This window comes from Paenibacillus sp. XP01, from assembly GCF_057364885.1.
The window spans coordinates 2,350,997-2,581,682 of record NZ_CP139481.1; the positions used below are offsets into that span (position 1 = coordinate 2,350,997).

General features: G+C 50.1%; 235 protein-coding genes and 5 pseudogenes (2 of these 240 cut by a window edge). 219 read left to right on the forward strand and 21 right to left on the reverse strand.

Annotation, left to right across the window (positions count from 1 at the left end):
* The 73 genes from flhA to SNR34_RS11235 all read left to right on the forward strand — a co-directional run.
* Nucleotides 1–125, forward strand: the end of a protein-coding gene (gene flhA, locus SNR34_RS10875) for a flagellar biosynthesis protein FlhA (RefSeq protein WP_339277469.1). Its footprint begins 1,909 nt before the window's first position; the window shows 125 of its 2,034 coding nt (coding positions 1,910–2,034); its start codon lies off the left edge, out of view; its stop codon occupies nucleotides 123–125.
* Nucleotides 122–1,483: a flagellar biosynthesis GTPase FlhF gene (gene flhF / locus SNR34_RS10880; RefSeq protein WP_486181871.1), complete on the forward strand. Its 1,362-nt coding sequence runs from the start codon at nucleotides 122–124 to the stop codon at nucleotides 1,481–1,483. The genes flhA and flhF overlap by 4 nt, the downstream gene beginning before the upstream one ends.
* Nucleotides 1,480–2,367 carry a MinD/ParA family protein gene (locus SNR34_RS10885; protein ID WP_236417103.1) on the forward strand — a complete coding sequence of 296 codons (888 nt, stop codon included), beginning with the start codon at nucleotides 1,480–1,482 and terminating at the stop codon, nucleotides 2,365–2,367. Before flhF ends, SNR34_RS10885 begins: the two co-directional genes overlap by 4 nt.
* A 33-nt stretch (nucleotides 2,368–2,400) precedes the next feature.
* Entirely contained in the window at nucleotides 2,401–3,864 is a 1,464-nt protein-coding gene (locus tag SNR34_RS10890) for a chemotaxis protein CheB (RefSeq protein WP_343259525.1), read from the forward strand.
* Between the two features lie 33 nt (nucleotides 3,865–3,897).
* A complete protein-coding gene (locus tag SNR34_RS10895) occupies nucleotides 3,898–5,991 on the forward strand; it encodes a chemotaxis protein CheA (protein WP_236417105.1) in 2,094 nt (697 codons plus the stop codon).
* A gap of 40 nt (nucleotides 5,992–6,031) precedes the next feature.
* Nucleotides 6,032–6,493 carry a chemotaxis protein CheW gene (locus SNR34_RS10900; protein WP_236417106.1) on the forward strand — a complete coding sequence of 154 codons (462 nt, stop codon included), beginning with the start codon at nucleotides 6,032–6,034 and terminating at the stop codon, nucleotides 6,491–6,493.
* 3 nt (nucleotides 6,494–6,496) lie between these two features.
* Nucleotides 6,497–7,123 carry a chemotaxis protein CheC gene (locus SNR34_RS10905; protein ID WP_343259523.1) on the forward strand — a complete coding sequence of 209 codons (627 nt, stop codon included), beginning with the start codon at nucleotides 6,497–6,499 and terminating at the stop codon, nucleotides 7,121–7,123.
* On the forward strand, nucleotides 7,116–7,613 hold the full coding sequence (locus SNR34_RS10910) for a chemotaxis protein CheD (protein WP_486181872.1): 498 nt from the start codon (nucleotides 7,116–7,118) through the stop codon (nucleotides 7,611–7,613). Before SNR34_RS10905 ends, SNR34_RS10910 begins: the two co-directional genes overlap by 8 nt.
* A 4-nt stretch (nucleotides 7,614–7,617) precedes the next feature.
* Nucleotides 7,618–8,058 (forward strand): hypothetical protein, encoded by a 441-nt coding sequence (locus tag SNR34_RS10915; protein ID WP_236417109.1) that lies wholly within the window; start codon nucleotides 7,618–7,620, stop codon nucleotides 8,056–8,058.
* Nucleotides 8,059–8,073: 15 nt separating this feature from the next.
* Complete coding sequence (locus SNR34_RS10920; protein ID WP_236417110.1) at nucleotides 8,074–8,862, forward strand: FliA/WhiG family RNA polymerase sigma factor; 789 nt, start codon at nucleotides 8,074–8,076, stop codon at nucleotides 8,860–8,862.
* A 57-nt stretch (nucleotides 8,863–8,919) separates the two neighbouring features.
* Complete coding sequence (locus tag SNR34_RS10925) at nucleotides 8,920–10,329, forward strand: DUF342 domain-containing protein (RefSeq protein WP_486181873.1); 1,410 nt, start codon at nucleotides 8,920–8,922, stop codon at nucleotides 10,327–10,329.
* A gap of 51 nt (nucleotides 10,330–10,380) precedes the next feature.
* Nucleotides 10,381–10,698, forward strand: coding sequence for a hypothetical protein (locus SNR34_RS10930; protein ID WP_343259520.1), 318 nt, complete (start codon nucleotides 10,381–10,383; stop codon nucleotides 10,696–10,698).
* Nucleotides 10,699–10,749: 51 nt separating this feature from the next.
* Nucleotides 10,750–11,304: a hypothetical protein gene (locus SNR34_RS10935; protein ID WP_486181874.1), complete on the forward strand. Its 555-nt coding sequence runs from the start codon at nucleotides 10,750–10,752 to the stop codon at nucleotides 11,302–11,304.
* Nucleotides 11,305–11,307: 3 nt separating this feature from the next.
* Entirely contained in the window at nucleotides 11,308–11,931 is a 624-nt protein-coding gene (locus tag SNR34_RS10940) for an endolytic transglycosylase MltG (protein WP_486181875.1), read from the forward strand.
* Nucleotides 11,932–12,158: 227 nt separating this feature from the next.
* Nucleotides 12,159–12,857 (forward strand): 30S ribosomal protein S2, encoded by a 699-nt coding sequence (gene rpsB / locus SNR34_RS10945; RefSeq protein WP_486181876.1) that lies wholly within the window; start codon nucleotides 12,159–12,161, stop codon nucleotides 12,855–12,857.
* A gap of 116 nt (nucleotides 12,858–12,973) precedes the next feature.
* The gene (gene tsf / locus SNR34_RS10950; protein ID WP_236417118.1) at nucleotides 12,974–13,624 is read left to right on the forward strand and encodes a translation elongation factor Ts; all 651 of its coding nucleotides are present in this window, start codon (nucleotides 12,974–12,976) and stop codon (nucleotides 13,622–13,624) included.
* Nucleotides 13,625–13,861: 237 nt separating this feature from the next.
* Nucleotides 13,862–14,590 (forward strand): UMP kinase, encoded by a 729-nt coding sequence (gene pyrH / locus SNR34_RS10955; RefSeq protein ID WP_236417119.1) that lies wholly within the window; start codon nucleotides 13,862–13,864, stop codon nucleotides 14,588–14,590.
* Nucleotides 14,590–15,144 (forward strand): ribosome recycling factor, encoded by a 555-nt coding sequence (gene frr / locus SNR34_RS10960; protein WP_236417120.1) that lies wholly within the window; start codon nucleotides 14,590–14,592, stop codon nucleotides 15,142–15,144. Before pyrH ends, frr begins: the two co-directional genes overlap by 1 nt.
* 89 nt (nucleotides 15,145–15,233) lie before the next feature.
* Nucleotides 15,234–16,001, forward strand: a complete 768-nt coding sequence (gene uppS / locus SNR34_RS10965) for an undecaprenyl pyrophosphate synthase (protein ID WP_236417121.1) — start codon at nucleotides 15,234–15,236, stop codon at nucleotides 15,999–16,001.
* Between the two features lie 16 nt (nucleotides 16,002–16,017).
* Nucleotides 16,018–16,812, forward strand: coding sequence for a phosphatidate cytidylyltransferase (locus tag SNR34_RS10970; RefSeq protein WP_236417122.1), 795 nt, complete (start codon nucleotides 16,018–16,020; stop codon nucleotides 16,810–16,812).
* Between the two features lie 68 nt (nucleotides 16,813–16,880).
* Nucleotides 16,881–18,035, forward strand: coding sequence for a 1-deoxy-D-xylulose-5-phosphate reductoisomerase (locus SNR34_RS10975; RefSeq protein WP_343259517.1), 1,155 nt, complete (start codon nucleotides 16,881–16,883; stop codon nucleotides 18,033–18,035).
* Nucleotides 18,036–18,476: 441 nt separating this feature from the next.
* Nucleotides 18,477–18,752, forward strand: coding sequence for a DUF4135 domain-containing protein (locus SNR34_RS10980; protein WP_486181877.1), 276 nt, complete (start codon nucleotides 18,477–18,479; stop codon nucleotides 18,750–18,752).
* Nucleotides 18,753–18,788: 36 nt separating this feature from the next.
* On the forward strand, nucleotides 18,789–20,060 hold the full coding sequence (gene rseP / locus SNR34_RS10985) for an RIP metalloprotease RseP (RefSeq protein WP_236417125.1): 1,272 nt from the start codon (nucleotides 18,789–18,791) through the stop codon (nucleotides 20,058–20,060).
* 62 nt (nucleotides 20,061–20,122) lie between these two features.
* Nucleotides 20,123–21,577 carry a proline--tRNA ligase gene (proS, locus tag SNR34_RS10990; protein ID WP_486181878.1) on the forward strand — a complete coding sequence of 485 codons (1,455 nt, stop codon included), beginning with the start codon at nucleotides 20,123–20,125 and terminating at the stop codon, nucleotides 21,575–21,577.
* Nucleotides 21,578–21,723: 146 nt separating this feature from the next.
* Nucleotides 21,724–26,046 carry a PolC-type DNA polymerase III gene (locus SNR34_RS10995; protein WP_486181879.1) on the forward strand — a complete coding sequence of 1,441 codons (4,323 nt, stop codon included), beginning with the start codon at nucleotides 21,724–21,726 and terminating at the stop codon, nucleotides 26,044–26,046.
* 189 nt (nucleotides 26,047–26,235) lie between these two features.
* Complete coding sequence (rimP, locus tag SNR34_RS11000; protein WP_486181880.1) at nucleotides 26,236–26,697, forward strand: ribosome maturation factor RimP; 462 nt, start codon at nucleotides 26,236–26,238, stop codon at nucleotides 26,695–26,697.
* Between the two features lie 124 nt (nucleotides 26,698–26,821).
* Nucleotides 26,822–27,919, forward strand: a complete 1,098-nt coding sequence (nusA, locus tag SNR34_RS11005) for a transcription termination factor NusA (protein WP_236417129.1) — start codon at nucleotides 26,822–26,824, stop codon at nucleotides 27,917–27,919.
* 26 nt (nucleotides 27,920–27,945) lie between these two features.
* Entirely contained in the window at nucleotides 27,946–28,254 is a 309-nt protein-coding gene (gene rnpM / locus SNR34_RS11010; protein ID WP_236417130.1) for an RNase P modulator RnpM, read from the forward strand.
* The gene (locus SNR34_RS11015) at nucleotides 28,247–28,576 is read left to right on the forward strand and encodes a L7Ae/L30e/S12e/Gadd45 family ribosomal protein (protein WP_236417131.1); all 330 of its coding nucleotides are present in this window, start codon (nucleotides 28,247–28,249) and stop codon (nucleotides 28,574–28,576) included. Before rnpM ends, SNR34_RS11015 begins: the two co-directional genes overlap by 8 nt.
* The gene (gene infB / locus SNR34_RS11020; RefSeq protein ID WP_486181881.1) at nucleotides 28,569–31,214 is read left to right on the forward strand and encodes a translation initiation factor IF-2; all 2,646 of its coding nucleotides are present in this window, start codon (nucleotides 28,569–28,571) and stop codon (nucleotides 31,212–31,214) included. The genes SNR34_RS11015 and infB overlap by 8 nt, the downstream gene beginning before the upstream one ends.
* Nucleotides 31,215–31,239: 25 nt before the next feature.
* A complete protein-coding gene (rbfA, locus tag SNR34_RS11025; protein WP_236417134.1) occupies nucleotides 31,240–31,599 on the forward strand; it encodes a 30S ribosome-binding factor RbfA in 360 nt (119 codons plus the stop codon).
* Nucleotides 31,600–31,618: 19 nt separating this feature from the next.
* Nucleotides 31,619–32,590 carry a DHH family phosphoesterase gene (locus SNR34_RS11030; protein WP_236417136.1) on the forward strand — a complete coding sequence of 324 codons (972 nt, stop codon included), beginning with the start codon at nucleotides 31,619–31,621 and terminating at the stop codon, nucleotides 32,588–32,590.
* Entirely contained in the window at nucleotides 32,590–33,513 is a 924-nt protein-coding gene (truB, locus tag SNR34_RS11035; protein WP_343260056.1) for a tRNA pseudouridine(55) synthase TruB, read from the forward strand. Before SNR34_RS11030 ends, truB begins: the two co-directional genes overlap by 1 nt.
* Before the next feature lie 68 nt (nucleotides 33,514–33,581).
* A complete protein-coding gene (locus SNR34_RS11040) occupies nucleotides 33,582–34,520 on the forward strand; it encodes a bifunctional riboflavin kinase/FAD synthetase (RefSeq protein ID WP_486181882.1) in 939 nt (312 codons plus the stop codon).
* 160 nt (nucleotides 34,521–34,680) lie between these two features.
* Complete coding sequence (rpsO, locus tag SNR34_RS11045) at nucleotides 34,681–34,950, forward strand: 30S ribosomal protein S15 (protein ID WP_056700672.1); 270 nt, start codon at nucleotides 34,681–34,683, stop codon at nucleotides 34,948–34,950.
* 234 nt (nucleotides 34,951–35,184) lie between these two features.
* Nucleotides 35,185–37,287 carry a polyribonucleotide nucleotidyltransferase gene (pnp, locus tag SNR34_RS11050; protein ID WP_236417138.1) on the forward strand — a complete coding sequence of 701 codons (2,103 nt, stop codon included), beginning with the start codon at nucleotides 35,185–35,187 and terminating at the stop codon, nucleotides 37,285–37,287.
* A 201-nt stretch (nucleotides 37,288–37,488) separates the two neighbouring features.
* Entirely contained in the window at nucleotides 37,489–38,484 is a 996-nt protein-coding gene (locus SNR34_RS11055; RefSeq protein WP_339277496.1) for a polysaccharide deacetylase family protein, read from the forward strand.
* Nucleotides 38,485–38,587: 103 nt separating this feature from the next.
* Nucleotides 38,588–39,871 (forward strand): M16 family metallopeptidase, encoded by a 1,284-nt coding sequence (locus SNR34_RS11060; RefSeq protein WP_236417140.1) that lies wholly within the window; start codon nucleotides 38,588–38,590, stop codon nucleotides 39,869–39,871.
* Nucleotides 39,825–40,277: a dUTP diphosphatase gene (gene dut / locus SNR34_RS11065; protein ID WP_236417141.1), complete on the forward strand. Its 453-nt coding sequence runs from the start codon at nucleotides 39,825–39,827 to the stop codon at nucleotides 40,275–40,277. Before SNR34_RS11060 ends, dut begins: the two co-directional genes overlap by 47 nt.
* Before the next feature lie 197 nt (nucleotides 40,278–40,474).
* Complete coding sequence (gene dpsA / locus SNR34_RS11070; RefSeq protein ID WP_236417142.1) at nucleotides 40,475–41,374, forward strand: dipicolinate synthase subunit DpsA; 900 nt, start codon at nucleotides 40,475–40,477, stop codon at nucleotides 41,372–41,374.
* Nucleotides 41,371–41,967 carry a dipicolinate synthase subunit B gene (locus tag SNR34_RS11075; protein ID WP_236417143.1) on the forward strand — a complete coding sequence of 199 codons (597 nt, stop codon included), beginning with the start codon at nucleotides 41,371–41,373 and terminating at the stop codon, nucleotides 41,965–41,967. The genes dpsA and SNR34_RS11075 overlap by 4 nt, the downstream gene beginning before the upstream one ends.
* A 434-nt stretch (nucleotides 41,968–42,401) precedes the next feature.
* The gene (dapG, locus tag SNR34_RS11080; protein WP_236417144.1) at nucleotides 42,402–43,619 is read left to right on the forward strand and encodes an aspartate kinase; all 1,218 of its coding nucleotides are present in this window, start codon (nucleotides 42,402–42,404) and stop codon (nucleotides 43,617–43,619) included.
* 49 nt (nucleotides 43,620–43,668) lie between these two features.
* Nucleotides 43,669–44,544, forward strand: coding sequence for a 4-hydroxy-tetrahydrodipicolinate synthase (gene dapA, locus SNR34_RS11085; protein WP_339277500.1), 876 nt, complete (start codon nucleotides 43,669–43,671; stop codon nucleotides 44,542–44,544).
* Nucleotides 44,545–45,022: 478 nt separating this feature from the next.
* Nucleotides 45,023–46,702, forward strand: coding sequence for a ribonuclease J (locus tag SNR34_RS11090; RefSeq protein WP_236417146.1), 1,680 nt, complete (start codon nucleotides 45,023–45,025; stop codon nucleotides 46,700–46,702).
* Nucleotides 46,703–46,940: 238 nt separating this feature from the next.
* A complete protein-coding gene (locus SNR34_RS11095; protein ID WP_290371462.1) occupies nucleotides 46,941–47,678 on the forward strand; it encodes a ClpP family protease in 738 nt (245 codons plus the stop codon).
* Nucleotides 47,675–47,905: a YlzJ-like family protein gene (locus SNR34_RS11100; RefSeq protein ID WP_486181883.1), complete on the forward strand. Its 231-nt coding sequence runs from the start codon at nucleotides 47,675–47,677 to the stop codon at nucleotides 47,903–47,905. The genes SNR34_RS11095 and SNR34_RS11100 overlap by 4 nt, the downstream gene beginning before the upstream one ends.
* 89 nt (nucleotides 47,906–47,994) lie before the next feature.
* Nucleotides 47,995–50,724, forward strand: coding sequence for an FtsK/SpoIIIE family DNA translocase (locus tag SNR34_RS11105; RefSeq protein WP_486181884.1), 2,730 nt, complete (start codon nucleotides 47,995–47,997; stop codon nucleotides 50,722–50,724).
* Nucleotides 50,725–50,909: 185 nt separating this feature from the next.
* Complete coding sequence (gene sleB, locus SNR34_RS11110) at nucleotides 50,910–51,743, forward strand: spore cortex-lytic enzyme (protein WP_236417149.1); 834 nt, start codon at nucleotides 50,910–50,912, stop codon at nucleotides 51,741–51,743.
* A gap of 130 nt (nucleotides 51,744–51,873) precedes the next feature.
* Nucleotides 51,874–53,154 carry an EF-P 5-aminopentanol modification-associated protein YfmF gene (gene yfmF / locus SNR34_RS11115; protein WP_236417150.1) on the forward strand — a complete coding sequence of 427 codons (1,281 nt, stop codon included), beginning with the start codon at nucleotides 51,874–51,876 and terminating at the stop codon, nucleotides 53,152–53,154.
* 2 nt (nucleotides 53,155–53,156) lie between these two features.
* The gene (yfmH, locus tag SNR34_RS11120) at nucleotides 53,157–54,437 is read left to right on the forward strand and encodes an EF-P 5-aminopentanol modification-associated protein YfmH (protein ID WP_343259511.1); all 1,281 of its coding nucleotides are present in this window, start codon (nucleotides 53,157–53,159) and stop codon (nucleotides 54,435–54,437) included.
* Between the two features lie 39 nt (nucleotides 54,438–54,476).
* Nucleotides 54,477–55,208, forward strand: a complete 732-nt coding sequence (ymfI, locus tag SNR34_RS11125) for an elongation factor P 5-aminopentanone reductase (RefSeq protein ID WP_236417419.1) — start codon at nucleotides 54,477–54,479, stop codon at nucleotides 55,206–55,208.
* 120 nt (nucleotides 55,209–55,328) lie between these two features.
* A complete protein-coding gene (locus tag SNR34_RS11130) occupies nucleotides 55,329–55,592 on the forward strand; it encodes a DUF3243 domain-containing protein (protein ID WP_236417421.1) in 264 nt (87 codons plus the stop codon).
* Nucleotides 55,593–55,778: 186 nt separating this feature from the next.
* The gene (locus SNR34_RS11135) at nucleotides 55,779–56,546 is read left to right on the forward strand and encodes a DUF3388 domain-containing protein (RefSeq protein ID WP_236417154.1); all 768 of its coding nucleotides are present in this window, start codon (nucleotides 55,779–55,781) and stop codon (nucleotides 56,544–56,546) included.
* 63 nt (nucleotides 56,547–56,609) lie between these two features.
* Nucleotides 56,610–57,689, forward strand: a complete 1,080-nt coding sequence (locus SNR34_RS11140; RefSeq protein WP_486181885.1) for a RodZ domain-containing protein — start codon at nucleotides 56,610–56,612, stop codon at nucleotides 57,687–57,689.
* A gap of 36 nt (nucleotides 57,690–57,725) precedes the next feature.
* Entirely contained in the window at nucleotides 57,726–57,926 is a 201-nt protein-coding gene (locus SNR34_RS11145; protein ID WP_486182538.1) for a hypothetical protein, read from the forward strand.
* A 162-nt stretch (nucleotides 57,927–58,088) separates the two neighbouring features.
* Nucleotides 58,089–58,580: a YajQ family cyclic di-GMP-binding protein gene (locus tag SNR34_RS11150; protein WP_339277513.1), complete on the forward strand. Its 492-nt coding sequence runs from the start codon at nucleotides 58,089–58,091 to the stop codon at nucleotides 58,578–58,580.
* A gap of 298 nt (nucleotides 58,581–58,878) precedes the next feature.
* Nucleotides 58,879–59,466, forward strand: coding sequence for a CDP-diacylglycerol--glycerol-3-phosphate 3-phosphatidyltransferase (gene pgsA / locus SNR34_RS11155; protein ID WP_236417160.1), 588 nt, complete (start codon nucleotides 58,879–58,881; stop codon nucleotides 59,464–59,466).
* Between the two features lie 109 nt (nucleotides 59,467–59,575).
* Nucleotides 59,576–60,832: a competence/damage-inducible protein A gene (locus SNR34_RS11160; protein WP_236417162.1), complete on the forward strand. Its 1,257-nt coding sequence runs from the start codon at nucleotides 59,576–59,578 to the stop codon at nucleotides 60,830–60,832.
* 241 nt (nucleotides 60,833–61,073) lie between these two features.
* The gene (gene recA, locus SNR34_RS11165; RefSeq protein ID WP_290371461.1) at nucleotides 61,074–62,138 is read left to right on the forward strand and encodes a recombinase RecA; all 1,065 of its coding nucleotides are present in this window, start codon (nucleotides 61,074–61,076) and stop codon (nucleotides 62,136–62,138) included.
* Between the two features lie 249 nt (nucleotides 62,139–62,387).
* The gene (locus SNR34_RS11170; protein WP_236417164.1) at nucleotides 62,388–63,128 is read left to right on the forward strand and encodes a regulatory protein RecX; all 741 of its coding nucleotides are present in this window, start codon (nucleotides 62,388–62,390) and stop codon (nucleotides 63,126–63,128) included.
* Between the two features lie 308 nt (nucleotides 63,129–63,436).
* The gene (rny, locus tag SNR34_RS11175; RefSeq protein WP_236417166.1) at nucleotides 63,437–64,972 is read left to right on the forward strand and encodes a ribonuclease Y; all 1,536 of its coding nucleotides are present in this window, start codon (nucleotides 63,437–63,439) and stop codon (nucleotides 64,970–64,972) included.
* Between the two features lie 123 nt (nucleotides 64,973–65,095).
* A complete protein-coding gene (locus tag SNR34_RS11180; protein WP_236417168.1) occupies nucleotides 65,096–65,890 on the forward strand; it encodes a TIGR00282 family metallophosphoesterase in 795 nt (264 codons plus the stop codon).
* 116 nt (nucleotides 65,891–66,006) lie between these two features.
* A complete protein-coding gene (locus tag SNR34_RS11185; protein WP_019005392.1) occupies nucleotides 66,007–66,267 on the forward strand; it encodes a stage V sporulation protein S in 261 nt (86 codons plus the stop codon).
* An 88-nt stretch (nucleotides 66,268–66,355) separates the two neighbouring features.
* Complete coding sequence (locus SNR34_RS11190) at nucleotides 66,356–67,333, forward strand: dipeptidase (RefSeq protein WP_486181886.1); 978 nt, start codon at nucleotides 66,356–66,358, stop codon at nucleotides 67,331–67,333.
* A 118-nt stretch (nucleotides 67,334–67,451) separates the two neighbouring features.
* Entirely contained in the window at nucleotides 67,452–68,024 is a 573-nt protein-coding gene (pduL, locus tag SNR34_RS11195; RefSeq protein ID WP_236417171.1) for a phosphate propanoyltransferase, read from the forward strand.
* Between the two features lie 449 nt (nucleotides 68,025–68,473).
* The gene (miaB, locus tag SNR34_RS11200) at nucleotides 68,474–70,030 is read left to right on the forward strand and encodes a tRNA (N6-isopentenyl adenosine(37)-C2)-methylthiotransferase MiaB (RefSeq protein WP_236417173.1); all 1,557 of its coding nucleotides are present in this window, start codon (nucleotides 68,474–68,476) and stop codon (nucleotides 70,028–70,030) included.
* Nucleotides 70,031–70,314: 284 nt separating this feature from the next.
* The gene (locus tag SNR34_RS11205; RefSeq protein WP_438286764.1) at nucleotides 70,315–70,728 is read left to right on the forward strand and encodes a YlbF/YmcA family competence regulator; all 414 of its coding nucleotides are present in this window, start codon (nucleotides 70,315–70,317) and stop codon (nucleotides 70,726–70,728) included.
* A 103-nt stretch (nucleotides 70,729–70,831) separates the two neighbouring features.
* On the forward strand, nucleotides 70,832–71,257 hold the full coding sequence (locus SNR34_RS11210; RefSeq protein WP_236417175.1) for a PaaI family thioesterase: 426 nt from the start codon (nucleotides 70,832–70,834) through the stop codon (nucleotides 71,255–71,257).
* A 58-nt stretch (nucleotides 71,258–71,315) separates the two neighbouring features.
* On the forward strand, nucleotides 71,316–72,119 hold the full coding sequence (locus tag SNR34_RS11215; protein ID WP_236417178.1) for an NUDIX hydrolase: 804 nt from the start codon (nucleotides 71,316–71,318) through the stop codon (nucleotides 72,117–72,119).
* 64 nt (nucleotides 72,120–72,183) lie between these two features.
* Nucleotides 72,184–72,750 carry a cysteine hydrolase family protein gene (locus SNR34_RS11220; RefSeq protein ID WP_486181887.1) on the forward strand — a complete coding sequence of 189 codons (567 nt, stop codon included), beginning with the start codon at nucleotides 72,184–72,186 and terminating at the stop codon, nucleotides 72,748–72,750.
* 185 nt (nucleotides 72,751–72,935) lie between these two features.
* Entirely contained in the window at nucleotides 72,936–74,390 is a 1,455-nt protein-coding gene (locus SNR34_RS11225) for a nicotinate phosphoribosyltransferase (protein ID WP_236417181.1), read from the forward strand.
* Nucleotides 74,391–74,629: 239 nt separating this feature from the next.
* Nucleotides 74,630–75,649 carry an acrylyl-CoA reductase family protein gene (locus SNR34_RS11230; RefSeq protein WP_236417182.1) on the forward strand — a complete coding sequence of 340 codons (1,020 nt, stop codon included), beginning with the start codon at nucleotides 74,630–74,632 and terminating at the stop codon, nucleotides 75,647–75,649.
* A 72-nt stretch (nucleotides 75,650–75,721) separates the two neighbouring features.
* Nucleotides 75,722–76,282, forward strand: coding sequence for a hypothetical protein (locus SNR34_RS11235; RefSeq protein ID WP_486181888.1), 561 nt, complete (start codon nucleotides 75,722–75,724; stop codon nucleotides 76,280–76,282).
* A gap of 44 nt (nucleotides 76,283–76,326) precedes the next feature.
* On the opposite strand, the gene SNR34_RS11240 is transcribed toward SNR34_RS11235, so the two are convergent.
* A complete protein-coding gene (locus SNR34_RS11240) occupies nucleotides 76,327–76,845 on the reverse strand; it encodes a MogA/MoaB family molybdenum cofactor biosynthesis protein (protein ID WP_236417186.1) in 519 nt (172 codons plus the stop codon).
* A 404-nt stretch (nucleotides 76,846–77,249) separates the two neighbouring features.
* Here SNR34_RS11240 and SNR34_RS11245 point away from each other — a divergent pair, with 404 nt between their 5' ends.
* From SNR34_RS11245 to SNR34_RS11270, 6 genes are all read left to right on the forward strand, one after another.
* Nucleotides 77,250–78,335 carry a CobW family GTP-binding protein gene (locus tag SNR34_RS11245; RefSeq protein WP_486181889.1) on the forward strand — a complete coding sequence of 362 codons (1,086 nt, stop codon included), beginning with the start codon at nucleotides 77,250–77,252 and terminating at the stop codon, nucleotides 78,333–78,335.
* A 498-nt stretch (nucleotides 78,336–78,833) separates the two neighbouring features.
* Complete coding sequence (argS, locus tag SNR34_RS11250) at nucleotides 78,834–80,555, forward strand: arginine--tRNA ligase (RefSeq protein ID WP_486181890.1); 1,722 nt, start codon at nucleotides 78,834–78,836, stop codon at nucleotides 80,553–80,555.
* A gap of 48 nt (nucleotides 80,556–80,603) precedes the next feature.
* A complete protein-coding gene (locus tag SNR34_RS11255; protein ID WP_486182439.1) occupies nucleotides 80,604–81,596 on the forward strand; it encodes an ATP-binding cassette domain-containing protein in 993 nt (330 codons plus the stop codon).
* Nucleotides 81,593–82,303: a hypothetical protein gene (locus SNR34_RS11260; RefSeq protein ID WP_236417191.1), complete on the forward strand. Its 711-nt coding sequence runs from the start codon at nucleotides 81,593–81,595 to the stop codon at nucleotides 82,301–82,303. The genes SNR34_RS11255 and SNR34_RS11260 overlap by 4 nt, the downstream gene beginning before the upstream one ends.
* A gap of 101 nt (nucleotides 82,304–82,404) precedes the next feature.
* Entirely contained in the window at nucleotides 82,405–82,959 is a 555-nt protein-coding gene (locus SNR34_RS11265; protein ID WP_339277531.1) for a hypothetical protein, read from the forward strand.
* A gap of 3 nt (nucleotides 82,960–82,962) precedes the next feature.
* Nucleotides 82,963–83,607: a YdcF family protein gene (locus SNR34_RS11270; protein ID WP_486181891.1), complete on the forward strand. Its 645-nt coding sequence runs from the start codon at nucleotides 82,963–82,965 to the stop codon at nucleotides 83,605–83,607.
* Nucleotides 83,608–83,705: 98 nt separating this feature from the next.
* On the opposite strand, the gene SNR34_RS11275 is transcribed toward SNR34_RS11270, so the two are convergent.
* The gene (locus SNR34_RS11275; protein WP_486181892.1) at nucleotides 83,706–85,805 is read right to left on the reverse strand and encodes an ABC transporter ATP-binding protein; all 2,100 of its coding nucleotides are present in this window, start codon (nucleotides 85,803–85,805) and stop codon (nucleotides 83,706–83,708) included.
* A gap of 11 nt (nucleotides 85,806–85,816) precedes the next feature.
* The gene (locus SNR34_RS11280; RefSeq protein ID WP_486182440.1) at nucleotides 85,817–87,562 is read right to left on the reverse strand and encodes an ABC transporter ATP-binding protein; all 1,746 of its coding nucleotides are present in this window, start codon (nucleotides 87,560–87,562) and stop codon (nucleotides 85,817–85,819) included.
* Between the two features lie 487 nt (nucleotides 87,563–88,049).
* Between SNR34_RS11280 and SNR34_RS11285 the strand changes: the two genes are divergently transcribed.
* Together SNR34_RS11285 and SNR34_RS11290 are read left to right on the forward strand one after the other, a co-directional pair.
* Nucleotides 88,050–88,346 carry a HesB/YadR/YfhF family protein gene (locus SNR34_RS11285; RefSeq protein WP_236417196.1) on the forward strand — a complete coding sequence of 99 codons (297 nt, stop codon included), beginning with the start codon at nucleotides 88,050–88,052 and terminating at the stop codon, nucleotides 88,344–88,346.
* Nucleotides 88,347–88,395: 49 nt separating this feature from the next.
* Entirely contained in the window at nucleotides 88,396–88,842 is a 447-nt protein-coding gene (locus SNR34_RS11290; RefSeq protein ID WP_236417197.1) for an NUDIX domain-containing protein, read from the forward strand.
* A gap of 162 nt (nucleotides 88,843–89,004) precedes the next feature.
* Here the strand turns inward: SNR34_RS11290 and SNR34_RS11295 are convergent, their stop codons facing one another.
* The 3 genes from SNR34_RS11295 to SNR34_RS11305 form a co-directional block, all read right to left on the reverse strand.
* Nucleotides 89,005–89,517 (reverse strand): ADP-heptose synthase, encoded by a 513-nt coding sequence (locus SNR34_RS11295; RefSeq protein WP_236417198.1) that lies wholly within the window; start codon nucleotides 89,515–89,517, stop codon nucleotides 89,005–89,007.
* A 162-nt stretch (nucleotides 89,518–89,679) separates the two neighbouring features.
* Nucleotides 89,680–90,123, reverse strand: a complete 444-nt coding sequence (locus tag SNR34_RS11300; protein WP_236417199.1) for a DUF441 domain-containing protein — start codon at nucleotides 90,121–90,123, stop codon at nucleotides 89,680–89,682.
* Nucleotides 90,124–90,128: 5 nt separating this feature from the next.
* The gene (locus SNR34_RS11305; protein WP_236417200.1) at nucleotides 90,129–91,127 is read right to left on the reverse strand and encodes a YpdA family putative bacillithiol disulfide reductase; all 999 of its coding nucleotides are present in this window, start codon (nucleotides 91,125–91,127) and stop codon (nucleotides 90,129–90,131) included.
* 194 nt (nucleotides 91,128–91,321) lie between these two features.
* Between SNR34_RS11305 and SNR34_RS11310 the strand changes: the two genes are divergently transcribed.
* The 5 genes from SNR34_RS11310 to SNR34_RS11330 all read left to right on the forward strand — a co-directional run bounded on the left by SNR34_RS11310 (nucleotide 91,322) and on the right by SNR34_RS11330 (nucleotide 94,794).
* A complete protein-coding gene (locus SNR34_RS11310; protein WP_236417201.1) occupies nucleotides 91,322–91,915 on the forward strand; it encodes a DUF2087 domain-containing protein in 594 nt (197 codons plus the stop codon).
* Between the two features lie 453 nt (nucleotides 91,916–92,368).
* Nucleotides 92,369–93,451 carry a ribosome small subunit-dependent GTPase A gene (gene rsgA / locus SNR34_RS11315; RefSeq protein ID WP_343259500.1) on the forward strand — a complete coding sequence of 361 codons (1,083 nt, stop codon included), beginning with the start codon at nucleotides 92,369–92,371 and terminating at the stop codon, nucleotides 93,449–93,451.
* A 74-nt stretch (nucleotides 93,452–93,525) separates the two neighbouring features.
* Nucleotides 93,526–93,864 (forward strand): L,D-transpeptidase, encoded by a 339-nt coding sequence (locus tag SNR34_RS11320; protein WP_236417203.1) that lies wholly within the window; start codon nucleotides 93,526–93,528, stop codon nucleotides 93,862–93,864.
* A gap of 87 nt (nucleotides 93,865–93,951) precedes the next feature.
* Nucleotides 93,952–94,512, forward strand: a complete 561-nt coding sequence (locus SNR34_RS11325; RefSeq protein WP_486181893.1) for a GNAT family N-acetyltransferase — start codon at nucleotides 93,952–93,954, stop codon at nucleotides 94,510–94,512.
* Nucleotides 94,513–94,641: 129 nt separating this feature from the next.
* Nucleotides 94,642–94,794 (forward strand): hypothetical protein, encoded by a 153-nt coding sequence (locus tag SNR34_RS11330; protein WP_486181894.1) that lies wholly within the window; start codon nucleotides 94,642–94,644, stop codon nucleotides 94,792–94,794.
* Nucleotides 94,795–94,956: 162 nt separating this feature from the next.
* On the opposite strand, the gene SNR34_RS11335 is transcribed toward SNR34_RS11330, so the two are convergent.
* Complete coding sequence (locus SNR34_RS11335) at nucleotides 94,957–95,196, reverse strand: hypothetical protein (RefSeq protein ID WP_236417207.1); 240 nt, start codon at nucleotides 95,194–95,196, stop codon at nucleotides 94,957–94,959.
* 422 nt (nucleotides 95,197–95,618) lie between these two features.
* Between SNR34_RS11335 and SNR34_RS11340 the strand changes: the two genes are divergently transcribed.
* The 18 genes from SNR34_RS11340 (at nucleotide 95,619) to SNR34_RS11425 (ending at nucleotide 117,152) form a co-directional block, all read left to right on the forward strand.
* Complete coding sequence (locus SNR34_RS11340) at nucleotides 95,619–95,939, forward strand: hypothetical protein (protein ID WP_236417209.1); 321 nt, start codon at nucleotides 95,619–95,621, stop codon at nucleotides 95,937–95,939.
* 55 nt (nucleotides 95,940–95,994) lie between these two features.
* Nucleotides 95,995–99,993: a type VII secretion protein EssC gene (gene essC / locus SNR34_RS11345; RefSeq protein WP_236417211.1), complete on the forward strand. Its 3,999-nt coding sequence runs from the start codon at nucleotides 95,995–95,997 to the stop codon at nucleotides 99,991–99,993.
* Nucleotides 99,994–100,009: 16 nt separating this feature from the next.
* Entirely contained in the window at nucleotides 100,010–100,840 is an 831-nt protein-coding gene (locus SNR34_RS11350; RefSeq protein ID WP_343259497.1) for a hypothetical protein, read from the forward strand.
* A 7-nt stretch (nucleotides 100,841–100,847) separates the two neighbouring features.
* Complete coding sequence (locus tag SNR34_RS11355) at nucleotides 100,848–101,396, forward strand: WXG100 family type VII secretion target (RefSeq protein ID WP_236417215.1); 549 nt, start codon at nucleotides 100,848–100,850, stop codon at nucleotides 101,394–101,396.
* A gap of 196 nt (nucleotides 101,397–101,592) precedes the next feature.
* Nucleotides 101,593–101,868: a WXG100 family type VII secretion target gene (locus SNR34_RS11360; RefSeq protein WP_236417217.1), complete on the forward strand. Its 276-nt coding sequence runs from the start codon at nucleotides 101,593–101,595 to the stop codon at nucleotides 101,866–101,868.
* 125 nt (nucleotides 101,869–101,993) lie between these two features.
* Nucleotides 101,994–104,090, forward strand: coding sequence for a serine/threonine-protein kinase (locus tag SNR34_RS11365; RefSeq protein WP_343259495.1), 2,097 nt, complete (start codon nucleotides 101,994–101,996; stop codon nucleotides 104,088–104,090).
* 32 nt (nucleotides 104,091–104,122) lie between these two features.
* Nucleotides 104,123–104,875 carry a vWA domain-containing protein gene (locus tag SNR34_RS11370; RefSeq protein WP_343259494.1) on the forward strand — a complete coding sequence of 251 codons (753 nt, stop codon included), beginning with the start codon at nucleotides 104,123–104,125 and terminating at the stop codon, nucleotides 104,873–104,875.
* A 20-nt stretch (nucleotides 104,876–104,895) separates the two neighbouring features.
* Nucleotides 104,896–105,726: a hypothetical protein gene (locus SNR34_RS11375; protein WP_236417426.1), complete on the forward strand. Its 831-nt coding sequence runs from the start codon at nucleotides 104,896–104,898 to the stop codon at nucleotides 105,724–105,726.
* Nucleotides 105,727–106,090: 364 nt separating this feature from the next.
* Nucleotides 106,091–106,897 (forward strand): SDR family oxidoreductase, encoded by an 807-nt coding sequence (locus SNR34_RS11380; protein ID WP_236417225.1) that lies wholly within the window; start codon nucleotides 106,091–106,093, stop codon nucleotides 106,895–106,897.
* Nucleotides 106,898–107,259: 362 nt separating this feature from the next.
* Nucleotides 107,260–109,767 carry an ATP-dependent helicase HrpB gene (gene hrpB, locus SNR34_RS11385; protein ID WP_486182441.1) on the forward strand — a complete coding sequence of 836 codons (2,508 nt, stop codon included), beginning with the start codon at nucleotides 107,260–107,262 and terminating at the stop codon, nucleotides 109,765–109,767.
* A gap of 133 nt (nucleotides 109,768–109,900) precedes the next feature.
* Nucleotides 109,901–110,509 (forward strand): general stress protein, encoded by a 609-nt coding sequence (locus SNR34_RS11390; RefSeq protein ID WP_339277545.1) that lies wholly within the window; start codon nucleotides 109,901–109,903, stop codon nucleotides 110,507–110,509.
* Nucleotides 110,510–110,906: 397 nt separating this feature from the next.
* Nucleotides 110,907–112,028: an acyltransferase gene (locus SNR34_RS11395; RefSeq protein WP_486182442.1), complete on the forward strand. Its 1,122-nt coding sequence runs from the start codon at nucleotides 110,907–110,909 to the stop codon at nucleotides 112,026–112,028.
* 407 nt (nucleotides 112,029–112,435) lie between these two features.
* Nucleotides 112,436–112,810, forward strand: coding sequence for a replication termination protein (locus SNR34_RS11400; protein ID WP_236417231.1), 375 nt, complete (start codon nucleotides 112,436–112,438; stop codon nucleotides 112,808–112,810).
* A 2-nt stretch (nucleotides 112,811–112,812) separates the two neighbouring features.
* A complete protein-coding gene (locus SNR34_RS11405; RefSeq protein WP_486181895.1) occupies nucleotides 112,813–113,832 on the forward strand; it encodes a Gfo/Idh/MocA family protein in 1,020 nt (339 codons plus the stop codon).
* 257 nt (nucleotides 113,833–114,089) lie between these two features.
* Nucleotides 114,090–114,530 carry a ribonuclease gene (locus SNR34_RS11410; RefSeq protein WP_339277549.1) on the forward strand — a complete coding sequence of 147 codons (441 nt, stop codon included), beginning with the start codon at nucleotides 114,090–114,092 and terminating at the stop codon, nucleotides 114,528–114,530.
* A 15-nt stretch (nucleotides 114,531–114,545) separates the two neighbouring features.
* A complete protein-coding gene (locus SNR34_RS11415) occupies nucleotides 114,546–114,821 on the forward strand; it encodes a barstar family protein (RefSeq protein ID WP_236417237.1) in 276 nt (91 codons plus the stop codon).
* A gap of 244 nt (nucleotides 114,822–115,065) precedes the next feature.
* Nucleotides 115,066–116,352, forward strand: coding sequence for an MFS transporter (locus SNR34_RS11420; RefSeq protein WP_343259493.1), 1,287 nt, complete (start codon nucleotides 115,066–115,068; stop codon nucleotides 116,350–116,352).
* Nucleotides 116,353–116,471: 119 nt separating this feature from the next.
* Nucleotides 116,472–117,152, forward strand: coding sequence for a helix-turn-helix domain-containing protein (locus SNR34_RS11425; protein WP_486181896.1), 681 nt, complete (start codon nucleotides 116,472–116,474; stop codon nucleotides 117,150–117,152).
* Between the two features lie 224 nt (nucleotides 117,153–117,376).
* On the opposite strand, the gene SNR34_RS11430 is transcribed toward SNR34_RS11425, so the two are convergent.
* Complete coding sequence (locus tag SNR34_RS11430) at nucleotides 117,377–117,943, reverse strand: TraR/DksA C4-type zinc finger protein (RefSeq protein WP_486181897.1); 567 nt, start codon at nucleotides 117,941–117,943, stop codon at nucleotides 117,377–117,379.
* Nucleotides 117,944–118,176: 233 nt separating this feature from the next.
* On the opposite strand from SNR34_RS11430, the gene SNR34_RS11435 reads away from it, so the two are divergent.
* The 11 genes from SNR34_RS11435 to SNR34_RS11485 all read left to right on the forward strand — a co-directional run bounded on the left by SNR34_RS11435 (nucleotide 118,177) and on the right by SNR34_RS11485 (nucleotide 126,228).
* Nucleotides 118,177–118,554 (forward strand): DivIVA domain-containing protein, encoded by a 378-nt coding sequence (locus tag SNR34_RS11435; protein ID WP_236417245.1) that lies wholly within the window; start codon nucleotides 118,177–118,179, stop codon nucleotides 118,552–118,554.
* Between the two features lie 41 nt (nucleotides 118,555–118,595).
* Nucleotides 118,596–119,021 (forward strand): Rrf2 family transcriptional regulator, encoded by a 426-nt coding sequence (locus SNR34_RS11440; RefSeq protein WP_236417247.1) that lies wholly within the window; start codon nucleotides 118,596–118,598, stop codon nucleotides 119,019–119,021.
* Nucleotides 119,022–119,060: 39 nt separating this feature from the next.
* Nucleotides 119,061–119,555, forward strand: coding sequence for a metallophosphoesterase family protein (locus SNR34_RS11445; RefSeq protein WP_486181898.1), 495 nt, complete (start codon nucleotides 119,061–119,063; stop codon nucleotides 119,553–119,555).
* Nucleotides 119,556–119,784: 229 nt separating this feature from the next.
* The gene (locus tag SNR34_RS11450) at nucleotides 119,785–120,708 is read left to right on the forward strand and encodes a sugar phosphate isomerase/epimerase family protein (protein WP_486181899.1); all 924 of its coding nucleotides are present in this window, start codon (nucleotides 119,785–119,787) and stop codon (nucleotides 120,706–120,708) included.
* Nucleotides 120,705–121,877: a Gfo/Idh/MocA family protein gene (locus SNR34_RS11455; protein ID WP_339277561.1), complete on the forward strand. Its 1,173-nt coding sequence runs from the start codon at nucleotides 120,705–120,707 to the stop codon at nucleotides 121,875–121,877. The genes SNR34_RS11450 and SNR34_RS11455 overlap by 4 nt, the downstream gene beginning before the upstream one ends.
* Nucleotides 121,878–121,926: 49 nt before the next feature.
* On the forward strand, nucleotides 121,927–123,024 hold the full coding sequence (locus SNR34_RS11460) for a Gfo/Idh/MocA family protein (protein WP_236417255.1): 1,098 nt from the start codon (nucleotides 121,927–121,929) through the stop codon (nucleotides 123,022–123,024).
* A gap of 285 nt (nucleotides 123,025–123,309) precedes the next feature.
* Nucleotides 123,310–123,663, forward strand: coding sequence for a VOC family protein (locus SNR34_RS11465; protein WP_236417256.1), 354 nt, complete (start codon nucleotides 123,310–123,312; stop codon nucleotides 123,661–123,663).
* Nucleotides 123,664–123,747: 84 nt separating this feature from the next.
* A complete protein-coding gene (locus SNR34_RS11470; protein WP_486181900.1) occupies nucleotides 123,748–124,119 on the forward strand; it encodes a VOC family protein in 372 nt (123 codons plus the stop codon).
* Between the two features lie 13 nt (nucleotides 124,120–124,132).
* Nucleotides 124,133–124,927: an HAD family hydrolase gene (locus SNR34_RS11475; RefSeq protein ID WP_486181901.1), complete on the forward strand. Its 795-nt coding sequence runs from the start codon at nucleotides 124,133–124,135 to the stop codon at nucleotides 124,925–124,927.
* A gap of 62 nt (nucleotides 124,928–124,989) precedes the next feature.
* Nucleotides 124,990–125,214, forward strand: a complete 225-nt coding sequence (locus SNR34_RS11480) for a hypothetical protein (RefSeq protein ID WP_343259492.1) — start codon at nucleotides 124,990–124,992, stop codon at nucleotides 125,212–125,214.
* 330 nt (nucleotides 125,215–125,544) lie between these two features.
* Nucleotides 125,545–126,228 carry a 3'-5' exonuclease gene (locus tag SNR34_RS11485; protein WP_486181902.1) on the forward strand — a complete coding sequence of 228 codons (684 nt, stop codon included), beginning with the start codon at nucleotides 125,545–125,547 and terminating at the stop codon, nucleotides 126,226–126,228.
* 42 nt (nucleotides 126,229–126,270) lie between these two features.
* On the opposite strand, the pseudogene SNR34_RS11490 reads toward SNR34_RS11485, so the two are convergent.
* From SNR34_RS11490 to SNR34_RS11505, 4 genes and pseudogenes are all read right to left on the reverse strand, one after another.
* Nucleotides 126,271–126,470 (reverse strand): annotated as a pseudogene (locus SNR34_RS11490) (IS30 family transposase); the annotation flags it as partial.
* A gap of 79 nt (nucleotides 126,471–126,549) precedes the next feature.
* On the reverse strand, nucleotides 126,550–126,855 hold the full coding sequence (locus SNR34_RS11495; protein WP_486181903.1) for a LysE family translocator: 306 nt from the start codon (nucleotides 126,853–126,855) through the stop codon (nucleotides 126,550–126,552).
* 47 nt (nucleotides 126,856–126,902) lie between these two features.
* Complete coding sequence (locus SNR34_RS11500; protein ID WP_486181904.1) at nucleotides 126,903–128,294, reverse strand: serine hydrolase domain-containing protein; 1,392 nt, start codon at nucleotides 128,292–128,294, stop codon at nucleotides 126,903–126,905.
* Nucleotides 128,295–128,445: 151 nt separating this feature from the next.
* Nucleotides 128,446–129,237: a MerR family transcriptional regulator gene (locus SNR34_RS11505; RefSeq protein ID WP_486181905.1), complete on the reverse strand. Its 792-nt coding sequence runs from the start codon at nucleotides 129,235–129,237 to the stop codon at nucleotides 128,446–128,448.
* A 1,025-nt stretch (nucleotides 129,238–130,262) separates the two neighbouring features.
* Between SNR34_RS11505 and SNR34_RS11510 the strand changes: the two genes are divergently transcribed.
* The 21 genes and pseudogenes from SNR34_RS11510 to SNR34_RS11610 all read left to right on the forward strand — a co-directional run.
* Entirely contained in the window at nucleotides 130,263–130,787 is a 525-nt protein-coding gene (locus SNR34_RS11510) for a hypothetical protein (protein ID WP_486181906.1), read from the forward strand.
* Nucleotides 130,788–130,818: 31 nt separating this feature from the next.
* A complete protein-coding gene (locus tag SNR34_RS11515) occupies nucleotides 130,819–131,598 on the forward strand; it encodes a phosphotransferase family protein (RefSeq protein WP_486181907.1) in 780 nt (259 codons plus the stop codon).
* Nucleotides 131,599–131,628: 30 nt separating this feature from the next.
* Complete coding sequence (locus tag SNR34_RS11520; RefSeq protein WP_486181908.1) at nucleotides 131,629–132,576, forward strand: serine hydrolase domain-containing protein; 948 nt, start codon at nucleotides 131,629–131,631, stop codon at nucleotides 132,574–132,576.
* Between the two features lie 68 nt (nucleotides 132,577–132,644).
* On the forward strand, nucleotides 132,645–133,391 hold the full coding sequence (locus SNR34_RS11525) for a class I SAM-dependent methyltransferase (protein WP_486181909.1): 747 nt from the start codon (nucleotides 132,645–132,647) through the stop codon (nucleotides 133,389–133,391).
* A gap of 117 nt (nucleotides 133,392–133,508) precedes the next feature.
* Complete coding sequence (locus SNR34_RS11530) at nucleotides 133,509–133,973, forward strand: GNAT family N-acetyltransferase (RefSeq protein ID WP_486181910.1); 465 nt, start codon at nucleotides 133,509–133,511, stop codon at nucleotides 133,971–133,973.
* A 75-nt stretch (nucleotides 133,974–134,048) separates the two neighbouring features.
* Entirely contained in the window at nucleotides 134,049–134,582 is a 534-nt protein-coding gene (locus SNR34_RS11535; RefSeq protein ID WP_339277582.1) for a P-loop nucleotide/nucleoside kinase family protein, read from the forward strand.
* 230 nt (nucleotides 134,583–134,812) lie between these two features.
* The gene (locus tag SNR34_RS11540; RefSeq protein WP_343259484.1) at nucleotides 134,813–135,256 is read left to right on the forward strand and encodes a GNAT family N-acetyltransferase; all 444 of its coding nucleotides are present in this window, start codon (nucleotides 134,813–134,815) and stop codon (nucleotides 135,254–135,256) included.
* Between the two features lie 396 nt (nucleotides 135,257–135,652).
* Nucleotides 135,653–136,126 carry a hypothetical protein gene (locus SNR34_RS11545; RefSeq protein ID WP_486181911.1) on the forward strand — a complete coding sequence of 158 codons (474 nt, stop codon included), beginning with the start codon at nucleotides 135,653–135,655 and terminating at the stop codon, nucleotides 136,124–136,126.
* Nucleotides 136,127–136,326: 200 nt separating this feature from the next.
* Complete coding sequence (locus SNR34_RS11550) at nucleotides 136,327–136,809, forward strand: NUDIX hydrolase (RefSeq protein ID WP_486182443.1); 483 nt, start codon at nucleotides 136,327–136,329, stop codon at nucleotides 136,807–136,809.
* A gap of 25 nt (nucleotides 136,810–136,834) precedes the next feature.
* Nucleotides 136,835–137,530 (forward strand): polyprenyl diphosphate synthase, encoded by a 696-nt coding sequence (gene uppS / locus SNR34_RS11555; RefSeq protein WP_486181912.1) that lies wholly within the window; start codon nucleotides 136,835–136,837, stop codon nucleotides 137,528–137,530.
* Nucleotides 137,531–137,551: 21 nt separating this feature from the next.
* Nucleotides 137,552–138,286 (forward strand): class I SAM-dependent methyltransferase, encoded by a 735-nt coding sequence (locus SNR34_RS11560; RefSeq protein WP_486181913.1) that lies wholly within the window; start codon nucleotides 137,552–137,554, stop codon nucleotides 138,284–138,286.
* A gap of 33 nt (nucleotides 138,287–138,319) precedes the next feature.
* Entirely contained in the window at nucleotides 138,320–138,817 is a 498-nt protein-coding gene (locus SNR34_RS11565) for a GNAT family N-acetyltransferase (protein WP_486181914.1), read from the forward strand.
* Between the two features lie 64 nt (nucleotides 138,818–138,881).
* Nucleotides 138,882–139,412, forward strand: a complete 531-nt coding sequence (locus SNR34_RS11570) for a GNAT family N-acetyltransferase (protein WP_486181915.1) — start codon at nucleotides 138,882–138,884, stop codon at nucleotides 139,410–139,412.
* 46 nt (nucleotides 139,413–139,458) lie between these two features.
* Nucleotides 139,459–139,647: pseudogene (locus SNR34_RS11575) on the forward strand (amidase); the annotation flags it as partial.
* Between the two features lie 109 nt (nucleotides 139,648–139,756).
* A complete protein-coding gene (locus SNR34_RS11580) occupies nucleotides 139,757–140,242 on the forward strand; it encodes an NUDIX hydrolase (RefSeq protein WP_486181916.1) in 486 nt (161 codons plus the stop codon).
* A gap of 87 nt (nucleotides 140,243–140,329) precedes the next feature.
* On the forward strand, nucleotides 140,330–141,337 hold the full coding sequence (locus tag SNR34_RS11585) for a phosphotransferase (protein WP_486181917.1): 1,008 nt from the start codon (nucleotides 140,330–140,332) through the stop codon (nucleotides 141,335–141,337).
* Nucleotides 141,338–141,384: 47 nt separating this feature from the next.
* Nucleotides 141,385–141,849: an NUDIX domain-containing protein gene (locus SNR34_RS11590; RefSeq protein WP_486181918.1), complete on the forward strand. Its 465-nt coding sequence runs from the start codon at nucleotides 141,385–141,387 to the stop codon at nucleotides 141,847–141,849.
* Between the two features lie 401 nt (nucleotides 141,850–142,250).
* Nucleotides 142,251–143,126 carry an alpha/beta fold hydrolase gene (locus SNR34_RS11595; RefSeq protein WP_486181919.1) on the forward strand — a complete coding sequence of 292 codons (876 nt, stop codon included), beginning with the start codon at nucleotides 142,251–142,253 and terminating at the stop codon, nucleotides 143,124–143,126.
* A 109-nt stretch (nucleotides 143,127–143,235) separates the two neighbouring features.
* Nucleotides 143,236–143,811, forward strand: coding sequence for a DinB family protein (locus SNR34_RS11600; protein ID WP_486181920.1), 576 nt, complete (start codon nucleotides 143,236–143,238; stop codon nucleotides 143,809–143,811).
* A gap of 249 nt (nucleotides 143,812–144,060) precedes the next feature.
* Complete coding sequence (locus SNR34_RS11605) at nucleotides 144,061–144,456, forward strand: VOC family protein (protein WP_486181921.1); 396 nt, start codon at nucleotides 144,061–144,063, stop codon at nucleotides 144,454–144,456.
* Nucleotides 144,457–144,499: 43 nt separating this feature from the next.
* A pseudogene (locus tag SNR34_RS11610) lies at nucleotides 144,500–144,715 on the forward strand (GNAT family N-acetyltransferase); the annotation flags it as partial.
* A 58-nt stretch (nucleotides 144,716–144,773) separates the two neighbouring features.
* Here SNR34_RS11610 and SNR34_RS11615 read toward each other — a convergent pair.
* A complete protein-coding gene (locus SNR34_RS11615; protein ID WP_236417295.1) occupies nucleotides 144,774–145,307 on the reverse strand; it encodes an HXXEE domain-containing protein in 534 nt (177 codons plus the stop codon).
* 96 nt (nucleotides 145,308–145,403) lie between these two features.
* On the opposite strand from SNR34_RS11615, the gene SNR34_RS11620 reads away from it, so the two are divergent.
* The 8 genes and pseudogenes from SNR34_RS11620 to SNR34_RS11655 all read left to right on the forward strand — a co-directional run bounded on the left by SNR34_RS11620 (nucleotide 145,404) and on the right by SNR34_RS11655 (nucleotide 150,977).
* Complete coding sequence (locus SNR34_RS11620; RefSeq protein ID WP_486181922.1) at nucleotides 145,404–145,949, forward strand: hypothetical protein; 546 nt, start codon at nucleotides 145,404–145,406, stop codon at nucleotides 145,947–145,949.
* 47 nt (nucleotides 145,950–145,996) lie between these two features.
* Nucleotides 145,997–146,629 carry a bis(5'-nucleosyl)-tetraphosphatase (symmetrical) YqeK gene (yqeK, locus tag SNR34_RS11625; protein ID WP_486181923.1) on the forward strand — a complete coding sequence of 211 codons (633 nt, stop codon included), beginning with the start codon at nucleotides 145,997–145,999 and terminating at the stop codon, nucleotides 146,627–146,629.
* 37 nt (nucleotides 146,630–146,666) lie between these two features.
* Nucleotides 146,667–146,963, forward strand: a complete 297-nt coding sequence (locus SNR34_RS11630) for a hypothetical protein (RefSeq protein ID WP_486181924.1) — start codon at nucleotides 146,667–146,669, stop codon at nucleotides 146,961–146,963.
* 339 nt (nucleotides 146,964–147,302) lie between these two features.
* Complete coding sequence (locus SNR34_RS11635; protein ID WP_343259469.1) at nucleotides 147,303–148,520, forward strand: glycoside hydrolase family 5 protein; 1,218 nt, start codon at nucleotides 147,303–147,305, stop codon at nucleotides 148,518–148,520.
* Nucleotides 148,521–148,699: 179 nt separating this feature from the next.
* Nucleotides 148,700–149,227, forward strand: a complete 528-nt coding sequence (locus SNR34_RS11640; RefSeq protein WP_486181925.1) for a GrpB family protein — start codon at nucleotides 148,700–148,702, stop codon at nucleotides 149,225–149,227.
* A gap of 287 nt (nucleotides 149,228–149,514) precedes the next feature.
* Nucleotides 149,515–149,892, forward strand: a pseudogene (locus tag SNR34_RS11645) (histidine phosphatase family protein); the annotation flags it as partial.
* Nucleotide 149,893: 1 nt separating this feature from the next.
* Nucleotides 149,894–150,106: a DUF6886 family protein gene (locus SNR34_RS11650; protein ID WP_486181926.1), complete on the forward strand. Its 213-nt coding sequence runs from the start codon at nucleotides 149,894–149,896 to the stop codon at nucleotides 150,104–150,106.
* A gap of 49 nt (nucleotides 150,107–150,155) precedes the next feature.
* On the forward strand, nucleotides 150,156–150,977 hold the full coding sequence (locus SNR34_RS11655; RefSeq protein WP_486181927.1) for a hypothetical protein: 822 nt from the start codon (nucleotides 150,156–150,158) through the stop codon (nucleotides 150,975–150,977).
* 96 nt (nucleotides 150,978–151,073) lie between these two features.
* Here SNR34_RS11655 and SNR34_RS11660 read toward each other — a convergent pair whose 3' ends face one another.
* Nucleotides 151,074–152,003: a carbohydrate deacetylase gene (locus SNR34_RS11660; protein ID WP_343259464.1), complete on the reverse strand. Its 930-nt coding sequence runs from the start codon at nucleotides 152,001–152,003 to the stop codon at nucleotides 151,074–151,076.
* A 124-nt stretch (nucleotides 152,004–152,127) separates the two neighbouring features.
* Between SNR34_RS11660 and SNR34_RS11665 the strand changes: the two genes are divergently transcribed.
* The 28 genes and pseudogenes from SNR34_RS11665 (at nucleotide 152,128) to SNR34_RS11800 (ending at nucleotide 171,596) form a co-directional block, all read left to right on the forward strand.
* Nucleotides 152,128–152,865: a GNAT family N-acetyltransferase gene (locus SNR34_RS11665; protein WP_486182444.1), complete on the forward strand. Its 738-nt coding sequence runs from the start codon at nucleotides 152,128–152,130 to the stop codon at nucleotides 152,863–152,865.
* A 96-nt stretch (nucleotides 152,866–152,961) separates the two neighbouring features.
* A complete protein-coding gene (locus tag SNR34_RS11670) occupies nucleotides 152,962–153,309 on the forward strand; it encodes a VOC family protein (RefSeq protein WP_486181928.1) in 348 nt (115 codons plus the stop codon).
* A gap of 36 nt (nucleotides 153,310–153,345) precedes the next feature.
* Nucleotides 153,346–153,858: pseudogene (locus SNR34_RS11675) on the forward strand (DinB family protein); the annotation flags it as partial.
* A gap of 125 nt (nucleotides 153,859–153,983) precedes the next feature.
* The gene (locus SNR34_RS11680) at nucleotides 153,984–154,211 is read left to right on the forward strand and encodes a DUF3977 family protein (RefSeq protein ID WP_236417430.1); all 228 of its coding nucleotides are present in this window, start codon (nucleotides 153,984–153,986) and stop codon (nucleotides 154,209–154,211) included.
* A gap of 182 nt (nucleotides 154,212–154,393) precedes the next feature.
* On the forward strand, nucleotides 154,394–155,170 hold the full coding sequence (locus SNR34_RS11685) for a Cof-type HAD-IIB family hydrolase (protein ID WP_486181929.1): 777 nt from the start codon (nucleotides 154,394–154,396) through the stop codon (nucleotides 155,168–155,170).
* 219 nt (nucleotides 155,171–155,389) lie between these two features.
* On the forward strand, nucleotides 155,390–155,671 hold the full coding sequence (locus tag SNR34_RS11690) for a hypothetical protein (RefSeq protein WP_339277632.1): 282 nt from the start codon (nucleotides 155,390–155,392) through the stop codon (nucleotides 155,669–155,671).
* A 28-nt stretch (nucleotides 155,672–155,699) separates the two neighbouring features.
* On the forward strand, nucleotides 155,700–156,254 hold the full coding sequence (locus SNR34_RS11695) for an HAD-IIIA family hydrolase (RefSeq protein ID WP_486181930.1): 555 nt from the start codon (nucleotides 155,700–155,702) through the stop codon (nucleotides 156,252–156,254).
* Between the two features lie 131 nt (nucleotides 156,255–156,385).
* Nucleotides 156,386–156,910 carry a GNAT family N-acetyltransferase gene (locus SNR34_RS11700; protein ID WP_486181931.1) on the forward strand — a complete coding sequence of 175 codons (525 nt, stop codon included), beginning with the start codon at nucleotides 156,386–156,388 and terminating at the stop codon, nucleotides 156,908–156,910.
* A 166-nt stretch (nucleotides 156,911–157,076) separates the two neighbouring features.
* Nucleotides 157,077–157,616: an AAA family ATPase gene (locus SNR34_RS11705; RefSeq protein ID WP_486181932.1), complete on the forward strand. Its 540-nt coding sequence runs from the start codon at nucleotides 157,077–157,079 to the stop codon at nucleotides 157,614–157,616.
* A 19-nt stretch (nucleotides 157,617–157,635) separates the two neighbouring features.
* Nucleotides 157,636–158,055 (forward strand): GNAT family N-acetyltransferase, encoded by a 420-nt coding sequence (locus tag SNR34_RS11710; RefSeq protein ID WP_486181933.1) that lies wholly within the window; start codon nucleotides 157,636–157,638, stop codon nucleotides 158,053–158,055.
* 84 nt (nucleotides 158,056–158,139) lie between these two features.
* A complete protein-coding gene (locus SNR34_RS11715; protein ID WP_486181934.1) occupies nucleotides 158,140–158,634 on the forward strand; it encodes a hypothetical protein in 495 nt (164 codons plus the stop codon).
* Between the two features lie 70 nt (nucleotides 158,635–158,704).
* Complete coding sequence (locus SNR34_RS11720) at nucleotides 158,705–159,646, forward strand: GNAT family N-acetyltransferase (RefSeq protein ID WP_486181935.1); 942 nt, start codon at nucleotides 158,705–158,707, stop codon at nucleotides 159,644–159,646.
* A 5-nt stretch (nucleotides 159,647–159,651) separates the two neighbouring features.
* The gene (locus SNR34_RS11725; protein WP_486181936.1) at nucleotides 159,652–160,206 is read left to right on the forward strand and encodes a DNA topology modulation protein; all 555 of its coding nucleotides are present in this window, start codon (nucleotides 159,652–159,654) and stop codon (nucleotides 160,204–160,206) included.
* Nucleotides 160,207–160,327: 121 nt separating this feature from the next.
* Nucleotides 160,328–160,702, forward strand: coding sequence for a hypothetical protein (locus SNR34_RS11730; protein ID WP_486181937.1), 375 nt, complete (start codon nucleotides 160,328–160,330; stop codon nucleotides 160,700–160,702).
* Between the two features lie 27 nt (nucleotides 160,703–160,729).
* On the forward strand, nucleotides 160,730–161,608 hold the full coding sequence (locus tag SNR34_RS11735; protein WP_486181938.1) for a class I SAM-dependent methyltransferase: 879 nt from the start codon (nucleotides 160,730–160,732) through the stop codon (nucleotides 161,606–161,608).
* Between the two features lie 28 nt (nucleotides 161,609–161,636).
* On the forward strand, nucleotides 161,637–162,188 hold the full coding sequence (locus SNR34_RS11740; protein WP_486181939.1) for a P-loop NTPase family protein: 552 nt from the start codon (nucleotides 161,637–161,639) through the stop codon (nucleotides 162,186–162,188).
* A gap of 161 nt (nucleotides 162,189–162,349) precedes the next feature.
* The gene (locus tag SNR34_RS11745; RefSeq protein WP_486181940.1) at nucleotides 162,350–162,946 is read left to right on the forward strand and encodes a GrpB family protein; all 597 of its coding nucleotides are present in this window, start codon (nucleotides 162,350–162,352) and stop codon (nucleotides 162,944–162,946) included.
* 78 nt (nucleotides 162,947–163,024) lie between these two features.
* Nucleotides 163,025–163,495, forward strand: a complete 471-nt coding sequence (locus SNR34_RS11750; protein WP_486181941.1) for a hypothetical protein — start codon at nucleotides 163,025–163,027, stop codon at nucleotides 163,493–163,495.
* Between the two features lie 15 nt (nucleotides 163,496–163,510).
* Complete coding sequence (locus tag SNR34_RS11755) at nucleotides 163,511–164,050, forward strand: GNAT family N-acetyltransferase (protein ID WP_486181942.1); 540 nt, start codon at nucleotides 163,511–163,513, stop codon at nucleotides 164,048–164,050.
* A gap of 35 nt (nucleotides 164,051–164,085) precedes the next feature.
* The gene (locus tag SNR34_RS11760) at nucleotides 164,086–164,496 is read left to right on the forward strand and encodes a DUF6157 family protein (protein ID WP_343259448.1); all 411 of its coding nucleotides are present in this window, start codon (nucleotides 164,086–164,088) and stop codon (nucleotides 164,494–164,496) included.
* A gap of 103 nt (nucleotides 164,497–164,599) precedes the next feature.
* Entirely contained in the window at nucleotides 164,600–165,109 is a 510-nt protein-coding gene (locus SNR34_RS11765) for a hypothetical protein (RefSeq protein WP_339277654.1), read from the forward strand.
* Between the two features lie 125 nt (nucleotides 165,110–165,234).
* Entirely contained in the window at nucleotides 165,235–165,786 is a 552-nt protein-coding gene (locus SNR34_RS11770) for a glutathione peroxidase (RefSeq protein WP_486181943.1), read from the forward strand.
* A 156-nt stretch (nucleotides 165,787–165,942) separates the two neighbouring features.
* Nucleotides 165,943–166,806 (forward strand): AraC family transcriptional regulator, encoded by an 864-nt coding sequence (locus tag SNR34_RS11775; protein WP_236417337.1) that lies wholly within the window; start codon nucleotides 165,943–165,945, stop codon nucleotides 166,804–166,806.
* A gap of 65 nt (nucleotides 166,807–166,871) precedes the next feature.
* Nucleotides 166,872–167,630, forward strand: coding sequence for an acyl-[acyl-carrier-protein] thioesterase (locus SNR34_RS11780; protein ID WP_486181944.1), 759 nt, complete (start codon nucleotides 166,872–166,874; stop codon nucleotides 167,628–167,630).
* A gap of 111 nt (nucleotides 167,631–167,741) precedes the next feature.
* The gene (locus SNR34_RS11785; RefSeq protein ID WP_236417341.1) at nucleotides 167,742–167,981 is read left to right on the forward strand and encodes a hypothetical protein; all 240 of its coding nucleotides are present in this window, start codon (nucleotides 167,742–167,744) and stop codon (nucleotides 167,979–167,981) included.
* Between the two features lie 126 nt (nucleotides 167,982–168,107).
* Nucleotides 168,108–168,734 (forward strand): nitroreductase family protein, encoded by a 627-nt coding sequence (locus SNR34_RS11790; protein WP_236417343.1) that lies wholly within the window; start codon nucleotides 168,108–168,110, stop codon nucleotides 168,732–168,734.
* A gap of 129 nt (nucleotides 168,735–168,863) precedes the next feature.
* On the forward strand, nucleotides 168,864–170,504 hold the full coding sequence (locus SNR34_RS11795; RefSeq protein WP_486181945.1) for an S-layer homology domain-containing protein: 1,641 nt from the start codon (nucleotides 168,864–168,866) through the stop codon (nucleotides 170,502–170,504).
* A 123-nt stretch (nucleotides 170,505–170,627) separates the two neighbouring features.
* Complete coding sequence (locus SNR34_RS11800; protein WP_236417345.1) at nucleotides 170,628–171,596, forward strand: NAD(P)/FAD-dependent oxidoreductase; 969 nt, start codon at nucleotides 170,628–170,630, stop codon at nucleotides 171,594–171,596.
* 116 nt (nucleotides 171,597–171,712) lie between these two features.
* Here the strand turns inward: SNR34_RS11800 and SNR34_RS11805 are convergent, their stop codons facing one another.
* Both SNR34_RS11805 and SNR34_RS11810 read right to left on the reverse strand, forming a co-directional pair.
* Nucleotides 171,713–172,270, reverse strand: coding sequence for a hypothetical protein (locus SNR34_RS11805; RefSeq protein ID WP_339277664.1), 558 nt, complete (start codon nucleotides 172,268–172,270; stop codon nucleotides 171,713–171,715).
* Nucleotides 172,271–172,448: 178 nt separating this feature from the next.
* Nucleotides 172,449–172,634 (reverse strand): hypothetical protein, encoded by a 186-nt coding sequence (locus tag SNR34_RS11810; protein WP_236417347.1) that lies wholly within the window; start codon nucleotides 172,632–172,634, stop codon nucleotides 172,449–172,451.
* A 95-nt stretch (nucleotides 172,635–172,729) separates the two neighbouring features.
* Between SNR34_RS11810 and SNR34_RS11815 the strand changes: the two genes are divergently transcribed.
* From SNR34_RS11815 to SNR34_RS11850, 8 genes are all read left to right on the forward strand, one after another.
* Nucleotides 172,730–174,205, forward strand: coding sequence for an FAD-binding oxidoreductase (locus tag SNR34_RS11815; protein ID WP_486181946.1), 1,476 nt, complete (start codon nucleotides 172,730–172,732; stop codon nucleotides 174,203–174,205).
* The gene (locus SNR34_RS11820) at nucleotides 174,202–174,744 is read left to right on the forward strand and encodes an MFS transporter (RefSeq protein WP_236417349.1); all 543 of its coding nucleotides are present in this window, start codon (nucleotides 174,202–174,204) and stop codon (nucleotides 174,742–174,744) included. Before SNR34_RS11815 ends, SNR34_RS11820 begins: the two co-directional genes overlap by 4 nt.
* Before the next feature lie 124 nt (nucleotides 174,745–174,868).
* Nucleotides 174,869–175,213 (forward strand): DUF3243 domain-containing protein, encoded by a 345-nt coding sequence (locus tag SNR34_RS11825; RefSeq protein ID WP_236417433.1) that lies wholly within the window; start codon nucleotides 174,869–174,871, stop codon nucleotides 175,211–175,213.
* A gap of 176 nt (nucleotides 175,214–175,389) precedes the next feature.
* Complete coding sequence (locus SNR34_RS11830) at nucleotides 175,390–175,956, forward strand: hypothetical protein (RefSeq protein ID WP_343259440.1); 567 nt, start codon at nucleotides 175,390–175,392, stop codon at nucleotides 175,954–175,956.
* Between the two features lie 178 nt (nucleotides 175,957–176,134).
* Nucleotides 176,135–176,992, forward strand: coding sequence for a heme o synthase (cyoE, locus tag SNR34_RS11835; RefSeq protein WP_486181947.1), 858 nt, complete (start codon nucleotides 176,135–176,137; stop codon nucleotides 176,990–176,992).
* Between the two features lie 327 nt (nucleotides 176,993–177,319).
* A complete protein-coding gene (locus SNR34_RS11840; RefSeq protein WP_486181948.1) occupies nucleotides 177,320–177,802 on the forward strand; it encodes a tetratricopeptide repeat protein in 483 nt (160 codons plus the stop codon).
* A 31-nt stretch (nucleotides 177,803–177,833) separates the two neighbouring features.
* Complete coding sequence (locus SNR34_RS11845; protein ID WP_236417354.1) at nucleotides 177,834–178,034, forward strand: hypothetical protein; 201 nt, start codon at nucleotides 177,834–177,836, stop codon at nucleotides 178,032–178,034.
* Between the two features lie 15 nt (nucleotides 178,035–178,049).
* A complete protein-coding gene (locus SNR34_RS11850) occupies nucleotides 178,050–178,793 on the forward strand; it encodes an AAA family ATPase (RefSeq protein WP_343259438.1) in 744 nt (247 codons plus the stop codon).
* Here SNR34_RS11850 and SNR34_RS11855 read toward each other — a convergent pair.
* Entirely contained in the window at nucleotides 178,790–179,698 is a 909-nt protein-coding gene (locus SNR34_RS11855; protein WP_339277674.1) for a LysR family transcriptional regulator, read from the reverse strand. The two genes, SNR34_RS11850 and SNR34_RS11855, sit on opposite strands and share 4 nt — an antisense overlap.
* A 131-nt stretch (nucleotides 179,699–179,829) precedes the next feature.
* On the opposite strand from SNR34_RS11855, the gene SNR34_RS11860 reads away from it, so the two are divergent.
* The 3 genes from SNR34_RS11860 (at nucleotide 179,830) to SNR34_RS11870 (ending at nucleotide 184,681) form a co-directional block, all read left to right on the forward strand.
* Nucleotides 179,830–180,762, forward strand: coding sequence for a DMT family transporter (locus tag SNR34_RS11860; protein WP_486181949.1), 933 nt, complete (start codon nucleotides 179,830–179,832; stop codon nucleotides 180,760–180,762).
* A 181-nt stretch (nucleotides 180,763–180,943) separates the two neighbouring features.
* Nucleotides 180,944–182,002, forward strand: coding sequence for a LacI family DNA-binding transcriptional regulator (locus tag SNR34_RS11865; RefSeq protein ID WP_236417360.1), 1,059 nt, complete (start codon nucleotides 180,944–180,946; stop codon nucleotides 182,000–182,002).
* Between the two features lie 120 nt (nucleotides 182,003–182,122).
* Nucleotides 182,123–184,681: a beta-mannosidase gene (locus tag SNR34_RS11870; RefSeq protein ID WP_486181950.1), complete on the forward strand. Its 2,559-nt coding sequence runs from the start codon at nucleotides 182,123–182,125 to the stop codon at nucleotides 184,679–184,681.
* Between the two features lie 86 nt (nucleotides 184,682–184,767).
* Here the strand turns inward: SNR34_RS11870 and SNR34_RS11875 are convergent, their stop codons facing one another.
* Nucleotides 184,768–186,765 (reverse strand): beta-galactosidase, encoded by a 1,998-nt coding sequence (locus SNR34_RS11875; protein WP_486181951.1) that lies wholly within the window; start codon nucleotides 186,763–186,765, stop codon nucleotides 184,768–184,770.
* Between the two features lie 595 nt (nucleotides 186,766–187,360).
* Here SNR34_RS11875 and SNR34_RS11880 point away from each other — a divergent pair.
* The 19 genes from SNR34_RS11880 (at nucleotide 187,361) to SNR34_RS11970 (ending at nucleotide 210,098) form a co-directional block, all read left to right on the forward strand.
* Nucleotides 187,361–188,512 carry a glycoside hydrolase family 88 protein gene (locus SNR34_RS11880; RefSeq protein WP_486181952.1) on the forward strand — a complete coding sequence of 384 codons (1,152 nt, stop codon included), beginning with the start codon at nucleotides 187,361–187,363 and terminating at the stop codon, nucleotides 188,510–188,512.
* An 81-nt stretch (nucleotides 188,513–188,593) separates the two neighbouring features.
* Nucleotides 188,594–189,526, forward strand: a complete 933-nt coding sequence (locus SNR34_RS11885; RefSeq protein WP_486181953.1) for a helix-turn-helix domain-containing protein — start codon at nucleotides 188,594–188,596, stop codon at nucleotides 189,524–189,526.
* A gap of 192 nt (nucleotides 189,527–189,718) precedes the next feature.
* The gene (locus tag SNR34_RS11890) at nucleotides 189,719–190,681 is read left to right on the forward strand and encodes an ABC transporter permease (RefSeq protein ID WP_486181954.1); all 963 of its coding nucleotides are present in this window, start codon (nucleotides 189,719–189,721) and stop codon (nucleotides 190,679–190,681) included.
* Between the two features lie 26 nt (nucleotides 190,682–190,707).
* Nucleotides 190,708–191,577: a carbohydrate ABC transporter permease gene (locus SNR34_RS11895; RefSeq protein WP_339277685.1), complete on the forward strand. Its 870-nt coding sequence runs from the start codon at nucleotides 190,708–190,710 to the stop codon at nucleotides 191,575–191,577.
* 73 nt (nucleotides 191,578–191,650) lie between these two features.
* Nucleotides 191,651–193,198 (forward strand): extracellular solute-binding protein, encoded by a 1,548-nt coding sequence (locus tag SNR34_RS11900; RefSeq protein WP_339277686.1) that lies wholly within the window; start codon nucleotides 191,651–191,653, stop codon nucleotides 193,196–193,198.
* 114 nt (nucleotides 193,199–193,312) lie between these two features.
* Nucleotides 193,313–194,746, forward strand: coding sequence for a glycosyl hydrolase family 28 protein (locus tag SNR34_RS11905; protein ID WP_486181955.1), 1,434 nt, complete (start codon nucleotides 193,313–193,315; stop codon nucleotides 194,744–194,746).
* Nucleotides 194,747–194,861: 115 nt separating this feature from the next.
* Nucleotides 194,862–196,457, forward strand: a complete 1,596-nt coding sequence (locus tag SNR34_RS11910; protein WP_486181956.1) for an RICIN domain-containing protein — start codon at nucleotides 194,862–194,864, stop codon at nucleotides 196,455–196,457.
* Between the two features lie 121 nt (nucleotides 196,458–196,578).
* A complete protein-coding gene (locus SNR34_RS11915) occupies nucleotides 196,579–199,281 on the forward strand; it encodes a putative Ig domain-containing protein (protein WP_486181957.1) in 2,703 nt (900 codons plus the stop codon).
* A 115-nt stretch (nucleotides 199,282–199,396) separates the two neighbouring features.
* The gene (locus tag SNR34_RS11920) at nucleotides 199,397–199,705 is read left to right on the forward strand and encodes a hypothetical protein (protein ID WP_236417374.1); all 309 of its coding nucleotides are present in this window, start codon (nucleotides 199,397–199,399) and stop codon (nucleotides 199,703–199,705) included.
* A 457-nt stretch (nucleotides 199,706–200,162) separates the two neighbouring features.
* Complete coding sequence (locus tag SNR34_RS11925) at nucleotides 200,163–202,091, forward strand: BglG family transcription antiterminator (protein WP_486181958.1); 1,929 nt, start codon at nucleotides 200,163–200,165, stop codon at nucleotides 202,089–202,091.
* Nucleotides 202,092–202,106: 15 nt separating this feature from the next.
* The gene (locus SNR34_RS11930; RefSeq protein WP_236417377.1) at nucleotides 202,107–202,445 is read left to right on the forward strand and encodes a PTS lactose/cellobiose transporter subunit IIA; all 339 of its coding nucleotides are present in this window, start codon (nucleotides 202,107–202,109) and stop codon (nucleotides 202,443–202,445) included.
* A gap of 1 nt (nucleotide 202,446) precedes the next feature.
* The gene (locus SNR34_RS11935; RefSeq protein ID WP_236417378.1) at nucleotides 202,447–202,752 is read left to right on the forward strand and encodes a PTS sugar transporter subunit IIB; all 306 of its coding nucleotides are present in this window, start codon (nucleotides 202,447–202,449) and stop codon (nucleotides 202,750–202,752) included.
* Nucleotides 202,753–202,756: 4 nt separating this feature from the next.
* Nucleotides 202,757–204,049: a PTS sugar transporter subunit IIC gene (locus SNR34_RS11940; RefSeq protein ID WP_486181959.1), complete on the forward strand. Its 1,293-nt coding sequence runs from the start codon at nucleotides 202,757–202,759 to the stop codon at nucleotides 204,047–204,049.
* 131 nt (nucleotides 204,050–204,180) lie between these two features.
* A complete protein-coding gene (locus tag SNR34_RS11945) occupies nucleotides 204,181–205,656 on the forward strand; it encodes a 6-phospho-beta-glucosidase (protein ID WP_486181960.1) in 1,476 nt (491 codons plus the stop codon).
* Nucleotides 205,657–205,747: 91 nt separating this feature from the next.
* Complete coding sequence (locus SNR34_RS11950) at nucleotides 205,748–206,422, forward strand: SOS response-associated peptidase (protein WP_236417381.1); 675 nt, start codon at nucleotides 205,748–205,750, stop codon at nucleotides 206,420–206,422.
* A 471-nt stretch (nucleotides 206,423–206,893) separates the two neighbouring features.
* On the forward strand, nucleotides 206,894–208,018 hold the full coding sequence (locus SNR34_RS11955) for an NADH-dependent flavin oxidoreductase (RefSeq protein ID WP_486181961.1): 1,125 nt from the start codon (nucleotides 206,894–206,896) through the stop codon (nucleotides 208,016–208,018).
* Nucleotides 208,019–208,175: 157 nt separating this feature from the next.
* The gene (locus SNR34_RS11960) at nucleotides 208,176–208,943 is read left to right on the forward strand and encodes a DeoR/GlpR family DNA-binding transcription regulator (protein WP_236417383.1); all 768 of its coding nucleotides are present in this window, start codon (nucleotides 208,176–208,178) and stop codon (nucleotides 208,941–208,943) included.
* A gap of 45 nt (nucleotides 208,944–208,988) precedes the next feature.
* Nucleotides 208,989–209,447 (forward strand): OsmC family protein, encoded by a 459-nt coding sequence (locus tag SNR34_RS11965; protein WP_236417384.1) that lies wholly within the window; start codon nucleotides 208,989–208,991, stop codon nucleotides 209,445–209,447.
* 60 nt (nucleotides 209,448–209,507) lie between these two features.
* Nucleotides 209,508–210,098: a DUF2062 domain-containing protein gene (locus tag SNR34_RS11970; RefSeq protein WP_339277698.1), complete on the forward strand. Its 591-nt coding sequence runs from the start codon at nucleotides 209,508–209,510 to the stop codon at nucleotides 210,096–210,098.
* Here the strand turns inward: SNR34_RS11970 and SNR34_RS11975 are convergent.
* Complete coding sequence (locus SNR34_RS11975) at nucleotides 210,076–211,005, reverse strand: AEC family transporter (RefSeq protein WP_343259421.1); 930 nt, start codon at nucleotides 211,003–211,005, stop codon at nucleotides 210,076–210,078. The two genes, SNR34_RS11970 and SNR34_RS11975, sit on opposite strands and share 23 nt — an antisense overlap.
* 176 nt (nucleotides 211,006–211,181) lie before the next feature.
* Between SNR34_RS11975 and SNR34_RS11980 the strand changes: the two genes are divergently transcribed.
* The 16 genes from SNR34_RS11980 (at nucleotide 211,182) to SNR34_RS12055 (ending at nucleotide 228,269) form a co-directional block, all read left to right on the forward strand.
* Nucleotides 211,182–212,264, forward strand: coding sequence for a lactonase family protein (locus SNR34_RS11980; protein ID WP_486181962.1), 1,083 nt, complete (start codon nucleotides 211,182–211,184; stop codon nucleotides 212,262–212,264).
* 252 nt (nucleotides 212,265–212,516) lie between these two features.
* Nucleotides 212,517–213,047 carry a pyruvate kinase gene (locus tag SNR34_RS11985; protein WP_486181963.1) on the forward strand — a complete coding sequence of 177 codons (531 nt, stop codon included), beginning with the start codon at nucleotides 212,517–212,519 and terminating at the stop codon, nucleotides 213,045–213,047.
* 21 nt (nucleotides 213,048–213,068) lie between these two features.
* Entirely contained in the window at nucleotides 213,069–213,554 is a 486-nt protein-coding gene (locus SNR34_RS11990; protein WP_486181964.1) for an NTF2 fold immunity protein, read from the forward strand.
* Nucleotides 213,555–213,686: 132 nt separating this feature from the next.
* Nucleotides 213,687–214,022: a hypothetical protein gene (locus SNR34_RS11995; protein ID WP_486181965.1), complete on the forward strand. Its 336-nt coding sequence runs from the start codon at nucleotides 213,687–213,689 to the stop codon at nucleotides 214,020–214,022.
* A 238-nt stretch (nucleotides 214,023–214,260) separates the two neighbouring features.
* On the forward strand, nucleotides 214,261–214,893 hold the full coding sequence (gene hxlA / locus SNR34_RS12000; RefSeq protein ID WP_236417399.1) for a 3-hexulose-6-phosphate synthase: 633 nt from the start codon (nucleotides 214,261–214,263) through the stop codon (nucleotides 214,891–214,893).
* 5 nt (nucleotides 214,894–214,898) lie between these two features.
* The gene (hxlB, locus tag SNR34_RS12005) at nucleotides 214,899–215,462 is read left to right on the forward strand and encodes a 6-phospho-3-hexuloisomerase (RefSeq protein WP_486181966.1); all 564 of its coding nucleotides are present in this window, start codon (nucleotides 214,899–214,901) and stop codon (nucleotides 215,460–215,462) included.
* A 170-nt stretch (nucleotides 215,463–215,632) separates the two neighbouring features.
* The gene (locus tag SNR34_RS12010) at nucleotides 215,633–215,989 is read left to right on the forward strand and encodes a winged helix-turn-helix transcriptional regulator (RefSeq protein WP_236417404.1); all 357 of its coding nucleotides are present in this window, start codon (nucleotides 215,633–215,635) and stop codon (nucleotides 215,987–215,989) included.
* A gap of 221 nt (nucleotides 215,990–216,210) precedes the next feature.
* A complete protein-coding gene (gene pepF, locus SNR34_RS12015; protein WP_486181967.1) occupies nucleotides 216,211–218,016 on the forward strand; it encodes an oligoendopeptidase F in 1,806 nt (601 codons plus the stop codon).
* A gap of 51 nt (nucleotides 218,017–218,067) precedes the next feature.
* Nucleotides 218,068–218,532, forward strand: coding sequence for a DUF2500 domain-containing protein (locus SNR34_RS12020; RefSeq protein ID WP_486181968.1), 465 nt, complete (start codon nucleotides 218,068–218,070; stop codon nucleotides 218,530–218,532).
* Nucleotides 218,533–218,757: 225 nt separating this feature from the next.
* The gene (locus SNR34_RS12025) at nucleotides 218,758–220,251 is read left to right on the forward strand and encodes a rhamnulokinase (protein ID WP_486181969.1); all 1,494 of its coding nucleotides are present in this window, start codon (nucleotides 218,758–218,760) and stop codon (nucleotides 220,249–220,251) included.
* 2 nt (nucleotides 220,252–220,253) lie between these two features.
* Nucleotides 220,254–221,015, forward strand: a complete 762-nt coding sequence (locus SNR34_RS12030) for a DeoR/GlpR family DNA-binding transcription regulator (RefSeq protein WP_339277711.1) — start codon at nucleotides 220,254–220,256, stop codon at nucleotides 221,013–221,015.
* A 44-nt stretch (nucleotides 221,016–221,059) separates the two neighbouring features.
* On the forward strand, nucleotides 221,060–221,788 hold the full coding sequence (locus tag SNR34_RS12035) for a (Fe-S)-binding protein (RefSeq protein WP_236417410.1): 729 nt from the start codon (nucleotides 221,060–221,062) through the stop codon (nucleotides 221,786–221,788).
* Nucleotides 221,785–223,302: a LutB/LldF family L-lactate oxidation iron-sulfur protein gene (locus SNR34_RS12040; RefSeq protein ID WP_343259414.1), complete on the forward strand. Its 1,518-nt coding sequence runs from the start codon at nucleotides 221,785–221,787 to the stop codon at nucleotides 223,300–223,302. The genes SNR34_RS12035 and SNR34_RS12040 overlap by 4 nt, the downstream gene beginning before the upstream one ends.
* The gene (locus SNR34_RS12045; RefSeq protein WP_339277715.1) at nucleotides 223,292–224,020 is read left to right on the forward strand and encodes a LutC/YkgG family protein; all 729 of its coding nucleotides are present in this window, start codon (nucleotides 223,292–223,294) and stop codon (nucleotides 224,018–224,020) included. Before SNR34_RS12040 ends, SNR34_RS12045 begins: the two co-directional genes overlap by 11 nt.
* A 200-nt stretch (nucleotides 224,021–224,220) precedes the next feature.
* The gene (locus SNR34_RS12050; RefSeq protein ID WP_339277717.1) at nucleotides 224,221–224,781 is read left to right on the forward strand and encodes a glutathione peroxidase; all 561 of its coding nucleotides are present in this window, start codon (nucleotides 224,221–224,223) and stop codon (nucleotides 224,779–224,781) included.
* 305 nt (nucleotides 224,782–225,086) lie between these two features.
* Nucleotides 225,087–228,269 carry a bifunctional cytochrome P450/NADPH--P450 reductase gene (locus SNR34_RS12055; RefSeq protein ID WP_486181970.1) on the forward strand — a complete coding sequence of 1,061 codons (3,183 nt, stop codon included), beginning with the start codon at nucleotides 225,087–225,089 and terminating at the stop codon, nucleotides 228,267–228,269.
* Between the two features lie 163 nt (nucleotides 228,270–228,432).
* Here the strand turns inward: SNR34_RS12055 and SNR34_RS12060 are convergent, their stop codons facing one another.
* Both SNR34_RS12060 and SNR34_RS12065 read right to left on the reverse strand, forming a co-directional pair.
* Nucleotides 228,433–228,825 carry a hypothetical protein gene (locus SNR34_RS12060; RefSeq protein WP_236418544.1) on the reverse strand — a complete coding sequence of 131 codons (393 nt, stop codon included), beginning with the start codon at nucleotides 228,823–228,825 and terminating at the stop codon, nucleotides 228,433–228,435.
* A 210-nt stretch (nucleotides 228,826–229,035) separates the two neighbouring features.
* Nucleotides 229,036–230,325 carry a Gfo/Idh/MocA family protein gene (locus SNR34_RS12065; protein ID WP_236418555.1) on the reverse strand — a complete coding sequence of 430 codons (1,290 nt, stop codon included), beginning with the start codon at nucleotides 230,323–230,325 and terminating at the stop codon, nucleotides 229,036–229,038.
* Between the two features lie 138 nt (nucleotides 230,326–230,463).
* Here SNR34_RS12065 and SNR34_RS12070 point away from each other — a divergent pair, with 138 nt between their 5' ends.
* Nucleotides 230,464–230,686 carry the start of an AraC family transcriptional regulator gene (locus tag SNR34_RS12070; protein ID WP_236418557.1) on the forward strand. The gene runs 656 nt beyond the window's last position, so only the first 223 of its 879 coding nucleotides appear in the window; the start codon lies at nucleotides 230,464–230,466; its stop codon lies off the right edge, out of view.

The window sequence follows — 230,686 nt, forward strand, 5'->3', positions numbered from 1 at the left end:
CGCCGACGATTCGTATGTATTTGCGGCAGGTTATTGAACGCACGATGCAGGATATTCCTGTGCTTTCCTATAGCGAGTTGGAACCGAATGTTGAAATTCAAAGTGTCGGGGTGGTGAACCTATGAGAGTAAAACAATATGTCGTTGAGACCATGCCCGAAGCGATGCTTCAAATTCGGAAAGACTTGGGAAGCGACGCCGTCATTCTGTCTACCAAAGAAGTCAAGGTTGGCGGCGTTCTCGGAATGTTTCGCAAAAAAAGAATTGAGGTTGTCGCCGCAATAGAAAAGGAAGAGAAGGGGGATGCGGGTCGGCAGGTCACCGTACCGTCCGCGTCTTCGGTCCCCTTGGTACCTCGGACGCGAGTTCCTGAGGCTTATCGTCAAACAGCGAGTTCTTTTGCCCAGGATTTCGAGAAAAAAGTTTCGCCACAGGAAGAAAATCCGGAAATAAAAAGTGATCAAGTAGAAGAAATGCGTTCTGCGCCTGAACAAAACGATTTGGGCAGGGGAGCTGCAGGTGCTGCTCCGGGTTCAGACGTCGAAGATAAACCGCGACCGGAAGGGGCGGATTTTTCGGTTTCAACGTCTGAAACGAATCAGCAATCGGGCGAAACGCATGAACTGATGGCAGAGCTACGTGATATCAAACGGATGATGAATAGGCTTGCACAGCAGGGAACAGCAGCTGATTCATTTCCGGAAGACCTGGCTTCATTAAAGGATCGTTTGCAGGATCAGGAACTGTGGTCCGAACTCTCGGACAAATGGTTCGAAGAGGTGCTAAATAACATGGAGGAAAACGAGTTGGATCCAGAAGGCGCAAGGAGAGCGGTTCAGCAGGAAATTGTACGCTTTCTGATTGAGCGCATCGATGAAGGAATCCGACCCCATACCCGCATTGTCTATGTTGCCGGCCCTACCGGAGTAGGAAAAACAACGACGATTGCCAAGCTGGCGGCGGAGCAGATGTTCAACAAGCAGAGGAAAGTAGGTTTCATCACGTCCGATACCTATCGGATTTCGGCAGTAGAACAGCTCAGAACCTATGCATCCATTCTCAATGTTCCGCTGGAGGTCGTGCAGTCACCGGGAGATACGCAACGTGCTATCTCAAGGCTTCAGGAATGCGATCTGATCTTTATGGATACGGCAGGTAGAAACTATCGGAATGAATTGCTGGTTTCCGAGCTCCAGAGTCTGCTTGCGCCCGTGGAGCATAGCGAGACCTACCTGGTCATCAGCTTGACGTCGAAAAGCAGGGACATGATTGAAATTGCGAATCATTTCAGCAAATATGGGCTGGACAAAGTGATTTTCACGAAAATGGATGAAACCGGAAGTTATGGCCCGATGTTCAATCTGCTGCATCAATTTCCGATCAAGCTGGCATACCTGACCAATGGTCAGAATGTCCCGGATCATCTGTTGAAGCCCGATGCGGATCAATTGGCTGACATGTTGTTGGGAGAAACGAAGCAATGAAAGATCAGGCATCTTCACTTCGAAAAATGGCTTCTGCCCCGCAGGACCACAAGGAGCCCGTGCGCGGTAGTCGTGCAGCCAGGCTGATCACGGTGGCCAGCGGCAAGGGCGGGGTGGGAAAATCCAACTTCACGCTGAATTTTGCGCTGTCTCTGCAAACGCTTGGCCGAAAAGTCCTTGTGTTTGATGCAGATATAGGGATGGCCAACATCGATGTTTTGATGGGTGCGTCGTCTACCTATAATTTGTATCATTTGTTATACCGAAAAAAGACCATCCATGAAATCGTGCAGCTGGGAGCAAATGGTTTGCCATATATCGCTGGTGGATCGGGCATGCAAGAATTGTTTTCGTTGTCAGATCGGGATTTGGAATACTTTGCTGCCCAAGTGGATGAGATTGCCCAGCACGTGGATTATATTATTTTTGACACCGGAGCCGGACTTTCCAAGGAAAATATGAAATTTATCGAAGCTGCCGATGAGTGCTTGATTGTCACCACTCCTGAACCAACTTCCATTACCGACGCTTATGCTTTAATGAAAATCATTCATGGTCAGGAAAAGGTGACTCCCTTTCGACTGGTCGTTAACCGGGTGGATGACGAGCAGGAAGCTGGACGGGTGGCAGAAAAGCTGGCAGGGGTAGCCAAAAGGTTTCTGCATGCGGATATTCCGCTGCTAGGATCTATCTCGGAGGATCCCCAAGTGAGCAAAGCGGTGAAGAGGCAGGTGCCGTACTCCTTGGCCTATCCGAATGCCAGAGCTTCAAGGGATATACAGCGCCTCGCACTTCGTTATTTAGCCGTTCCTTCGGCAGCCGAATCCGAAACCTTGACAGGAATCAGGGGATTTATGCAAAAGTGGCTCAGGAAAACAACATGATTTCTGAATAAGGAAACAGGGGTGTGAAACAAGATGGCGGTGTATCAAGTATTGGTTGTCGATGATTCCGCTTTTATGCGCAAAATTGTTTCCGATTTGATTGAAGCGGATCCGGAATTCAAGGTTGCGGCAACCGCTTCAAACGGTAGAGAGGCGATACAAAAATCGTTGGATTTAAAACCCGATATCATCACTATGGACGTTGAAATGCCGGAAATGAACGGGCTTGATGCGCTCAAGTCCATCATGAAGCATTTTTATGTTCCGGTCATTATGTTGTCGGGTATTAATGAACAAGGCATGAAAGAAACCATTATGGCTCTTGAAGCCGGAGCGTTTGATTTTATCCGCAAACCGTCCGTCTCCCAGGATCATGACATTCAGGATGTGGGGAAAGCGCTGATCGAACGGATGCGTGCGGCCATGGATGAGATCAAACAAAGGGAGAAACGCAGGGCGGCCGCTATTCAAAAAAGGGAAGAGGCCCAGATGATCCGTTTGGATCCTCCAACTGTGCAGGCTCCACAGTCAGAAACCAAAAAAGCCAATGAGAAAGCAGGCGATGCAACCAAAAAGCCAGCCATGCAGGCTGAACTGGTCAAACGTGCGCCGAGCGAGAACAATGAAAAGTTACGGATTCCTCCAAAGCCGATCCAATCATCGGCTAAGGATTCGAAGGCGAGTAAGCAACCAGCAGCCCCTAAAAGCAAACCGGCGCTTCAAACGGATGTTACCCGTGAACCAGGCGAAACGCACTCAACCAAACGGTCACAGCCGACTCGGATGCCTCAAGAGATTCGTCCTAATGTATCAACGCGCATTGTGTCCGATCAGGTTGCAGCTGCTTCGGCAAGCGACAATGCCAAAGGGGCCGCGCAAGCCGTGCCGGCTAGGAAACAGCTTTCCGGCTTAGAGGGGTCCTTTAATAAGATTATCGCAATCGGTTGCTCGACAGGAGGGCCGCGCGCCCTTAAAACATTGCTCGAGCAACTGCCGGCCGATTTGCCCGCACCTGTTGTCATTGTGCAGCACATGCCGCCCAACTTTACACGTTCTCTGGCTCAGCGCCTGAATACATTCAGCCCGCTGCAGGTGGTCGAGGCCGAAGAAGGCATGGTTTTACAAAAAGGAACGGCTTATATTGCACCAGGCGGATACCATCTGAAGGTCAACAAGAGCGTAGACGGAAAGTATGTCGTAAAGTTGACCGAAGAGCAGCCTGTTAACGGGCATAGACCGTCAGTGGATACGATGTTCGAGTCATTGATGGACTTTGCTTCGCTGCAAAGGCATCTGGTTCTCTTGACCGGCATGGGGAGCGACGGAGCCCGGATGATGAAAAAGATGTACGATGCCGGGGTGACGTCTACCTTTGCAGAGAACGAAGAAACATGTGTTGTGTACGGTATGCCGCGTTCGGCAGTCGAGCTGCAATGTGTGCGACATCTTCTGCCACTGCAGGGGATCGCACCGAAACTTGTTCAAGCTGTGAAATAAACGGAGTGTAACTCATGGAGGAGGTGCCTCACAATGGACATGAACCAATACTTATCCATGTTTATTGATGAGTCGAATGATCATCTGCAGTCCCTTAACGAAAATATGCTTCAACTCGAAAGCAACCCGGAGGATCTCGGTATCGTACAGGTCATTTTTCGCTCTGCACATACCTTGAAAGGCATGGCCGCAACGATGGGCTTCGAAGATCTGGCATCCCTGACGCATAAAATGGAAAACGTATTGGATTTGGTGCGTAACGAAAAATTGAAAATGCAGGATTTCATTTTTGACACCCTGTTCAAAGGGTTGGATGCACTGGAAACGATGGTACAGGACATTACCGGCGGTGGAGAAGGAAAAGCGGACGTTTCCTCCATCGTAGCCGCTCTTCAGGCAATCGAAAGCGGTGAGTGGAAAGGTGGGGACACCCCTGCTGCCGATGCAAGCCAATCGAGCGATTCGACAGAATTGGCGGCGGTTGAGCTGGACGAGTTCCAGTATTCCGTGCTCGAACAGTCCATCTCGGAGGGACATCAGGTACATTTTATTGAAGTACATGTCAGTGAACAAAGCCAGCTTAAGGCTGTACGGGCGTATATGGTCTTTGATTTGCTGGAGCGCTCCGGCGAAGTGGTCAAGGCCTTCCCGTCTGTCGAGGATATAGAGCAGGATAAGTTTGAGCGCAGTTTTTCGTTGTATTACATAACAACCAAAGAAGCGCCGGAACTTGAAAAAGCGATCTTGGGCATTTCAGAGATAGATAGTGCCAAAGTGGTTCCGCTGGATCAAGAATCGCTTCAACATATGACCAGTCAGGCTATTGCCGCAGCCGCAGAGTTGACGGCAGCAGTCGAGGCGGCAACGGCCCCGGTTGCTGCAACTGCGGAGGCATCGCCCCAATCAGAGGGGGCCGCGAAAGAAGCAGCCCAAAAAGAAGCAGCCAAGCCGGCTGCTCCCAAGCCGACTGCAGCGCCTTCACGAACCATTCGCGTCGACATTGAAAGACTTGACGTATTAATGAATCTTTTCAGTGAATTGCTGATCGATCGTTCCCGCCTGGAGCAGTTGGCAAGTGAAACGGGAAATAACGATTTGTCCGATACGGTAGCCCACTTGAGCAGGGTCAGCACGGATTTGCAAAATATCGTTTTGAAATTGCGGATGGTGCCGGTAGATACCGTATTTAACCGCTTCCCGCGGATGATCCGCGATTTGGCCAAAACGCTGGATAAAAAAATCGATCTTGTCATCACCGGCGCGGAAACCGAGCTGGACCGCACCGTCATTGACGAAATCGGAGATCCGCTCGTGCATTTGCTTCGAAATGCGGTCGATCATGGCGTAGAGAATGTTGCAGAACGCATCGCAGCCGGGAAGCCGGAAATGGGCACCGTGAATCTGCGTGCATTCCATAGCGGGAACCATGTCTTTATTGAGATCGAGGATGATGGCAAAGGAATCTATCGCGAAAAATTGTTGAAAACGGCGATTTCCCGAGGAGTCATTACCGAAGAGCAGGGAGCCAAAATGAGCGACGATGAAGTCAACCAGCTTTTGTTTGCTCCGGGCTTCAGCACAGCGGATAAAATTTCGGACATCTCCGGACGGGGCGTGGGACTGGATGTCGTTAAATCCAAAATCACCTCGCTTGGCGGCAATGTAACGATTCACTCGACGCCGGGCAAAGGCACGAATTTCTCGGTCCAACTGCCACTGACGTTGTCCATCATTGCGGCGATGCTTGTGCGCCTCGGTTCAGAGAAATATGCCATTCCTCTTTCTTCCATCGTAGAGACGGCCATCGTGCAGCGTGAGCAGGTACGCAACATTCACGGCAACAAGATGATTACGTTCCGGGAATCCCTTATTCCTTACCTTTCGTTAAGCGAGGTATTTGGTGTACCCGATTTCAATGATGCCGATGAGAAAGAAACCGAAATCGTGGTTATTCGCAAAGGCGATCGCCTGGCAGCGGTGTCCGTTGAAGAATTTATCGGTCAGAGCGAAATCGTGCTGAAATCGATGGGGAATTATCTGCCTGCGATTGAAGGAATCTCTGGAGCTACGATCCTGGGTGATGGACAAGTTGCGCTCATCGTAGACCCTAATGCATTTATCAAATAAACATCATTCCTAGCCTTACATTAATAAGGAGGTTTTATCCATGGATCAAGAATTGAAAGTCATCGTCTTCAAACTCGGTTCCGAAGAGTACGGCGTAGAGGTGGAAAAGGTTCAGACGATTGAGCGCATGATGCCGATTACCCGGGTACCCAATACGTACTCTTTCGTAAAAGGCGTCATCAACCTGCGCGGCGTGGTCATTCCCGTCATTGACCTCCGCGGTCGGTTTTCCTTGCCTGAAACGGAATATACCGATCAAACAAGAATCGTCATCGTGGCTGTAGGCGATATGCAGGTCGGCTTCATCGTAGACGCGGCCAACGACGTCATTGACATCAAGAGCAGTTCCATCGACAATCCCCCGGAAGTGGTTGGCGGCGTAAAAGCGAGATACTTGCGCGGCGTGGCCAAATTGGAGAATGAACGGTTGCTCATCATGCTTAACCTGAATGAAGTATTAAGCAGAAGCGAAATCGTTCAGCTGGAAAGCGTCGAGGGCTAAACCGTGGAAATATTCAACCGATTTGAGGGTATCCAGTTGGATGTGCTCAAAGAGGTCGGTAACATTGGAGCTGGCAACGCCGCTACGGCGTTGTCCCAGCTTTTGAACAAACCGATCGATATGGGCGTACCGACTGTGGAAATGCTTCCTTTTGAAAAAGTCGCGGAAAAGGTCGGCGGCGATGAGCGCATCGTGGTCACGGTGTTCCTCCGGGTGGAAGGTGAGGCGCCTGGCAACCTGTTTTTCATGATGGCTCCGGAAGCCGCCAAAATGCTGTTGAACCGGCTTGCCGGTTTTGAATTGAAGGAAGGTCTCGAGTTTACAGAAATGGAGCAGTCGGCTTTATCCGAAATAGGAAACATGTTGGCTGGCTCCTATCTGTCATCCTTAGCTGACTTTACCGGCTTGTCCATGTATCCTACCGTTCCCGGATTGGCTGTCGATATGGCTGGGGCCATTCTTAGCTACGGGCTGTTGCAGTTCGGGGAAATGGGGGACGACGCATTGCTCATTGACACGTCCTTTCTTGAAGGACAGGATCAAGTAGAGGGCCAATTTTTCCTGATTCCCGATCCTGCGTCATTCGCCAAGATTTTTGAGTCTTTAGGGGTGCCGCTGGATTATGATTGAAGACAAAAACATCGTCAAGGTCGGAATGGCGGATTTGAACATAGCCAAACTTCCCGGCATTATTCGAACGACAGGCCTGGGATCTTGCGTGGGTTTAACGATGTACGATCCGCAGCTGAAGCTTGCCGGGATGGCACACGTTATGCTCCCAACGTCGGAAATCGCAAGAGAGGGAAACCTAAACAAGGCGAAATATGCAGATACCGCATTGCCCGAGCTTTTGGAGAAAATGCTGCAGTTAGGGGCTTCCCAGTCACGGATCGTATCCAAAATGGCCGGCGGCTCTCAAATGTTTTCTTTCTCGGGAGCAGGAGAGACGATGCGCATCGGGCCGAGAAATGCCGAGTCTTGCCGGGAATGGCTGGAGAAGCTTAAAATACCGCTTGTTGCCGAAGATACCGGTGGTAATTATGGCCGTACCATTGAAATGGATTGCGAAACCGGGCTTTTGACTATTCGAAGCGTACAAATGGGTGTAAAGGAACTATAAACATATGATTGGAAACTACCGCATTAATCTTGGAGCAGGCATAGTCGGATTTATTCTGACTTTTTTTGTAGCATATAGCAGCAATGTGTTCGTGACCAGTTTAATTCGCGGGTTCATCGGATTCGTAGTCTGGTTTGTTCTTGCATATGGTCTACGCTGGGTGTTGGGCATGCTGCTGGCTCCTTCCCCGGAACATAATGGGTTCGATGTTGATTCCCTGAATAATCAGGCTGTCAAAGGTTCGCAGATGGACATCACACTTGAAGGCGATGGAGAAGAGCTGAACGACTTGCTCAAGAATGGACAGAACGCTTCCGCCGAGGCAGATCTTCCGACATCCGAAAACACGAAGACGGATTTCACGCCATTAAACCCGCCGAAACTTGTGCGGACGAAAGAGCCGGAAGAGTTGGCGCAAGCTGTTCGTCACCTGACAGACAAATAAGGAGGGTGAAGGCAATTGAACGAGCGTAAAGCTGCACATTTGAACCATGCTGATCTATGGGAAAAGTGGAAGGAACATGGAGATCTTGATGCGAAGAAAAGTTTGATTGAAAAATATTTGCACATTGTTAATTACGTTTCTGGCAGATTAGCCGTTGGTTTGCCTAAAAACGTACCTAAAGATGATCTCGAGAGCAACGGCGTCATGGGGCTGATCGATGCGCTCGAGAAGTTTGATTATGAAAGAGGCCTTCAATTCGAAACGTATGCTTCCTGGCGGGTGCGAGGGGCCATTCTTGACGGGCTGCGCCAAGGCGACTGGGTCCCACGTTCCGTTAGGGAGAAGGCCAAACGGATCGAAGACGCGTATCAACAACTGGAACAGACGTATCTGCGCTCTGTGACCGATGAAGAAATGAGCCAGTACCTGGATGTGTCCACAAAGGACTTTCAGCATATGCTTCAGGAGGTGGCCGTGATGTCATTGTGTTCCCTGGAAGACCCGATCCGGGAGGAAGAATCGGAAACGCGGCTTTCTTTAATGGTGGATGAAAAGGCCAAAAACCCGGACTACAAAGTGAACGAGTTTTATTTGAAGGAAGCACTGGTGCAGGGATTGGAGAAGCTGACCGTAAAGGAACGGACGGTGGTATCCCTCTTGTATTATGAGGACCTTTCGCTCAGCGAGATCGCCGAGGTCATGTCCCTTTCCCCGTCGCGGATTTCGCAGCTGCATTCCAAGGCGATATTAAGACTGCGCGGAACGTTGGACAAACAGAAGGAATTGCTGCTGAGCAGGGACTAAAATAGAAAATGATACGAATTCAGGGAGTGGAAGGTCTAATAAGGGGGAAGAGCTGCATTGACACAGCCGAATGCGTTGGAACAATGTCTGAGCGTTGTATTCTCTGAAGACAAAAGCAAAGCTTACTTGGAATTATCGAAACATGAAGAGGGTCAGGAAATCGCTCTGGAAGAACTGGAAATGTATATCGCAAGTCAGGGGATCAAGTATGGCATCATGAAGGAAGCCCTGCTCGCTTTTGTTGCACAGCCCGAAAAGCATATCCATGTACGTTATTTATTTGCCGAAGGAATCGCTCCGGTTGCAGGCAAGGACGGTTTTATCAAACTGCATGCGGGGGTGGAGGAACACAGCGAACACCGTCCGCTGGAAGCCGAGGATGGCAAGGTGGACTATAAGGAAGTCACTCGCCTTGACAACGTTCGTTCCGGACAGATTATCGCCGAACGGGTTCCCCCAGAAGAAGGCACCCCTGGTACCGCGGTAACGGGTGAAACCATTCCTTTTCGTCCAGGAAAAGAAGCCCGGTTTAAAGTGGGAAAAAACGTCGTTGTTAATCCGGATGGCTCTGCAATGTATGCCGCGATTGACGGGCTTGTGACCAAAACGGAAGATCACAAGTTAAATGTGTTCCCTGTATACGAAATTAATGGCGACGTTGATTATAGCACCGGCAATGTTGATTTCGTAGGGACCGTGGTCATCCGTGGCAACGTGCTGACGGGTTTCAAAGTTAAAGCAGCCGGCGACATACGCGTTGTAGGTGGAGTCGAAGGAGCAGAGTTGGAAGCCGGAGGTTCCGTAGAAATTACGGGCGGGATCATTGGATATAACAAAGGGCATGTGCATGCCGGACATAACGTGAAATGCACGTTTGTTCAGGAAGGGCATGTCGATGCCGGCGAAGATGTTCTCGTATCCCAAAGCATCATGCATTCCAGCATACGTGCAGGCCGTAACGTGATCTGTGCCGGAACGAAAGGGCTGATCGTCGGCGGGACGATCCAGGCCGGCGAGAATGTTTCCGCGCGCATTGTCGGAAACAGCATGTCCACGGTGACCTCCATTGAGGTCGGTGTTTTACCCAAACTTCGCAATGAGCTGAACGATTTGCGCTCGAATTTGCGAACCCATATGGATTCGTTGGACAAAACGAGGAAAGCACTGGCCCTTTTGGACCAACTGGCCGCATCGGGCCAGCTGAGCCCTGACAAAATGGCCATGCGGATCAAGCTTACTGCCACTCAGAAATCTTCGATGCGTCAAAACGAGGAAACGAAACACCGCATCCTGGAAATCGAGAAGATTCTAGAAAATACGAGCATGGCGCGCGTCGATATTTTCAAGACCATCTATGGTGGCTCTAAGATAGTTATCGGCAGATACACCAAATTTGTTAAAGATCCCGTCCATCGAATTTCATTTTATTACAGTGATGGAGACATTGTGACGGTTCCATACGTTTGATCTCACGATTCGAGTTCAGGAAGTTCCATTCGAAACCCAAGAGGTGAGCGCATGAGTTTCAAGGCGGTAGAACTGCAGATCGCGGTGCCTAGAACGAGTGAAGCTGGGCGTTACCAAAATGAGTACCAACAGAGGCCGATGCTGGATCAGCAAATGATTGCGGAGCAAACAGCCAAGGAAGCTCAGGCATCGAGTCAGCGCAGCACTGCGGTGGACGAAGCGGCGGATGCTGCGGTGAGGGATGGCCAGTCCCACCAAGGAGAACGCCATGGTGGCACATTGACGAGCGATGTGGAAGAAACCGGGGAGCAACAGCCCAAGCTTGCCGAGCATCCGTTTAAAGGGAAACATATCGATCTGTCCTTCTGAGATGATGGCATGGACTTTTTTTGAAACAGGATGAGCATAAGGAGAGATTCGATGTCGCCGTGGATTATTATTGTCATACTGGGAGGCTGTGCCATCGTTTACGCTCTGATTCAGCCGAAGAAAAACAAGAATGAAGTACCGGAACAGAAGCTTGTTCAAGAAATGGAGGCAACGCTTGAGCATTATATGGCCGAAATCGAGAGGGATAACGATACTCTGATTCAGCGCGTTGCCGAAATGAAGGGAGAAGCCGCGGCTGCGGATCAGCGCATGCAGGCCCAGCTTGATGAACTGGAAAAACGGTTGAAGGGACTTGAAGAGGCCCGGGTTGAAGCAGTGAACGAAGTTTATGTCCGGAATTCGATCTCCGAAGCGCCGGCAGGAGAAACCAAGGAGACCGCGTTTCAACCTTCTTTGGCGGCTGCCGAGCAGCCAAAGATGGATGAATTGCCCGATCCCCAACGCGAAACCATCAAAGCGCGGTATGCGGAGTTGTTCCGGCTGCATGGAGAAGGGAAATCCATGGATGCCATCGCAAAACACACGGGGATTCAACGCGGAGAAGTGCAGCTGATCTTACAGCTTGCAGAACGGGAGGAGAGCTGACGCATGGACAAGCGCTCCCTATGGATCGGAATTGGCAGCGGCATGATTGTCGGAGCGGTATTGCTTCAGCTTGCCAACGTGGGACAAAATGCTTTAGCCGATAACGGTTTGGAGCCTAAGCAGGTTTCGTCGTTATCAAGGGAACAGCTGGAGAATGCTGCGAAGAGCATGAATCTCAAGCTGGTTGACAATGATGCAGAGCTCTATACCGAGACCGAATGGGTGGAAAAAAAGAAACAAGAGAGCCGCACGCTGCAGGGAGAGACGGCAACTGCGCCGAAAGAGACGGAGCCGGCCGAAAAACCCGAAACCCCTATTGATCCGCAGCAGCCTTCTGCAGATGCTGCGGATTCGCCAACACAAACGAGCAAACCCGAAACCTCAAAGCCTACCGCCCCTGCGGAACCGAAGAAACAGGTCTCTTTTCGGATCCGTTCGGGAAGCACACTTGTGATGGTAGCGGAAAATCTCGAAAAAGCAGGCATTGTGGATGATGCCGAAAGCTTCATCAAAGCAGGCCGGGAAGCAAAGATTAACACCAAAATACAAGTAGGCACCTACTCTCTTGAAAAAGGTGAAAGCTACCAGTCCATCATCGACAAAATCATCAAAGAACCGTCAAGCTGAGCTTGCTCAGACAGGACGGTTCTTTGCTTGCAGCGGCAGATGCAGGAGCGGATAGAAACATTCGAGGTAAATGTTGCAACCAACAATTTCTTGTGTTATATTAGATAACGGTGTTAAAACACACGCATGGCTAATTTTGTTGAGGGTGCTTTCCTGATGGAGAGTCTTGGCAAAAAATGATGCCTGCGGAGGGACACAATAAAAACCATATTAGGAGGTGTGTGAAGATGGCAGTAATCTCCATGAAGCAGCTTCTTGAAGCTGGGGTACACTTCGGTCACCAAACTCGTCGTTGGAACCCAAAAATGGATCGTTATATCTTCACCGAAAGAAACGGAATCTACATTATCGACTTGCAAAAAACAGTTAAAAAAGTCGAGGAAGCTTACAACTTCGTTAAAGGAATCGCAGCTGAAAATGGTACAATCCTGTTCGTAGGAACCAAAAAACAAGCTCAAGATTCCGTTAAAGAAGAAGCTGAGCGCGCTGGTCAATTCTACATCAACCAACGTTGGTTGGGTGGTACTCTGACAAACTTCCAAACGATTCAAAAACGTATCGATCGTTTGAAACAATTGGAAGCTTGGGAAGAGGACGGCACTTTCGCCGTATTGCCTAAAAAAGAAGTTATCTTGCTTCGCAAAGAAAAAGATCGTCTGGAGAAATTCCTCGGCGGTATTAAAAATATGAAAGGCCTGCCAAGCGCCCTGTTCATCATCGATCCTCGCAAAGAGCGTATCGCTGTTGCCGAAGCTCGCAAATTGGGTATCCCAATCGTTGGTATCGTTGATACAAACTGCGATCCAGACGAGATCGATTATGTTATTCCAGGTAACGACGACGCGATCCGTGCCGTTAAGTTGCTGACAGGTAAAATGGCTGATGCCGTAATCGAAGCTCACCAAGGCGAAGAAACATCCGCTTAATCGAGCTCGCATTATACCTTAAGAATTAAATGAAAAGGGTGGTTGGTAGGTGGATAACCTCTCACTGCCCTTTTTTTAGAGTGTACTTACAAAACTCATTTTGGAGGGAATTAACAATGGCAGTAAATGCGAGTGCAGTAAAAGAACTTCGTGAAAAAACAGGCGCAGGTATGCTGGATTGCAAAAAAGCGCTGGAAGAAGCAAACGGTGACCTGACAAAAGCGGCTGAACTGTTGCGTGAAAAAGGTCTGGCAGCTGCGGCAAACAAAGCTGGCCGTGCAGCAACTGAAGGTACAGTGGAATCCTATATTCATGCTGGCGGACGGATCGGCGTTCTGGTTGAAGTTAACTGCGAAACGGACTTCGTAGGTAAAACAGACCAATTTAAAGAGTTTGTTAAAGATATCGCAATGCAAATTGCAGCAGCAAGCCCTAAATTCGTAAGCCGCGAAGAAGTTTCCACGGAAGAGTTGGAAAAAGAAAAAGAAATCCTGAGAGCACAAGCACTGAACGAAGGCAAGCCTGAAAAAATCGTTGAGAAAATGGTTGAAGGCCGCATCGGCAAATACTACGAAGAGTTCTGTTTGCTGGAGCAACCTTTTGTTAAAGACCCTGACAAAACGATTTCTCAATTGCTGAATGAAAAAATCAGCCAAATCGGTGAAAATATCTCCATCCGTCGTTTCGTTCGTTACGAACTGGGCGAAGGCCTGGAGAAAAAAGTCGACAACTTCGTAGAAGAAGTTATGTCCCAAGTAAACAAGTAAGCAATAACGAATGATTGCCGGTTAGTCAAAATGCTTTTCGAAGATATAAGAATGAACAAACTTCGAAGCTCGCAACTCCCTTATATCTAAGGAAAACAATGCCTTTCCGGATCATCGTTTTTCCTAAAAAGAGTGGAACACAAGCTGTGTTCCTTTCTTTTTAAGCAGGAGGCTACGCGCGAGAAGTTTTGTTGATTGAACGCCGGAGGCGCTCAATTCAAAGTGGAGGGTGAACAATTGGAACAGCCAGTATTTAAACGCGTTGTATTAAAGGTTAGTGGGGAATCCCTTTCTGGCCAAAACGGCTACGGTATTGATGCAGAGACGATCTCTTCGATTGCCCAGCAGGTAAAGGAAGTTGTTGAATTGGGCGTCGAAGTCGCTATCGTATGTGGCGGCGGCAACATCTGGCGCGGTATCGCCGGAAGCGAAAACGGCATTGACCGGGCAACGGCCGATTATATGGGTATGCTGGCAACAGTCATGAACTCGCTCGCCCTGCAGGATGCACTCGAACAAATCGATGTGCCTACGCGCGTGCAAACATCCATTGCGATGCAGCAAATTGCAGAACCGTACATTCGTCGTAGAGCCATTCGTCATCTGGAGAAAGGCCGGGTCGTTATTTTTGCAGCAGGTACAGGTAACCCGTTCTTTTCCACGGATACAACAGCGGCGCTGCGCGCAGCGGAGATTGAAGCTGAAGTCATCCTGATGGCTAAAAACAAAGTGGATGGCGTCTACTCGGCAGATCCATTCAAGGATAGCAAGGCTGAGAAATACGAGCAGCTGACGTACCTTGATGTACTTAATAAAAATCTAGGCGTGATGGACTCGACAGCGTCTTCGCTCTGCATGGACAATAACATTCCGTTGATTGTATTTGCCATTACAGAGCAAGGCAACATCAAACGCGTTGTTCTTGGCGAACGGATTGGAACAATCGTTAAAGGGAGTGTAGATTAATGCCACAAGCAGTTAAAAAAAGTGCTGAAGAACGTATGGAAAAGGCCATTCAGGCATTGCGTCGCGATCTTGCGACTCTGCGTGCCGGACGTGCCAGCTCAGCTCTGTTGGACCGAATTCAAGTTGAATATTACGGCGCGATGACGCCTCTCAACCAGTTGGCCAACATCAGTACGCCGGATTCCCGTACGCTGATGATTCAGCCTTGGGATAAATCTTCGATGAGCGACATTGAGCGCGCGATCATGAAATCCGATCTCGGGCTTACGCCTGCAAATGACGGAAGCATGATTCGCCTGTCCATTCCTCCGTTGACTGAAGAGCGCAGAGCCGAACTTGTCAAACTTACCAAAAAGTTCGGTGAAGAAAGCAAAGTGGCCATTCGAAACATTCGGCGCGATGCAAATGATGACATCAAAAAAATGGAAAAGTCGGACATTTCCGAGGACGAATCCCGGAGACATCAAGACGATATCCAGAAATCGACGGACAAGTTTATCGCTGAAGTCGATAAGGTACTCGCTGCCAAAGAAAAAGAAATTATGGAAGTGTAAGACAAGCGCAGCCCCTCCGATACGGTGGGGTTTTGTCTCTTTTTCCAAGCTTCAGGTGAAGAAACTTCAAGGATTTTGGAGGAACAGGAATGATCAAACGGGTTCGGTCGTGGTGGAATGGGGCTGAAAAGCAGGAAACGCTGACGATTTCCGGGGACAATATCCCGGAGCATGTTGCCATCATCATGGACGGAAACGGACGCTGGGCCAAACGGCTTGGACTTCCGAGGATCGCCGGGCACCAAAGCGGCATGAAAGCCGTCAAGCGTGCGGCCATAGCAGCGGATGAACTGGGGATTAAATATCTGACGATGTACGCTTTTTCGACAGAAAATTGGGCGCGTCCAAAAGAAGAAGTGGACTTTCTGATGCGGCTTCCGCAAGAATTCCTGGCGATAGAGCTGGATGAACTGATCGAAAAAAATGTTCGTATTTCCATGATGGGTCAAGAGGAATATTTGCCTTCCCACACCGTGGATGCTTTACGTGAGGCAATTCAGCGTACGCAGCATAATACCGGGTTGGTATTGAATTTTGCAATGAATTACGGAAGTCGCAAGGAAATGACGGACTGTACCAAGCAGATTGCATTGAAAGTGCAGTCGGGGGAATTGTCGATCGAGGAAATCACGCCTGAAGTGATCGACAAACATATGTTTACTGCAGGCATGCCTGATCCTGATTTGTTAATCCGCACAAGCGGCGAACTTAGACTCAGCAATTTTATGTTGTGGCAATTGGCATATAGTGAATTATGGTTTACGGATATATATTGGCCTGAATTCGGCAAACAGCATTTGCTTGAAGCCGTGGCCGAATATCAGCGCAGGTCACGGCGTTACGGCGGTTTGAAATAGATGGAGGATGAAGCCGTTGAAACAGCGAATAACGACAGGAATAATAGCAGGCGCGTTGTTTTTGGGTTTTTGCCTGCTGGGTGGACCCTGGTACCATGGATTGGTACTGGTAATGGCTCTCATCGGTTATTATGAGTTTGTGAAAATGACAGGGCTGCCGCCCTTTTCGGGCGCAGCCCTAATCGGGTATGCAGGTGTTTTTGCATTGGTGTTTCCATGGGAAATGCTGTGGGACCATCGCCCGCTAACGTTATTTCAGGTGGGCTGGCTTGTTATGCTTGTGTTGATGGCAACCTCGGTTGTAACGAAAAACAGAATATCGGTGAACACGGTAGCCATGCTGTTTCTGGGCGTGGTTTACGTAGGGGTTGGCTTTTATTACATTGCGGAATCGAGGCATTTGCCAAACGGTCTTTTTTGGACGTTTTTGCTGCTCGGTTCCATTTGGTCCAGTGATGCAGGGGCCTACTTTGTAGGAAAGCTTATCGGCAAAAACAAGCTGTGGCCATCGATTAGCCCCAACAAAACGGTTGAAGGAGCGTTGGGTGGCATTGCGATTGCAATTGTGACCTCGCTTGTTTTTGCATGGGCTTCGGACGGACTGCTCACTTGGGAAAGGGCGATATTCATCGGGCTTGCCGCTGCGGTGGTAGGGCAGATGGGGGATTTGATCCAATCCGCATACAAACGTATATATAACATTAAGGATTCCGGCAATCTGCTTCCGGGACATGGAGGCATCTTGGATCGATGCGATAGTTGGATCGTGGTATTCCCGTTTGTACATATACTGATGTTATTGCCCTATTAATTACGAATGCAGATCGTGTATGGCGAATGGTCGTACATGTAATGGGATAAATGAAAATGAGGTGCAGCATGAAAAAAATTGCGATTCTCGGTTCTACCGGTTCCATTGGAACTCAGACACTGGATGTCGTAGACATGCATCCAGACCTTTTTCAGGTCGAGGGTCTGGCTGCCGGGGGAAACATCGAACTTCTGATAGATCAAGCCAAACGTTACAGGCCGAAAAAAGTATCCGTCGGTTCCAAGGAGCTTGCAGACAGGATCGCTCCATATCTACCTGCGGGAACGCAGCTGTGTTACGGCGAAGAAGGTCTGATTGAAGTTGCAGCCGGAACCGATGCAGATACGGTAGTCACTGCGGTAGTGGGCAGCGTCGGATTGGAGTCCACGCTGGCAGCGATCGAAGCAGGCAAACAAATCGGCCTAGCCAATAAAGAAACGCTGATTACCGCCGGCCATATCGTTACTTCCCGGGCTGCGGCCAAAGGCGTAGCGTTGCTTCCCGTGGACAGCGAACACTCTGCCATTTTTCAATGCTTGAACGGGGAGAATCGGGATCGCATAAAAGGCATTACGCTCACGGCATCGGGAGGCTCCTTCAGGGACTTGTCCCGCGAACAGCTGGAGCACGTGACCGTTGAAGACGCGTTGAAACATCCGAACTGGTCCATGGGATCCAAAATCACGATCGATTCCGCCACAATGGTCAACAAAGGGCTTGAAGTGATTGAGGCTCACTGGCTATTCGGCCTTGATTATGATCAGATCGATGTGCTGCTTCACCCGGAGAGCATTGTCCATTCTTTTGTGGAGTTTGAAGACACGAGCATCATTGCCCAGTTGGGAAATCCCGACATGCGCGTACCGATCCAATATGCCCTGACTTATCCCGATCGATTGCCGTCACCTTCCAAGAGACTTTCGCTGGCACAAGCGGGGCGATTGAATTTTCGCGAGATGGACATGGAACGGTTTCCATGTTTAAGAATGGCTTATGAATGTGGAAGAATGGGAGGAACTGCGGCCACGGCTTTCAATGCGGCTAACGAGGTAGCGGTAGCGGCGTTTTTGAAAGGGCTGATTCCATTTTTGCAAATAGAATATATCATCGAGAAAGTGCTTGATCAGCACGTTCTTATTCAGAATCCAGTCCTTGAGGAGATTCATTTGGCAGATCAACAGTCGCGCAGGTTTGCCGAGTCTTTGATTGAATTGAATTCATAAACCGAATAGGGTATTTATGGAATCAACTATATGGTATAATATAGTTGATTTTTTACATTGTTGAGCATCCACCAGACACGCCAAGCGGACCGCTGGGCTTTCGTGTTTTACGAAGCACGGGTCATATCATATACTGTGAACCATCGTATTTCTAAGGTCCCCTTCAAGATCTGTTCTGATCGAAAAGGTGGCCTTTCTACATATTTGAAGGAGGAATCGGACATAGCCAGCCAATGAATGGTTATACATCCCTTGAGAAGAGCAATACACTAAGCTTGCGGAATGGAGTATACGGACGTTAATATAAAAGCTGCAGCGCTAGATGTCAGGATTGTTAAGAGACGTTGTATAGGTTGAATCGATACCGGTCATGGATCCGGTTCTGGGCCAAATCCAGGGGACCAACAGCTCGCAGTCTTTCGCTAGTTTAAAGCGTGTGCTATGCCTCAAGAGATTTCGTGTTATGATTATCGTTATGGCGGGTACGTTCCGCTGCTGCATGTTCCGGGTTCAATTGATATTCATTTTGAGAATATTATCGATTATGGAGAATATCCTCTATTCATAGAAATGGAAACCCTGTTTTCAAATGAAGTCGAGCAGAGAAGGCTTGGCCGCTACCCGTTCATGAACCGTCGTTTGGAAGATATCGCATTTGGCAGCGATCCGAGATCCAAAATACTTCTTGGTATTTTTTTGAGAATAATGTTATTCTAAAGCTTGCATACTAAGTTGAAGGAGGTGCAAATGTAGTTGGAAACTCTAAAAATCGCGTTCTATGTGTTCATGATGTTTTTTGTGATTGTTGCCATTCATGAATGGGGCCATTATTATTTTGCGAAGCGTGCAGGCATTTTGGTTCGTGAGTTTGCTATCGGTTTTGGTCCTAAAATGTTTTCATATAAAAGAGGCGAAACTCAGTTTACGTTCCGGTTGCTTCCATTTGGCGGTTATGCCAGAATGGCAGGCGAAGATCCTGATATTTCTCTTATAGACGTAGGGCAAACCATATGCGTTCGCATCAAAGACGGCAGCATCGAAAAGATATTCACCGCCAACCTCGAAAAGTATAAGAATGTCATTAAGGGTGAGGTCCTGCATGTGGATTTGGAGACAAATCTGCAGTTGGAATTGGATGTGGATGGGGAACGTATGGCATTTTCCGTTCATCCTCAAGCCCTTATCGTGGGAAAAGACAACACCATGCAGATTGCGCCTAAAGATCGTTGGTTCAGCAGCAAAACGGTCGGGCAGCGTGCTATGGCTATTTTTGCAGGGCCGCTGATGAATTTCGTGCTTGCGTTTGCATTGTTTATTATCTATATCCAGGTGAGCGGCGTTCCCGTTGAAAATCCTTCTTACATAAAAATAGCCGAGGTTTCGGCTAATGGGCCTGCGCAGCAGGCAGGTTTGAAGGAAGGGGACATCATCAAGTCCATTAACGGTACGGCTGTTGGGGCGGATCAACAGAAACTGATCAGTCTCATCTCCGAATCCAAAGGCAAATCTATGGATTGGATGATAGAACGGGGAGGTCAGGAGGCCTCCGTCTCTGTAACTCCTGCGGACGTTGATGGATCGGGAAACGGCAAGGTAGGGATCTCTCTTGGATATCCGACCAGACAAGCCGGTTTCATCGAGACGCTGTCGCTTTCGGGCAAATATACCATCGAAACATCCAAACTGATCTTTAAAGGTCTTCAGCAGCTCGTGCAAAATTTTGCCTTGGACGATATCGGGGGGCCTGTAAGAACGATTGAGGTTACCGGAGAGATTGCTAAATCTGGCTTGGATCGATTAATATATTGGAGCGCCATGATTAGCATTAACCTGGGTATTTTCAACCTGCTGCCAATCCCGGCGCTGGACGGAAGCCGTCTCATCTTTCTCGGGATCGAAGCGGTGCGCGGCCGGCCTCTGAACCCGAATCGGGAAGGCATGGTACATTTTATCGGTTTTGCGATGTTGTTTGTGCTAATGCTTGCAGTAACTTATAATGATATTCTACGATTAATTAACAGATAATTATGGTTGGACTGTCTTTGCAGCCAGTGAAGATGGTCGTAATGGGAGGACACTGGATTCTTATGTCGAAGGAAAATGATAAACAGTTCGTGACTGAAATTACGCCACAGGGAGAGGACTTTTCCCGCTGGTATATTGATGTGATTAAAAAAGCCGATTTGATGGATTATTCCCCGGTGCGCGGCTGCATCGTGTTCAAACCGGACGGATTTGAAATCTGGGAGCATATCAAGGATGAGCTGGATCGCCGTTTCCGTGAAACGGGCCATCGCAATGCCTACTTCCCGATGTTCATTCCGGAGAGCTTTTTCCAGAAGGAAAAAGAGCATGTGGAAGGCTTCAATCCCGAGCTGCCCTGGGTCACCGAGGCTGGCGGAGAAAAGCTGGAAGAGCGGCTTGCGATCCGCCCGACGTCGGAAACGATCATCGGTCACATGTATTCGAAATGGATCCAGTCCTATCGTGACCTGCCAGTGCTGATCAACCAATGGGCGAACGTCGTTCGTTGGGAGAAAAGAACGCTGCCGTTCCTGCGTACAAGCGAATTCCTTTGGCAGGAAGGCCATACGGCGCATGAGACGGAAGAAGAAGCACGTGAAGAAACGATGCGCATGCTGGAAATTTACCGCGAAGTGGTCGAAGAGTATTTGGCCATTCCGGTGATCAGCGGTCAGAAGACGCCTTCCGAGAAATTCGCGGGAGCGGTGGACACGTACTCGATCGAAGCGATGATGAAGGATGGACGTGCCGTACAAGCCGGAACTTCCCACTACATGGGCACGAACTTTGCCAAAGCCTTTGAAATCCAGTACCTCAGCCGCGAAAACGTGCTTGAGCATGCCTATACGACATCCTGGGGTGTAAGCACGCGTTTGATCGGAGCACTGATCATGGTTCATGGCGACGATCGTGGATTGGCACTTCCTCCAAAAGTGGCACCGACGCAAGTCGTGATGATCCCAATCGGACCGCCAAAAACGCGTGATGCCGTCGTTGGCCGTGCCGACGAGTTGTTCTCCGAATTGAAAAAAGCGGGCATTCGTGTAAAAATGGATGACCGCAGCGACGTACGTCCTGGTTGGAAGTTCAACGAGTATGAAATGCGTGGAGTCCCTGTCCGTCTGGAAATCGGACCGCGCGATATGGAGAATGGCGTTTGTGTCCTCGTATCCCGCATCACGGGCGAGAAAAAAGTGATTGAACAGGCTAACCTGGTGGAAGAAGTGCAGAGCATGCTGGCACAGGTACAAGGCGAAATGCTGGAGCGTGCCCGCAGCTTTATGTCGGAAAACTTCTACTCCGTGGATACGCTGGACGAAATGAAACAGCTCATGGAAAACAAACGCGGCTTTACGCTGGCTGGCTGGTGCGGCTCGGAAGCTTGCGAAGATAAGGTTCGCGAAGTGACGGGGGCAACAAGCCGCAACATTCCGTTCGAGCCAAAGGAACAAAAGCATACCTGCTTGGCTTGCGGTGAAAAAGCGAAACATACCGTTGTGTTTGCAAGAGCCTACTAATCAGGAAGAAAGGGTGAATCCAACGATTCATCCCGCGATGTAGAATGGAGAGCTTCTGTCAGAAAAAATGAGTCGGTGCCGGATCGGATCGAAGACATTTTGGACACAGGAGCTTTTCCTGTTTTGAAGGCACGAGGAGGAACATGATGAGTGGAATCGAGGAAAAGAGAAAACGGTTTGAATTGTTGATGAAGCAGGCCGAGCTTCCGTCCGGTTTGGTAGAGTCTTATTTTCTGGACGGATGGATCGAAAAGGTGGAAACGAGCCGCAGCAATCGCGACTGGAGCATTCTTATCGTAAAGGATACTTTGGTACCTGCGCCGATCTATCGGACATTTTGCCTGCATATTCAAGAAAAGCTGAATCATATCGCCAAAATTACGTTTGGCTTCAAATACAATGAACAAGTACAGCTCGGCGACATCGTGAGCGAGTATTGGAATTTGTTTCTGGAATGGGCGCATCGGGAAATTCCGTCCGTCAATGGATGGATGAGCCGGGCCCAGTTCGAATGCCAGGAGGATTTGCTGCAGCTGACGATGAGCGACGCCATGTCGCTGGAGCTTGCGCGTAAAAAACAGATCGATCAGGCCATTATGACCTTTTATGATAAATACTTTAATACATCGTTGCGCGTAAAAATGGCTGTCGGAGAACGTGGGAACAATCAGGAGGCCATGGAGCAGTTCCAACTTAAGAAGCGGGAAGAAGAGCGGCAGGTCATCGAACAGATGAGGGCTGCAGCCGTCGAATCCGAGATGCCGGAGGAAGAAGATCAGGGCGAGCTTCGCCTGCAAATGGGCTATGAAATCAAAGAACCGCCAGTGCCTATGCAGGACATTCAGGACGAAGAGAAAAAGGTTACGCTGCAAGGGACCATTTTTGGCTTGGAAAGCAAAGAGCTGCGTAACGGCAATACGTTGTTCACGTTTTTCCTGACCGACTTTACCGACTCGATGCAGATGAAGATGTTTGCGAAGACGAAGGAGGATTTCAAGATCCTCAGCCTGCTGGCCAATGGTAAATGGGTCAAAGTCCGTGGGCGTGTCGAATACGATCGGTTTATGCAGGTTCCGGAGTTGGCCATGATTCCTTCCGATCTGATGGAAGTCAAGGCCCCACCGTCCCGCAAGGACAATGCGGAAGAGAAGCGCGTCGAATTCCATCTTCATACAACGATGAGCACGATGGATGCCGTAACCTCCATTGACAAATACGTGAAAACGGCTGCTGCCTGGGGGCATAAAGCGATCGCTGTCACGGACCATGGCGGCGTGCAAGTATATCCGGAGGCGGCCAAGGCGGCGAAGAAAAACGGCATCAAAATGATCTACGGGCTGGAAGCCAACGTGGTTAACGATTCTGTTGCCGTTGTGCTGGCGCCCCAGCCGCTGGAATTAAAAACGGCCACGTATGTGGTATTCGATATCGAGACAACGGGTCTGTCGGTAACCCAAAACAAAATTATCGAGATCGCCGCGGTGAAGATGCAGGACGGCAAAGAAATCGATCGATACGCCTCCTTCGTTAACCCGCATGAGCGAATTCCTTACAACATTCAACAGCTCACCAACATTACGGATGAAATGGTTAAAGATGCGCCAGAGCTTGAACCCGTCATTCGCGATTTTGCTGCGTTCGTGGGTGACGGGGTGTTGGTTGCGCACAATGCTCGATTTGATATGGGCTTTATCCAGGCTTCCCTGAAAAGCTTGGGCATGCCGGAGCTGCCTAACCCTGTCCTGGATACGTTGGAGCTGGCGAGGCTGCTCTATCCTACGATGAAAAACCACCGGCTCAACACGCTTGCCGATAAATATAAAGTGGCACTTGAAAGCCATCACCGGGCCATTGACGATACGGTGGCACTCGCCGGCATCCTGAACGGTTTGCTGAACGATGCGGCTCAAATGAAAGGGTTGACCATGCTAGACCGTCTGAATGACTATGTCGGCAAAGACCTGTCCAACACGCGTCCGTTTCATTGCTGTATTTACGCGCTGAACGGAGTCGGGAAAAAGAACCTGTACAAGCTGGTATCGTTATCCCATACGGAGTATTTCAAACGCGTGCCATGTATCCCGAAATCCAAGCTGGTTGAACTGCGCGAAGGGCTGCTCATTTTGTCAGGCTGCGAAAAGGGTGAATTTTTCGAAGCGGTGCTTAACAAATCGTTGGAGGAAGCCGAGGAGATTGCCCAGTTTTACGATGTGCTCGAAATTCAGCCCTTGACGATGTATATGCACTTGGTCGAGAAAGCTTTGGTCGCTACGCCGGATGAGCTGAAAACGGCCATTCGCAAAGTGGTGGACATCGGCGACAAGTTGGGCAAACCGGTCGTTGCGACGGGGAACGTGCATTATTTGGAGGAACGGGACAAGCTGTTCCGCGACATTACGATTCACGGCATTACCGGCTTCAGCCCGCTGAAGGATATTCGCAAACCGGACGCCCATTTCCGCACCACGGATGAGATGCTGCAGGAGTTCGAGTTCCTTGGCACGGACAAGGCGTATGAAGTCGTTGTGACCAATACGTCCGAATTGGCGGACCGTTTTGAAGAGATCAAGTTGTTCCCGGACAAGCTCTTTACGCCGAACCTGGAGGGGGCCGACGAGGAAATTCGCAATACGTGTTACAATACGGCGAAATCGATCTATGGCGAAGAGTTGCCTGAAGTCATCGTAGCCCGGCTGGAAAAAGAACTGGGTCCGATCATCAAATATGGATTTTCCGCGAACTATCTCATTTCGGAGCGGCTCGTTAAAAAATCCAATCAAGACGGTTACCTCGTCGGATCGAGGGGATCGGTCGGATCTTCGGTCGTGGCGACGTTCCTGGGCATTTCCGAGGTTAATCCGCTGCCTGCCCATTACATTTGCACCAATTCGGATTGCAAATACAGCGAATGGTTCCTCGATGGCAGCGTGCCAAGCGGATTCGATCTGCCCGAGAAGGATTGCCCGAAATGCGGCAATAGGCTGAAAGGCGAAGGACAGGACATTCCGTTCGAAACGTTCCTCGGATTCAAAGGGGACAAGGTTCCCGATATTGACTTGAACTTCTCCGGCGATTACCAGCCGCATGCGCACAATTATACGAAGGTATTGTTTGGCGACAAGGCTGTTTTCCGGGCTGGCACCATCGGCACGGTGGCGGAAAAAACCGCGTTCGGTTTTGCGAAAAAATACGAGGAAAGCCACCACAAGAAATGGCGCGGGGCCGAATTGAACCGGCTTGCTGCCGGCTGTACTGGCGTTAAACGGAGCACGGGACAGCATCCCGGCGGGATCGTCGTTGTGCCCGATTATATTGAAGTCGAAGACGTTACCCCTGTGCAGTATCCGGCGGACGACGTCAATGCCGAGTGGAAAACGACGCATTTTGACTACCATGCCTTTGAGGAAAACTTGCTCAAACTCGATATTCTGGGACACGATGATCCGACCATGATGCGTATGCTGCAGGATTTGACGGGCGTGGATCCGACGACCATTCCGATGAACGATCCGAAGGTGATGAGCATGTTCAACTCGACGGAGGCGCTCGGCGTAACGCCTGAGCAGATCCGCTCACCTGTTGCTACTTTCGGGGTGCCGGAGATGGGAACGAAGTTTGTGCGCCAGATGCTTGTGGAATCCCAACCGTCCTCTTTTGCGGACTTGCTGCAGATTTCCGGGCTGTCGCATGGAACCGGAGTATGGCTCGGCAATGCGCAGGAATTGATCAAAAACGGAACGTGCACGATCAAAACGGTCATCGGCTGCCGTGACGACATCATGCTGTTCCTGATTTACAAAGCAGGCATGGACGCCAGCCTTGCTTTTAAGATTACGGAAAGCGTGCGTAAGGGACGTGGTTTGCCGCAGGAATGGATCGATGAAATGAAAAAATGCAAAGTGCCGCAATGGTACATCGATTCCTGCCTCAAAATCCAGTACATGTTCCCGAAGGCGCATGCCGCTGCTTACGTGATCTCGGCTGTGCGTACCGCTTTCTTTAAGTTGTATTATCCGATTCAATATTATGCAACGTATTTCACGGTTCGTGCCGAGGACTTCGACATCGAGCTCGTGTGCCAGGGCTACGATGCCATCTATCGCAAAATCGTCGAGATCGAGCAATTGGGCTTCCAGGCTCCGCCAAAAGAAAAAAACATGCTGCCGATTTTGGAGATGGCGCTTGAAATGACAGCGCGAGGTTTCTCGCTCAAGCCGATTGATCTGTATCGTTCCGAAGCGACGAAATTTATCGTGGACGGCAATTCGCTGATTCCGCCGTTCTCGGCGCTGGCCGGGATCGGTGACAATGCTGCGCGCAATATCGCGGCGGCGAGAGAGCATGGGGAGTTCCTCTCCATTGAAGATTTCCAGCAGAAGTCGAAGGCCAGCAAAACGATCGTCGAGCTTCTTACGAGTATGGGATGCTTCCGAGGTTTGCCTGAAAGCAACCAGTTGTCCTTGTTCTAAAGGGCGAAGGTTAGAGCTTACTTGTCACTATTACCAGACTATGTTATAATTTCTGGAGTGAACGAGATAGTACGAATTTCTGAAGAGTGGGGAAACCCACTCTTTAGTCTTTGGTATGAAAGAATCTTGGGTATTTAACAACTGCCGGCAACTATTGGCCGGTGTAACCTAAGTTGGAGGTTATCGGTTTTGAGCACATCGAAGATTAAATCTACTGTGGAAGAAATGATCCAACCCTATTTGAATGAACAAGGCTTCGAGCTGGTTGACATCGAATATGTCAAAGAAGGCAGCAGTTGGTTTCTGCGGGTATATGTCGACAAAGAAGGCGGTATCGACATTGACGATTGCGTCATGATCAGCGAGCAGCTTAGCGCCAAGCTCGACGAGACCGATCCGATTCCGACCGTCTACTTCCTTGAAGTGTCCTCTCCGGGTGCGGAACGTCCACTGAAAAAGCCGGAGGACGTTACCAAAGCCGTAGGCAAAAACGTATATGTGACGACCTACGGACCGGTGAACGGAATGAAAGAGTTTGAAGGCAAACTGCTTTCTTTTGATGGCAGTGAGCTTGTCATTGAGGCCGGCAAGAAACAACATGCCGTTCCTTATGACAAGATTGCAAGCGCGCGCTTGGCCATTCTGTTTTAGGTACCTTGTTCACTTACCTAATGAAAAGACACATCCCTCGCGATAACGGCAAGGTGCCCGGCAGTTTTGGGCCTTCGCCGTTTTACGTATGGGGTGCCATGTTTGAAAGGGGGATCAATTATTCATGAGTATGGACTTTATTGAAGCAATGAATGAATTGGAGCGGGAAAAAGGGATTAGCAAGGATGTGCTGTTTGAAGCCATCGAAGCAGCTCTGATTTCCAGCTACAAACGGAACTTTAACACAGCTCAGAACGTGCGCGTCGACATGAACCGCAACACGGGCGTCATCCGGGTATATGCCCGCAAATTGATCGTCGAGGAAGTATTGGATTCCCGGACGGAAATTTCCTTGCCGGCAGCCCGCGAAATCAATCCTCACTTCCAATTGGAAGATATCGCGGAGATTGAAGTTACGCCGCGCGATTTCGGCCGTATTGCCGCCCAAACGGCGAAACAGGTCGTGACGCAGCGCATTCGCGAAGCAGAACGCGGGTTGATTTACAACGCTTTCGTGGATAAAGAGGAAGATATCGTCACAGGCGTTGTGCAGCGTCAGGATTTGCGCAATATTTACATCGACCTGGGCAAGATCGAAGCGGCATTGCCTTTGACGGAACTGATGCCGAACGAGAAGTTTGCTCACGGCGACCGGATCAAGGCGTACATCACGAAAGTGGAAAATACGACCAAAGGCCCGCAAATCATTTTGTCCCGTACGCATCCAGGTTTGTTGAAACGTCTCTTCGAGCTGGAAGTTCCCGAGATTTTCGACGGCGTGGTAGAAATTCGTTCCGTCGCTCGCGAAGCTGGCTTCCGTTCCAAAATCGCGGTGCATTCCCGCAATGAGGAAGTCGATCCGGTCGGTTCCTGCGTAGGGCCGAAAGGCACGCGCGTGCAGACCATCGTGAATGAGCTGCGCGGCGAGAAAATCGATATCGTTCGATACTCTGAACAAGTGGATGAGTATGTGGCCAACGCCCTCAGCCCTTCCAAAGTTTTGGAGGTTCAGGTATTCGAGGAAGAGAAGATGGCGCGGGTCATCGTTCCTGACTATCAGCTCTCGCTGGCAATCGGGATCAAGGGACAGAATGCCCGTCTTGCGGCCAAACTGACCGGTTGGAAGATCGATATCAAGAGCGAGACCCAGGCAGAACAGGAGTTTGGCAGAGAAAAGGATTCTTCCGCGGAAATGCATCAGGATTCCGTCTCCGTCGACTAGAGCTAAGCACGGGGGGGCGTTAATGTATGAAACCAAAAAAAGTACCGCTGCGCAAATGTGTGGCGTGCCAGGAAATGATGCCCAAAAAGCAGCTGATTCGCGTGGTCAAAACGCCCGAGGATGAGGTGCTGATCGATCTGACTGGCAAAAAATCCGGACGTGGCGCGTATTTATGCGGCAAAGAATCTTGTTTCAAGCTTGCATTCAAAAACCGGTCCCTGGACCGGGCGTTGAAAGGCAAGGTTTCACCGGAAATTTACGAGCAGCTGGCTGCAGACTTCATTCGCGTGGAGGATGAATTCAAGGCTGCGCAGGAGCGTGATCAGGATGAGTGACCAAAAAGTGTTATCTTACCTCGGACTCGCGATGCGCGCAGGCAAGCTGGCTACCGGTGAAGAAATTGTGCTCAAAGCAATCCGCTCTTCCGAAGCTAAAATGGTTATTGTTGCGGGTGACGCCTCGGCCAATACACAAAAGAAATTTCGCGACAAATGCGGTTCCTACCAGGTGCCGCTCGTCATCGGTTTTGACCGGGATCGCCTGGGTTCAAGTATCGGTAAAGACACGCGGGTTGTTCTTGCAGTAACGGACGTTGGGTTTGCAAAAATGATCTCCAAGCAAGTCGGTATAATGTCGGAGGTGGAGTATATTGAGTAAACAGGACAACAAGGATAAATTGCGGGTTTATGAATATGCGAAGTCCCTTAACATGAGCAGCAAAGAAATCATAACCATTCTTAAAAAACTGGATATTCCGGTGAACAATCATATGAGCGTCATGGAGAATGGTTCGGTGGATAAAGTGGAACAATTTTTTAAAAACATAAAATCATCTGCAGCTACGAAGCAAGGCTCCGAACCAAAGTCCGTTGCCACATCTTCGGTGCGCAGCGACAAAACAGTGGACAACAGCAAGCCGGCCGGCGGAGTGAACACGCCGGGCAATTCAAGTTCTTCCGGCAGTCCCGTACAAACAAAAATACAACAGGAAAAGCAGGTAGGTATGAACAATAGACCAAATTCCAACAATAACAACGGCTCCCAAAGACACAGCGGCCAAGACAGCCGCAACAGATCCAATAGCTCCCAAGGTTCAAACCAAGGGGGACAATCCGGCAACCGCTCCAGACCGGCGCAAAACGGAACTAACGGCAGTGTAGGCTCCCGTCCGCAAGGCGGAACTGGCGGCAGCACTGCATCCCGTCCGCAAGGCGGAACTGGTGGCAGCACCGGATCCCGTCCGCAAGGCGGAGGACAGCGCAGCAACAACAGCGGTGGCGGTCAAGTAAGAAACGCAAATTCAAGCAATGGCGGCAATCGCAGCGGCGGCCAAGGCCAGAGCCAAGGCCAAGGACAAGGACAAGGACAACGCCGAGGCGGCCAAGGCGGTTCGGGCGGAAACAACAACGGTAACCGTTCCAACAATGGTGGCGGACGTCGTTTCGATGACGGACGCGGCAACAACTTCCGCAACAATCGTGGTGGAAAAAATAACCGTGGCAGAAATCAACACCAGTCCCCGCCGCGCGAAAAAATCGACAATACGCCGAAGAAAATCATCGTTCGTGGTGACATGACGGTAGGCGAAACAGCGAAGCTGCTGCACAAAGACGCTTCCGAGGTTATCAAAAAGCTGATTGGCATGGGCGTTATGGCGACCATCAACCAAGAGCTCGATATTGATACGATTCTTCTTCTCGCGGGTGAATTCGGTGTTGAAGTCGAAGTGAAAATCCCGGTTGAGGACGATCGTTTCGAAACGGTTGAAGAGAACGACGATCCGGCAGATTTGCTGTCCCGTCCACCGGTCGTTACTATCATGGGTCACGTTGACCATGGTAAAACAACGCTGCTTGATGCCATTCGTAGAACAAACGTTACAGGCGGCGAAGCAGGCGGAATCACGCAGCATATCGGTGCTTATCAAGTCGAGATCAACAACAAGAAAATCACGTTCCTGGACACGCCAGGTCACGAAGCGTTTACCGCTATGCGTGCGCGTGGAGCTCAGGTTACGGATATTACCATCATTGTGGTAGCCGCCGATGACGGCGTCATGCCGCAAACGGTTGAAGCGATCAACCATGCCAAAGCGGCCGGACTTCCGATTATCGTTGCCGTGAACAAAATCGATAAACCGGGTGCGGACCCAGATCGCGTTAAACAAGAATTGACCAACTATGAGCTCGTTCCGGAAGAGTGGGGCGGCGACACGATCTTTGTTAACGTTTCGGCGAAACAACGGATCGGACTGGAAGGTCTGCTTGAAATGATTCTGCTCGTTGCAGAAGTAAACGAGTACAAAGCCAACCCGAACAAACGTGCCCGCGGTACGGTGATCGAAGCCGAGCTCGACAAAGGCCGTGGCCCGGTAGCTCGCGTTCTCGTACAGCACGGAACATTGAAAGTCGGGGATGCGTTTGTTGCAGGTAACTGTTTCGGACGTGTGCGCGCAATGGTCAATGACAAAGGACGCCGTTTGAAAGAAGCCGGACCTTCGACACCTGTAGAGATTACCGGTTTGACCGAAGTTCCAGGCGCAGGCGATCCGTTCATGGTATTCGAAGACGAGCGCAAGGCACGTTCGATTGCCGACAAACGCGCGATTACGCAGCGTGAGTCCGATCTGGGCACCAACACACGCGTAACGCTGGATGATTTGTTCAAACACATCAAAGACGGCGAAATCAAGGATCTGAACGTGATCATCAAAGGTGACGTGCAAGGTTCGGTTGAGGCGCTGAAAAGCTCCCTTGCCAAAATCGAAGTCGAAGGTGTGCGCGTAAAAATCATTCACAGTGGTGCAGGTGCAATTACCGAGTCTGACATCATTCTCGCGACGGCATCGAACGCCATCGTGATCGGTTTCAATGTGCGTCCTGACAATCAGGCGAAAATCACGGCTGAGCAGGAGCAAGTAGACATTCGTCTGCATCGCGTCATCTACAGCGTGATCGAGGAAATCGAACAGGCGATGAAGGGTATGCTTGATCCGGTCTACAAAGAGAATGTCATTGGGCATGCAGAAGTTCGCAACACGTTCAAAATCAGCAAAGTGGGTACCATTGCAGGTTGTATGGTTACTTCCGGCAAAATCACACGTTCGGCGGAAGCTCGCCTGATTCGTGACGGCATCGTGCTGTACGAAGGCAAGCTGGATTCCTTGAAACGTTACAAAGATGATGCTAAAGAAGTAGCACAAGGCTACGAGTGCGGTATTACGCTGGATAATTATAACGATCTCAAAGAAGGCGACGTGATCGAAGCTTTCGTGATGGAGACCGTAGAACGATAAGCAAGGAAGCATGAGGTGAACAACGATGGCCAAGATTCGTACTGGCAGAGTAGGCGAACAGATCAAAAAAGAGCTTAGCTTGCTGATTCAATCGGAACTGAAAGATCCGCGCATCGGCTTTGTCACGGTGACAGGCGTTGAAGTAACTAACGACCTGTCCCAAGCCAAAGTATATCTGAGTGTTTTCGGGGATGAAGAACAGAAGGATAATTCGCTTAAAGCGCTCGGAAAAGCAAATGGGTTTTTGCGTTCCGAGCTTGGCAAGCGCATCAGACTTCGCCATGTTCCCGAATTGATCTTCAAGATTGATGAGTCGATTGCCTATGGCAGCCGCATTGAAAAGCTGCTCGGGGATATCGGCAGCGATAACAACGAATCCCAGTAATTGCATAAAGGAGACGGCTATGCACACTTATGAACAGGCGCTTCAGGACGGAAAGCAATTTCTGCTGGAGCATGACGATTACCTGGTCGTGTCGCATGTACAGCCGGACGGTGACGCAGTCAGCTCTACGGTAACGGTGGGCTGGCTGCTGTCATGTCTGGGGAAAACTTTCACGATGATGAACGAAGGCGAGATTCCGCAGCGCATGCGCTTTTTGTGGAATGCGGACCGCATCGTGAACATGACCGAACAGCCGCCGCAGCGGAAGTACAAAGCAGTCATTTGCGTGGATTGTGCAGATTTTGCAAGAGTGGGCTTAACGAAGCAATATTTTGAAGAAGATGCCCTCATTTTGAATATCGACCATCATCCGACCAATGACGGTTACGGCACGGTGAACATCATTAAACCGGATGCAGCAGCGACGGCTGAAATTTTATTCGATTTTGTCGGACAGTTTCCGATCCAGATGGACAAGGCTGCGGCTACGGCTATTTATACAGGACTGTTAACGGATACGGGTGGATTTCGGTATGCCAACACAAGTCCTAATGTGATGACAACCGCCTCCAAATTGCTGGAGTATGGCGTGGATGGGCCGATGCTGGCCCAAATCCTGTTGGAGCAGGTTACTCTCCCGCAGGTGCGTATCCTGAACAAAGCGCTTTCCAGTCTGAAGATGACCGACGATGGCAAAATTGCCTGGGTAGTGATCACTCCCGAGGACATGGTGGCTTGCGGCGCGGCGAATGAAGATTTGGAAGGGATCGTCAACTATCCCCGCAATATTGAAGGGGTTGAAGTCGGTATTTTTTTCAAAGTCATTCATGACCAGGCCGTCAAAGTCTCTCTTCGTTCTGCAGGCAAGGTCAACGTCGCTGCACTTGCGCAAACCTTCGGCGGAGGCGGGCATGTGCTCGCTGCCGGTTGCCGGCTGGAAGGAAGCTTGGATGATATCGTAGACCGTGTATTGAAGCAGGTGAATGTATGATGGTAAAACCGTTTGAAGGGATTTTGCCGGTGTATAAGCCGGCAGGATTCACGTCCCATGATGTCGTTGCCAAAATGCGGCGAATCTTGAAGATGAAACGGATCGGACATACAGGAACGTTGGACCCTCAAGTCACGGGGGTACTCCCTTTGTGTCTTGGACGAGCAACAAGAGTTGTGGAGTACATGCAGGAACTTCCGAAGGAGTATCTGGCAACGTTGAGACTTGGATTGTCCACCGATACAGAAGATATGACAGGTGAAGTTACCCAGCGGGCAGATGAACCGGTTCGTGTGGCAGAGGCGCAAGTTTTGCAGGTATTGCAGCAGTTTCTGGGTACGATCTCCCAGGTTCCACCCATGTTTTCCGCGGTGAAGGTCGATGGCAAACGGTTGTACGAGCTTGCCCGTGAAGGAAAAACCGTGGAACGCAAAAGCCGCGAAGTGACTATTCATGAATTGGAGCTGACGGGCATGGACGTCAGAGAAGATGTGACGGACATATCCTTCCGCGCGCTATGTTCCAAGGGCACCTACATACGGACGTTGTGCGTCGACATTGGCAAGGCGCTAGGATATCCTTCCACGATGGTGAAGCTGGAACGTACGATATCTGCAGGCATTCCGGCAGACCGTTGCTTGCATATCGAAGACGTGGAGCGGCGTATGGCGGACGGAACGTTGGCCGATGCGCTGATTCCAGTGGATGAAGCTATTGCCTACTTGCCTGCCCATACGGTTGGCGATGCGCAGGCCAAAGGAGCCCTTCAGGGGCAAAAGCTATCGGCAAAGCTGCTCGATCCTCCCGCGGAGAAACCCGGACTTCTGCGTTTGTATGCGCAGGACGGCACATTTTATGGTATTTTCGAACGGGATGAAGCCAAACCGACGGTGAAGGCGGTTAAAGTTTTTTTGCCGGAATAAGGAAAACTTGAGTTTAGGCCGCGGTGATGCTAAGCTCTGTCTATCAAGCGAATTGCAGGTGAATGATTGTGAAAACGGTAATGCTATCGTATCCGCGGACGTTATCGTCCGAAGAATTGCATCCCCAGCCGCAGGTGCTGGCCATCGGCCAATTTGACGGACTGCATCTCGGGCATGCCAGCGTCATTTTATCGGCTGTGCGCATTGCGCGTGAAACCGGCACGCAAGCGGCCGTCATGACTTTTCACCCACACCCGAAAGAAGTCATGCGCAAAGGGGACTATGAGGGATATTTGACTCCTCTGAAAGATAAAGAAGACATCCTTTCAGCGATGGGAGTGGATGTGCTCTACGTCGTTGAGTTCAACGAACAATTCTCCCACTTGTCGCCAGACCAGTTTGTGCAGGATCTGCTGCTTCCATTGCAAACGCGAACTGCGGTCGTCGGATTCGATTTCCGTTTCGGCCACAAGGGAGCAGGGGACGAAGCGCTGCTTCGAGCACTGGGGGGCGAGCAAATGAGCGTTGAGACGGTGCCGCCGTTTCTGTTAGGCGGCAAGAAGGTCAGCAGCTCGCTCATCCGGGGGCTGCTCCAGCGGGGCGAAATGGACGAGGCGAGTCGCTGGCTTGGAAGGCCGTACAGCATACGCGGCACCGTGGTGCATGGGGAGAAAAGAGGGCGAACCATTGGCTTCCCTACCGCCAATCTTGAGCTCACGGACCGTTACGTTGCACCGGCTACCGGCGTTTATGCCGTGCGAGTGGAGTATCGGGGACAGGAGCTGCGCGGGGTCATGAACCTTGGCGTGAAACCGACGTTTCATGAGCAGGGCATGAAACCGACCTTTGAAGTGCATCTGCTCGATTTCGAGGGGCAGCTGTATGATGAGGAATTGAAGGTAGAGCTGGTTCATTACATCCGTCCGGAACGCAAGTTTGCATCCATTGATGCACTCATTGCCCAGATTCGCGAGGATGCATTGACTGCCGCAAGGCTGCTCGGTTAACCATTGCATAATAAAATGGATGTTTACATTTACTTTTATTGGGCAACTATGATATAATGTACTACGTTGTCCTTCGGGGCGACATTAACCTTGGCTTGGTTGCTTGCTCTCACCGGCGGTAACGAGGCTAATGGCGATTATTATGAAGGAGGTGAATAGGATGGCATTGACTCAAGAACGCAAACAACAACTGATCGACGAGCACAAAACTCATGAGTCCGATACAGGATCTCCTGAAGTGCAAGTTGCTATCCTTACGGAAAACATCAGAAGTTTGACAGACCACTTGCGTACGCATAAGAAAGACCACCACTCCCGTCGTGGCCTTTTGAAAATGGTAGGTCAACGTCGTAAGCTTTTGGCTTACGTGAAAAACAAAGATGTTAAACGTTACAGCGCACTGATCGAAAAACTCGGATTGCGTCGTTAATTATCGTACATGTCTTCAAAACCAACCTGGCTGTTATCCGCCGTTCTTTTGTCTGAAAGGACAAGCGGGCCCACAGCCGGGTTGTTTTGTAGATGAACGCGGTGCCATATATTTGTAAATGAACGCTCCGCAAGGAGCTTTTGTTTTGCATGAGAGTATATTAGAGCATGCAGGAAATACTGTGAGAATGCAGAATCCATTGATGTAAGATTGATTTAAACAAGGAGGGATTTCATGGAAAAACATGTTGAAATGCAGCTTGGCGGCAGAAAGCTTGTGCTTGAAACAGGCCGTTTGGCGAAACAGGCCAATGCCGCTGTTAAAGTGACTTACGGCGATACCGTTGTACTGTGTACCGTAACGGCTTCCAGCGAGCCTAAAGATCTGGACTTCTTCCCGCTGACAGTTAACTATGAAGAAAGATTGTATGCCGTAGGTAAAATTCCGGGTGGATTCATCAAACGGGAAGGAAGACCGAGCGAAAAGGCGATTTTGGCCAGCCGTCTGACAGACCGTCCGATTCGCCCATTGTTCCCGGAAGGTTTCCGCAATGATGTACAAGTCTTGAATCTGGTGATGAGCGTGGATCAGGATTGCGAACCTCAGATCGCTGCCATGATCGGTACTTCCGCAGCTCTGAGCATTTCGGATGTTCCGTTCAGCGGTCCGATCGGCGGCGTAAAAGTGGGACGCATCAACGGGGAGTTTGTGGTTAACCCGACGATTGCACAGCTTGAAGTCAGCGACATCGAGTTGGTTGTTGCAGGTACCCGCGATGCAATTATGATGGTTGAAGCCGAAGCCAATGAGGTTCCGGAAGACATTATGCTTGAAGCGATCATGTTCGGTCATGAAGAGATCAGAAAGATCGTGACTGTCATCGAAGAGCTGGTAGAGATTGCCGGCAAAGAGAAGATGGCCGTAAAACTGCACGCGGTTAACGAAAACGTAAACCAAGAAGTGCGTGAATTTGCGGCAGGCCGCTTGGTGGAAGCCGTCAAAATTGCCGAGAAGCACGCTCGTCAGGATGCGATTGATGCCATCAACGATGAGACCGTCGCTCATTTCGAGGAAAAATATTTGGAAACTCCGGAATTGCTCAAAGATGTGAAAGAGGTCCTGCATGACATCGTCAAGGAGGAAGTGCGTCGTCTGATTACGCATGACAAAGTCCGTCCGGACGGCCGAGGATTGGCTGAAATTCGCCCGATCGAATGCGACACCTCGCTGCTGCCACGCACGCACGGCTCCGGTCTGTTTACGCGTGGACAAACACAAGCTCTCAGCGTATGTACGCTTGGCGCATTGGGGGATGTTCAGATTCTGGACGGCATCAGTCTGGAAGAATCCAAACGATTCATGCATCATTACAATTTCCCTCCGTTCAGCGTCGGTGAAGCTCGTCCGCTGCGTGCTCCAGGCCGTCGCGAAATCGGACATGGTGCGCTCGGTGAACGTGCGTTGGCCAAAGTCATTCCTTCGGAAACGGAATTCCCGTATACGATCCGTCTCGTATCCGAGGTGCTGGAATCCAATGGCTCCACATCACAAGCAAGTATTTGTGCAAGTACACTCGCGATGATGGATGCAGGCGTGCCGATTAAAGCCCCGGTAGCCGGAATTGCGATGGGATTGATCAAAGATGGAGAACATGTATCCATCCTTAGTGACATTCAAGGCATGGAGGATCACCTGGGAGACATGGACTTCAAAGTGGCGGGAACGGCAGAAGGCGTAACCGCAATTCAGATGGATATCAAAATCGACGGAATCGACCGTAAAATTTTGTCCGAGGCGCTTGCACAGGCTAAAGAAGGCCGCATGCACATCCTCGGCAAAATGAATGAAGTCATTCAGGCTCCGCGCGAGAATCTGTCGCAGTATGCTCCGAAAATTTTGACGATGCATATCAATCCTGACAAAATTCGTGACGTTATTGGTGCTGGCGGTAAAATCATCAATAAAATCATCGAAGAGACCGGCGTGAAAATTGATATCGAGCAAGATGGACGCGTCTTTATCGCATCTTCCAACCAGGAGATGAACGAAAAAGCCAGATCCATTATCGAAGGGATCGTACGCGAGGTTGTTGTCGGAGAGATTTATGTCGGCAAAGTGAAGCGCGTTGAGAAGTTTGGCGCATTCGTCGAAGTGCTTCCGAACAAGGAGGGTCTCGTACATATCTCGCAATTGTCGACCGAGCGCGTTGGCAAAGTGGAGGATGTCGTTGCCGTTGGCGATTCCATTACCGTCAAGGTCACGGAAATCGATCAACAAGGCCGGATCAACTTGTCTCGCAAAGCTGTGCTGACTGCGGAAGCTCCTGCTCAATCCTAAACGTCAGCCAATCGAATACATGTAAAGAAGTTGAAGAGGCAGAAGCTGTATTTCTGGCTCTTTTTTTATATGTCCAAAGCATTCGTTCTCCATGTTCGCACATAAGGAGACGTATTTTTCATCCGATTTTACTCTCGGGATCATTCATATTCCGTCCCTTGTCCTCATATGATGTGGACAAAGACGGCGGGAGGATGAGCTGTGAAAAAACAAACGAAAAAACTGGCTGCTGTCCTGGCAGGTTTGGCAGTGGTCGTGCTGGCCGGACAAGCGGATGGTGTTCGTACATACATTTCGGAGATACGGGAGGGCCCAGGCACCCAAAATGCGTTCGACATGTTTAAAGAAGCTACTGGAGAGGACGCGCTGCTGGAAGCCATTCGGAAAAAGGCGGAAGAGACAAAGGTTGCCCCCATCAATGCCAGGGTTGATCGGGTCTGGAAGGCCATTCCAGGTTATAATGGTTTGGAAATCGATGTGGAGGCCACTTACCGCAAAGCCCTTGGAGGCTCACTGAATACGAAGCTTTCGTATGTGTACCGTGAGACCAAACCCGAAATCGGGCTTGAAGACTTGGGAGCACACCCGATTTATCGTGGGAACCCCGAGAAGCCAATGGTTTCATTTATGATCAACGTAGCCTGGGGAAACGAATACATCAAACCGATGCTGGACACGCTGGATGCCGAAAAGGTGAAGGCGACCTTTTTTCTGGACGGTAGTTGGCTAAGCAAAAACGCGGAGCTGGCCAAGGAAATTCAGAAACGGGGACATGAAATGTCCAACCATGCGTATTCGCATCCAGACATGAGCCGATTGAGCGCGGAGCGGGCGAGACAGGAAATCGCGAAAACGGAAGAACTCCTGAAGCAAACGCTGGGTGTGGACAACCAATGGTTTGCTCCACCGTCCGGGGATTTCAACCAAAAGACAGTCGAGATCGCTTCCAGCATGGGGCTTAAAACCGTGTTGTGGACGCTGGATACGGTGGACTGGCGCAAACCAAGTCCGGATGCCGTTGTTCATAAAATTTCGCAAAAGGTGGAGGCAGGAACATTGATTTTGATGCACCCGACAGCGTCTGCTTCCGGAGCACTGAAGGGCATGATTGACTCCATCCGCGCCAAGGGACTTACGCTTGGAACGGTCAGTGAGACGTTGTCCTCAAACCGGGTGGCGAAGGCGTCGGTTGAGTGAACGATGATTTTTTGTTAATATCAAACAGTTGGAACCAAATGTCGATTTCGATAGATGCGTTTTTCGGGATCATGGCAATTATAGAGATGTAGGAGGGCCAACCGTGAAAAAAATTCAGCTGGGCAATGGCCTCAGAGTAGTGCTGGAACAAATTCCGACCTGTCGTTCCGTATCATTCGGAATATGGGTCAAAACCGGCTCGCGAAACGAGCGGTCTGAAAGCAACGGGGTGTCCCACTTTATCGAGCATATGCTGTTTAAAGGCACCGATCGTTTTGATGCCAAAGCGATCGCGGAGCAATTCGACGCCATTGGCGGCAACGTGAATGCTTTTACTTCCAAAGAATACACTTGTTACTACGCAAAAGTATTGGATGAGCATTTGCCGATTGCCGTAGATGTGCTGTCCGATATGTTCTTTCGGTCCAAATTCGACGATGAAGAGTTGTTGAAGGAAAAAAACGTCATTCTGGAAGAAATCTCGATGTACGAAGATACGCCGGATGACATGGTCCATGACCTTATGGCCCAAGCTGCATATGGAGAACACCCGCTGGCTTATCCGATCCTGGGAACGGAAGAGCGGCTTAAAGCGATGGATTCGAGCCATCTGCGGGCGTACATGAACGAACATTATACCATTGAAAATACGGTGATCAGCATTGCGGGCAACATTGACGACAGCGTCATCGATTTGATGGAAAAACACTTTGGGGCGTTTGACCTTCATGGAAAAACGGATGAAGTCGAACTGCCCAAATTCCAGAGCGGTCAACTCTTCCATAAGAAGAAAACCGAGCAGAACCATATCTGCATTTCGTTCCCGGGTTGCAAAATCGGAGATCCGCTGCAATTTGCCATGGTTGTGTTGAACAATGCCATCGGCGGCGGCATGAGCTCGAGACTGTTTCAGGAAATCCGGGAAAAGCGCGGGCTTGCGTATTCCGTATATTCCTACCACAGCTCCCATGCAGACAGCGGTCTGTTTACCATATATGCAGGAACCGCGCCAAAACAGACGAAGGAAGTGCTTGATCTTACCAAAGAAGTGCTGCGTGATCTTGCCGTCAACGGACTGTCCGACGATGAACTTCGCAAAGGCAAGGAGCAGCTGAAAGGCAGCCTGATCCTAAGTTTGGAGAGCACGGGCAGCCGCATGAATCGGCTTGGCAAAAACGAGCTGATGCTTGGGCGTCACCATACGTTGGATGAAATGATCGCCAAAATAGAACAAGTAACGATGGACGATATCGATGCCGTGCTGGACCTGATGTTCGCCGAGCCTTTCGCGCTCGCCATGGTCGGTGCCTCCGATCGCTCCATCGCTGGATTAAGAAGGGATGATTTCGTTGCACTACGTTCAAATTCAAAAACTTCCGGGCAATGAGGATATCAAGCTGCCGCAAAAAATGTCGGAGCTGGCCTCCGGCTTTGACGTTGTCGCTGCTTTGCAGGAGGAGCTCGTCCTGCAGCCGGGCGAACGCGCACTGATCCCGACAGGACTTGCCATGGCCATGCCGGCCGGGCTTGAAGCCCAGGTGCGTCCGCGCAGCGGCCTTGCTTTCAAACATGGCATCACATGCCTGAATACGCCGGGTACCATCGATGCGGACTATCGCGGGGAAGTCAAAGTGCTGTTGATCAATCTTGGACAGGAGCCTTTCACGATCGTACGCGGGGAGCGCATCGCTCAGATCGTATTCCAGACCGTGCCTGACGTACAGTTGACCGAGGTTAGCGAATTGTCTGAAACCGTTCGGGGTGCTGGCGGGTTTGGACATACCGGAAAATAAACCTAAATTAGACATGCCGTCCTTCTCCGGGGACGGCTTTTTTTGTTCTTTCGGACGCAGCGCACGCATCACGGGCGTGCACTTTCCATTTCAGGTGGCTCTGGGAAGTGCAAAGCCTTTTTATGCATTGCTTTCACCACGTTGTGGGCGATTGCATACGATATGGCATATAGCGTGGTGAAAGGAGTGACGTTCCGATGCTGACCGGAGTCCGGATTGTCGTTCTGGGCGGAGATGCGCGGCAGCTTGAAGTCATTCATAAATGTGCGGAGCTGGATGCCACGATCAGTGTGGTCGGCTTCGACAAGCTGGAGCGCCCGATCGAAGGGATTGAGCATCAGCCATTGGAGGACAGCGTATTCGCTTCGGCCGATGTGTTGGTTTTGCCTGTCGTGGGTTGTGATGATCAAGGGAAGGTAAGTGCAACGTTCAGCGATCTGCCACTTGTTTTGAAAAGGGAGCATGTGTCTGCATTGCCCGAGCATTGCATTGTGTTTACAGGCATGGCTAAGCCATATTTGCGCGAGCTGTGCCGGGAGAACGGGTTAAGATTGATGGAAGTGCTGGACCGTGACGAGATTGCCCTATATAACTCCATTCCCACGGCTGAAGGCGCAGTTGCGATGGCAATCCGGGAGACAGACTTTACGATTCACGGCTCGAAGAGCATCGTGCTGGGCCTTGGTCGAACGGGATTCACAATGGCGAAAACGCTGCAGGGCCTCGGAGCTGATATCCGGGTTGGCGTGAGGCGTGAGGAGGATGTGGCGCGTGCAGCCGTCATGGGCTGGAAGCCTTTTTTGACAACGGATTTGGCCGCTCAAACGGGGGAAGTCGACTTGCTTTTTAATACGATACCGACTATGATTATCACAGCACAAATCCTGTCTAGAATGCCGCAAAAAGCAGTGATTATCGATCTTGCATCCGCCCCTGGCGGCTGTGATTTCCGATTTGCTGAAAAACGCGGCATCAAGGCGCTGCTGGCGCCAGGTCTCCCCGGCATTGTTGCTCCCAAAACGGCTGGCGGCATTATTGCCGACGCGTTGATCCGTTTGCTTTTGGAAGAACAAAACGCACGGGAGGTTGAACGATGAACTGGCAGGGAAAAACGGTGGGTTATGCAATTACGGGTTCTCATTGTACATTTGAAGAGGTCATGCCGGTGATCAGCCGGTTTGTAGCGGAAGGGGCGAATGTGGTCCCGATCATATCGAATTCGGTATTGACGACGGACACGCGCTTTGGCACGGCTCAAAATTGGCACAAACAGTTGAAGGACATTACCGGAAATGATATCATTTCCTCGATTGTCGAGGCGGAGCCATTAGGACCGTCCAAACTGCTTGATGTACTTGTCATCGCCCCATGTACGGGCAACACAACCAGCAAGCTGGCCAATGCGATGACCGACAGTCCCGTACTGATGGCAGCCAAGGCGCAGATGCGTAATCAGCGTCCGGTCGTGCTGGCGATTTCGACGAACGATGGTCTTGGACTGAACGCCGCGAACATTGCCAAACTGCTCGTGGCCAAACATATGTACTTCGTGCCGTTCGGGCAGGATGATCCGGTGAGAAAACCGAATTCGCTCGTGGCCAAAATGGAATTGATACCGGAAGCCTGCTGGAGTGCACTTGAGGGCAGGCAGCTGCAGCCTATGATCGTGGAACGCTCCGCAAAGGCGTAGGGTGAAAAGCGTGCTTAAAGAACGCAAATTCATGCATCAACGCATTTGAAGGAATGTCTTTGCGATATGGGAACGGCTAAAGGATTAATGGTCATACGCTTGAAGCAACGATAAATGGTCTGAGAAACAATAGAATCATGGGGGACGTTCCTCCCGATGTTGGCATCTGCTTGATGTTTGAGGATGACATGCGGGCATAGGATGCCTGAAGCGAAAGCCGGATGAGTCAACGATCATGCGTTCACGCAGCGTGTACGTTGCAATCCGGGCAACAAACTGCTGCTTCATTTGGATGATCTTCGATGGTCCGAAGTCGGGCAGCCGTAGGTAATGTCGTACAAAGACTAGATTTTCACATCGGAGCGCCCCTTATAGATCCATTTGTTCATCCGGCACGTGTCAGTCTTCTTGCGTACACAAATGGAGGAATAAAGATGCGCATCATGGTACAAAAATTCGGCGGCACGTCGCTTTCGACCGTTCAGGCAAGAGAGCACGTGCTCCGTCATGTTAAACGTGAGCTTGAGGCAGGTTACGGCCTTGTTGTGGTCGTCTCTGCGATGGGACGCCGTGGGGAGCCCTATGCGACGGACACATTGCTGGACTGGGCAGCCCAGAATGGAAACGGACTATCCCCGCGCGAGAAGGATTTACTGCTGTGCTGCGGTGAAATTATATCGGCAACCACGCTGAGCAGCTTGCTCGAGAATGAAGGAATTGCAAATACGGTGCTGACGGGTGCGCAGGCTGGTTTCGTGACGGACGACAATTTCGGGAATGCCCGGATTTTGGATGTCCGTCCTGTTCGTGTACTGGAACTGCTCGAAAAAGGGCAGGTCGTCATCGTTACCGGATTTCAGGGCCAGACCGAGCAAGGGGACTTTACCACGCTTGGACGCGGAGGAAGCGATACCTCTGCAACGGCATTGGGGGCAGCCCTTCATGCCGAGATCGTGGATATTTACACCGATGTTAATGGCATTTTGACCGCGGACCCCCGCATCGTGGAAGATGCACGCCCGCTTACGGTCGTAAGTTATGCCGAAATTTGCAACATGGCGCATCACGGAGCCAAAGTCATTCATCCGCGGGCGGTCGAAATTGCAATGCAAGCCCAAATCCCCGTAAGGGTCCGTTCTACCTTTGCGGATACTGAAGGCACGCTTGTGACGCATCCGGAAGGGTTTCAGGACGTGCAAACAGGCGTAGTGGACCGGTACGTTACCGGGATTGCCTACGTAAGCAACGTAACGCAAATTACCGTGGACGTGCCTAGCGACGCCAATCGCCTTCAGCTGAAAGTGTTCAAAACGATGGCAGACAACGCCATCAGCGTTGATTTCATCAATGTTACCCCAACAGGCGTGGTCTATACGGTATTTGACAGCGACTCCGAGAAAGCGATTCGCGTGCTCCAAGAGATCGGACTGAAACCCCAAAGCTTGTCAGGGTGTGCCAAAGTGTCCGTCATCGGCGGGGGCATTAACGGCGTGCCTGGCATTATGGCAAGAATCGTGGAATCCCTGACGCTGGCGGATATTCAAATTCTGCAATCGGCGGATTCGAACACCACCATTTGGGTGCTTGTCAAAAAAGAAGACATGGTCCAGGCTCTGCGGGCGCTGCATGCTTCGTTCGAGCTCCATTTGTAATATCAGACTTGAAGCAGGCGGAGCCAGATTGTTCTGAGGAGGAATCGAATTGGACTTTGGAAGATTGATTACAGCAATGGTAACTCCGTTCAACGAGCAAGGAGAAATTCATTGGGAGGAAACGGCGCGGCTGATCGACTATCTGATCAAGGAGCAAAAGTCCGATGCGCTGGTCATATCCGGGACGACGGGAGAATCTCCCACACTAAGTGATGAAGAGAAGGTACAATTGTTCGAATTTGCGGTGAAGCATGCGGCAGGACGATGCAAAATCATCGCAGGTACGGGCAGCAACAATACTTCGCACTCCATCCATCTGACCAAGGAAGCGGAACGTGTCGGGGTTGACGGTGTGCTTCTCGTGGTTCCGTATTACAACAAACCGAGTCAGGAAGGCATGTACAGACACTTCGAAGCCATTGCCAAATCGACTGCTTTGCCCGTTATGTTGTATAACGTGCCTAGTCGTACGGTGGCGGGGTTGTCGGCGGCAACGACACTGCGTCTTGCCCAAATTTCCAACATCGTGGCAACCAAGGAATGTGCTTCACTGGAACATGTCACGTTGATTGCTGCCGGCGCGCCTGAACATTTCAGGGTGTACACCGGAGACGACGCGTCCGGGCTGCCGGCCATGTCCGTTGGCGCACACGGGATCGTCAGTGTAGCAAGCCACGTGGTCGGTTTCAAAATGAAACGTATGATCGAAGCGTTTGTCCAAGGATTGCCGCAAGAAGCGGCGCAGCTGCATCAGGAAATGTTCCCCATTTTCAAGGGGCTGTTCGAGTGTCCTCAGCCGCTGCCGAATCCGGTGGCCGTCAAATATGCGCTGACTCTGCAAGGGTTGAACGTAGGGTCGGTACGGTTGCCGCTAGTGCCTCCAACGGAGCAGGAAGAGCAATTTATTCGCGGCCTATTCGGGTGAAACGTGGTTTGAGCTAGTCAAAGACAGGTGCAGGCATCATTCATTATAAATGGATAAAGAAGGAACCGTCTTTCTTCGGGAAGCACGGTTTTTTTTATGGGACAAGGCCCAGCAAGAGTGGCTTGCCGGTCAGCAAAAGAACAGGTTGCTCACAGAGTGACTTGTTTTTTTAGTTTTTGATCATGTATAATGATGTCAAGTGACTGGGTGCGGTATTTTTTTGAAATTGAAAGCGACATCGTTTAATGATGTGGCTTGCTGTGAAAAGGGAAGGGTCGGCTAAGAAGGAATCATTTCAAATCCAACTCGTTGGTGAAGGGGAGTAACTTCGAAGAACTTCTTCCAAATATCGTGAATAAAGGTATTCTTTCACATTCGTATCTAATCATAGATACGTGGTGTATGGACTGCTTTTTTAACTTAAAATACAAAAATAATAAGGTACGACGTCCAACTACCATAGGAGGTTCAGATTCATTTGTCTAAAAAAAATAATAACGATAAACTGATGATTTTTGCACTGGGCGGCGTAGGTGAGATTGGTAAGAACATGTATGTTGTCCAATACGCGAACGATATTGTCGTCGTAGACGCTGGACTCAAGTTTCCGGAAGAAGACATGTTGGGCATCGACATTGTCATTCCTGACATTTCTTACTTGACTGAAAATCGCGATAAAGTAAGAGGCATCATTTTGACCCACGGACACGAAGACCACATCGGCGGTCTGCCATACGTTCTGAAACATCTCAACGTTCCGGTATACGGAACAAAATTGACGCTTGGACTTGTCGAGAACAAGTTGAAAGAAGCGAATCTGCTCGGCGAAACGAAGCGAATTCTGATCAACGTGGATTCCGAACTTCAACTGGGCAATACGCTGAGAGCTACGTTTTTTGCTACTAACCATAGTATTCCGGACTCGGTCGGGGTATGTATCGATACACCGGAAGGTGCAGTGGTCCATACGGGTGACTTCAAGTTTGACCATACACCAGTCAATGGTCAATATGCAGATCTCCAGCGTATGGCTCAAATCGGTGCCAATGGTGTACTCGCTCTTTTGTCCGACAGCACCAATGCAGAGAAGCCAGGATTTACGCCTTCGGAGAAAAACGTGGGCATCGTTTTGGAGGACATTTTCCGCAAAGCGACACAGCGTGTCGTTGTAGCAACCTTTGCATCGAACGTGCATCGGATTCAGCAAGTGATTAACGCTGCCGTGGTAACTGGGCGCAAAGTGGCTGTCATTGGACGCAGCATGGTCAACGTGGTGGGCATCGCTTCCGAATTGGGATATCTCGAAATTCCGGATGGCATGATCATCGAGCCGGAAGAAGTAGGTAAGATGGCAGCGGATCGCGTCGTTATCCTGTGCACGGGAAGTCAGGGCGAACCGATGTCCGCTTTAACTCGCATGGCTCGCTCAACCCACCGCAAAGTGGATATTCTGCCTGGAGATACCGTAATCATTGCGGCGACTCCGGTACCGGGCAATGAAAAGTATGTTGGCCGCACGATTGACGAGCTGTTCCGTCTCGGCGCGCACGTGTTCTACAGCGGTGCAAACAGCGGCGTACACGTGTCCGGCCACGGCAGCCAGGAAGAACTGAAATTGATGCTGAATCTGATGAAGCCGAAATTTTTCATCCCGATTCACGGCGAATTCCGCATGCAGCGTCGCCACGCGGTTCTGGCCGAATCGGTCGGGATCGATCCGGACAACATCTTTATTACGGATATCGGTGAAGTCGTGGAAATTCAGGGCGGCGCAGCGCGCAAAGCGGGCAAAGTCACTTCAGGCAACGTGTTGATCGACGGCCTGGGTGTTGGCGATGTCGGCAATATCGTACTGCGTGATCGCAAATTGTTGTCCCAAGACGGCATTCTGGTCGTCGTGGTTACGCTCAGCAAACAGGATGGCAAAATCGTGTCCGGCCCGGACATTATCTCGCGTGGTTTCGTGTACGTGCGCGAATCCGAAGGATTGCTCGATGAGGCCAACCGCATCGTAAGCAGCACGCTGCAGAAGCTGATGAGCGAAAATGTAAACGAGTGGGCTTCGCTCAAAACGAACGTAAAAGATGCGCTGGGACGTTTCCTCTACGAGCAAACCCGTCGCAGACCGATGATCCTGCCGATCATCATGGAAGTATAACCAAAATAAATATCACATAGATTCAGGCACACAGTCGCCTCTTTTTTACGAGTAATATTGGACGGTTCCTCGTAAAAAAGGGGCTTTTTCTGCATTTTCGGGATAATAATTCGCTCTGGTCGCAAAATGCTGAAGCTTTCGTGTATAAGTCTCTTGGAAAAATCCCCATACTAAGGTAAAAAAAATTGTTTGCGGGGAAGGGAGCATGCTTGAAGTGGATCATATTGAACAAGACAGAATGTTATCGAAATCCGAACAACCGGGAGAACATCCCGGGCAGGAAGAAAAGGGAATGGCTCCGGTCACGGAAAATATTCAGCAATTCGGACAAACCCAATCTCCTGCGGGCGAATCCAACATTTATTGCATGACGATCATCGGTCAGGTAGAGGGACACTTGATTTTGCCGCCCCAGAACAAAACGACAAAGTACGAGCATATCATTCCGCAGTTGGTCGCGGCCGAGCAGAACGCCAAAATCGAGGGAATTCTTATCATTTTGAACACCGTGGGTGGCGATGTCGAGGCTGGACTGGCCATTGCCGAAATGATCGCTTCCTTGAGCAAACCAACCGTTACCGTGGTCATCGGCGGCGGCCACAGCATCGGGGTACCGATTGCCGTAGCTTCTTCGTATTCGCTCATTGCCGGCAGCGCAACGATGACCATTCATCCGATTCGCATGAACGGCCTGGTGATTGGAGTTCCGCAAACCTTTGAGTACATGGAAAAAATGCAGGAACGCGTCGTACGCTTCGTGACCACTCATTCCAACATCTCCGAGAAAGTGTTCAAGGAGCTTATGTTCAAGACCGGAGAGTTGAACCGGGATATCGGTACGGCAGTCGGCAGTTCGGATGCCGTCAAATACGGGCTGATGGACGCAGTGGGCGGCATCGGTCAAGCCATCGCCAAACTGAATCAGTTGATGGGAGAGCGAAAACAGGAAATTCAGGCAGGAGGGTACACCCAATGACGTTGTATACGGTTATGCCTCCCGAGCAAATTTGGTCAGGGATGTGGAAAGAAGACGAAGGGACGCAGGATGTCAGAATTAACGGGATACTGATGCAAGTCAGGCCCACTTCCGGAAACGAGGCAGTCATCGTCAGGCTGCTTGATTGCCCTTTGGAAGCGTATCTGGAGCCTGGCCATTTGCCAGGATCGGTTATTCGCATTCCGCATGTTGGAGGAACGGCATAAACGACGGGATTTTTACAAATTGAGCAAAGAAAGAACATATGTACGGGGACGTTTTTATGGTATAATATTCTTCTGGGGGTGACCTGAATTTGGCCAGAAGAAAAAAGAAGAAAAAAAAGGCTGCTGCGTTTAGCGGCGTTCTCAAATATGAAATTTATGGCATCGTGCTGATTACGTTATCCGTTATCGCGTTATCCGGTGAAGCAACGGTGGGGCGTTCGTTATCCAAAATGTTTGGGCTGATGCTTGGAAAATTTTATTTTGTTATCCCGCTGATCGGTATTTACTACGGTCTTATGGTGATGATTCACCGGAAATGGCCTAACGGGTGGACTACACGCAAGACAGGACTTGTCCTGCTTGTTTTTGCGCTTACACTGATGAGCACCGTTTCCGCCATGCATCAGAAGTTAATTCCCATCGGTGCGCTTGAACCCGGTGCGGTGTTGACGCAGGTACATAACGATATGCAAACCGAACTGCTGCAACCCGCCCCGGAGGGCAAAGACTCCATGCTTAACAAGGATATCAGCGGCGGTTATGTCGGGGCTGCACAGTTTGCCGTATTTTTATGGTTGTTCGGCAGTCTTGGAGCACGGTTGATCATGATCGTGATGTTTGTGATCAGTTTTATGCTCATTACGAGCCTATCTTACGTGGACTTGGTTCGGATCTTCAGGACCAAGGTGTGGGACGCCGGTTCTGCCGTGTACAAAAGGGTCCAGGCCCGAATGTCGGAGCGGGCGTCCTCGGCGTCCTCGGTCAAAAAGAAAAGCGTTGCCCGAAAGGCAGTCCCGGTTCCTGCCGATCCGTATGATGACGAGGATGACGACTTCGAGGAAGAAGAGACGCTCCCCAAACGGAAGGCACCTGTTTTCTTCCAATTGTTTGGGAAATGGGGAGCGGAACGCGAAACTGCCAAGCAGGATCGTGAAGAGGAGCACGAGGAAAGCGCGATGGAGCAGGTCTTGTACCGTGCGAACGATGATGATCTGGACGAAACATGGAACAGCCAGAAGATGCCGACGTCCAGCGAGCGACGATCGCTGGACGGTGCGGCCGCAATTCCGTCCAAAGCCAATTCCGCACCCATTATTCGAGACTTCTTCGAACACGTTCGATCTGAACATAACAAGTCGGATGATCTTGATGAGGTCTATCCGTTCCCTCAGGACTTGAAGGAGCCCGAAATGGAAGAGAATGAACCTCCGCTAACCATCAGGGACGAACTTGAGGAGTCTCTGGAGTGGTCTGGTCCCGAAAATGTAGGGAATGAATCGATTCCATTGCAGGATGACAACGGTGTTTCTGCTGATGGTGCTCCTGCGCCTCCTGGGAGCGCGGTAGAAGGCGTTCAGGAAGCACAGCCTGTCCAGCCACCTCCGCCTCCGCCGAAGCCGTACAAGCTGCCTCCGTTCCGTTTGCTCGCCAAGCCAAATAACGGCGGAAAAGGCAAGGATCAGAAGGATTACATGCAGACAGCCCGCAAGCTGGAAGCGACGTTGGAAAGCTTTGGCGTTCGCGCGAAGGTGCTTGAAGTGGTCAGAGGGCCGGCAGTAACAAGGTATGAGATTCAGCCTGACATCGGTGTCAAAGTCAGCAGAATCGTCAGTCTGACGGATGATATCGCACTTGCCCTTGCCGCAAAGGACATCCGTATGGAGGCGCCGATCCCCGGCAAATCAGCCATCGGTATTGAGGTGCCGAATGGAGAGGTATCGCTCGTAACGATGCGAGAAGTGATGGAGACGTCCGTTTTCCAGGAAGCTGAATCCAAGGTTACGATCGCTTTTGGGCGGGATATTTCGGGGCAAACGATCATCGGCAACTTGGCCCGAATGCCCCATTTGCTGGTAGCCGGTGCAACAGGCTCAGGTAAATCTGTATGTATTAACGGTATCATCACGAGTATTTTGTACAAAGCGAAACCTGATGAAGTGAAGTTTCTGATGGTTGACCCCAAAATGGTCGAGCTAAATGTATACAATGGGATTCCGCATTTGATGGCACCCGTCGTTACCGATCCCAAACGCGCTTCGCTCGCCCTCAAAAAAATCGTGGTGGAAATGGAGAAAAGGTACGAACTGTTCTCCAAATCGGGCACGCGCAACGTAGAAGGGTATAATAACCTGATGAAAGACAACCCTGCGGCCATCTTGCCGTATATCGTCGTAATCGTCGACGAGTTGGCAGACCTCATGATGGTCGCTGCCGGCGACGTCGAGGATGCGATCGCAAGGCTGGCGCAGATGGCGCGGGCGGCGGGCATACATTTAATTATTGCAACGCAGCGGCCTTCGGTAGACGTCATCACCGGCGTGATCAAAGCGAACATTCCGTCCCGTATCGCCTTCGGCGTATCTTCTCAGGTGGATTCCCGCACCATTCTCGATATGGGCGGGGCCGAGAAATTGCTGGGTCGGGGGGACATGCTGTTCATGCCGATGGGCGCTTCGAAACCGGTCCGGGTTCAGGGCGCGTTCATGAGCGATGAGGAAGTCGAAAACATCGTGAATTATGTGCGCGGCCAGGGCGAAGCCCAGTATGATGAATCCCTTGTGCCTGAGGTCGAAGAATCCGGCCAGGCGGATGAAGAGGTGCTCGACGAGCTGTACGAACAAGCCGTACAGATCATTCTGGAGGCGAAGCAGGCATCGGTATCGTTGCTGCAGCGCCGGATGCGTATCGGTTACACCCGTGCCGCGAGATTGATCGATTCAATGGAGGCTCGCGGCGTCATCGGGCCGTACGAAGGAAGCAAACCTCGCGAAGTATTGATTTCGCTGGAACAATATCAGCAGAATAAAATGAGTTCTTGATGGATCGACCGCGATGCCGCGGGAAACAAGAAGCCGTTAACCTAAGGGTTGGCGGCTTTTTTGGTTTTCCCGCATTGCCATCCTGTCCAAGGATCGGATGATTTGGTGCATAGGAAACAGGCGGCTTTGTCATAATAACGTTAGCGATTCTGTTAATCCCACAAGAGAAAGGTAGAGCACAGTTGATGCGAAAAATGAACATATGGCTTTTCACTGCTATTTTGCTGTTGTCCGCATTGGGAATCCGATTTTTGGTTCCACACGATCCCAAGCCTCAGGCCTCGAATCAAAGTACGCCTCAAGTGGAAGAACAGGCAATGCCTACCTTCAGCAGCAATACGGTGAAGTATGGAAGCTACGGACAGGATGTATACGAACTTCAGGGCAGACTGAAGTACCTGGGTTTCTACAATGGTAAAATTGACAGCAATTTCGGCAGCAAAACGCTGAATTCGGTCAAATGGTTCCAGTCCGAGTTCGGCATGAAGGCCGATGGCGTCGTCGGGGCCAAAACCAAGCTGAAGTTGTACAATGCCACCAAAAACTGGGCTCCAACCGAACCGCCTTTGCATAAGGGTGGGGCAGGAAGCGAAGCCGGGGGCAACAACGGTGCCGCGAATGACAATGATCAGGACAACATGGGGTCTGCCAATTCCATGGGTTTGTCGGAGAATGAAATCAAAATCATGGCGAACGCCGTGTACGGCGAGGCGCGAGGCGAACCTTTCGAAGGACAGGTGGCAGTGGCGGCGGTCATTTTGAATCGGGTCAAATCCCCAAGCTTCCCGAATACGCCTTCCGGCGTGATCTTCCAGCCTGGCGCATTCACGGCAGTGGCGGATGGCCAGATCTATCTCGAACCGAACGCCCAGGCCCGCAAAGCGGTTGAGCAGGCGATAAACGGTTGGGATCCATCCGGCGGATGCCTGTATTACTTTAATCCAAAGACGGCAACGTCCAAGTGGATATGGAGCCGTCCTCAGGTCAAAACCATCGGCCAACACATCTTTTGCATGTGATGCCGGGAGAAGCAACCAGAAGGCGTGACTTCGGTTGCTTCTTGTCTTTTGCATGGGTTAAAATGGTTGTTACGCCTTGTCTGGAACATTGTTTTGCCTTACAAATGATGCCGTAAAGGGGTTATGAACGTTGAATACATCCGCCTTTGAACGAGGAAACCGGAAGCAGTTTCGCATTCATGTTCTTCCGACCAAACGATTTAAAACATATGCCATTTCGTTGTACGCAGGGGTTCCTTTACAAGAAAGCACGGTGACCTCTGTGGCGGTAACGCCGTTTGTATTGCGCCGCGGCACCGAATCATATCCGGAAACAACGCAATTCCGCGAGCAGTTGGAGCATCTGTATGGTGCCGGGTTTGGTTTTGACATCTATAAACGCGGAGATTACCAGATCGTGCAATTTCGAATGGACACCATCAACGATGCTTTTGTCGGCGGGGACGAGAAATTGTTGGAACGGTCCTTTGCCTTTTTAGGCGAAGTGCTGACCCGTCCTGCTCAGGAAAATGGACACTTCCGCACGGCCTACGTCGAAGCAGAGCGTGAAACCGTGCTTAAGCAGCTGGAATCCGTGGTGAACGACAAGATGCGGTATGCGGCCGAGCGCTGCATCGAAGAAATGTGCAAGGATGAGCCGTATCGACTGCATGCGCTGGGCCAACGCAAGGAGCTTGCAGGCATTGATGCTCCTTCATTGACCTCGGCATACCGGGATTGGCTGAATCGGTCCGTCATCGATCTGTACGTGGTCGGAGATACCACGCTGGAGGAAGTGGAGAACCTGGTTCAGCGCTACTTTGATGTCGATCGTATCGGCACCGAAGGGTATCATCCTAAACCGGCCGTTTTGGGGGATAGGGCAGTGAACACGGTCGTGGAGCGGATGGACGTGGGCCAGGGGAAGCTGAATATGGGTCTTCGCACATCCATTACCTATGGAGATTCACGGTATGCCGCAGCGCTAATGTATAACGGAATCTTGGGAGGGTACCCTCATTCCAAGCTGTTTGTCAACGTAAGGGAAAAGGAAAGCCTTGCATATTACGCCTCATCGCGTTACGACGGGCATAAAGGCATCGCAACGATCCAATCCGGGATCGAAATTCCAAACTACGAAAAGGCCGTTGCGATTATCAAACAACAGCTTGAAGAGATGAAAAACGGAACGCTCAGCGATCTGGAAATGTCCCAGACCAAAGCGATGATCCGCAATCTGGTCAAAGAGATGCAGGATTCTGCGTTTGAGCTGATTGCTTATGATTTCAATGGTCAGTTGTCGGGAACGGACCGGACCGCCGAAGAGCTGCTGGAACAGGTCGAACAGGTCGGCAAAGATCAGGTTCAAGAGGCGGCGAGTCAGTTCCGGTTGGATACGATCTATTTTTTGCGCGATCAGAAGGGGGAATAACGGTGGAACGCATTCAATACGATGATTTGCAGGAAACACTGTACCATGAAGTGATGGATAACGGGCTGCAGGTTTATGTTCTGCCAAAGCCGGGATTCCAGAAAACCTTTGCAACCTTCGCGACCAAGTACGGATCGGTCGACAATCATTTTCAGGTGGAAGGCCAGGACGAGGTAAAGGTTCCCGATGGCATCGCCCATTTTCTGGAACACAAAATGTTCGAAGAGCCTACGGGCGACATTTTTGCAACATTTGCGTCCAACGGAGCATCCGCCAATGCATTTACAAGTTTTGATCAGACGGTGTACCTGTTTTCGGCGACAGAGCACGTAAGTGAAAATATACAAACATTAGTCGATTTTGTGCAAAATCCGTATTTCACGGATCAAAACGTGGAGAAGGAAAAAGGCATCATCGGACAGGAAATCGACATGTATGCCGATAATCCGGACTGGCGGGCTTATTATGGCCTGATTGAAGCGATGTATCAAAAACATCCGATTCGCATCGACATTGCCGGAACGGTGGAATCGATCAGCACGATCACGAAAGAAACGCTGTACACGTGTTATAATGCTTTTTACCATCCCAGCAATATGCTGCTTTTTGTGGTTGGCGGCGTGGATCCGGAGGAAGTGATGGAACGGGTGCGTTCGAACCAGGCCGGCAAAAATTTCAAGTTCCAGGGCCGGATCAATCGTTTTTTCGAGCAGGAGCCTGAAGAGGTAGGGGAGAAGAAAAGAGTAGAGAAGTTGGCGGTTTCCCTGCCCAAATGTTTGTTCGGGTTCAAGGAAACGGATGTTGGGTTGACGGGAGAAGAGCTCCACAAACGCGATCTTACGACGAAATTGATGCTGGACCTGCTGTTTGGCGCAAGCACTTCCTTGTACCAGAAGCTGTATGACGAGGATTTGATCTCGGACAGTTTCGGATACGAATATAACAGTTCATCTCAGTATGCTTTTTCTGCGGCAGGCGGAGATACGAAGGATCCGGAGCGGCTGCTCAGCCGTGTACGCGAGGAAGTTGATGCGCTTTTGCAAACGGGGTTTGATCAGACGAACTTTGAGCGCGCCCGCAAAAAAAAGATGGGCGGATACTTGCGCATGCTCAACTCGCCGGAAAACATTGCCCATGAATTTACGCGTCTAAAGTTCAGGGGCGGCGATTTTTTCAATATGCTCTCGGCTTATGAATCCATCACCTTGGAAGATGTGAATCGCAGGTTGAGGGAACATATTAGATGGGAGCAGCTTGCAGTATCGATAGTGGCAAGTCCTTGATACGGAGAGGGGAACGGACGATTGAAAGCGATCGGAGAAATGACCGTGCTGGTCACGGGAGCAAGCGGTGGAATTGGTGCCGCCATTGCAGAGCGGTTTGCAGCTGTGGGAATGAATGTGGCCATTCATTACATGAAATCCCATGAGGCGGCTAATGAAGCCGCGAGAAGATGCATGGAGAAGGGGAGCGGCAAAGTCATGACGGTCTCGGCTGACCTGCGCAGCCGGGAACAAATCGAGCGTATGAAGGAGAAGCTGGAATCCCACGGCATGATGCCCGACATTCTCGTTAACAATGCCGGCATTTCGCATTACGGGTTGTTGTCGGACGTCACGGAAGAAATATGGGATGAAGTGATGGCCATCAACCTGAAGGGAACGTTCTTGTGTACCCAGGCCTTGATGCCGTACATGATTGCACAAAAATATGGACGCATCATCAATGTGTCTTCCATATGGGGATTGTCGGGTGCTTCCTGTGAGGTGCTGTACTCCACGACCAAAGGCGGTGTAAACGCATTTACGAAAGCGTTGGCCAAAGAGCTGGCTCCGTCCGGAGTGACGGTGAATGCCGTCGCTCCGGGAGCCGTGCAGACTTCTATGCTGAACCATCTTGACCAGGACGAGCTGAAAATGCTGGAGGAGGAAATTCCGGCGGGAAGGCTTGCCCAGCCTGACGAAATTTCCTCGTTGGTATACTTTCTCGCGCTTCCCGAGTCGGGTTACATCAATGGTCAAATCATCAGTCCCAATGGAGGCTGGCTGACATAACGTTTTGATTAGCGTATTTACATGGGTCTGGGTAATTTCACCAGTATACAATCGGCTCCCAAATCACATATTACAACTGTTGATTTTAAATCTCATGCGTTTCGCTAAGGAGGATTTATGATGTCAACAGACAAAACGGTAGTTAGCAACTTCGACACATGGAAGAAGTTTTTGGGTGACCGCGTCAAGCAGGCAGAAAAGATGGGAATGACTGAAGAAACCATCAACAAGCTTGCTTTCGAGATTGGCGACTTTCTCGATGACAAGGTAGATCCGGCCAACGCTTCCAACCGTGCATTGAAGGAGTTATGGCAAGTCGGCGACGAGAACGAACGTCGTACGATTGCGGGCCTGATGGTCAAGCTGGCCAAGCAAAACGCATAGGATTAAGGACGGAAAGCTCCCGCAAGGGGGCTTTTCTCTAATGATTACAGACCTGTTCTTGTAATTCATTTTCATTTTATATATCATTAACGTGACCCATTTTTAGAAGATGTCCCGGTTGGTTGTGCGATGGGCACGTTTCGGGAGTGTCGAATAATGTGGAATTTTGCTTTACGGGGTGTTCAAATGGAATCCAAACAATGGTACATGGAATATAAAATACATAAAAACAGACCCGGCCTTTTGGGGGATATCGCCTCCATGTTGGGGATGCTTGAAGTGAATATATTGACGATCAACGGCGTGGAAGGCAAAACGAGGGGCATGCTCCTTGAGTCCGATGACGATGAGAAAATCCGTCTGCTGGGAGAAATGCTTGCCAAGGTCAACAGTATCACGGTATCTGCTCTGCGTGCACCCAAGCTCGTGGATATTTTGGCTGTCCGCCATGGACGCTATATCGACCGCGATTCGGATGATCGCAAAACGTTCCGCTTCACGAGGGATGAGCTTGGGTTGCTCGTCGACTTTTTGGGTGAAGTATTTAAAAGGGAAGGCAGTCAAATTATCGGATTGCGCGGCATGCCGCGTGTCGGGAAGACGGAATCCATTATCGCAGGCAGTGTATGCGCCATGAAACGGTGGACGTTTGTATCGTCGACATTGCTGCGCCAAACGATCCGAAGCCAGCTTTCCGAGGACGAAATGAACCCGAACAACGTTTTCATTATTGACGGGATTGTCAGCACCATCCGTTCCAGCGAGCGGCACTACAACCTGCTGCAGGAAATCATGGCTATGCCTAGCACCAAGGTGATCGAACATCCGGATATATTTGTCCAGGAGTCCGAATATGACTATAATGATTTTGACATTATCATTGAACTGCGCAACAATCCGGGCGAAGAAATCGTATATGATACGTTCACGGCCAGCTATACCGACGAGCTGTAATGCCTGTTCGGAATGATTTGAATAGATGGAAACCATACAAGAGAAACATAAGGAGGAGATGGCATGTCTGAACTGGGTCAGCAGTTAAGAGAGGCCCGGCTGCAAAAAGGGATGAGTCTCGACGACGTACAGGAAATGACGAAAATTCGCAAAAGGTATTTGGAGGCAATCGAAGCGGGGGACTATAAGGTTCTTCCCGGCAGTTTTTATGTTCGTGCTTTCATCAAAACATATGCGGAGACGGTGGGACTGAATCCTGATGAGCTGCTGGAGGGGCACAAAAAGGATGTGCCTGCGGAACAACCGGAAGCCACGATGGAACCGGTCATCCAGAAGCGTTCAAGCCGTCCGGCGGAGCGCAGCAACCGATGGATGTCCGTTGCTTTGATGTGGACGTTTCCGATTTTGATCATCGTGCTTCTATACGTTTACGTCGTCATGAATAAGGATGATGGCAGCACGAATCCTGGAGTGGATCCAACCAAGATCACCGATAGCCAGAATACGCCGAATGATAAGCCTGATGCCACGCCTAGCGATAACGGTCAGGCCTCGACAGAGCAGCCTGGCAGCAATGAGGGCGACGCGGCTGCAGGCGGCAATGGCGGAGGTTCGGAACAAGTGGACAATGCCACGTCTGAGCCGAATACAGATGAAGGAACCGGCCAATCCACCGAGGATACGCCAGAACAAACGACGAATGAAAATCAGAATGAGGAGCCTGCTGGCGAAACGTCCGGCGTAACTGTCACTCAGAGTGGCAAGTCGGGGAATATCACCAATTTCGAGGTGGCGGACAGTGCCGGCAAACCGGTTACGGTGAGCATTACGGCTACGGGTGAAAGCTGGCTTGAAGTATACAAGGGTCAAAACTCCAGTGGAGAAAAGCTGCAATTCGGGATGACCGCAAGCGGCGATACGTTTACGTTTAATTTGGACGACACCGGTTTGTACATCAAATCCGGTTATGCCGCAGCAACGACCATCGAAGTTGGCGGACAAGTCGTAACGGATGGAAAAGCGACGAACCGCATTCGCCTCAAACTGGGTCAGAGTAGCGGGAATGCTTCCACCACGTCCACGGGGACGGATGGGGGATCGACAACCGAAACGAATAGCGGCGGCAATGCGGCCAACGAATAGCCAAAAAGACTGGAGGAGACACTAAGGTGTCTCCTTTTGCAATTAACTTTTGGTGAAGGCAGGTGGAAAGCGATGACGGTCAGCTGGATCGTTACGGGGCTCGGAATCATCGTCAGCCTGCTGGGCTATTACTTGACGCCCAGCGCATGGGGTTATGGTATATTGGGTTTTGGGCTTGCCCATATCCTTCTAGGCGTATTGGACATGTTTAGACAACCTAACCGAAGCCGTTACTAATCGTTGATTCAGGATCAAGGCATTTTTGGCAGTATCCTTCCGCTGAGGGTGCCGAAAATGCCTTTTTCTTTTTAAAATCGAATGTTCAAAAATTAGACTTTTGCTTGGGGTATCCACTATAATGTTACACAGAACATAGATTAATTTGAGAGGTGACCGGTTTTGAGTTCAGAACATTCTTTTGATATCGTGTCCAAAATGGACTTGCAGGAATTGAGCAATGCCGTGACACAGGCCGAAAAGGAAATCAGTACACGATATGACTTCAAAGGCAGCAAAAGCAGCCTCAAGCTGGACAAGGACGCGTTGACGATCATATCCGACGATGAGGTCAAGCTCAAAGCCGTCATTGATGTGCTTCAATCTAAAATGGTGAAGCGGGGCCTTCCGCTCAAGAACATCGACTACGGCAAAGTGGAGCCTGCTTCCTCCGGTACGGTCCGCCAACGTCTTAGCTTCAAGCAGGGAATCGATCAGGAAGCAGCCAAAAAAATCAATGTGCTGATCCGCGATTCCAAACTGAAAGTGAAAAGCCAGATTCAGGGAGACCAATTGCGGGTAACCGGAAAAAGCAAAAATGATTTGCAGGCTGTCATTCAATTGTTGAATGGAGCCAGCTTGCCGTTGGATTTGCAGTATACCAACCTCAAATAAGCAACAGCTGTTGCAACGTGAGCGACCCAAGGCTTCTTTTTGACACTGCAATGGGCGTATATTATACTAAATGTGCATTGCTGGCAACCAAGCATATAAGCCCAGTCACCATCGTTTGCTGACTTTGTGAAAAGCAGTACATTACGGATGTCGCCGATACGTTTAAAACGGTGCCTGCGTTTGAACGGTTGGCTTTATTTTGCGTTTTTACATACACCTTATTGCCGGCACAGTCAAAATGATGGATGGGATTAGCGTTCATGTTTGGAGTTTTGGAGGATGAGAGGGAGGGCGTCTTGTGAATTTACCCAACCGGATTACGCTTGCACGTATTTGCTTAATCCCTTTTTTAATGGTGTTTCTGCTGGTGGATTTTCCGTTTTATCCGGAGCCGTTGCAGCTCGGAAGTTTCTCGCTTCCTTATAATCAATTGATTGCTGCGGTCATCTTCATCATTGCGGCAAGCACGGATGGCATTGACGGATATCTGGCGCGGAAAAACAATATGGTTACCAATCTTGGCAAATTGCTCGATCCGCTTGCGGACAAGCTGTTGGTAACCGCGGTGCTGATTTCTCTGGTCGAGATGGGCAAGCTGGATTCCTGGATTGCGGTCGTGATCATCAGCCGGGAATTTGCGGTTACCGGTTTGCGCCAAATCGCTTTGCTGGACGGTTCGGTCGTAGCGGCCAGCGCGTGGGGCAAATTGAAAACCGTCGTGCAGATTGCGGCAATCGTGCTGCTGCTGCTGAATAACTTCCCATTCTTCTTCCTGGGGATTCATGTGGACGTTATCGCAGTCTGGGCAGCGGCATTGATTACGATCTGGTCCGGAATCGACTATTTCATCAAAAATAAAAATTTGCTGAAGTTGTCTGAAGTATAACGTTTTACAGGTGAAAAAGGGTAATGAATGGCAGAATGCATCGCAAAGGGCAATAGGGACAAAACCTATTGCCCTTTGATCACTCGCGATACGTACAGGAGGATGTTCAATGAAGGCTGAAATCATAGCAGTAGGAACCGAGCTTTTGCTTGGGCAAATCGTAAATACGAATGCTAGATACCTTTCCCGCGAGCTTGCTGCGATCGGGATCGATGTCTATTTTCAAACTGTCGTTGGGGATAATCTGGGCCGGCTCAGCGAGGCCATTCGGATTGCACAAGGGCGTGCCGACGTTATCCTGTTCTCGGGAGGTATCGGCCCTACGCAGGATGACTTGACCAAGGATGCCCTGGCAGCCGTACTCGGCCGGCAGCTTCATATTGACCGCTTGTCCATGGACAAAATCGAGAAGTTTTTCCTGGACCGTAATGTGGACATGACCGAAAATAACCGCCGTCAAGCGATCGTCATCGAGGGTGGAACGCCGCTGGCCAATGAGACCGGCCTTGCTGCCGGAAACGCCATTTCGGATCAGGGCAAACATTATATCGTCATGCCTGGGCCGCCGAAGGAGCTCATTCCGATGTTTGAACAACAAGTGAAGCCATGGCTGTTCCAGCATGTTCTGACGACCGAAATGCCGATTTATTCCCGCATGCTGAAATTTGCGGGAATTGGCGAGTCCGCACTGGAGGATCGGCTGCTGGACCTGATTGATGGACAAACGGATCCGACGATTGCCCCTTACGCAAGCGAGGGCGAAGTCACGGTCCGCGTATCCACGAAAGCGCCGAGCGAGGGCGAAGCAAAGGTGAAGCTGGATGCGATGGAGGTCCAAATCCGGGAAAGGCTGCCTGAGCATCTCTACGCTAATGAGGATGTGCCTATCGAACATGCGATTGTCACGATGATGACGGACATGGGGCTGACGCTTAGTGCTGCGGAGAGCTGCACGGGAGGCCTTGTCATGCAGAGCCTGACATCGATTCCGGGGAGCGCGTCCATTTTGAAGGGTGGCATCGTGTGTTATTCCAATGAGTTAAAAGAGAAGCTTTTGAACGTGCCGCACAATTATTTGGAAGGTGAAGACGCCCCTGGAGCCGTGAGTCCCGAGGTGGCCAAGGTTTTGGCAGAGCAGGTCCGGATGATCGGGGACGCCGATTTTGGCCTGTCGGTGACCGGTGTTGCCGGGCCTGGATATTCGGAGCGCAAACCGCCGGGGCTCGTGTTCATCGGGCTGGCCCAGCGGGACAAAGAAACGGAAATCCATGAACTGCGGATCAACGGCAATCGTGAGACGGTGCGGATTCGTTCCGCCAAAGCGATATTGTATCGTCTGTGGCGCAAATTGGTCGATATGGACTAATTTTGGCGTTCGTGATTGCCTTTGTGAGCGTGGACCGGTATAATGGAGAAAGACGGAAGAACCGCACAATCAGGCTTTACAGCCTCGTTTGCGGTTCTTTTTTCTGTTTTGCTGATAGGCTTCATGGAGGAGAGGCGCCTCGTCCATCGTAAAAAAAACGAATGTATGTTCGAAAAAATGCTTGGCAAACGTGTTAAAACAAGGTATCATTATAGTATAAACAGTAAAGGGTGTGAACATATTGTCAGACCGTCGTGCCGCGCTTGATATGGCGCTCCGTCAAATAGAGAAGCAATTTGGTAAAGGTTCCATCATGAAATTGGGAGAATCCACTCACATGCAAGTGGAAATTATCCCCAGCGGATCCTTGGCTCTTGATATTGCATTAGGAACAGGTGGCCTTCCGAAAGGCCGTATTGTTGAAATATATGGACCGGAATCTTCCGGTAAAACAACCGTTGCCCTGCATGCCATTGCAGAGGTGCAAAAAGTGGGTGGACAAGCTGCATTTATCGACGCAGAGCATGCGCTTGATCCGCTGTATGCCAGCAAATTGGGCGTAAACATTGATGAACTGCTTCTTTCCCAGCCGGACACGGGTGAACAGGCGTTGGAGATTGCAGAAGCATTGGTTCGCAGCGGTGCTGTTGACATCATCGTTGTAGACTCGGTTGCCGCCTTGGTACCAAAAGCTGAAATCGAAGGTGAGATGGGTGACTCCCACGTTGGTTTGCAAGCCCGTTTGATGTCCCAGGCGCTTCGTAAGCTTTCGGGTGCCATCAGCAAATCGAAAACGATCGCGATCTTTATCAACCAGCTTCGTGAAAAAGTAGGCGTCATGTTCGGTAACCCTGAAACGACCCCAGGCGGACGGGCCTTGAAATTCTATTCTACAGTACGTCTGGACGTACGTCGCGTAGAAAGCATCAAGTCAGGTAACGATATCATCGGTAACCGTACGCGTATCAAGGTTGTTAAAAATAAAGTGGCCCCGCCATTCAAACAGGCTGAAGTGGATATCATGTACGGCGAAGGTATTTCCAGAGAGGGAAGTCTCATTGATATCGCTACAGAGCTTGATATCGTGAATAAGAGTGGTGCATGGTATTCTTACGAAGGTGAACGCCTTGGACAAGGGCGCGAGAATGCCAAGCAGTTCATTAAAGAGCACACCGAAATTTCTAACGTTATTGAGCAAAAAATCCGTGAAGCAAGCAATTTGACAACGGTAGTTCCGGCTCCGACCAATGAACAATTGAAAGAGGAAGAGGAAGAAGAACAGGAATTGTTTGAACTGAACGAGTAGTCTTGTCCTTTCTCGCGGATGACCGAAGTGAAAATAAGCGTTTGAATTCATCGTACTGTTTTAACAGCCCCTGTCCAATCATTGGACAGGGGCTGTTAGCATGCATACCGCAGTTCATGGTATGTTATTGATATCCATAAAGTTCACATGTGGAGTTAGTTTTTTTGCCTGATATTATAGTGGCTTTGAAATTGCACTTTTTAAGGAGTCTGGGAAGGGCGTTTTGAAGGAAGGTAGAAGGGAGAGCGCATGGACAACACAGAGAAAGAACAGTGGGAAGCGGAACATGAACCGGAGGGGATCGCCGATTTTCCGGATAACGAGGAACTCGTAATTACACGCGTGGACAGGCTGAAGAGCCGGGAAGCACGGTATCGCATCACTTTTGGGACGTACTCATTAACCGTACTGGAAGACGTTATGATCAAGTATCGCATGACCAAAGGGAATACGTTTGTGAAGCGGGATTTGGAAAAAATCGTTGTGGCGGACGAGCGCCAGCGCATCTATGTGCAGTCATTGCGATATCTTGAACATAAGCAGCGGACCCGGCGAGAATTGGCCCAGAAGCTTCAACAAAAACAGTTTGAGGTAACATTGATCGAAGATGTGCTGGATCAGCTGGAGCGGGAGAAACTCGTTGATGATCAGTGGTTTGCAAAGGAATGGACGAGACAGCGTATGACAGGCCAGCGGAAGGGAAAACTGTGGATAAGGCAGGAACTGCGCCAAAAAGGCGTATCCAATGATCTCATTGCCGAGGCTTTGCAAGAAGTTAGCGCGCACGATGAGTTTGAAACTGCCCTGCTAGCAGGTCGAAAAAAGTGGAAGCAGGTTAAAGGTGACATTTCCGAAAAAAAACGTAAAACATTCCCCTTTCTGGTTCGCCGCGGATTTCCCATGGATATGGTTCGTCGTGCGGTGAATGTTCTGATCGAGGAAGATGGCGAGACGGACAACGAAGAGCATGAAAGTTGGTTATGGGATTAACAGGACGATGTGCCAAGTTGCATTCTCTTGACAATTTATTTCGTCAAATACTAAAATGGACATGAGTCTGTAAGAATTGGGTAACCCTTTTTCCTTCCAAAAAAGCGGTTTCCGATTTCCAGGACTTTCAACCATTCATTGACTATGGTTCGCTTGAGAAGGCGGATAGTACGTGGAAACATGTACACTTGAAATGAAAATCGGCGGGGGATCGCCGTGAGTATTCGTATTCCCAAAATATGCGAGGTTTGAAAACAGAAAAAAGACCCAAGGAATGCCTTGGAGGAACCAACGAGGAGGTGAACAGTATGATAATCACGATCGTTCTCGTTGTAGCCGCGCTATTCATTGGGTTCGGAGTCGGATATTTTATTCGCAAATCTCTTGCAGAGGCCAAAATTTCCAGTGCGGAACAAGCTGCCGTACAAATCGTTGAAAATGCGAAAAAAGAGGCAGAGGCGCTGAAAAAAGAGACGGTGCTGGAAGCAAAAGACGAAATCCATCGCATTCGCGCCGAAGCTGAAAAAGACACTCGTGAACGTCGAAATGAAATTCAACGACAAGAAAGACGATTGTTGCAAAAAGAAGAGTCGCTGGATAAAAAGATGGAATCACTCGAACGTAAAGAAGAGCAAGTGGCTAACAAAGAGAAACGCATTGATGAGACACAGCAGCAAATTGAAATGATTTACAAAAGCCAGGTTACGGAGCTGGAGCGTATCTCCAACCTCACCATGGAAGACGCACGCAGTATCATACTGTCCAACGTAGAGCAGGAAGTCCGTCATGAGACGGCTCAGATGATCAAGGACATTGAACAGCAGGCGAAGGAAGAGGCGGACAAAAAATCCCGCGAAATTATTACCCTGGCCATCCAGCGTTGCGCGGCAGATCACGTGGCCGAAACGACGGTATCTGTTGTAACGCTTCCGAATGAAGAGATGAAAGGCCGGATTATCGGACGTGAAGGACGAAACATCCGTGCACTAGAAACCCTTACCGGGATTGACCTCATTATCGATGATACGCCAGAAGCAGTCATTCTGTCGGGCTTTGACCCGATTCGCCGTGAAATTGCCCGTACAGCCCTGGAGAAACTGGTGGCAGACGGACGTATTCATCCGGCACGCATTGAAGAGATGGTGGAGAAATCCCGCAAAGAAGTGGATGAGCGTATCCGTGAATACGGTGAGCAAGCTACGTTCGAGGTGGGCGTACACGGTCTGCATCCGGATTTGATCAAAATTTTGGGCAGATTGAAATTCCGTACAAGCTATGGTCAGAACGTCTTGAAACATTCAATGGAAGTCGCCTACTTGGCTGGATTGATGGCTGGCGAGCTTGGAGAAGATGTTACGCTGGCAAGACGTGCCGGATTATTGCATGATATCGGTAAAGCGCTGGATCACGAAGTGGAAGGATCACACGTCGAAATCGGCGTGGAACTGGCGAAGAAATACAAGGAGCACCCTGTTGTCATCAACAGCATCGCTTCCCATCATGGGGATTGCGAGGCAACTTCGGTTATTGCCATGCTGGTTGGAGCAGCAGATGCCTTATCCGCAGCAAGACCAGGCGCACGCCGCGAAACACTGGAAACGTATATCAAACGACTGGAGAAGCTGGAAGAAATTTCGGAATCGTTCGAAGGTGTCGAGAAATCGTATGCCATTCAGGCCGGCCGCGAAGTTCGCGTCATGGTGCAGCCTGATAAAATCGACGATGCGGAAGCTTTCCGCCTCGCACGTGACATCACCAAGATGATCGAGAACGAGCTCGATTATCCGGGACACATCAAAGTCACCGTGATCCGGGAAACCCGGGCGGTTGAATACGCAAAATAGATCATTTCGAAAAGTGGCCGCGATTGTGGCCGCTTTTCTTATTTATGCACGTTACCGTTGCTTTTGGCGCATAACATGTTTAATCCGGATTCAGATATGGTAAGTAATGAAGGAGGCAATACATTGAAAGTTCTTTTTATCGGTGACATCGTAGGAAACGTCGGGCGCAAAGCGTTGAAAGAAAATCTGCCTTACCTTAAAAACAAGTACAAGCCGCATGTCGTCATCGTCAATGGCGAGAACGCGGCGGCAGGCCGCGGGATTACCGGAGCGATTGCGAACGAATTTTTTAACTGGGGCGTGCATGGCATAACGCTGGGCAATCATACATGGGATAACAAGGACATTTTTGAGTTCATCGACGATGAGCCGCGTATGATTCGTCCTGCCAACTTTCCTCCAGGCACTCCAGGCAGAGGGTACACCGTGGTCAAAGGCGAGGGCAAAGAATTGGCCATCGTGAATCTGCAAGGGCGCACGTTTCTGCCCGCACTGGATTGCCCGTTCCGCACCGCCGACGAGATCGTCGACGAGCTTCGTCAGAAGCACAAGTGTATTCTGGTCGATATGCATGCAGAAGCGACCTCGGAGAAAATTGCGATGGGCTGGCATTTGGACGGTCGTGTCTCGCTTGTCGTGGGAACGCACACCCATGTGCAAAGCAATGATGATCGCATTTTGCCGGGAGGAACGGCTTATTTGACGGATGCCGGCATGGTTGGACCGCGTGACGGCATCTTGGGCATGGAACGTCAGGCAGTATTGCGCAAGTTTTATACCCAATTGCCGGTACGCTTTGTGGTGGATGACGGCAAATGGCACTTCCATGGCGTGTTTGTGGAAATCGACGAAAGCACGGGCAAAGCAACCCGAATCGAGAAAATTCGTTTAAACGAGGATGAGTGGCGCATGGAGTAGCGGGGTGTTCCCGTTTTCTCCGAGCCTCGTCTAAAAAGAAGGAATTTTTTTGCCTCCCGCGAATAAAATCTAGTAAGTGGAAACAAACATTCAACAATCCCAGGGAGGTACTTACCATGGAAGTATTAAAAGTTTCAGCAAAGTCCAATCCCAATTCCGTTGCCGGTGCGCTTGCAGGTGTTCTTCGTGAACGTGGAAATGCTGAACTGCAGGCCATCGGGGCGGGTGCATTGAATCAAGCCATTAAAGCGGTAGCGATAGCCCGGGGATTCGTAGCACCAAGTGGAGTTGACTTGATTTGTATTCCAGCTTTTACTGATATCGTAATTGACGGTGAGGACCGAACGGCCATTAAGCTGATAGTGGAGCCCAGATAATACATGATTCCTGCAAGGAGCCTGTTTACGTCGTAGACAGGTTTTTTTGCATGCCATTTTTTATTTCCAGGCCAAAGGAGGAGCGTTCATGCGTGAATGGCGTGTCGCCGATTTTCATTGTGATGCCTTGAGCAAAATGTTGTTGAAACCCGAGCTTTCGTTCCGAAATGCATCGGAGCTGGATGTCAATGTGCAGCGTATGGAGGAAGGCGGCGTCGGCTTGCAGGCGTTTGCGATCTATTTGCCGGAAGTATTGGGCCGGGGCAAGTTTGAGCACGTCATGGGTCAGCTCGAATTATACAGAAACCGGGTTCATGGGAACGGTGGGCAAGGCCGGGGGATCCAAACGCTGTTATGGCGGGAACAGGTGGCTGACGTCAGGAAGCGTGAGAACCCATGGGGACTTTTGACGCTGGAGGGTGTGGACGGCCTGGAAGGCAGCCTGTTCTACTTGCAGCTATGTTACGAGATGGGCATACGAATCGTAGGGCTGACCTGGAACTATGCCAATTGGGCGGCAGACGGGGTGATGGAGCAGCGAGGAGCGGGTTTGACCGAGAAAGGCAAGGCATTGGTCGGGCGCTGCAATGAAATCGGCATGCTGCTGGATGTTTCGCATTTGACGGAAAAAGGGTTCTGGGAACTGACCGAGCTGAGCGAGCGTCCGTTTATTGCTTCCCATTCGAACAGCTACGAGGTGTGTCCCCATGTCCGCAATTTGAAGGATGATCAAATTCGGGCCATTGTAGCCCGGAATGGGCGGGTAGGATTGACGTTTGTGCCATGGTTCGTGAAACAGGCGGATAAGGTACATATGGAAGATCTGCTGCCGCATATCGAGCGGATATGCACCTTGGGCGGAGCGCAGCATTTGATGATGGGATCCGACTTTGACGGAATACCGACATACATTCAAGGTTTGGAGCATTCGGGGAAATATCCGCAGTGGATCGAAGTGCTGCTGAAACATTATGACGAGCATGTGGTGCGAGGCTGGATGTGGGATAATGCGATAAATTATTTGCATGAACAGCTGCCTTCAGCTGCCGCCAATCAGGTAAAATAAGGGGATTTCATGAATTTTCAACAGTTCGTTTTCATTTCACGCCAAAAAGGGGTATAATACCAAAGGATTGTTATGAGCCTGACCTCAGGCCAGAGATAAACAAGGAGTGAAATTTCAAATGAGTAAAACAGTACCTGTGGGCGTATCCGCCCGCCACATTCACGTATCCCAAGAGCATGTCGACATTTTGTTCGGCAAAGGTTATCAACTGACTGAGTTCAAACCTCTGTCCCAACCAGGCCAATACGCCGCAAACGAAACAGTAGCGGTAATCGGTTCGAAAGGACAGTTCGATAAAGTCCGCATCCTCGGGCCTGTTCGCCCGGAAACCCAATTGGAAATCTCCATGACGGATTCCTTTGCGATCGGCGTTAAAGCCCCTGTACGCGAGTCCGGAAACATTGAAGGAACTCCGGGAATAACCATCAAAGGCCCTGCCGGCGAAGTAACCATCGACAAAGGCGTCATCGTTGCTGCCCGCCATATCCACTTCCACACTTCCGATGCGGAAAAATGGGGCATTCAAGACAAACAAATGCTGAAAGTGCGCTTGAGCGGCGAACGCGGCCTCGTGTTGGAAAATGTAGTGGCACGCGTATCCGACTCCTTTGCATTGGACATGCACATCGATACCGATGAAGCAAACGCGGCAGGCGCGCGTAATGGCGACACTGCTGAAATCATCGACTAAGGAATTTCGGGAACATTAGCGGTGGTTTATTTCGACGAAATTTTCGCTGGAATTTCGTTGAAGTCTCTGCCGCGATACAAATGGGAACTGGTTTCCTTTAAGGCAATCCACTCTTTTTGGAGAATGTAATACCAAGTCCAAAAACCTGAGCACATCCATGGTACGGTCGAAGACCGATGTTATGGAAAGCTCGGGTTTTTGCTTATAGGAAGACCGATGCCGCAACCAAACGAGGTTCAACTGCTCCATCACTCGGCGTTGCATACATAAGGCGTTACGTTTCAGCGATACAAGAGGCGGCAGGCTTTGCGTATGGAACTGCGGTCCAAACCATGTTATAATTTGACGTAATGCTCTTTTGTTGTATAACGGGTGCAAAGAACACCGATCCATATGGTATAACGGATTTTAATGAATATGAATAGAGGCTGTAAGGAGTGACCGCAGGCATGGCTAAAGATTCGAAAAAGGATTACTCCCGATATTTTGATTTCTCCGATGCCAAAGTAATTTCACAAGATGAATTCAGCAAAAAAATTCGGATTCGCGGCCGGGACATTACGATCAAGTCCGAACCGAATCATCGTCAGGAGAAACAGCGGGGAAAGGAAGACATCCAGGTACTTTACGACAATGCCGTCCCGGATGAATTGAAGCATATCGGCGAAGGCAAACATTATATCGTTTACACCTATGGATGCCAGATGAACGAGCATGATTCGGAGACGATTAAAGGTCTGCTCGAATCCATGGGTTACCAGGCCACGGAAGATCGCAAGGAAGCCGACATCATCCTGCTGAACACATGTGCGATTCGCGAAAATGCGGAGGACAAGGTGTTTGGCGAGCTCGGTCATCTCAAAACGTTGAAAACCGAACGTCCAGGCTTGCTGCTTGGGGTGTGCGGCTGCATGTCCCAGGAGGAAGGCGTCGTTAACCGCATCATGCAAAAGCATGGTTTTGTGGACATGATCTTTGGTACGCATAACGTGCACCGTTTGCCTCATCTGATTCAGGAAGCGCTGTTCAGCAAGGAAATGGTCGTTGAGGTGTGGTCCAAAGAGGGCGATATCATCGAAAACCTGCCGAAAAAACGGGAAGGCATGCGTGCGTGGGTCAACATCATGTATGGTTGCGACAAGTTCTGTACGTATTGCATCGTTCCGTATACGCGCGGCAAGGAAAGAAGCCGCAGACCGGAAGACGTCATTGCCGAGGTGCGTGACCTGGCAAGGCAGGGCTTCAAGGAAATTACGTTGTTGGGACAGAACGTCAATGCTTACGGCAAAGACTTTACCGATATAAACTACAGCTTCGCGAACCTGATGGACGACATCCGCAAAATCGACGTTCCCCGCGTTCGCTTTACGACAAGCCATCCGCGCGATTTTGACGACGATCTGATCGAAGTTCTCGCCAAGGGGGGCAATCTGGTCGAGCATATTCATCTTCCGGTGCAGTCCGGCAGCACGGAAGTGCTCAAACGCATGAGTCGCAAGTATTCGCGGGAACACTATCTGAACCTGGCTCACAAAATCAAGAAAGCGATCCCGAATGTGGTGCTGACCACCGACATTATCGTCGGTTTCCCTGGAGAAACGGACGAACAGTTCGAGGACACGCTTTCCCTCGTGCGCGAAGTAGGTTATGATTTTGCTTATACGTTCATCTATTCTCCGCGCGAAGGAACACCGGCTGCGGTAATGGAGGACAATGTGCCGATGGAAGTCAAGAAGGAGCGCCTGAAACGCTTGAACGAAACGATCAACGAATACAGCCACCGCAGCAACGAGAAGCAGCGCGGCAAAGTGGTTGAGGTATTGGTCGAAGGCGAGAGCAAACGGAACTCCAACGTACTGGCTGGACGCACACGCAGCAACAAATTAGTGCATTTCGAAGGTTCAAAAGATCTGATCGGGACGTTTGTGCAGGTCGAAATCACCGACCCGATGACGTTCTATATCCGGGGTAACCTGCTCACCGATCCGGTTGCAGCGAATCAGTAAATATACATTACCACCCGGCAAAAAGGACGAGATTGAAGCTTGAACCCAGCGCACGCAGCGGAGGAGACGGAATCGATTCTGGAGAAGCGAGAGCGCTCGCCTTTGTCACCGAATTTCAACCTTGAGCAACATAGATTCAGAAATTCGGGGACAACAGCGATCGGAAGAACGATCCGTAACCGTAGTGGACTGGGTGGGAGAAAGAACCGTTCATTTTGTCTCATCTCATACGAATTGGAGCGATTACAGTGGCGCAAGAACAAGTGCAATATAACCGTTATGGTATGCCGACGTACGATACGCGCGATCTGGTCATACGCGACGACATTATGAGAAAAGCCAAAGAGTTGGCCAGTATGATCGGAACCAGCGAGGAAGTGAAGCAATTCCAGCAGGCTGAAGCCAAAATCCAAAACCATGAACGCATTCAGCAACTGATCGCCAACATCAAGAAAAAACAGAAGGAAATCGTAGCCTTCGAAAGTTTCAAAAATGCGGCCATGGTGAGCAAAATCGAGCAGGAGATCGAAGAGCTTCAGGATGAGCTGGATAGTATTCCGTTGGTCAACGAATTCCAGCAAAGCCAAAGCGACATCAACTATTTGCTGCAGCTGGTCGTTTCCGTGATCCGGGATACCGTTTCCGAGAAAGTCAATGTGGAGGCAGGCACGGATTCGCCGCCGAGCAGCTGCGGTTAAAAAATGGAAAGGGTGCGGACGCGGTCCGTGCCTTTTTGTTCATATCGGAAAACGAATGCATCAAGAATGAACAGACGAAGGTGCTATGAAGGAGAAATCAAATATGAGCATTTTGGATAAAATGGTGGAGGAAGGCAGCGGCCGGTTCTGGGGATTCCTGGGCTGCCGTTATATAAAAGGGAGTCAAAGCGAAGTACAGATCGCGCTGACGGCCGGCGAGCAGCATACCAATTCCATGGGCATCATCCATGGAGGCGTGCTGACCTCTTTGATGGATCAGGCGATGGGGATGGTAGCTACTGCGGCGATGGACGTGGACAGCTGCGTCACAACCAACCTGAACGTGCACTTTCTGGCACCCATGCATCAGGGGGAGCTGACGGTTACGGCAACCGTATTGCATCAAGCAGGGCGAAGCATTACAACCCAGGCGGAAATCCATGACCAAGCCGGTACGCTCGGGTGCATGGCTACCGCAACGTTTCGCGTCGCGCGTACAAAAAAGCCCGATCAGCAATCAAATGGTTGACAAACGGTATTACTATGTCATAATGAAATTATCAAAATGAAAATAGTCGGTGGTGCCCATGAGCGAAAACAACGAACACTTCAATGCTGAGAACGATGAAGAAATGGCGCGTGCCTATAGTTCCAAAAAATATCGTACCCCGGACGGCGTGCCCGCAGATATCGTCATGTTTACCTTGACCAAGCGGGAACGCAGAACGGTAACCAAAACGTTGCCGATTCGGGAATTGAAAGTGATGCTCATCAAACGCAAAGGTTGGCCTTTTGCCGGCAGATGGGCACTTCCAGGAGGGTTTTGCCAGGAGAATGAATCCATCTATGACGCCGCCAAGCGGGAATTGATGGAAGAGACCGGCGTCGACGGCGGTCACCTGGAATACTTGAATGTGTACAGCCAGCCGGGTCGGGACCCGAGGGGCTGGATTATCTCCCATGCATTTTTCGCATTGGTCGAGGAATGGATGCTGGAACACCGCCAGGCAGCCGATGATGCCGAGGAGGTAGGCCTGTTTACGATTCAGGAGGCATTGCATGAGCTGGAGCTTGGTTTCGATCACCGGACCATTATTGAGGATGCGTATCACCGGATTCAGCAGCAGATGCTGGAAACGACCATTGCAAGGCAATTCCTGCCCCGCGAATTTACGCTTAGCGAACTGTATCAGGTGATCCAGAGCGTCGTACCGGATTTCGAAGAGCCCAACTTCATTCGCAAAATCACATCGACGCGCAGTCGCAAAGGCATCGTCGAAGAGGTCAGGGATGAGGAAGGCAATTTGCTAAGCTCGAATCAGTATTCGCAGCGTCCGGCGCAGCTGTATCGGTTCACCGAGCTTGTGCCGCGTTTATCCATTTACACATAATTGGCAAAAACGGTCACAATGACGAAGTTCATGTACCTACCTCAAACCAAGGGAGTGTGGACGAATGAAAGCATTGATCGTGATTGATTTCACGCATGATTTTGTGACGGGAGCATTGCCCGTAGGCCAGCCGGCCGTGGACATCGCTGAGACTGTCGCTGCAGTGACCGAGACGTATTGCCGGAATGGTCATGAAGTGGTGATGGCCGTTGACTTGCATGAACAGAATGATCCATATCATCCGGAGACGGCGTTGTTTCCGCTGCACAATATCCGCGGTTCGAAAGGACGGGAGTTGTATGGACGCCTTGCAGGGGTCATGGAACAGTACAAGTCGAAAATTCGATGGATGGACAAAACGAGATATAGCGCTTTTTGCGGGACCGATCTTGAGTTAAAGCTGAGGGAACGAGGAATTACGGACATTGCTCTGATCGGGGTGTGTACGGACATATGCGTGCTTCATACGGCCGTGGACGCCTATAACAAAGGATTTCACATTACGGTATTTGAGGACGCCGTGGCCAGCTTCAACCCTGGGGGACATGAGTGGGCGCTCGGACATTTCCGTTCCAGCCTTGGGGCTCAGGTCATTCAAGCGCGAGAGACGGTATTGGCAGCCAATGAATGAAGCATGAGCCGGCATGCATGTCAGAAACGATGACAGGGCCAATGATTTGATTTAAAACAAACCATGTTAGCGGAGACTCGATTGTTGTTTGGACATACAGCAACAGGATAGAGTCTCCACCATGATGACCCGTGTTTGTGGACAGGATCCATGGACATGAGCGGAAGTCGGAAAGGATGAGACAAATGCAGACTAGCCTGGCGTTACACACGGATAAGTATCAAATCAACATGATGTATGCGCACTGGGTCAATGGAACTCACAAACGGAAGGCGGTGTTCGAAGCATACTTCCGCAAGCTTCCTTTCGGAAATGGTTATGCCGTATTTGCCGGATTGGAACGCATTGTGAATTATATCAGCCAGCTTCGCTTTACGATGGAGGACATCGAATATTTATCCAAACAACAGGAAAACTACGATCCGGGCTTTCTTGAGGAACTGCTTCAGTTTTCATTCAAGGGAACCATTCATTCCATGAAAGAAGGAGCATTGGTTTTCCCCGACGAACCGTTGATTCGGGTCGAGGGCTCCATTATGGAGGCACAGTTGGTGGAGACGGCCATCCTTAATTTCATGAATTATCAGACATTGATTGCGACCAAGGCATCCCGGATCAAACGGGTGGCGAATCAGGACACTCTCCTGGAGTTCGGCACGCGCAGGGCACAGGAGGCGGATGCGGCCATTTGGGGAGCGCGCGCTTCATATATTGCCGGCTTTCATGCCACGTCCAACATGTTGGCGGGAGAGCGCTTCGGCATCCCGACGGCGGGAACGCATGCCCATTCCTGGGTGCAAACGTTCATGAGCGAGCAGGAAGCTTTTGATGTGTATGCCAAAGTCATGCCCGATCAAGTCACGCTGCTGGTAGATACATTCGATACATTGAACAGCGGTGTGCCTCATGCGATCAAGACGGCCAAAATGCTTGAAAGCCAAGGCAAACGCATGAACGCCATTCGTCTTGATAGCGGGGACCTTGCTTATTTGTCGATTCAAGCCAGACAGATGCTGGATGAGGCTGGATTGGACTACGTAAAAATCGTGGCTTCCAACGATCTGGATGAGAACACGATCTTTAACCTGAAGGCTCAGGGCGCGCGTATCGACACATGGGGTGTGGGTACGCAGTTGATCACGGCTTCGGATCAGCCTTCGCTCGGCGGTGTATACAAGTTGGTGGAGCGTGAAGTGGAAGGCGGCATGCTGCCGACGATCAAAATATCCGCAAATCCGGAAAAAGTATCGACGCCGGGGAAAAAGGAAGTTTTTCGAATCGTCGACCCGAAGCATGGCAAAGCCATTGCCGACTACATTTGTTATCCCGGAGAAGAACAGCCGGTTCAGGGCGGTCCGCTCAAACTGTTCAATCCACTTCACCCTTATCTGAAAAAGACGGTAACCCGCTATGAAGCGGTCAACATGCTGGAACCCATCTTCGTGGATGGACAGCAGGTTTATGAACTGCCTACGCTGGATGACATTCGCAGATATCATGAAGAACAGCTTGACCTGTTCTGGCCGGAATATTTGCGCAAACTCAATCCGGAGATTTATCGCGTGAACATCAGCCCTGCGGCGTGGAACATGAAGCAGAAGCTGATTGCGGAGCATGTGCATTCGCAGGAAGAGTTTTAATAATCAAGGCTGGGCATGACCTGAAAGCTTGTTAGGGGTCATGCCTTTTTGATATGTGTCAAAAATCATGGACGGGGACTCCGCAAAGTACGGTATACTATCCCTTGATTCCACCCTGCGAAACATTTCCCGGGAAAACCCGGCAATGCCTGAAATGTTTCAATCCGGTGCTGCCAGGGGATGAAAGTAACAGAAGCAGTCCATGAGTCCATCATTTAAAATATAAGGAGAAGATCTCTATGAATACATCGTTTCCAGCTTATGTGGTACGTCAGGATGAGCAGGGCCGCGTTCACGCAGCGATCGAGCAGCTCCGAAAAGAAGATTTGCCGAACGGCGACGTCAGCGTACACGTCCAGTATTCGAGCGTCAATTACAAAGACGGCCTTGCTGCCGCTGAGAAAGGCGGAGTGGTACGCCATTATCCGATGGTTCCGGGCATCGATATCGCGGGGGTCGTCGAAGAATCGGTCAGCGGCAGGTTTGCTCCCGGAGACCGGGTCATTAGTACGGGGTATGAACCAGGGGTTTCCCATTTCGGGGGATTCAGCAGATATGCGCGTCTGAGCAGTGAGTGGCTTGTGCCGCTGCCTCCGGGATTAAGCGAGAAGGAAGCGATGGCGATCGGCACGGCGGGTTTTACAGCGGCCCTCTCTGTGGACGCATTGCTGCATGCTGGCGTGAAACCGGCTATGGGGCCGGTGTTGGTTACGGGCGCCACGGGCGGCGTCGGCAGCATGGCCGTTGCGATTCTCTCGCGGTTGGGCTTTGAGGTGACGGCGAGCACGGGGAAAAAGGCAGAGCAGGAACCGCTGCTGAAACGGCTCGGGGCAGCGCATGTCATCTCAAGGGAAGAAGCAGACGCACCGGCCAAGGGAGCGCTTGGAAAACAGTTATGGGCCGGGATCGTAGATCCGACCGCAGGAGCGGGGCTGGCTGAACGGTTGAAGCACGTCCGTTATGGCGGAGCTGCTGCCGTATCGGGATTGACGGGCGGGCCGTCGTTCGAATCGAGCGTGTTTCCTTTTATTCTGCGCGGAGTGCAGTTGATCGGGATCGATTCCGTGTATTGTCCGATGGAGCGCCGGGAACGGATCTGGAAGCTGCTCGGCGGGGAATGGAAGCCTGAACGGGCGCTTGAGCTCGGCATTCAAGAGATTTCCTGGGCACAACTGCCCCAGACGCTCGAAACGATTTTGAAAGGCGGGGCAGTGGGCCGATCCGTGCTGAACACGATGACGGAGCCGCCGATGGAATAAAACGATGGGACAGCAGGCATGCTAACTCTACCCGAAGTGTACCGATTCAGGTCGCTGGAAAGGAAGAGAGGCATGGATTTCAAGCAATGCAGCAAACGAGCAAAAGCAAGAAAGGGAAGACGGCTGCCATCAGCCATTATTCTAGTGGGAATATGCATGCTGGTCATGTTGGGAGCGTGTTCGTCTTCTTCGCTGAAGCAGGAGCGCAAAATATATTCCGGACAGTCGGCAGAGGAAGGCAATATACGGGCACAGAATCAAGGCCAAGGATTAAACGGGCCTCTTTTGGAGGAGCTTGAAAAGGAATTCTCGGCCAAAGGCATCAAGCTTATGAACACGATGTCAGCAGATGACGGTCAAGGCGGCGTTGCCTACATGGCTTTGCTTGATGGGGACGGCCGGCATGTGGTCAAGGTGCACATATTTCGCGATGCTGGTATAAGATCTGCGGAAATGTATGAAATGGTAGGTCATGCCGGTGACCAGGCAAACGTGGACAATGTGTTGGGACATACGACCATGCTGAGCAAAGGGCATGTTGCCATGGTTTATACAGCTGGCGGGGGCGAGAGGGACCGGTACGAAAAAGAGGTTCTCGACGTGTTCCATCATGTGCTGGATCGGATCCATTAAACAGAGGGATCCCCTGTGCGAATTACGAAAACCCGTCTGATTTGTCAGACGGGTTTATATATTTCGCGCATGACATGCCGCAGCTCGGGCAAAATGATTTTTTCCATGGCCAGCTTGACGGCCCCTCTCGAGCCAGGCATGGAAAAAACGGCTGTGCGGCCGATCGTTCCGGCGACGGCCCGGCTAAGAATGGCGGCAGAACCAATGTCCTCCGTATAACTGAGAAAACGGAAAATTTCCCCGAATCCGGGCAGTTCCTTATCCAGCAGCGAAGATACTGCTTCATACGTCGTATCTCTCGGCGCAATGCCTGTTCCGCCGCTCATCAGAACCGCTTCGATATCATCCCGCACAGACGCATCCTGCAGGATGGCCTGAATGCGCTCTGTCTCATCCGGCGTAATCAAATATTCGACGACCTGATAGCCTGCTTCGGTCAAAAGCTGATGCATCAGCTGACCGCTCGCGTCGGTTTCTTTGGTTCGCGTATCCGATACGGTTACGATCATACACGAGACTGAATCCGGAGCTTCTTGGCGATGTTGTTCCACGGAAGTGCTCATCCTTGTTATCCTCTCCTTAATAGGCTGTATCCCCATAGCATAGACGATTATTGGACATCAGGCAATGAAGCTCGCTTCCGTTTGCATGTTGCGCAGGCTGCCGGGGTTGGTGTACACTCGCTAGGATGGCAAAATCATGCGATGAAACTGTGCTATATAGATTGAACCGGAAATTTACACGATAACGAAGAGGGCAGAAAGAATCTGGAGAAGCGAAGCGGTCTAAAAGCTTTCTGAAAGAAAGCTGCATCGGAAGCATAGGCTTATCACCGGATTTTCCCCTTGAAAAAGGGGATCAAAGAAATCTGGGGATAACAGCGATCGGAAGATTGTTCTGACCGCGTAGTGTCTCTGTGTAAAAATCATTGGTTCAACCTGTATAGTTCGTGAGAGAGGTGCAAAAAATGAACAATCAACCATCGAATCAAAGTCAGGATCGATCCGTTCCTGTATACATATTGTCGGGATTTCTCGGAAGCGGCAAAACGACGCTGCTCGTTCAATTGCTGGAGCATTGGAAAAAGCAAGGATTGCGGCCGGCGGTCATCATGAACGAATTGGGCGAAGTGAATCTGGATGGCCAGGTCGTCGACGAATCCGTGCCCATGGCCGAAATGCTTGGGGGCTGCATCTGCTGTACCGTGCGCGGGGACCTTGGACTTCAGCTATCGGAATTGATTCAGACCGAGTCGCCGGATGTCATCATTATCGAAGCGACGGGTGCTGCCAATCCGATGGAAATTTTGGACGGTGTGACGGAAACGTCGCTGTACATGCGCCTTGAGCTTAAAAGTCTGATCACCGTAGTGGATGCCGCGCACCTATGGGGCCTTCATACGGAGCAGAAGGGGAAGACGTTCCGCCTGATGCAGGACCAGATTCGCTGTGCATCCGTGCTGCTCCTGAACAAAACGGACCGGGTCAACGACCGCGAGCTTGAAGAGCTGCAGCAATTGCTGGCGAAATGGAATGCGTATGCTCCCGTCATCGGCACGGTGAAATGCCAAGTGGACATGGACATGCTTCTGCGTGCGGGAACAGGCGTGCAGAGCCCATCCCGATCTCTGACGGGGAACGAACCCGATTCCGATCATGGATCGGCGGATTCGCATGTGCATACCGCCGAATGTGCGCTGCACGGCTGCAGTCATGGTCATGACAAACACGATCATGCCGGTCATCGGCATGAAGCGCATGCTTCGCACGAACATGTGATGGTATATACGCATTACTTTACCAAACCCGTCAACAGCGAAGCGTTCGAACGCTTTGTTGCGAATCTGCCACGGGACGTATATCGTGCAAAAGGGATTTTAACGTTCAGCGATACGGCGAGCCGGTTCTGGTTCCAGTATGCCTATCAGGAATCGGATTACATGAAAATTAATCCGCAGGGACAGGTACCCAACGTTGCCGTATTCATCGGGGAGCATTTTGAGCAGGGGGCCATTCGCGAGCAGCTGCTCGCATTGGAAGGCACAGCAGAGTAACATGACGATGCGTTTTTTTCGGATGGCGATACACGGAGCCAGCGCGGAGACGGATTGAATGCACCCAGGCTGTTTCCTTATGGCTTTCGCGAGATAGAACGTGGAGGACGGTTGCCAAACCGGCACATGGTCTGTATAATGATGGAAATGAATTGCATATTGATGATGATCAATGATCGGGAGAGTAACCAGAATCATGCATGACAGCGAGCCGGAGCGGGTGGAAGCCGGTATGCCGTGACCTGTGCGAACCGCACCCGTGAGATGGTCGTCCGAACAGTGCTGTTTTGCGTAAAATGGAGCGGCAGCGGAAGAGGGCGATCCGGTTGGCGACCGTTACTCGCATCGAGCGGAACAGCGAACTCCTGAACGAGGTTCAGGCGTGCTGTTTACTTAGAGTGGTACCGCGGGAACTGTGATTACAGCTCTCGTCTCTGATATGGAGACGAGGGCTTTTTTGTTTTCCGGGGAAGTGATGACGAATAAGGAGTGGTTAACATGTTAAAGAAACAGGCAGCGCTGTTGTTGTCTCCCTTGACGGGATTGGACGAAATGGAAGTACGGAATATGCTGGAGGTGCCGCCGCAACCGGAGATGGGTGATCTGGCCTTTCCTTGCTTTGCATTGGCCAAATCGCTTCGAAAAGCTCCGGCAGCCATCGCAGCTTCGATCGCGGAGTCGTTACAAGGCAGCGGGATCGAAGCCGTCAGTGCAGGTCCATATGTCAACATTCGTTTTAACAGAGTCGAAGCGGCTGCGTCCATGTTGAACGAATTAATGAAGCCCGGATTTGGCAAGCTGGATCTGGGTCAAGGCGAGCGAGTGGTCATTGACATGTCTTCTCCCAATATCGCCAAGCCGTTCGGCATCGGGCATTTGCGCTCCACGGTGATTGGGGCTGCGCTGTATCGGATGTACCAAGAGGCAGGTTATGCCCCTGTCAGCGTGAATCATTTAGGAGACTGGGGAACCCAGTTCGGCAAACAGATTGCCGCATATAAGCGTTGGGGAGATGACGAGGCTTTGCTGGCAGAGCCGATCCGGACGTCGCTGGAGCTCTATGTCAGATTCCATGAGGAGGCGGAACAGGATCCGTCCCTGGAGACCGAGGCACGCGAGTGGTTCCGCAAGTTGGAACATGGGGATGAAGAAGCCCGTAAATTGTGGTCCTTTTTCGTGGAAGTCAGCATGAAGGAATTCGACCGCATGTACGAACGCTTGCATGTGGCATTTGATTATACGCTCGGCGAGAGCTTTTACAATGACAAGATGGGTGCCGTCGTCGAGGAACTGCGGGACAAAGGTTTGTTGGAAGAGAGCGACGGCGCGCTCGTCGTGCGATTGGATGAAGAGAACATGCCGCCATGCCTGATCATCAAGCAGGACGGCACCACCATTTATCCTACCCGGGATCTGGCTACGGCCGTTTATCGCCATGATGTGATGAAGGCTGACAAAATGCTGTACGTGGTCGGCGGGGAACAGAAGCTGCATTTTCGGCAGGTGTTTGCGGTGCTTTCGCGAATGGGGCATAAATGGTCCGCTCACTGTGAGCACATTCCGTTTGGACTGATGCGGTTTGAGGGACGCAAAATGTCCACTCGCCGCGGAAAGGTCGTTTTCTTGCAGGAGGTGCTGGACGAGGCCGTTGCCCGCGCCTCCCGCATCATTCAGGAGAAAAACCCGGGATTGGCCAATGCGCAAGCCGTGGCGGAAGCCGTCGGCGTCGGAGCCATCGTGTTCGGGGACCTGCGCAACAATCGCTTGAACGACGTGGACTTTTCGTTGGAGGATGCCGTAAGTTTTGAAGGAGAGACCGGGCCTTACGTGCAGTACACCCATGCGCGGATCCATAGCGTGCTTGCCAAAGCGAAAGTGGTTGCTGGCCTGGAGCGGGGCGACGATTCCGCCGCAACGCCGGAAGCAGGACAGGAGCAACCGGGAGCGGAAGAGATCGGCGATGCCGCATGGACGCTGCTCAAATTGTTGTCCGAATATCCGCAGTATCTGGAAAAAGCCGTTCAACGCAACGAGCCGTCCGTGATTGCCAAATACGCCATCGATGCAGCACAAGCCTTCAACCGCTTCTATCATGCGGAACGAATTGCCGATGCTGCGCCGGAAGTGCGTCGATTCCGCATCGCTTTGGCCGAATGCACGGCCGAGCGATTGGCCCGGAGCCTGTATCTGCTTGGCGTTCAGGCTCCCGAACGGATGTGACCCGGATTGGCCATGAACCGAACAGCAGCGTATAATGACGCAAAAAGGTTGATTTCGCTTCGGCAGGTGGGCAAACGACTCGATGGTTCCCAAGTATTGAAAGATATCGATTTGCAAGTGCATGAAGGACAATGCATCGTGCTGGTCGGGAGAAACGGCTCCGGCAAAAGCACGCTGCTGCGTGTCATCGCAGGATTGCTGAATCCCGACCAGGGCACGATGCATCGCAAACGGGAAGTCCCGGTCAGGTATGCGCCTGATCGGCTCGTGCGGTTGCCGTTTACTTCATGGGAATATCTGTGGCAAATGGGGCGCATTCAAGGGATCCGTCCCGGGGCATTGCGCAAAATCATTCATGAGCAGAGTGACAGGCTTGGCCTTGAAGGAGCACTGGATCAGAAGATGTCCTCGTTATCCAAGGGCACGCTTCAGAAGGTCAATTTGCTGCAGGCACTGCTCGCCGGGCCAAGGGGGCTATTGCTGCTGGACGAACCGCTGTCGGGACTTGACGCAGCGGCTCAGGAAGCCGTCATTTCCATCGCAAGGCAATGGAAGGATGCGGGGGCTTCCATCATTACCGCCTGTCATGAGCCATTGTTTATCGAACGCTTGGCCGATCAAGTGGACGTCTTGCAAGCAGGGGACATCATCCGCCGATGGGAGCGTGCCGACTTCATATTGCCAGAGGCTCCGCTCGTTTATATCCATAGCCTGCTCCCGCATTCGGTACAGTCCCAGCTATTCGAAGGTCCGATCCGGTTGGCCGGGCAAGAAGGCGTGCTGCACGTTCGGCCTGAAACGGGCGGCGGGGCATCGGACGGACGCTGGGTGTGGAAGGTAACCCGCCATGCTTCGGACCGGATCATCGCTATGCTGATCGATGCGGGCGGTTCCATTGAGAGCGTACAGCAAGAACGTCAGCAATTGAATATGGAGCGATTGATCAAGGGCGAGCATCCGGCAGCCATGGATGACGACAACGAATCGTGCAAGGCCTCCGGCGTGCATGCGGCAAGCCCGATGGACGGAGGTTGCCGATGACTGCGTTGACCGTTTACATGTTGAAGCACTACATCCGTTCACAGCGGTATTTTGCGCCGGTTGTATTTTACTTGTTTGGCATGCTGCTCATCTACTCGTACAAACCCAACCCGGTTGCCGACAGCTATAGCGTTACGGCCATGCTGCTATTTTTCGGCGCAGCCTGGCTCGCCGTGACCGTCATGAACACGGAACCCGCGGGTCAGAAGCAACTGTTGACGATACACGCCGGAAGCAAACGCAAGGTGGCGTGGGGGCAGTTGTTTTGCGCCGGGATAATGCAGTGCGGGCTGGCAGCCCTCACGGTGTTCTATCCGGTTGTGACCGGTATGTTTGAACGTCCCCCAACCGGCGGGGAGTGGGCGATGGCTTGGCTGGGACATCTTTCGCTCTGCATGTTGGGTCTTGGAATCAGCGTTTTCTTTCAAAGGTCATATGTGCCGCTGCTCAGCCGAAGCCTGCCTGCGTTGATTGCCGTTCTGCTGCTATCGAATGTGCAGGGCTCGTTAAGCGATCATTTGCCGCAATCGCTGCAGTGGATCAGCGTTGTTTTGCCACCGGCTTTTTACTTGATCCGGGAGATGATGTTGTTTGAGAATGCGGGGATCGGGACGATGGTGCTGCTGACGCTGTGGGCGACAAGTTATGCTGCGCTGCTGCTGGCCATTCATCTATGGATGTCGGGACGAAGGGATATGCAGCAATAAGTTGGCATACTTCAAAGCTTGAATGTTGCTTCCGGTTTGGTTACGATATAGGAATCATCGATTCCTGCAGACCGTATCCAGGGATAGGAAAGGGGCCATTCATGCCGCACACGGACATTCCGCAAGGCACCATGCTGGACGGGGAACATTCCAGAGAGTTGTTCGCTTATTATGGACTGGCCGTATACTACGGGCAGGCGTTGGAACAACAGTTGGTCAATCTGATCTTGCTGACCAAGATGTCTCAGGGCAAGGGGATGTCCGACGAAGAACTGGAAGACCTGTATGAACGGAAAATGAGCAGCTCGCTGGGACAACTGATCCATGAAGTACGCCATCATTTTCATTTTTCGGAGGATGAGGCCCGGCAGCTTAACGCCATATGGAAACAACGCAACAGCATCGTGCATCATTATTTCAAAGAACGCATTCACGAGACGTTCAGCCCGGAGGGCCGGGGACGCATGATCAAAGAGTTGGAAGAGTTCAAGGACCGCGCCCAGGAGCTCGAGCATACCCTTCAGCAATATACGGGAGCCTGGCTGGCCCAACTGGGATTGAACGCCGAGACTGCGGCGGCACTGCAGCGGCTTGAGCGCATGCATGCCGAAAGCTGCAGTGATTGTGATTATTCGCAAGAAAAGGAAGAGCAGTGAAGCATGACTACCGATGAACTCAGGTTTAGCCATAAGAAAAACCATAAACGCCGCCGATTTGCGCTCATCCTTGCCATCGTAATCATGGCCGGATTCCTGTGGACGGCAGTGACGGCAGCGGGCATCGTCGATTACGCCGATGAGGAGTCTGCAAGACATAGCGATGCAGCCATCATCCTCGGCGCTGCCGTTGCAGGCGATCAGCCTTCGCCCGTATTTCGCGCCCGGATTGAGCATGCGATCATGCTGTACAAGCAGGGCACGGTCGGTAATCTTGTTTTTACGGGCGGCTCCGCCGGTCCAGGGTTGCCCACCGAAGCCGAGGTGGGGCGTGATTATGCTTTGGCGCAAGGGGTAGACCCTGCACGAATTCAAATCGAAACCGAGTCCGCCGTCACGGAAGAAAATTTGATCTACGCGCTTGCTGTCGGAGAAGCAGCGGGATTTCAAACGTATACCATCGTTAGCGATCCCTTGCATATGAGGAGGTCCATGAAGTTGGCCCATCAGCTTGGCATGGATGCTGCCGCTTCGCCAACGCGTACGTCGGCTTATGAGACGTGGAGAACCAAACTGCCTTTTCTGGCAAGGGAAACGGTGTTAACCATGGGGTACACGGTGAAAGGATGGATGTCCCCCTCCCGTTAGTTACGTTGAATTCAACACAAAAAGACAAACCCGGGTCCTCGTTAAGGATCACGCGGTTTGTCTATTTGTTTCGGGTCATTCGTTGGATTTCAGGCAGATTAAGCTTTGCCACCCGCGAACGAAGCAGAAGCCGGTACGGCTTGTGCCAGATTTCCGAGATGATCGGTTTCCCCGGAAGGAGCGGCTGACGCCCCTTGCTGCAGCTGATACATCTGGTAATAACGTCCTTTCAGTTCCATCAACTCATCATGCGCGCCTTGTTCAACAATTCGGCCGCGATGCAGGACGAGGATCTGGTCCGCTGAACGAATCGTGGAGAGACGGTGGGCGATAATGAACGTCGTCCGTCCTTTTTTAAGCACCTCCAGCGCGCTCTGGATCAGCGCCTCCGTCTCGGTGTCGATGTTGGCGGTCGCCTCATCCAGAATAAGAATGGCTGGATCGAAGGCAAGCGCCCGGGCGAAAGAAATGAGCTGGCGCTGTCCAGCGGATAGGGTGCTTCCTTTTTCGATGACGGGTTCGTCGAATCCTTGCGGCAGATGTGCCAGAATACGTTCCGCTCCGACGTCGCGCAGCGCCTGCTCGATTTTCTTGCGGCTGATGCGTTCATCGCCGAGACTGACGTTGGAAGCGATCGTTCCCGTGAACAGATAAGGGTCCTGCAGCACGATGCCCATATGTTGGCGGATCCACTGTTTGGGCAGGTCTTTCACGTTTTGCCCATCAATCGTGATCCTGCCTTTTTGCGGGTCATAGAAACGGAACAGCAGGTTGATGATCGAGCTTTTGCCCGAACCGGTATGGCCGACAAGCGCTACCGTCTGACCTTGCGAAGCCTCAAACGAGATGTTGTTCAGCACATAATCTTTTTTGTAGGCAAACGATACGTCGTCAAAGACGACATTGCCTTTGTACCTTGGCATGGAGCCATCGGTGACCTCTTCCCCCTGTTCATCCATCAGCTCGAACACACGGCCTGCGGACACGAGGGACGAATCCAGGTTGGCCAATTGGTTGACCATGCCGATAATCGGTTGGAACAGGCGGCCGAGCACGTCAACGAACGCATACAGCACGCCGAGCGATACGATGCTCGTTCCGCCTCCCACTACGCTCGAGCCGAAGTACCAGAGCACTACCGCAAAAGCGAGGTTCCGGATCACGTTGACCAGATTGTGCGAGGTGAAGGCATTCAGGTTCAGCATTTTGTTCTGGTGTTTCATATAGTCATCGTTCAAATCTTCGAATTCTTGCCGGGTTTGCTTTTGATGACGGAATACGCGAATGATGGACATGCCTTGGATCGATTCGTTGATGATGGCATTAATCTCGCTCAGCCTGGAACGAATGATCGTATTGTAACGGGTGGCGAACTTCCGGTACAGGACAATCCAGGCAATCAGCATCGGCACCACGAACAGCGAGATCAAACCTAGACGGAAGTCAAGCAGGAACAGGGCGACATACACCCCTGCAATCGTGATGATGCCCGAGAAGAAGTTGGACAATACCGCCACGAACAAGTCTTTCACGGCTTCGGTATCATTGGTGACTCTGGAGACGACCTTGCCTGCCGGCAGGTTATCGAAGAAATGAACCGGCAGGCGCTGAATATGCGCATATACGTCGTTTCGCAGGCGTTGAATGACTTTGTTGGCCGAAGATTGCAGCCAATAGGTTTTGCCGAATTCCATAATAATGGAGATGACGAGGAAAATCAGATAATACACGATCAGTTCATAGATGCCGGGCATTTCCGGTTTATAAAAGGCATACAGTTCACCCGCAGATAACGGCGCTGCCGCGTACTGCCCAACCACTTCGCCTCCCCGTGCAATCGTCAGCACGCCGTCCGCGTAGGTGCGATCGCCATCCGGCGTGCTTACGGCTTCGTTGACAAAGTAAAAGCTCGTTCCGGCTTGAAGCACGCGAACTTCCGCACCTTTGGCTTCGCCCGGTTCAAACTTGCCTTCTCGTTTATAATATTTGCCGTTGTAGGCCGCTGCCTCCGAGGAGGCAGCCGTTTCATAGAATGGCTGCTCGACCGCGAGCAAATGATTGTCGATCATCGATTTGGCGATAAAGGGACCTGCCAGCTCAGCCGCTACGCCAATGGTAAGCATAATCAGAGCGGCAATAAACGTGCCTTTGGCCTTTAGGGCATATTGGAACAGCCTTTTGCCTGTATTGGATTTCAAGTTGTTACCTCCTACGTGGACAGATTGGATTCCACCTGTTGCCGTTCATATTGTTCGCGATACCAGCCGTTCATGGCCAACAACTCTTGATGGGTACCTTCTTCCGTAATTTTCCCGTGTTCGAGCACGATGATCCGGTCGGCATGTTCGATGGCCGACAGGCGATGGGTTGAAATCAGCGTCGTTTTGCCCGAACGTTTGCTGCGAATGTTCTCGATAATTTTAGCTTCCGTGCGGGCGTCAACCGCAGACAAAGCGTCGTCCAGAATCAGGATGTCCGGATCGGCGATAAAAGCACGGGCCAGCGATACCCGCTGCTTCTGTCCGCCGGACAAAGCAATGCCTTTTTCGCCCACAAGGGTGTCCAGACCGTCGGACAGCGTTCCTAGATCGCCGTCGAAGGCAGCCGTGCGAATGGCCTCCATGATCTCCTCGTCCGTAGCTCCCGGCTTGCCGAACTGAATGTTTTGACGCACCGATTTGGAGAACAGGATTTGTTCCTGCGGAACGTAGCCGATCCAGCTGTGCAGCTGATCCTTGGCGATATGCTGGATCGGTTGGCCGGAAATGGTCAATTGTCCGTCGCCGGCAGGATATTCGTGGAGCAGCTGTTTGAGCAGTGTGGATTTGCCGCTGCCCGTGCGCCCGACAACGCCAAGCGTCTGGCCGCGCTTCAACGTGAAATGAATGTGGCTCAGATTGTCTACCGTCGAAGTAGGATAACGGAACGTCACATCGTTCATGACGATCTCATCCGGAACCTCAATGTGAACAGGACGCTCAATGTCCTGCACGTCAGGTTCGACATGCAGCGTTTCGTTGACCCGGTCGAGAGAAGCGCTGCCCCGCTGCATCAGGTTGATCAGTTCGCCGATGGCAAACATCGGCCAGATCATCATCCCGAGGTACATATTGAACGATACGAGATCGCCAAGCGTAATTTCATTGTGGAACACAAGATAGATGCCGTATGCCAGCGCAATGACGTAGCTGAGTCCGACGAACAATCGGATTGTTGGTTCGAACAAGGCATCCATCCGTGCGACGGACAGGTTTTTCTGATACACGTCTTCGGTGACGTCGGCAAACCGCTTTTGGTCCAGCCGTTCCTGAACGTAGGCCCGGACAACGCGGATGCCCGCAATCGATTCAAGCACTTGATCGTTCATGTCCCCGAAGGCGTCCTGCGCAAGCGTGTAGCGTTGATGAACGGCTTTGCCGTAAATCATCATGGCCAGCGCGATGAACGGCAGCGGCAGGATGGCCGCCAGCGTCAGCTTCCAGCTGACGAGAAACCCCATCGCAAAGAGCACGGTTGCCAGAAAAAACGTGGAATCCGTCAAGGTCAGCATGCCAAAGCCGGCCGTCGTGGCGATGGATCGTAAATCGTTGGTGGCCCGGGCCATCAGATCGCCGGTTCGGTTTTTCTCGAAAAAGGGCGGTGTCATCCGCAGCAAATGGTCCATAAATCGCGAACGCAGCAAGCGCTCAACCAGGTTGGCGCCGCCAAACAGCTTATGCATCCATATGTACGTAACCAGATAAATCAAAACGATCGTACCGATAATGAGCAAAATGTAACGGGCCAGCGACGCGCTGGTGATTGAACCGCGTACAATCTCATCAATGGCATTGCCAAGAAGACGAGGGGGCAGCAGCTCGATGACGCCGACCAGGATGAGCAGGATCACGCCGATCAGGTAGCGTTTGCGCTCGAGCCGGAAGAACCAGCCCAGGTTTTTCAGTACAGAAAACAAAGTATAATCCCTTCCTTTCATGGTGTGTACATGCGTTTTTCTGTTCATGTTGACCGAAACATATCCAAAAAAAAACACACCGCACGCAGGCGGTATGTTTGGGATATCTTCCATACGGCAGCATGACTCCGAGAGCAGAGCCACCGCCGTACACCGATTACAATATGAAAAGACAGAACAGCAGTCAGAAATTAATGACCTTCTGTCACGCAATCATAGGTACGAAATAACAACAATTTCGGGGATGCTCCGGTATTCAATTGTGTGTGCAGTCCATCCAATGTATGCAGTATAAACACCGTGATCACCCTTTCATTTGGAAATAAATTCAATGTTGAACTCGTATGTTTGCATCTTACCATCGCCTTTTGCCATCTGTCAAATGATTTTCACAACTTTATTTGCCTATTCGGCGTGCATCGGGTTTGTGTTGAACACATTCTAGCGATATGATGGAATATATATAGAGATAAGGAGCTGACACCGAATGAGTGCCATACATGTATCTGATCGTGCCGCAAAATGGTACAAGGAAGAACTGAGTTTGAATGAAGGGGACAGCATTCGTTTTTTTGCGCGTTACAGTTCGGGGGGCGGTTTGCACCCGGGATTTTCTTTGGGCATCGCCGTCGAGGAACCGAAACACCCGGCCGAACAGACCGAAGTTTCGGGAATCCGGTTTTACATGGAGGAACATGACTACTGGTATCTGAAGGGGCATGAGCTTCATGTCGATGTGGTCGAAGAAGGCCAGGATATCGCATACCGTTACTCCGAAGTTTGAGACGTTTGATGTTCTTCTCATGACTGTCTTGAACAGGAGGGGATAGAAGGTGAATCCGCCAGTCCGTGACTTGGCCCAGTACATTGCAAATCGTTCCCGCATCGTTGTAAAAGCAGCGATTCGGGCAGAGAACGAACAGGGAGAACTGTTATTGATCCAGCATGCCGAGCAAGGACCCTGGGGGATTCCGGTCGGAAAAATGCGTCCAGGGGAAACCGTCGAGGATGCAGCTTCCCGCGAACTGTGGGAGGAGACAGGATGGACGGCCAACGGCATGAGCCTTCAAGGATTATACTCGGGTCCGGAATTTCGGCAGCTGCATTCGAGCGGAGACGAAGATTATTTCGTCATTGCCGTGTTCAGGGCATTCATCGTTCAGGATGAACATGTACGTTCGAGGCTGGATAGTGCAGTGGGCATGAATTTTTTTGCTTCGAATGCATTGCCGCCTCTGAATGAAATCAGCAGACGGCTGCTTGAGCTATCAGACGACTAAGATACAGGAACGGCAGCTCGCTGCACCAAAAAAAGTCCTTCCAGGCCGGAAGGACTTTTTTTGGTGCTTAATGACGCAGCACACCGATACGGAGAAAGGAAGACATTTCAATGCCTGTTCCTCCTGCGTTATTTTCGGAAGGTGTGTCCTCGAATTGGTGTTCTACACCAGATCCAGAGGTTCATCGTCCATGGCAAAATCAAAATCGTCGATATCAAACACTTGCACCGGAGCGGAAGACTCGATGATCCGGGCGATGAAATCAACCTGATCCGTGAGAATCGGGGTGTTCAGACGCTGGGAGGTGAGCAGCAGCTCCGTTTCGATCGGATCGAAGTATTCGCCATACTGGGCGGTGTCCACCGCATTGACGATGGAGATCGATACTTGATCCCCGAACAGGATCGAAGGGCTTTTTCCCCAAGGGACAAGCAGGGCACGCTCTATTTTTTTCTTGTTGAGCGGTTCTTCGAAGTAACTGATCAACTCATTGACCTTGGCTTTGACGTGCAGATCGTCTGCCGTATTGTCCATGAGCGGATCGGAGCTGGTTTGAAACTCATACAATTCCAGGACGGCGGTATATGGAACGATATATTCAACAGGCGCGGGTGGCGCGAGCAATTGACCGTAAATCGCCACCATCACGGCTTCCGTAACAAACTGACGTGACATGGGTTCTTGAATCCTCCTGCGGCCGGGTTAGTAGTTGCAATGACAGCGATGTCGAACAAGGAATATGCTCCAAGCAGTCGACCATGCGATGCATGAATAGAAGTATATCATACAACGATGGAAATTACAGCCAGACTACAGGGGGCAAGCGCCTATTTTCGCTTATGATTTGCCGAGAAGGAGCGAAAGAAGCCCTGCGGCGATGAGCGGTCCTACCGGCACGCCCTTGAAAAAGGCTACACCCAAAACGGTACCGATCAGCAACCCCGCAACGACCGTTGGTTGGGCACCCATCAGCGTGGCTCCCCGCCCGCCCAGATAGGCCACAAGGATCCCTACGCCGATGGCCAGCAAAGACTTCCAGTGCAGGAAGGAAGCGCCGATGGTCTGCATGCTGATCTTGCCGCTGGCGAGCGGTGCCATGACCCCGATGGTCAATACAATGATGCCCACGGTCAGTCCGTACTTTTCAAGCCAGGGAAAAGCCTGATGCACGTTAAGCACGCGCAGAAGCAGCAGAAACACCATCGCCACCGTGACAGGAGCGTTGCTGCTAATAATCCCAAGCGCGGCGAAGGCGAGCAGCAGGAGGGAAGTCATGTCCATGGCTTTCATTTCCCTTCGGGCTGCCTGCGGTTTTGACGAATGATATGTTCGGCAATATACTTGCCATGCCAACGTCCCGATTCGATGAAGACTTCATTGGCATTGCGTCCGGATGCGATTACGCCTCCGACATAGATGCCAGGCACGCTGCTCTCCATCGTTTGCGGATCATAGACCGGTTTATCCATGTCCTCCGACATTTGCACGCCAATCGAGGTCAGCAGCTGACGGTCCGGGCGGAAGCCGGTCATGGCCAGCACGAAGTCGTTGTCGAGTCGGCTGGTGGAGCCGTCGGCATGAAGCAGCGTCACGGCGTCGTCCAAAATTTCGGAGACGCGGGACTCAAGATGCAGCGTGATGAGGCCTTTGTTCACCATGCTTTCAAACAGCGGGCGCACCCATGGTTTGATATGCTCGGACAAGCCGGTCCCGCGATAGACCATATCGATTTGCGCCCCTACACGAATCAGCTCCATCGCCGCATCGACGGCCGAGTTGCTGCCACCGATAATGGCGACGCGTGTACGCGTGTACGGATGCGCTTCGCGGAAATAATGAGTGACTTTTTCTTTGTCCTCTCCGGGAATGCCCAGATAATTGGGATGGTCGAAATAACCGGTAGCCACGACGACGTTGCGTCCTTCATGGATGGTCACTTGACCCCGTCGGTTCACCGTATGTACCTCAAAGGTTCCGTCTTCCTTGCGTTTGATTTCCCGGGCTTCTTCATAGTTGTGGACCCGCAGCCCATAATGTGCGGCAACCTTGCGATAGTAAGCGAGCGCTTCGTAGCGGAACGGTTTGTCGTTGGGCGAGCTGAACGGAACGTTTCCGATTTCCAGCAGTTCCGCCGTACTGAAAAACTGCATGTGCGTCGGGTACAAATAGATGGAATGTACGATATTGTGCTTCTCTACAATGACGGTCGACAATCCGAGCCGCTCGCATTCAATGGCGGCAGACAGGCCACAGGGGCCTCCGCCGATAATGATGACGTCTTCCATATTCTATATCCTCCTTCATGTCAAGCACTATTATCCTACCGCAAAAGTAGGAACAATGCCAGTTTGCGCAAGGTTTTTACGCAGAAAAAAGGGCTCGGCGGCATGCGTTTATCGATTGACATGGCATAAAATAAAGACTAACATAAAATTAGATGTTTATCTAATTTGAAGAAAGTGCAAAAGGGGGAGATTGGATGCAGCTTGAGAAGATCGTAGCTTACCACAAGGCATTGGCCGATCCAACCCGGCTCCGCATGTTGCTGCTTTTGTCCCAAGGAGAAATGAATGGGCAGGCGCTTGCCGAAAGGCTAAACCTGTCCCAGCCCACGGTGACGCACCATGCCTCGAAATTGAGGGAAGCGGCACTAATTAAGGAGCGCAGGGAAAAAAATACGGTGTATTTTACGTTGAATCCTTATTTTATCAAGGAACATGCGCAAGCATCGGTTGATTTTATTTTCAAAAAGGAGGCTGCAGGGGATATGAGTGACGTCAATGAAACGCTGAAAGCTTCGGTCATGCGGAATTTTTATGCCAAGGACGGGCGGCTGCGGCAAATTCCGGCGCAGTACAAAAAAAAGCTGATCGTGCTCGAACATATGGCGGAGCAGCTTGAATTCGGGCGAAAGTACTCGGAGAAGGAGATCAATGAGTTCATCAAACAATATCACGATGATTTCGCGACCATCCGTCGGGAGTTCATCATGCATCAGTTCATGTACCGGGAGGACGGCGTATACGAGCTGAATCCGAAAGAAATGTGGACACGTTGGGATGAGGTGCGCTAAAAAACGCTTGACAATGACGGCGATGGATGTGTAACATGTTGGATAAATCTACAAGGGAGGCGATGTTATATGACAGCTCTAATTGCAGTATACGCATATGGGAACATGAATATCGTCTCCGGAACGGATCAAGGCATATCGTTTATACGTATGGGCTAAGTAAGTCCCAATCGTTGTTTGCTTAGGCAAACCATATGCAGCGAGAAGCTACGGGAGACGGCCTGTGGCTTTTTTTGTCGTCATCGGAGTTTGCACGGAAGCAGCAAGTTCTCTTTTCCATGGTATGAATGGTGAAGTTTCTGCTCTCTTCAAGTGCATCTTCTGTCGGCAAGTTTTACAGCCACGGGTTCATTGTGCCCGTGGCTTTTTCTTGTTTTCGTGCCGGAGACGTGTCCGGTCGGCTGTTTCATTGAAATGAAAATCATCGCATGAACATTTGGGAGGAATTTGATTTTGAATAAAGTATTGGATAAGTATGGATGGTCAACGTCATGGGAGGAAGCGTGGAAGAGTTCCGGCATCGGAGTACCGCCAAGAGTGCCCGCAAGAGTGATCGCAGACCATGGACAGCTGCAGCGACTGCTGACAGAATCGGGGGAATGCTGGGGCAAAGTATCGGGGCGAATGCGTCATGAAAGCGCGGAGAGCGGCGAATTGCCGGCAGTGGGGGATTGGGTTGCGATTACGGGCGAGCCTGGCGAGGAAGCGGTCATTCATGGCATCCTTCCGCGTCGGAGCCGGGTATCCCGGCAGGCTGCCGGTCCGGTGACCAAGGAGCAATTGATCGCGGCGAACGTCGATCATCTGCTCATCGTGGCTGCCTTGAACCATGATTTCAATCTGCGGAGGCTTGAGCGTTACCTGATCATGGCTTGGAATGGCGGGGTAAACCCGGTCATCATTCTAAGCAAAAGCGATCTGTGCGACAACGTGCATGAACAGGTTGCGAAAGTGGAGAGCATTGCGCCCGGCATTGAAGTCATTGCATTGTCGGCAGTGACGGACCAGGGCAAGGAGCAGCTGGATCGGCTGCTTCAGCCTGGGAAAACGGTCGCTCTGACGGGATCTTCGGGAAGCGGAAAATCGACCATGGTGAACTGGATCATGGGCAAGGAAGTGCAGCTCACCCAACAAGTGCGGGAAGCGGATAGCCGCGGGCGGCACACGACGACCCATCGCGAGATGTTTGTGCTTCAGCAGGGGGCCGTATTGATCGATACGCCCGGAATGCGTGAGCTCCATTTATGGGATGAAGGAGAGAGCGGGTTGTCGCAGGCTTTCAGCGAGATCGAGCAGTTGGCTGCCGGCTGCCGGTTCCAGGACTGCAGCCATACCCGCGAGACGGGGTGCGCCGTGAAGGAGGCTGTTCAGTCAGGAGCCCTGGATAGCAAAAGACTGGATAATTATCTGAAAATGCAGAGAGAGTTAATGTACCAGCAGCGCAAAGAGGAAACGGCAGCCAAACGGAGAGCCTCCGGCAAATCGTCCTCTTCTCGCAAACCCAAGCATGCCCTGCGTGCGAATGACTGGGATTGATCCGGGAGGATTAGGGTCAAATTGGCGCCAGTACCGGTGCACCGGCATAAGATAGAGCCGGGAGGTGTTTCAGCATGCCTGATTATCGTATTATCGTGGATCTTTCGGATCATATGTTATATCTGCTGGACGGGGATCAAGTCGTGAAGGGGTATCCGGTAGCTATAGGCAAAATGTTGACGGAAACGCCAACGGGGGAATTCACGATCATCAACAAACAGGAAAATCCCGGAGGTCCTTTCGGCGTTCTTTGGATGGGCCTGTCGGCTCCGCATTATGGCATTCATGGCACAAACGATCCTTCGTCCATTGGCAAATCGGTGTCGCATGGCTGCATTCGCATGTATAATAGCGATGTGCTGGATCTTTCTTCCAAAGTTGGCGTAGGCACAACGGTAACGATCCGGCCTTAGGGCCGGATATGCAGCAAAGCATGCGCACTCATAGGATCATCCACGAACCGACTATAGCAGTAATAACGGAAAAGGAGGAGTGGAACCATGCTTATTCGACGAGCTTGTGCAGGTGACGAACGCCAGATCGCCCATGTACATACCGAGAGCTGGAAGACGACGTATCGGGGGATCGTGCCTGATGCATTTCTGGACCGTCTGACGATCGAATTGAGATTGCCTCAATGGGAGCAGGCGCTCTGCGAGCAAGGCGAGGAACGGATTGTGCTTGTTGCGGAACAGGAAGACGGGACGATTGTCGGCTTTGCTTCAGGAGGAAAGGAGCGCGAAGGAAGCCTGCCTTACGAAGGAGAGCTCTATGCGCTCTACATATTAAAGGCCATGCAGCAAGTAGGAATCGGAAGGCAGCTTGCGACGTCGATGGTTCGGGAATTGCAGCAGCTCGGCATGGGGAGCATGGTCATCTGGGCGTTGGAGCAAAATCCGGCTTGCCGTTTCTATGAAAAGATGGGTGGGAGGCCTGTACGCAAGCAGCCGATCACCATTGCCGGACGAGAACTGGTGGAAGTGGCGTTTGGATGGAACCGTTTGGAACCGTTTGGGAAGGGCATGAAAATGGCTGATGATGGCGTGCCTCGAATCGATTAAAGTCGAATGGTGTTGGATGATAGATTCAGGAAAAAAAAGGAATTCGAACCGGTTTGGTTCGAAATCAATCCGGTTATTTATCTTACACGGCCATTCATCCGTTAATCCATGGTAAAGGGGCTTGAATCGATGTCCATCGACCGCTTTATTCTGAGAAAGCTGAGCAACTGTCGGGAAGCAATCACGCGCGACAATCTGGTCCGCCTGTTTCTCATTCGCATCCACAGGGCCGAAGCAGCGGAGGGGCAAGAGAACGTATACGAAATCGGGAGACGGCGTTAAGAAGCATGAAGGCAGACTATGGTAAGGGGTTTGGGGCGTCAGGGATCGATATGAACAAAAAAGGAAGCGCGTCCTTTAAGGATGCCTTCCTTTTTTGGGCTGCGGTTGAGGACGGTCGTCCGAACCGCGGCGTATCATCAAGTTTAGGGGCTTTTGAGTCTGTTAGTACAATGACAGGGCCAGTGAATCATTTTCGCTGCGGCTGTGCAGAATGGCTTCGCAACCGACGATTTCGATGCTGATCAAGGATTGCAGGCATTTTTGCAAAGCTCGTTTACCGTTGCTGATTTTATGCTCAAGGGCATTGCTAAGCAGTCTTAATGTTTTCTGCACAGGTTGTTTGTTTTCTTGATTAAAGTATACAGGGATGGATTTGTTTTGAAATGTAATTAGTGTTCTCACTAGAAATCACCTCACAAGAGTTATTTCATATTGGTAATAGTAAATTCCAATGCTTAAAATTACCTTAAAATCAGCTTATGAAAACATAAAGGCGCTTAATGTTTGAAAAGTGTTCACAATTCGATTGTGGGCAAAGCAATCCCGGCCGACCCGAAACCGGGAAATTCATCCCTATTCCATCGCAGTGGTTTTCAATTTTTCGCATCCCTGCAAACCTAAACGCGTGGCGTGCCACAATAGTTCTGAGACCAATGGACGATATTTTAATGCTGGGATGGGTCATACGTAACAAAAACATAGGGTGTACATTGCCAATACGGATTTTATGTAAGAAAATAGGATTGCAATGCTGATTTGCCGCTTTTTTTTGATCTATTTTGACATTAGGACATTTTACATATGAGACCATCGGAGGGATTACGATGATTCTAACCGTATATTCCGGACGTGCGGAAAGCGAATGGTTTGATGTCGACGTGCCGGATGAATGTACGATCGAACATCTAAAAACGCTGCTTGGTGTCCGCATATATGGACAGGCCCCCGGAGATGGCGTACAGTACATCCTCGAAGCCAAATTTCCCGAAGGGTTATGGTTCACGCCGCACAATGCGCAGCAGTTGATCGAGACAGGCCTGCGTCAAGGGAGCTGCGTGCGCGTCCAACGGGCTTTCTCGACAACGACCGAAGAGGCGCCTGTGTATGGAAGGCGTCCATTGTTCCAACAGGAAAGCAACAAATGAAAGCCCGGAACGTATACATTTCAGGAATGCGCGAACGAAAGGAGGTCCATTCTTCGTGAATGTGTTATATCAGCGTTCCCCAAGGATGACGCCGGTTCTTAAGGAAGAACAGCTTGAAATTCTCAGGCCCCCGGCGGAGCCGAGCAAACCGACGTTTTCGTTGATTTCCATTATAATACCCATCATGATGACGACGGTCAGCATCGGTTTTTATGTATACATCAATATGACAGGCAAAATGAGCAACAGCAGCTACATGATGTTCCAGATGATGACGGTCATGATGATGCTGACATCATATACCATTCCTTTTTTCGTGTATTTGAGCAACAAAAAGACCTACGCCAAAAAGATTCAGGAGCGTAAAGCGATGTACCTGTCGCAGCTGGACAAACATCGCGAAGAGCTGAAGGCGGCCCAAGCCGAACAGGTCCGAAGCTTATACGAGGTGCATGGGGATCCGAACGTCTGCATGCAAATCGTCAAAAACCGCAACAGCTCTCTATGGGAGCGGTCGCCGGAAGACGAAGATTTCATGCAGGTGCGCATCGGTTCCGGAGAAGTGCCTTTCCGGATCAAGCTCCAGGTACCGCGCGTGGACGGATATGATAAAGACGAGCTCATTGAAGCGGCCCATCAGCTGGCTGCCGAATTTCAGACCGTAGCGGATGCTTCCATCACCTTGCCCCTGTTCCAATCCAAGGTGATGGGACTGGTGGGGAGCCGTGAAGAAGTGCTTTCCTCGCTGCGCGTCATCGTTGCCCAGCTTGCCGTTCGGCATTCGCCCGACGAGCTGAAAATGGCTGCGTTTTATGAAGAGAAGGAATCCCGGGAATGGGAATGGCTTCGCTGGTTGCCGCACATTTGGGACGAGGATCAGGAGCAAAGGTATATGGCCGACAGGCACAGCGGTGCGCATCAATTGGCGGACAGCTTGTTTTCCGTATTGAACCGGCGCAAGAACAACAAGCAGGACAAGTACAAAAAAAGCGTGCAAACGCCCTGCTACGTCGTGATCCTGTCCGATACGCAGTTGATTGAAGAGGAGCCGCTGCTGCCGCTTTTGCTGGAGTCCGCTCACGAGATCGATGTGTGCACGATCATTTTGGCGAGCCGCAAGGAATCGCTTCCGATGCACTGCCAGCTGATCATGGAAGCTGCCAGGGACAAAGGACTGTACATCAAAAAAACGGAAGACGCGGACGTCATCAAACAGGAGTACAAGCCTGATTTTATTTCCCGGGAAGCTGCGGAGGCCTTGGCCCGGTACATGTCCCCGATCCGGCTCAAACGTTCTTCCGCCTCGGATATCCCGCAAATTCTTCCGCTCTTTGACATGATGGGTATTTCCCGCGTGGAAGAGCTGGATGTGGTGTCCCGCTGGAATCAGATGAGATATCCGGACAGTTTGCCTGTACCGATGGGGGTTCGCGCAGGCGGGAAAAAAATCGCGCTTAACCTGCATGACAAAATAGAACGGCAAGGCCATGGTCCCCATGGGCTGATCGCCGGCACGACCGGTTCCGGAAAGAGCGAGGTCATTCAATCCATCGTGGCTTCCCTTGCGGCTGAATTTCACCCGCATGACCTGGCTTTCATGCTGATCGATTACAAAGGCGGCGGTATGTCGAATACGTTCGTGGGATTGCCGCATGTGGTCGGAACGATCACCAACCTTGACGGCAACCTGATTGAGCGGGCGAACGTTTCGCTTCGGGCCGAGCTTGTAAGGCGGCAGAAAATATTGAATGATGCCGGCAATCTGCAGCATATTGACGAGTATTACAAAATAGCGAGATCGCGGCAGCAGCAGCCTTTGCCGCATCTGGTCATCATTATTGACGAATTTGCGCAATTGAAGCGGGATCAGCCCGAATTCATGGACGAATTGATCAGTATCGCGGCCATTGGCCGAACGTTGGGAGTACACCTCATTCTGGCTACGCAGAAGCCTGCCGGCGTGGTCGATGACAAAATATGGAGCAATTCCAGGTTCCGGATCTGTTTGCGCGTGCAGAGCGAGGGAGACAGCCGGGACATGATCAAGATCCCGAATGCGGCATGGATTACGAAGCCGGGACGCGGCTATTTCCAGGTGGGCAGCGACGAAGTGTTTGAAGAAATGCAATTTGCCTGGAGCGGCGCCCCATATCATCGCGAGGAAGACTCAACAAGCGTGCTGCCTGTCATGGAAGTGCGGTTGAACGGGAAGCGGGAACCTTTGCTTACCGGTGAACGCAGAGCTGTATTGAAGGGCGAGGATGTCCCCAAACAGCTGCAGGCCTTTATCGATTATGTTGCACGTTCAGCTGCGGATGCCGGAATTGCGCGATTGCAGGGCCCGTGGCTGCCTCCTCTGCCGGAGGTGCTTGACTGGGAGAGTCTCGCCATCAAGCAACCCGGGGAAAGCGAGGATCGCGCGTACGAATCGGAAAGCGGTTTGTTAAGGCCCGTCGTCGGTTTGCTTGACGATCTTCCCAACCAGCGGCAGATGCCGCTTGAACTTCCAATGGATCAAGGCCATCTTGTCGTGTACGGCATGCCGGGTTTGGGAAAAACGACGTTTGTACAAACCCTGCTCATGGCCATGGGCAGATTGAACGAGGCATCTTGGCATGGCTATATCATTGATATGGGCAGGATGATGAAGGATTTTGCGATGCTGCCCCAAATCGGCGCCGTCATGATGGCCGAAGAGGAGGACCGGATCAAACGGTTGTTCCGTTATGTGCTGAAACTGTCTGCACAGCGTAAGGATATGATGTCGGAGGTCGGGGTAAAAACGATTTCGGCTTATCGCCGCGTCGCCCGCGAAGCGGTCCCGCAAATTGTGGTCGTGATCGACGGATATCTTTCTTTCCGGAATGCGTATCCCGAAGAGAACGAGTTGTTGGAAACGATTCTCCGCGAAGGTGGCAGCTTGGGCATGACCTTTGTGTTGACAGCCAACCGCGTAACGGACATCTTCGAAAAATTCAGGAGCAACATTCCCAATGCCGTTACTTTTGAATTATCCGATCCGAGCGATTATTATTATGCGGTGGGACGGCCGACAAAAGCGCCGAGCCAGCTTCCGCCGGGACGCGGTCTTGTGAAGGGGCAGGTTCCGCCGCTCGCGTTCCAGACGGCCTTGCCGTCTGCAGGCGAGGATGAGGGCAAGCGTTCGGCGTCCTTGCGCCGGGCGATCGTTGACATTCGTGACAGCTGGTCCGGGGAACAGGCACCCCAAATCGCGCCCCTTCCGGAAGAAGTGCATCTCAAGGATGTGATTATGCGTGCCGGAACATACGGAAGCAGAAGCCTTTCGTCGGTGAACGTGCCGGTCGGGCTGTATACCGATGATCTGGAGCCGTTCTCGCTTAATCTGAGGGAAGGCCCGCATTTCATGGTGACCAGCCCGATGGAAGGGGGCAAAACGACATTTTTGTTGACCTGGATGCTGTCCCTGGCGTATCATGCTTCACCGGAGCATGTGCAAATGTACACAGTCGATATGCGCTATGGTTCAGGCGGATTGGCGGAAATCGGAGCTTTGCCCCATGTTCGTGGCCATGTGTCGCGAGAAGAGCAATTGGCTCCTGTCATCCAGCAGCTATATGATGAAGTGCTGAAGAGGGGAGAAATCTCCGGCGGTCCGGAAATCGTGCTGGTCATCGACGATGCGGACACATTGTCCAAACAGCTGACCGATTTCAACGTGAAGGATCAACTGGGAGCGATCGTTCGCCAAGGAAGGGATCGGGGCATACATGTCATTTTATCCGGCGTGCCGGCAGATTTCCCAACGTTCGGATCTGACTGGGTAAGCGACGTGAAAGCTTCCCAGAGCGGATTGCTGTTCGGGACCTTGGACCCTAACGATCTCTCGTTCTTCCGTATACCGTATTCCGAATCTGGAGGAAGCACGTCTGGTCTGAAGGTACTACCTCCGGGTCAAGGTTATTATATTAAACGCAAATATTCCAGGGTCAAAGGTGCAGTCCCATGCCATTCGGGCTGGAAAATGACCGATTGGATTTCTGAAATTCGTGACCGATGGCATGTTGTAGTTTGAGGGGAGGTGGCTCATAATGTTGACGGTTCATGATTCCAAGCAAAAGGTAGTCACTTTGCAATTGAAAGAGCTTTTTTTCCTGGCCGGTATACTCGGTTCAGACCGACTGCTTGGCGTGGAGGATCCATTCCGCGGTTATATGGCCGAAGATATCGCGATGGAATGGGAACACGTCAAAACTTCCCTGCTGGACAAAGGGTATTTGATTCAAGATCAGGATAGCAACGAGCTGACCATGACACCGACCGTTTTTTCCCGGGTAGCCATTGCTGGTCTTTCCGACAGGGCATGCTGGATACGTTACTCAATCAACGGCAAGTCACATGAAAGCTACATTCATTGCACGGATGAACGCGTTGTTGAAGTATCCCGGATCGAAGGAGAAACGGATTCGTTCAGGCTCAGCGATTTGGGGAACGTCCACCAAGCGGTGGATTGCCTGATCGAAAAAATGAAGTGGAGCGGGCGTTCTCCGGCGGAGAAACCTGCGCTGATGTGTTCCAAAAAAAAGTTTTACGATGTTTTGAATGGGCTGCATGACAAACAGGAGCAGACGGTGGCGGACGAGCTCGCACTGGAGACCAATGACCCCGAAGGATCGCTTGCGCTTGCACGGTGCCTTGTCAACAAGGAGTCGGATGGGGAGCTGCGGCTGCTCGTATGGGGCGATGACGGCTGGACGTCACAGTCGGCGGCGTTCACTTCGAGCGCGGTTTCCAATTGGTTGTTCCGCATGAGTACAGCCGCTTCGGATGATTGGTTGGTTGCAGCCTTAACGACGAGAGAACAGTTTCACGAAATGCTGCTGGACTGGCTTAAACAGCCTGCAGAGGAAGAGGAAAGGTGATGGGTAAATGCGCATTCGTGTGGAACCGGATGTGCTTCGGGCACTGAGCAGGCAGATTCAGTATGCGGCGGAGCAAATACAGCAAAAGATGACAGTGTTGGATCAAGCCATTCATTCGCTGGAGTGGGAAGCGCAATCCCGTCCTGCGGTGATGGCCGAATGGGATTATTGCAAGCGCCTTGGCGAGACGGCGGTGCGGCGGTTCGTGGAGCTCGGGACGCAGCTTGATCGAAAGGCGGTCGTGTTTCAGCAAGTGGACATGGAGTATCGCACGATTCTGGGACATGTAAACAAGGCCTACGTCAACGCTGTCAATCTGCTTCAAGTCATGGAAGACAATGAGGCAGGACAGATCCTGCCTGTGCACTCAACGACTTCTGCCGTCGTATCCGATCCTTTTTCTGCAGTAAGGGCAGTATACCAAGTACAGGACACCGTTCCGCCTGACGGTTCCCCGGCCACTCTGGTTCAGGCCATGCAGCCCGAACCGGTGGCATGGAAGTTTACGGATCCGTCCTATCGGGGGACCAGAGGAAGCGAACCTGTCGTATCGTGATGACTTGAATATACAGATGTGATCCGCCTGATGGAATAAAATGAAATTTCGGCGAAAATAGGCTGTTAGGGGAAGATTCAGGTCCTGAAAATGGGGTAAATAGGATTAGGTCCTTCGGCTTTTGTTCAAAGGATTCCAATATAGTACAATTTGAACAAGCAATATTTACTAGCTCTAATCAAGGAGGAATTTACACATGGCAGGACGTATTTTAGTAACCCCCGAGCAGCTTGATCAGGTTTCCAACCAATTCAAACAAAGCGGTGAGCAAAGCCAGCAAATCGTTACTTCCCTGACTCAATCCATCACAAGCATGGAGGGACAATGGGAAGGGATGACCAAGCAGCGTTTCTTCCAAGAGTTCCAGGAAGCGAGCAAGCAAATGCAGTCTTTTGTTCAAACGCTGAACAGCATTAGCGCGGAACTTACGGCAATCGCCAACAAATTCCGCACGGCTGACCAAACTCGTTAATCTGTCATACATACGTGTAGGCAGAGAGCAAGCCAGAAGAGAAACTATTGCGGCAGAAACCGGGCGTTTAACGACACCCGGTTTTTGCTGCACCATCACAGAAATGATCAGAGAGAGGGATGAGCATGTCTTTTCAACCGAATCCAGGGGATGAATTGGTGATCAATGACATTGCCTACACGATTGGGCAGCATCCCGCCGCTCCCGGGCTGGCATACGCCCAGGCGGGGAGGCAGGGGATTGTTTATCAGCTGATTCCCAAAAATGGTTCCATAGATGGTGCTAAGGCACTAAAAGTGTTTTTTCCAAAATTCAGGATTCCTGCCATGGTGTATCAATCGGAACATATGGAGCCTTACAGCGCGCTGCCGGGTATGCGCGTATGCAAACGCGATGTGCTCACTCCGGAAAGAAACGGAGCGCTCATTGGAGAGTATCCGGATCTGTTGTACGCGGTGATCATGCCCTGGATCCAGGGCATGACTTGGTTTGATGTCATCAGCGACCAAAGAACGCTGACAACAGAGGATAGCCTGAGGCTGGCCAAGGCGCTTGCCGGCACGGGCTCTGCCATGGAGCAGCGCGGACTTGCGCATTGCGATCTGTCCGCGCCCAATGTGATGATTCCGTTTTTTTCCGAAGTGCAGGACCCGAATACGGCATCGGCGGTAGAACTGGTGGATGTGGAGCAGATGTACGGTTCCAAAATGGATCGTCCGGATGCTCTGCTTGCCGGTTCCCCGGGGTATGCGGCCCATCGGACAGTGCACAGCGGTTTGTGGAGCGCTTATGCGGACAGGTTTGCGGGAGCGGTGATCATTGCCGAAATGCTGAGCTGGTCCGATCCGGCGATCGTAGACAAGGCTTGGGGAGAAAGCTATTTCGACCAGAACGAAATGCAGGCGGTGAGCGAACGTTATGTCGCGATGCAAGGCTCACTCCAGAGGCGTTGGGGCCAGAAAGTCGCCGAATTGTTCACCAGAGCCTGGGAAAGCCATGATTTGAGCAGCTGTCCAACGTTTGGAGAGTGGCTGGTCGTGCTCGCTTCGGCATCCATAGAGCAAGCGGAGGCTGCGGTTGCTCCTTTGATGGCGGAGGAAGAAGCGGCTCCGGCTCCCGAAAAGGCGGGGAGTGCCCCGGTAACGGAAGAGATAACCGGAAATGCAGACGCCCCAAGGGAGGGTGGCTTGGCTTCCAAGTCGCTGCCCGAGCAGGAAGCCGTCATCAACCGTTTGTTCGCGCAGGCGCGATTGTTGGAGGAAGAGGGTAAACCGGGCGCTGCTCTTGAAGTGTACCGGTCATTGTATCATTTTATTCCCGACAAAAGTCCGTTACAGATTGAAGTGGAAGCAGCCATCCAGCAGCTCGATGCCCAACTGAATCCGAAGGAGGAAGCTGCGGAACAGGGCAAAATTCCGTTGTATCGGACCAAAAAGTTCATGATCTCTGCCGCTGCGCTCGTCGTTCTGCTGGCCGGAACGGTTCCGACGGTCAACATCTTGGCCGACCAAGCCGAGGTTAAACAGAAGGAACAGCAGGAAGCCGCCAGATTAGCGGAGATCCAGGCTGCCGAGGAAGCCGAAGCGGCAAAGGCGGCTTTGCTAAAGCAGCAGGAGGAAGAACAGAAAAAGAAAGTCGAGGAGGAGCTCAGGCTGGCTGCCGAAAAAGAACGGCAGCAGGCCGATGCCAAAAAGAAAGAAGAAGAGCGGAAAGCATTGCAGGAAAAATACGATAAACAGGCCAAATATGAGGCCTATTTGGCAGAACAGGAACGAAAGAAGCAGGAGGCGGCCAAACAGGCAGCTCAGGCCAAGTACGACAAACAAGCCAAATACGAAGCATACCTGGTCTGGAAGAAAGAGCGCGACATCAGGCTAGCCAAGGAAGAAGCCGAACGCAAGGCAGCTGAAGAGGCTGCGCGCAAGCAGGAAGCCGCGCGCAAGGCGGCCGAAGAAGCCAGACGCAAAGAGGAAGCGGCCCAAAAGGCGGCGCTCAAGAAAAAACGCGCCCAAAACGTAGTAACCCTGATTGCCCATTATAACAAAGCGTACAATGCCCAAAAAGGCCGTAACATCGAAAATGCCGAAGCTTATGCACGCGATTTCAAAAACTTGTACAATACCGACGCTGCATACTTTAAGGGTGTGGGCAAGGTGGCTGCGCGCATGACTGCCATCAACAAATTCCTGGGCAATACGGACTACGTTCTGCCAGACCTGTAAATCAAACAAATGACGGAGGTGACACATCCCAGATGAACTATACGATTCAAGCATCCCAGCGAACACCCGCACTTATCATTTATTTGATTGATATCAGCGCCTCCATGAATATGGTTCTGGACAATCGCAGACGCATTGACGTCGTCTACGATGCGCTGTCCCTGGCCATTCGCCAGATGGTATTTCGTTCGACCAAAGGCAACCGTCTGACACCCCGCTACCGGATCGCCATCCTGGCCTACAGCGATGATGTGTATGACTTGTTGAACGGGATCAAGGGCATCGACGAAATCGCCGCCATCGGTTCTTTGCCTGACCTTACGCCAAAGCGCTTCTCGGATTCGGCCAAAGCGTTTTTGCAGGCCGAGAAAATACTGCAAGCGGAAATTCCGTACATGCAGGATTGTCCCGCCCCGCTGGTGTGCCACATGACGGATGGCGTGGCGACGGGGGACGATCCCGAACCGATTGCGAAACGCATTATGGGCATGAGCGTGCCTGACGGAAACGTGCTGGTTGAGAATATTTTCATTTCCGACCATCTGCTGGAATCGCCGATTGCCGAGCCGAGAAGGTGGAAAGGCATCCATGCGGAGACGTCTCTGAAGGACGAGCACGGCGAGAAGCTGCGCAACATGTCTTCCGTCCTTCCGGAGAGCTACCGGGAGATGTTGGTCGAAGCCGATTATTTGCTTGCTCCAGGCGCTTTGATGATGCTTCCCGGGACCTGTGCCGAGCTGGTATCCATCGGGTTCCAGATGTCTGCTGCCACACCTGTACGATAGGGGGAAACCGATTGAAAACAATGCGTTTGGTTTCGCTGTCAACCGGGGATAAATTGCCCCGTGCCAGGTCATATCGCGGATTTCGCTACGTGAGTCTGCAGACGGGAGAACAACCTCTTACCCGTTACGAGGGCGCCTTCAAATGTCGCTATGGGTACGGGCGAGCCGCCGAAACCGTGAATCAGGGAGATTCCGGGCAGGACTTTGCAGCGGTCAACATGGATGGGGATGTCGTTCATTTTGTGTTGTGCGATGGGGTCGGCATGAGCTATCTTGGTGATTTTGCCGCTCGATTTCTGGGCAATGCCCTGCTCGAATGGCTTGTCAGCACGCCGGTGCCCAGTGCCGAAGGCGTGGAACGTTTGCTTCGCGAACTGACGGTTCCCGCATCCGATCAGCTCTCCAAATTGAAGCCTTTGGACAACTCGCCGCTGCTTCTGCGCGAAGTGCTGATGGAGAAGCTTCGCAGAGGCAGTCAGGCGATGTATGTATGCGGCAGGGTCGAGCTGGCGAAAGGAAACGGAAACAGCCGCATGTGGCTCGCCTGGCAGGGGGACTTGAGAATCCGGATGTGGCGCAACGGGAAGGAACACTCGGCTCCTTTCCAGCAGATGCGCCGCTCCAGCGAGCGTTGGTCCACATTGGAAGGACCGGTTGGCGGCAAACCCCATGTATATGATGCCAAGTTGTCCGGCAAGGAGTCTTTCCGGCTGCAAATGTATACGGATGGATTGAACGACCTGGACGCCATTCACACCTATATCCCGGACGAGCACATTCAGGTGCTTCTTGATGCGGCCCACACGGGAGGGCTGGAAGACGATGCGGCATTGATCGAATTGGAGTGGTAAACGGAAAATTGCGATGTGCATGATTTAAAAAGAGCTCTTTTTGGGTAATCTTGTGAAGAATTGCTTTACATAAGAGACTGCGGCGAAATAAATGCCACTATATAGGTTGAACCAGACATTTACACGATCACGGAGAGGACAGAAAGAAGCTGGAGATGCGAAGCGCTCGTTTAACAAGAACGCTGCATCGGAAGCATAGGCTTATCGCCGGATTTCCCCTTAAATAAGTGGATCAAAAAAAATTTGGGGATCACAGCGATCGAAAGATGTTCTGACCACGTAGTGGCTCCGTGTAAAGATCATTGGTTCAACTTATATCGTTTCCTCGTAGCCTCTAAGACACAAGAAAAAGGAGAGAGGAATCATGACGCATCATCATGACCGTTCCAGGTTTGCAGGCAAGGTGGCGATCATTACGGGAGCAGGTTCAGGCATCGGCAAGGCAGCGGCGCTGAAGCTGGCGAATGAAGGGGCACAGGTCGCGTTGTTCGATCTGGTGAATGACCGGATTTCGGAGACTGCGGCGGAAATCAACGCGCTGCATGAAGGGTCCGCCCGAGCGTTCGATGTGGACATTTCCGACCCGGAACGCGTGGAAAGAGCGGTGCTGGAAACTGTGGAACTGTTCGGCGGCATCGATGTCGTGTTTGCCAACGCGGGCATCAATGGCGTATCCGCTCCCATTGAGGACATTCAGGTGGAAGATTGGAAAAAGATCATCACCACCAATTTGGACGGCACGTTCTTTACCGTCAAATACGCTTTGCCGCATCTGAAGAAACGCAGGGGCGGCAGCATTATCATCACAAGTTCGATCAACGGCAATCAGCGCTTCTCCAGCTTCGGCATGTCCGGATACAGCACATCCAAGGCCGGGCAGGTGGCCTTCGCCAAAATGGCTGCATTGGAACTCGCGAAATTCAAAATCCGCGTCAACGTCATTTGTCCCGGTGCTATTGCGACCAATATTGATCAAAGCACGATCAAAACGGATGATTTGCAGGAGATCGTCATTCCGATTGAATTTCCGGAGGGGCAGCAGCCGCTGCAGGGCGGCCCCGGCAAGCCCGAACAGGTTGCCGACCTGGTTGCGTTTCTGGCCTCTTCCGAATCCGAGCACATCACGGGGGCCGAAATTGTCATTGATGGGGCGGAATCGCTGCTTAGTTAATCGTACTTCGGACTCTGTAAGCAGAGAAGAAATCATATGCAAGCACATAACGGTCGTTCCCCTGGAACGGCTTTTTGTCATGCAGCGGCAAGGGTTAAAGGATGTCACAGGTTGGCACATGGGAATATTCACAGGGAGACGACAGTTGGTACTCGCAGTTTGGATAGGGAATGGCCGAGATGACATCGACGTAGGCCCTTGCTTGACGTACGAACGAGGGAGGATACCGTTTCAAGCTGATTTGTAGTATTATATCGCAAGCGAAGGTTTGTCCACGGATCGGGGAAAGAGTGCGGTCTACGCGTGATAAAACCGGGCAGTTGATCGTTTGTTTTAGGATAAGGGAGAGGTTATTCGTGGAAATGGAGTTGCCGATACAACAGATCATTCCCGAGCTGAGACAGCTGTTTCGGGATGGAGATACAGGGGTACTGACCGCCGAACCGGGCGCCGGAAAAACGACGGTGGTGCCGCTTGCGTTACTGGACGAACCTTGGGTCGAGGGACGCAAGCTGATCATGCTGGAGCCAAGGCGGCTTGCAGCGCGCTCCGCTGCGGCCCGCATGGCGGCTTCGCTTGGTGAAAAGGTGGGACAAACGGTCGGATACCGCGTTCGCATGGATACCCGGGTGAGCGCGGAAACACGCATTGAGGTGGTGACCGAAGGTGTGCTGACACGCATGCTCCAGCAGGATCAAGGGCTTGAAGATACGGCGATGGTCATCTTCGACGAGTTCCATGAGCGTCATTTGCATGGGGATCTCGGGCTGGCGCTTGCGCTTGAATCCAGGGCATTGCTGCGTCCGGATCTGAAGCTGCTCGTCATGTCGGCGACGCTGGATCCGGTACCGGTCTGCGGATTGATGGGTGAAGGCACCAGATGGTTGGCGTGTCCCGGAAGAACGTTCCCGGTGGAAACGAAGTATCTGCCCAAACCGGCGGCGGCTTCCGTGGAATCGTTCACGGCACAAGCCGTAGTCAGGGCGCTGAGGGAGCAGGAAGGGGACGTGCTGGTTTTTCTGCCGGGTGCGAGGGAAATTCACCGTACGGAACGCGAACTGGGCATCCTCGGGCTTCCTCCGCATGTTCAGGTGCACGCGCTATACGGCAGCATGCCTGTGGAACGTCAGGATGAAGCCGTTCGTCCGGCGGCGGCCGGATGGCGCAAGGTCGTGTTGTCCACCTCGATCGCCGAATCGAGTTTAACGCTGACCGGCGTGAAGGTTGTGGTGGATGCCGGACTCAGCCGGGCGTCCGCGTTTTCGCCCCGCACCGGCATGAGCCGGCTCGTTACGCTGCCGGTGTCCAAGGCATCGGCGGACCAGCGTCGCGGGCGTGCGGGGCGCATCGCGCCCGGGGTGTGTTACCGGCTGTGGAGCGAAGAGGCTCACGGCGCGCTGCCGGAGGCGGCGCGTCCGGAGATCGCGTCCGCGGATCTGGCCCCGCTGGCGCTGGAGCTTGCGGCTTGGGGCGTCCGGCAGCCGGAGGAGCTGCAGTGGCTGGACACCCCGCCTGCCGCAGCCTACGGCCAGGCACAGGCGCTGTTGCGCCAGCTGGGCGGCCTGGATGACGCAGGCCGCATCACGCCCTTCGGGCGGCGGATGAACGCGCTTGGCGTGCATCCGCGACTGGCCGGCATGCTGCTCCGCGCGGCGGAGCTCGGGCTGGCCGGCTACGCCAGCGTGCTGGCGGCGCTGCTGCAGGACCCGACGGGCCTGCGGGGCAGCGGAAGCGCGGGCACGGACCTGCGCCCGCGCGTGGAGGCGCTGCTGTCGGCCGGCAGCAGCGCAGCGGCGCAGACGGCGGCGGCCGATGCGGCCGCCGTGCGGCGCCTGCTGCAGGAGAGCCGCCAGCTGCGCGCGGCGCTCGGCCCGGCGGCGCCAGACCCGGCCCGGCCGGACGAGGACAGCTGCGGATTGCTGCTGTCCTTCGCGTACCCGGACCGGATCGCGCAGCGCCGGGAAGACGGCCGCTACCTGCTGAGCAGCGGCCGCGGGGTGCGGCTCCCCGCCACGGAGGCGCTGAGCCGGTCAGCCTATCTGGTCGCTGCCGATGCAGACGACCAGGGCGCGGACGCGCGCATTCTGCTCGCGGCCCCCGTCAGCGAACAGCGATTGCTGGATGCAAGCCCGCATCTGCTGCAGGAAGAAACGCTCGTCGCCTGGGATCGCAGTACCCGCAGCGTGCGCGCAAAGCGCAAATGGCGCATTGGGGCGATCGTGGTCAAGGAAGGCTCCATCGCGCAGCCGCCAGAGGAGGATGTGCTGGAAGCCATGCTGGACGGCATTCGCCTGGAAGGGCCGGGCTGCCTGCCTTGGACGAAATCGTCCAGACAGCTTGCGGACCGGCTGCGGTTCCTGCACCATCATTTGCCGGACTGGCCTGATCTGGCACCGGCCGCGGACGGACTGTCCGCCGAGCTGCAGGAGCAGCTTCGGCCGTTCGTCACGGGCATGCGCTCGGTCCAGGACCTGAAAAGCTTGTCCATGCATGACATCCTGCTCAGCGGTTTGGATTGGGGGAAACGTCAGCAATTGGATGAGGAGGCACCGACCCATGTTCAGGTGCCGAGCGGTTCGCGCATTCCGGTCGATTACAGCGATCCTGAAGCTCCGACCTTGTCGGTCAGGCTGCAGGAAATGTTCGGCCAGCAGGAGACGCCGCGAATCGCCGGCGGCCGCGTGCCGCTGACGCTGCATCTGCTTTCCCCCGCGCAGCGACCGGTACAGGTCACCCGGGATCTGGCCAATTTTTGGCGGGAAACGTATTTTGACGTTAAAAAGGACCTGAAAGGCCGTTATCCAAAGCACTACTGGCCCGACAATCCGCTGGAGGCTGTGGCCACGAACCGAGCCAAACCGCGTACATGACAGCAACAACCCCGTTTGAATGCCGCGAGGGTGGGTAAATACATAACGAACCACTCATAACAGACGGAGCCCCGCTGTACGGTGAAGGTACAGGGCAGGGTGCTGCCGGCTACAAACTGAGGAGGGATTGGTTATGCAAAATAAAATCGTTGGTGTTTTCAATACGGAACGTGAGGCTTCCCAAGCAGTAGAAGCGTTGAAGCAGCACGGATTTCAGCCGGAAGAAATTTCGGTGGTAACGCAAGACCGGGATGAGCTGAGAGCGATTCGCGAGGAAACCGGCTCAAAAGCGCCGGAAGGCGTGGCTGCTGGTGCGGCGACTGGCGGCGTAATGGGCGGCGTGGTCGGGCTGCTGGCAGGCATCGGGGCGCTCGCCATTCCGGGCATCGGCCCGATTCTGGCCGCCGGACCGATCGCCGCTACGTTCACCGGGGCAGCGATTGGTGCAGGCGCTGGCGGACTCGTCGGCGGATTGGTCGGCATGGGAATACCGGAGGAGGATGCCCGGCAATACGAAGAATACGTTCGGGGCGGCAAAATTTTGCTGCTGGTTGATACATCCGATCGCGATTCGGTCGTGTATGATGTGTTTCGGAACAGCAGCGAGCTGAACCGGGACAGATATAACCATTACGAGGCGGATCAAGCCAGGCCCGTAGAACGCACGGACCTGGACATGGAGGAACAGAGGCTGGAAGCGCAGACCAAAGCCGCGAAATACGGAAACAATACGTTCCTGTGACGATCACGGAAACTTCGAAGTTGATCGGTTGCCGCTTGCGATTCTCTAAATGGGCATCTGGCAGATTCACGGCTTGCGTGCTCGCGAGCCCATGATTCGAATGTTATGCGGACAACATAAAAGAGAGGCTCGGATCAGCCCGGCCCTCCTGTCTGGCAGTCTACAAAAGCCGGTTTTCCTGTGGGGAAGCCGGCTTCTGTATGGCGTCCGGTGCCAGGCAACCCGGTTATGCGCGGGGGCGTTAGAGGGAAGCATGAATACATAGGGACAACGGATTTGTTTTTGAGATCTGGCCGTTCAAGGGAACATTCCCATCGGTGAATACATGATTTGATCATATCCAATATGATCGTGGAAGGAGGCGGCAGAGATTCCGAGGAAGGAACGAATCGCAGCTATTGAAAGTCTAAGAGGCATGGCTTTTGCCGCCGTTGTGCTGCAGCATGCCATCGCCCATTTTTCGCTTGTGCCGGAAACGCGGCTGGAAGACGGCGTGTTGCTGGCGATTTTGCTCATGGCTACCAAGTTTGCCGTGCCGTTATTTATTTTTATCACAGGTATAGTGCTGTTTTACAACACTGGGGAAAAGCTTCATTACGGACAATTCATGTTCAAGCGATGGAAGGACGTCATTATTCCATATGTGATCTGGGCCTTGATTACGTTTGCTCTTACGCCGGGGATCTGGGCCGGTTTTGGTTGGCAGGAGATTCCCGGGCTGGCACTCAAGCTGATCACAGGCAAAACAAGCTCGCATTTCTGGTATATCATCATGTTGATTCAGTTCTATCTCGTATTTCCGCTGTTTTTGACAGCCGTACGATACGTGTACCGTCGATTTGACTCGAAGGGGCGGATGATCGCCCTGCTGGTCTCCGGTGCAGCATACCTGGTGCTTGCGGGACAACTCGGCAATATTGCGCGCGGCATGGAGAAGTTGAACATCCCGGTGCTGACGGACATGTTCACGACATATGCGGACCGCAATTTCCTGTACTTTTTCTTTTATTTTGTGCTGGGCGCGGCTGCCGGAATGGCCGTTCAGCGCTGGAACGAATGGGTCGAACGGTACCGAGGGGTATACTGGGCGGTGTTTATAATAACGGGTTTGCGGTTTATATATTTGTTACTGCAGGAATTTCAGAAGCCCGAAGGGATCCAGATCACGTTTTATACGGTAAGTCTGATCCGGCCGGACATGGCATTGTTTCTCGTTGCTTCCATCATGGTCATGTATGATCTGGCAAACAAATTGCGGCACCCCCGGACGTTGAAATGGCTCTCATGGATTGGCGGGGTTTCCTATGGCGGTTATTTAATGCACATGTTAATGCTCCGCTACAGCTATATCCCGGATGAACGAATGTATGTGGCGCTGGGTTTGAACCCGGTGATCCGCATGATCCTGACCTGGCTGCTCGCGCTTACGCTGTCATGCATACTCACTTGGATCGTTTCCAGGTTTGCTTGGGGCAGATGGATCGTTGGCACGGTTCCGGATCATAAGAAAAAAAGATAATTTCTTAGAATGATGAATCAATCAACATATGAAAAATTCACAACAAACACACCGCCCGCCGCCCGACCCGGGTCTTGACCAATGCTGCGCGAGAAGATGTTGGCAGTACAGCATCCGATATGCAGGCACGCGAACTGGCCGTTCCGATCGAATTTGTTAAATGACAGTCATCGCTTAAAAACATAAAGAGAACAACGTAATTTCTAAGTGTCAAAATTTAAACATATGAAAAATTCATAATAACCAAAACAGAGTGCGCGCCGGTCTCACCCCCCGATATGACCTGCCTCCTGTCGCCGTTCTTCCGGACGTTTGCCTCCATCCGAAAAACGGAGGAAGATGGCAGAATGCGAACATAAGTTTTATAATGGAATTAGCAAGTTTTGGACAAAGAGGGGGGAACGGGCATGGCTTTTATGATTGCGCAGCGGGCATTTATCAAGCTCTATCTCATCACAATGGTCGAACAGCATAGAGGATATGGCTATGAGATGCTGGAGGCCATGAAGCAGGAATTCAAAGCTTACGGGTATGTGCCGCCTCAGAGCGAGATCTACCGGGCACTGCACGAACTGGTGCAGCAGGGCATTTTTTATCGAACGAAAAAACTGAAGGGCAACGATCCCAAGGTGGATTTCCAGGAAATCGTATTGTACCATTTTACGCCAGACGGCGCGGAGAAAGCGGAGCTGTACAAAAAGCAGGTCAAAGCCGACTTGGACCGCTGTCTCGGCATGCTGCACAAGGCAGAGCAGGACAACTACGGCACGAAAGGAAGATGAGTATGCAGAGGCGGTTACAGTGGGGTGTGCTGGGCGCATCCACGATTGCAAAAAACGCGGTGATGCCTGCGATCCAGCAGTCCGAACGCGGCGAAGTGCTGGCATTGGCCAGCCGCAGCTTGGAAAAGGCCAAGGCCGTTGCGGAAGAGTTGAACATTGCGAGGGTGTACGGCAGCTATGACGAGCTTATTGCGGATCCGGATATTGAAGCCGTGTATGTCCCGCTGCCAAACCATCTGCACAAGGAATGGACGATCAAGGCGGCGGAGGCCGGAAAACATGTATTATGCGAGAAGCCGGCCGCTCTCACTGCGGAGGAATCCATGGAAATGATCGAGGCCTGCCGGAAGCATGGGGTGTTATTTGCCGAAGCGATCATGTACCGATATCACCCCAAGCACAGGAGGGTGGAAGAGATTATTGCCAGCGGAGAAATCGGGCGCGTGCGCGCGATCCATGGCAATTTTACCTGCAATTCGGCAGATGATAAAGACAACGTCAGGTTCAAAGCGGAGATGGGCGGAGGCTCGCTGTTCGACCTGGGGGTATACCCCATATCCGCAGCGCGGATGTATCTTGGGCAGGAGCCCGAAGCCGTTACCGTAAATGCGTTTTTTTCGGAGGAACATGGCGGTGTGGACATGATGGCCTCCGGGCTTGTCGAGTTTCCGGGTTCCGTTTCGCTGACGTTCGACTGCGGCCTATGGGCATCAGGAAGAGCCGAAATGGAAATCCTCGGTACAGAAGGGCGGATTGAACTGCCCAAAGTGTTCGGTTGGGAAAACAGCGACATTCCGCCGCAAATTATTATACATTTGGACTCCGTCAGCCGCGAGGAGCGGGTGTCCGTGTCCAACTCTTACGTATTGCAGGCAGAAGCTTTTGCCGACGCGGTCCTTGACGGTAAACCGTTGCCGTTTACGCCGGAAAACACCATCAACAATATGCGTGTGATCGAAGCGTGCTTGCAATCGGCCCGTACCCGGCAGCGAATCGTTCTGGACAGCCCGAATGCAAGGTAAGCGGCATTCTGCGCCAGCAGGCGGATGCCCATCCCTGAATGTCAGAAAGGTAGACTCCATTCCTTGCGATGCGAGTCTTTTTCTTTTGGTTTTCAAAATATTTAAAAATTTACAAATAAATCTATTTATGTTGACCTTTCTCCCTAAATGGCGTGATATAAATGATTTTGGAAGAACTTGTCTATAGTCATCTTGTCAAAGGCAAAACGGGTAAAGCAGTTCTTTCATTTCAATCAAACCGAGGGAGGCTGGTCACAATGAAAAAGTTTTGGTCCACCGTTTTGCTTGCCGTCATGTTTACATTTGTGTTTCTGACGGGAGCACAGTTCGCCCCGGCTGCGCAGCAGAAAGCATCGGCAGCCACATGCACGATCATCAACACGTTTAACGGCGTAGCAAACTATTTAAGCGCCAACGGCACGTTACCGTGCAACTTTATTACCAAATCGCAGGCGACAGCACTCGGCTGGGTAGCATCCAAGGGCAATTTGGCCGTGGTGGCGCCGGGAAAAAGCATTGGCGGCGACGTGTTCAGCAACCGGGAGGGCAAATTGCCTTCAGCCAGCGGAAGAGTTTGGCGCGAAGCGGATATCAATTACACCTCGGGCTTTCGCAATGCAGACAGAATCGTGTATTCTAATGATGGCTTGATCTACAAAACGACGGATCATTACGTGACGTTTACGCGAATGAAGTAAAGAAAGGAAGAGACGATGGGTAGCGTTATTTTGGATGGAACCCAATTTTCCACGAGCTCGGAGCTGCATGAACAATTGAAGACGAAATTAAAGCTGCCGGATTTCTACGGTGCGAATCTGGATGCGCTGTGGGATGGATTGACCGCCATGGCAGAAATGCCGCTCGAACTCAAATGGGTAAATTACGGCATCAGCGAGCAGCGTCTTGGTGCCGATGCCGAACGGTTTCGCAGCCTGATGGAGGAGGCGGAACAAGAGTTGCCCGATTTTAGATTTCTGGTTGAAGACTAATCGTTTGAAAAGCAAAGCAGGGCAACGCAATATTTTCGGTTCCAAATCAATATGGCTCGATGGAGCATGAAGCGAATGGACAGACCTTTGGAGGACAAGGGTCTGTTTTTTTGTTTGCCTTAGTTCGTATTGGCTGCGGCAGGGATGGTTAAATTTTTTTTCACGAAGGGGTTGAACTTTCATGAATTACCATTAAAATAAAATTAACATTAAAATTATTTTCACGTTGAAGGGTGGATGTATGATGAGTGAGAGCACGGTGGTGCAAAAACAAGGTATTTTCGAGTTGCTGCGAAATCGCTCATATGCGCAATTCATGCTGGCAAGGACCATTTCCAGGTTTGGCGATTCGGTAGATTCCATCGCATACGGCTGGATGGTATATCTGCTCACAGGCTCCAAACTGTTGATGGGCACGCTGATGGCCGTGAACTTTTTGCCCAACATTCTGTTTGGTCTGTTTGCCGGGGCGATGGTAGATCGGATGTCTCCCCAAAAAGTCATCGTGCTGGCGTACGCCGGCAGGGGAACGCTGGTAGGTTTGACGGCACTGTTGTTTAGTCTCGGTGAACTGCAAGTATGGCATCTGTTTGTCATGACCGTGCTCGTTTCGCTGCTTGAATGTTTTGCCACTCCTGCCGAGACGTCCAGCGTTCCCCGATTGCTGCCTCCCGGTCTGCTGTTGTCCGGAAACGCATTGTCCTCATCCATCGCGCGCATGTCAGAGCTTGCCGGCATCGCCGCGGCCGGTGCCCTGATCGCCGGAGCCGGCATCGCGTGGACCCTATGGATCGATGCGGCCTTGTTCGGGGCCAGCGCTTTCTTCATGGCCAAGGTGGTATTTCCGGGTATTCGGCCCGATGTGGTTCTTGAAGACACGAGTGAACCAGGCGAAGCCGCCGCTCCCCACGGCAGTCTTTTCTCCGAAATTATTGAAGCATTTCGCTTTTTGCGCACGATTCCCGTCCTTTTAATGACCTCCTTCCTGTTTGCTTTCGTCAATTTTTGCTTAATGCCCTTTAATGTGCTGCGCACGCCTTATGTGACTGAAATATTGAATGCCGGGGCCGGCGGATTAAGCCTGCTGAGCGGAATGATGGTTGCAGGCATGGTACTGGGCGGGTTGTGGCTGACGAACTGGGGTTCCAATTACCGCAAAAGCCTGCTGGTCATCCTCGGCATTGTGATGCTTGGGCTCAGTTATGCAATGACCGCGCTGCCTGCCTATATCGGGCAGTATCCGCTGGCTGTGGCGGCCGTTTTCGCTTTGCTGATGGGCTTCGGCATTCCGCTGGCCACCACGCCGCTGGCTTCTTACATGATGGAGGTGACGCCTTCCGGCATGCTTGGCCGAGTATCGGCGTTTCAAAGCATGCTGTGCCTCAGCGCTGTTCCCCTTGGAAGCCTGCTCTCCGGAGCCATCGCCGAGTGGGTGCCTATGCCCATCCTGTTTATCGGCTTTGGCGTAGCGATGGCATTGTCTGCGGCAGGGCTCATCATGAGCCCTACGTTCCGCCGTGTTTTGAAGTAGGGGAGAACCGTGAAACAACCATGAGTATCTGCAGCAAGCCTTTTGACCGCCTGCGCTTTCAAACGCTATAATGGTAGGAGATTGGAAGACACCAGGTACCCGGAAAAGAGGTTACAGGTATGCAGCGGAAAGTGTTATCAACCATAGAGGAAGTCAAAATATACTCTGATCCTTACCGGATGCAGATCTTGAATATGTATAACAAACAAGGCCGTCCGTCCACCGTCAAGGAAATCGCGGATCTCATGGGCGAGGTACCCGCCAAGGTGCATTACCATGTGAAAAAACTCGAATCCATCGGCCTGCTCAGCATGGTTTCGACGCGCGAAATCAACGGTATCATCGCCAAATATTATGAACCGTTCAAAGGGGAAATCCATCTGCGGCATGAGGACGAGGAGAATTCACCCCTGAAACAGGTGTTTCGTTCCGAAGCGATGAAACTGCTCAATGAAATGTACGAACAGAGCCGCCGACGGTTTATGAAACAGGCGGAGCATGGCGAAGACATGTTTGGGCAAATTTCGGACATGGCGCTGTACGGAACCCGGGAAGAGATGGAACAGCTTTTTAAGGCAATCACGAAACTGTGCGAACCGTATGCTGAAAAAGGAAAGCGGGGAGAACAGCAAGCATTCCAATTGTTCGTAACCGTGTCCGAACAGATGGAAGATGCTCCATCGGCGGGTAGCGACGATGTCGAACCTCAAGGGAAGGGCGAGCGTAAATCCCGCTCAGGTTCTAAGGATTCAGGCCATGCCGGGACTCGGTCAGCAGCGTCCGCGAAAAGGAAAAGGTAAGGCATCAATGTATTCAAGCTCATTCGGTCTGCCAGTCACCACCCGAAAATGAAAGCAAAACCAGATCGAATGGCATGACCAAAAGCCGCCTGCGGGCGGCTTTTGACGGTTTAGCTTTTGGGTGCTTCCGGGTGCGGGTCATCGCGGTTCATCGGCAGGGTGTTGGGCTGCAGATGCGAAATGACCTAGCTGCAATAAATAGTGAGGGAATGAACGGACTAATGTTACAGGTTCTCCTCGCGGCTTGCAGTGCCGCGTCCCGGCACGGTTGTCTCCGAATCGGACGTTCCGTATTCGCTGACGGCTTCCCAAGCGTCTGCATGATCAAACTTGCCTGCATGGCGCTGGCGTGCTTGTCCGGCGCCCCTTGGAGGCAAGGTCATGACATCTTCTTCGACAGGTCGGTCGCTGCTCAGCTCCCTGTTGGGGGTGTCATCGATGCAATAAGCGGTATATGGGATGGCCTCCAGCCGTTCGTAGGGAATATCTTTTCCGCAGATGATGCAGGTGCCGTACGTTCCGTCGTGCATTCGTTCCAGCGCTGCGTTGATCTGGTCGAATTCGTCCGCAAGCGTCTCGTCCACGGCCAGGTCGCGACTGCGTTCGAAGGTTTCGGTACCCGCGTCTCCAGGGTGGTTGTCATAGGATGACAGTTCTCCTGTGGAATCCTTCAGCGACTCTGCGGGAGCCCCATCCTCCATGCTTGAGGCGAAATGGCGCTGCAGGTTCTCACGTTGTTCCAGGAGCGCGTTTTTGAGGTTGGACAGCTCGGTTTTCGTCAATGTACTCATTATGAATGCTCCTTTCAAATGCGTGGTGTAGTTCGTTTTTACCCGAATTTCATGCGGTGCAATCATGCTGCCTGAATGAGGTTGTCCGTGAATAGCGGCATATCCTGGGGATAATGATGGAGATGATTTTATATCTTTCGAATAATGTGTTATAAAAAATATATAGAGATAATGCCGCTGGTTCCTAGCACAGCCGCATGGGACCGCAGCGCGTTCTAATGGAGGGCGTCGAGATGGATGAACATATGAAACGAAGATTGGACAAACAAAAACAGCTGTTCAAACAGCTGGGCGTACAGTTGGACGCATTGTCCATACATGAAAAGCAATTCAACTATAAATTGCGCGGCTACGATCCGGAAGAAGTGGATGCGTATCTGGACATCGTGATCAAGGATTACGAACGCTTCTATGCCAATATTGCCGATCTGATGGACAAATGGCAGGACCAGCAGCTTACGATCCGCGAGCTCAAGGCAACGGCCAAACCGGTGGAGGATCCGAACAAAATCGACCGCAAACAGCTTGAAGACATCGTAAAGCAGCTGGAATACAGCGTGCGCCAATTGAAGCTTAGAGCGCGCCCTGAACAAAATTTGTTTCCGGAATAAGCAAGCGCAACGGGTTTATCAAACATAAAAGGTGGTTAATCATGAGTACTCATTTTTCGGTCAGTGTGCACTGTCTGCTGCTGTTGTCGTGCAGCGCTCCTGAGCGAATGACTTCCGCATTGATTGCGGGGAGCGTCAACACCAATCCGGTTGTGGTCAGACGCATTATGGGCAGCCTGAAAAAGGCGGGCCTCGTCGATTCGTCCCCGGGAACCCGGGGGTTTTATCTGGCTAAGCCGTCCAGCGAAATCACGCTGGCGATGATCTATGAAGCTGCCAAGGACGAGGGGCCGCTATTCCCGATCCACGGCAATTGCAATCCAAACTGCGACGTAGGCATGCGGATCGATGGCTTGCTGACGAACCTGTACCGGGTGGCCGAGGAAAAGGTACAGCAGTTTTTTGCCACGATTACATTGGAGGATATGGAACGTGCCTGTGCGGACAGCGAAGTCGCGGTCCGGTAACCGCTTTGGCCCGGAATCGCATCGAAAGGAGGAGAACGCATGAAAATCGTCGTTATTTCCGACACTCACATGCCCGGAAGGGCAAAGGAATTGCCGCAGCCGCTGCTGGCAGCATTGCCCGAAGCCGATCTTATCCTGCATGCCGGCGATTGGTCGGATTGGAGCGTATATGAACTGTTGAGCGGTTATGCTCCGGTGGAGGGAGTTGCGGGCAACACCGATCCGGGCAGCATCGGGAGAAAGTTGGGATATTCCCGGATTGTGGAAGCGGACGGTTTCCGTTTTGGACTGGTACACGGCCACATCGGCTCGAAATCGACGGAGGAGAACGCCATTGCCACGTTTGCCGGGCAGCATGTGGATGCGGTTATTTTCGGGCATTCGCATATTCCGCTGCTGCGGACGGTGAATGGCCTGCTTGTTTTTAATCCCGGTTCAGCGACGGATCGCCGGCGTCAGCCGCAGTGTTCCTTTGGCATCATCCATACGGATGGAGGATCATTGCAGGCCGAGCACGTCTTTTATGATCGGTAATGTTTGTCCATAACCATGCGATGAACCGTGAAGCATTCCTTTTTCAGAAATGATTTCTGAATGGGGGTGCTTTTTTTTGCTGTATGGGTTTATCTCTGAATGCGCAATCTGGCGCTGCGTTTATCTCTCGTTCATCTGTTTCGCCAAGTGGGTATGGAGGCGCTTCAAGGAATGCTACAATGCGGGTAAACCTTGATTTGAATACGATTACATAAGGGAGATGAGCACAATGAAGCTGTCCGTATTTACCGTGGCAACCCCGGACATGACGGCAGAACAATTGGCTGCGGCTGCAGCCTCGGCCGGAATCGAAGGGGTGGAGTGGAGATTTCGCGGCATCCCGGAGGCCGCACGGTCCGAGACGCCTTCTTTTTGGGGAAATAACCGTTGTTCCATCGATCCTGCCCGTTGGGAAGAAGACGTACCTGCATTCCGTGAAGCAGCCATTCAACATGGCCGGCGTTCCATTGCGCTTGTACCCTACCTGAACTGTGGCGATCTGCCTGCGACTGTGCAAGCCTTTGAGGCAGCTTCTGCGCTGGGAGCTTCCATGATGCGCGTGGGCGTACCGGGGTACAACCGCCAAACGGCGTATCCAGCGTTGTACGCCCAGGCTGTGCGTTATTTGACAGAGGTCCAGGATCTTGCCAAACAATACAAGGTCAAGGCACTGGTGGAAACGCATCATTTCACGATTGCACCGACGGCTTCGCTCGCCTATCGGCTGGTGGAATCGCTGGATCCCGACCATGTGGGCGTACTGTACGATCCAGGCAACATGGTACATGAAGGGTATGAAAATTACCGGATGGGACTGGAATTGTTGGGACCTTATCTGGCACATGTGCATGTGAAAAATGCAGGATGGTATCCGGACGCAAAGGAACAGGCCGATGCTGAATCGAACGAGGGAGGGACCACGTCGGCGGCCTCGTTACCGCTTCGGGCCGGATGGACATCCCGGTGGGCTCCGCTCACAGGTGGGATCGTGGATTGGGTGCAGGTTGTCCGGGATCTTAAAGCGGTCGGATACGATGGATATTACGGTATTGAAGACTTTAGCGGAACGTATGCTTCGGCGGAGATGCTTCAGCATTTTGCCGACGTGATGGCAGGCATTGAACGTCAACTGGAGGAGGAAGTGCGAGTATGAGCTTAGTGAGAGTAGCGGTGATCGGGATCGGAAATATGGGAGCAGCGCATGCCAGAACGCTTGCTGCAGGAGATGTGCCAGGGGCTGAACTGGCTGCGGTATGCGATGTCAGGAGCGAAATGGCGGAATGGGTGACCGCGAATCTTCCGTCATCGGTGGCATTTTGGCAAGAGCCGGAGCAAATGATGTCTTCGGGCACGATCGATGCGGTTATCATTGCTACGCCGCATTACGATCACCCCGAGCAGGCCATTCAGGCGTTCCGCCATGGGCTGCATGTCATGATCGAGAAACCGGCGGGAGTATATACGAAACAAGTCCGTCTCATGAATGAAGCTGCCGCAGCCAGCGGCAAGGTATTTTCCATTATGTACAACCAGAGGACCAATCCGCTCTACGTAAAGCTGAAGGACCTGATCTCATCCGGAGAGCTTGGCGAGGTCAGACGAACGAACTGGATCATTACGAACTGGTACCGCTCGCAAAGTTATTACGACTCCGGCGGCTGGCGTGCGACATGGGCCGGCGAAGGCGGCGGCGTTCTGATCAATCAGGATCCGCATCAGTTGGACCTCTGGCAGTGGACGATCGGCATGATGCCTGTCCGCATGCGGGCCTTCTGTGCTTTCGGCAAGTATCGAAACATCGAAGTCGAGGACGACGTGACCGCATATGTCGAGTATGAAAATGGAGCAACCGGCGTTTTCGTGACGACGACAGGCGAAGCGCCGGGCACGAACCGGTTCGAAGTGAGCGGCGATCGCGGCAAAATCGTCATCGAAGAGGGGAAGCTGACGTTCTGGCGGCTGCGTGAACCGGAGCCGGAGTTCAACCGTCGTTACACGGGGGGATTCGGTCAACCGGAATGCTGGAAATGTGAAGTTCCCATTCATGGAACGGAGTCCGGTCACCCTGGCCTCATTCGCAATTGGATCAACGCGATACGAAACGGTGAGAAGCTGATTGCTCCGGGCGTGGAGGGGATTCATGGTTTAACGTTGTCCAATGCGATGCTGCTGTCTACCTGGACCGATAACTGGGTCGATCTGCCGATCGATGAGGACCTGTTCCATGAGCATTTGCAGGCGCGAATCGCGAATTCGACGTTCAAGAAAGAACAAGTGAGCCGCAGCGCTCAGCCTGCCGACCTTTCACAGACGTTCAAATAATTGAAGCTGTGGCCACTCTAAATTTTACATGCGAAAGGATGGAAACGGTATGCCGAAAGACGGAATGTTCTATGCTCCCAAAAGTATCAAAAGAGAGGCTGTTTGCGGTCCGGGGGAATTTACGATCGGTGCGGTGGCGTTGGACCACGGACATATCTACGGCATGGTCCAGGGATTGGTCGAGGCCGGTGCCACGCTGAAATGGGTATACGATCCAGACCCGGCCAAAGTGGAAGCGTTCCGCCAGAAATTTCCCCAAGCTCAAGCCGCATCGTCCGAAGCGCAGGTACTGACGGATGATGACGTGAAGCTGGTAGCCGGGGCAGCGATTACCTCCGAACGGGCCCCGCTGGGCATGAGAGTGCTGGCGGCAGGCAAAGATTACTTTACGGATAAAGCGCCGTTTACGACGCTGGAACAGTTATCCCTCGCCCGTGAGGAAGTGAAGCGCACCGGAAAAAAATACATGGTGTATTACAGCGAACGCCTGCATGTGGAAAGTGCGATTTATGCCGGCCAACTGATCGACGACGGCGCGATCGGCCGGGTCGTGCAAGTCATGGGTACCGGACCGCACCGATTAAATGCGGCTTCGAGACCGGATTGGTTTTTCCGGCATGCGCAGTATGGGGGCATCCTTTGCGATATCGGGAGCCATCAGTTCGAGCAGTTTCTGACGTTTGCGTCCTGTACGGATGCTGAAGTCAATTACAGCCGGGTGCATAATTTCCACCATCCGCAGTTCCCCGAACTGGAGGATTTCGGCGAAGCGTCGCTGACTGGCAATAACGGGGCCTCCGGTTATTTCCGGGTGGACTGGTTTACGCCGGATGGACTCGGCACTTGGGGCGACGGCCGGACCGTTATTCTGGGCACCGACGGTTACATCGAGCTGCGCAAATATACCGACATTGCCAGAGAGGCGCAAGGGGATCAGGTATATCTGGTGAACCACGAAGGCGAATACCGATTCGGCGTCAAAGGCAAAGTGGGTTACCCGTTCTTCGGCGCGCTCATCCGTGACTGCATGGAACGTACGGAAACGGCAATGACCCAGGAGCATGCCTTCAAGGCGGCAGAGATTTGCCTGATCGCGCAGCAGAAGGCGATGGTAGACCGAGCGGTGGAAAGTCATGGTTCGAAGTGAGTAGGGTAAGAGATTGATGCCAGGAGAATAAATGTTGTACGAGAAAGGCAGCTTGCTGATGCGGTTGCCTTTTTGGTATGGAGGATCAGGAAATTCCTGTTCGCAAATACCACAATATGGGTTATGATATACGAAGGGCAGGAATTTACGAAGTACATGGATTTCATGAATACACAACGTTATGTAAAACCTAACCAATTTTAGCAAATGAATAATACGATTCTAAGGATGAGTGAGGTTAGTATTTTTTTCTGGATATTAATTCCATATGTGGAGGCGTTATTTATGGGGAGAGTAGTATTATTTGAGTTAAGTAGTCAAGACCCGGAACGTGCAGCAGCTTTTTATTCTTCGGTTTTCGGATGGAAGATTGCTGAGCCTAATTGGGGTTACTACCCAGTGACAACAGGCGATGATCATAAACCAGGAATACATGGAGGTATTTCCAAAGGACCTCAAGATTTTCCGCATGGAACAAGGATTCAAATTGAAGTAGACGATATTGAAGAATCCATTAGGAAGTCAGTTGAATTAGGAGCTCAGATTGTAAGAGATAAGATGGAATTCGATAATTTTTATTTAGCCTATTTAGTTGATCCTGTAGGTAATGGAATTGGATTAATTCAGAATAAGTCATAATAGTTTTGAATTTTGGGTCTGCAAAGCAGATCTTTTTTTATAGTGCTAGTAAAGAAAATGCTATTCATTTGGGAGGAATGTATTGTGAGCAAGCTAATTCAGTGTGTAGATCATGTTCAATTACCGGTAAGTAATCTTGAAAAAGCAACGGAATGGTATTCCAATGTCCTTGGATTAGAGATTATGTCTTTAGGGTGGCTGAAATTTGGCGAAGGACCGTTGTTAATGCTTCATCAAAGCAGCAAAGATACAAACGTTTCATGGCTCTCAGAAGAGGATTTTCCGATGCCGGCATTTATGTTTTTGACAAAGGATATAAAGAAACTATTTGAAACATTAAAGGAAAACAAAACCATCATAAGAATGTATCAAGATGAAGGATTTGGATGGGTTATTAAATTCGTTGATCCATTTGGAAACGAGTTAGGTGCATATCAGCCGAATGCTCAAAATTAGAGAGGGGATTTCAATGAAGTTTCCATTAGTAGTTTTAGATTTAGATGGTACACTCCTCAACTCAAATAAAGAAATATCTCAACGTAGCTATAATGCCATTACGGAGTGCATAAGTCTAGGAATGAAATTCATCTTTGCGACAGCACGTCCTCCAAGAGCAGTCAGGTCATTTATGAAAGAAGAATTACTCAGATTAAGTTCTTTTATTTATTACAATGGGGCTTATATAGAATGTGAGCATACAGGAATTAACGATCATGTACCGATTGAATCTGAAACTACAGCTGAAATCCTGGATTATTGTCTCAATTGTAACCCTGATCTTGACTTAAGTTTAGAAGTGAAAGATGAATGGATGAGTTTAAGGGAATATGACTACACAACACTCATTAAGGTCAAAGATAACCCTATTGTAAAGCCACTTGAAGATCTCAAACGACTTGAGGCATCAAAGATCCTTTTTTCTGGAAACATTGATATGGTTTCATTCATGGAGAAATTTAATACGAAATTAAATATTCTAACTACAGACAATGGAAAGCTAACTCAGCTTTCATCCATTAGGGCTTCTAAGGAAAATGCAGTAGCGGTTTTATGCAAGGCGATGAACATTTCACTCGAAAACGTCATGGTTTTTGGTGATGATTTTAATGACATAGGATTATTTAATTCTTGTGGATGGCCGGTGGCAATGGGGAATGCCATTGAAGAATTGAAACTGATATCGAAAGAGATTACTGAAACTAATGATAACGATGGAGTGGCAATGATCTTAGAAGACTTTATTTCGGGAATACGAGAACGTTAGATCGAAACCTGTGTAAGGAAAAGAATGTTTGGTGCTGACATTAAAGAATGGAGTCTAGGGCGATGAAAAACAATAGAGTAAGAATATTAACGACACTACTCTTTGGTGTGATATTTACTGTTACTGCTGGAGCAGTTCTATATTTATTAAAGCAAGATAAAGAGAGCATGAATATCAGTTGGTTAATGACGGTCTGTTTATTCTCCATCTTAATTACAGGTGGAAACCTAACAGTGTTGATTACAAAAAGAAATGAGGGTAGATCAAAACAATCGAATAAGAAATAGAGTAAACCCTATATAAACCGCAAAAAACATACATACGTAAACGGAGAGGCAGAACCAATCTGGAGAAGCGAAGCGTTCGCCTAAAAGCTTTCTGAAAGAAAGCTGCATCGGAAGCATAGGCTTATCACCGGATTTTCCCCTAAGAAGAGGGGATTCAAAAAAATCTGGGGATAACAGCGATCGGAAGATGGTACTGCACTCGCAGTGGCCTTGTGTGATTGATTAATGCGGTTAAGTACTGAGGGATTCCGGGGAAGCAGAAGTAGCCAGACACCTAGCACCTTGGTTAGGACAGTGAGCATGGGGAACGTTAGCTGAAACATTACTGCAATGTTGAAGGAAGGTGTTTCGTTGAAGATAGATATGGTTTCTGAAACGGAGTATATCGTGTCTGAGTTGATTATTGAGAGTATTCCAACCCAAAGGTTCTGTATCTTTGATTTAGAGGCCACAGGGCCAAATGAAGAAGAGGACCAAATTATTCAAATTGGTGCGCTGATCATGAATAGCCGTTCAGGCGAAATCGAAAAGACATATGAAACATTGATTAAACCATCTAAACCGATACCTGAAGTGATTGAGCGATTAACTGGAATTACTAATGAAGATGTTATTGAAGCATCACAATTAACAGAAGTTTTCTCTGAATTCATAGACTTTTGCAAAGGGGCAGTATTAGTAACTCAAGCTGGTTATGAGTATGATTGGCCGTTGCTGATGAATGAATGTAAAAGAAACAATTTACGGATGATTCCTAATAAGATCATTGATACTAAAGCATTATTCACATTTCTTTTTCCCGAGGTTGTTGAAATCATTTCTACAAACTTTTTGATTAAGTATTTTAACATCGATGACTCAGATATAAGGCGGCATAATGCACTAGGAGATAGTTTCTTGATTGCAAGAATATTCAATGAGCTGATGATAGAACTAAATAATAGAGAAATCGTTGACATCAATATTCAGAATCCTCTAACAATAAAGAGAGTACAACTGCAGAAACTCTTGTAAGTATAACGGGATAAAGCAACAATCTAACCTAACAACATATTCTTATAATGGGCATTCGACCTCGGTCCATGGAGGATAAAAAAACAAAAACTTACGGGGTCTGTTATTGATTAAATCAAGGGAACGGGCAAGCTTTTCATCCTTCACCTCAGCAAGATCCGTACCTTTCGGGAAAACTCTCGAAGCAGCCCGTTCGCATTCTCATTGGAACCCCGTTGTCAAGGGGAATAAGGGTCCACAAATAAACGTATAAATATCCTTGCTCACAATTAGAGACAAGAATTAAGAGTAGTTCAAGCAAATGCTTCGAGGGCGGAAACTTTAGTTAACAACGCATTCACGCATCGGACAGCTCCGCTCCTCCTCGGTCGCCAGGAGAGAACAAGTGCGCCAGTCTATCCAGGCAAGCAATACGCCACCAATTAGTTGAAGCCATATCTGGTAACCGATAAGCAAGTGGGTCAACCAAGCAAGGCCGAATGCGGCCTTACACCCGTATAGTGCATCGGCCGTTGCCAATCCCAGGCCAGATACAAATCCGTACCAGCCTCCTTGAGTCAGTGATCTCCGAATGCAAATCACCACTATCGGCTCCACGGGTGCCGCAAACGCCAAGCAATGATACATCCTTTGAGTAACAAAGGAAATATCCATCGTTTCTTACCTTCCATAAATCATTTCTCGATGCGATCCGCCACGGACTGACCCTCATGATCATACCAGATAAATTGGAGACTCTTTCCTGCCTCAGTGCCGATGAATTCCAGTTCGGTCGCGGTTTGTTGCTCGTAGAAACGTACATTACTGATGGGCAGCAATAAAAACTCCATTTCGTTGCCTAGCCGCATATAAAGTTGACTGTATTTAACATAAACCTTCACAGATATCGATTGTTCCTGTTCATCTGAGAAACAGTATTCACCCAGAAACGGTTCATAGTCTTCCGATGTGCGCGGAATAATGGTGCGGTGGGCCGCTGGCCGCGGCATTTCAATCTGTTCGCCGGCAAGAATCTGTTCAATACTCTGGATCAACTGCTGTGTATAGGCAAATTCCCGTTCCCCATTTTGCAGGAGGATCAGTGTGGTATCCTGCTCGATATAGCGTTTGAAGAGAGTGGCATATCCAGGCCAACCACCGCTGTGCCACACCATTTTGCCTAGCTGATCATGATGCTCGATCAGCCATCCAAATCCGTAGTCAAAGGATTCTCCGTTATTCAGCACTACTGGTGCGAACATGGCTTCGCGCAACTGCGGATGTATAAACTTGTCATCATAAAGCGCACGATCCAAACGAAGCAGATCCATGACCGTACTGTTCACCATGCCATCTCCCTGCAAACCGTCCAAATAGTCGACATAATTCAGTTCCGGCACCATATCCGGCAACACATATCCACCGTGTTCCAGCCGATAGACATAGCCCCAGGCGTAGTCTTTCGGAACCGGGCCTGGATCAAAACGTCGGTTGTATACGCGTGTCCGCGTCATACTGAGCGGCTGAAAAATCTGCTCGGACAAAAAGTCTGCATAGGACTGACCGCTTATCCGTTCGATTAGAATAGCCAGCATAATGTAACCCGTATTGCTGTACATCCAACTGTCATTAGGTGCAAACAGTGAGGCGGGCCGGTGAGCGGCCAGCATGTCCATTACATCATTGTTGACAGCCTTCTGTGCAGGATTCCACTTCTTGGCGAATAACTCCATATAGTCCGGCAGCCCTGATGTATGGGTCAGTAAATGACGGATGGTAATACCCGGATAGGGCAAATCAGGCAGCCATCTGGACACAGGATCGTCCCACTCCAATTTTCCCAACTGATGCAAGCGTATGATGCCCAATGCAGTAATCGGTTTGGAGACCGAAGCTAACTCGAACATCGAATCTGTGGTAAGCGTACGCACGCGATCTTTGTTAAATTCTGCGATGCCCATCGCATCACAAAGGAGAGGTATACCCTGTTTGGCAATCAGGATTACGCCATTAAAATGTTCTTGTTCTCTAATATGCTCCATGAGTGCAGACAATTGTGCTGCCCGTTCTTTCAATTCTCCTGTCATTTATACTCCTCCTTTGGTTCTACAAATACTCCTGCAAACGCAGGGGCTCTTATTGATCAAGCGATGCTGCTCACACTCCTGCTCCGATTGTTTACGATTACAATAGCTATAGCCCGGTCAGCTTGAAAAAAAGTCTGTTTCTCTTTTTCCATCACTCCTCTTTCTGCGCTTCCTTCTGCCCATCGATTCCATGAAGGCCGAATTTGCTCGCATAGTGTGCCAACGCCTCATCCAGCCAAGCGCTCTCCCGTTCGTTAAATGGCATATCCACCAACTGGTTCAAACATTCATGCTCCTCTTCTGGAATATGGGCAAAGTTTGCAATCGCCTTGTCATCAAGAAAACCGAGTATCCGCTGCACATAGAAACCTAGCATTTCCTCGGCTTCCAAAGCATCCGGCTCTCCTGCCGCTAAACGCTTAACGGCTTCGGCAAAAGCAAGCATTTCCCGATCCAATTCAGCTGCGGCATCTTGGGAGATATCGAACAAGGCAGTTGCCGTTTGCTCTGACAGATGCTCAGCCACCCAACTGCGCTGTTTGTCCTCCCTTAGCATGTTACGTATCAGCAGAAACATCATGTTATGCTCCAGTTCACCTTCACGCTGCAGGATGGTTAGCAGCCGTTCGAGGATCTCCAGCGACTTGTCAAGTTCAGCGCGGGCGGCTTGCAGGGCTTGCTGCTGCATATTCAGTGTTTCGACCAAACTCATCTCCGATTCGCGATGATGAATGAATTTGCGAATACGTTCCAAAGAAAAACCGAGCGATTTCAATCCAATGATTTTCTGCAAGGTGATCAAATCACCAGTACCATAGATTCGATGCCCGTTTTCCTGACGACGTGGGCACAGCAGCCCCACCTCTTCATAATAATGAAGCGTCCGTATCGGAATGCCGCTCAATTCGGCAAATTTTCCGATGGAATAATGTGTACTGCCCATCGTCATCTCCTCCTCATGCCTCCATTATATAACCTCCAGTAACTGTAGGAGCAAGCAGAACAAATCACATAAAAATGATTACAGGAACAATGAAATTTTTGATTTCGCGAATCAATACCGTATAGATATCAACAGGCACTTGCTGCGCCAGAAAGGCGAAATTCATCTGCTTGGCGCTGCCCTGATAGAAACAAAGTGTTAGCGGTGAAAGGTTTTTGGCCTTGCAATCGAGAATAAAAGAAGCAGATCCTTCAAAATTGAGTTGATGTTTGGCTTGACTCGGCTTCTCTGCGTTTCCAGCTTGTTTTGACGACGAGGAATGTTCAAAGCTTCAGCCAGATGTTCGATAGGGCTGAATTTCTCATACTGAGCTTGCAAATCCCAGGCGAACCATTGGACTTACTGGAAAACTACTCGAAATACATACATGGAGACAAGAATAAAAATTACTTTGAAAGCAACACGAAAAAGTGGGTGGCATCTTCTAACATCGAATTCAACGGAAACAATAAGAACGGCTAACTGGTATCGCACTTAACGTATCGAGACTCGTGAATGCAGAAACGTTATTAAAAGATCAGCGTAATGTCTGAAAAAACAAACTTGCTTGAATGAAAAAAACAATTTGAGAGGTACCAAGAAATTAATAAAACTGAAGGGTAGTAAAACTGAGGAAGACATCAGGAGACAATTAATAGGATCGCATGAATCGCTATTCAATGACGAAATAAGATCAGGATTACTTTCTGTGATAAAGAGGTTTTTTCCGCAAATGAAAACCGCTAGATAATACCTATCTAAAAGGGCTCAGAAAAAATCCTCAGATTACATTAGCGATTGCACTTGAACTTGCAAATATGGATCTTAAAGAAATGACTAATTGCAAAATGGATAATGGTAGATCATTCGGGGAAGACACTGACATCCTGTAACACGATATCTAGGCCGCGGATTCTGTCCTTGCTTCGCATTTAGGTGTATGCGGAGAGTTCGCTTTTTTTTGAATTTGAAAAGCTTCTCGGTTCGTGAATAACGTTATCCGAAATGTTGAACTGGACATTTACACGATAAAAATCACTGGTTCAACTTCTATAATGAGATATGAGGTGCTGACTATGTCTATATTTACTTTAACGGCTGCAATGAAGTACGCTGCAAACGATGATATTGAAACATGGATACATCACTTTCTGAATGGTGAAGGAGAGAACGTTGGATTATCGAATGGACTTAAGTTAAAAACAAGGTACTGGCTCGGACCAGTCGAAATCGAGACAAGTTATCTTAGCAGAGTTGTTGGGCCAGAATCACATATGGAGTATGTAGAGGATGAGAATTGGTGGAATCATACCATAAATCAAATTTGCGAGCGATTAGAGGCTGGATGGGATATGCCTCCGTTAATTGCTGAAAATCGAAATGGATCTTTTAGTGTACGAGACGGTAATCACCGACTTGGCGCACTGCAAAAGTTAAATAAAGAAAAGTGTCATGTAATTATATGGGACGATCATAGCGTAGATCACATATTAAAGGCTATGCCTCGTTGAAAGGATACGAAGTACAAGAAAGGAGGAAACGATGAAAATTCAGGACATCCCCATTGAGATCATAGACCAAATAGGAGAAGTACGAAGAATTACTTTTCCCAGGCAAGGTCATACCTCTATCGTCGCTATTTTAGATACACCCGATCAAAAGTACATTATCAAGAAGACAGAAAACGACCTATACAATGAATGGTTATCCAAAGAATATAAGGTACTTCAATATCTTTGCGATACAGGGCTGCCCGTTCCGAAAGCGTATTCATTCTGTGCCAAGAACCAATCAAGATGGCTTCTGATGGATTATATGGATGGAATAAGTTTGAGGGAATTTCTAGCTCGAGAGCCTGATCTCAAAGAAAAGGAAAAAGCCATCTTCAACTTTGGACGTTGTTTAAAGAAAATACATGAATGTGCTTGCCCTATTGAATTGTTGAAGAAGGATCATTCTTGGTTAGATTCAATGCTACTCCAAGCAGAATATAACCTAACCCACTTTGCTGTAGATGGATCAGAAGAACTGCTTAAACGGTTGAAAGAAGATAAACCAAAACCGATCGAGAATACGTTGATTCATGGCGATTTTACAATAGATAATGTATTAGTGAATGAATGCAATATCGTTGGAGTTATTGACTGGTCAGGAGCTGCGTTCGGAGATCCAAGATATGATGTCGCTTTAGCAATAAGACCGAAACATAATGCTTTTGAGAATGAACGAGATCAAGAAATATTTTTTGACGCATATGGAACGTTGAGAATAACGGATGAAGAATATGATTACTTCGAGAACGGAATATATAACTTCTTTTAGTGCCGCTTCAAAACCGAAAATACGAAGAAGGTGAAGATTGAATTGTTTAACCTTAAAACCTCCCAAAGCGACTCGTTCAAAGAACTAAATAAGTATGTTTCGGACGTAAAGCAGTTCATATCCGCTACCGCTGCTGCAACGTATATTATTCATAATGATCGGATCGTGAATGAATGGTATGCAGGAACACATGACAAGGCTACAGATAGCCGATTCGTTGATACCAAATCACGCTTCAATGTCGCTTCCGTCCGGAAGACTTTTTTAGGGTTTGCTGTTAGTCTTGCACTCGTTGAAGGTAAGATCAAAAGCATAGATGACCTTGTTGTTGATTACTTAGGAGACATAGATCGCGAAGTATTCGACCATACAACCATAAGGCATTTATTAACCCATACCCACGGACTGGATAGCCTATATCATAGACAGTTTCTCCAAGGGACCGACTGGAACTACAATAATGTCGGTGTGAATTCGCTTATTGAGCTTATCCGGAAATTATATAAGATGCCTTTGGCACGATTGCTTGAGAACCGCGTATTTTCGCCTTTGGGATTTAATCAAACCGGATGGAGCAAGGAACAGAATGACAAGTTAGTTTGGCTAAACGAGTCCTACGCAGACGATCAGGGCAATGAAGCTAACTTGTTTATGAGTGCGAGAGAATTGGCCTTTTGGGGTTATCTGCATTTAAATAAGGGAGCCATACAGGGGAACCAGCTATTTCCTAAAGAAATATTTGAGCAAGTTACCACGATCATTACACCTCCCGGTTTGGAGCGAAAATTACCGAGAAATGGATTTTTCTGGTTTGTGCAAGATGAGCCGCGTTCTTTAACGGAATTAGGCGATACACTTCCATATGGTTCTTTTCAATCTTTGGGTGCTACCGGATGCGCATGTCTTGTCATACCCGAGTATAGAACCGTGGCGGTCAGAATGTATAATCAGAACGGACCAAAAGACGGGAAGTATTGAGAGTCCAACCATCAATAATGACAGGCCAGTGAGCAGCGATCAACATTTATTTTAGAGGAGATGATCTATTGAACAAATATCGTGTGCATGAAACCAACAGATCGTATTGGAACACCAAGGGAAATGACTTTTTGGAAGCCATCGTGCTTCCTTTATATGGAGCATTTGTGTCGGAAGAAAAACACCAGCTTTTTGGCGATGTTTCAGGAAAAAAGCTGTTAGAGATCGGCTGTGGAAACGGTCAATCCTTGCAATATCATGGGGAACGCCAATCAAAAGAACTTTGGGGTTTGGACATGTCGGACAAACAAATTGAAAAGGCAAAGCAGCGTATGGCGGAGAGCGGTCTTTCAGCAACATTGATCTGTTCTCCCATGGAAGAAGAATGCGGCATTCCGTTAGCCTATTTTGATGTTGTTTATTCGATTTATGCCATAGGCTGGACAACCGACCTTGAAGGCACTTTTCGGCGGATCGCTTCATATTTAAAAAAAGACGGCGTATTTATTTTCAGTTGGTCTCATCCTATACACAAATGTATTGTTGAAGAAAATGATCGTTTTACGTTTAACAAGCGTTATTTCGATGAATCTTGGTATTCGGTATCTCCTGATTTTTGTCAAGGCGACCTTACCTTATCCGACCGCAAACTATCTACCTATATCAATGCGTTGGCTAAAGCAGGGTTTGTTATTGAACAGATGATTGAAGAAACCGACAATGAAATAGCAGAGCTGCGCGATGAAAATAATGATTTGGTAAAAAGAGCGAAGATGTTCCCTGTAACCTTTGTGGTCAAAGCAAGAAAACTTTAAAGCATCATCGATCGTTCCAACAATGGAACTCGAGGCAATATAACCGAAAAGCCAAGATGTACAAATGAAGGAACAGGCTGCTTAAAAAATATAGTTGCTCAAGCTGGAGGAAGTATTATGACACATTACATTGATAAAATGAATGTAGAATTTGCTAATGAAGTATTAAGGTGGAAGTATGAACAACCATATGATTTTTATGATAATGAACCTTCGCAAGAAGCGTTAGTTGAAATGCTCAACGAAACTTATTATGTAGTTTTAGATAACAAAAATGAATTGATTGGATTTATATGCATGGGTGGTTCAGCTCAAATTGAAAATGAAACGTACGTATATTCCGAAGATTCTATAGATATTGGAATAGGAATGAAGCCAGAATTAACTGGTAGGGGGCATGGGACTGCGTTTTTCACATTTGTACTCAACTACATAAATAAAATGTTCGGGAAGAGTCCCTATAGACTAACTGTAGCAGAATTTAACCAGAGAGCGATTCGTCTCTATGAGAAATTTGGATTTATCAAAGAGGATACGTTTGTTAAGGGAGAAAGCAAGTTCATTGTCATGATTAAGAAATAAAGCAAAAGAAGATTTAAGTCTATGGCGGTACGAGAAACGCCCATATATTGCATTATTTTTCAAGGAGAATACAACATGTCAAAAACAGTTTATATCATTTCCGGTCCCGCTGGGGTGGGGAAATCGACGACCTCAAAGAAACTGGTTGAACAATTGGAGCGCAGTTCATATATTTCTGGGGATGACATTAGTCACCTGCCCGTAAACGGGAGAGGCAAACCTTGGCTATGTGAAGAAACGCATAAGTTGACTTGGAGAAATATATTAAGTTTAGCGAAAAATCTGATTGAGTTTGATTACGATGTTGTTATAGATTATGTGACGTTTCCATCTGAGGCTAACTGGTTAGCGAATGAACTGGGGAGTATGGATGTGAGGATCGTTTATGTTGTGTTTATGGTTGATCCTGCAACCCTTGTTATAAGGGACCGGTCAAGAGATCCATTATTTCAAATGGGAGAACGAAGCGTAATTCTATTGAATGAATTTAAAGAAGCGTTAAAAGACGAAAGACATATCTTAAATACGGAGCAATATTCTGTTGACCAGATCGACGCAGTAGTTGCAGAGATATTAAATAATAATCGATTTTTGATAAGCTACATTTGAAGAGGCTGAGGCCATCGAAAACATCCGACTAGGTAGAAACATAATTGGAGTGGAATAGAGAGGTCAACCTAGAAAATGTTCCATTGTAATGATCCATAACTTGAAAGGAGTGATGTGGTATGAACAATACACATTCGAGTAATGCCCATAATGGTTTAAGAGGTGTTTTGATCTAACACAGAGGAGTGTTCAAGTGGTTCCTCTGTGAACACGTTGAGGAGGAATTGAACATGACAATAAGTTTGAAACCCGTGTCGGTCGATAACTGGTATAGCTGCACCCAATTAGAAGTAAGAGAAGATCAAAAGGAAGTATTCCCGGCCCCGATCGTATATTGGATTGCTGAATCGAAGTATGTCACTGAATTTCAACCGATGGCGATCTATTGTAATGAGAATATTATCGGTTTTATCGTTTATTGTACGATTCCGGATGAGGATGGGAACTATTGGATTCCGGCGCTAATGATTGACCAGAAGCATCAGGGAAAAGGGTACGGAAGAGAAGCGATGAAACAACTGCTAACCCTAATGAAAGAAACCTTGGACTGCCAAAGAATCATGATTGGGCACAGACCGGAAAACACGGTTGCAGGCGCTTTATATGAATCATTAGGATTCAAACGAATAAGTCGAGAACTGATCGATGGTGAAGTGGTCCGTCTTTTGATCTGAACGTGTTGATTGAACCAGGTCACGATTCATAAAGCGAATGAGCCGATCATCAAAACGTGGCTGCTGTATAAATGGAGAAACAAAGTGATTGGAAGGGAAAAGTGAATTCGTAACAGGAGTGTTACAACAATAGACTGAAATCTAAAACTGAATCAAAAGAAAGTCGAGGCAAGAAGATAGAGTGCTTGTACGGTATTGTAAACGAAGGTAAAATATAGATATCCTATCCAAAGGTAGCGAACTGACACCGATCGGAAGATGGTACAGTGCTCGTAGTACCTAGTGAATTTATTACTGCGGTTTATATCATTGTACTAACCAAGTGTTAACGCACTTGGTTTTTCATTAAGACAGATTGTCAAGCTCTAACGTTAGATGTAAGAGGAGGGGGCTGGTTTGAAACCATGTACTGTTATCATTGTCTTTTTAATTTTTCTCGGATGTCAGTCAATAAAGCCGGTTCAAACTACAGCATCGAGTACAGTAGGTGCTTTGTCTAGTACGACTCTGGATGATTATTCCGCAACGCTTTCGATCCCACAAAAAGTTAAGGTCAACGAGGAATTCACGATCAAGGCTGAACTTAAAAAAGAATTAGAGCAAAAAGTGACGATTTCGAGTAAGCAGCAAATGTTCGTCTACGTGATTAAAGATCGTAATGGGAATCAGATTAATTCCTATGCGATTACGGACAAAGGAAAGAATCGAGAAGTTTCTGGTAAGGTTGTTATTTCGGAAAACTACAAGTATAAGATTAAGCAGCCTGGTATATACGAAATCTCGGCAATAGCAGAATTTACAGTTATTAAAGACGAAAAAAGTCAGTATTTTAAAATTGAAACGGATTCTAAGCAAGTAGAAATAGAATAATAAACACGAACCCATGCGGCGCTTCTTATGGTCCGTCTTTCTTATTCCGAGCGGCGGCACCAGCATATATAGTATACCCGGCAAGCGAGTTGGGCTTCTTCTGCCTGATCGCCTTCGGTTGAAGCTGCACGCTCTAACTCTCGGCAAATGGTCGAAGAATGTTGAGTCATTTTGATGATCCGAATGAATGGGGGATAACGATGCCATTTCCAGTACATATCGTGGCAGCAGCAGGTTTTGTCGAGAATAAGCACGGTGAAGTGTTACTAGTGAAAGATCGGCGGAGTGGGTGGGTCTTTCCTGGTGGACAGGTGGAGGTCGGTGAAAACCTCATCGATGGGTTAATCAGAGAAGTAAAAGAGGAAAGTGGAATAGATGTTGCTGTATCACACTTGATTGGTATATATTCCAACACGGCGACGTATGAAGGGCATAGCGGAGTGGGAATGGTGCCTACCAAAGTATTGTTCGATTTTGTATGTGAACCTGTGGGCGGTGAACTAACCACATCCGAAGAAACATCTGAATGTCGTTGGGTTAGAAAGGATGAAGCGCTTGAGATGATATCGGCTCCGGCGATTCGTACGCGGTATCAAGCGTATCTTGATTTTGAAGGCAGCATCCATTATGCGGAGTATATCACCAAACCTGAATTTGAATTAAAGATGAATCGCAAAATATAGCAAGATGAGAGTTGGAGGGTTACCCATGAACATAGATGGTAAGGGACTTGAGCATATCGCAATCATGATGGATGGCAATGGACGTTGGGCGACGAAACGAGGATTACCCCGAACAGCTGGTCACTATGCCGGTATGGAAACGATGAGGAAAATAATCCGTGATTGTCATGCGATAGGATTAAAATATGTCACATTGTATGCATTCTCATCCGAGAACTGGAAACGGCCCAAAGATGAAGTTGAGTATCTTCTGAATTTGCCGATGAAATTCCTGAATGAAACCACATTAATGGAATTTGATCGGAACCATATCAGGATCAGATTCATCGGAGATCTGTCAGGATTCTCAAAGGATCTGGTCCATTCATTTGCCAGTATTGAAGAACGAACAAAAAATAATACGGGCATGACCGTAAGCTTCGCCATAAATTATGGTGGGAGAAATGAAATATTACATGCAATGAAACGACTCATTTCGGATGGGATCGATCCTGAATTAATAACGGCAGAGGTTATCGAAAATTATTTATACACTCAAGGGATGCCTGCTCCGGAACTGATTATAAGAACGAGTGGAGAACAAAGGCTAAGCAATTTCCTGTTATGGCAATCATCCGTTGCAGAGCTTTGGTTTACCAAGACATTATGGCCTGATTTTACAAAGGAACATTTATTCGATGCGATCAATGAATATCACAAGCGGAAATCACATGTCAGCTAAACCATGGGGGATTATCAATAGATGAGTTATTATGGAGAATTGTGCACCAGAATGTATGAAAGTGACAAATCATTAGCCGAAGGGAAAGAACTGGAGTTTTATCTTTCTTTTGTCCATCGAAAAGATATGCGCGTACTAGAGCCCATGTGTGGAAATGGCCGTTTGTTAATTCCTTTTATGCAGCAGGGGATTGATATCGAAGGATTCGATATTTCTGATGATATGTTGAAGGTGTGCAGAGAGAAGGGCAAGCAGTTGAATCTTGAACCTCGTGTATATAACCGCGGAATTGAAGATTTTATAAGCCCTAACACATTTGATTTGATCGTCATTCCGTTTGGATCATTCTCCTTACTACCAGACGAACTGGTGAATATGAGTCTACACAATTTGAAAAAAGCTCTAACTGATCAAGGGAAACTCCTTGTTACGATTATGTTGAAGGATAAAGAGGTACATGAACTCCCCGAATGGACGGAATCAGGAAAGGTACATTTCGAGCATGAATCGATTGTGTTGTACAAGAAAACGCAATATCTCAGAGATCGATCCATATTATTAACCGAACTAAAGTATCAACTGCAAAACGATGATCAAATCATAAAGACGGAGATGATGGAATTTCCACTTAAGCTTTATTCGATCACAGAATTTGAAGGTATACTCCAGGACAATGATTTTGAACATATTCGGTTACATGAAGTGAAGGATGGGTATGGGCAAGGGACTTGTTTTCACGTTTTTGAGTGCAGTTAACCAAAATACGAAATCACGAAAGAAGGATGCCATATGATTGCCATTCGCTTGGTTTCAATGGAGGATATTCCGCATATTCAGTCCATTGCTCATGAAACATGGATGTACACATATGGAAGTATATATACCAAAGAGTACATTGATACGTTCCTAAGTAGAGCTTATTCTACCGAGAGTTTAAGTCGATCTGTAGAGAGAACACTTCAAAGTGAGAAACGGGATTTTTTGATCGCAGAATGGAATGACGCAGTCGTCGGATATGCTCACACCCGTCAAGTAAACGAGGAAGAGGTTGAATTACTACGAATTTACGTACGGCCTGAGTTTCATAAAATGGGGGTAGGTAAAGCTTTCATCCAAGAATATATTCACGTTTTAAAGCCAATGAAGAAATTGTTTGCGTGGGTAGGAAAAGACAATTCTATAGGCAGGGCATTTTATGAGAAACGCGGGTTCATCCAAACGGAAGAAATGGTAGAGACCACTGGAGGGCAGGAAAAAACACAAATTAAATATGAACTGAAACTGTAGAGGGGGAGAACGTCTTGGATGCAGTGGGGATTTATTAAAATAGACATCTAAAGGAGAATAAGAAATGTTTCCAATCCTAACAACGGAAAGAACAATTTTGAGAGAAGTACAATTTGAAGACGTTGAACAAATATATGATTCCTTTTCTAATAAAGAAACCATGAAATATTATGGTCAAGATCCCTTTACTGAAAAAGAACAAGCTGCAAACCTTATTAATCACTTTCATACTATGTATCAAGAGAAAAAAGGAATGCGTTGGGGAATACAGCTTAAGGGTCAAGAGCATGTGATCGGAACAATTGGTTTTAATCTATGGTCTCAAAAATACAAACGAGCAGAATTAGGGTTTGAGATTCATCCAGGCTACTGGAGAAAAGGCTATGCGTCAGAAGTAATTCCCGAGGTACTTAAATATGGTTTTGAAGAGTTAAAATTGGCCCGTATTGGTGCAATAGTTTTTCTTGAGAACGAGGCATCCAACAATTTGCTATTGAATATGGGATTTGAACACGAAGGAATTCTCAGAAACTATATGTATCAAAATGGACGCTTCTATGATACGAATGTGTACTCAATACTGAACTCTAATTGATCCTTTTTGTAAAGTGATGAAAGTGTCAAGATATAGGCCCAAAGCAGCAAATGCAGGATATCCATCCATAGCTATTCCGGCGGGGGATATAGATAACGGTCGACCATTTGGTATAACTTTTGCGGGAAAAGCATTCAGCGAGTCCACGTTAATTTGCATCGGTTACGCTTTCGAACAACGAACCAAGCATCGTAAAAAACCAAATTGTTATAACAAACTAAATTTTACAGACTGATCGGTGTACCTGAAGGGAGTATACGGTGGCTTCGTTGGTGCTTGCGGGATGGCAGATTCCATCGAGATTGTTGTAGAAAACTATAAAATCAATAAAGGGTTGATCTCTGATGTTCTATGTAAATGCAAGAGCTTTTGTAGAGCGAAAGAATAATGAAGGAATCGAGATCGTTATACAAAGAAGGACTAAGGCAAATGCTGCGTATAAGTTCGAACTTCCCGGGGGGAGGGTGGAACCTTTTGAATCGCTGCTCCAAGCATTGATCAGAGAAGTTAAGGAAGAAACAGGATTGGATGTATATGAAATAGAAGGAGCTAACACTCGGATTGATACGATCGGCATAAATCCTGCATTTGAGGTGGAGTGTCTTCAACCTTATGCAGCGTATCAAACCATTAAGGGACCGATTGATTCCGTCGGTTATTATTTTAGATGCAAGGCCACCGGAGATTTGCTGAAAGCTGGTGACGAAACCGCAGATATTCAGTGGATGGCTATCAAGGAACTTAATGATTTATTTACCCGGAATCCATTGGATTTTTCGGATGTTGATCGTGCTGGAGTGAAGTATTATTTGAAGGACCACGGGTTTTAATTTTTACGTAACTTTACATTTAAGCTTGGTTCCGGCGTGTTCTACAGGAGCTTGGTCAGCGGGATGAACTTCCAGGGGGACGAAACAATGAATCTTCAATACAATATACAATTTGAGAAAATGTGTCATACGTTACAGCTGGGTGAGATGCTTAAAACACCTGAAGCTATTTCGGGCGGTTTATTACATAGGATGTTTTCTTTGGAGACCTTTAAAGGGAGATATGCTGTAAAAGCATTAAACCCACAAATCATGGCGAGGCCAACTGCCTATGAAAACTATATTCGGTCAGAAAAAATCGCAAGCCTTGCATCAAATTATATACCTGCTCAACCTGCAAAGGTGTTTAATGGTCATGGATTGCAAAACATAGACAATCAGTTTTATCTGGTTTTTGACTGGATCGAGGGTTACAGTCTTAAATCACAGGAGATTACTACAACCCATTGTACGCAAGTGGGCTCTATTCTTGCTAAACTTCATAAGATCAATTTCTCTCAGATCGAGAATAGCAACAACAATACGAATAACACAAAAGATACAGACTGGCAATTCTATTTAAGTAAGGGGAAAGAACTCGATTCTTCATGGGTAAACCTGTTAGCCGCTATTATTGACGAGTTGTTTTTGTGGACTGATCGAGCGAATCATGCCCTCCAATTATTGGCGGGAGAACGTATATTGAGTCATAGAGACCTGGATCCAAAAAACGTAATGTGGAGTAAAGGCAGCCCCATATTCATTGATTGGGAATCAGCCGGAGTTATACATCCAAAACATGATTTAATGGAGACCGCTATTTATTGGTCAACGGGGGATTCGGGAGAAATAGATCAAGAAAAATTTAATGCTTTTGTCACGGCATACCAAGAGCACTACGGCGTTGTAACTGCAAATTGGAGGATAGTTCTGGAACTTGGTTATTTAAGTAAACTCGATTGGTTGGAGTATAGTCTTAAACGATCATTATGGATTGAATGTGCAGACGCAAAAGAACAAGAAATGGGCACAAAACAAATCGTAGCTACAATTCATGCACTGAAACAATATGAAGAGATGATCTCCATATTAGAGACGTGGTTGAACAACGGATAATATCAAATACTTTCGTGAAATCCAAATCGCATGGAAGGACTGAGACCATGACTAGACGTATTGTTGTAACTGGAGGAGCGATCATTCGAGATGAATTTGGAAGAATATTATTGCAGAAGAGATCGGATTATGGAGATTGGGGATTGCCTGGTGGCGGGATGGAACCTGGTGAATCCATAGAAGAAACGATGCTAAGGGAAGTGATGGAAGAGACAGGTCTTGAAGTCAAACAATATCATTTGAATTCCATATATTCAGGCCCTCGTATGAAATATACATACCCGGATGGAAATGAAGTTGTTTTTGTCATGTTTTTGTTTAATGTTGAGGCGGAATTGAAAGGGAAATTATTAGATGACGGAAAAACGGTGAATTTCAAAGATCAAAATAATGAGTCGTTACAACTCGTGTTCAAGGGACTCGATGAGATTGATTTGGACTCGATTAATGCCGTGCAAAAGCCGGTGTTTGTGGATTTGATAACAAATAACAATAAGTTATTAAAAACATAATGTTGTAATGATACACAGAATTCACTATATAAACGCAAAAACATACAAACACACGTTAACGGAGAGGCAGAACCAATCTGGAGAAGCAAAGCGGTCGCGTTTATCACCGGATTTTCCCGCTAGAAAAGGGGAACCAAAAAATCTGGGGATAACAGCGATCGGAAGATGGTACTGCACTCGTAGTGGCCTTGTGTGATTGATTAGTGCGGTTTATATAGATTTATGTAAAATGTGGTGTTAAGAAGAAGGCAGATTCAGAGAAAAGATTTATAAACACGGGAAGTACTGGGATAGCATTTGCATGAGTCTATTAAAAGTGAATATATATCTTCTTAAGCATAACCTTCCAAAAGAACATGGCATCTGCGTTACTTAAAAATGTTCATGAAAGGATCATAACGATGGAGAGATATAAGAGCTCGTCCGGAAGAAAATTAATTATGGATTCCTATAACATGCTGCTGCATTCATGGGAAACGGATTTCGTAGAAAAGGTGATCGAGACGACCTATGGATCGACGCACGTGATCATTGCCGGTGACCGTTCGAATCCACCGTTGATGCTATTTCATGGGACAGCAGATAATTCGGCCATGATGTGGATATACAATATGAAGGATTTAGCCAAGGCGTTTTATGTGATTGCGGTAGATGCTGTAGGGGGATCTGGCAAAAGCGAACCTAATGATGAATATTTCAGAGCATTCAATCAAATCACTTGGATGGACGACATTGTGACAGCTTTGAACATCCATACCATAAATATTTGCGGAGTTTCATATGGTGCCTATTTATCTTATAACTACACATTGAAGAGACCTGATAAGGTAAATAAGGCAGTCTGTCTTGCAGGTAGAATTCCAAGCAATTCATTTGAAGTGATTTATAAAATGATGGCCGCTTTTTTGCCAGAGGCATTATTTCCGTCGGAAAAAAACTGTGAAAAGCTGCTGAATAAATTGAGCGGGCCTCATCGTTCGCCATTTCAAGACAATGAACTTCTGATGAAGCACTGGTACTACTTGTTAAAGTATTTTAACAATAAATCGATGATGCAGCACAAAATAGAAATACATACGGATCAGGAGATATCCGAATTAAGGAACAAGGTATTGTTCCTCATTGGTGAATATGATCGATTATCCAATTATCCGAAAGCTATAAAGAAACTTGAGGACAACAGAATGAATTACAAAATCATTCCTGATGCGGGACACGCAATAAATCATGAGCAAGCCGATCTGATCAATAAGGAGATTATTGACTTTCTAAATTGATGGGGCTTCATCTAGCTGTTTGTAGCTCATGGTGCAATCATGAGCTTTTTTATTTATTTCCCTTGGTGGCGTTCCTTCAAAACCCAAAATCAAAAAGCAGGTGAAAAAAATGAGTATAAGTAAAACGATTACATACATCGATTTTGAACTGTCCAACACATTAAGTGAATACCAGCCTTGGTTTGGGCTGAACACCGAAGTGCTTTGTTTTAAACCTAAAGAGGGGTGGAGCATCGGACAGATTTTGGAGCATGTTACATTAACCAATCACTATTTGTTGATATTAATCAGAAAAGGGAAGAGAAAGGCGATTGATTTGGCCGGAAAGAAAGATTTACAAACACGGTTAGAAACGTATTCATTTAATTTGCATGAGCTAGATGCAATTGCTAGACATAACTCATTTGATTGGATTAGACCCGAACATATGGAGCCGACGGGAGATAAAGATCTCGGAGAAATAAGAGTACTCCTTGAGGAACAAATAAAAGAGTGTAGAGACATACTGTTCGAAATGAACAAGGGCGAAGGAATACTTTACAAGACGACGATGACGGTAAATAACTTAGGGAAGATTGATGTGTATCAATATATTTATTTTCTGTGCCAACATGCCAAAAGACATATCACCCAAATGGAGAAAGTTCTGAATGAGTATAATGAAATTAATCCATTAGGACTATGAATACGTATAAATAGAGAACGTGGTTATTCGCATCAACATCGTGGAACTTGAAAGAGCAGTAAAAAGAGATAAAATCGAAAGCTGCGTTTCCTGCAACTAAACGTAGTATTTAAGCGTTAGGAAAATAGGGATTAAACGATTGGATTATCTAATCAACCGGACATTCGCGAGGAACTCTTTTGAAAAAATAAAGATATGCTGTGATCGAGGCTCGTATTTTTCAATAAAACGCAAATCGGAGGTGTTCTCATGGAAAACGGAAAAATCTTGGGTATTGCTTATAATGTGATCCCTGTTGAAGACCTGGAAGCATCCGCAGCTTGGTTTGTTAAGCATTTCGGATTCAACATCAGAAATCGAAGGGAAGGATATTTAAGCCTTTTCAGGGATAACCGACCTATTTTGGATCTGATCCAAAGCGAACATAAGTCAAGAGCCGTATTCGAAGTGCGAAATCAAAGAAGATGGGTGATTACCTTTTTCACGGACAATATTGCATCGTTACATAGCTATTTAAAATCAGAAGATGTTAAAGTCGGGAACATAAGTGATGAAGGAAAGTATGGGAAGTTTTTTGTGATGGAAGATTTGGACGGCAATTTGTTCGATGTCTGGGAGCATCATGATTGTGAACTGATTTTTTAACGAGAAAAATAAAGGATTTGGTTTTGTTCACGAACATGTTCCTGAAATTGGCATGACCTTGCTAAAAGAATATCGCGGCAACGGAATAGGTACCTCCTTAATGAATGAACTATTTAAAGAAGCTAAGCAAAGAGGAATCCGACGCTTATCCCTGAGTGTGGACCCAGGGAATATACCAGCCGTGAAACTGTACGAGCGGTTCGGATTCAAAGAAGTGGGGAAGGTGGGTACTTCCATCACGATGGTGGTTGAATTGTGATCAAATCATCAGTTTGAGAGATAAAAGCAGAGTTTTTGAAAAATGTATGTATACGTAATCAATCAGGAATAACTTTTTTGCCAATGATATGTCCCAACATGACTATGGGGATCAGGATCAGGCCAACAGCCAGACTCTGTATAAATGACCACCAGGTGAGCATGTTCAATTCTGCTAAACGGTAGAATAAATAAACGGAATAGGGAAGAGTTACGAAAACGGCTGTCACTACTCCAGGGGTGTACATTCGCAAGTAGATGCTTTGAAATAGATGAGTGAACACATGGATGAAGAGAACAGCATTAAAACCGATGAATAACAACAAAGAATGATGCTCCGCAGCTATCCACGTTACCGGAATGAACATAATGAATTCCAAAGCAACCGCCACGGCAAATTGAGCAGAGGTGATATGCTGAAAGGAATCGAAACGCCGTCTAAGCGGCTTGGGCAGCGCTGAACGAACCAACCCATGGTTTCGTTTCATCCATTTCTCTACAACAATAATTTCTTCGAAATCATGAATCATAAATGCAGCGAAAAACAGCCAAATCAGCGAATTCAGGCTGATCTGTTCATTGAACCAGTCCATAGCTTCCTCCTATGAATTTTTAGTATGTTGTTTTAAGTGAGCTTCCCATTTCCTTATTGACAGGTGTGGGTCGAATAAAAAAATGGGGAGAGAAGGATGAAAAAACGAAATTTCTTATTCATGCTAATTGTCTCGAGTTCGTTGTTACTTACAAGTTGCAATGATGCTAACAATACGATTGCTACGCAGGGTGAACATACAAAAACAGTCGATATGGAGCATGCCAACGAACCATCCGAATCCATGTTTAGGATCGAAATGCAATCCCCTCCAACGATTACAGCCGGGGAAACCTTTGAGGTAAAGGGATATTTGGTCAATCAAAGCGAAACTGCTTGGGATATTTTCCATGGTGCGGATATGTTTACTTATACCATTTACGATGATGCAGGTAAACCCCTGCCAAACCATGAGGGGATGATTGCAGTAAATGATATAGGTTTGGGGACAACGCTCCAGCCCAATAGCAAATATAATTACGACGGTGAACAGCATGTTAGTTCCAAGTTATATCAATTGTTGGTAGACCAACCCGGAAAATATAAGATCGTCGGTCAGGCAGAATTCTACATTACTTATGACAATAAATCGCATCGATTTCAAATTAAATCTGAACCACTGGAGGTAAATGTAGATCCATAAATCAAGTGAAGTGAATGGTGTTGGAATTCAACTCGGAAAGGTGATGAATGATGCATCAGGTCCTCGAAACATACTCATCGAATGTGCTACTGTCGGGAAATGTACGAAACGACATTCAAGCCTTTTTTTCAGCTCATCATGATCTTGAAACTTTAAATCATACGTTAATAGTGGCAACCCAGGCAAGGCACATCGCAGAACTTTATGGTGCAGATCCGTGGAAGGCAGAACAAGCAGGTCTGCTGCATGACATCAGTAACGTGGTCCCTGTAAGCGAGATGTTAAATGTAGCCAAGGTACTATCGATCGATATTTTGGACGAAGAGTATACCTATGATCGAATTGTACATCAAAAATTGTCCAAAGCTATGGCCAAAGAAATTTTTCATATCAACGACAGTGAGATCTTGGACGCCATAGAATGTCATACCACATTCAGGCCTGAAGCAAGTCTTATGGATAAAGTTCTTTTCGTTTCAGACAAAATCTCTTGGGAGCTGCCAGGAAATCATGCGTATTTGCATGAAATCCGAAAAAAGGTTGTAGACGAGCAGCGATTGGATGAAGGGATACTGATCTATCTTAATTACATTTGGAAGCAGCGTTCCAAACTTAAATTGGTACATCCATGGCTAATCCAGGCGAGAGAAGAATTATTGCAAAAGGGGCTTTGTATCTAAAAGTTTTGTTCATGTTAGGATTTGGGGAGTGAGTGAAATGCCTTTTTGTTTTTACGATAATATAGAAATCAGCGATGAATCGATCGTCAGCATTGATCGGGTGTATGGTCTGGATTTTGGGCAATTTGACGATGAGATGTGGGACAAGTTGTCTGAGATCTATTCCATGCTGCCTGCGCAAATCAAGGTGGACGGCGTTGGACAACCTGCCTGGTTTGGAGAAGAAGACAAACATCACGAATACCTGTGGGCGTCTGTGGAGCCTTCAGGTGGTGCAGGTTGTCGGACGATTGAATTCCGCAGATTGGTACGAGTGGGAAAAGACGTTTCATGAGGGAATCATCGCTTTTCCATTTTTCGCGATTTAACGATGAAGACTCGTGTAATATAAAGGCGTTTTCTCACTAAATATGCACGAATAAAAAGAAATATAGTACCTTAATTTCCAATTATATGTTATTCTGAGAAAAGGATGCGCTTTCATCCAAGCGTAGACTTGCTAGTAGGTTTCTCTATCGCTTTTTCTAGCACCGGCAGCTTGGGAATGGCAGCAACGTATACGATGCAGAAAGGAGGGCATCCGGACTTTGATTGCAGTATGGTCAACGAAGTGTGTTCAAGGTAATCGTTCTGCGTGTGGAAGAATCATCATTAAATAAGCGGAGGTTTTGACATGCTGGCCAAAATGAAAAAGTGCGGAATGTACAGTCTGGCTCTTGTATTGTTGTCTACCATGTTCTTAAACGGTTGGAATGCCAAAGTATCGGCGGCAACCCCGATTACATCGGATTTCAGGTCTTTGCAGGCTTCGCAGATCATTAGCGAAATGGGTGCGGGATGGAATCTGGGAAATCAGCTTGAAGCATCATTGAACGGCACGCCAAGCGAGACGGCATGGGGCAATCCTATGGTTACTCCGGAATTGATCAAAAAAGTAAAAGCAGCGGGTTTCAAAACGATTCGGATTCCCGTTTCTTATTTGAATCATATTGGAAGCGCTCCCAACTATACGATTAATTCAGCGTGGCTGGATCGAGTGAAAACGGTCGTTGACTACGCCTACAATGAAGGTTTGTACGTCATCATCAACATTCATGGAGATGGCTACAATACCGTGCAAGGTGGATGGCTGTTGGTCAATGGAAGCAATCAAACGGCCATCAAACAAAAGTATGAGAAAGTGTGGCAACAAATTGCCAACAAGTTTATCAACTATGATGAACGGCTTATTCTGGAATCGATGAACGAAGTGTTTGACGGCAATTATGGAAATCCCAATTCCGCATACTATGCCAACCTGAATGCGTACAACCAAATCTTCGTGGATACGGTAAGGAAAACCGGAGGCAACAATAGCGCCAGATGGTTGCTCATTCCGGGTTGGAATACGAATATCGACTATACCGTTGGCAACTATGGTTTTGTTCTGCCAACGGATACAAACCGATCTTCAACGATCCCAAGCTCGGAGAAAAGAATCATGATATCGGCGCACTACTATTCTCCGTGGGACTTTGCAGGCGAGGAAAATGGAACGATTACACAATGGGGAGCTACGGCAACGAATCCTTCCAAGAAATCGACGTGGGGACAAGAAGATTACCTGAATTCACAGTTGCAATCGATGTACAATAAATTTGTCACCCAAGGATATCCTGTGGTACTCGGTGAATTTGGTTCCATTGATAAAACGTCGTACGATTCGACCAATAACGTATACCGCGCAGCGTTTGCCAAAGCGGTCACGGCAACGGCCAAAAAATACGGGGCGGTGCCGGTTTATTGGGATAATGGCCACAACGGCCAACATGGATTTGCCTTGTTTAACCGATCCAACAATACCGTAACCCAACAAGGCATCATTAATGCGATCATGCAAGGAATGCAATAAGCCATTCATACGTGTGTTTGTGAACGGCGCGAACCCGCAAACGGGATTTCGCGCCGTTCACATTAATATTGACCTGATGGAAGTAAGCATTAAAAGAATATAACTTCACATGATGGAATGTTTGGGATAAGATGGATGTTGTGGAAGCAGGTTAATGCCTTCAGAAAGAGGAGATTTCCATGAAAATTCGTCTTACACCGTATGATGAGAACTGGGCCAGGATGTATGAAGAAGAAGCTCAAGTGTTAAGGGGCATTTTTGGCGACGAAATACGGGCACTCGAACATTTTGGCAGTACGGCCGTTCCGGGAATGAAAGCCAAACCGGTCGTGGATATGATGTGTTTGGTGAAAGATATTCAAGTTATTGATGGATACAATGACCGTATGCATGCTCTTGGGTATGATGTGGCCGGAGAATGGGGCATTGCGGGAAGACGGTTATTTCGAAAAGGCGGGGAACAGCGGACGCATCATATTCATTTTTATCCATACGAACATCCGCAAATATGGCGTCATTTGGTGTTTCGCGATTATTTGCAAGCGCATCCGGAAGAAGTTGAACGTTATACAGCGATGAAAGAAGAGCTTGCCCAACGTTACGAGGATACGAGCGACTACAGCAAGGGAAAGAAGCCGTTTGTTCAGGAGATGGAACAGAGAGCTTTGCAATGGCACAGCGAGAAAACGAAATACGGCACTCAGTAACCCTACACTAAACTCACTCGATTAGAACAAGGATGTGAGCGCATGTTAAACTATACGAATACAACGAAAGAGTTAACGGAAAGCGTGTGGCTATGCCCGGATAAGCGCGCAAGGGAGAACTATTCTGGACTACATTTATACAGAAGAAGGCGGAATGGCTGCTAGAGGTATTGGAATGCGAGTATCAACGAAAGATTGAAACTGGTTCTCAAACGTAAACGGGCACCACTATAAATCATAGCTTTTATATCATTTTGGAATCAAGGAAAAAAGAGTGGGAGTTAATCATGATCTATGTAGTGCGGCATGGCCAAACGGACCTGAACAAACAAGGCAGACTTCAAGGACGCCAAGGGTTGCCTCTAAATGATGCAGGAATGAAGCAGGCGGAATGGCTGCGGGAGCATTTAAGCCGCGTTACTTTTGACTATGTATTTTCTTCTCCACAGGATCGGGCGATTCAGACTGCAGAGATCATTACAGGCCAGAAGGCAGTGACGGATTCCAGGCTGGACGTGTTCGATTTGGGTGAGGCGGATCTATTGTTAAAGGAAGAAGTCAAGTTGGCGAGTGTAATGCCAGATCCCCGTTTTTATCAGGGGGTGGAAGAACTGAATCACTTTGTGAACAGAGTATTTGGATTTATGAAAGAGCTTGAGCTTCAGCGTGTTTGTCCCACGAGAGAAACTAAACCGTAAGGATTTTCCGGCCGTCGTATGGGCAATTGATCAAATGAATGAGCATTCCTATTTCTTCCCACGAAATTGTCCAAGAATTGTACTTAAACGAACTCCCGAAATCTCAGAAGAACATCGGAAAATGTTTTTCGGAATGTCGCAGGCGAACAAGATCATTGCTATAGAGAGCCCCAGCTTATGATGGAAAATCACTTCTAGAACTGGGGTGTTTTTAGTCAGGAGGAATTCAAATGCGGACACACTTTGGCAAATACGATATACCGCCAACGCTTCAGAAGCTGATTCAATTACAGGAAAGTCTCCAAGACGCTGAACAATTTTTTACGGGATTTCATTTTTATCTAAGTTTAAACGGGTTCAGGTATTTCAACACGCCTTGCGATGTTATTGAGTTTGGAAATATCGGCGCCGATGGCATACATTACGGTTTTCTTACGGATTACGGGACAGTAACGGACCTTGAAGCAGCCCCGATCGTTTGTGTCAGTCCGATGAATTTTGATCGTCCGTCCCGCGTTGTAGCCAACAATTTATCGGAGTTTCTGAACGTTAATCTGAATGACGGAGCATTGTTTTACAATGATTTTGAGAGCGAAGAAAGTTATTTGCTTCAGAAGCGGCAGTGGGCCGAACAAGCGTTGAACTCTCCATATCAGCCTACAGATGTTGAAAGGATTACTCGGGAAAGAATTACAATATGGACAGTAAACAATGTACCAACCCCTGCCATTGATAACCCTTATACATATGTTCAGAATGTAAGTCTGGTTCGTCAGAATGAGATTACTCTTCAGACACAGGACGGATTAGGCGTGAAATTTCCTTTTGCTGAAGGAGAAGAACATCTACCATATCGAATCCACGATGTTACGGATCTTGATATGGGTTGGCTTGAGGATTATTTAAATTCAGCTCCCGTAACGTCACGACTTGCATTGATTAGAGATATTCAAAAGAATCACGATATCCGTGACCAACAAGATCTCCGAGCCATCATTATCCCGGCATTGCATTTGATGAGTCTTGACGATGAGGCTGTTCGAATCATGTAAGAGAATTAAGAATAAAAGATCAAGGGCTCTTCCTGATTGTGCGACATGACAAACAGCCTCTGACGATAAAGTTAGGGGCCGTTTGTTCATACAGGTTTATTTTTTGCTTTTCGTTAGGCGAGAAGAATGAATTTTGTCAAAACTGGAGGAGCCATTTTTTTTGCGCCTGTTCTTAACAAGGATCGATTTTCGTTTCGTGGATCGCTTTGGATGACGTGGCTTTACATGTTCACCGGGTGCTCGGAGCGGTTTGTGGATAAGCGGCATTGTTGCTGTTTTCGCTGCGGCAAGCTGACCGAAATGGATCAAACGAACGCCGTGTTTTGCGAGCGCTTGATGAATGCTCCGACTGCGGAAGACGTTTAATTCAAGTTCCCGCCCTTGGGTGTAATTGGATATCTTTCGTGTGGTATCATCGACATAACCGGGATGGCACATGATTTCGGTTGAACCTTTGGGCAGATGGGCAATGGCTCGGATTAAGCGTTTCAAGCTATCTTGTTTGTCGTAGGTGTCAAGTAAAATATAATCTGTTGTCAAAGGCACAGGAGTGGCAGAAACGGCAGAGAGCCGGGATTTGCGCATCGGCACTTGATGGCGTAGGGCAAACGTTGACATCGCTCGATGCACGGCATGATCATGCAAATGCAGATGATGGTGGGAATCGAGGTGGGTCGGTTTCAAACCGGCGGTAACGAACCGTTCCCATTGGGCGGCAAGCTCCAATTCGATCTCGCATTCGTTCCACGATGACATCGTGTGTATACCGTTGAATGTCCCATCTGGCTTTACAAGCGAAGGCACATGCTGTGGATCGGAAATCGGTTTTCCATACGTCAGATTAAAATGCAGGCCGACCCCAAGCTCCGGTAACGTATTAGCCCTGTTCACTGCATCCGGGAAGCCAGGCATGTTGACCATCAGGGTTGCGCTGGAAAGCGATCCTGCCCGGTATGCTTCTTCGATCCCCCGGTTCGTGCCTTCCGACAGGCCGAAATCGTCTGCATTAATAATAAGCCATCTCATTGGCGGCCAACCTCCCAAGGGGTTCGTTTTCCTCCTATATAGATATTTGAAGAAGCGTCCATTGGAAATGGACAGATGCCGATTATGGAATAACCAATCCCATGCAGGAGGTGCAGTAACATTGATGACGCCTCAAGAAATGTTGCACATCGTGCAATCACAGCTTGCTGTCGATCTTCATTGCAGCATTGACGATTTGAATGGGGACAAGGACCACATTATTTATGTGGACGCCCAGGAAAACCCGGGACGCAGGCCGTTTCGGCGAAATGCACGATATTTTGAGATACTGTCAATGGGACAAACGATTATCGTTTCGGCAACGCCGGAGCGCTTGAACATAGCAAAAGCGTATATGGAAGGCAAAACGCGGGATTATATTTTTTCATCGCCTTTTATCAGAGGGTTGTATTTGCATTTTCTTCCCGATCTGAATTCGCTGCAGCGTTTGTCACCCCCGGATTCATTTACATACGAAGTGCTTGAAATGGATGAAGTTTGCGATTTGGCTGGGATGACAGCATTCGATAACGCCGTCATTCATGACCCGACTTGCCCTTATCAAACGGTATTGGCTGTGTTAGCCAAGCAAAACGGCTCCATTGTTGGTATAGCGGGAGCAAGCAATTCAGGGGAAAAGCTGTGGCAACTCGGCATCGATGTGCTTCCGGGGTACCGCCGCAATGGGCTTGCTGCCTACCTGGTCAACCGATTGACGTTTGAGGTGTTAGAACGGGGATGCGTCCCGACCTACGATGTCATTGCGAGCAATATCGCTTCACAGCGAGTGGGTGTCCGGGCAGGTTATGTTCCCGCATATGTTACCGATTGGAGATGCGATTTTACGGCGTACGAAGCTTGAGTAAGAGGGCTTACGCCGCCGAAAACAGGGATGTATAATCATGGAAGACGGCTTTGACAATCCAGCCCTATAACGGGCCATTAAGGAGGAATTCCTATGTCTCCCATTCATAATGAGATCGGTGCAGTGTTTATTCCGGTGAAGGATTTGCAGCATTCGCGTGACTGGTATTGCGATATTTTGGGATTGCAGGCAGACGGGGAAATACTGCACGGACATTTGTACATGCTGCCGATGAAAGGACCTGTCCTTATTTTGGATAGCAAAATTTATACGGAGGATCGCGTGTTCAAGACGCCTGCATTTCATTTTAATACCAGTGACATTCAAGCGGCATATGATTATCTCGTTGCCAAGAAGGTTAACATTATGCCGCAGATTGAACGCAATTGGTTGAACTTTGAAGATCCGGACGGGAATCTCTTAATGGTGTGTGAATGTTAATGAGAGGATTTAAATCGGAGTGAGGAGGATTTCAGGATGTTGCACGACTTGCAAGGTGAAGCCGGGATGACGCCGGTAGTGGGCATGTTGTATTCCGCTGTCAAGGAAAATAGCGACCGGTTGCGATCCATCACGGAAGGCATGTCCCAGGAAGAAATCGATTATAGAGGACTCGATGGTCATTATAATAGTGCAGCTCAGTTAATCAAACACATTATGGTTGTAGATTTGAACTGGGTTTACCGGGTAAAAGGAGAACCCCTGCCGTCCTCCCTTCAAAAGCAACATGGTCCTATGATCGACGAAAATAACAGGCTTCCGATGGTTACGGGAATAGCTTTGGAGGTCCTCTTGGCACAATATGCCGAAGTCATGCTTTGGTTAAAAGAAACATGTGAGAAGCTGGTGGATGCCGATTTAGACAGGGTTGTCACGTTTGGGCATGAGAACGAAAAACAGGCGACGATCCGCTGGGGCCTGTGGCATATGGCAGATCATAACCGGTATCATCAGGCGCACATCAACCAACTTCGGAAATGGTATAAACAATGCAAAGAGTCTACAATGAGTTTGATTCACATCGTTCCAGTCACCAAAGATAATTGGGAAGAAGCCATGAACATCGAAATCATTTACCAATTGTCATTGAGGGAGAGTACCTTTTGAAGAAATACATGGAGATCGGGTTTGGAAATCGCTGGTTCATTCGAACGGAATTCGAACACGAGGATGGAACGGAGAGCGAACAAAAAGGATTTACCGCTCCTTTTCGCTTAAAGTCCGTATATTTAAGGATATGGATCGGTACGAGCGTGTTGATCATAGATTCCAGAGAAGGCATTAAGCGTGCTCGCAAAAACCGGAAAGCGTTCAAGCTGATCTTGGGGTTTTACGGAATATAAAGCTGAATCTCCGGAAGGAGGGCGAGGTTGACAGGCAAAGAGAATGCTGCCGCAATCCACGTCTATGAAAGCTTGAAGTATATACCCGAAGAAGAGCAGGTGCTGCAAAAAACGCTGTGAAGCTGAGGACACCAACGTGGAACATATTATTTATTTGAACTAAAGGAGCTTACTGCATTTTTATGTATAAAATTGTTTTTTTCGATGTAGATGGAACGCTGCTAAGCGAAGTGGATCGAAGTCTGGCAGCGTCAACGAAAGAAGCGGTCACAACATTAATCGACAAAGGCATTAAAGTTGTCATCGCTACAGGCAGACCCCATAATATGTGCCAACCATTTTTGGAGTTGGGCATAGATAACATCATTTCTGCGAACGGGGCCCTGATCAAATGTAAACATGAAACGATACATCAATCACTGCTTGCACCGGAAACGGTTCGTGAACTATCGGAGTTTGCCCAATTAAATGGCAGCGGCCTTTCCTATTTTACGGATCGTTTGGCCATGAACGGCATGGGCCGTCAAAATGAACGGGTGCAGGAAGCTTTATTTGAAACGTTAGGGCTCACTCAGTATCCTGATGCTATGGGTTCTCTCGTAGACGAAGTATGCTGTATGTGTTTATATGCGGATGAGGATGAAGCGGGGAAGTACGTCGAGCATTTTCCGACATTAAGGTTCGAACGTTTTCACGGCTACGTGTTGAATGTTTTGGAAGAAACGAAGGTTTGCAAATCAACGGCAATGCGAAAAGTACTGGAGCATTATCAAATTGATGCCTCAGAGTCCATTGCTTTTGGGGACGGTGGCAACGACATGGATATGCTGGCAGCTGCAGGATTGGGGATTGCAATGGGCAACGCGCATGATGCTTTGAAACAGCAGGCGGACTTTATCACTTTAAAGTCAAGTGAAGGCGGGATTGACTACGCACTACGCAAATTCGGCGTCATATAAACCATGTCGCGCTGAACCATGAGTGTCTCAAATACGCGAACAGAGAATAAAGATGATCGTGGTTGGCTTAAACGTCCTCCTTATACTTTGACCGTGGGAAGCGAGGGATCATTCATTATGGTTGTGCAAGTCGCCTCATTCATCTTTTCGATCCTTATTGGGATCGTGATTTTGTTTCAATTGGCATTGGCTCTCGGTATGCCTTGGGGAGAGTGCGCCATGGGAGGCAAGTTTCCCGGAAAACTGCCGCCACCGATGCGTTTCGCAGCAGTCATACAAATGTTTGTCCTCGGCTTCATTGGCTCCATCGTACTTAGCAAGGCGGGATTATGGCTGCCGGAATGGTCTGATTTCTCGGAAACGGCTGTGTGGTTTGTTATCGCGTTTTGCACCTTGTCAACGTTTCTGAACATCATCACAACCAGCGTATGGGAACGAAGGATATGGGCACCCGTAGCGATGCTGCTGCTTGTCACAAGCTTGATTGTAGCCGTTTTTTAATTCAATAAAATGATGCAGGAGGAGTATGATGCAGGGGATCCAAGCTGCTTTTATCGACCGAGACGGCACGATCGGCGGGACAGGTCATTTTGTTCATCCCACGGAATTCAGCCTGTTTGATGGTGCCCAGGGTGCCATTAACATGCTGAAACAAGCTGGAATCAAAGTATTTGCGTTTACGAATCAGCATCGGATTTCGCGCGGTCAGGCCAAGCTCGAGGAGTTTAGAACGCAATTCGAGCAGTTTGGCTTCGACGATGCCTTCATCTGTCCTCACGGTGCTCAGGATCAGTGCGATTGCAAGAAGCCGAAACCAGGCATGCTCAAGGAAGCGGCGGTTAAATATGGCCTTGATCTGTCAAAGTGCGTGGTGATCGGAGATGTCGGCGATACGGATATGCTGGCAGCCCATGCGGTTGGCGCAATCAAGGTGTTGGTCAAAACGGGGTGGGGCGAATCATCGCTGTTGGAATACAGGCACCGATGGAACGAGGTTGAACCGGATTATATTGCCGAAAACATTCATGACGCGGCAGCATGGATTCTCCGCAGCCTTCCAAGGAGAATTTCTCCCAATGGATAAATGGTCTGGAGATTTTAACAATATGGGGGGAATCAAGGGATGAAGGACATCGATTTCTCGAATTATTTTTGGCAAGATGATGAGATTCGCTTGAGAAGCAGAGGCACAGCAGGCGTGAGGGGAAGAAGAACATGAACAACGGAGTCATCGAATTCCCGCGTCTGGAAACGGAAAGATTGATGATGAGAGAGCTGACGCTTCAAGATGCAGCGTCCATATTGAACCATTTCACTGATCCGTTAGTCATAAAGTTTATAGATATCGAAGCATGCAAGGACATCGCGGAAGCCGAGGAAATCATTGCTTTTCACATCAACGATTCGGGTTGCCGGTACGGTCTGTTCAGCAAAGAAAAGGATGAGCTGCTTGGTACGTGCGGTTATCATTGCTGGATGGCGAACCAGGATGGGACAAGGGCCGAGATCGGGTTCGATCTGGCGCCTCGTTATTGGGGGAAAGGCATCATGCAAGAGGCTTTGCGTGAACTGATTCCGATGGGGTTTGATCTCATGCAGCTGCAATATATCGAGGCAACAACGGAACAAAAAAATGACCAATCGCAGAAGTTGCTAACCAGGTTGGGATTTAAGCAGGAGCCTTTTCTCAAAGACAACTTACTCTATTTTACGTTAAGGCGAGAACAGTACGAAGTATAACCTTGTCCAGCTCAATACCGTAGACTCTCTACTTGTATATTTTCAAAGAGAGTCTTTTTTTGTTGTCGTCATTGTTGCGGCAATAGGATTAAAATCCTTGTATGTTATTGAGCATAAAGGTAAAATATAGATGTTTTCGCTAAATCGACGGTACGGGAGTGTTGGCATGATTATCATGATTAATGGGGCTTTCGGTTCCGGCAAAACTTCGGCGGCAGCGCAGCTGCAGCCTAGAATCGCGAACAGCATGATTTTTGACCCGGAGGAAGTCGGTTATATGCTCAGAAAGCTTATACCGGAAGAGCAGCGGCTTATGGAAGAACGTACGGATGATTTTCAGGATATCGAGCTTTGGAGAGTAATGACGGTACAGACGGCAAGGGAAATCCGGCGTAAATACGGCAAACACCTGATTGTGCCAATGACGATCTATAAAGAAGCTAACTTCCATTACATTTCCAATGGGTTCAAAGAATTCGATGCGGATGTATATCATTTCTCGCTGATTGCTTCGGAAGAAACGATTCACCAACGTTTGGCGAAACGGGGAGATGCACTTGGAGGTTGGACGTATCAACAGGCACCGAAATGTTTGAAGGCGCTTGGTGAACCACAATTTGCGGAGCATATCATTACAGATTCGTTGGACACTGGGGATATCGTAAATATCATTTTGGAGCGCGTGGGAGACAAAGCAGAACGGTAAACGAAGGAGGTGGGCCAGGTTGTCCAAAGCTACCCATATTGTAAAAGGAACAAGCGAGGAAGCCCGTTTCGTGAGAAACAAGCTGATCGAATTTAATTCAAAGCATATTCCTGACGGGAGATATGAGGAAGTTTGCTTATGCGTGAAGGATAACAAAGGCGAAGTCATAGCCGGACTTAACGGTTCCATTTGCTGGAACTGGATGGAGATTGACTTCTTATGGGTGGATGAGAGTTTTCGGGGACAGGGACTTGGCCAAAAATTGCTGGAGGAAGCCGAACGGCAGGCTGCAGCCGAACAGTGCACTTTCATTCAACTGAATACGTTTAGTTTTCAAGCACCGGGGTTTTATGAGAAAAATGGATTTGCGGCAATAGCCGTAATCGAAAATGCACCGCGAGACCACAAACACTATTATTTCATTAAATATTTGAGATAAGAAGTAAGCGGTTACGTATTTGAAGCAAGTTGATTATTAAACGTTATCTTCTTCAATTTATTATTATTTTAAAGGGGGAATCCAATGAAAGTTGCACTGAATGCCAATGAACTGGAAAGCGTAGAGCTCAGCTGGTTATGTATTAAACCGATGCTGCACGCGGTACGCGGGAAAGATATGCAAACCAAGCTGGAGATGTATCATCAATTAAATGAAGCCCAGAAAGGCTTGTACTTATTTTATTCCTACCATAACCACACGGATACGAGCATGGAGTTTTATTGGTTCTCTGCCCACCATATCAATGAACTGAAATCCTGGGAACGGATCAGGCAAGCCATGCTATTTTTTAAAGCCGATGCCTTGATTGAAGTCTTGGACGAGATCCAGCGATTCATGCAGAAACGGAATATGCTGTACAAGACGATCAGCCCAGTGGACCTGGAGAAGGATTCTGCTCTCTTGAATGAAGTGAACGAATTGCACGAGAAGTATAGTCGATGTTCGGCAATCGCCATACAACAAATGAATGAGTACATATTGGATCATCGGGCGGAATTTTTGGAACCGGATTTGTGAAGATGTGTTTAATGGATAAACCATCAATGAAGCATATCCAGATATTGAATTCCAGCAAGGAGCTGATCACATGATCATCACCCCATGGTCAAACGAAAACGATACATACAAACTCAGTGACGAGATTTCGCTGCAAAAAGCGGATAAAGCGGAGTGGGGCGTATTTTGCGCCATCTATTACAGTGCGGAATATAACGGCTTTTTCAAAGAAGGCATCTACGATTTTCAGCTGCGGCGCGATCCGTTCTGGATTTATCAAGGCGATCGGAGAATTGGCGGTGTTGTTATCGCGCCCAATGTATTATACTTTTTGTTCTTGATTCCGCCTTTTAATGAAGGAAGCAAGATCGTCAACCTATTGAAACGCGCTTTGCTGCAGTGGTCGGAGCCTTCGAATCCGATTCGTGCCTATGAGATTTTGGGTGATCAGGCCGATTGGTTTGCCAGAGCCGGTTTTTGGCCAGATGAATTCAGATGCCGCTGGATGCAGAGACCGACAGAGTCTTTCGATTTGGAATGGGATGATCACTCTGTCGTCGTTGAACCTGAATTGCAAGTCGATGATCAGCAGAAAACGTTAAAAAAGTTGAACGAAATCGTACACTTTTTACATGCAGCTCATGAGGGGAGCATTGATGCTGTCCGCAGAAATCAGGAAACGCTGGACTCCACCCTGTCTTGGGTCAGTGCATATCCCTATGAAACCAATGAATCATTGTTGAAGGCTTCATCATTGGTTTACGACAAGGAAACGATGAAACTTGCAGGCGCATGTCTCATTTCCGATCAAGACGGGCTGCCAGCTATTTTTGGTATTGCTGTGCTGCCGGAATTTTCGGGAAAAGGGCTTGCTACCCGAATGATCAAAAAAGCATTGACTGTATTGAAAGCGCATTATCCTGTTTTAAGACTGTATGTGATGCAGGGAAACAGCGCGGAGTCGGTATATTACAATCTGGGATTCATGCCAGGGCCGCTTGAGGTACAAAAATTCACGTTGTCACCGAGGTGAGCGAAATGAAAATCATGGTCATTGGTTCCAGCGGATCGGGGAAGTCGACGTTTTCTCGGGAACTGGGGAAAGGATTGGGTTTGCCCGTACATCACTTGGACCTGTATTACTGGAAGCCGGGCTGGGTTGAAACGCCCCGAGAAGAATGGGAAGAGTTCAACAAACAATTGGTTGCCAAAGAAAACTGGATTATCGACGGGCATTTTGGAAGAACGATGGATATCCGGATGAAAGCGGCAGATGTCATCATTTTCTTTGACTTGTCGCCGATCATCACAACCTATCGCGTCATTAAACGCAGAATTCAATATCATGGCAAAACGAGACCCGACTTGAATGAGGGTTGCCCCGAATCCATTGATTGGCCTTTTATCAAGAACGGGTGGAATTTTCGCAGAGACAAACGCCCTGACATTATCGAAAAATTAAATCAACAACCTTCAAACAAATGTGTGATAATCATTGGCAGCATGAATCAAGCCAAAACGGTATTGCGTGAGATCCATAGGAAGGGACACCACTATTTCGAGCAGTATAGGAATGATGCAGTGAAAGGATAATTGGAAATCGCAGTTCGTCGCAAGGGATTTTTGATTTGGGTCTATACAGCTTAGCGGTTTATTTCTCAGGAAATATTCCGACAACAAATAAGTAGAAAAGAGGCCAGAAACGAGAGGGATTATGGATAAAGCGTACTGGTTTTTTGTTGATCGGGAAATGAGAGATTTTGTTCAAGATGTGGACATCTTCGGTTGTTTGAGAGATATTCATTGGGACTTCGAAGATACATGGGAGTGGTACGAATACGGTTCCTTAAACGATGCTTTGTACATCAACATTTCGAGAGAGCACGATTGGACAAAAGGAAACTATGAATCTCCCGTGTTGTTAAGGTATACACGCATGGGAACAGATATTGAGCAAATAGGAGCAAGCATTTCACACCAATTGGGAGTAACGGTGTTCTGTGGTGAGGTTGCCTTTAAGAATGGAAATGATATCACTCTTCTTGAAGAGCATGTTTGGGATCATAAATGTCATAAGAAGTTTAGATGAATTGCAAGCAAAAGGAGGAAACGAATCATGACCGAGTATTACTGGGATACCAAGATCGAATATTTGAGGAACACGCGCTGGCTGTACTACAATGACGACTATCTGGAATTTTTGGTGAAAAGCGTATGGAAAATCGATAAACCGGTTAACATCGTAGATTTTGGATGCGGTTACGGTTATCTCGGTTTGAAGCTTCTTCCGCTTATGCCGCAAGGAAGCACGTATACCGGCATGGACAAAGGAACAGAACTGATTCGCGAGGCTGAGGAAATTTACTCGCATTTAGACTATGATGCAACGTTTATAACGTGTGATATCGATGAAGTGCAGCTGGAGCCAAAGTACGATATTGCCGTAAGCCATGCGTTTTTGTTACATATGACCGAACCTGTCAGGATTGTTCGCAAAATGATGGACAGCGTACGGAATAACGGAAAATTGATTTGCTTCGAACCACACTGGATCGGCAATATGGCGAATTGTTATATGGATGGCGTAGATCAGAGCAGCATCGTTCGTTTAGGCGTTCTGCAAAAGTTGTATGAAGAAGACGAACGGCGCACGCTCAAGGGTGGAAATATCGGCATGGCTCTGCCAGTGATGTTAAGTCAGCTTGGGTTAAAGAAGGTGGAGTGCCGAGTCAGCGACAAAGTAAACTTTTTGGATCAAAACATGGATGCGGACCGTAAAGAACTTCTTTTTCAAGCGCTGCGTGAAGAAGGATTGGGACAGGATCCCGGGGAACTGGATCAGGTCGTGAACAATCTGCTTGCCAGGGGATTAAATGAACATGAGGCCAGAGAGGAATACGAGTCGGAAGCCAACTTTGGGAGGACATTCAATGCGGATTCGTGGCTGACATATGCACCTAATTTCAAAATCTCCTTTGGTACGGTGGAACGTTGACTAACAATTAAAAAAGGATTTGGCATTCATGAAAAAAATTCTAATCATTGGCATCGTTGCCAGTGGAAAAACAACATTAGCCAGAACATTGTCGCAGCACATAAACATCCCTTGGCATGAATTGGATGCCATCGTCCACCACCAGACGGAAAGTGGAAGGATCAAGAGAACGCCGGAAGAACAGATGAACGTCATTCATAATATTAACAAACAGGGAACATGGATTTTGGAAGGAACGGATCGTGCCTCCTATCAGCCACTGTATGATATGGCGGACACGATTATTTTTTTGGACCCCCCGTTATGGAAACGGAAAATCAGGATTTTCCTCCGCTTTGCGAAGCAAAGGTTCGGGATCGAGAAAGCAAACTACACCCCCGATCTGACGATGCTGCGAATGATGTACAGATGGACAAGAGAATTCGAGCAAAACCGCGACAGCTTCGAAACCAAACTGAAACGATACGAGAACAAGCTGGTGAGATTGCGTGATAATACGGACTTGGCTTGGGTTGCTCAGCGGCGACAATGCACAGGGGCGGTTGGGGCAGAGCGGCAGGAGACTGCGGCAGGAGATTAATGGGGAGGAACGAAATGAAGATTGAAGGGGACCGTGTGACTCTCTGCCAAATGACCGAAAAAGATTTGGATTTTGCGAGCGAATTGGAGTGTTATACAAATCTTTCGCTTCAGCATTCATTTTCCCGTGTATAATGGTGTAAATATATGATTTCTTGTACCATGAGTGCGCTTTCGCGTAAGCTTGGGCAAGATCGGGAGACGGGAGGTCAGGATGTGCAGGAGGCCATTATAGTGGTGCCCCATGATCCTTGCTGGGCAAACGAGTTTATGAAAATAGGCAGGCGGATCCGCGCAAGCATGGGGGAAAGTGCCATCCGGATCGATCATATCGGTTCTACTTCAATACCTGGCCTGGATGCCAAGCCGATCATTGATATTCAGATTTCGGTGCGTTCGTTGGATAAGCTGGATTGGAAACCTTTTTTAGAGCAGCTTGGGTACATGCATCGGGAGAATAATCCGGATCAAACGAAGCGTTATTTTCGGGAAAGCGGCAGCATGAGAAGAACGCATATCCATGTTCGAAAAGCAGGCAGCTGGTCAGAGCAGTGTGCACTGCTGTTCCGGGATTATTTGCGGGTACATCCGGAAGACAGTCAGTGCTATGCTCGGGAAAAATACAGGTTAAGCGAATTATACCGTCATGAACGGGAGCGATACGTCACGGCGAAGGAGCCGATCATCTGGGAGATCATACGCAAAGCAAGCTTATGGAGCCAGCAGACAGGCTGGGAGCCTGGAACAACGGATATCTAGCTTGACGCCCTCTCTTCGTATACTGTCTAAACTGGGGCCTATTGGAATTAAGCGAAAACGGGATTGGAGGTGCAAAATTTGATTCATCCTGTATTGCTGCGGGAAGACATGTTAGCGGGATTTCGGGACAATGTGGCTCGTTATGCTTACCATCACGTCGTTCGGGAGGGAACGTTTTATCCGGATTGTGTGAGCCAAAGGTTTACTGTCCCGGAAGCCGGTCAACTGGTTGAACGTTTCGCGAAATGTGATTTTCCAATCATTTGTCATGCTGGCAGCAAGAGTACCGAGAAGTTTTTTGATTATCATATCGCTTTGCGTTATGGAAAAGACAGCAGAGAAGCGTACGTTTACGAAATGATTGTGCGTGAAGATCGGGACGACAATGTTATTCGGGGCCTTCAAATGGCCTATTATTATTTGACGTTGGACCGTTTCGGCCTCGAAAGCATTGTTGTTGCTTGCCCGGCCACGGAGCTTGAGGCCATGAATGATATTCGCGTGGAGGCGGTGCAAGCGAACATCAGCCGATTGACGAAAAATAGTTGAAAAGGAAGAGATGCAATGATCAGACTCGAATATTTTACGACGAACGATATAACCCAATTGATCGAATGGAGCGGAGACGAAGCCTTTTTGCTGCAATGGGCCGGACCGCAGTTTCAATATCCGCTAACGGAAGAGCAGCTGCTGACTTACATGCAGGGCGCCAATGACTTTCAAGAGTCCGACAAGCTGATTTATAAAGTAGTGGACCCCGAAACAGGAGATACCATTGGGCATATTTCGCTCGGGGCCATCGATCGCTATAACCGTTCGGCTCGAATCGGCAAAGTGCTGATCGGCGGATCTTCCGCCAGAGGCAAAGGATTCGGAGTGCAGATGATCACGGAAGCATTACGCATCGGGTTCGACGAGCTGGGACTGCATCGCATCAGCCTTGGCGTATTCGATTTTAATCATAGCGCCATCAAGTGTTATGAGCGGGCAGGCTTCACGAAAGAAGGGCTGATTCGCGATGCAAGAAGGCATAAAAACGAATACTGGAGTCTATGGGAAATGGGTATCCTTGAGCAGGAGTGGAGAGAGCGAAAACGTCCATAAGGTCCATAAGGTCCATAAGGGAGGGGATTTTAAGGATGAAAGATATGAACGAATACAATACGTTTATCGGCGTAGCCGAAGACTGTCCCGTTGCCGCAGCAGAAATTCCGCAGGCCAAAAAAGGCAGCAAAACCGTTCCGGTGCTCCACTACGAAATCATGGCCAATCATCCGTACGAGTATACGCAGATGGACGTTTTGTTCGAAGTCCATGCCCGGCGTAACGGGATTCCTGAAGCAGACCGGCAGGAGGAACGCGAAAGGTTCTTTTCTAAAGGCCAGCCCTGCCTGCGGACCTCTTCATTAGGCAAACGATACGGATGGGGCATACATCATAACGAACAAGGAAAGGTGGCCCTATACGCCATCGAATCAGACGAGTACCAAAGCCTGATTAACGATCCATCCCTTAAGCAGGTCAAGGCTATGCGTTCCCGTCGGGGGTAGTTCACGACCGTGCAATGAAACTCATCCCATCATTCCGTCTGGGAGGCGAATTCATAATAACTTTTATTGGATTTTGGAGGGTAGGGGGCAGATTTTTATACACATGAAGAGGTACAAGCATAACCGGGAGCGAATACTCAGCACTATTATTGTATTTTCAATTGCTTTGCCATTTTTTTTAGCCAACATGTTTTTTGGATTTTTCCCTGCATGGTTTTACACACGTCTATTTGGAATTGCATTTGGAATAGTGTTCACGGTTTCGGGCTTATTTCTCTCACTGAGACAAATAGGTAATAAATTTAAAAGAGTCTGCTGTAGAGTTCTGTTCGTTGTTGTAGGGGTCGTGGTAATTATACTAATGTATCCGGAGGCGTCTGCAGGTGTACTGGACTTGAAGGCATATTATTTGAAGGACTACAAAACAACCACAGGTGTTCCGGATTACATTGGTTCTATGGGCAAAAAGATGAGGCAACAGACCATTGAATTAAATAATATTGAATTGATCAACACAAAGAGCGATAGTTCCTTGCATGACCGGACGAAGGTTTTAGAGATCACATATTTGCCACACAGCAAGTTTGTTATTAACATTAAAGTAGTAGAGTGACATTCTGACAGAATGATAAGTACCTCGTTTTATCTTAACCAATACAAGAGGATAGATTTCGTATATAATGGATGCACACTAGATGTTGAGTCAAATCAACTTACATAAAATCGCGAGGTGCACCTATGGCAACCATTTATGACTTCAGCGTTACCAAAACGAGCGGAGAACGGTTCCCGCTCTATCAATACGAGGGCAAGCCCGTCCTGATCGTCAACACGGCAAGCAAATGCAAATATACGCATCAGTTCGACGATATGCAAAAGCTGTACGACAAGTACAAGGACCAAGGGCTGCAGATCATCGGTTTTCCATGCAACCAATTTGCGGAGCAGGAGCCGGGAACAAGCGAGGAGGCGGCATCCTTCTGCCAGATCAATTATGGCGTCAAATTCCCGATGTTCGCGAAGATCGACGTGAATGGGGAGACGGCACACCCGTTGTACGATTTTCTCAAAAAGGCAGGTCCCTTTGCCGGATTCGACGAATCGGACATCCAGGCGAAGCTGCTGAAGCTGATGGTTGCCGACAAGGCGCCGGAATGGCTGCTTGGCGACGCCATCAAATGGAATTTCACCAAATTCCTGATCGATGCCGAAGGACGCGTCATTAAACGATTCGAGCCTATAGCCACGATGGAAGAGATCGAATCCAGCATTGAACGGGTTTTGCCGTAACCGGATACCGCCACGAAGGAGCTGCGGGAAATTAGCTGTACTTTATTTCGTCGCAGTCTCCAAAAATAGGGCCATGATATGCACCGTTATGCGGATGACGTCTCATGGTCTTTATTTCTGGCAACGGTCCCATCCTTCCAACAGGAGGTGTTCTGCATGCCGCGCATACTGAAAATCGGAGCTTCGCTGCAATACAATTACCGTTCCACCACGGCATATTTGCCGGTCGAAGACGGATTTCACTCGCATCCCCAATACGAGGTATACTACTTCCACGCAGGGGAGTGCACATACATTATCGGAGACCGCGTGTATGTTTTGGCGCCGGGCGATCTGGTGCTCATGCACGGCATGACGCTGCATCGTCCGCATCCAATGCCGGATACGACCTATGAACGGACGACGCTGCATTTCGACCCATCCGTCATTCGCGGCAGCTTGCATCCGGATCGGGCCTTTGAGGTGCTTCAACCTTTTGAGGAACTCGGCAATTGCCGCCTGAACCTGCAAGGCGAAGAACGCACGGAATTTGAAGGGCTGTTGTTTGAATTTCATCGAATGTTGTCCGGTAAGGGCAGCTTCCGACAGGAACGATTGAACATTCGGCTCTGCGATCTGTTGTATTTTGTGGCCGACCTTTGCCGGAGCAGTCTGAAGGAGCACCGTCCTTCTTCGGAAAAGGAAAAGCACGTCCAGCACATCCTGCGTTACATTGACATCCATTACATGGACGATATCGGCCTGGATGATCTGGCGGGCGAATTGCATCTGTCCAAGCCTTATCTGGCAGGACTGTTCAAAGAGATGACGGGCAGCACCGTCTTCAAATACGTGTTCGATCGCCGCATCAATCAGGCAAAGCTGCTTTTTCAGCTTGACCCCGAAATTAGCGTTACGGAGGTAAGTCGTTTATCCGGCTTCAAACGGTTGTCCCATTTCAGCCGGATGTTCAAACAATCGGTGGGCTGCACGCCCGATCTGTACCGCACTCGCATCCAAGGCGGTCAAGATATGGCGTGATTTGCTGATCGGGACAAGGCGGACATCCGAACACGCAACATTAAATCGTAAAAGGAGGGAGCTCCGTGCCAACGGAATCATTGTACACCCGCGCATATCGGATCGGCTCAGCCGATTCGGATTACATGTCGCTCTATCGTCCATCGGCGCTGCTCGAACATATGCAGTTGGCCGCAGACGGGGATCTCTCTTCCATGGGCATCACCGTGTCCGAAATGCTGGCGCAGGGTCTGGGCTGGATGCTGCTGACCACGGATCTGAAGATACTTCGTCCGGCGCGGCTGGAGGAAGAGGTTTCGCTTCAGACTTGGCATAAAGGCAATAAAGGGGTGATGTGGCTGCGGGATTTTGTGTTGTCCGACAACCAGGAAAACGTCATTGCGGAAGCACGCACCACTTGGGCGCTGGTCGATTTGCAGAAACGAAAGCTGCTGCGTCCAACGGCGCTGCCCTTCGAAGTTCGATCGCATCCCGCCCGATCGCTTGGCGACATTCCTGCGAAGGTATCATTGCCGGATACGCTGCAAACATGGAAAGCCGATCGATTTAGGGTTCGATATAGCAGCACGGACAGCAACGGTCATATGAACAATGCCCGTTATGCTGATCTTTGTTGCGATACGCTCACGACGGAAGAGCTGGAAACCGGAATCCGGCATTTGCAAATATCGTACCATCGCGAGGTGCGCATGCATGAACAAGTCGTCGTGGAAAGAAGCGCCGTTGTGGATAACGGCATTTGGGTTCGAGGAATGGCTCCGGAAGATCGCGGTACGATTTTCGAAGCCCGACTGACCTTAAACGAAGCAGACACGAGTCGTTAATACCATTTGCCGGAACCGAGCCATTCGCATATGCGGATGGCTTATTTGCCGTGTTTAGATCGCGGAAAGAAAAGGTAAAGAATGGGTAACACTTTAGAGGAGGCGTTTCGCATGAAGCATGAACCATCGAAATTACGGCAGGAATCCCCGCAGCAGGCTAACCATGATAATCCGGAGCAGTTCCCGACGGAGGAACGACATATGCTGGACCGGTTCGAGGAGGAGCAGACGGTAGACCCAATCCCCCTTGAGGATCTGAACATGGAGCAGCAGGAGGAACAGGACAAGGACGCGACCAAGGCCAATTCGTCTACCGAGGAGAAATACCGCGCGGATTATCGCAAGCGATAATGGTTATAATCCAGAAGGTAATCCATTGAATGCAACTCGATGTAACATTGGATTTGAATCCAAGGTAAAATAATATAGCTTATTGACTAACGTTCGTTACTATATTATAGTTACCAAGAGAGCATAATGAAAATTTTGGGAGGCGAATGGAAAGTGACCACGTTTATTGACGCTTTGAAAAAAAGAAGATCGTTTTATGGCATTAGCAAAGAATCCACCATTTCGGATGCACGAATTCAGGAAATCGTTGAAGAAGCCGTGAAATACACGCCAACTTCGTTCAACTCTCAGACGTCCCGCGCAGTTGTGCTGCTCGGTGAGCAGCATGATAAATTGTGGAACCATACGGAAGAAATTTTGCGCGAAGTAGTCGGCAACGAAGAAGCATTCCAATCGACTGCGGAGAAAATGGCCTCGTTCCGCGCAGGATACGGTACCGTACTGTACTTCGAGGACAACAATGTCATCGCGCAGCTTCAACAAAACTTCGCCTCTTATGCGGACAATTTTCCGATTTGGGCGAACCAGTCCAACGGCATGCTTCAACTGGTGATCTGGACGGCGTTGGAAGAAGAAGGACTCGGCGCCAGCTTGCAGCACTACAACCCGCTGATCGACGAAAAGGTTAAACAAGAATGGAACATTCCGGAGCATTGGAGACTGATCGCGCAAATGCCGTTTGGCAAACCGACAGCTACCCCTGGCGATAAAGAGTTCCAACCGATCGAAGAGCGCGTAAAAGTATACAACTAAGCCACGGATGAAGCCGCTAACGGCTTTGGCGCGGATTTGAATCATTACCAACATTTACACACATACGGCCTCGCTTCAATCTGATACGATGATACAAGATCGTAAACCATTGAAGCGAGGCTTTTGCATGTGAACGAACAACCGATAAAGCAAGTCCGGCGATGGACCCGGACGGCGATAGCCCTGCTGGGCGTATTTTCCATGTCCATATCCACTTTTACGGGTTGGGCACCGAGCGTGCAAGCTGCGGCAGCCAAGACCTTTTTTACGGATACCGCCAACAGCTATGCGAAGGAAGCGATCGATTTGCTCGTAAGCGAAGGCATTGCGACAGGCACATCCAGCACGCGTTTTGAACCGAAAAAAGCGGTCAGCCGCGCGGAGTTTGCCGCATTTGCAGTTCGCTTGCTCGGGTTGGACCCCGTGAGCAACGACATTAACCCTTACAGCGATGTCAGCAAAAGCGCATGGTACTACGGCAGCGTGGCCGCCATGACGAATTTGTCCATATTGGAAGGAAAAGGACAAGGGACTTTTCAGCCCGGTGCTTCCATTACCCGCGAAGAAGCGGCGGCATTGCTGTCCAGAATGCTTAAACGGCAGTCCACGTCCAGCGCTTCGCTGAATGCGCTATACAAGGATGCTGCGAGCATTTCCGATTGGGCGCGGCCCTATGTGCAAAATGTTTATGTGCTGGGATTGATGCAAGGCAGCGACGGCTTGTTCCGTCCGAAGGACAAGGTTACCCGGGAAGAGGCGGCGATGATGCTGTCCGCCGTATTGCAGAAGCCGGTGTGGTACAGCCAATTGAAGGGTACCGTCTCGGAGGGCATTCAATTGGGGTGGCAATATGATTCCACAACGTCCGAATTCAAGCAGCAAGTCGCCCGATCTCCCGTCAACACGCTGGTTCCGCGATGGTTTTTCCTGAATGGCAGCATGCAGCTGACCAATCAGACGGATTCCTCGCTTTTGAATTGGGCAGAGGCAACGGGACGCCAGGTATGGCCGCTGCTCGGCAACCGTTCGAATGCAGCGTTAACCCATCAGATGCTGTCCAGCGCGACCAACCGGAATTTCGTGATTTCCCAAATTACGGCGTACGTGAAACAATACGGTTTGGAAGGCATCAACGTTGATTTTGAAAATGTGCTGCCCGAAGACCGTGCCAACATGACCGTATTTATTACTGCGTTAACCGCTTCGCTGCACGCGGCAGGAGCTGTCGTTTCTGTTGACGTTTCCCCTGACCTGGGCACGGATTGGACAGAAGCTTTTGATTATGCCGCTTTGGGCGAAGTCGCCGATTACATGATCCTGATGGGTTATGAAGAGCATTGGAACGGTTCTCCCACCGCTGGCTCCGTGGCCTCGCTGTCCTGGCTTGAACAAGCATTGGACACGATGCTTTCGCAGATGGATAGCGCCAAAATCATTGTGGCATTGCCGCTCTATACGCGAGACTGGTCACTGCTTACGCCTGCCACGGGTTCATGGGACATCACGCTTGGTGAACAAGGGAGCAGGTCGCGTACCGCAGGCACGACGAAACATTGGGATGACGACGTTTGGCAATATGTGCTCAAATATGTCGCAAACGGCACGTCCAGGGCGATCTGGGCGGAAGAGGCGCGTTCCCTTTCGGTCAAAACCGGCATGATCAGCGAGCGCGGCATTGCGGGTTTGGCGTATTGGTACATGGGCGGGGAAACCGAGGATGTATGGAAGGCCATCTCCAATGCAATTCGTTTCGAATCCTATCGGTTCTAATCCATATTCATTCATAAAAGCGATGAAGCAACCTGAACGAACCTTGAATAATCGGGGCGTTTGGGTTGTTTTCGTTTGGTGTAAAATATATAACAGCGTGCAGAGTGATTGGAGGAGAGAATCATGCGGGATGCGGATTGCATCATCGTGGGTGGCGGCATTGCAGGATTGCAGGCAGCCATACAATTGGGACGGTACAGCGTCCATAAAGTGTTGGTCGTGGATGACGGCCAAGGGCGTTCATCGCGCTGCCGTTCTTATCATAACATCATTGGTTTTCCCGAAGGTGTCTCGGGCGCCGAATTAAGAGCCAAAGGCAGAATGCAGGCGGAACGGACAGGCGTTCTTTTCGAACAGGACCGCATTGTCCGCGCCGAACGGCGAGGGGAACGGATATGGCTTGCAGGTTCTGCGGGACGCCAATACACGGCCTCTGCCGTGCTGCTTGCCACAGGCCTTTCGGACCGGATACCCGACATTTCCGGAATCACGGCCACGCTGGGCAAGTCGGTGTATGTCTGCCCGGACTGCGACGGATACGAAATACAGAACCGCCGAACGATTCTGATGGGATCCGGGGAGCCCGGGGCGAGCATGGCGTTGACGCTCATTGAGCGTACGCGTGAGCTGATGTATATTAACCATGAACAGATGCCGATCTCCGCTGAATTGCATCGGAGCATGAAGCAGGCTGGCGTTCGATACCTGGAGGCTGCGATAAAGGAGGTTCGGCATGCGGGAGATGGATGGATTCAAGGCGTGGTGACGGAGGACGGGCAGCATTTTGACGCAGAGCGCGGTTTTGTCGCCTTCGGCGGCAATCAGGTTCACTCCGGTCTGGCCCGCCAATTGGGTGCGAAAATCGCGGACAACGATCATGTCCATGCTGACCCGAGGAGCATGCAAGCTGCGCCGCAGGTGTGGATTGCAGGGGACCTCGGCATCCATGCGGAACAGGCTACCGTTGCGATGGGCGAAGGCGCCATTGCAGCCATCTGGATTCACAAAGCGTTGAAGCAGCTGCGGCAGCAGGAGCAGCAGGAGCTCCAGTCGAAAATGGCGGATGTCCCGGCACGCGCAAAATTCGATTGACAAGCGGCGAGGGTTTCCGGGTACAGCGTTCGTGACATTGAACATTAAAAAGGATGGGTGCGAAACCCATCCTTTTTTACGATTTGTTAGACACGCAGCAGTTACAAAGAATGAAATTACGGTATTTGTCCGGCTGCGATATATTTATCTTTTGTAGCGTTCCATGTGTATGTGGCTGCCGCCAAATTCCATCCGCCCTCGGGCAGGTACTTTTTCCAGGATTGCTTGATCTTCCCGTCTTTTTGGATAGCAACCCCTTGATCTCCCATCACAGAGAGCTTTTTCTGCAAGGTGCCATTTTTATATTTATAGGCGTACAGTTGCGTGTTAGACGGAAAGTAACCAAATGTAACGGCTACATGTTTTTCTTTTTTAGAAGCTTGATAGATATGTATACTCGGGGATTCAAATTCTTCGTCACCAACAATACCGGTATCGATTAGCACGACCGTTCCCTTGGCGTTGACGAGATAAAAGTTGCCGGATGCCGTCAGCATAAAATGCTCTTTTTTATTGTCCCCGTTCAAATCTGCGGATTTTAACAGGGTCACTGTTTCACTAGGATATTTCTTTTTCAGTAACGCTTTTGGATCCGTGGCCGCTTCTGCATTCAATGGTGCGAGTGTCAGCCATGCAACGAGGATGGTACAACATAGAACGATCATTTTTCTCAAGATACTCTTCCTTCCTGTTTATCATCTTCGAACATTCTATCAGAACGATGGCGTTTTATCCATTTCCATTGTAAATGTCCAACCGATCGTCATGAAAAAATTCAAAAGCCAAAAAGCCCTCCCCCATGCGGGAGAAAGGCGATATTGTGGAATTTTATACATTTCATCTTAATTATACTTATTGTTTTTCTTTGGAATGGCCTTTTTTACGGTTTGCTCCCGAGATGTTGTCCATAATCTCTCCAACCGCATCCTCGATCATATCCGTAGGTCCCGGATTGTAGTCGTCAGGGTCGGACATCTCGTTGACATTAGGCTTCAGCTCCCATTCGTGCTTGTTATGCTCTTTTTCATGGTTGCTCACTATGCATCCCCTCCTCATTTTGGTTAATCTGGGTATTCCTTAACATCTCCAGCCGTTGTAATCTATATGTATAAACATTAACCATGGTTGTTGCTTTGAAACGTTGGGAAAAGGGAGGAGGGGACGGCCTGAAGAAAACGATCGCCCTTTTGCTGCTCATATTCCTGTGCGTTTGGACCTATTGGCGGACAGATGGCGATGATCAAAATCCGTTTCTCATTACGGACTATAGCCGCCTGCATCCTGTCAAAGTGGAACGTGTTGTGTCAGGACGGGAGGAGCAGCAGTTGATCCAACTCGTTCGCGAAGCGAAGGAACGGAATTTGAAGATATCCATTGCAGGGCAGCGTCATAGCCAAGGAGGGCACACCTATTACGAGGACGGCATCGTCATTGACATGTCCGCATACAATAAAGTGTTGGAGGTTGATCCCGAGGCCCGCACCATTCGCGTTCAAGCCGGAGCATCCTGGGCGGACGTTCAGCATGCCATTCATCCATATGGCCTTTCGGTCAAGAACATGCAGTCGCAAAACATTTTCACCGTCGGTGGCTCAATCAGCGTGAATGCGCATGGGCGCGATCTCCGTAACGGGTCGTTGATTCAGAGCGTGCAATCTTTTCGGCTGCTTACGGCGGATGGCCGGGTCAGGGATGTCAGCCGAGCCAATAACGCCGAGTTGTTTCCGCTGGCGCTGGGAGGGTACGGTTTGTTTGGCCTGATCCTCGATGTGACCTTAAGCCTGACTGATGATGAGGTTCTACAATTGACGACGGACCGTTTGCAGGCCGAAGAATACCCCGATTATTTCCGTCGCCAAGTGCTGGGGGACGAGCGTGTACGTTTGCATTTGGCCAGATTGTCGGTGCAGCCAGGTGAAGGATATTTCAGGGAGATGTATGCTCTCAATTACGTTACCGATCCTGAAGCGGACTTGAACGATTATCGTCGCCTTGAAGGCCGCGAGCAGGGAGTGCTTCCTGCCAAAATTCTGTTTAACCTGAATCGCGAATTTGCATGGGGACGGGCCTGGTTCTGGCCGCTGCAGCAGCGGTATTTCGAAGCGCAGGAAGGCAAGCGGTTAAGCCGAAACAATGCGATGGCTTCCGAATCGGCGTTTATGGAATATCATCAGCCAGGGGAGAATGATCTGCTGCAGGAATATTTCATCCCCGTGGATGCCTTTCCGGCATTTGTGCGGGAGATGGGGGAGATCGTTGCAGGAGAAAACCTGGATTTGCTGAACGTCACGGTACGTTACGTTGGAAAAGATGACGAAGCTGTGCTGTCCTACGCGACCGAAGACATGTTCGGACTCGTATGCCTTTTCCATGCCTCGCTTTCAAAAGAGGAGCAGGACCGCTTTCAATCAGGGCTTCGGAAAATCATTGATGCGGCAATCCGGCATGATGGCACATATTATTTGCCTTATTATGCTTACCCGTCATCATCCCAATTTAGGCGAGCCTATACGCGGAGCGGCGAATTTTTTGCGGCCAAGGACCGATATGATCCGCAGCATGTGTTTATGAATTATTTTATGGAACAGTACGGAGGAGAACACCAATGAACAATATCAGATGGCTGGTCCGTTCGCAGAGCATCGTCACGCTGGCGTCCGGCATGATCTATCCCTATTATCTCCTCTTTCTCAAAAATCTCGGCAACAGCTACTCCAAGTACGGATTGGCTTTTGCCGTGTTTACGATCAGTTCGGCTGCCGCTTCGCAGTGGCTCGCTCCGCGAATGGATCGACAGGCCAGGCAGATGCTGGCGGTCAGTGCCTTCGGCATGGCCGCAGCGATGCTTGCATTTCCTTGGGTAGGCTCGTATATTTGGGTATTGTTGCTTCAGATGTTGATGGGGCTGTGCAATGCCATGCAGCGCATGAGCGAGCGGGTACTGCTCGCGGACTACACGGAACCGGGTCGACGGGGGCACGCTGTAGGACATTATCACTTTTGGACCGCGGCCGCTTCGGGATTTGCCGTTATTCTGGGAGGTATGCTCATTGATTGGCTGACGATTGATGTTTTGTTTTATCTGAGCGCTCTTTTGTATGTGATGTCCGGCATAGCGGTATGGCGCGCAAGCCAACCATCCGTGTAAATAAATGGGCAAAATTCGAAATCGCCTGATCGAACCAAAGCTTTCTGATTAATCTTCGCCAAGACGTTTATATTAACGGTATGGGCAAGACCAAATCCGACAAGCTTAGGAGGAATCAACCATGATGAATGAAGACAATCATGTTATTCGCAAAGACGGCCAGGTGGAACTGGGACAAGTAGAGGATGCCGTAAACCGGATTGCTCCGGAACAACGCGAGCAGATTCTGCACAATTTCGAAACTTTCAAGGAGTATCTTGCTAAACGCATTGCCGTAGGCGAAGCGATTGGCCTCGGGGAAGAACAGATGGCTCGCATCGCGGAGAAGGTTGCCGATTATCTTGCGGCCAACGAGGAACCGCGCAATAGCGAAGAGAAGCTCCTTCAGGAGCTTTGGAGCGTAGGCCGCGAAGAGGAACAGCATATGCTTGCACACATGCTGGTTCGTCTGGCCCAACGGGCACATTGACACATTAATCATTAATCGGGAGATTTCTCAAGGAACCCTTGGATTGAATCAAGCACGCCCGGGGTTCCTTGTTCATGGAAGCCGGATTGTAACCATTTTTCAACTTATATGATACTTTTGATCTTTATAACTGAAGTATGATGTAGGAAGTAAAGTGATTAAGGGGAGATGCTGCTATGAAGAACGCGGCAAAACAATGGAAATTTCGGTGGATTGGCGCAGGCGTTGCTTTGCTGGGCATCATGGTGATTGCTGCATATTTATGGACTCCGGCCAAAGCGGAGGGAATCACGGCAACATCGCTTTCCACCGCAAAGGAAACGTTGGCAACCAATTCGGAGACGTACACCGCTTACGTCGATGGCATACAACAGGAGAACGGCAAGCTGTTCCTGATCGTAGACAAAATCGGCTGGTATCAAGGCGAAGAGGCTGACACTATATTCGAGCAGCGCAACCCCGATTCGGGATTGGATGGAGCCCCGGATGGTTATTATATTGTGAATGACAGCAAAGAACAGGAAAAGGTTGAAGTTCAAGCAGATGCCGAAGTGCTGATGCAGCTGTATGACCGGGACGGTACATATGCCGGAGCCGACATTCAGTGGAACGAACCTGTGACTTTGAATAAATTCGAATCGTTGTATGACAACAAAACCATCGTGGATCTGTCCGTGTTTCCGTATCATCTGACGGTGAAGGATGGACAAGTGGTCAAAATCGTGCAGCAATATATTCCATAATATACATGAAGCCTAAAGCTTTTCAAAGAAAAGACCTCCGTTTTCTGAACGGAGTTTTTTTTGTCCATTTTTCACGGAAGACGGTATGAGAAAAATCATAGAAACATTGTAATTGTCAGGAACAGCATGTATCATTATTGGAATGGTGTTTGTATTCCGTTCAGGAGGCTGCTTATTCATGCTTAAAGACATGATTGCACTAACGAAGCCCCGATTGCTGCGGCTGAATGTGTTTGCTGTGGTGGTCGGTTATTGGGTTGCTTCAAAGTGGGATATCGACTGGTTATCCCTGCTGATGGTGATTATTGGCTCTACCCTGGTCATTGCCTCGGCATGCGTCATCAACAACTATTGGGACCGTGAATTGGATCAGAAAATGGAACGGACGAAAAAGCGGATCGAGTACATCAATCATCTAAATCCCGGATTTGTGTTGGGTTACGGCCTCGTGCTGGGGCTGGTCGGCTTTGCCGTATTGTATGTGCTCGTGCATCCGTTGTCGGCTTGGCTTGCTCTCGGAGGATGGTTTGCGTATATTGTCGTGTACACGATCTGGCTTAAACGCAGCTCCACATGGAGCACCTCGCTCGGCGGAATCGCGGGCGCGATGCCGCCTGTCATCGGTTATTGCACAGTGACCGAACAGGTGGATGCCGGCGCCTGGCTGCTGTTTGCGCTTCTGTTCCTGTGGCAGCCGCCACATTTCTGGTCGCTTGGCATCCGCAGAGTTGAGGAGTATCGCGCAGCCGGATTCCCGCTTTTGCCTGTAGTGAAAGGCATCAAACGGACCAAAATTCAGATGATTCCTTACGTGCTGCTTTTGCTGCCTGCAGTTATTCTGCTTTATCATTACGATTACGTTGGAATCGTTTTTCTCATCGTGTCGACGGTGGGGGGATTGATTTGGTTGGTACATACGCTCTCCGGGTTACGCTCCCAGGATGATGAGAAATGGGCGAAAACGAATTTCCTCATTTCCGTTAATTACCTGATGCTGGTATTTATCGTTATGGTAGCGAATACAACTTGGGCTTAACATGCGGGGGAACGATGGCAGTTACGACTGCGACGCTGCCTTCGTCCTGCGAGACCACAGAATGATCGAACATCCCGCAACAAGGAAGAGGGTGGATTTCAGCCCGTGTCCTTGCTCACGGCGGGGTGTTTTTGGTTTGTTCAAGAAGCAGAACCAATCTGAAGAAGCAAAGCGGTCGCTTAAAAGCTTTCAGAAAGAAACCTGAAGCGGAAGCATAGGCGGGTCACCGGATTAATATAAAATGCACCAGATTTTTTTCATGGTAATGACCTGATAAGGAATTTTTTGTATAATTAAAGAGATCGACGTGGAAAGGGTTGTGTCAGAATGGCGACATTAGAGCAGGCTATTTTGTTAAGAGAGCAGGGGGAGGCGGAAGACGCCATTAAATCCATGCAGCAGATTGCGCTGCGCGAACCCGACAATGCGCAGGTATGGTATCAATTGGCTTGGGCGCATGATTCACTTGGTTTGGAGCGGGAAGCCGTTCCTTATTATGAGAAAGCGTTGAACCTTGGCCTTGTCGGAGAAGACCGTGCCGGAGCCATGCTTGGCCTTGGCAGCACCTATCGCACGCTGGGTCAGTATGAGGAAGCAAAAGCGTGGCTGGGGCGGGGGATCGATGAATTCCCGGAACGTGGCGAGTTCGAGGTATTTTACGCGATGGTGCTGCATAATCTTGGCGAACATGCCGAAGCGATGAAGCGGCTGCTGCTCATACTGGCCGACACTTCAAGCAACGCAGGCATTCAAGCGTATAACAGAGCCATTCGCTTTTACTCGGAGCAACTGGATCGGGTGTGGGAATAGCAAGTCCATTAGCGGAGGGGAGACGAAGGGAATGGACAAGGAAACGCAACAAATCCACGAAAGACTGGATCGGATGGAACGAAAACTGGATGAACTGGCTCGAAACAGGCAGGACTTTGGACCGCAGCGTTCCGGGGCTGCCAGGTTTTTGATCGGATTTGGCGTTGTCGTTGCGGTGCTGTTCGTTTTAATGACATTGATCGGAGTTCTGCAATTCGTAAGCAATGGATGAGAGAGGGGGGACGGCATGCCTTTTTTGAAAAGAGTGCTGCTGGACTGGTCGGCACGCCCACCCATGAACCGCGATAATTTCCCATATAACATCGCGGCTTTGCGTCAGATCGAACAATTGGAATTCTCGCACAATGTCACGTTTCTTGTAGGTGAGAACGGATCAGGCAAATCGACGCTGTTGGAAGCGATGGGTGTATCCTGCGGCTTCAGCATTGTCGGCGGCAGGGATCTCGTCATTCGTCGTGACAAGGATGATGCATCGTTGTCCGAGATCATGACGCTGCAATGGCTGCCCAAGGTGAATCAGGGCTTTTATTTTCGGGCAGAGACGTTCGACACCTTTGCCAAATATATCGATGAACTGGCTGAAGAGCCATTTGTGGGGCGTGCGGCGTATGCCCCGTACGGTGGTGTTTCCTTGAATGAACGCTCTCACGGTCAGGGTTTTCTGGAGTTTTTTGCAGGACGATTCAGCGAGAAGGGATTGTATTTGCTGGACGAGCCGGAATCGGCCCTGTCGCCGCAAAATCAGCTTGTTCTATTACGCATGATGCATGATCTGGAACGGAGCGGCAAAGCCCAGTTCGTCATTGCCACGCACTCTCCAATCCTGATGTCTTATCCCGGAGCGACCATCTATCACTTCAACGAAAATGGTGTGGAGTCCGTGGACTATGAAGAGACGGAGCATTTTCGCCTGACCCGCGATTTTCTGAACAATCGGGAGGTATACCTGAATCGTCTCTTTGAAAGTTAATGTTCTAAGGCAAGCCAATCCTGAACTGCTGCAATAAAGCGGTGAGCTGCTGGAGAAAGATTGTCGAGCGACGGGCAAGTCAGGCCAATCGTGCGGAACGGATCCCCTTCCAGAGGAATCAGCGCGAGCTCATGCTCGTGGCCTCGCAGGACCATTTCCGGCAGCAAACTGATGCCAAGGCCGTTCCGAACCATCGCCATGATGGCTTGATCTTCGGCTACCTCATATATGATGTCCGGTTTGGCAGCATATTGTCTGATCAGCCGTTCGATTTCGTTATCACCGCCCCATTTCGGCATGATGAACGGCTCCGAGAGCAGCAGCTCGAAGGGGAGCGTTTCGGCGGTCGAGAGTGGGTGATCCAGGGGCAGAATGCACATCATCCGATCTTTGCGCAGCTCAATGGAGTCGTAAGGGAGGGAGTCTCCCAAAGAAAGAAAACCGAGATCGATGGCTCCACTGGCCAGCCAAGCGGATATCTCCGCATAATCTCCCTCCCATAATTTGATTCCGATCCCCGGATGCTGCACGCGGAATTGTTTCAAAATGCCGGGCAGCCACTGCGTCGACACGCTTGCAAACGTTCCGATGCGTACCGTCCCCGTTTCTGCCCCGCGGATGAGCGACATTTCCTGATTCAACAGCTCGGCCCAGCGCAAAATCTCCCGGATGTACACGATCATCCGTTCTCCGTCGGCCGTCAGGCGTACCCCGGAGCGCCCGCGATGGAGCAGGGAGAATCCACACTCCGATTCGAGGCTGGAAATGGCGTGACTCACCGCGGATTGCGTAATATTTAGCGCCTCTGCAGCCCTTGTCAGACTTCCATATTCAATGACGGCATTCAGAATTTCATATTTAACCAGCGACATGATGGAGACCCGAACCTTTCCTGAATAATACATGAAATGATTTCATGTTATCCATTATAAACATTCGTTTTCATAATGCAAAAAGATCGGATATACTTGCCAAGGCGAGAATGCCAAATACATATTCCGCATCACAAAATATATGGGACGAAGGTAGAGACAGAATGGATTCATCATCACGGGGAACTCGGGGGCAGGCAGCAAGAAGGGCCGATCTGCAAATGCTGCTCGCCACGATCATTTGGGGATCATCGTATTTGTTTATGAAATCAGGGCTCGCATCGATTCAGGAACTGAATCTGATTGCTTTGCGTTTCGCCATCGCGTTTATCGTTGCAGCCGTCATCTTTCACCGGAGGCTGCTGCGGGCGGATCGGAAAACGTGGATCGGCGGAGCCGTGATGGGTACGGTATTGTTTGCGGCGTTTGTGCTGATTACGTACGGAGTGCAGCGGACCAGTGCGTCGCAGGCAGGTTTTTTGATTAGTCTCGCGGTCATTTTTGTGCCGATTCTGATGACGATCATCCATAAAAAAATGCCGGATGTACGGCTCGCTGCAAGCATTGTTTTGGCCGTGAGTGGGCTGGGGCTGCTTACGCTGCAGCATGAGCTTCGTTTGCACATCGGAGACGTGCTGTGCATTTTGGCCGCATTGGTTTATGCCATTTATATCATCATTGCCGGTAAATACACGCCGAAACATGATCCGCTTACCCTGGGAACGATCCAGCTTGGCATGGCCGCCGGATTGGGCATCGCTGCAGCATTTCTGTTCGAAACGCCGCACCTTCCTGACAGCGCGGAAGCGTGGGCAGCGATTCTGGGGCTTGGCATTTTGTGCAGCGGGATCGGGTATATTCTGCAGACGTTGGCCCAGCGCCATGCTTCTCCGGCGAGAACAAGCCTCATCTTTTCGCTGGAACCGCTGTTTGCCGCAGCTTTTGCGTTTGTTTTTCAAGGAGAACAATTAACGTTGCAAGGATATACCGGAGCAGCTTTAATGCTGCTTGCCGTGCTGGTTGCGGAGCTTAAAGGATTGGATGCGATGTACCGACGGCGGAAAAGGAGCACGTCTGCGAACGAAATGCATATATGATGGAAACGGATGAAGTCCGGGAGTCGCCTCTGCCAGAGGCCGCCCTCGGCCTTTTTTTTCATTTAATGATTGCTGTTAGTGGGAAAGAACATAACAAAACAAACAAAATGATAACTTGTTTTGTTATGTATAATGTTTTGTGCTACACTGGAAACAAAAAAAGGAAAACAGGGTGAATGGGATGGGCAAAAAAGTAACGATGCAGCAGATTGCCGATGCGGCCGGGGTATCCAAATTTGCAGTGTCCCGCGCGTTGACCGGCAAACCGGGCGTAAGCGAGCAAACCCGGGAGATGATTATGCGGACCGCTGCGCAACTAGGCTATTTCAAGGCCGAGCCGAAGCGTTCTTCATTGGGGGGAGAGCCTGAGCGGGACGCCAAAGGGGAGCAAGGCGGAACGGTTCTCATCTTGTTTCCCAACATCCGCTCCCAGAACCGTTCATCCCTATATTGGGGACCGGTCTTCGATGGCATCTCGGCTCGCCTGAACGAGCTTGGCATGGACATCCTGACGCTGACCGAACCGTCCTCGGAGCGCATGTTCTCGGTGCTGAATCCCGAAGCGATCAGCGGTGTCATTACGGTCGGTTCGATTTCGACCTCCATGCTGCTGGAGGTATACAGGCTGCACATCCCGCTGGTTATGGTTGACCACGAGGAGCCGGCGATCCATGCCGATTCGATATTCACGGACAACATGAAATGCATGAGGGAGTTGGTCCTGATGCTGATCGGCACAGGGTACAAGCGCTTCCAGTTTGCCGGGAAACTGCCGGATGCCGCCAGCTTCAGGGAACGTTGGCTCGGCTATCGTTCCATGCTGGAAGAAATGCAGATCGAGGGGCAGCAGCGGACGGAATTGCTCGGACCGGATCATGGACATATTGAGGCAGCCATTGGCGAAATGCCGCTCGAGGAACTTCCGGAAGTCTTCGTTTGCGACAACGATCTGACGGCTTCCATCGTGCTGGGTGCATTAAGAAAGAAAGGGGTGCCGGTCCCGGAACGCTGCGCGGTAACCGGGTTCGATGACACCCGAACCGACGAGCCGATTGTGGCTACCGTCCGCGTCGACAAGGAGAACCTGGGAAAGCGGTCCGTGGACCAGTTGTTATGGCGCATGGAAAACCCTGACGTGCCGGCAGAACGTAAGCTTATATATTCCGAACTTGTGGTAAGGAAAGAATACCATGCGACACTTCATTCAGAACAATTGCAAAACGCCAACAAAACAGATTGACTGAATAGATAAAAACATGTTAATTTTGTTTTGTAAGTTATTTCGTTTTATGATAACAGAACATAACAAGATAACCGATATAAACCGCTAAAAAACAAACACACGTTAACGGAGGCTGTTATGAGCAAACAATCGCTGATTTTTGAAAATTGGACCTTCAAGGCTTGCGACGATCAGGAGTGGCTGCCCGCTAAGGTGCCGGGCTGCGTGCATACGGATTTGCTGAGACTGGAAAAAATCCCGAACCCTTTCTACGGAACGAACGAGAAAGAGGTTCAGTGGATCGACAAGAAAGATTGGGAGTACCGGACGGAATTCGGCGTCGAGGATGCGTTGCTGTCCCAGGAGCATCTGGAACTGGTGTTTGACGGGCTGGACACTTACGCAGACGTATATTTGAACGGCCAACATGTGCTGTCCGCCGACAACATGTTCCGCGTATGGAACGTCGATGTAAAACCTTACGTCAAAGCGACCGGCAACGTGCTTCATATCCGGTTCAGGTCTCCGATCCAGGAGGATCTGCCGAAACTGGAGAAGCTGGGTTATGCATTGCCTGCATCCAATGACCAATCCGACGTAGGCGGACTGGGTGACAAACGAGTGAGCATCTTCGCCCGTAAGGCACCATACCATTACGGTTGGGATTGGGGTCCACGGTTCGTAACGAGCGGCATCTGGCGCGAAGCACGGCTGGAGGGCTGGACGAAAGCCAACATTCACGACGTGTTTATCCGTCAAGATCAGGTAAGCGCTTCCCTCGCTTCGCTGACTGCCGTTGTGGAAGTAGAAATGCCGGCAGCATCCGAAGCGGTCATTCGCATTCAGACGGATGGACTGAGCTGGGAGAAATCATTTTCGCTTCGGGCAGGTTTGCAAACCGTCGAGATTCCGGTGGAGATCAGCGAACCGAAGCTGTGGTGGAGCCGCGGTTTGGGCGAAGCGCACATGTACAGCTTTGCAGCCGAAGTGCTTGAGGGCGAGCGGGTTCTGGCGAATGCCGAAGTGAAAACAGGATTGCGTTCCATCCGGCTCGTTCGCGATAAAGACGAAGCAGGAGCCTCTTTCTACTTTGAATTGAACGGCGTTGCCGTGTTTGCCAAAGGGGCAAACCATATTCCGAACGACAGCTTCACCACCGAAATCACGCGGGAACGCTACCTGCACGAGATCGTTTCGGCGGCTGAGTCCAACATGAACATGCTTCGCGTATGGGGCGGCGGCATTTATGAAGAAGACGTCTTCTACGAATTGTGCGATGAATACGGCCTGCTCGTATGGCAGGACTTCATGTTTGCCTGCAGCATGTATCCGGGGGATGAAGCATTCCTGAACAGCGTGAGACATGAAGCCATCGATAACGTGAAACGTCTGCGCAACCATCCAAGCATCGCGCTGTGGTGCGGCAACAACGAGATCGACTCGGCTTGGGCCCACTATATTGAAGAAGGCGGATGGGGTTGGAAAAAAGACTTTACGCCAGAACAGCGGGAGAAAATTTGGGCCGACTATGAAGCCATCTTCCATGATCTGCTGCCGGAAGTGGTGGAAGCGTACGCGCCGGGCGTCGATTACTGGCCTTCCTCGCCGCTCGTCTCCCTGACCGGAGACGCCAGCCAGCATGCCAATCCGTCCACGTCGGAAGGGGACATCCATTACTGGGGCGTGTGGCACAGTGTCGAGCCATTTGAGAACTATAACAAATACGTGGGACGTTTCATGAGCGAGTACGGCTTCCAGTCGTTCCCGGAATACAAATCCGTCCGCACCTATGCGGAGGAAGCGGATCTGGCGCTGGAATCCGAGGTAATGCTGGCTCACCAGAAAAACGGAGCAGGCAACCGTTTGATCAAGCAATATATGGACATGTACTTGCATGAGCCGAAGGATTTCCCGTCATTCCTGTACATGAGCCAGGTGCTTCAGGCCGAAGCGATGAAGATGGCGATCGAAGCCCATCGTCGCCGCAAGCCGTATTGCATGGGGACATTATATTGGCAAATGAACGATTGCTGGCCGGTCGCTTCCTGGGCGGGCATGGACTACTACGGACGCTGGAAGGCGCTGCAGTATTATGCCAAACGCAGCTTTAGCGACGTATTGCTCTCCGTGGACGGTACGAAGGATAACGTCATCGATATCCATTTGATCACGGATTTGCTTAAGCCGGTACAAGGCAGGCTGCGCCTTCGCCTCATCGGTTTTGACGGCACCGTCTATCGCGAGGAAACGCATGAAGTGTCCGTGGCTGCCAATGCCGGGCAAAACGTGCTGACGTTGAATCAGGCCGAATGGCTGCAGGGACGAGATGCGTCTGCAACGCTGCTGCGTCTTGATCTGACGCAGGATGGACAGGAGGATATCGTGCAAGAGCATTATTTTGCCGCCTCGAAGGATATTGCGCTGCAACCGGCGAACCTTCGTGTGACCGAAGTGCAAGAAGCCGATGGCCACTATTTGGTGTTGGATAGCGACGTGCTGGCCAAACAGGTGTGGATCTCTTCCGAAAACGAAGGCGTCTTCACGGACAACTTCTTTGACGTCATCCCAGGCATTCCGGTGAAGGTGAAATTTGTGTCCAGAGCCGAATTGCAGGGTGCAGGCGGGAATACGGGGCCAGGCGCCGTTCAGATCCGTTCGATGGCCGATTTCATCAAACTGACGTCCCAGCCGGTCTAATTCAACGTTCATTCATTCATCCCAAAAAGCGAGGGTACACACATCATGTGTGCACCCTCGCTTTATTTGCATTTCCATGGATTCGCTTATGGTCGGACCTCAATAATCTCCACACCGTAGGAAGGAAGCTCCAGCTTCGGCCCACGGCGGGTTCCATCCAATGCAGAAAGAGCTTCTGCACCCAAGTCGACGACGGCCGATTCGGGGCTGAGATTGAGGATGAAACGGAACGTTCCGCCCGGCCCGGTGCGGGTCGTCATTTGTACGCCTTGAGGCAGGGACTGTACTTCCGATAATCCGTGTTCTTCAGCAATTGATCGAAGGAGTTGGCTAAGGTAGGCCTGCTCCGGTTGCGTGGCCATGTAATAGACGTTTCCTTGTCCCCAGCGGTTCCGGGTTACGGCAGCGGTTTTCGCATAAAACTGGTCGGCGTACACGGCGATGGCTTCTGCCGTATCCAGCTCCAAAACGTCGGCCCATTGCGAGGCAGAATATTGCTCTCCTTGGTCTCCCAATATTGTAGCAGAGTCGCTGCCGAGCGGATCGTATTCGATGACCCGGACCCCCGCACAGGTCGACAGCAAACCTGGAAGAGGGGACATGGTGCAGATGTTGCTGTTATTTTTGACGCCCGAACGATGGGTAAGCACAAGCGTGCCGCCCGCAGCGGCAAAGCTTTGCAGCCGTTCAGCGCTGTCTTGGTCCAGCAAATACAGGTGCGGGGCGATGACGACGCTGTACCCGTCCAGCGATTCGGCTTCGTGAATGACATCGGCCCCGATGCCGAGTTGAGTTAATGTGCGATGCCAGACTTTGATGTTCTCGTAGTAGTCCAGGCCCTCCGCCTGCTTCTGGATGTGAAGCGCGTTCAGTTGGTCGTGCGAGTGCAGTATCGCTACTTGATGCTGCAGGGTTGATCCTTGCAAACGCTCGCCAAGCCGGTTCACTTCAGCGCAGAGCTGCTGAAACTCCCGGAATCTGCGGCCGGGAACGTTGCTGTGGTCGATCAGCCCATGCCAAAACTGTTCTGCGCCCGCGACGGCGCTGCGCCAGCGAAAATGCACGACCGCATCGGCTCCGCGAGCAATGGCCTGCCAGGAATGGGCGCGCAGGAAGCCCGGCTGGGGCGCTCGCCACATCGGGAACCAGCATCCCGGCGGTCCGCTGAGCTGTTCCATGATCCAGAAATTGCGGCGTTTAATGCCTCTGGTGAGATCCAGGGACAGCGCGCCGCTGTAAGGAGATGTCTCCGTTTTGCCCGGCGAAGGGTTCGGATAATAATCGAAAGACGCGAAATCCAGCTCCCGACCGATGCTGTATTGGTCCGCTTTTTGCGGATACGTATGAAAATTGTGCGTAACCGCATGACCTGGGCAGTTCCGACGGATCAGCGCGATTTGGATCTGCTGGAAGGCAGCGATCGAATCCGACTGGAAGCGGGTGTAATCGAGCAGCAGCGAAGGATTCTGGAACGGGGAGCCCCCGTACGGCGGCGTAACTTGCTCCCAATCGTTGTACTCTCCGCTCCATACGACCGTTCCCCAAGCCTCATTGAGCTGCTCCAATGTATCGTAACGGGAGCGGACCCATTCCCGGAACGCGTCGGCGCAGGCGTCGCACTGGCAATCGGTGAAGCTGAATTCGTTGTCGGTCTGCCAGCCGATGACCGCGGGGTGTTGGCCGTAGCGCTCGGTCAGCTTTTGCACGATCCGGGCGCTGTAAGTTCTCATGCTGGGGCTGTTATAACAGCGGTGGCCCCTGACGCCTTCGTGATTGATCTGTCCGTTTGGAAGCACAGGCAGAATATCCGGGCACTTTTCGGTAAGCCAGCGAGGCGGGGTCATCGTTGGCGTGCCAATAACGACCTGCAGCCCGTGGCGGTGAAGTGTATTTAATGCTTCGTCTAACCAAGTCCAATCGAACTTTCCGTCCGAAGGTTCCATCCGGCTCCAGGCGAATTCACCGACGCGCACGATGCGAACTCCGCTTTCGGCCATCAGCCTCGCATCCTGTTCCCACATGGCAGGCGGCCAATGCTCGGGATAATAATCAACGCCCATCTGTACGGGACGGTTCAATGTCATGTCGGTCAGCTCTCCTTTGCAGGCAAAAATGTAGGGATATCGTTCTTGCGCCTCACCGCTATAGGAGCGGAATCGCGCATCTTCCTCATTGTATATTGCTTGAGACCAGGGAGATATAACAATATGTTGCGATAAGTTAGCATGATGTTGTTCTACGAAGAAAGTCGCCAAATGATCAAGTTCATTTCCCGAGCGGGGAAACAGGGCTTTGTGACCCGGCATCCCTGCTTTTGGATGAAGCGTAAACCCCGTGCCGCAATACTGCAAGAAATCAACATTTCATTACTTGTTTTCAAAATTATTTCTTACTGAACGAACTACAATAACTATATAGATTGAACCGAAAATTTACACGATAACGAAGAGGGCAGAAAGAATCTGGAGAAGCGAAGCGGTCGCTTAAAAGCTTTCTGAAAGAAAGCTGCTTCGGAAGCATAGGCTGATCACGGGATTTTCCCTTTGAAAAAGGGAATTCGAAAAAATCCGGGGATAACAGCGATCGAAAGATGGTTCTGACCGCGTAGTGTCTCTGTGTAAAAATCATTGGTTCAACCTATATAGTTAAAGTTATCGTCTACAGAAAGAAGGAATGCAAATGTTGAATGTTGAAGACCAGTCATGGCTGGAGCGTTTAATCGCCAAGTTTGATCATAAATTGGCCTGGGTAAGCGAAAAATCAAGGGATAAAATCCCTTACACGACCATTGGCGGGACACATGACGATCGTTCTGTACATAACCCCTCAGGGACAGTCACCGATGGAATCAATTGGTGGACCAACGGTTTTTGGGGCGGCATGATGTGGCTGATGTACCATGCTACGGGACAGGAAAAATATAAAGATATTGCTTCGGTGTCAGAGGAAAAACTGGACAAATGCTTTGATGATTTTTATGGACTGCACCATGACGTTGGTTTTATGTGGCAGCTCACGAGCGTAGCCAACTATAAACTTACGAATAACTCGGACTCCCGCAAAAGGGCCCTGCATGCAGCAACCCTCTTGGCAGGGAGATTCAATCCCGTCGGAGGTTTCCTCCGAGCCTGGAACGATATCGAAGGGGAGGATACAAGGGGATGGGCAATCATTGACTGTATGCTCAACATCCCGCTGCTGTATTGGGCGGCAGAAGAAACGGGAGATCCTAGATTCAGACACATTGCGAATATGCATGCGGATACAGCCATAACGGCGTTTGTTCGATCTGACGGGTCTGTGAACCACATTGTAGAATTCGATCCCTTCAAAGGCGGGATCATCAGAACGCATGGCGGTCAAGGTTATCAAGCAGGCTCTTCGTGGACAAGAGGCCAGTCGTGGGCGCTGTATGGATTCATGATGAGTTATCATCATACGGGAAACATCGAATACCTGAATGCGGCCAAGCGGATCGCACATTACTTTATATCCAACATTCCTGAGAACGGGGTGATATCTGTGGATTTCAGGCAGCCGTCAGAACCACGGCTGGAGGACGATACAGCTGCGGCCATTGCGGCTTGCGGTCTGATTGAAATGGCCAAGACGGTTGAAATGCACGACAAGAACATTTATCTCAGAGCAGCATTAAAGCTGTTAAAGGCATTGGAGTCACGAAGCAATTGGACGAACCAATCGGATGCCATCATTCAAAACGGTTCAGCAGCATATCATGCGAATGTTCACCATCAACCCATGATTTACGGGGATTTCTTTTTTTTGGAGGCTGCGCTCAAGCTCAAAGGAAAAGATCTTTATCTTTGGTAAATGACGCAACGCAGCAGGTAAGGTCAACTTGAACATTGGAATGATGCCAGGCTCGAATGAACTTGGATAGGGGGCAGTGATATGAAACGCATGTTTGAGGCTGTCATTTTCGGAGGTTCCAAGCTGTTTTGGGACTACCGGCTTACGAATACGACTCATTACAAAGGCTACTATCATTGGCACCAGTGCTGCGAAGTATTATACGTTCATGATGGAACGGGGCACGTCGTTGTTAACGGTAAAACATACCCGATCCGCCGCGGGATGCTGTTCTTTTTCCGGCCGTATCAGCTGCACCATGTATATGCCAGCGTGAATTCGGATAACCCCTACGTCCGAACCATTTTTCACTTTGACATGCAGCTGGTTAACGATATGCTGCAGTCCTTGCCTAAACGCAAAGCGCTGTTTACCTCTTTATGCAACGGCAACTCCATCGTTCAAGCGTTTGACCTGTTATCTTTCGAGTCCGTTGTCGAACGTAATTTGGAAGACTATGATCATTCAAGGCAGGAAGGCAGGGGGGAAGATACGGAAGAGATCGCTATGATGATTCTGCGGCTTCTGGACATTCTCATTCGTGATCATCATTCGGGGATGAGCGGACCGATCCCGGCGGAGGACCGCAAATCAAACGGCTACGCGCAAAAAGTAATGAGTTGGATCGATGAACACTATCAGGAATCCTTTCGTTTGGATGACCTTTCCGAAGTCATGCATTTATCCAAATTTTATTTGTCCAAACTTTTTCATGAACAAACAGGCAGCACCCTTAAGGAATATGTTACGGCCAAACGGATGAGGCATGCATGCCGATTGCTGGAGACTTCGGCAAAGTCGGTCGAATGGATCGGATCAGAGGTAGGCTTCGCAAACCCGTCATACTTTGTCCAAGTGTTCAAGCAAGAAGTGGGTACAACCCCGCTTAAATACCGAACAAGGTTCTTGCAGTTCGATGACGTACAAGAAGATGGCAAATCGGCGGGAGCGGGTTTTTCATACAACGAAAAGTGAGAAGCACCACAATAAATAAACATTTTGTTGCATTCTTTCACCATTATTGAAAACGGATAACAGATAAAATGAAAATATACATCGTTAGATGAGGGTGAAGACACCGCACTAATCAAGGGGAAGACCATAACGATCGGGGATTCGTCTCCTAGAATCGCTGGAAGGAAGTGCAGCATGTTGAATAATCCGAACATGATCCGAGGAAATGAAAACGGTACCAACGTTGTGCTGAAAAGGCCGAACAAATGGAGGGAGACTTTAAAAGAATATAAAAAAAGCAAACACTTGTTTATTATGCTGTTTCCCGCATTGATCTGGTTTGCGATTTTCCACTATGGCCCTCTGTACGGGATTCAACTGGCTTTTAAAGATTTCAGCCCCGTAAAAGGAATCTGGGGAAGTGAATGGGTGGGATTGGACCATTTCCGGTTTTTGTTTTTTCAATCGCCAGACTTCGCGAGGATTTTTACAAATACGTTGTTGATCAGTCTTTACAACCTTATTTTCGGTTTTCCGGCTCCAATCATTTTGGCACTCCTGTTAAATGAGTTGCGTTCCAACCTGTTCAAGCGGTTCGCGCAGTCTATTTCCTATATTCCGCATTTTTTCTCTTGGGTCATTCTCTCGGGAATCATTATCGTCATGTTATCGCCGTCCGAGGGACCTGTGAATTTTATATTGCAGATGTTTGGCATGGAACCGATCTACTTCTTGGCAGACCCCAATTATTTCCGGCCGGCTCTGGTTGCAACGGGGATATGGAAAGAGATCGGCTGGGGGACGATTATTTATTTGGCAGCGCTCTCAGGAGTCGACCCTACTTTATACGAAGCAGCCGTCATTGATGGCGCAGGGAGGTGGAAAAGAATTTTTCACATTACGCTTCCGTCGATTCTGCCCGTTGTTTCCATCATGTTTATCTTATCGCTCGGCGGGATCCTTAATGCGGGGTTTGACCAGATTTTCAATTTATACAGTCCGGCTGTTTATGAGGTTGCCGACGTCATTGATACGTATGTCTACCGTGCCGGTATCGTACAAGGACAGTTTGGATTGACGACGGCGGTCGGATTATTCAAAAACGTCATAGGCATTGCGCTGGTGCTCGGCACAAACTATGCGATGAAGAAAATGGGGCAGGAAGGCGTCCTCTAACAAGGGAGAAAGGAGGTTTTTCGAATATGAGACTTACGATGGGAGAACGTATTTTTCAATGCATCCTGATCACGATCATATCGCTGTTGTGCCTGATCACGATTTATCCTTTTTTGCATATTGCTTCCTTATCCCTTAGCAGTCCAAGCGAAGCGAGCCGGTTCGGTTTTCATTTTTACCCTCGGGAGATTGATTTCTTCGCGTGGAGCCAAGTGTTAAGCCAAAGCAAAATTTGGACCGGATTCGGCAACTCGGTGTTTAGGACAGTCGTGGGAACGACGTTGTCGCTGATTGCCATGTCCATGTGCGCGTATCCTTTATCACGCAAATATTTGCCCCACCGCAGTTTCTATACCATGTTTATTCTGTTTACGATGTTCTTCGGAGGAGGGATCATTCCTACCTACTTATTGATGAAGTGGCTGCATTTGCTTGACAGTCGGTGGATCTACATTCTGCCTGGACTTATCCCCGTCTTCTCCATGCTTGTACTTCGTAATTTCTTTATGTCCATCCCAACGGAATTGGAAGAATCGGCGAAAATTGACGGTGCCCATGATATCAGTATTTTGTACCGGATCATCCTTCCTTTATCGAAGCCGGTGCTCGCTACTTTGGCGCTCTGGTCCGCTGTAGGACACTGGAATGCCTGGTTCGATGCCGTGCTCTACGTATCGGATCCGGAGAAACAAGTTTTGCAATTCTTTTTAAGAGAGATTGTTATAACCAATACGGACGCTGAAACTTTCGGACGGTCGGCGGTGGGGAACTTCCAATATACGTCCTCTATCAAAGCGGCTACCATCATGTTTGCTGCTCTTCCGATTTTGATCGTTTATCCGTTTCTGCAAAAGTATTTTGTGAAGGGAACGATGATTGGTTCATTAAAAGGATGACGGTGATGACCCGGGCAGGTGTCCGCCGCTCTTGTTTGTACAGCAAGTGGATGATATAGAGGAGGGTCTGAATATGAAAGTATGGATGAGATTCGGCATGGCGGCAGTATTGTCCGTTTCCTTGGCAGGGGCAGGCTGCAGCTCAAGCGGCGACGAAAGCAAGGATGCAGAAAATCAGGGGAAAGATGACCCCATTGTCATCATGACCAATGCTTCGACTTGGGATATACCTACGGAAGATGGGAACCCAACGCAAAAGTATCTGGAGGAGCGGTTTAACGTCAAATTCGTCAATATGAGAGGCAATGATGAGAACTTCAAAATCAAGGTCGCATCGGGCGAAATCCCGGATATATTCCCGCATAACATCAGTGAAGCGGATATGACGAATTGGGCCAGACAAGGTGTCATTGCAAGCATTTCTGTGGATGAAATCAAACAATATATGCCTACCTATGTCAAGGAAGTGGAAGAAATTGACCCGAATGCCTGGGATGTTGGAATGATCGATGGAAAAAACTACGGCGTTCCGCGTATCTGGCTAAACGGATCATACGGCTTTATCCCTACCTATAACGGCAAGTGGTTGAAAGCGATCGGTTATAATGAACCGCCAAAAACATTGGAAGAATTGGAAGATGTATTTACCAAATTTCGCAATAACGACCCGGATGGCAACGGCAAAATGGATACTTACGGTATGAGCGGACGCGGAAAGGACGTAAGGGCACAAATGTTCAACTCCATATACGCGGCATATGGTGTAAACCCGTACCAGTTTGTGTTGACGGATGAGGGGAAAGTGACTTGGGGCGGCATTACGGATGAGGCCAAGGAAGCTACAAAACTGCTGAGAAAGTGGTATGCAGCAGGGCTCATCGATCCGGAGTTTATGACGGATAACGGGGAGCTGATCGGTCAAAAGTGGGGCAGTCATAAAATCGGATACATGGACAACATGATGTACCATCATCTCTTTGGCGCCCAAGAAAGCGATAAAACGAATGGAACTTTTCCGGTCTATGGCAAAGGTCTCATCGGTCCGGCCGGCGAATCACTCGTGATGTCCAATGGTGCTTTGCAGGTCCCGTTAATTTTCGGCAAACAAGTCGAGGAGGACGACGAAAAGCGTATTCGAATCCTTCAAATGCTTGAAGAATTGACCTCGGTCGATGAAGTGTATCTACGTACCGTCTTTGGTGAAGAAGGGGTATCTTATGACTTGGTCGATGGTGCCGTTGTTATGAAAGAACCGTATGCAAGTTCTGCCGATGACGCGCGTCTGATGGGGTACGGCGGTTATTACAATCCATTGGTGGAACGCGATGTAAGTATGTGGAAGTATCACTTCTCGAAAGAAAAAATGGAGTTCAGGGAAAAGGTTAACGAGGGAATGAAGACAATCTCGGATGTTCTCGGACCAACCTCCCTGGAGAGTAAGGGCATGTATTGGGCGACGCTGATCACTTTACAGGATGAGTTCTATACAAAGGCCATTATCGAAAATAATGATCTCGATGCCGCATTCCAGAACTTCAAAGATCAGTGGCTCAAGAGCGGTGGCCAACAAGTATTAGATGAAGCGATGAAAGTGTATGAAGCCCGTCAACAACACAAATAAACGACGAATAATACACCGTAGTCAGGGAACCGCATTTACCTTTTCTGAAGGCAGTTCAAATCTGGTGGAACCCTGTCTTTCGGTGTATTCGATTCTATGGGAGGAGAGGTTCGATTGTCGGCACATACCGTAAAAACATACCCTGCACCCGAGGGTGCAGTGGGCAATTCGGATTATTCCGTAAGGCTGCGGACGGCAGATGGCGAATGGCAGTCCTTATTCAGCTATAACGTTAAGGTGGATATGCATGATGTTCGTAATGCATCCATGGTTATGTTCGATTGTTCGGGCGAAGTTGAAATGGAGGTGCATTACCATGTTGGACGGGTCCGGAATGCCGTTGTTCGTCCGCTTTCCTACGGCATAAAGTGCGATATCAAAGAGCAAGTGGTTACGTTTAAAATCGATCAGCCAAGGTTGTTGTCTTTAGAAGTGAACGGGGGAAAATTTAATAATCTCCATATATTTGCAAATCCGTTAAGCGATGACCCGGTCCCTGTAGAATCGGAAGGCGAAGAGACTATGGTGTTAAAGCCCGGGATGCATCAGGTTAGAGAGCTTAACAAAGCCTTGAAAAATATGTCCAGCCCCCGCATTATATTTGGCCCCGGAATACATCGTCTGGACGAATCCCGTCTGGAAATCCCTTCGCATACGACGGTTTGCGTTGCAGGCGGGGCAGTCATTTACGGCGGATTGATCTGCAATCATGTACAGGATGTAACCATTAAAGGCCGAGGGATATTATATATGTCCGACTTTGAAAAAACGACTTATTACAGAGGCGTCGAAGTTAAATACTCAAGCCGCATCCATATTGAAGGAATTACGGTGATTGATCCGCCTCACTATACGGTTCTCCTTGGTCAGTCGGACAACATCCGAATCCGAAACCTGAAGACCTTCAGTACGCGCGGCTGGTGTGACGGTATAGATATGATGGCATGCCAAAATGTCCTCATCGAAGGCGGGTTTTTACGTACATCGGATGATTGCATTGCGGTATATGCCTCCCGGGGAGAATTTCAGGGAAATACCCAGGATGTCACCGTGAAGGGTTCAACCTTATGGGCTGACGTTGCTCATCCGATCAATATCGGCACACACGGCAATTATGACAGTGAAGGCGATCATATAGAGAACCTTCATTTTGCGGATATCGATATTTTGGAGCATCATGAGCCGCAGCCGGACTATTGGGGATGCCTGGCCATCAATGCAGGCGACAACAATACGGTTCGGAACGTAACCTATGAACATATCCGGATTGAGGATTTTGAACTGGGCGAATTGTTTAATCTTCGCGTGTTGAAAAACGAAAAATATAATCCGGCTCCGGGCAAACGAATTGAGAACATTCACTTTAAAAATATTCATTACAGCGGGACCTGCAACAATCCCTCGCATATCGAAGGCTACGATGAGAGCAGAACGGTAAGCCATATTACGTTCGAAAACGTGACGGTAAATGGCGAAAAATTTGCATTGAATCATGACTATGTCGTGCTCGGAAATCATGTGCATGGCGTGAAGCTAATCAACCATTAATTTTGAGAGAGAGGATTGAGGGGTTGTCATTAATCTAAGGAGATGATGCATGATGAGAAAATTTTGGTTCATGGTCTTGATTTTCAGCTTTATAGGAAGCATGTTTTGTTTCGGAATGAAAGATAACATCGCTGCTGCCGAACCGGATTTTGTGCATCCCGGACTTTTGCATACTGAGGAAGATTTGGTTCGTATCAAGCAAATGGTGGCGGCCGGGGAACAACCCTACTTGGACGGATGGAACCAGTTAGTGAACAGCCCGCTTTCTGCGGCAGGTTGGACTCCCCGGGCCACGGCCACGATCATTCGAGGCGGCACGGGCGATAATGTGAGTTTGCTCTACAATGATGCAGCCCGTGCTTACCAGAATGCACTGCGCTGGAAAATCACCGGAGACACGGCACACGGAGATACGGCACGGGACATTTTGAATGCATGGTCGTCCACACTTACAACGGTTACGGGCAATGCCGATCGCTATTTAGCCGCGGGTTTACAAGGATATCAACTGGCTAATGCAGCTGAGCTTATGCGAGATTACCCTGGATTTGATGTACAAGGAATGCAGGCTATGCTGCTTAACGTGTTCTATAAACCTCTTAACGAGCGTTTCCTGATCGGTAATGAATTTGGCCGGGACCACAACGACGCCTACATTCAAAACTACTGGGCAAACTGGGATTTGAGCAATATGGCAGCAACCATTGCCATCGGAGTGTTCTGTGATCGCCAAGATATCTATGAGATCGGGATAGAATATTTCAAGCATGGAGCTGGAAATGGCTCGATTTACAATGCGATCCCGTTTCTGCATCCGGATGGGCTCGCCCAATGGCAGGAGTCCGGACGTGATCAGGCACATACCCAGCTCGGCATCGGCTTAATGGCCACGATCAATGAAATGGCATGGAATCAGGGCGATGACTTATATGGATGGGCGGACAACCGCTTTATGAAAGCTGCCGAATATGTGGCAAAGTACAATAATGGAGATGATGATGTTCCCTTTGCATCCTATGAATGGGGTTCCGGAACCAATGGTGCCGTTCAAACCCACACGGTCATATCCGGTGCCGGACGCAATGAATTTCGCCCGATCTGGGAAATGATCTACAATCATTATGCGAATCGAAAAGGCATGAACGTTCCAAACATTGCGGCCCGCGCTGCTTTGATGAGAACGGAAGGTGGCCCAAACCCGCAGTATCCTTCGACATTCGATCACCTTGGATTCGGAACATTGCTATACACGCGTCCGGCAGGCAGCGGAGGATCGGCAGTGCTCCCCTCTGAAAATATTCCCGATGGCACTTACCGATTCACAGTACGACTTGATGGCAAATCGATGGAAGCCAGTGGCAATCTTGTGCGGAAGTCGACATATACGGGGGGGACGCATCAGCAATGGGCCGTAACCCACATCGGCGGAGGCCAGTACAGCATCAAAAATGGTGAGAGCGGTCTTTATTTAGGGATAGCAAATGACTCCCTTGCTCGTGGCGCCCAATTTGAGTTATCCGCGAGTACGGGAGGAAATAGTCAGAAATTTGCGTTCATCCCCGTCGGTGACGGCTATTACCGGATTACGCCTATACACACGAACCTATCGGTCGACGTTCTGAACGCATCCTCTGAAGAATCAGTACCACTCATCCAGTGGCGATACTTGCTTGGAAAGCATCAGCAATGGAAGCTTGAATCTGTACATTGATTCATCCGATATATAGCAAGGGGATTTCTGCAAGTAGAGATCTCCTTTTTCGTATAGCAATCACAGCAGATGACTTTATAGTTTCAGGCATATTTTGGACGTTACTATGAGGAGGTTGGGGATGAAAAAGCAAAGAAATCGAATATGGAGAGCGCCGACGACGGCCATTGGCATGTTTCTGCTTTTGATTATGATTGCATCCTATCTGCCCATGGGGGGTGACACCGCTTTTGCGAATGAAATACCGGCCGGGACAGAGAAGGTAATCATTACAGAGGTCGTTTCCGATGAGGGATTTACGCATCCCGGCATAGGATTAACGAAGGGAATACTGGAAAATATGCGTGAGCAGGTCGTTGCCAAAAAGGATCCGTGGTATACCTACTACGTTTGGATGTCCCAATCCGGATATGCTTCCAAGGCATTTGCATCCAATATTTACGCAGGTTCCAATCCGGATGGCACGGATCGCCCTAAAACACGTGCTGTGAACAGTAAAGGAGCATTCGTCGCAGACGGTTTGAGAGCGTACACCCAAGCCATTATGTATTATATTACCGGGGACGAAGCCTATCGGGCCAATGCGATGCGAATCATACGTTTATGGGAGCAGATGGATCCCGATCAATATACCTATTTTACGGATTCCCATATTCATATGGGCATACCTCTCCACCGGATGGCTGCTGCAGCAGAGCTTTTGCGCTACTCGGGTGCAGAGAATGAAGACCCGAAATGGGCGTGGACGGAAGAGGATACGGCCCGGTTCACTACGAATCTGATTATTCCAATGACGGAAACCTTTTTGCACTTTAATGACAAGTTCATGAATCAGCATCTTTACCCATTATTAGGTGCCATGTCCGGTTATATATTCACGGATAACTTCGACAGATATGAGGAGGGCGTGGAATGGTTTACCGTGAACAGAACCGCAATAGACCAGGGACAAAACGGTTCAATCAAGCAGCTGTTCCGATGGGTGACTGAGGATATTACGACAGGGGAAGCGGTAACCCCTCCAAGAGTCCAACACGTGGAAATGGGACGGGATCAGGCGCATGGCGCCGGCGATCTTACCAACGTGGAGATTCTGGGACGATTGTTGGAGGCTCAGCGAACAAAAGTTGATCCCGTTGAAGGGACGCTGTCGACGGCGCAAGACGCAGTCAGTGTTTACGAGTTTTTGGACCATCGTATATTGAAAGCGGCCGATTATTTCGCACAATTCATGATAGGCTATGATCCGCCTTGGACACCGGTCGCAGCCCATACGGATATCGAAGGGAATCCGACGATTATTTATAAAAATATATCGGGGGCATACCGAGGCCGCATTGGCGGCAACGTTTATGGTCAGTATTACTATTATAAGTATCAGCTGGGATTGGACATGGAGCAGGCTGCGCCCTACTATACCGACATGTTTAACAAACGTCATCCATTCTGGTGGGAGTCGCCGGATGGAGGAGCCGATTATTGGATGTTTATTCCTAAAGAGGCCGAAGGCGAAGGAACCGCGACTCTTCCGAAGGTATCTCCTGATCCGAGCTTGAATGAAATCGAGCTGCGAACGACTTCGCTGGATCATTATTCAGAGCTTGGTCAAGAAGGCGACACTTCCTATCTAAGGATCACCGCAACAGAACATGGCAGCAGAGCTGCGGTCGTTGCTTCCGGCACGGGAGAAAAAACAGTCGGGATCAAAGTGCGGACCGACGGTACAGCGAAATTGGAGATCAATGGATGGACGGAAAATGCAGTGGTGCTGCCTGATACAAAAGGCCAGTGGAAATACGTGACGTTTACGATGGATGCATTTCAGGGTCTGGGTGATCTGATCTATATCAAAGTTACGGGTTCCGGAACCCAAGTAGATATTGACCATTTTCATTTGAAAGCAGCGGAACGACTAACACCGCCCGTTTTCGATACAGGGAACCCTGCATTGAATCTATATGCGCATACCGGATCCGAAGCTTCATTGCACTATGACTTTTCGGCCACTGATTCAGGACCGGGTGAAGTGTTGTCTTATCAGCTTGATCACAAGCCGGAAGGCGCGGTATTTGATGAGAGTACCGGGGCTTTTAGCTGGCAGCCTGATCAGGCCGGAACCTATTCCTTTGTTGTGAGCGCGACGGACGGAACTACGGTTACCGCTAAATCCGTAATCGTTACAGTAACTTACGACCGTCGATCTGCGATAGAAGCCGTCATTGCGCCATATGATCAGGAAAAGTCCTACATTTCATCGTCTTTGAGAGCGTATAGGACAGTGTATGAAGATGTAATGAATGCCTTAAATACTGCTTCGGATGAACAATTCTATCAAAAACTAGTGGAGCTGAACGCGGCTGTTGAAAGTCTGGAAGAACTAACCCCTCTCATGCAGGATGGCAGCATCAATTACGTCGATATGGTTGTTGCCTCTACCTTCGGAAACCAAATCATCAATCTGGTGGATGGTGCCTCCGACAGCTTTGCGGGATATTATTTGGCGGATAATCTGAGTTACACGATGGATTTCGGAAGTGAGTTCAACATCTCGCTGGATAAAATAGCTATGCAAGTCAGAGCGAGTTTTCCCGAAAGAATCGGCGGTGTGGCCGTGTTCGGCTCTAATGATATGACAGCTTGGACCCGGTTAACGCCGGAACTTACCGTAGTCACAGAGGATATGCAGGAACTGGAAGTCGCCGAAGAGCATAAAAATACATCGTTCCGCTTCTTGAAATTACACATGAACGATCCCTCAAGCACGATGTTTGAAATGGCCGAGCTCAGGCTGTTCGGAGAGCGGAAAGAGACGAATAACAACTGATTTCTGTCTCCATTCGTTCTGCCGATAGTGAGAATGGACGGGTGCGAGGAGTTCATCCAAGGGCATGGGGCCAGTATCCTGTATTTTACAAATGGATCAAAAGGAGCTGTGAGAGATGGGCAAGATCAGGGAGTTCAATGGTTTTCAATATCGAATAGACCAAGAATACTTGCATGTATTTTTTGAACCCACAGTTCATAAAAAAGGGTATATTAGTTCTTTCAGGTTGCTGCCTCGTCCTTTTACCAGTTTTGAAGAGTTTATAATAAATGGCAAAACATACGAATGTAATGACATTCAAACATTTGAGTGTTTTGATCCAGAGAATTCAGAGCATTTAGAACGTACAGGCATAGGCTTAAGCTGGCCCAATAGTGGATTGAAAAAATTTTATGAACTGGTAAATGTCATTGAAAATAGGTAAAAGAAAAGGCATTCTGCGATCGCAGAATGCCTTTTGGTAGTTAAAATACAGTGAAGGTGATGTCACAGTCGGGCATTACCCATGATATTGTTCCGTTAGTATTGGTAATAGAAATTTCGACTGAGGATGACTGATCTTGGGAAGGAGGAAAATCTTGGGCTGAAACCGGGACAACTAGAGATACTGAAATCAGACATGATAAAAATAGAGACGACAGCCATTTGTGAAGTGGTTCTGCATACCTCATTCCTTGCGCGTCCTTTCTTGTTCTTTTTTTCACATTACATTCAGGAAGGGGGGGGATTGTTATCGCTGCGGGAAAGGGGGTATGCTGTACTTTTTGCCGTTTCACATGGCAAATTACACACTTTTCTACGGGGAGCGCTTTCACCTATTATTACGTTAGAACCAGCTGGGGTGGCTTGACCGATACTAGTATCAAAATGAGGGATTTCAAATGAGGCAACACAAACTGATGATGCTGCTCCATGACAGCACGACGCCTGTGCACATGAACGAATTGATCGCGGCGCTCGGCGTGTCCGAACGGACCGTCCGCCAGTCGATTCGCCAGCTAGGCCAGGCAGGCGAGCGGCACGGCTACTGCATTCGCATGATTCGCAATCAGGGTTACGCGCTCGAGGTGACCGACCCTGAACGATTCCGATCATACATGGCAAACGAAACGGCAGAGGAACACCGCATCGATCTGAACGACAGGACGGCGAGACAGCAGCAAGTGTTATTCTGCCTGCTGCAGAGCCAGGATTACGTCCCGATGGATCGGCTTGCCGACGAAATGGGCATCAGTCGATCGACGCTGCTCGCGGATTTGAAGGAAGTGGAGGAACGCTTGGCCGTCTTTCGATTAAACCTGACCCGCCGAGCGCACTACGGCATTCGGGTGGAGGGAAACGAAGAGAATTTCCGCAAAGCGTTTTCTCACTACGTACTGCAATCCGACCAGCCTGTCGAGCAGAGCAGGGAGTTTTACGACTTTAGCCGCAAGCTGGACAAGGATCGACTGAAAAACCATTTGCTGCACGTGCTGAAAACGAAAGAACTGAAAATATCCGATGTGTTTCTGAACAATCTGGTGACACATCTGCTGATTCTGTTATATCGCATATCCAAGCATAATCACATCGTGCCAGGACAGACGTCGCTTCCACAGCCGGAGGCTCTGTACCGTGACATTGCGGAGGAGCTTGCGGCGTGGATCGACGAGCATTTGAACATGAAGCTGCCCGAGGACGAAATCAACTATTTGGCGCTGCATATTTCGGGCAAAACGATCGTGGAGCATGTGTCCGAACAGTCGAAGCTGCAGCTGCGCAGAGGTATCCTCGAAATATTATCGCAGCTGGATCAGGAGTTTCTCACTGGTTTCAGCCGGGATGACGATCTGCAAAATGCGCTGCTGCTGCACATGTTCCCATTGCTGAACCGTCTCTATTACAATCTGCAGCTCAGCAATCCGCTGGTCGAGGACGTGTACAGCCAGTATGCCAACGTATTTCTCATTTCGTTCCGATTTGCCGAGTTCATCGAGGCCAGGTACGGCTTTAAAATGTCGCGTGACGAAGCCGGTTATGTCGCCCTTCACTTCGCTACGCATTTGGAACGGATGAAGCAGTCGCGTTTGGAGCAGCTGAAACGAATCGTCGTCATATGCTCGTCCGGCGCGGGCAGCGCGCATTTGATCCGGCTCAGGCTGGAGGCACTGTTTCCAAAAGCGTCGGTGGTCACGGCCTCCGTCAACGAAATTGCGGATATCATGAAGCAGCCGGTGGATCTGATTTTAACGACGGTCCCGCTTGAACAGGAATTTCGGGATATGGCGGACAAACCGGTCATCCACATTAAAAATTGGCTGGACGATCAAGAAATTCAGCGCATTCGCGAAACGGTTTCCCTGCAGATGGCCACGGTGCAGACCTCGTATAAGCTGCTGGATTTCAAGGAGCTGTTCCGCAAGGAGCTGTTCCATGTAACGGAAGGCGGCGATTATATGCAATTGCTGCAAAACCGCTGCGAGGAGATCGTATCCAAAGGATATGCAGCGGACGATTTCCCCGAACAAGTGCTGACGCGGGAGAGCAAATTTACGACCATTTACAAAAACGGCGTCGCCGGTCCCCATCCGATGCGTATGGGTGCGATCAAGGATTGCATCAACGTCACCGTGCTCAAACGGCCGATCCTTCATGAGGGCAAGCCGGTTCAGCTCATTTTCCTGATCAACTTGCGGCCAGGGCAGCTCTTTTTGCACAAGGAAATCAGCAAACTGCTACTAATCTTCATGGAAAAAGAAGAAAGCCGCAGCCGCATTTTGCAGGCGGGCACGTACGAACAATTTATCAAAGAAATAGAGAGTCTTATATAGGAGTGGAGAGAACCCATGGATTACGAACAAACCGTCATGCAAATCATCGCCAATAGCGGCGAGGCAAGAAGCTACAGCCTGAAAGCGATTCGCGTTGCGAGAGAAGGCAAGCTGGAAGAAGCCGAGGCGCTCATTAAAGAGGCGAAAGGCAGCCTGACCAAAGCCCACAAAGTGCAGACAGGCTTGATTCAAGCCGAAGGACGCGGGGAACGCACCGAAATTACGCTGCTGATGATTCACGCCCAGGACCATTTGATGAATGCGCTGACGGTCCGCGAAGTGGCCGCCGAATTAATCGAAGAGATCAAAGCCCGCAAGGAGCTCGAACAATTGGTGAAAGGATTGGTGAAATAAAATGAAAAAGATTTTGCTTGCATGTGCCGGAGGATTCTCGACAAGTATGCTGGTGGAACGTATGAAGGAATCCGCGCGCGGACGCGGAATCGAAGTGGTCATCGATGCGGTGGCGGAGAGCGATATCGCCAGCCAAACGCCGTTTGACATCATTATGCTCGGACCACAGATGGGGCACGCCGAAGATGAGTTGGCGGCAGCATATCCGGGTATTCCCGTAACGACGATCGACATGATGGATTACGGCATGATGAACGGCGACAAAGTGCTGGATACGGCCATCGACATGATGAACAAGGAGGCTTAAATGCATGGCTGGCGGTGCAGAATGGAGAACGCGAATACAGAAAGTGAGCACCAAGATTCAAAAGAATACCTATATTAGCGCCATTTCCAATGGCCTGATGGCCTTGATGCCGATTCTCATTCTGGGAGCGATCTTCTCCCTGATCAATGCGCTTCGCATCGAGCCTTACCAGAACTTTCTCGTCGAAACAGGACTGAAGGATTACACTTCGGTTCCGGCTTCGGTCACGACCGACCTGATTGCGCTGTATGCGGTGTTTTCCATTGCGTACAACTTTGCGACACAGCATAAACAGCAAGGGTTTTCCGCGGGGATTTTAGCCCTGATGAGCTTTCTGCTCGTCACGCCGAAAGGCCTGCTGGAAGATGGGGTAACCAAAGCGTTCGGATACTCGTGGTTGGGTGCCAAAGGTTTGTTTGTAGCCATCATCATTGCGTTGATCGTGGGTAAAATTTATACCTTTGTATTGGAGAAAAAGCTTTACATCAAGATGCCGAAGGGCGTGCCGCCAACGGTTGAGAAGTCGTTCGCCGCGCTGACGCCCGGTTTTCTGATTGCCATTTTGATGCTTGTTTTGACAGCGATCTTTGCGGCCACGAAATACGGCAACATGCATGAATTTGTCTTTTCGATCATTCAGGTTCCACTCACGAATCTTGGCGGTTCCTGGTGGGCGATGCTGGTCTGCGTGTTTATCATTCACCTGTTATGGTTCTTCGGCGTTCACGGCACACTCGTCGTCTATTCGGTTGTGGGACCGATCTGGGTGGCCCTCGGTTTGGAAAACCTGGAAGCATACCAAAACGGCTTGGACGGGGTCAACATCGTAGGTTCGCCATTCTTCCCGGTTTACGTTCTCGTGGGCGGGGCCGGAGCGACGCTCGGTTTGATCATCGCGATGCTGTTTGCCAAGTCGGCACGTTATAAAACGCTCGGGCGTTTGGCGATCGTACCGAGTTTTATCGGTGTCAACGAGCCGGTGATCTTCGGCTTGCCGCTGGTCCTGAACGTGCGGCTGATGATTCCGTTCATCCTGACCCCGCTGATCACGAGCGGATTGGCCATTCTACTGACGGCCATCGGTGTGCTGCCGGTACTGAACGGGGTGCAGGTGCCGCTGGGCATACCGATCCTGTTCAATGGCTGGATGACGGGCGGCTGGCGGGTCAGCGCGTTCCAAGTGGTGCTGATCGCAATCAGCTTTGCGATGTACTACCCGTTCTTCAAAAAGGCCGATGCCGAGGCATTGCAGCAAGAGCAAGCCGCAGCCGAGGCAGCGGAAGCATCCAAAGCCTAATCGATGGAACGGTTGGCACATGCCTCAAGGCCGTAGGCAACGTTTTACGAATACGAAACGAAAGGAGCCGGAATGCCGGAGCCCTGGGGGCTCATGGGTTTCGGCTTCTTTAGCAGAGAGGGGAACATCAGATGAAAACCGTTTTTCCAGAGCATTTTTTGTGGGGAGGGGCCGTTGCGGCCAACCAGGTGGAAGGAGCCTATCGTGAAGGAGGCAAGGGGTTGTCGACGGCAGATGTCGTGAAATACTGCCCGCCCGAAGAGCGGGGCACGCTGGACGAGCTGTTATCCATGACCCGCGGACAATTGGAGGCGGCGATCCAGGATGAGCAGGGCAATTATCCGAAGCGCCGGGGGATCGATTTTTACCATCGTTACAAGGAGGATATCGCCCTGTTCGCCGAGATGGGCTTCAAGGTGTTCCGGTTGTCCATTTCCTGGCCGCGCATTTTTCCGCAGGGCGACGAGCTTGAGCCGAACGAGGCAGGCTTGCGTTTCTATGACGACGTGTTCGACGAGCTCTTGAAGCATGGCATCGAACCGCTGGTTACCATTTCGCATTATGAAATGCCCGTGCATCTGGTGCAGAAGTATAACGGCTGGGAGTCGCGCGAACTGATCGAATTTTTCGTCCGTTATGCCGAAACGCTGTTCGAACGTTACAAAAACAAAGTGCGGTACTGGCTTACCTTTAACGAGATCAACTGTACGCTGAAAGCGCCGTTCCTCGGAGCGGGAATTATTACGGAAGAGCGGGAGCATCCGCGGCAGATCGCTTTTCAGGGGCTGCACCATCAGTTCGTGGCGAGTGCGCTTGCGGTGAAGCGCGGCAAGGAGATCCAGCCGCAAGCCCAGATCGGCTGCATGCTGGCGAGAAAACTGCTGTACCCGTATACCTGTCACCCGGAAGACGTGTTGAAGGCGCAAACCGAGAATCAAATGGCGCAGTTTTGCACGGACGTGCAGGTACGCGGTTCATATCCTTCTTTTATTCGCCGCGTCTGGGATGAGGAACGCATTCAGGTGCGGATGGAGCCGGGCGACGAGGACGTGCTTCGCAATCATACCGTTGATTTCCTTTCGTTCAGCTACTATATGTCGATGACAACCAGCGCAGATCCGGCGGTGACGGGAACGGCGCAAGGCAATCTCTCATCAGGATTGAAAAATCCGTACTTGCCGGCATCCGATTGGGGATGGCAAATCGATCCGATCGGGCTGCGCGTGGTGCTGAGGGAGATGTACGACCGGTACCAGGTGCCGCTGTTCGTGGTGGAAAACGGACTCGGTGCGCTCGACCATGTGGAAGCGGACGGCAGCATCAACGACGATTACCGTATCCATTATCTTGCAGAACATATCCGGCAAATGGGGGAGGCCATTCGCGACGGCGTGGAACTGATGGGTTATACAAGCTGGGGCTGCATCGATCTGGTGTCGGCATCGACCTCCGAAATGAGCAAACGTTACGGGTTCATTCACGTCGATCAGGACAACGAGGGGAACGGCACGCTCAAGCGTACGCGGAAAAAGAGCTTTTACTGGTATAGGGACGTCATTGCGTCCAATGGCGGGCAGCTTGATCCCGGTTCCATCACGGAAGGTTGACTTAAGAACGGATTTGCAGCATTTCATGCATAATTTCCCTTAAATTACAAACAATACATGAAACACCAAGCAGGGAAAGGATGCGATTTTCATGTGCAACCGCTTTTCGTTAGCCGCCGATCTGGATGAGGTCAGGGATCACTTCAAAATCGAGCGGGTAATGTATTATTACAAAAACCGGTACAACATCAGCCCGACCCAACATACGCCGATTATTTTGCATCAGGATGGTGAACGCGTACTGGATGAATTCCGGTGGGGTTTCATTCCGTTCTGGGGACGCGACGCCGTAAACGCCAATCTGATGACGGTGCACGAGAACCCTTCCTACGAGAAAATGGTCGAAACCAAACGCTGCGTCATACCGTGCAACGGTCTGTACTACTGGCGGAAGGAAGGCCGAAAGAGCTATGCCGTCCGTGTCGTCATGCCCGATCGTGGACTGTTCGGCATCGCAGGTCTGTACGAAGTGTGGAAAGATACCCGTAAACAGCCGCTTCGCACGTGCACCATGATCATGACGGGCGCCAACCTGATTACGCGCGAATTCGGCAATAAAATGCCGGCCATCCTGTCCGATGAGGAAATCGACGCTTGGCTGGATCCGGCCAATACACGCGTAACGCAGCTGCTGCCGCTGCTCAAATCCTACAATCGCACAGAGATGAAGATGTATCCGGTGACGCCGATGGTAGCCAATGATGATCATGACAGCTACGAGTGCGTGGAGGAGATGGAACTGAAGCTGGCTTATGTACGCCATTGACGGGTGCGAGTTAAAGAGCACATAGCGCGCGTATGCCGCACCTTCGGTCTCGCTGTCGATCAGCGATGGCCAGTTACATCACTATAACATCACTTATATGGCGGAGTGCCTGGTGCCTCCGTCCTTTTGGCATGATTTCAAACGAAAACTTGAATTGTGTTTGAATAGTAACTATAATAATTACAGTATTTGAAATGCATATTCGTATATCTATAAAAAAAGATATATATAAACCGCAAAAACATACACACGTAAACTTAGAGGCAGAACCAATCTGGAGAAGCGAAGCGTTCGCCTAAAGGCTTTCTGAAAGAAAGCTGCATCGGAAGCATAGGCTTATCACCGGATTTTCTCCTTAAAGAAGGGGAATCAAAAAATCATGGGGATAACGGCGATCGAAAGATGGTACTGCACTCGCAGTAGCTTTGTGTGATTGATTAGTGCGGTTTATATAAGAGGAGGAAACCATTCATGAATCCCAAATACGCTCCCTTATTCGAATCTGTGGCGCTGCCGAACGGCATTACGCTGAAAAACCGCATCGTGTTAGCTCCGATGACGCATATGTCCTCCAATCCGGACGGCACCGTATCGGATGCGGAACTGGAATACTACGCACGCCGCACAGGAGGCGCAGGCATGTCCGTTACGGCGGTTACATACGTTACGCCGAACGGCATTGGTTTTCCGGCACAGTTTGCCGCGTATGACGATCGTTTCATTCCAAGCCTCACCCGCCTTGCCGAGACGATCAAACAGCAAGGTTCCAAAGCAGTGCTGCAAATTTTCCATGCCGGCCGCTTGACGCCCGAGCAGGCCGTTCCTGCGGGTCAGGTCGTGGCACCGAGCGCGGTAGCAAGCGAACGCCCGGGATCTCCGCTGCCAAGAGAATTGAGCAATGAAGAGATTAACGGCATCATCAAGGACTTCGGTGAAGCGACTCGCCGTGCCATCGCAGCCGGTTTTGACGGCGTTGAAATTCATGGCGCGAACGGATATCTTATCCAGCAATTTGTTTCCCCGCATTCCAATCGCCGCGAAGACCGGTGGGGCGGAAGCATCGAGAAACGTCTGACCTTCCCTCTGGCCGTGATCGACGAAGTACAGAAGGCTGTGGCCGATCATGCCAAATCGCCATTCATCGTTGGCTATCGATTCTCGCCGGAAGAACCTGAAACGCCAGGGCTGACCATGACGGAAACTTATGCTCTGGTAGATGCACTCAAGGAGAAAAACCTGGATTACCTTCACGTTTCACTGAACGAATTCTGGTCCAAACCAAGACGCGGCGAAGCTGATACTCGTTCCCGCATCGAATTCATCCTGGATCGCGTTGGCGGCAAATTGCCGGTCATCGGGGTAGGTTCCATTCATACGGCGGACGAGGCGGCAGAAGCGCTGCAAACCGGCTTGCCGCTGCTTGCTCTCGGCCGCGAACTGATCATTGAGCCGGACTGGGTAGAAAAAATCGAAAGCGGTCGCGAAGAGGATATCGAGACGGTGCTGACCAAATCGGACCAGGAGCGGCTTGTCATCCCAGATGGCTTGTGGCAGGCGATCATCAATACACCAGGATGGTTCCCGGTAGCTGAATAAGCGCTCCCTTCGAGAGGTATATGGAGGGAATTATTGTAACTGAAGGGGGCAATGTCCCCCTTTTTTTGTACTTCCTGAAATTTTCCGTAGGCAAGTGCTGTGGTATGATAGGGTGAACAGGCTTGGCCATGGAAATTATCGATGTGGAGTGAAGAACATGCTCGTTGCAGAACGTTATGAAAAAATTGTGGAATGGGTGGATGCGCAAGGCAGCATGCGCGTAACCGAGCTAAGCGAGCGCTGCGGCGTAACGGAAGAAACGATCCGCCGCGATCTGGACAAACTGGAGCAGGCCGGTCGGTTGCGGCGATCCCACGGCGGTGCGGTCAGCATCAAATACAAGGAAGACTCGCAGCAGGAAATTCCGTACCCGGAGCGGGCGGTTACACACGCGGACGAGAAGCGGAGAATCGCGAACGAAGCCGTGAAAATGGTACAACCAGGGGACCGCATTGCACTGGATGCCAGCACAACGGCATGGTATATGGCTGCGGGACTGCCCAACATTCAGCTTACGGTGCTGACCAACTCGATCAAGGTTGCTGCCGAGCTAAGCAGCAAGGAACAGATCCGAGTCATTTCGACCGGTGGGCAGTTGGCCTCCAAATCGCTGTCTTTCGTCGGGCCTCTGGCCGAACGCTCTTTGGATGCCTACCATGTGGACAAGCTGTTCCTTTCTTGCAAAGGCGTGCACTTAACCAAAGGGATCAGCGAATCGAACGAGCTGCAGGCGCTCGTCAAACAGAAGATGATCAGCATTGCGGACGAAGTGATTTTGCTTGCGGATTCCAGCAAATTCAATATCCAGGCATTTACGCGAGTGACAAAGCTCAGCAGCGTGGCCACCATCGTGACGGATCAAGGCATTGACAGCCAGATCGTCGAGAGCCTGGCCGAACAATCCATCGAATGCATACGCGTATAGTCGGGTAACACTCCGATGCAGCAAACACAGGAAGGAATGAATATAATGAAACATCCTTTTCACTTGAAAGCGGTATGGAACGGAGGCCGCAACAGCGAGGGGCACATCGACGCGGGCGGGCTGAAAAGCGTTATTTCGATTCCGCAGGAAATGGGCGGTCCGGGTACGGGCACCAACCCGGACGAAATGCTGCTTGGCGCCGCATCCACTTGTTATTTGATTACGCTGGCTGCCATGCTGGAGCGAGCAGGCATTACACCTGCAGAGCTGACGCTGGAATCGGAAGCGACGGTGGACGTGACCAACAACATTTTCACGTATGAACGGATCGTTCACAAACCTCATGTCGTACTGCAGGCCGATACAGCACAGGAGCAGCTTGAGAAGGCAGAACGGCTCGCGCACAAGGCCGAGGCATCCTGCATGATTTCCAGAGCGGTCGCAGGCAATGTAACGATCGAGACGCAGCCTGTCATCACTACGGCAGAAGCGGGTGCGGTGTGATATACTGAGAAGAAGACGACGGAATTTGTCGTTATTTGTCGAACTAAGGGGAAGCACGGCATGAACACACAAAAACGGAAATCGACCCGGTTGGCCCGCCTCGGGCGTGCGCTCAAGCTCAATTTCGTGAAGCTTTTGCGTGCACCGGGAGGCGCCCATAAGGTGTCCATCGGATTTGCTCTTGGTTTTGGCCTGGAGCTGATTGTCATATCGACGGCATCCCTGATCTACCTTGCATTTTATCCGATCGTACGGTTGTCCGGCGGTTCGTTGCCGGCAGCTATCGTTGGCAACGTGATCGGCAAACTTACGTTTTTGCCCATTTTGCTTATGCCTTTGGCGAAACAGATTGGGTCATGGATTTTGCCTGCCCATGGCATGGGACAGGGAGCTTTGCATGAAAATGCTTTTATGGAGCTGTTCCGCGGCAATTGGTTTGCATTGAAGGAACTGTTGCTTGGGGGGTTGGACATTTTGGCAGGCATGTCCGTCTTCGGGGTGTTATTGGGATTTGTTTCTTACTTCGTGGTGAAGATATTGTATGTACGGGCGCTCAGACGGCGCCATGAACGCAGGCTGGAGAAGCGGCGCCAGGCGGCGGCTTCCCACTCGCCCGCATCATTGCTGATCAGGAAACAGCCACAATCATAAAGGGCAGGATGGCCATCGAAGCAATGGTTGTCCACAAAATGCAGCGGGAAACGAACTGCGGGGACGCATTGAATTGCTCAGCCAAAATGACGGCATTGACTGCCGTCGGCATGGAGGACAGGATGAGCAGCACGCTGAACAGCGTTCCTTCCACTTGGAGTGCTTTCAAGATCGCGTAGGACAACAGCGGCGCCGCAGCCAGGCGCATGGCAATCCCCGTCCAGAAGGCACGGCGCACGTTGGCGGGCCAAGGTTCTGACGTACCGCGCGGGCGCAGCATTTGGGCACCCAGAATGGCTAGTACGACGGGTGCATAACCGGTAGCGATCATGCTAACGCCGCCGTCGACGGCTTCGGGCAGATGCAGATCAAACGTCCTCAGGATGATGGCGATGACCGCCGCATAGATGGATGGCATGCGAAAGACGGACAATGCGGCTTGTTTGACCGAAAATTCCGATCTTGCGGCAAAAAAGATGCCCAGCGTATTCACGATGATGATCTGTCCGATGACGTATACGGAGGCTTTGTCCAGCCCCAGCTGTCCGAAAGCAAGCAGCACCAAAGGCAGCCCGTAGTTTACGCAGTTGGTAAACGTGGATACGAGCGTGAGTCCTGCTTTTTCGCTGGCTTCCAGCCGGAACATGCGGCTCAGCAGGGCGGCGAGCAGCCAGAGGGCAAGCAGGTTGAGAATCGAGAACCAGAGGGTTCCCCACACGTCGGTCCACGTAATTTCGGCATGTAGCAGTGTATCAAAGATGAGCGCCGGGCTCAAAATATACAGGGAAAAAGCGGACAGGGGACGCGTATCCCAATTTTTGAATTTTTTCAGCAGCATGCCTCCGATGACCGGAAGCGAAATGGGCAAAAATACGTGGTACAGTGTCAATAAAAATGAGTGCAACAAATCCGTTTCAATCCCTTCTCTAGTTGGAAAAGCCTATCCCATCATAGCAGAAAACGGGCTTTTTTCACACGGCCGATCAGGGTGTTCACCGGGAGTCGGATTGCTATTTTGATATGGCAGATTTATTATAGAAGAGGTACAACGAGATTACATACACATACTAGGAGGATACCGTAATGAGTGAAAACAAACGCTTGCTCGTGATCGCCGGCTCTTATGCCGAAACTGAAAATGAGGGCATTTATGCATACGAATTGAATGAGGATACAGGCAGCTTGTCGAAGCTGGACGGGATCTCCGGCGTAAAAAATCCAACGTTCGTCAACGTGGATGCAGCAAACAACAAAGTATATGCCATCGGTGAAGCCGTTTCTGCCGAAGGAAATAAAATGTCCGAAGCGGTAGCGCTCAGCATTGACCCGTCCACGGGCAAACTGGCTCTCGTTAACCGCAATAACTCCTTGACCGCTCCGCCTTGCCATATCCAGCGCGATCCTTCCGGTCGTTATCTGATTCTGTCCAGCTACCATGGTGGGCTTGTTGGGCTGCAATCGCTGACGGACAACGGCGAAGTCGGCGTTCTTCTGGATGAGAAAAAACATGAAGGCCATGGCGCAAACCCTGCACGTCAGGAAAAACCGCATGTGCACTCCGCATTTTTCTCGCCGGATGGTAAATACCTGATGGTACAGGATCTGGGTGCCGACAAAATCGCCATCTACACGATTGATGCGGACAAAAACGAACTCGTGCTGCATAGCGAAACCAAAACGCATCCGGGCGCTGGCCCGCGCCACCTGGCATTCCATCCGAACGGCCAGTTCGCGTTTGTGATCAATGAAGTGGATTCCTCGATTTCTTCGTATCGCTATGATGCGGAAGCAGGCACTTTGACCGAGATCGCCAGCGTGTCGACACTGCCGGACGGCTATGACGGCGCTGAAAATACGACGGCTGAAATCGTCGTTTCCAACGACGGACGTTTCGTGTACGGTTCCAACCGTGGTCACGACAGCCTGGTCGTATTCGCGGTGAACGCAGAGACGGGCCATCTGACGCATGTGGAGACAGTATCCGTTGAAGGGCAGCATCCGCGTCACTTTGCTTTGACCCCAAGCGGCAAGCTGCTGATCGCGGCTAACCGCGACACCAACAACATCGTTACCTTTACGGTGGACCAAGAATCGGGCCGCCTGAAATATACAGGCCACAGCACAGGGGTATCCAAGCCTGTATGTGTTAAACCGGTATACCTGTAAGCAAGTTTGAGCATGTAACGCTTAGATGAGGTACCCTGCCTAATGGCAAGGGGTGAATTATTCAAGAGGCCGCTCTCTTCCATCGCGAAGGGAGTGGCCTTTTGTGTGGATTCATTTGAGATGTATCCAAAATGTAAATATCAGGTCAATTTCATTGTGTATGGCATAATAGATTGTTAATATAGAAAATGTTGGTAGTCGTTTTCTAATAATGATTATACATATAATATGTAACTCGAAAAGAGGAATGGCATGATGCAAATCGATATCGAGAAGCTCTATCAGAAATACCTGACGTTGGATATTCCAAACCCGTTCAACTTGGATCAGATCCATGATCGGTTAACCAAGAAGTATCGTGCCGAAAAGGTCGATTTGGAGCGGTTCTCGTACTTACGCAATGATCCTTATGCCGGATTTGATCAGGCCGTAGGGGCCTATGTGTTTGAGGACAAACAGGCCATCAAGGAATTGATTAAATTGAACAAGGATGATGACATTGATTATGAAACGATGGAATTTGCCTTGATAATGGGATCAACATTATGTGGAATATCGAATGTGTTGGTTTTTGAAATCGATGTATTTTACGGTATGGAAGAAGAGGAAATGGTACTCGGCAACTTGCGTTTTGAGGAATATTTGATCGTCCTTTATTTGACGGGGTACATTCAGTTCGACAATGATCCACTTTTGGATGATTTGATGGCCCGATACAGAGAAGGATATTATCTCAGGCACTTTGGGATGCAAGATGGTTTCGAGAGATATTTGTACAAATAAAGCTCTAGAGGGTGATTCAAGATGGATTTCATGGAACATTGGGAGCGAATGATCCAAGAGCAAGAGTTGGAGCGCGATCGTCTTCGAGTCCATCAAATTACGGTACAAGTCGACGATAAGAAAAAAAGCAAACATCACGTCCACAAGAAAAATTCGGTCATCGAATACGGTTTGGTGGAACGGGATTTACACGATGAAAATTTGCTTGGCAGACACCAGCTTTATTTTGCCGATCGGGAAACTCTTGTCCAGCAGGACCGGATGAGGGTGAAAGCTGCGTTTGGCGAGCTGGGTAATGAACACGCTGCTGCATCTGCTATCTTTCCATATTTGGCGGAGCACTTTCCTCGCTTTCTGGAGGAGACACCGTTCGCGATTAGCTATAATCCGGTTGCGGAAGCATGGATAATTGAAGGAACACTCCCTCCAGGAACGATGGGAGGCGTCATTTACATTGCTCTTGCCAAAGAGGACGGGACATTGCTTATGATGTTTGGTACCAAATAAAGACGAGAGAACGCTTTACATGAATAGAAGACTGCCGTAATCCATTATCGGACCCAACTCCGCGTTCCGAAACAATCGATACGAAGGAGAGGAAAAGGGATGAAAAACATTTGCGCTGCTTGCTTCATAGTTATGTTGATGATGTTCGGAGCAGGCTGTTCCAGCTCCCATTTGTACACGTACGCAGGTGAAAGCGAGAACTGGCGTGCCAACAGCACAATACAAGGAAACGACGATATCCTGAGCTATCGCTATACGATTCAATATATCGGGGAAGACGCTGGCACGATCGAAGGGATCAAATACAAATTCATCAGCAGAAACATCAGCGTGCGAGAGGATTTGCCTTTTGGCCCCGTGATCGAACAGCGAGGCGATAAAAACGTTGCATTGCTGGATGAACCGGAGTTTGTTCTGGAGATCGATTGGAATGGACGAACGGAGCGAATCCAGGTCCAGAAGCAATAATGGAAGGCATGAGTTCGAAGTGAACTTGTGCGCTTAATCGTTTCGTATAACAACGCAATATGGTCAATAGTTTCGTGCAGGTAACTACATCACTTCAAAGTGCGTACTTCCAGAACGGAAAGTTCGGTCCTACAATGATGAAGTGAACCAAATGAACATTGCATGCATCGGGTGAACGTTCAACGTGCAAGCTAACCCATTACCCATTATAATCGAACGACAAAAGGAGACCATACTTATGAAATTGCAATTGGCACTGGACCTCGTAAACATCCCTGACGGAATCGCGCTTGTGAAAGAAGTAGAACAATACGTGGACATCGTCGAAATCGGTACGCCGATCGTCATCAACGAAGGTTTGCATGCCGTAAAAGCTATGAAAGAAGCATTCCCGAACCTGGAAGTGCTGGCTGACCTGAAAATCATGGATGCGGGCGGTTACGAAATCATGAAAGCAGCTGAAGCAGGTGCCGATATCGTAACGGTTCTGGGCGCAACGAATGATTTGACGATCAAAGGTGCCGTAGAAGAAGCGAAAAAACAAAACAAACAAATTCTGGTGGACATGATCAACGTGGCAGATCTGGAGAAACGCGCGCGTGAAGTTGACGCTCTTGGCGTAGATTACATCTGCGTGCACACAGGCTATGACCAGCAGGCTGCCGGCCAAAGCCCATTCGAGGATCTGCAAACGATCAAACGCGCGGTAACCAACGCGAAAACGGCTGTTGCAGGCGGCATCAAACTGGAAACACTGCCAGAAGTCATCAAGGCCGGACCGGATCTTGTAATCGTGGGCGGCGGCATTACAGGCGCGGCTGACAAAGCAGCGGTTGCGTCCGAAATCCAACGTTTGGTCAAACAAGGTTAAGCGGAATGAGCAGCAGACAACATGTGGCTGACATTCTGAAAGAGCTGGAGCGCACGCTCAGCCAGATCGACGATGCCGAAATGCAGGCCATGGCCGAGCACATTCTTCAGGCGGGGCAAGTGTTCGTAGCCGGGGCAGGCCGCTCGGGACTCATGGGCAAAGCGTTTGCTATGCGGCTTATGCAGATGGGGATGCAAGCCTATGTGGCCGGCGAAACCGTGACGCCAGGAATTGGCCCGAATGATCTGCTGCTGCTCTGCTCCGGATCGGGTGAGACAGGCAGTCTGACGCTGATGGCAAAAAAGGCTGCGGCCGCCGGAGCGAGAGTGGGGCTGATCACGATCAAGCCCGAATCCACGATCGGCCAATGGGCTGACACGACCGTTCGAATCCCGGCCTCGGCCAAGGAAGAGACGGCCTCGTCCGGATCGGCTATCACGAGCCAGCCGATGGGTTCCCTGTTTGAGCAGGGACTGTTGTTAGGCATGGACGCGTTGGTGCTGACACTGATGGACATGAAGGGCATGACCGGAGCGGACATGTTCGGCAGGCACGCGAACCTGGAATAGCATAAAGGCGGATCGGAATCCCGAAAAAAAGTCGGGACTCCGATCTTTTTTTGCGTCCCCAAATAGCAAGGGGCATGAACGACGACGGCGCTTTGCATCCGCTGCTTGCTATAGTAGAATGAAGATACTGTTTTTATTCGCATAACGAAAGAGGATGGGAGGCTCGGAGAATGGCAGCCGAAGTCAAGGAAAGAATCAACTTGAAGGAAATCAACTGCGAAAAAGAGCTGACCCTTGCCGTGATCGGCGGCAAATGGAAGCTGATAATATTGTGGCATCTCGGCTTGGAAGGCACCAAGCGTTTCAGTGAGCTGAAGCGTCTGATCCCCCACATTACGCAAAAAATGCTGACGAACCAGCTGCGCGAGCTGGAGGAAGACCAATTGATCGAGCGCAAGGTTTATGCGGAAGTTCCTCCACGGGTGGAATATTCATTGACTGATCATGGACAGAGCCTGATGCCCGTGCTGCACGCCATGTACGATTGGGGCAAAAATTACGGGGAAAACGTCATTTGGAAATCGTGAGCCGTCATCACAAGTCGGATTTATAGAGCAACGAAGCGCGATAAGCAAAGCCGCAGGAGGGGATTCATTCCCGTGATCCTGCGGTTTTTTTCATTAACGTGACCAATGAGCTGCAGCAGCCGTGCCGAATTTCAGAGGGTTCAATGTAGTAATGTCAGGTATTCATGATCCGAATATGATAGGATGAGAGTATTGGAAATAAAAGGAGGATCAGATATACAATGGACAAGATACGTACACGAGCTGAAGTAAGCCTGGAATCGACATGGAATTTGCAGGATTTGTTTGCCACCGACGAAGCATGGGAAAAAGAAATCCGTTCGCTTCCGGAAGCGGCGACCGCGATCATCGAAGCGTTCCAGGGACGCCTCGGCGAAGGCCCTGAACAGCTGCTTGGCTGCCTGGACGCCCGCGAAGCGCTGCAGGAACGGATTGGCAAGGCTGCGGCCTATGCCCGTCTTAAACAGTCGGAGGACAGCACCAACCCGGTGAATCTCGAAAACGCTGCTATAGCGGGCGATATCGTATCGGGCCTGTCGTCCTCGTTGTCGTTCATTTCTTCCGAAATCAGCGATCTTCCCGATGGAACGATTGAGAGGTATATCCGTGAATTGCCGGCGCTTGAGCCGTATGCCCGCAGTTTGGAATTGCTGCTGAAGGAAAAGAAGCATCGCCTGTCGGCAGAGACGGAGAAAGTGCTTGCCTCGCTCGGAGAATTCATGGATTCGCCTTATCGCATTTATTTGCGAGGCAAACTTGCCGACATGACATTTGACCCCGTGACGGACGGGGAAGACAACGAGCGGCCGCTTTCCTGGTCATTCTATGAAAATAATTACGAGATGTCCGCGGACACTGTGCTCAGACGTTCGGCATATGCAACCTTTGGGGCGAAGCTGAACGAGTACAAAAACACGTTTGCCGAGGCATATGGTGCCGAAGTGAAGAAACAGGTCGTTTTGTCCCGGTTGCGCGGATATGAAGACGTCACGGAGATGCTTCTTCATCCGCAGCAGGTAAGCAGAGAGATGTACAGTAACGTGCTGGACATCATCCAGGCAGAGCTGGCACCGCATATGCGCAGGCTAGCCGCGCTCAAAAAGAGGGAGCTCGGCTTGGACAAACTGATGTTCTGCGACCTGAAGGCACCGCTTGATCCGGAATTCAGCCCTGCCATTAGTTATGGGGAAGCTTGCGAATTGATTCAAGAAGCGCTGGCTGTGCTTGGTCCCGAATACTGCGAGATCGTATCGCGGGCATTCAGCGAGCGTTGGGTGGATTATGCGGACAATGCGGGCAAATCGACGGGGGCGTTCTGCTTTTCCATTTACGGCGCGCATTCCTACATTCTGGTCTCCTGGGCGAACAACATGCGCGGAGCATTCACGCTGGCGCACGAAGTGGGCCATGCCGGTCATTTCATGCTGGCCGGTCGTTACCAGCGAATCACGAATACCCGTCCGTCGCTCTATTTCATTGAAGCTCCATCCACGATGAACGAAATGCTGCTGGCAGACCATTTGCTGAAGCGTTCCGACAATCCGAGAATGAAGCGCTGGGTCATTTCGCAATTGTTGAACACGTATTTCCATAATTACGTGACCCATCTGCTCGAGGGAGAGCTGCAGCGCCGGGTGTATGCACGCGCGATGAAGGATGAGCCAGTAACGGCCAAGCTGCTGAGCCAGCTCAAAGGGGATGTTTTGTCCGAATTCTGGGGGCCGGATCTCATCGTGGATGAGGCCGCCAGGTTGACCTGGATGCGGCAGCCTCACTACTACATGGGATTATACCCGTACACCTATGCGGCAGGGCTGACGGCATCGACGGCTGCAGCGCAGCAGATCCGGGAGCAGGGACAGCCTGCGGTGGACCGCTGGCTCGAAGCACTCAAGGCAGGAGGCAGCCTTTCTCCGCAGGAACTGATGAAGTTAGCGGGCGTCGACATGACCAGTCCCGATCCAATCCGTACCGCGGTAGCTTACGTAGGCAGCCTGGTGGACGAACTTGAACGTCTGTATTCCTGATTAGGCTCATATAGTTATACGGACAAGATCAGCAGGGAAGGGACGATGATCATGGACGGTTTCGGCGTTTTCGACGATATGAATGATGTTCCCGGTTTTGAAGGCAATGGCGGCTTTTTTTCCCAAGTCAACGAGTTTAACACCATGCAGACGTTCGGCACGATCTTTATCGGCGCTGTGTTCGTGATCATCGCAGTCACGATCGGTTATGCCATTATCTCCGGATTGCGCAGCTGGTCTTCCAACAATGCGTCACCTCTTCTGACCTTGCATTCCACCGTCGTGGCGAAGCGTACAAATGTCAGCGGGGGGGCCGGGGACACAGGGACATCGACCTCGTACTTCCTGACCTTTGAGCTGGATAACGGCGAGCGAATAGAATTTCGCGTCAGCGGCAGCGATTACGGCCGGATCGTTGAGCAAGACCAAGGGATGCTGACGTTTCAGGGGACCCGCTTCAAGCATTTTGAACGCGAGGAACAGACGCAATCCGATGTCGGACATGGACAATTTTAAGCCAATGGTTGGGACAAGAACGGCTCTTCTTTGGAAAGGGCCGTTTTTGTGATGCCCAAAAGAAAACAAATCGCAGGGTATTCAAACGCTTACAATGATGTTATACTCATAAAATAAAGTTAAACAGTATTAAACAAAAACAAACAAACAATAAATCACAGAAAACGTAACAGAATGAAGACTGATTTTTCTGAAATCAAAGAATGAGAAAGGGCGTGGAGAGCAGTGAGTGTGCTGGCATACGATTTGGGCGCCGGCAGCGGGAGAGCGCTGCTGGGTCATCTGAATGACCGGGGAATGGAAACGGTGGAAGTCCATCGTTTCAAGAACGAGCCCGTAAAGGTCGGGGACCGGATGTATTGGGATATTTTGCGTTTGCATCATGAACTGCTGACCGGGCTTACGCTGGTCAAGCAGCGCGGGGAACAGCCGGAGAGCTTGGGAATCGATTCATGGGCCGTCGATTTCGGGCTGATCGGGAGCCACGGCGAACTGCTGGGCAATCCGTATCATTACCGGGATACGCAATTTGGCGGCATGATGGAACAAGTGTGCAAGGAGCTTGGTCGGAAGGCGATTTTCGAAAAAACGGGCATTCAGTTCCTGAGCTTCAATACGCTCTATCAACTGGCTGCGCTGCGCCGCGGCGGTTCGCCGCTGCTGGATGGCGCGCAGCGATTCCTGATGATCCCTGACCTCCTGCGTTATTTCCTGACCGGAGATGCAGTGAACGAGTTCACCAACGCCACGACGACCCAGATGTACAATCCCGTCTTGGGAGATTGGGATCGCGACTTGCTGGCGCACATCGGTGTGGCAGAGCATTTGTTCGGAAAAGCGGTCATGCCGGGTACCGGAGTTGGACAGCTGCGCGGCAGCATCAGCGGTGATCTGGGCATTGCACGCATTCCTGTCGTCGCCGTAGCGGAGCATGATACGGGCTCTGCCGTCGTTGCAGTCCCCGCTACGGAGCGTTCGTTTGCGTATCTGAGCTGCGGAACATGGTCCCTGATGGGGACGGAGCTCGATCGGCCGGCCATTAGCGAAGAGAGCTTGGCGCTTAACTTTACGAATGAAGGCGGTGCCGGGGGCACATTCCGGCTGCTCAAAAACATTATGGGCCTTTGGATTTTGCAGGAAAGCATGCGGGAATGGGAGCGCGAGGGGCAGGCGATCGGTTATGCCGAATTGTTGCAGCAGGCGGAGAATGCAGCTCCGTTCGCGAGCTTGTTCGATCCCGACGATGATCTGTTCCTGCCTGCTGGCGATATGACCAGCCGCATCCGTGAATACTGCCGCCGCACAGGCCAGGTTGAACCGCAAGATCAAGGCGCGGTTGCGCGTTCGATCCTGGAGAGCCTGGCCCTGAAGTACCGCATCGTGCTGGAATGGACGGAGCGATTGTCCAAACAATCCTTTGGCGGATTGCATATGGTTGGCGGCGGCATCCAGAACCGGTTGTTATGCCAGTGGACGGCCAATTCGATCGGCAAGCCGGTATGGGCAGGGCCGGCCGAAGGCAGCGCGATCGGCAACATGGCAGTGCAATGGATCGCCAGCGGAGCGTTTAAGGATATTTGGGAGGCACGCCGAGTCATTCGGGATTCGTTCCCGGTGAAGGAGTACGAGCCGGAGCAGCGCTCCGTCTGGGACCATGCATACGGCCGATTCCTGCAGGTGACCGGCCTGGCCCAATCGCGTACCGGGAGCGAGGTGTAGCCATGCTGGCGGCAGAGCGATACGACCGGATCGTCGAGCTGGTGAACCTGAACGGCAGCATGCGCGTATCCGAACTGAGCGAGCGCTGCCGCGTCACGGAGGAAACGATCCGGCGCGATCTGGACCGGCTGGAACAGGCCGGACGGCTGCGCCGGTCGCACGGCGGCGCCGTCAGCGTCAAAGAAGACCAGCCTGAAATTCCTTACCGGGTGAGGGAGACAACGCAGGCCGAGGAGAAAAAGCGGATTGCCCATGCGGCGGTCTCCATGATTGAACCGGGGGACCGGATTTTGCTGGATGCCAGCACCACCGCCGGGTACATGGCCGCCAGCATGCCGGACATCCCGCTGACGGTGCTTACCAACTCGATTCAGGTGGCGACGGAGCTAAGCAGCAAGGACAAGATCGAGGTCATTTCCACCGGCGGACAGCTGGCGCAGCGGTCGCTGTCCTTTGTCGGGCCGCTTGCGGAACGTTCGCTGGAGACGTACCATGTCGACAAATTGTTTTTGTCCTGCAAGGGCGTTCATCCGGAAAGCGGCAGCATCAGCGAGTCGAACGAACTTCAGGCCAGGCTGAAACAGAAAATGGTTGGCATATCCGATCAAGTCATTCTGCTGGCCGACGCCAGCAAGTTCGGCGTTCGGGCTTTTGCCAGAGTGACCGGGCTGCAGGCCGTGCATAACATTATTACGGACCAGGTGCCCGATCCTGAAATGCTCGAACGGCTAAAGGTTTACAACATTACGATCACCACCGTATAGATGCGGTGCAGGAAATTATCAATCCATAATGGGAGCGTGTAATCATGAAGGTCTCCTTGTTCATTACCTGCCTCAGCGATGCCATCTATCCCCGTGTGGGGGAAGCCATGGTCAGATTGCTTGCCGCTCACGGCATACGGCTGGAGTTCCCGCCGATACAGACGTGCTGCGGCCAGCCTTCCTACAACAGCGGGTATTGGGATGAGACGCGGGCAGCGGCCAAAACAATTCTGGAGGCGTTTGACGACAGCGATTTCGTCGTATGTCCTTCCGGGTCGTGTACGTATATGATCCATCATTATCCGGAACTGTTCGCAGACGATCCGGTATGGCTGGAGAAGGCCAAAGGTTTGGAAGCAAAGGCTTACGAGTTCACGCAATTTCTGGTGAACGTGCTCGGCATCACCGATCTGGGGGCCCATTTTCCCCACAAAGTCACGTATCATCCGTCCTGCCATGGCAGCAGGCTGCTCGGGGTGAAGAATGAGCCGTTGGCGCTGTTGAAGGCGGTCAAGGGGCTTGAATTCGTCCCGCTTCCGTTTGCGGAGGATTGCTGCGGCTTCGGGGGCACGTTTGCCGTGAAAATGCCGGACATTTCCGGCGCGATGGTCACGGAAAAGGTCGACCATGTGAAAGAAACCGAGGCCGAGGTGCTTGTCGGATTGGACATGGCCTGTTTGATGAACATTGCGGGCAATTTGCGGTACCGGAATGAGCCGGTGCGTGTCATGCATCTGGCCGAATTGCTGTATGAGGGGGTGAAGACAGGATGAGCCAGGCAGGACCTATGGAAGTGACGGTCAAGGAGCGGGCGGAGCTTGCGCTGAACGACGACTTTTTGCGAAAAGCGGTCAAGTTCACGACCGAGCGATTGCGCAATGGCAAGAAATCCGCGTCGGAGGAGCACGGCAATTGGGACGAATGGCGTGAGCGCGGACGGCAAATCCGTCTGCACACGATTGCCCATTTGGACTACTATCTGAACCAATTCGTGGATAATGCCCGGGCGAACGGCGTCCATATTCACTTTGCGGACACGTCCGCGGAGGCTGCCGCGATTGCCCTGAACATCGCCGCCCACAAACAGGCGTCTTCGGTCGTCAAGTCGAAGTCCATGGTTTCCGAAGAAGTGCATTTGAACCATGCGCTGGAATCGGCCGGCATCGAAGCGATCGAGACCGACCTTGGCGAATATATCATTCAACTGGCAGGGGAAGCTCCCTCGCATATCGTCATTCCGGCCATTCACAAAAACCGATACCAGATTGCCGAGCTGCTCTCGAAGGAGGCTGGCGAGACGCTGGAGCCGGATACGACCGTGCTTGCAGGATTTGTGCGAAAGAAACTGCGCGAGAAGTTTTTGGAAGCGGATATCGGCATGACGGGTTGCAATTTTGCGATTGCGGAGACAGGTTCCATGGTGCTGTTCGAAAACGAGGGCAATGCCCGCATGGTATCGACCGTGCCGAAAACGCAAATTACGCTGATGGGCATGGAGCGGATCATTCCTTCCTGGACCGATCTGGAGGTCATGGCAACCCTGCTTCCGCGTTCGGCAACGGGCCAGAAGCTGACGATGTATATGTCCGGCATTACGGGCCCGCGCCGCTCTGAGGACGGCGACGGTCCGGATGAGATGCATATCATCATCGTCGACAATGGCCGCTCGCTGCAGCTGGGCAATCCGGAGTTTCAAGAGCTGCTGAACTGCATACGCTGCGGCGCTTGCCTTAACGCGTGCCCCGTATATCGGCACATTGGCGGTCATGCCTACGGCGGCACATACAGCGGACCGATCGGCGCGGTGCTGACGCCTGCCCTAAATGGCAACATTGACGAATGGAACGATATCGCAAGCGCATCCAGTCTGTGCGGGGCTTGTTATGAGGCCTGTCCGGTCAAAATACCGCTGCACGACATGCTCGTATACCTGCGCAGGCGCAAGGTGGAGAGCGGGAATGGCAACCGGTGGGAGGGCCTTGGCATGAAGGGCTTTGCCGCGGTTGCCTCCAACTCCAAACGGTTCGCTGCCGCAGTCCGCATGGGCCAGATCGGCCAGAAAGCCGTTGTGCGCAATAACGGCATTTCGCTCAAATTGGGTCCGCTCAAGGGCTGGAATACGTATCGCGTTGCGCCAAGCCTGGCCAAACGATCCTTCCGCCAGGAATGGAACAGGTTGGATGAGGAACTGAACCGGCAGCCCAAAGAAATGGATGCCTCTGTCAAGCAGCGCATGGAACGGATTTTGCAGGAACGCGAAAAAGGAGGCGGGGGGCATGCACACTGAGCATCAGGATTGGCTTGCCGCTTTGGAGCGAAAGTCGCGCGAGAAACAGGAGAAATTCATGAACGGCATCGCATCCAGGCTGGGCAGACCGAGGCAGATGCAAGCGCCTGTCCAGCCTTTCCGCGGTGCTCCGGCATTCTGGAACAAGCTGGAGTGGGACACGGAGAAACGCATTCAGGCGTTCACGGACAATTTTGTCAGCGTCGGGGCCCATATTGCGAGAGTGCCGAGCATGGAGGAAGCGGCAGGTTTCATCGTTGGCAAGGCGCGGGAGCTTGGCGCAAAATACATCATTCGGCAAAACGAAAAAGAGCTTGAAGATTTGGCGCTTGAATCGAGCCTCGAGCAGGGCGTTAGCGTATCCGTATGGAATTCGCTGCCTGAAGAAAACTGGAGAGCCCGCGCCGCCGAAGCGGATATCGGCGTGGTCATGGCGGATTATGCCACGGCGTATACCGGCTCGGTGACGGTGTTGTCCTCCAAGGACAAAGGGCGCTCGGTCAGCCTGTTACCCACGGTTCTCATCCTGATCATTCCGGTGGATCGTCTATATACAAGGCTGGGCGAGACGTTGAGTCGATTTGACGAAGTCGGAAGGGAAAATCTCCCGGCAGGCATTCATTTCATTTCGGGGCCAAGCCGTTCATCGGATATCGAAAATGACCTGACGATCGGCGTGCATGGACCGGGCATCGTATACGGACTCATCGTAGGATAGGACTAAGCAGATTACGGACGTTTTTGAAAAAACAAATGAAAAACGAAGCAGCCTATGAAGCATCGAAAGTCATGCTCGGTAGGCTGTTTTGTTAATCGATTTATAGGTTTTGTCTATTATAATTATATATTATATATATTTTACCTATCATTAGAAAAGGACTACAATGAGCCCATGATCATTGGAGGAGGTTTGATTTCATGGACTTATATTCCAGCGAGGTGGCTTGCATGGACGGTAGCACGACGACGCTGTCCTCGTTTCGCCACAAGGTGCTGCTCATCGTCAACACGGCCAGCAGATGCAGTTATTCCAGCCAATTTGCTGCTTTGCAGCAGCTCTATGACAAATACCGGGAGCAGGGGCTGGAAATTTTGGCATTCCCGTGCAATCAGTTCAATGGCAAAGAACCAGGCAGCAATGCGGAGATTGCCGAGTATTGCCGGAACGAATTCCGGGTGACGTTCCCCATGCTCGGAAAAATCGACGTCAGGGGACCAAAGATGCATCCTTTGTATGAAAAATGGATTGAACAAGCCCCTTTTGCAGGATTTGACCTATCTACGGAAAAGGGCCGATGGATGGACGAATTTCTCAAGGAGAAGCACCCTGACATTTATGCAGGGGATGGAGTCAAGTGGAATTTCACCAAGTTTCTGATCGGCCGGGATGGGAGGGTCGCTGCCCGTTATGAAACTCCGATCGAACCGGCAGCGATGGAAAGCATGATCGAAAGGTTACTGAACGAAACCGGAAATTGATTAGCTCCAATCGTCCTAAGACCATGGGCCTGTTGAAGATTGATGATGGGAATGGTAGGGTAAAGGAAGAGGCGGGATCGTCTCTTCCTTTTTTTAGGATGAAATGACCATTTTACCGAAATGGTCAGTTGGTTCTATCGTAGGTTCAGCCTTTCGCCATCATGATCTTTCATCGAATGGATGAGATTAGTCGGATTGCGAAAAAATAGGGTATAACTATGAGGAGAGTCAGAACCAAACGAACCGTCTGCAGAATCGATGTACCGTATTGGAAGAACATTACCTTGAAAGAGGAGTGAACAGAAATGGTGCAACATTCAGTGCCTCAACCGAAAACCTTTGGACCTCTGGGCAATTTGCCGCAGTTGAATTTTGAAGAGCCGGTTCAATCTCTTGTGCAGCTGGCGGGTGAATACGGCCCCATTTTCCGCATGGAGCTGCCGGGACGAAGCGAGCTGTACATTTCGGGTCACGAGTTGGTTGCCGAAGTATGCGACGAATCGAGATTTGACAAGCGGGTATGGGCACCCTTGGAGAAGGTAAGGGCTTTTGCCGGCGACGGATTATTTACCAGCTGGACGGAAGAGCCGAACTGGAAGAAAGCTCATAACGTGCTTTTGCCGAGCTTTAGTCAGCGCGCCATGCAGGGGTATCATCAGAAAATGCTGGATTTGGCCGTGCAGCTTGTGCAAAAATGGTCGCGCCTCAATCCTGACGAAACGGTCAACGTGCCGGAAGACATGACCCGGTTGACGCTGGATACGATCGGCCTGTGCGGGTTCAACTATCGGTTCAACAGTTTTTATCGCGAGGACCCGCATCCGTTTATTACCAGCATGGTGCGTTCGCTCGATGAAGCCATGAGCTCGCTTCAGCGGCTGCGGCTGCAGGACAAACTGATGTTTGCGAAAAAGAAACAATTCGAACAGGACATTCGCACCATGTTTTCGCTTGTGGATCACATCATCGCTGAGCGAAAGGCAAAGCCGGTCGAGGGGGCAGATGACCTGCTGTCACATATGCTTAGCGGCAAGGATCCCGAAACCGGAGAAACGTTGGATGACGAGAATATCCGTTATCAGATCATCACGTTTCTGATTGCTGGACATGAGACGACGAGCGGGTTGTTGTCGTTTGCCATTTATTATTTGCTGAAAAACCCGGACAAGCTTGCCAAAGCGCAGGCCGAGGCAGACCGCATTCTGAAAGATCCGCTCCCGAGTTATAATCAGGTCCGGGAACTCAAATATGTGCGCATGGTCCTGAACGAAGCGCTTCGGTTATGGCCGACGGCTCCCGCATTTTCGTTATACGCGAAGCAGGATACGGTGCTCGCAGGCAAATATCCGCTGCAAAAGGGGGACAGCGTCAGCGTCCTGATTCCCAAGCTGCATCGGGATCGCGAGGCGTGGGGAGAAGATGTGGAGGCATTCCGCCCGGAACGGTTCGAAGACCCGAGCAAGGTGCCGCATGATGCGTACAAACCGTTCGGAAATGGCCAGCGCGCCTGCATCGGGCAGCAATTTGCTTTGCAGGAGGCCACGCTCGTACTGGGGATGGTGCTGAAACATTTTGAACTCATCGATCATGCCGATTACCAGTTGAAAGTGAAAGAAACGTTGACGCTCAAGCCAGACAATTTCACCATTCGTGTGCGCGTGCGCGAAAGCCAGCCGGTCATGGCCGCTCCTGGCATCACCGTCCAGGAACCGGTCTCAGCGACGATTGCGCCTGCAAACAAAGAGCCGAACCTGATGAATGCACATCGCACGCCCATGCTTGTCCTGTACGGATCGAATCTGGGTACCGCGGAAGGCATTGCCCGGGAGATTGCCGATACCGCCAGGTATCAAGGCTTTCACAGTGAAGTGGCCGCACTGGATCAACGCGTCGGCAAGCTGCCGAAAGAAGGCGTGGTCATCATCGTCAGCGCTTCCTACAACGGCCAGCCTCCAAGCAATGCAAAAGCGTTTGTCGAATGGCTGGAGCATGCGGATTCGGGAGAGTTCAACGGCGTGCGTTACGCGGTCATGGGATGCGGAGACCACAATTGGGCCAGCACATATCAACGCGTTCCGCACCTTATCGATGAGTTATTGTCCGCAAAAGGGGCCGAGCGCCTTGCCCCGCTTGGCGAGAGCGATGCCAGCGGTGATTTTGAACAACAGGTCGATCGCTGGAATGAACGTTTATGGCCCGAACTGGCAGAAAAGCTGGGTCTGGAGCTGAACGTCAACTCCGAGAGCGAACGCAGTTCCTTGTCCGTGCAATTTGTCAACGGTTTGGCTGTCACCCCGCTGGCAGAAACCTATGATGCACATATCGCAACGGTCGTGGAGAATCGTGAACTGCACGATGCGGGGAGCGACCGCAGCACGCGCCATCTGGAGATTCGTTTACCGGAAGGCGCGGTCTACAAGGAAGGCGACCATCTGGGCGTACTGCCGCATAATCCGCCCGAATTGGTGGAGCGTGTGCTCCGCCGATACGGTTTCAACGGCACGGAGCATTTGGTACTGGACGCTTCCGGGCGCAGCGCGGCTCACCTGCCGTTGAACCAGCCGGTCAATTTGTTTGACCTGCTGACCCACAGCGTGGAATTGCAGGAGGCTGCGACGCGTGCGCAATTGCGCGAATTGGCCGCATATACGGTTTGTCCGCCTCACAAGAAAGAGCTTGAAGCACTGCTGGACGAAGCGGCTTATTTGGAGAAAGTGCGCGGCAAACGCGTTTCCATGCTGGATTTTCTGATCCGCTACGAGGCATGCGAGCTGCCGTTCGAGCGTTTTCTGGAGCTGCTCCCTCCGCTGAAGGCCAGGTACTACTCCATCTCCAGTTCACCCCGCGTTCAGCCGGGTCAGGCGAGCATTACGGTAAGTGTAGTGCGTGGACCAGCCTGGAGCGGAGAGGGCGAATACAAAGGCATTGCCTCCAACTATTTGGCCAGGCTGCAGCCGGGCGAAGAGATCGTGATGTTCGTGCGCACACCCGAGTCGGGCTTTGAACTGCCGGAGCAGGCAGGCGTGCCGATCATCATGGTCGGCCCGGGCACCGGAGTGGCGCCGTTCCGCGGATTTTTGCAGGCTCGTCGCGTTTTGAAGGAACAGGGAGCCGAGCTTGGCGAAGCACACCTGTACTTTGGCTGCCGCAATCCCGAGCATGATTATTTGTACAAACAGGAGCTGGAGCAGGCTGAGCGAGAAGGGCTTGTGACGCTGCACACCGCTTTTTCCCGGATTCAGGGAGAGGAGAAATGTTATGTCCAGCATCGGATGAAGCAGGATGCATCACGATTGGTTTCGCTGCTGGAGCAAGGCGGACACTTGTACATTTGCGGCGACGGCAGCCGAATGGCTCCGGACGTCGAAGCGACATTGAAGGAAGCCTACGCCACCGTAACCGGCAGCACGGCTCAGCAGGCGGAAGCATGGCTGGAACAACTGCAGCAGCAAGGGCGATACGCGAAGGATGTATGGACAGGGATTTAAAAAGATACTGTGAATAAAGCAATTGAAGAAGTGGATGCTCATCAGGCTGCCGCAAATGTCTGAAATGGATGGGGCAGCCTCGAGCATTGTTGTAATTTCTTAATTTCAGGCTTTGGAAGGGCCAACCTGCATGGTTGCGGATATAAAGGATTCAAGCCTGTGTTCATTTTCCCCTTACAGGCCGATAGATGGATTCGACTTGCTTCAGCGGAAACAGGATGCGGGAAGGGAACTTCCCCCTGGCCTGCAATTCAATATAGTTCAATCCCACCGCGACAAGGCGGAGATTGCGAAATGCATTTCGGGTAGGGAACGCGGTACGGACGCCTACGAATATGCCGCGCCGCGTGCGAGGGATGCCGAACACTCGGATGGAATTCAGGCTTAGCGGCACGAAGAGTTGACCGTTTACTTTGATGAAATTGCGCGGGTACACCCGGTCGATCCGTCCTGGTTCAAGGCCGGACAGGGGGGCGTTCAATTCAGCGAGATGGCCCTGCAATTCGGCCAGGCGCTGCTGAAGCGTTTTGCCGGTTTGAAGCTGGTGCACGTTCATGCGAACTCCTCCGTTTTCCGTTTATACCCAGTATATGAGCGGAGTACGCCAAGGTGAGTCCGAGGATGCATCGATTTGACATTTATATGGTGCGGTGCACCTCAAAAACGCTCCTTCCTCAGAAGGAGCGTTTTTGAGTCGATATCGTAAAGGCAGCAGCTAATCCGATCTTTATATGCGACCGCCGTTGAATACGGCAGTATGCGTTTGTCAGAAACGAACGAGGCTGCCGATCTGTACGGGCTGGCCCGTGGCGATGGCCCGATTGGCTGCAATCCCGGTCAAGATGGATTGTGCGCCATCGATATGGTTCGCCGCGCGGTTGAACGGATCTTCTTCCGGATGGCCGAACAGGTCGTTCAGCAGGACCGGATCGCCCCCGCCGTGGCCGCCTTCGCGTTCTTCGACCTCCACTTCGTAAGGTGCGCCGAACATGGGCAGTACGCGCAGCGTTTTGCCGATCAGCGCTCCTTCCAGGTTTTTGTCGCCGAGCGAATTGACGTACGATTGTTCGACGATCGACATTTCGATGCGTCCTTTCGTGCCGTTGATGGCGATGCGGTATCCCTCCCAAGGTTGGTAAGCGACAAGGGAATAAGTCAAGATAGCCTTGTTCTGGTATTGAACCAGGACGCCCATCGTGTCCTCGATGTTGATGCCGTCGCCGAATACGCTCTGGTCGCGTTGATAGCCGTCCTCTGCTTCGGCGTCCAGATACATCGCTTTCAGATGGGCATCCGAATCCAGATGCAGGGCGAACGGATCGCCTTCGGCAAGCGGACTGCCCGTTGCACGCGTATAAAATTGGGTTACCCCGCGCTCCTCGGCATTTTCGCGGCCATAGAACATCAAATCCCCGAATGCAAATACCGTTTGAGGCTGGGAACCGATCCAGAAGTTAACAAGGTCAAAATGGTGCGTCGATTTGTGCACGAGCAGACCGCCGCTATTCCGTTTATTGCGGTGCCAGCGGCGGAAATAGTCCGCGCCATGGCGAGTGTTCAGCAGCCATTCGAAATGCACGGACGTGACGCGTCCGATGGCATCGTTCATGACAAGCTCCCTTACTTTGGTGTGATGGGGAGCATAACGGTAGTTAAAGGTCACGCGCACGTTCCGCCCGGTCCGTTTGGTAGCGTCGAGAATGTCCTGACATTTTTGCTCATCGATGGTCATCGGTTTTTCGGTGATGACGTCGCATCCAAGTTCCATGGCGCGAATGATGTATTTGTGGTGCGTGCGGTCAATGCTTGTCACGATCACGAAGTCGGGTCTCTCGCTGGCGATCATTTCATCGAATTGATCGGCACGGTATGTAGGCACTTCGTTATATTTGTATTTGTCGCGCAGCATTTGATTGGCATAGTTCATCCGGGTTTGGTTGATATCGCAAAATGCGACCAGCTCCGATGTTTCACGGAAATCGCGGGCCAGCGATCCGTAGAAGAATTCGGCACGACCTCCGGTACCGACCAATGCATAGCGTTTTTTGTCACTCATGTCATCGCCTCCTTGAATATGCTTCTAGCCTATAACAAGGAAGCACGTTTTTCGCCGCCTTTATTGCGAAATCGCTTTCAAATGCCGCCGATTTTGCTATAATCCAAGGGAAACCTTTTAAAAAAGGATGGGATGCCCGTGAACAGGCCATATCGCGCGGACTTTCATGATCCGACCGGGCTGCTCGCAATCGAATATGATCGGCGCATCGGTTATTTTTCGATGCATGCGGACCATCTGCACGATCATTATGAGCTGTATTACCTGTTGTCGGGCGAGCGCATTTACTTTATCAAAGATCGATCCTACCGGGTTATGGCAGGGGACCTGGTTCTGGTAGACCGCAACGTGGTCCACAAAA

Coding starts and splice junctions, on each gene's coding strand:
- flhF (WP_486181871.1), top strand. CDS start 122: ATGAGAGTAAAACAATATGTCGTTGAGACCATGCCCGAAGCGATGCTT.
- SNR34_RS10885 (WP_236417103.1), top strand. CDS start 1,480: ATGAAAGATCAGGCATCTTCACTTCGAAAAATGGCTTCTGCCCCGCAG.
- SNR34_RS10890 (WP_343259525.1), top strand. CDS start 2,401: ATGGCGGTGTATCAAGTATTGGTTGTCGATGATTCCGCTTTTATGCGC.
- SNR34_RS10895 (WP_236417105.1), top strand. CDS start 3,898: ATGGACATGAACCAATACTTATCCATGTTTATTGATGAGTCGAATGAT.
- SNR34_RS10900 (WP_236417106.1), top strand. CDS start 6,032: ATGGATCAAGAATTGAAAGTCATCGTCTTCAAACTCGGTTCCGAAGAG.
- SNR34_RS10910 (WP_486181872.1), top strand. CDS start 7,116: ATGATTGAAGACAAAAACATCGTCAAGGTCGGAATGGCGGATTTGAAC.
- SNR34_RS10915 (WP_236417109.1), top strand. CDS start 7,618: ATGATTGGAAACTACCGCATTAATCTTGGAGCAGGCATAGTCGGATTT.
- SNR34_RS10930 (WP_343259520.1), top strand. CDS start 10,381: ATGAGTTTCAAGGCGGTAGAACTGCAGATCGCGGTGCCTAGAACGAGT.
- SNR34_RS10935 (WP_486181874.1), top strand. CDS start 10,750: ATGTCGCCGTGGATTATTATTGTCATACTGGGAGGCTGTGCCATCGTT.
- SNR34_RS10940 (WP_486181875.1), top strand. CDS start 11,308: ATGGACAAGCGCTCCCTATGGATCGGAATTGGCAGCGGCATGATTGTC.
- rpsB (WP_486181876.1), top strand. CDS start 12,159: ATGGCAGTAATCTCCATGAAGCAGCTTCTTGAAGCTGGGGTACACTTC.
- tsf (WP_236417118.1), top strand. CDS start 12,974: ATGGCAGTAAATGCGAGTGCAGTAAAAGAACTTCGTGAAAAAACAGGC.
- frr (WP_236417120.1), top strand. CDS start 14,590: ATGCCACAAGCAGTTAAAAAAAGTGCTGAAGAACGTATGGAAAAGGCC.
- uppS (WP_236417121.1), top strand. CDS start 15,234: ATGATCAAACGGGTTCGGTCGTGGTGGAATGGGGCTGAAAAGCAGGAA.
- SNR34_RS10975 (WP_343259517.1), top strand. CDS start 16,881: ATGAAAAAAATTGCGATTCTCGGTTCTACCGGTTCCATTGGAACTCAG.
- SNR34_RS10980 (WP_486181877.1), top strand. CDS start 18,477: ATGCCTCAAGAGATTTCGTGTTATGATTATCGTTATGGCGGGTACGTT.
- proS (WP_486181878.1), top strand. CDS start 20,123: ATGTCGAAGGAAAATGATAAACAGTTCGTGACTGAAATTACGCCACAG.
- SNR34_RS10995 (WP_486181879.1), top strand. CDS start 21,724: ATGAGTGGAATCGAGGAAAAGAGAAAACGGTTTGAATTGTTGATGAAG.
- nusA (WP_236417129.1), top strand. CDS start 26,822: ATGAGTATGGACTTTATTGAAGCAATGAATGAATTGGAGCGGGAAAAA.
- rnpM (WP_236417130.1), top strand. CDS start 27,946: ATGAAACCAAAAAAAGTACCGCTGCGCAAATGTGTGGCGTGCCAGGAA.
- SNR34_RS11015 (WP_236417131.1), top strand. CDS start 28,247: ATGAGTGACCAAAAAGTGTTATCTTACCTCGGACTCGCGATGCGCGCA.
- rbfA (WP_236417134.1), top strand. CDS start 31,240: ATGGCCAAGATTCGTACTGGCAGAGTAGGCGAACAGATCAAAAAAGAG.
- SNR34_RS11030 (WP_236417136.1), top strand. CDS start 31,619: ATGCACACTTATGAACAGGCGCTTCAGGACGGAAAGCAATTTCTGCTG.
- truB (WP_343260056.1), top strand. CDS start 32,590: ATGGTAAAACCGTTTGAAGGGATTTTGCCGGTGTATAAGCCGGCAGGA.
- rpsO (WP_056700672.1), top strand. CDS start 34,681: ATGGCATTGACTCAAGAACGCAAACAACAACTGATCGACGAGCACAAA.
- pnp (WP_236417138.1), top strand. CDS start 35,185: ATGGAAAAACATGTTGAAATGCAGCTTGGCGGCAGAAAGCTTGTGCTT.
- dut (WP_236417141.1), top strand. CDS start 39,825: ATGATTTCGTTGCACTACGTTCAAATTCAAAAACTTCCGGGCAATGAG.
- dpsA (WP_236417142.1), top strand. CDS start 40,475: ATGCTGACCGGAGTCCGGATTGTCGTTCTGGGCGGAGATGCGCGGCAG.
- SNR34_RS11075 (WP_236417143.1), top strand. CDS start 41,371: ATGAACTGGCAGGGAAAAACGGTGGGTTATGCAATTACGGGTTCTCAT.
- dapG (WP_236417144.1), top strand. CDS start 42,402: ATGCGCATCATGGTACAAAAATTCGGCGGCACGTCGCTTTCGACCGTT.
- SNR34_RS11095 (WP_290371462.1), top strand. CDS start 46,941: ATGTTATCGAAATCCGAACAACCGGGAGAACATCCCGGGCAGGAAGAA.
- SNR34_RS11100 (WP_486181883.1), top strand. CDS start 47,675: ATGACGTTGTATACGGTTATGCCTCCCGAGCAAATTTGGTCAGGGATG.
- sleB (WP_236417149.1), top strand. CDS start 50,910: ATGCGAAAAATGAACATATGGCTTTTCACTGCTATTTTGCTGTTGTCC.
- ymfI (WP_236417419.1), top strand. CDS start 54,477: ATGACCGTGCTGGTCACGGGAGCAAGCGGTGGAATTGGTGCCGCCATT.
- SNR34_RS11130 (WP_236417421.1), top strand. CDS start 55,329: ATGTCAACAGACAAAACGGTAGTTAGCAACTTCGACACATGGAAGAAG.
- SNR34_RS11135 (WP_236417154.1), top strand. CDS start 55,779: ATGGAATCCAAACAATGGTACATGGAATATAAAATACATAAAAACAGA.
- SNR34_RS11140 (WP_486181885.1), top strand. CDS start 56,610: ATGTCTGAACTGGGTCAGCAGTTAAGAGAGGCCCGGCTGCAAAAAGGG.
- SNR34_RS11160 (WP_236417162.1), top strand. CDS start 59,576: ATGAAGGCTGAAATCATAGCAGTAGGAACCGAGCTTTTGCTTGGGCAA.
- SNR34_RS11170 (WP_236417164.1), top strand. CDS start 62,388: ATGGACAACACAGAGAAAGAACAGTGGGAAGCGGAACATGAACCGGAG.
- rny (WP_236417166.1), top strand. CDS start 63,437: ATGATAATCACGATCGTTCTCGTTGTAGCCGCGCTATTCATTGGGTTC.
- SNR34_RS11185 (WP_019005392.1), top strand. CDS start 66,007: ATGGAAGTATTAAAAGTTTCAGCAAAGTCCAATCCCAATTCCGTTGCC.
- SNR34_RS11190 (WP_486181886.1), top strand. CDS start 66,356: ATGCGTGAATGGCGTGTCGCCGATTTTCATTGTGATGCCTTGAGCAAA.
- pduL (WP_236417171.1), top strand. CDS start 67,452: ATGAGTAAAACAGTACCTGTGGGCGTATCCGCCCGCCACATTCACGTA.
- miaB (WP_236417173.1), top strand. CDS start 68,474: ATGGCTAAAGATTCGAAAAAGGATTACTCCCGATATTTTGATTTCTCC.
- SNR34_RS11205 (WP_438286764.1), top strand. CDS start 70,315: ATGCCGACGTACGATACGCGCGATCTGGTCATACGCGACGACATTATG.
- SNR34_RS11210 (WP_236417175.1), top strand. CDS start 70,832: ATGAGCATTTTGGATAAAATGGTGGAGGAAGGCAGCGGCCGGTTCTGG.
- SNR34_RS11215 (WP_236417178.1), top strand. CDS start 71,316: ATGAGCGAAAACAACGAACACTTCAATGCTGAGAACGATGAAGAAATG.
- SNR34_RS11220 (WP_486181887.1), top strand. CDS start 72,184: ATGAAAGCATTGATCGTGATTGATTTCACGCATGATTTTGTGACGGGA.
- SNR34_RS11225 (WP_236417181.1), top strand. CDS start 72,936: ATGCAGACTAGCCTGGCGTTACACACGGATAAGTATCAAATCAACATG.
- SNR34_RS11230 (WP_236417182.1), top strand. CDS start 74,630: ATGAATACATCGTTTCCAGCTTATGTGGTACGTCAGGATGAGCAGGGC.
- SNR34_RS11235 (WP_486181888.1), top strand. CDS start 75,722: ATGGATTTCAAGCAATGCAGCAAACGAGCAAAAGCAAGAAAGGGAAGA.
- SNR34_RS11240 (WP_236417186.1), bottom strand. CDS start 76,845: ATGAGCACTTCCGTGGAACAACATCGCCAAGAAGCTCCGGATTCAGTC.
- SNR34_RS11245 (WP_486181889.1), top strand. CDS start 77,250: ATGAACAATCAACCATCGAATCAAAGTCAGGATCGATCCGTTCCTGTA.
- argS (WP_486181890.1), top strand. CDS start 78,834: ATGTTAAAGAAACAGGCAGCGCTGTTGTTGTCTCCCTTGACGGGATTG.
- SNR34_RS11260 (WP_236417191.1), top strand. CDS start 81,593: ATGACTGCGTTGACCGTTTACATGTTGAAGCACTACATCCGTTCACAG.
- SNR34_RS11265 (WP_339277531.1), top strand. CDS start 82,405: ATGCCGCACACGGACATTCCGCAAGGCACCATGCTGGACGGGGAACAT.
- SNR34_RS11270 (WP_486181891.1), top strand. CDS start 82,963: ATGACTACCGATGAACTCAGGTTTAGCCATAAGAAAAACCATAAACGC.
- SNR34_RS11285 (WP_236417196.1), top strand. CDS start 88,050: ATGAGTGCCATACATGTATCTGATCGTGCCGCAAAATGGTACAAGGAA.
- SNR34_RS11295 (WP_236417198.1), bottom strand. CDS start 89,517: ATGTCACGTCAGTTTGTTACGGAAGCCGTGATGGTGGCGATTTACGGT.
- SNR34_RS11300 (WP_236417199.1), bottom strand. CDS start 90,123: ATGGACATGACTTCCCTCCTGCTGCTCGCCTTCGCCGCGCTTGGGATT.
- SNR34_RS11305 (WP_236417200.1), bottom strand. CDS start 91,127: ATGGAAGACGTCATCATTATCGGCGGAGGCCCCTGTGGCCTGTCTGCC.
- SNR34_RS11310 (WP_236417201.1), top strand. CDS start 91,322: ATGCAGCTTGAGAAGATCGTAGCTTACCACAAGGCATTGGCCGATCCA.
- SNR34_RS11320 (WP_236417203.1), top strand. CDS start 93,526: ATGCCTGATTATCGTATTATCGTGGATCTTTCGGATCATATGTTATAT.
- SNR34_RS11325 (WP_486181893.1), top strand. CDS start 93,952: ATGCTTATTCGACGAGCTTGTGCAGGTGACGAACGCCAGATCGCCCAT.
- SNR34_RS11330 (WP_486181894.1), top strand. CDS start 94,642: ATGTCCATCGACCGCTTTATTCTGAGAAAGCTGAGCAACTGTCGGGAA.
- SNR34_RS11340 (WP_236417209.1), top strand. CDS start 95,619: ATGATTCTAACCGTATATTCCGGACGTGCGGAAAGCGAATGGTTTGAT.
- SNR34_RS11350 (WP_343259497.1), top strand. CDS start 100,010: ATGTTGACGGTTCATGATTCCAAGCAAAAGGTAGTCACTTTGCAATTG.
- SNR34_RS11355 (WP_236417215.1), top strand. CDS start 100,848: ATGCGCATTCGTGTGGAACCGGATGTGCTTCGGGCACTGAGCAGGCAG.
- SNR34_RS11360 (WP_236417217.1), top strand. CDS start 101,593: ATGGCAGGACGTATTTTAGTAACCCCCGAGCAGCTTGATCAGGTTTCC.
- SNR34_RS11365 (WP_343259495.1), top strand. CDS start 101,994: ATGTCTTTTCAACCGAATCCAGGGGATGAATTGGTGATCAATGACATT.
- SNR34_RS11370 (WP_343259494.1), top strand. CDS start 104,123: ATGAACTATACGATTCAAGCATCCCAGCGAACACCCGCACTTATCATT.
- SNR34_RS11375 (WP_236417426.1), top strand. CDS start 104,896: ATGCGTTTGGTTTCGCTGTCAACCGGGGATAAATTGCCCCGTGCCAGG.
- SNR34_RS11380 (WP_236417225.1), top strand. CDS start 106,091: ATGACGCATCATCATGACCGTTCCAGGTTTGCAGGCAAGGTGGCGATC.
- hrpB (WP_486182441.1), top strand. CDS start 107,260: ATGGAGTTGCCGATACAACAGATCATTCCCGAGCTGAGACAGCTGTTT.
- SNR34_RS11390 (WP_339277545.1), top strand. CDS start 109,901: ATGCAAAATAAAATCGTTGGTGTTTTCAATACGGAACGTGAGGCTTCC.
- SNR34_RS11400 (WP_236417231.1), top strand. CDS start 112,436: ATGGCTTTTATGATTGCGCAGCGGGCATTTATCAAGCTCTATCTCATC.
- SNR34_RS11405 (WP_486181895.1), top strand. CDS start 112,813: ATGCAGAGGCGGTTACAGTGGGGTGTGCTGGGCGCATCCACGATTGCA.
- SNR34_RS11410 (WP_339277549.1), top strand. CDS start 114,090: ATGAAAAAGTTTTGGTCCACCGTTTTGCTTGCCGTCATGTTTACATTT.
- SNR34_RS11415 (WP_236417237.1), top strand. CDS start 114,546: ATGGGTAGCGTTATTTTGGATGGAACCCAATTTTCCACGAGCTCGGAG.
- SNR34_RS11420 (WP_343259493.1), top strand. CDS start 115,066: ATGAGTGAGAGCACGGTGGTGCAAAAACAAGGTATTTTCGAGTTGCTG.
- SNR34_RS11425 (WP_486181896.1), top strand. CDS start 116,472: ATGCAGCGGAAAGTGTTATCAACCATAGAGGAAGTCAAAATATACTCT.
- SNR34_RS11430 (WP_486181897.1), bottom strand. CDS start 117,943: ATGAGTACATTGACGAAAACCGAGCTGTCCAACCTCAAAAACGCGCTC.
- SNR34_RS11435 (WP_236417245.1), top strand. CDS start 118,177: ATGGATGAACATATGAAACGAAGATTGGACAAACAAAAACAGCTGTTC.
- SNR34_RS11440 (WP_236417247.1), top strand. CDS start 118,596: ATGAGTACTCATTTTTCGGTCAGTGTGCACTGTCTGCTGCTGTTGTCG.
- SNR34_RS11445 (WP_486181898.1), top strand. CDS start 119,061: ATGAAAATCGTCGTTATTTCCGACACTCACATGCCCGGAAGGGCAAAG.
- SNR34_RS11450 (WP_486181899.1), top strand. CDS start 119,785: ATGAAGCTGTCCGTATTTACCGTGGCAACCCCGGACATGACGGCAGAA.
- SNR34_RS11455 (WP_339277561.1), top strand. CDS start 120,705: ATGAGCTTAGTGAGAGTAGCGGTGATCGGGATCGGAAATATGGGAGCA.
- SNR34_RS11460 (WP_236417255.1), top strand. CDS start 121,927: ATGCCGAAAGACGGAATGTTCTATGCTCCCAAAAGTATCAAAAGAGAG.
- SNR34_RS11465 (WP_236417256.1), top strand. CDS start 123,310: ATGGGGAGAGTAGTATTATTTGAGTTAAGTAGTCAAGACCCGGAACGT.
- SNR34_RS11475 (WP_486181901.1), top strand. CDS start 124,133: ATGAAGTTTCCATTAGTAGTTTTAGATTTAGATGGTACACTCCTCAAC.
- SNR34_RS11480 (WP_343259492.1), top strand. CDS start 124,990: ATGAAAAACAATAGAGTAAGAATATTAACGACACTACTCTTTGGTGTG.
- SNR34_RS11485 (WP_486181902.1), top strand. CDS start 125,545: ATGTTGAAGGAAGGTGTTTCGTTGAAGATAGATATGGTTTCTGAAACG.
- SNR34_RS11495 (WP_486181903.1), bottom strand. CDS start 126,855: ATGTATCATTGCTTGGCGTTTGCGGCACCCGTGGAGCCGATAGTGGTG.
- SNR34_RS11500 (WP_486181904.1), bottom strand. CDS start 128,294: ATGACAGGAGAATTGAAAGAACGGGCAGCACAATTGTCTGCACTCATG.
- SNR34_RS11505 (WP_486181905.1), bottom strand. CDS start 129,237: ATGGGCAGTACACATTATTCCATCGGAAAATTTGCCGAATTGAGCGGC.
- SNR34_RS11515 (WP_486181907.1), top strand. CDS start 130,819: ATGAAAATTCAGGACATCCCCATTGAGATCATAGACCAAATAGGAGAA.
- SNR34_RS11530 (WP_486181910.1), top strand. CDS start 133,509: ATGACACATTACATTGATAAAATGAATGTAGAATTTGCTAATGAAGTA.
- SNR34_RS11535 (WP_339277582.1), top strand. CDS start 134,049: ATGTCAAAAACAGTTTATATCATTTCCGGTCCCGCTGGGGTGGGGAAA.
- SNR34_RS11540 (WP_343259484.1), top strand. CDS start 134,813: ATGACAATAAGTTTGAAACCCGTGTCGGTCGATAACTGGTATAGCTGC.
- SNR34_RS11550 (WP_486182443.1), top strand. CDS start 136,327: ATGCCATTTCCAGTACATATCGTGGCAGCAGCAGGTTTTGTCGAGAAT.
- uppS (WP_486181912.1), top strand. CDS start 136,835: ATGAACATAGATGGTAAGGGACTTGAGCATATCGCAATCATGATGGAT.
- SNR34_RS11560 (WP_486181913.1), top strand. CDS start 137,552: ATGAGTTATTATGGAGAATTGTGCACCAGAATGTATGAAAGTGACAAA.
- SNR34_RS11565 (WP_486181914.1), top strand. CDS start 138,320: ATGATTGCCATTCGCTTGGTTTCAATGGAGGATATTCCGCATATTCAG.
- SNR34_RS11570 (WP_486181915.1), top strand. CDS start 138,882: ATGTTTCCAATCCTAACAACGGAAAGAACAATTTTGAGAGAAGTACAA.
- SNR34_RS11580 (WP_486181916.1), top strand. CDS start 139,757: ATGTTCTATGTAAATGCAAGAGCTTTTGTAGAGCGAAAGAATAATGAA.
- SNR34_RS11585 (WP_486181917.1), top strand. CDS start 140,330: ATGAATCTTCAATACAATATACAATTTGAGAAAATGTGTCATACGTTA.
- SNR34_RS11590 (WP_486181918.1), top strand. CDS start 141,385: ATGACTAGACGTATTGTTGTAACTGGAGGAGCGATCATTCGAGATGAA.
- SNR34_RS11595 (WP_486181919.1), top strand. CDS start 142,251: ATGGAGAGATATAAGAGCTCGTCCGGAAGAAAATTAATTATGGATTCC.
- SNR34_RS11600 (WP_486181920.1), top strand. CDS start 143,236: ATGAGTATAAGTAAAACGATTACATACATCGATTTTGAACTGTCCAAC.
- SNR34_RS11605 (WP_486181921.1), top strand. CDS start 144,061: ATGGAAAACGGAAAAATCTTGGGTATTGCTTATAATGTGATCCCTGTT.
- SNR34_RS11615 (WP_236417295.1), bottom strand. CDS start 145,307: ATGGACTGGTTCAATGAACAGATCAGCCTGAATTCGCTGATTTGGCTG.
- SNR34_RS11620 (WP_486181922.1), top strand. CDS start 145,404: ATGAAAAAACGAAATTTCTTATTCATGCTAATTGTCTCGAGTTCGTTG.
- yqeK (WP_486181923.1), top strand. CDS start 145,997: ATGATGCATCAGGTCCTCGAAACATACTCATCGAATGTGCTACTGTCG.
- SNR34_RS11630 (WP_486181924.1), top strand. CDS start 146,667: ATGCCTTTTTGTTTTTACGATAATATAGAAATCAGCGATGAATCGATC.
- SNR34_RS11635 (WP_343259469.1), top strand. CDS start 147,303: ATGCTGGCCAAAATGAAAAAGTGCGGAATGTACAGTCTGGCTCTTGTA.
- SNR34_RS11640 (WP_486181925.1), top strand. CDS start 148,700: ATGAAAATTCGTCTTACACCGTATGATGAGAACTGGGCCAGGATGTAT.
- SNR34_RS11655 (WP_486181927.1), top strand. CDS start 150,156: ATGCGGACACACTTTGGCAAATACGATATACCGCCAACGCTTCAGAAG.
- SNR34_RS11660 (WP_343259464.1), bottom strand. CDS start 152,003: ATGAGATGGCTTATTATTAATGCAGACGATTTCGGCCTGTCGGAAGGC.
- SNR34_RS11665 (WP_486182444.1), top strand. CDS start 152,128: ATGACGCCTCAAGAAATGTTGCACATCGTGCAATCACAGCTTGCTGTC.
- SNR34_RS11670 (WP_486181928.1), top strand. CDS start 152,962: ATGTCTCCCATTCATAATGAGATCGGTGCAGTGTTTATTCCGGTGAAG.
- SNR34_RS11680 (WP_236417430.1), top strand. CDS start 153,984: ATGGAGATCGGGTTTGGAAATCGCTGGTTCATTCGAACGGAATTCGAA.
- SNR34_RS11685 (WP_486181929.1), top strand. CDS start 154,394: ATGTATAAAATTGTTTTTTTCGATGTAGATGGAACGCTGCTAAGCGAA.
- SNR34_RS11690 (WP_339277632.1), top strand. CDS start 155,390: ATGGGAGGCAAGTTTCCCGGAAAACTGCCGCCACCGATGCGTTTCGCA.
- SNR34_RS11695 (WP_486181930.1), top strand. CDS start 155,700: ATGCAGGGGATCCAAGCTGCTTTTATCGACCGAGACGGCACGATCGGC.
- SNR34_RS11700 (WP_486181931.1), top strand. CDS start 156,386: ATGAACAACGGAGTCATCGAATTCCCGCGTCTGGAAACGGAAAGATTG.
- SNR34_RS11705 (WP_486181932.1), top strand. CDS start 157,077: ATGATTATCATGATTAATGGGGCTTTCGGTTCCGGCAAAACTTCGGCG.
- SNR34_RS11715 (WP_486181934.1), top strand. CDS start 158,140: ATGAAAGTTGCACTGAATGCCAATGAACTGGAAAGCGTAGAGCTCAGC.
- SNR34_RS11720 (WP_486181935.1), top strand. CDS start 158,705: ATGATCATCACCCCATGGTCAAACGAAAACGATACATACAAACTCAGT.
- SNR34_RS11725 (WP_486181936.1), top strand. CDS start 159,652: ATGAAAATCATGGTCATTGGTTCCAGCGGATCGGGGAAGTCGACGTTT.
- SNR34_RS11730 (WP_486181937.1), top strand. CDS start 160,328: ATGGATAAAGCGTACTGGTTTTTTGTTGATCGGGAAATGAGAGATTTT.
- SNR34_RS11735 (WP_486181938.1), top strand. CDS start 160,730: ATGACCGAGTATTACTGGGATACCAAGATCGAATATTTGAGGAACACG.
- SNR34_RS11740 (WP_486181939.1), top strand. CDS start 161,637: ATGAAAAAAATTCTAATCATTGGCATCGTTGCCAGTGGAAAAACAACA.
- SNR34_RS11745 (WP_486181940.1), top strand. CDS start 162,350: ATGAGTGCGCTTTCGCGTAAGCTTGGGCAAGATCGGGAGACGGGAGGT.
- SNR34_RS11755 (WP_486181942.1), top strand. CDS start 163,511: ATGATCAGACTCGAATATTTTACGACGAACGATATAACCCAATTGATC.
- SNR34_RS11760 (WP_343259448.1), top strand. CDS start 164,086: ATGAAAGATATGAACGAATACAATACGTTTATCGGCGTAGCCGAAGAC.
- SNR34_RS11765 (WP_339277654.1), top strand. CDS start 164,600: ATGAAGAGGTACAAGCATAACCGGGAGCGAATACTCAGCACTATTATT.
- SNR34_RS11770 (WP_486181943.1), top strand. CDS start 165,235: ATGGCAACCATTTATGACTTCAGCGTTACCAAAACGAGCGGAGAACGG.
- SNR34_RS11775 (WP_236417337.1), top strand. CDS start 165,943: ATGCCGCGCATACTGAAAATCGGAGCTTCGCTGCAATACAATTACCGT.
- SNR34_RS11785 (WP_236417341.1), top strand. CDS start 167,742: ATGAAGCATGAACCATCGAAATTACGGCAGGAATCCCCGCAGCAGGCT.
- SNR34_RS11790 (WP_236417343.1), top strand. CDS start 168,108: ATGAAAATTTTGGGAGGCGAATGGAAAGTGACCACGTTTATTGACGCT.
- SNR34_RS11800 (WP_236417345.1), top strand. CDS start 170,628: ATGCGGGATGCGGATTGCATCATCGTGGGTGGCGGCATTGCAGGATTG.
- SNR34_RS11820 (WP_236417349.1), top strand. CDS start 174,202: ATGAACAATATCAGATGGCTGGTCCGTTCGCAGAGCATCGTCACGCTG.
- SNR34_RS11825 (WP_236417433.1), top strand. CDS start 174,869: ATGAATGAAGACAATCATGTTATTCGCAAAGACGGCCAGGTGGAACTG.
- SNR34_RS11830 (WP_343259440.1), top strand. CDS start 175,390: ATGAAGAACGCGGCAAAACAATGGAAATTTCGGTGGATTGGCGCAGGC.
- cyoE (WP_486181947.1), top strand. CDS start 176,135: ATGCTTAAAGACATGATTGCACTAACGAAGCCCCGATTGCTGCGGCTG.
- SNR34_RS11840 (WP_486181948.1), top strand. CDS start 177,320: ATGGCGACATTAGAGCAGGCTATTTTGTTAAGAGAGCAGGGGGAGGCG.
- SNR34_RS11845 (WP_236417354.1), top strand. CDS start 177,834: ATGGACAAGGAAACGCAACAAATCCACGAAAGACTGGATCGGATGGAA.
- SNR34_RS11850 (WP_343259438.1), top strand. CDS start 178,050: ATGCCTTTTTTGAAAAGAGTGCTGCTGGACTGGTCGGCACGCCCACCC.
- SNR34_RS11855 (WP_339277674.1), bottom strand. CDS start 179,698: ATGTATTATTCAGGAAAGGTTCGGGTCTCCATCATGTCGCTGGTTAAA.
- SNR34_RS11860 (WP_486181949.1), top strand. CDS start 179,830: ATGGATTCATCATCACGGGGAACTCGGGGGCAGGCAGCAAGAAGGGCC.
- SNR34_RS11865 (WP_236417360.1), top strand. CDS start 180,944: ATGGGCAAAAAAGTAACGATGCAGCAGATTGCCGATGCGGCCGGGGTA.
- SNR34_RS11870 (WP_486181950.1), top strand. CDS start 182,123: ATGAGCAAACAATCGCTGATTTTTGAAAATTGGACCTTCAAGGCTTGC.
- SNR34_RS11875 (WP_486181951.1), bottom strand. CDS start 186,765: ATGACATTGAACCGTCCCGTACAGATGGGCGTTGATTATTATCCCGAG.
- SNR34_RS11880 (WP_486181952.1), top strand. CDS start 187,361: ATGTTGAATGTTGAAGACCAGTCATGGCTGGAGCGTTTAATCGCCAAG.
- SNR34_RS11885 (WP_486181953.1), top strand. CDS start 188,594: ATGAAACGCATGTTTGAGGCTGTCATTTTCGGAGGTTCCAAGCTGTTT.
- SNR34_RS11890 (WP_486181954.1), top strand. CDS start 189,719: ATGATCCGAGGAAATGAAAACGGTACCAACGTTGTGCTGAAAAGGCCG.
- SNR34_RS11895 (WP_339277685.1), top strand. CDS start 190,708: ATGAGACTTACGATGGGAGAACGTATTTTTCAATGCATCCTGATCACG.
- SNR34_RS11900 (WP_339277686.1), top strand. CDS start 191,651: ATGAAAGTATGGATGAGATTCGGCATGGCGGCAGTATTGTCCGTTTCC.
- SNR34_RS11910 (WP_486181956.1), top strand. CDS start 194,862: ATGAAAGATAACATCGCTGCTGCCGAACCGGATTTTGTGCATCCCGGA.
- SNR34_RS11915 (WP_486181957.1), top strand. CDS start 196,579: ATGAAAAAGCAAAGAAATCGAATATGGAGAGCGCCGACGACGGCCATT.
- SNR34_RS11920 (WP_236417374.1), top strand. CDS start 199,397: ATGGGCAAGATCAGGGAGTTCAATGGTTTTCAATATCGAATAGACCAA.
- SNR34_RS11925 (WP_486181958.1), top strand. CDS start 200,163: ATGAGGCAACACAAACTGATGATGCTGCTCCATGACAGCACGACGCCT.
- SNR34_RS11930 (WP_236417377.1), top strand. CDS start 202,107: ATGGATTACGAACAAACCGTCATGCAAATCATCGCCAATAGCGGCGAG.
- SNR34_RS11935 (WP_236417378.1), top strand. CDS start 202,447: ATGAAAAAGATTTTGCTTGCATGTGCCGGAGGATTCTCGACAAGTATG.
- SNR34_RS11940 (WP_486181959.1), top strand. CDS start 202,757: ATGGCTGGCGGTGCAGAATGGAGAACGCGAATACAGAAAGTGAGCACC.
- SNR34_RS11945 (WP_486181960.1), top strand. CDS start 204,181: ATGAAAACCGTTTTTCCAGAGCATTTTTTGTGGGGAGGGGCCGTTGCG.
- SNR34_RS11950 (WP_236417381.1), top strand. CDS start 205,748: ATGTGCAACCGCTTTTCGTTAGCCGCCGATCTGGATGAGGTCAGGGAT.
- SNR34_RS11955 (WP_486181961.1), top strand. CDS start 206,894: ATGAATCCCAAATACGCTCCCTTATTCGAATCTGTGGCGCTGCCGAAC.
- SNR34_RS11960 (WP_236417383.1), top strand. CDS start 208,176: ATGCTCGTTGCAGAACGTTATGAAAAAATTGTGGAATGGGTGGATGCG.
- SNR34_RS11965 (WP_236417384.1), top strand. CDS start 208,989: ATGAAACATCCTTTTCACTTGAAAGCGGTATGGAACGGAGGCCGCAAC.
- SNR34_RS11970 (WP_339277698.1), top strand. CDS start 209,508: ATGAACACACAAAAACGGAAATCGACCCGGTTGGCCCGCCTCGGGCGT.
- SNR34_RS11980 (WP_486181962.1), top strand. CDS start 211,182: ATGAGTGAAAACAAACGCTTGCTCGTGATCGCCGGCTCTTATGCCGAA.
- SNR34_RS11985 (WP_486181963.1), top strand. CDS start 212,517: ATGATGCAAATCGATATCGAGAAGCTCTATCAGAAATACCTGACGTTG.
- SNR34_RS11990 (WP_486181964.1), top strand. CDS start 213,069: ATGGATTTCATGGAACATTGGGAGCGAATGATCCAAGAGCAAGAGTTG.
- SNR34_RS11995 (WP_486181965.1), top strand. CDS start 213,687: ATGTTGATGATGTTCGGAGCAGGCTGTTCCAGCTCCCATTTGTACACG.
- hxlA (WP_236417399.1), top strand. CDS start 214,261: ATGAAATTGCAATTGGCACTGGACCTCGTAAACATCCCTGACGGAATC.
- hxlB (WP_486181966.1), top strand. CDS start 214,899: ATGAGCAGCAGACAACATGTGGCTGACATTCTGAAAGAGCTGGAGCGC.
- SNR34_RS12010 (WP_236417404.1), top strand. CDS start 215,633: ATGGCAGCCGAAGTCAAGGAAAGAATCAACTTGAAGGAAATCAACTGC.
- pepF (WP_486181967.1), top strand. CDS start 216,211: ATGGACAAGATACGTACACGAGCTGAAGTAAGCCTGGAATCGACATGG.
- SNR34_RS12020 (WP_486181968.1), top strand. CDS start 218,068: ATGGACGGTTTCGGCGTTTTCGACGATATGAATGATGTTCCCGGTTTT.
- SNR34_RS12030 (WP_339277711.1), top strand. CDS start 220,254: ATGCTGGCGGCAGAGCGATACGACCGGATCGTCGAGCTGGTGAACCTG.
- SNR34_RS12035 (WP_236417410.1), top strand. CDS start 221,060: ATGAAGGTCTCCTTGTTCATTACCTGCCTCAGCGATGCCATCTATCCC.
- SNR34_RS12040 (WP_343259414.1), top strand. CDS start 221,785: ATGAGCCAGGCAGGACCTATGGAAGTGACGGTCAAGGAGCGGGCGGAG.
- SNR34_RS12045 (WP_339277715.1), top strand. CDS start 223,292: ATGCACACTGAGCATCAGGATTGGCTTGCCGCTTTGGAGCGAAAGTCG.
- SNR34_RS12050 (WP_339277717.1), top strand. CDS start 224,221: ATGGACTTATATTCCAGCGAGGTGGCTTGCATGGACGGTAGCACGACG.
- SNR34_RS12055 (WP_486181970.1), top strand. CDS start 225,087: ATGGTGCAACATTCAGTGCCTCAACCGAAAACCTTTGGACCTCTGGGC.
- SNR34_RS12060 (WP_236418544.1), bottom strand. CDS start 228,825: ATGAACGTGCACCAGCTTCAAACCGGCAAAACGCTTCAGCAGCGCCTG.
- SNR34_RS12065 (WP_236418555.1), bottom strand. CDS start 230,325: ATGAGTGACAAAAAACGCTATGCATTGGTCGGTACCGGAGGTCGTGCC.